The organism is Micrococcaceae bacterium Sec5.8 (genome assembly GCA_039636775.1).
Lineage (GTDB): Bacteria > Actinomycetota > Actinomycetes > Actinomycetales > Micrococcaceae > Arthrobacter.
On sequence record CP143429.1, the window covers coordinates 1 to 230,686 of the forward strand.

At 66.1% G+C, this 230,686-nt stretch carries 210 protein-coding genes, 4 tRNA genes, 2 pseudogenes and 1 riboswitch; of the genes and pseudogenes, 130 read left to right on the forward strand and 86 right to left on the reverse strand.

The annotated features are described in order from the left end of the window. The 12 genes from dnaA to VUN84_00060 all read left to right on the forward strand — a co-directional run bounded on the left by dnaA (position 1) and on the right by VUN84_00060 (position 13,175). A complete protein-coding gene (gene dnaA / locus VUN84_00005; GenBank protein XAS64120.1) occupies positions 1-1,422 on the forward strand; it encodes a chromosomal replication initiator protein DnaA in 1,422 nt (473 codons plus the stop codon). Between the two features lie 520 nt (positions 1,423-1,942). Further along, positions 1,943-3,067, forward strand: coding sequence for a DNA polymerase III subunit beta (gene dnaN, locus VUN84_00010; protein XAS64121.1), 1,125 nt, complete (start codon positions 1,943-1,945; stop codon positions 3,065-3,067). Positions 3,068-3,161: 94 nt separating this feature from the next. After that, positions 3,162-4,046 carry a decarboxylating 6-phosphogluconate dehydrogenase gene (gnd, locus tag VUN84_00015; protein ID XAS64122.1) on the forward strand — a complete coding sequence of 295 codons (885 nt, stop codon included), beginning with the start codon at positions 3,162-3,164 and terminating at the stop codon, positions 4,044-4,046. Positions 4,047-4,071: 25 nt separating this feature from the next. Next, on the forward strand, positions 4,072-5,262 hold the full coding sequence (gene recF, locus VUN84_00020) for a DNA replication/repair protein RecF (GenBank protein XAS64123.1): 1,191 nt from the start codon (positions 4,072-4,074) through the stop codon (positions 5,260-5,262). Continuing rightward, complete coding sequence (locus VUN84_00025; GenBank protein ID XAS64124.1) at positions 5,259-5,822, forward strand: DciA family protein; 564 nt, start codon at positions 5,259-5,261, stop codon at positions 5,820-5,822. The genes recF and VUN84_00025 overlap by 4 nt, the downstream gene beginning before the upstream one ends. Positions 5,823-6,210: 388 nt before the next feature. Further along, positions 6,211-8,295: a DNA topoisomerase (ATP-hydrolyzing) subunit B gene (gene gyrB / locus VUN84_00030; protein ID XAS64125.1), complete on the forward strand. Its 2,085-nt coding sequence runs from the start codon at positions 6,211-6,213 to the stop codon at positions 8,293-8,295. A gap of 59 nt (positions 8,296-8,354) precedes the next feature. Beyond that, positions 8,355-11,057 carry a DNA gyrase subunit A gene (gyrA, locus tag VUN84_00035; protein ID XAS64126.1) on the forward strand — a complete coding sequence of 901 codons (2,703 nt, stop codon included), beginning with the start codon at positions 8,355-8,357 and terminating at the stop codon, positions 11,055-11,057. Further along, entirely contained in the window at positions 11,054-11,668 is a 615-nt protein-coding gene (locus VUN84_00040) for a DUF3566 domain-containing protein (protein ID XAS64127.1), read from the forward strand. Before gyrA ends, VUN84_00040 begins: the two co-directional genes overlap by 4 nt. A gap of 98 nt (positions 11,669-11,766) precedes the next feature. Next, positions 11,767-11,840: transfer RNA gene (locus VUN84_00045), tRNA-Ile, on the forward strand. Between the two features lie 70 nt (positions 11,841-11,910). Further along, positions 11,911-12,027 (forward strand): DLW-39 family protein, encoded by a 117-nt coding sequence (locus tag VUN84_00050; GenBank protein ID XAS64128.1) that lies wholly within the window; start codon positions 11,911-11,913, stop codon positions 12,025-12,027. Positions 12,028-12,098: 71 nt separating this feature from the next. Next, positions 12,099-12,174: transfer RNA gene (locus VUN84_00055), tRNA-Ala, on the forward strand. A gap of 86 nt (positions 12,175-12,260) precedes the next feature. Continuing rightward, on the forward strand, positions 12,261-13,175 hold the full coding sequence (locus VUN84_00060; GenBank protein ID XAS64129.1) for a DMT family transporter: 915 nt from the start codon (positions 12,261-12,263) through the stop codon (positions 13,173-13,175). Between the two features lie 24 nt (positions 13,176-13,199). Here the strand turns inward: VUN84_00060 and VUN84_00065 are convergent, their stop codons facing one another. Both VUN84_00065 and VUN84_00070 read right to left on the reverse strand, forming a co-directional pair. Then, positions 13,200-14,075, reverse strand: a complete 876-nt coding sequence (locus tag VUN84_00065; protein ID XAS64130.1) for a glycosyltransferase family 2 protein — start codon at positions 14,073-14,075, stop codon at positions 13,200-13,202. A gap of 153 nt (positions 14,076-14,228) precedes the next feature. Beyond that, positions 14,229-15,209, reverse strand: coding sequence for a hypothetical protein (locus tag VUN84_00070; protein XAS64131.1), 981 nt, complete (start codon positions 15,207-15,209; stop codon positions 14,229-14,231). 155 nt (positions 15,210-15,364) lie between these two features. Between VUN84_00070 and VUN84_00075 the strand changes: the two genes are divergently transcribed. Together VUN84_00075 and VUN84_00080 are read left to right on the forward strand one after the other, a co-directional pair. Beyond that, the gene (locus VUN84_00075; GenBank protein ID XAS64132.1) at positions 15,365-15,910 is read left to right on the forward strand and encodes a peptidylprolyl isomerase; all 546 of its coding nucleotides are present in this window, start codon (positions 15,365-15,367) and stop codon (positions 15,908-15,910) included. Between the two features lie 8 nt (positions 15,911-15,918). Continuing rightward, positions 15,919-16,800 (forward strand): rhomboid family intramembrane serine protease, encoded by an 882-nt coding sequence (locus VUN84_00080; GenBank protein ID XAS64133.1) that lies wholly within the window; start codon positions 15,919-15,921, stop codon positions 16,798-16,800. Positions 16,801-17,912: 1,112 nt separating this feature from the next. Here the strand turns inward: VUN84_00080 and VUN84_00085 are convergent. Continuing rightward, positions 17,913-18,518, reverse strand: a complete 606-nt coding sequence (locus tag VUN84_00085; protein ID XAS64134.1) for a DNA-3-methyladenine glycosylase I — start codon at positions 18,516-18,518, stop codon at positions 17,913-17,915. Between the two features lie 120 nt (positions 18,519-18,638). Further along, positions 18,639-18,893 (reverse strand): cell division protein CrgA, encoded by a 255-nt coding sequence (locus VUN84_00090; GenBank protein XAS65896.1) that lies wholly within the window; start codon positions 18,891-18,893, stop codon positions 18,639-18,641. Between the two features lie 196 nt (positions 18,894-19,089). On the opposite strand from VUN84_00090, the gene VUN84_00095 reads away from it, so the two are divergent. Further along, positions 19,090-19,731: an aminodeoxychorismate/anthranilate synthase component II gene (locus tag VUN84_00095; protein XAS64135.1), complete on the forward strand. Its 642-nt coding sequence runs from the start codon at positions 19,090-19,092 to the stop codon at positions 19,729-19,731. Positions 19,732-19,750: 19 nt separating this feature from the next. Here the strand turns inward: VUN84_00095 and pknB are convergent, their stop codons facing one another. From pknB to VUN84_00130, 7 genes are read right to left on the reverse strand one after another with little or no spacing between them, the layout of a single operon-like run. Beyond that, a complete protein-coding gene (pknB, locus tag VUN84_00100) occupies positions 19,751-21,736 on the reverse strand; it encodes a Stk1 family PASTA domain-containing Ser/Thr kinase (GenBank protein ID XAS64136.1) in 1,986 nt (661 codons plus the stop codon). 6 nt (positions 21,737-21,742) lie between these two features. After that, a complete protein-coding gene (locus tag VUN84_00105; GenBank protein XAS64137.1) occupies positions 21,743-23,599 on the reverse strand; it encodes a protein kinase in 1,857 nt (618 codons plus the stop codon). After that, complete coding sequence (locus VUN84_00110) at positions 23,596-25,053, reverse strand: penicillin-binding protein 2 (protein ID XAS64138.1); 1,458 nt, start codon at positions 25,051-25,053, stop codon at positions 23,596-23,598. The genes VUN84_00105 and VUN84_00110 overlap by 4 nt, the downstream gene beginning before the upstream one ends. Next, a complete protein-coding gene (locus VUN84_00115; GenBank protein XAS64139.1) occupies positions 25,050-26,501 on the reverse strand; it encodes an FtsW/RodA/SpoVE family cell cycle protein in 1,452 nt (483 codons plus the stop codon). Before VUN84_00115 ends, VUN84_00110 begins: the two co-directional genes overlap by 4 nt. Further along, on the reverse strand, positions 26,498-28,183 hold the full coding sequence (locus VUN84_00120) for a PP2C family serine/threonine-protein phosphatase (GenBank protein XAS64140.1): 1,686 nt from the start codon (positions 28,181-28,183) through the stop codon (positions 26,498-26,500). Before VUN84_00120 ends, VUN84_00115 begins: the two co-directional genes overlap by 4 nt. 2 nt (positions 28,184-28,185) lie before the next feature. Next, positions 28,186-28,665: an FHA domain-containing protein gene (locus VUN84_00125; protein ID XAS64141.1), complete on the reverse strand. Its 480-nt coding sequence runs from the start codon at positions 28,663-28,665 to the stop codon at positions 28,186-28,188. Beyond that, positions 28,662-29,408 (reverse strand): DUF3662 and FHA domain-containing protein, encoded by a 747-nt coding sequence (locus tag VUN84_00130; GenBank protein ID XAS64142.1) that lies wholly within the window; start codon positions 29,406-29,408, stop codon positions 28,662-28,664. The genes VUN84_00125 and VUN84_00130 overlap by 4 nt, the downstream gene beginning before the upstream one ends. A 374-nt stretch (positions 29,409-29,782) precedes the next feature. Here VUN84_00130 and VUN84_00135 point away from each other — a divergent pair. Continuing rightward, positions 29,783-29,865, forward strand: a tRNA-Leu gene (locus tag VUN84_00135). A gap of 58 nt (positions 29,866-29,923) precedes the next feature. Here the strand turns inward: VUN84_00135 and VUN84_00140 are convergent. Further along, the gene (locus tag VUN84_00140) at positions 29,924-30,628 is read right to left on the reverse strand and encodes a TetR/AcrR family transcriptional regulator (GenBank protein ID XAS64143.1); all 705 of its coding nucleotides are present in this window, start codon (positions 30,626-30,628) and stop codon (positions 29,924-29,926) included. Positions 30,629-30,796: 168 nt separating this feature from the next. Between VUN84_00140 and VUN84_00145 the strand changes: the two genes are divergently transcribed. From VUN84_00145 to VUN84_00160, 4 genes are all read left to right on the forward strand, one after another. Continuing rightward, positions 30,797-32,194 carry an NAD(P)/FAD-dependent oxidoreductase gene (locus tag VUN84_00145; GenBank protein ID XAS64144.1) on the forward strand — a complete coding sequence of 466 codons (1,398 nt, stop codon included), beginning with the start codon at positions 30,797-30,799 and terminating at the stop codon, positions 32,192-32,194. 49 nt (positions 32,195-32,243) lie between these two features. Further along, the gene (locus VUN84_00150; protein XAS64145.1) at positions 32,244-33,158 is read left to right on the forward strand and encodes a universal stress protein; all 915 of its coding nucleotides are present in this window, start codon (positions 32,244-32,246) and stop codon (positions 33,156-33,158) included. After that, positions 33,155-34,678, forward strand: a complete 1,524-nt coding sequence (locus VUN84_00155) for an APC family permease (protein XAS64146.1) — start codon at positions 33,155-33,157, stop codon at positions 34,676-34,678. Before VUN84_00150 ends, VUN84_00155 begins: the two co-directional genes overlap by 4 nt. Positions 34,679-34,800: 122 nt before the next feature. Beyond that, positions 34,801-35,283, forward strand: coding sequence for a pyridoxamine 5'-phosphate oxidase family protein (locus VUN84_00160; GenBank protein XAS64147.1), 483 nt, complete (start codon positions 34,801-34,803; stop codon positions 35,281-35,283). A 63-nt stretch (positions 35,284-35,346) separates the two neighbouring features. Here VUN84_00160 and VUN84_00165 read toward each other — a convergent pair whose 3' ends face one another. The 3 genes from VUN84_00165 to VUN84_00175 form a co-directional block, all read right to left on the reverse strand. Then, the gene (locus tag VUN84_00165; protein ID XAS64148.1) at positions 35,347-35,985 is read right to left on the reverse strand and encodes an NAD(P)-binding domain-containing protein; all 639 of its coding nucleotides are present in this window, start codon (positions 35,983-35,985) and stop codon (positions 35,347-35,349) included. Positions 35,986-36,043: 58 nt separating this feature from the next. Next, positions 36,044-36,667 carry a hypothetical protein gene (locus VUN84_00170; GenBank protein XAS64149.1) on the reverse strand — a complete coding sequence of 208 codons (624 nt, stop codon included), beginning with the start codon at positions 36,665-36,667 and terminating at the stop codon, positions 36,044-36,046. 369 nt (positions 36,668-37,036) lie between these two features. Next, positions 37,037-37,441, reverse strand: a complete 405-nt coding sequence (locus tag VUN84_00175; protein XAS64150.1) for a DUF5997 family protein — start codon at positions 37,439-37,441, stop codon at positions 37,037-37,039. A 78-nt stretch (positions 37,442-37,519) separates the two neighbouring features. Here VUN84_00175 and VUN84_00180 point away from each other — a divergent pair, with 78 nt between their 5' ends. Then, complete coding sequence (locus VUN84_00180) at positions 37,520-38,272, forward strand: LysR substrate-binding domain-containing protein (GenBank protein XAS64151.1); 753 nt, start codon at positions 37,520-37,522, stop codon at positions 38,270-38,272. A gap of 30 nt (positions 38,273-38,302) precedes the next feature. On the opposite strand, the gene VUN84_00185 is transcribed toward VUN84_00180, so the two are convergent. Beyond that, positions 38,303-38,638, reverse strand: coding sequence for a hypothetical protein (locus tag VUN84_00185; protein ID XAS64152.1), 336 nt, complete (start codon positions 38,636-38,638; stop codon positions 38,303-38,305). A gap of 94 nt (positions 38,639-38,732) precedes the next feature. Between VUN84_00185 and VUN84_00190 the strand changes: the two genes are divergently transcribed. Together VUN84_00190 and VUN84_00195 are read left to right on the forward strand one after the other, a co-directional pair. Continuing rightward, positions 38,733-39,257: a substrate-binding domain-containing protein gene (locus VUN84_00190; protein ID XAS64153.1), complete on the forward strand. Its 525-nt coding sequence runs from the start codon at positions 38,733-38,735 to the stop codon at positions 39,255-39,257. Positions 39,258-39,306: 49 nt separating this feature from the next. Then, positions 39,307-40,023 (forward strand): GntR family transcriptional regulator, encoded by a 717-nt coding sequence (locus VUN84_00195; GenBank protein ID XAS64154.1) that lies wholly within the window; start codon positions 39,307-39,309, stop codon positions 40,021-40,023. 83 nt (positions 40,024-40,106) lie between these two features. Here the strand turns inward: VUN84_00195 and VUN84_00200 are convergent, their stop codons facing one another. Together VUN84_00200 and VUN84_00205 are read right to left on the reverse strand one after the other, a co-directional pair. Then, on the reverse strand, positions 40,107-40,934 hold the full coding sequence (locus tag VUN84_00200) for a putative hydro-lyase (protein ID XAS64155.1): 828 nt from the start codon (positions 40,932-40,934) through the stop codon (positions 40,107-40,109). Between the two features lie 5 nt (positions 40,935-40,939). Next, positions 40,940-42,157, reverse strand: a complete 1,218-nt coding sequence (locus tag VUN84_00205) for an NRAMP family divalent metal transporter (protein XAS64156.1) — start codon at positions 42,155-42,157, stop codon at positions 40,940-40,942. 288 nt (positions 42,158-42,445) lie between these two features. On the opposite strand from VUN84_00205, the gene VUN84_00210 reads away from it, so the two are divergent. The 3 genes from VUN84_00210 to VUN84_00220 are packed head-to-tail and all read left to right on the forward strand — an operon-like array spanning position 42,446 to position 46,686. Next, positions 42,446-43,210, forward strand: coding sequence for a 5-oxoprolinase subunit PxpA (locus tag VUN84_00210; GenBank protein XAS64157.1), 765 nt, complete (start codon positions 42,446-42,448; stop codon positions 43,208-43,210). Between the two features lie 45 nt (positions 43,211-43,255). Further along, positions 43,256-44,911 carry a 5-oxoprolinase/urea amidolyase family protein gene (locus tag VUN84_00215; protein XAS64158.1) on the forward strand — a complete coding sequence of 552 codons (1,656 nt, stop codon included), beginning with the start codon at positions 43,256-43,258 and terminating at the stop codon, positions 44,909-44,911. Next, positions 44,911-46,686, forward strand: coding sequence for a biotin carboxylase N-terminal domain-containing protein (locus VUN84_00220; protein ID XAS64159.1), 1,776 nt, complete (start codon positions 44,911-44,913; stop codon positions 46,684-46,686). The genes VUN84_00215 and VUN84_00220 overlap by 1 nt, the downstream gene beginning before the upstream one ends. On the opposite strand, the gene VUN84_00225 is transcribed toward VUN84_00220, so the two are convergent. Further along, positions 46,679-47,617 carry a helix-turn-helix transcriptional regulator gene (locus tag VUN84_00225; GenBank protein XAS64160.1) on the reverse strand — a complete coding sequence of 313 codons (939 nt, stop codon included), beginning with the start codon at positions 47,615-47,617 and terminating at the stop codon, positions 46,679-46,681. The genes VUN84_00220 and VUN84_00225 overlap by 8 nt on opposite strands. Positions 47,618-47,809: 192 nt before the next feature. Between VUN84_00225 and VUN84_00230 the strand changes: the two genes are divergently transcribed. From VUN84_00230 to VUN84_00240, 3 genes are all read left to right on the forward strand, one after another. Continuing rightward, the gene (locus tag VUN84_00230; protein XAS64161.1) at positions 47,810-48,853 is read left to right on the forward strand and encodes an NAD(P)-dependent alcohol dehydrogenase; all 1,044 of its coding nucleotides are present in this window, start codon (positions 47,810-47,812) and stop codon (positions 48,851-48,853) included. A gap of 152 nt (positions 48,854-49,005) precedes the next feature. Beyond that, the gene (locus VUN84_00235; protein ID XAS64162.1) at positions 49,006-49,386 is read left to right on the forward strand and encodes an STAS/SEC14 domain-containing protein; all 381 of its coding nucleotides are present in this window, start codon (positions 49,006-49,008) and stop codon (positions 49,384-49,386) included. Positions 49,387-49,526: 140 nt separating this feature from the next. Beyond that, complete coding sequence (locus VUN84_00240; GenBank protein ID XAS64163.1) at positions 49,527-50,312, forward strand: glucosamine-6-phosphate deaminase; 786 nt, start codon at positions 49,527-49,529, stop codon at positions 50,310-50,312. On the opposite strand, the gene VUN84_00245 is transcribed toward VUN84_00240, so the two are convergent. The 11 genes from VUN84_00245 to VUN84_00295 all read right to left on the reverse strand — a co-directional run bounded on the left by VUN84_00245 (position 50,309) and on the right by VUN84_00295 (position 61,368). Beyond that, positions 50,309-51,196: a MurR/RpiR family transcriptional regulator gene (locus VUN84_00245; GenBank protein ID XAS64164.1), complete on the reverse strand. Its 888-nt coding sequence runs from the start codon at positions 51,194-51,196 to the stop codon at positions 50,309-50,311. The two genes, VUN84_00240 and VUN84_00245, sit on opposite strands and share 4 nt — an antisense overlap. Further along, entirely contained in the window at positions 51,186-52,160 is a 975-nt protein-coding gene (gene murQ / locus VUN84_00250; GenBank protein ID XAS64165.1) for an N-acetylmuramic acid 6-phosphate etherase, read from the reverse strand. The genes VUN84_00245 and murQ overlap by 11 nt, the downstream gene beginning before the upstream one ends. Continuing rightward, entirely contained in the window at positions 52,153-53,076 is a 924-nt protein-coding gene (locus tag VUN84_00255) for a BadF/BadG/BcrA/BcrD ATPase family protein (GenBank protein ID XAS64166.1), read from the reverse strand. The genes murQ and VUN84_00255 overlap by 8 nt, the downstream gene beginning before the upstream one ends. Further along, on the reverse strand, positions 53,073-54,344 hold the full coding sequence (locus tag VUN84_00260) for an anhydro-N-acetylmuramic acid kinase (GenBank protein ID XAS64167.1): 1,272 nt from the start codon (positions 54,342-54,344) through the stop codon (positions 53,073-53,075). The genes VUN84_00255 and VUN84_00260 overlap by 4 nt, the downstream gene beginning before the upstream one ends. Next, positions 54,341-55,852, reverse strand: coding sequence for a glycoside hydrolase family 3 N-terminal domain-containing protein (locus VUN84_00265; protein ID XAS64168.1), 1,512 nt, complete (start codon positions 55,850-55,852; stop codon positions 54,341-54,343). Before VUN84_00265 ends, VUN84_00260 begins: the two co-directional genes overlap by 4 nt. Next, positions 55,849-56,679: a carbohydrate ABC transporter permease gene (locus tag VUN84_00270; protein ID XAS64169.1), complete on the reverse strand. Its 831-nt coding sequence runs from the start codon at positions 56,677-56,679 to the stop codon at positions 55,849-55,851. The genes VUN84_00265 and VUN84_00270 overlap by 4 nt, the downstream gene beginning before the upstream one ends. Then, on the reverse strand, positions 56,676-57,560 hold the full coding sequence (locus VUN84_00275; GenBank protein ID XAS65897.1) for a sugar ABC transporter permease: 885 nt from the start codon (positions 57,558-57,560) through the stop codon (positions 56,676-56,678). Before VUN84_00275 ends, VUN84_00270 begins: the two co-directional genes overlap by 4 nt. Positions 57,561-57,652: 92 nt before the next feature. Next, positions 57,653-58,948, reverse strand: coding sequence for a sugar ABC transporter substrate-binding protein (locus tag VUN84_00280; protein XAS64170.1), 1,296 nt, complete (start codon positions 58,946-58,948; stop codon positions 57,653-57,655). Between the two features lie 247 nt (positions 58,949-59,195). After that, complete coding sequence (nagA, locus tag VUN84_00285) at positions 59,196-60,392, reverse strand: N-acetylglucosamine-6-phosphate deacetylase (GenBank protein ID XAS64171.1); 1,197 nt, start codon at positions 60,390-60,392, stop codon at positions 59,196-59,198. Continuing rightward, complete coding sequence (locus VUN84_00290; protein ID XAS65898.1) at positions 60,389-61,177, reverse strand: DeoR/GlpR family DNA-binding transcription regulator; 789 nt, start codon at positions 61,175-61,177, stop codon at positions 60,389-60,391. Before VUN84_00290 ends, nagA begins: the two co-directional genes overlap by 4 nt. Before the next feature lie 2 nt (positions 61,178-61,179). Then, complete coding sequence (locus VUN84_00295) at positions 61,180-61,368, reverse strand: hypothetical protein (GenBank protein ID XAS64172.1); 189 nt, start codon at positions 61,366-61,368, stop codon at positions 61,180-61,182. A gap of 321 nt (positions 61,369-61,689) precedes the next feature. Between VUN84_00295 and VUN84_00300 the strand changes: the two genes are divergently transcribed. After that, entirely contained in the window at positions 61,690-62,067 is a 378-nt protein-coding gene (locus VUN84_00300) for a hypothetical protein (protein ID XAS64173.1), read from the forward strand. Between the two features lie 47 nt (positions 62,068-62,114). Here the strand turns inward: VUN84_00300 and VUN84_00305 are convergent, their stop codons facing one another. Continuing rightward, the gene (locus tag VUN84_00305; GenBank protein XAS64174.1) at positions 62,115-62,303 is read right to left on the reverse strand and encodes a hypothetical protein; all 189 of its coding nucleotides are present in this window, start codon (positions 62,301-62,303) and stop codon (positions 62,115-62,117) included. A 42-nt stretch (positions 62,304-62,345) separates the two neighbouring features. Between VUN84_00305 and VUN84_00310 the strand changes: the two genes are divergently transcribed. Together VUN84_00310 and VUN84_00315 are read left to right on the forward strand one after the other, a co-directional pair. Continuing rightward, the gene (locus VUN84_00310; protein ID XAS64175.1) at positions 62,346-63,068 is read left to right on the forward strand and encodes an AAA family ATPase; all 723 of its coding nucleotides are present in this window, start codon (positions 62,346-62,348) and stop codon (positions 63,066-63,068) included. Positions 63,069-63,115: 47 nt separating this feature from the next. Beyond that, a complete protein-coding gene (locus tag VUN84_00315) occupies positions 63,116-63,901 on the forward strand; it encodes a GNAT family N-acetyltransferase (protein XAS64176.1) in 786 nt (261 codons plus the stop codon). Between the two features lie 29 nt (positions 63,902-63,930). Here VUN84_00315 and arfB read toward each other — a convergent pair whose 3' ends face one another. Both arfB and VUN84_00325 read right to left on the reverse strand, forming a co-directional pair. After that, positions 63,931-64,353 carry an alternative ribosome rescue aminoacyl-tRNA hydrolase ArfB gene (arfB, locus tag VUN84_00320; GenBank protein XAS64177.1) on the reverse strand — a complete coding sequence of 141 codons (423 nt, stop codon included), beginning with the start codon at positions 64,351-64,353 and terminating at the stop codon, positions 63,931-63,933. Positions 64,354-64,472: 119 nt separating this feature from the next. After that, positions 64,473-64,610: pseudogene (locus VUN84_00325) on the reverse strand (formyltetrahydrofolate deformylase). Between the two features lie 308 nt (positions 64,611-64,918). Here VUN84_00325 and VUN84_00330 point away from each other — a divergent pair. The 10 genes from VUN84_00330 (at position 64,919) to VUN84_00375 (ending at position 75,830) form a co-directional block, all read left to right on the forward strand. Then, entirely contained in the window at positions 64,919-65,713 is a 795-nt protein-coding gene (locus VUN84_00330) for an IclR family transcriptional regulator (protein XAS64178.1), read from the forward strand. 205 nt (positions 65,714-65,918) lie between these two features. Continuing rightward, positions 65,919-67,196 (forward strand): cytochrome P450, encoded by a 1,278-nt coding sequence (locus tag VUN84_00335; GenBank protein XAS64179.1) that lies wholly within the window; start codon positions 65,919-65,921, stop codon positions 67,194-67,196. 5 nt (positions 67,197-67,201) lie between these two features. Then, positions 67,202-68,287 (forward strand): PEP/pyruvate-binding domain-containing protein, encoded by a 1,086-nt coding sequence (locus VUN84_00340; GenBank protein XAS64180.1) that lies wholly within the window; start codon positions 67,202-67,204, stop codon positions 68,285-68,287. A gap of 68 nt (positions 68,288-68,355) precedes the next feature. Beyond that, positions 68,356-70,227, forward strand: coding sequence for a PEP-utilizing enzyme (locus VUN84_00345; protein XAS64181.1), 1,872 nt, complete (start codon positions 68,356-68,358; stop codon positions 70,225-70,227). Continuing rightward, on the forward strand, positions 70,220-71,053 hold the full coding sequence (locus tag VUN84_00350; protein ID XAS64182.1) for an SDR family oxidoreductase: 834 nt from the start codon (positions 70,220-70,222) through the stop codon (positions 71,051-71,053). Before VUN84_00345 ends, VUN84_00350 begins: the two co-directional genes overlap by 8 nt. A 48-nt stretch (positions 71,054-71,101) precedes the next feature. Beyond that, the gene (locus tag VUN84_00355) at positions 71,102-71,422 is read left to right on the forward strand and encodes a 2Fe-2S iron-sulfur cluster-binding protein (GenBank protein ID XAS64183.1); all 321 of its coding nucleotides are present in this window, start codon (positions 71,102-71,104) and stop codon (positions 71,420-71,422) included. Positions 71,423-71,424: 2 nt separating this feature from the next. Next, positions 71,425-72,807 (forward strand): FAD-dependent oxidoreductase, encoded by a 1,383-nt coding sequence (locus VUN84_00360; protein XAS64184.1) that lies wholly within the window; start codon positions 71,425-71,427, stop codon positions 72,805-72,807. 24 nt (positions 72,808-72,831) lie between these two features. Then, a complete protein-coding gene (locus VUN84_00365) occupies positions 72,832-73,590 on the forward strand; it encodes an HD domain-containing protein (GenBank protein ID XAS64185.1) in 759 nt (252 codons plus the stop codon). Next, positions 73,587-75,107, forward strand: a complete 1,521-nt coding sequence (locus VUN84_00370; GenBank protein XAS64186.1) for an aldehyde dehydrogenase family protein — start codon at positions 73,587-73,589, stop codon at positions 75,105-75,107. The genes VUN84_00365 and VUN84_00370 overlap by 4 nt, the downstream gene beginning before the upstream one ends. Positions 75,108-75,221: 114 nt before the next feature. Further along, a complete protein-coding gene (locus VUN84_00375) occupies positions 75,222-75,830 on the forward strand; it encodes a LacI family DNA-binding transcriptional regulator (protein XAS64187.1) in 609 nt (202 codons plus the stop codon). 19 nt (positions 75,831-75,849) lie between these two features. On the opposite strand, the gene VUN84_00380 is transcribed toward VUN84_00375, so the two are convergent. Then, positions 75,850-76,857 carry a bile acid:sodium symporter family protein gene (locus tag VUN84_00380; GenBank protein ID XAS64188.1) on the reverse strand — a complete coding sequence of 336 codons (1,008 nt, stop codon included), beginning with the start codon at positions 76,855-76,857 and terminating at the stop codon, positions 75,850-75,852. 110 nt (positions 76,858-76,967) lie between these two features. Beyond that, positions 76,968-77,378 (reverse strand): MerR family transcriptional regulator, encoded by a 411-nt coding sequence (locus VUN84_00385; GenBank protein ID XAS64189.1) that lies wholly within the window; start codon positions 77,376-77,378, stop codon positions 76,968-76,970. A 141-nt stretch (positions 77,379-77,519) separates the two neighbouring features. Between VUN84_00385 and VUN84_00390 the strand changes: the two genes are divergently transcribed. Together VUN84_00390 and VUN84_00395 are read left to right on the forward strand one after the other, a co-directional pair. After that, positions 77,520-79,043, forward strand: a complete 1,524-nt coding sequence (locus VUN84_00390; protein ID XAS64190.1) for a SulP family inorganic anion transporter — start codon at positions 77,520-77,522, stop codon at positions 79,041-79,043. A gap of 117 nt (positions 79,044-79,160) precedes the next feature. After that, positions 79,161-79,901 carry a peptidase E gene (locus VUN84_00395; protein XAS64191.1) on the forward strand — a complete coding sequence of 247 codons (741 nt, stop codon included), beginning with the start codon at positions 79,161-79,163 and terminating at the stop codon, positions 79,899-79,901. A gap of 10 nt (positions 79,902-79,911) precedes the next feature. Here VUN84_00395 and VUN84_00400 read toward each other — a convergent pair whose 3' ends face one another. After that, positions 79,912-81,018, reverse strand: coding sequence for a RelA/SpoT domain-containing protein (locus VUN84_00400; protein ID XAS64192.1), 1,107 nt, complete (start codon positions 81,016-81,018; stop codon positions 79,912-79,914). 147 nt (positions 81,019-81,165) lie between these two features. Between VUN84_00400 and VUN84_00405 the strand changes: the two genes are divergently transcribed. From VUN84_00405 to VUN84_00455, 11 genes are all read left to right on the forward strand, one after another. Further along, positions 81,166-81,960: an alpha/beta hydrolase gene (locus VUN84_00405; protein ID XAS64193.1), complete on the forward strand. Its 795-nt coding sequence runs from the start codon at positions 81,166-81,168 to the stop codon at positions 81,958-81,960. A gap of 42 nt (positions 81,961-82,002) precedes the next feature. Then, the gene (locus VUN84_00410) at positions 82,003-83,394 is read left to right on the forward strand and encodes a potassium transporter TrkG (GenBank protein XAS64194.1); all 1,392 of its coding nucleotides are present in this window, start codon (positions 82,003-82,005) and stop codon (positions 83,392-83,394) included. After that, a complete protein-coding gene (locus tag VUN84_00415) occupies positions 83,387-84,082 on the forward strand; it encodes a TrkA family potassium uptake protein (GenBank protein XAS64195.1) in 696 nt (231 codons plus the stop codon). Before VUN84_00410 ends, VUN84_00415 begins: the two co-directional genes overlap by 8 nt. A 77-nt stretch (positions 84,083-84,159) precedes the next feature. After that, entirely contained in the window at positions 84,160-85,509 is a 1,350-nt protein-coding gene (gene nhaA, locus VUN84_00420; GenBank protein ID XAS64196.1) for a Na+/H+ antiporter NhaA, read from the forward strand. 100 nt (positions 85,510-85,609) lie between these two features. Beyond that, positions 85,610-85,912 (forward strand): rhodanese-like domain-containing protein, encoded by a 303-nt coding sequence (locus VUN84_00425; GenBank protein ID XAS64197.1) that lies wholly within the window; start codon positions 85,610-85,612, stop codon positions 85,910-85,912. 39 nt (positions 85,913-85,951) lie between these two features. Then, the gene (locus VUN84_00430; GenBank protein XAS64198.1) at positions 85,952-86,905 is read left to right on the forward strand and encodes a carbohydrate kinase; all 954 of its coding nucleotides are present in this window, start codon (positions 85,952-85,954) and stop codon (positions 86,903-86,905) included. Positions 86,906-86,914: 9 nt separating this feature from the next. After that, positions 86,915-87,427 carry a YbhB/YbcL family Raf kinase inhibitor-like protein gene (locus VUN84_00435; protein ID XAS64199.1) on the forward strand — a complete coding sequence of 171 codons (513 nt, stop codon included), beginning with the start codon at positions 86,915-86,917 and terminating at the stop codon, positions 87,425-87,427. Positions 87,428-87,541: 114 nt separating this feature from the next. After that, positions 87,542-88,360: an HAD family hydrolase gene (locus VUN84_00440; protein ID XAS64200.1), complete on the forward strand. Its 819-nt coding sequence runs from the start codon at positions 87,542-87,544 to the stop codon at positions 88,358-88,360. 141 nt (positions 88,361-88,501) lie between these two features. Then, positions 88,502-88,750, forward strand: a complete 249-nt coding sequence (locus tag VUN84_00445; protein XAS64201.1) for a hypothetical protein — start codon at positions 88,502-88,504, stop codon at positions 88,748-88,750. Positions 88,751-88,884: 134 nt separating this feature from the next. Beyond that, a complete protein-coding gene (locus VUN84_00450; protein XAS65899.1) occupies positions 88,885-89,628 on the forward strand; it encodes a glycerophosphodiester phosphodiesterase in 744 nt (247 codons plus the stop codon). Positions 89,629-89,718: 90 nt separating this feature from the next. Beyond that, on the forward strand, positions 89,719-90,843 hold the full coding sequence (locus VUN84_00455; GenBank protein ID XAS64202.1) for a glycerate kinase: 1,125 nt from the start codon (positions 89,719-89,721) through the stop codon (positions 90,841-90,843). A 4-nt stretch (positions 90,844-90,847) separates the two neighbouring features. On the opposite strand, the gene VUN84_00460 is transcribed toward VUN84_00455, so the two are convergent. Further along, complete coding sequence (locus VUN84_00460) at positions 90,848-91,387, reverse strand: DUF6328 family protein (GenBank protein XAS64203.1); 540 nt, start codon at positions 91,385-91,387, stop codon at positions 90,848-90,850. A 234-nt stretch (positions 91,388-91,621) separates the two neighbouring features. Here VUN84_00460 and VUN84_00465 point away from each other — a divergent pair, with 234 nt between their 5' ends. Beyond that, a complete protein-coding gene (locus tag VUN84_00465; GenBank protein XAS64204.1) occupies positions 91,622-92,521 on the forward strand; it encodes an SDR family oxidoreductase in 900 nt (299 codons plus the stop codon). A 50-nt stretch (positions 92,522-92,571) separates the two neighbouring features. Beyond that, the gene (locus VUN84_00470) at positions 92,572-93,093 is read left to right on the forward strand and encodes a hypothetical protein (GenBank protein ID XAS64205.1); all 522 of its coding nucleotides are present in this window, start codon (positions 92,572-92,574) and stop codon (positions 93,091-93,093) included. A 112-nt stretch (positions 93,094-93,205) separates the two neighbouring features. Here the strand turns inward: VUN84_00470 and VUN84_00475 are convergent, their stop codons facing one another. Both VUN84_00475 and VUN84_00480 read right to left on the reverse strand, forming a co-directional pair. Next, positions 93,206-94,366 (reverse strand): IS30 family transposase, encoded by a 1,161-nt coding sequence (locus tag VUN84_00475; GenBank protein ID XAS65900.1) that lies wholly within the window; start codon positions 94,364-94,366, stop codon positions 93,206-93,208. 339 nt (positions 94,367-94,705) lie between these two features. After that, positions 94,706-96,037 carry a solute carrier family 23 protein gene (locus VUN84_00480; GenBank protein XAS64206.1) on the reverse strand — a complete coding sequence of 444 codons (1,332 nt, stop codon included), beginning with the start codon at positions 96,035-96,037 and terminating at the stop codon, positions 94,706-94,708. Positions 96,038-96,265: 228 nt separating this feature from the next. Here VUN84_00480 and VUN84_00485 point away from each other — a divergent pair, with 228 nt between their 5' ends. After that, positions 96,266-96,871 carry a malonic semialdehyde reductase gene (locus VUN84_00485; GenBank protein XAS64207.1) on the forward strand — a complete coding sequence of 202 codons (606 nt, stop codon included), beginning with the start codon at positions 96,266-96,268 and terminating at the stop codon, positions 96,869-96,871. 196 nt (positions 96,872-97,067) lie between these two features. Beyond that, the gene (locus tag VUN84_00490) at positions 97,068-97,601 is read left to right on the forward strand and encodes a hypothetical protein (protein ID XAS64208.1); all 534 of its coding nucleotides are present in this window, start codon (positions 97,068-97,070) and stop codon (positions 97,599-97,601) included. 66 nt (positions 97,602-97,667) lie between these two features. Here VUN84_00490 and pgm read toward each other — a convergent pair whose 3' ends face one another. Then, a complete protein-coding gene (gene pgm / locus VUN84_00495; protein XAS64209.1) occupies positions 97,668-99,341 on the reverse strand; it encodes a phosphoglucomutase (alpha-D-glucose-1,6-bisphosphate-dependent) in 1,674 nt (557 codons plus the stop codon). 136 nt (positions 99,342-99,477) lie between these two features. Between pgm and VUN84_00500 the strand changes: the two genes are divergently transcribed. Further along, complete coding sequence (locus VUN84_00500) at positions 99,478-100,005, forward strand: DUF4190 domain-containing protein (GenBank protein XAS64210.1); 528 nt, start codon at positions 99,478-99,480, stop codon at positions 100,003-100,005. A 422-nt stretch (positions 100,006-100,427) separates the two neighbouring features. Here the strand turns inward: VUN84_00500 and VUN84_00505 are convergent, their stop codons facing one another. The 4 genes from VUN84_00505 to VUN84_00520 form a co-directional block, all read right to left on the reverse strand. Then, complete coding sequence (locus VUN84_00505; protein XAS64211.1) at positions 100,428-101,273, reverse strand: phosphotransferase; 846 nt, start codon at positions 101,271-101,273, stop codon at positions 100,428-100,430. A gap of 4 nt (positions 101,274-101,277) precedes the next feature. After that, positions 101,278-102,747, reverse strand: coding sequence for a peptide MFS transporter (locus VUN84_00510; protein XAS64212.1), 1,470 nt, complete (start codon positions 102,745-102,747; stop codon positions 101,278-101,280). Positions 102,748-102,839: 92 nt separating this feature from the next. Continuing rightward, positions 102,840-103,952 carry an alcohol dehydrogenase catalytic domain-containing protein gene (locus tag VUN84_00515; GenBank protein XAS64213.1) on the reverse strand — a complete coding sequence of 371 codons (1,113 nt, stop codon included), beginning with the start codon at positions 103,950-103,952 and terminating at the stop codon, positions 102,840-102,842. A gap of 122 nt (positions 103,953-104,074) precedes the next feature. Next, positions 104,075-105,514 carry an amidase gene (locus VUN84_00520; GenBank protein ID XAS64214.1) on the reverse strand — a complete coding sequence of 480 codons (1,440 nt, stop codon included), beginning with the start codon at positions 105,512-105,514 and terminating at the stop codon, positions 104,075-104,077. A gap of 205 nt (positions 105,515-105,719) precedes the next feature. On the opposite strand from VUN84_00520, the gene VUN84_00525 reads away from it, so the two are divergent. From VUN84_00525 to VUN84_00535, 3 genes are all read left to right on the forward strand, one after another. Continuing rightward, positions 105,720-106,046, forward strand: a complete 327-nt coding sequence (locus tag VUN84_00525) for a rhodanese-like domain-containing protein (protein XAS64215.1) — start codon at positions 105,720-105,722, stop codon at positions 106,044-106,046. An 18-nt stretch (positions 106,047-106,064) separates the two neighbouring features. Continuing rightward, positions 106,065-107,045 carry a prephenate dehydratase gene (gene pheA, locus VUN84_00530; protein ID XAS64216.1) on the forward strand — a complete coding sequence of 327 codons (981 nt, stop codon included), beginning with the start codon at positions 106,065-106,067 and terminating at the stop codon, positions 107,043-107,045. 99 nt (positions 107,046-107,144) lie between these two features. Next, positions 107,145-107,366, forward strand: a complete 222-nt coding sequence (locus VUN84_00535) for a hypothetical protein (protein XAS64217.1) — start codon at positions 107,145-107,147, stop codon at positions 107,364-107,366. On the opposite strand, the gene VUN84_00540 is transcribed toward VUN84_00535, so the two are convergent. Next, the gene (locus tag VUN84_00540; protein XAS64218.1) at positions 107,363-108,427 is read right to left on the reverse strand and encodes a diacylglycerol kinase family protein; all 1,065 of its coding nucleotides are present in this window, start codon (positions 108,425-108,427) and stop codon (positions 107,363-107,365) included. The two genes, VUN84_00535 and VUN84_00540, sit on opposite strands and share 4 nt — an antisense overlap. 78 nt (positions 108,428-108,505) lie before the next feature. Here VUN84_00540 and serS point away from each other — a divergent pair, with 78 nt between their 5' ends. Together serS and VUN84_00550 are read left to right on the forward strand one after the other, a co-directional pair. After that, complete coding sequence (gene serS, locus VUN84_00545; GenBank protein XAS64219.1) at positions 108,506-109,786, forward strand: serine--tRNA ligase; 1,281 nt, start codon at positions 108,506-108,508, stop codon at positions 109,784-109,786. 86 nt (positions 109,787-109,872) lie between these two features. After that, a complete protein-coding gene (locus VUN84_00550; GenBank protein XAS64220.1) occupies positions 109,873-110,745 on the forward strand; it encodes an HAD family hydrolase in 873 nt (290 codons plus the stop codon). 30 nt (positions 110,746-110,775) lie between these two features. Here the strand turns inward: VUN84_00550 and VUN84_00555 are convergent, their stop codons facing one another. Then, positions 110,776-111,375 carry a helix-turn-helix domain-containing protein gene (locus VUN84_00555; protein ID XAS64221.1) on the reverse strand — a complete coding sequence of 200 codons (600 nt, stop codon included), beginning with the start codon at positions 111,373-111,375 and terminating at the stop codon, positions 110,776-110,778. 409 nt (positions 111,376-111,784) lie between these two features. On the opposite strand from VUN84_00555, the gene VUN84_00560 reads away from it, so the two are divergent. Then, positions 111,785-114,172 carry a phosphoketolase family protein gene (locus VUN84_00560; GenBank protein ID XAS64222.1) on the forward strand — a complete coding sequence of 796 codons (2,388 nt, stop codon included), beginning with the start codon at positions 111,785-111,787 and terminating at the stop codon, positions 114,170-114,172. Positions 114,173-114,196: 24 nt separating this feature from the next. On the opposite strand, the gene VUN84_00565 is transcribed toward VUN84_00560, so the two are convergent. The 3 genes from VUN84_00565 to VUN84_00575 all read right to left on the reverse strand — a co-directional run bounded on the left by VUN84_00565 (position 114,197) and on the right by VUN84_00575 (position 116,956). Further along, on the reverse strand, positions 114,197-114,958 hold the full coding sequence (locus tag VUN84_00565) for a DUF429 domain-containing protein (GenBank protein XAS64223.1): 762 nt from the start codon (positions 114,956-114,958) through the stop codon (positions 114,197-114,199). A gap of 71 nt (positions 114,959-115,029) precedes the next feature. After that, positions 115,030-116,355 carry a carboxylesterase family protein gene (locus VUN84_00570; GenBank protein ID XAS64224.1) on the reverse strand — a complete coding sequence of 442 codons (1,326 nt, stop codon included), beginning with the start codon at positions 116,353-116,355 and terminating at the stop codon, positions 115,030-115,032. A gap of 112 nt (positions 116,356-116,467) precedes the next feature. Then, complete coding sequence (locus tag VUN84_00575; protein ID XAS65901.1) at positions 116,468-116,956, reverse strand: inorganic diphosphatase; 489 nt, start codon at positions 116,954-116,956, stop codon at positions 116,468-116,470. 155 nt (positions 116,957-117,111) lie between these two features. Here VUN84_00575 and dacB point away from each other — a divergent pair, with 155 nt between their 5' ends. The 15 genes from dacB (at position 117,112) to VUN84_00650 (ending at position 132,455) form a co-directional block, all read left to right on the forward strand. Continuing rightward, positions 117,112-118,614: a D-alanyl-D-alanine carboxypeptidase/D-alanyl-D-alanine-endopeptidase gene (gene dacB / locus VUN84_00580; protein XAS64225.1), complete on the forward strand. Its 1,503-nt coding sequence runs from the start codon at positions 117,112-117,114 to the stop codon at positions 118,612-118,614. Positions 118,615-118,786: 172 nt separating this feature from the next. Continuing rightward, positions 118,787-119,905, forward strand: coding sequence for a zinc-dependent metalloprotease (locus tag VUN84_00585; protein XAS64226.1), 1,119 nt, complete (start codon positions 118,787-118,789; stop codon positions 119,903-119,905). Positions 119,906-119,985: 80 nt separating this feature from the next. Beyond that, entirely contained in the window at positions 119,986-121,023 is a 1,038-nt protein-coding gene (tilS, locus tag VUN84_00590; GenBank protein ID XAS65902.1) for a tRNA lysidine(34) synthetase TilS, read from the forward strand. A gap of 29 nt (positions 121,024-121,052) precedes the next feature. Next, positions 121,053-121,604 (forward strand): hypoxanthine phosphoribosyltransferase, encoded by a 552-nt coding sequence (gene hpt, locus VUN84_00595; protein XAS64227.1) that lies wholly within the window; start codon positions 121,053-121,055, stop codon positions 121,602-121,604. 209 nt (positions 121,605-121,813) lie between these two features. Beyond that, entirely contained in the window at positions 121,814-123,883 is a 2,070-nt protein-coding gene (gene ftsH / locus VUN84_00600) for an ATP-dependent zinc metalloprotease FtsH (GenBank protein XAS64228.1), read from the forward strand. Between the two features lie 9 nt (positions 123,884-123,892). Next, positions 123,893-124,537 (forward strand): GTP cyclohydrolase I FolE, encoded by a 645-nt coding sequence (gene folE / locus VUN84_00605; protein ID XAS64229.1) that lies wholly within the window; start codon positions 123,893-123,895, stop codon positions 124,535-124,537. An 11-nt stretch (positions 124,538-124,548) separates the two neighbouring features. Continuing rightward, positions 124,549-125,487 carry a dihydropteroate synthase gene (gene folP, locus VUN84_00610; GenBank protein XAS64230.1) on the forward strand — a complete coding sequence of 313 codons (939 nt, stop codon included), beginning with the start codon at positions 124,549-124,551 and terminating at the stop codon, positions 125,485-125,487. A gap of 13 nt (positions 125,488-125,500) precedes the next feature. After that, a complete protein-coding gene (gene folB, locus VUN84_00615; GenBank protein ID XAS64231.1) occupies positions 125,501-125,872 on the forward strand; it encodes a dihydroneopterin aldolase in 372 nt (123 codons plus the stop codon). Beyond that, complete coding sequence (folK, locus tag VUN84_00620; GenBank protein XAS64232.1) at positions 125,869-126,396, forward strand: 2-amino-4-hydroxy-6-hydroxymethyldihydropteridine diphosphokinase; 528 nt, start codon at positions 125,869-125,871, stop codon at positions 126,394-126,396. Before folB ends, folK begins: the two co-directional genes overlap by 4 nt. After that, positions 126,396-126,917 carry a DUF3180 domain-containing protein gene (locus VUN84_00625; protein XAS65903.1) on the forward strand — a complete coding sequence of 174 codons (522 nt, stop codon included), beginning with the start codon at positions 126,396-126,398 and terminating at the stop codon, positions 126,915-126,917. Before folK ends, VUN84_00625 begins: the two co-directional genes overlap by 1 nt. After that, positions 126,898-127,410, forward strand: coding sequence for a PH domain-containing protein (locus VUN84_00630; protein XAS64233.1), 513 nt, complete (start codon positions 126,898-126,900; stop codon positions 127,408-127,410). The genes VUN84_00625 and VUN84_00630 overlap by 20 nt, the downstream gene beginning before the upstream one ends. Beyond that, positions 127,407-128,999 (forward strand): PH domain-containing protein, encoded by a 1,593-nt coding sequence (locus tag VUN84_00635; GenBank protein XAS64234.1) that lies wholly within the window; start codon positions 127,407-127,409, stop codon positions 128,997-128,999. Before VUN84_00630 ends, VUN84_00635 begins: the two co-directional genes overlap by 4 nt. Further along, a complete protein-coding gene (locus tag VUN84_00640) occupies positions 128,992-129,912 on the forward strand; it encodes a DUF2520 domain-containing protein (protein ID XAS64235.1) in 921 nt (306 codons plus the stop codon). Before VUN84_00635 ends, VUN84_00640 begins: the two co-directional genes overlap by 8 nt. Position 129,913: 1 nt before the next feature. Continuing rightward, on the forward strand, positions 129,914-130,813 hold the full coding sequence (gene panC / locus VUN84_00645) for a pantoate--beta-alanine ligase (protein ID XAS64236.1): 900 nt from the start codon (positions 129,914-129,916) through the stop codon (positions 130,811-130,813). Positions 130,814-130,979: 166 nt separating this feature from the next. Then, the gene (locus VUN84_00650) at positions 130,980-132,455 is read left to right on the forward strand and encodes a DHA2 family efflux MFS transporter permease subunit (GenBank protein ID XAS64237.1); all 1,476 of its coding nucleotides are present in this window, start codon (positions 130,980-130,982) and stop codon (positions 132,453-132,455) included. A gap of 24 nt (positions 132,456-132,479) precedes the next feature. Here the strand turns inward: VUN84_00650 and VUN84_00655 are convergent, their stop codons facing one another. Beyond that, positions 132,480-133,313, reverse strand: coding sequence for an alpha/beta hydrolase (locus VUN84_00655; GenBank protein XAS64238.1), 834 nt, complete (start codon positions 133,311-133,313; stop codon positions 132,480-132,482). A gap of 59 nt (positions 133,314-133,372) precedes the next feature. Further along, positions 133,373-133,999: a thymidine kinase gene (locus VUN84_00660; GenBank protein ID XAS64239.1), complete on the reverse strand. Its 627-nt coding sequence runs from the start codon at positions 133,997-133,999 to the stop codon at positions 133,373-133,375. Between the two features lie 126 nt (positions 134,000-134,125). Between VUN84_00660 and lysS the strand changes: the two genes are divergently transcribed. The 9 genes from lysS to dhaM all read left to right on the forward strand — a co-directional run bounded on the left by lysS (position 134,126) and on the right by dhaM (position 145,031). Further along, positions 134,126-135,658, forward strand: coding sequence for a lysine--tRNA ligase (gene lysS, locus VUN84_00665; protein ID XAS64240.1), 1,533 nt, complete (start codon positions 134,126-134,128; stop codon positions 135,656-135,658). 2 nt (positions 135,659-135,660) lie between these two features. Then, positions 135,661-135,846, forward strand: a complete 186-nt coding sequence (locus tag VUN84_00670) for a hypothetical protein (GenBank protein XAS64241.1) — start codon at positions 135,661-135,663, stop codon at positions 135,844-135,846. 137 nt (positions 135,847-135,983) lie between these two features. Next, the gene (locus tag VUN84_00675; protein ID XAS64242.1) at positions 135,984-136,310 is read left to right on the forward strand and encodes an Lsr2 family protein; all 327 of its coding nucleotides are present in this window, start codon (positions 135,984-135,986) and stop codon (positions 136,308-136,310) included. Between the two features lie 495 nt (positions 136,311-136,805). Then, the gene (locus tag VUN84_00680) at positions 136,806-139,298 is read left to right on the forward strand and encodes an ATP-dependent Clp protease ATP-binding subunit (GenBank protein ID XAS64243.1); all 2,493 of its coding nucleotides are present in this window, start codon (positions 136,806-136,808) and stop codon (positions 139,296-139,298) included. A 228-nt stretch (positions 139,299-139,526) separates the two neighbouring features. Further along, positions 139,527-141,638: a prolyl oligopeptidase family serine peptidase gene (locus VUN84_00685; GenBank protein XAS64244.1), complete on the forward strand. Its 2,112-nt coding sequence runs from the start codon at positions 139,527-139,529 to the stop codon at positions 141,636-141,638. 34 nt (positions 141,639-141,672) lie between these two features. Then, the gene (locus VUN84_00690) at positions 141,673-142,182 is read left to right on the forward strand and encodes an amino-acid N-acetyltransferase (GenBank protein ID XAS64245.1); all 510 of its coding nucleotides are present in this window, start codon (positions 141,673-141,675) and stop codon (positions 142,180-142,182) included. Positions 142,183-142,729: 547 nt separating this feature from the next. Next, a complete protein-coding gene (gene dhaK / locus VUN84_00695) occupies positions 142,730-143,731 on the forward strand; it encodes a dihydroxyacetone kinase subunit DhaK (protein ID XAS64246.1) in 1,002 nt (333 codons plus the stop codon). A gap of 2 nt (positions 143,732-143,733) precedes the next feature. Next, a complete protein-coding gene (gene dhaL, locus VUN84_00700; protein ID XAS64247.1) occupies positions 143,734-144,360 on the forward strand; it encodes a dihydroxyacetone kinase subunit DhaL in 627 nt (208 codons plus the stop codon). Beyond that, positions 144,357-145,031 carry a dihydroxyacetone kinase phosphoryl donor subunit DhaM gene (gene dhaM, locus VUN84_00705; protein ID XAS64248.1) on the forward strand — a complete coding sequence of 225 codons (675 nt, stop codon included), beginning with the start codon at positions 144,357-144,359 and terminating at the stop codon, positions 145,029-145,031. Before dhaL ends, dhaM begins: the two co-directional genes overlap by 4 nt. Before the next feature lie 627 nt (positions 145,032-145,658). Here the strand turns inward: dhaM and VUN84_00710 are convergent. Beyond that, positions 145,659-146,585, reverse strand: a complete 927-nt coding sequence (locus VUN84_00710) for an A/G-specific adenine glycosylase (GenBank protein ID XAS65904.1) — start codon at positions 146,583-146,585, stop codon at positions 145,659-145,661. 399 nt (positions 146,586-146,984) lie between these two features. Here VUN84_00710 and VUN84_00715 point away from each other — a divergent pair, with 399 nt between their 5' ends. Then, the gene (locus tag VUN84_00715; protein ID XAS65905.1) at positions 146,985-147,533 is read left to right on the forward strand and encodes a hypothetical protein; all 549 of its coding nucleotides are present in this window, start codon (positions 146,985-146,987) and stop codon (positions 147,531-147,533) included. Between the two features lie 48 nt (positions 147,534-147,581). Here VUN84_00715 and disA read toward each other — a convergent pair whose 3' ends face one another. Beyond that, positions 147,582-148,658 carry a DNA integrity scanning diadenylate cyclase DisA gene (disA, locus tag VUN84_00720; protein ID XAS64249.1) on the reverse strand — a complete coding sequence of 359 codons (1,077 nt, stop codon included), beginning with the start codon at positions 148,656-148,658 and terminating at the stop codon, positions 147,582-147,584. Between the two features lie 320 nt (positions 148,659-148,978). On the opposite strand from disA, the gene VUN84_00725 reads away from it, so the two are divergent. Beyond that, the gene (locus VUN84_00725) at positions 148,979-150,592 is read left to right on the forward strand and encodes a peptide chain release factor 3 (GenBank protein XAS64250.1); all 1,614 of its coding nucleotides are present in this window, start codon (positions 148,979-148,981) and stop codon (positions 150,590-150,592) included. 179 nt (positions 150,593-150,771) lie between these two features. Beyond that, positions 150,772-152,154 (forward strand): GAF domain-containing serine/threonine-protein kinase, encoded by a 1,383-nt coding sequence (locus VUN84_00730; GenBank protein ID XAS64251.1) that lies wholly within the window; start codon positions 150,772-150,774, stop codon positions 152,152-152,154. Positions 152,155-152,234: 80 nt separating this feature from the next. On the opposite strand, the gene VUN84_00735 is transcribed toward VUN84_00730, so the two are convergent. Next, positions 152,235-153,437 carry a helix-turn-helix domain-containing protein gene (locus VUN84_00735; protein ID XAS64252.1) on the reverse strand — a complete coding sequence of 401 codons (1,203 nt, stop codon included), beginning with the start codon at positions 153,435-153,437 and terminating at the stop codon, positions 152,235-152,237. A gap of 100 nt (positions 153,438-153,537) precedes the next feature. On the opposite strand from VUN84_00735, the gene VUN84_00740 reads away from it, so the two are divergent. After that, positions 153,538-154,611 carry a ferredoxin reductase gene (locus VUN84_00740; protein ID XAS64253.1) on the forward strand — a complete coding sequence of 358 codons (1,074 nt, stop codon included), beginning with the start codon at positions 153,538-153,540 and terminating at the stop codon, positions 154,609-154,611. A gap of 13 nt (positions 154,612-154,624) precedes the next feature. Next, positions 154,625-155,821 (forward strand): acyl-CoA desaturase, encoded by a 1,197-nt coding sequence (locus tag VUN84_00745; protein XAS64254.1) that lies wholly within the window; start codon positions 154,625-154,627, stop codon positions 155,819-155,821. A gap of 868 nt (positions 155,822-156,689) precedes the next feature. Here the strand turns inward: VUN84_00745 and VUN84_00750 are convergent. Next, positions 156,690-158,468: a polysaccharide deacetylase family protein gene (locus VUN84_00750; protein ID XAS64255.1), complete on the reverse strand. Its 1,779-nt coding sequence runs from the start codon at positions 158,466-158,468 to the stop codon at positions 156,690-156,692. 1,231 nt (positions 158,469-159,699) lie between these two features. Between VUN84_00750 and VUN84_00755 the strand changes: the two genes are divergently transcribed. The 3 genes from VUN84_00755 (at position 159,700) to VUN84_00765 (ending at position 161,201) form a co-directional block, all read left to right on the forward strand. After that, positions 159,700-160,275, forward strand: coding sequence for a GrpB family protein (locus VUN84_00755; GenBank protein ID XAS64256.1), 576 nt, complete (start codon positions 159,700-159,702; stop codon positions 160,273-160,275). Continuing rightward, positions 160,272-160,721: a VOC family protein gene (locus VUN84_00760; protein ID XAS64257.1), complete on the forward strand. Its 450-nt coding sequence runs from the start codon at positions 160,272-160,274 to the stop codon at positions 160,719-160,721. Before VUN84_00755 ends, VUN84_00760 begins: the two co-directional genes overlap by 4 nt. A gap of 312 nt (positions 160,722-161,033) precedes the next feature. Then, the gene (locus VUN84_00765; GenBank protein ID XAS64258.1) at positions 161,034-161,201 is read left to right on the forward strand and encodes a tetratricopeptide repeat protein; all 168 of its coding nucleotides are present in this window, start codon (positions 161,034-161,036) and stop codon (positions 161,199-161,201) included. Here VUN84_00765 and VUN84_00770 read toward each other — a convergent pair. From VUN84_00770 to VUN84_00795, 6 genes are all read right to left on the reverse strand, one after another. After that, positions 161,191-161,826, reverse strand: a complete 636-nt coding sequence (locus VUN84_00770) for a methyltransferase domain-containing protein (protein XAS64259.1) — start codon at positions 161,824-161,826, stop codon at positions 161,191-161,193. The two genes, VUN84_00765 and VUN84_00770, sit on opposite strands and share 11 nt — an antisense overlap. 14 nt (positions 161,827-161,840) lie before the next feature. Continuing rightward, positions 161,841-163,964, reverse strand: a complete 2,124-nt coding sequence (locus tag VUN84_00775) for a copper-translocating P-type ATPase (GenBank protein XAS64260.1) — start codon at positions 163,962-163,964, stop codon at positions 161,841-161,843. An 85-nt stretch (positions 163,965-164,049) separates the two neighbouring features. Further along, complete coding sequence (locus VUN84_00780) at positions 164,050-165,531, reverse strand: multicopper oxidase family protein (GenBank protein ID XAS64261.1); 1,482 nt, start codon at positions 165,529-165,531, stop codon at positions 164,050-164,052. Then, positions 165,531-165,830: an SHOCT domain-containing protein gene (locus VUN84_00785; protein XAS64262.1), complete on the reverse strand. Its 300-nt coding sequence runs from the start codon at positions 165,828-165,830 to the stop codon at positions 165,531-165,533. The genes VUN84_00780 and VUN84_00785 overlap by 1 nt, the downstream gene beginning before the upstream one ends. A gap of 106 nt (positions 165,831-165,936) precedes the next feature. Then, positions 165,937-167,310, reverse strand: coding sequence for a DNA repair protein RadA (gene radA, locus VUN84_00790; protein XAS64263.1), 1,374 nt, complete (start codon positions 167,308-167,310; stop codon positions 165,937-165,939). 51 nt (positions 167,311-167,361) lie between these two features. Beyond that, on the reverse strand, positions 167,362-168,489 hold the full coding sequence (locus VUN84_00795) for an FUSC family protein (GenBank protein XAS64264.1): 1,128 nt from the start codon (positions 168,487-168,489) through the stop codon (positions 167,362-167,364). A gap of 253 nt (positions 168,490-168,742) precedes the next feature. Here VUN84_00795 and pstS point away from each other — a divergent pair, with 253 nt between their 5' ends. The 4 genes from pstS (at position 168,743) to pstB (ending at position 172,882) form a co-directional block, all read left to right on the forward strand. After that, positions 168,743-169,864: a phosphate ABC transporter substrate-binding protein PstS gene (gene pstS, locus VUN84_00800; GenBank protein ID XAS64265.1), complete on the forward strand. Its 1,122-nt coding sequence runs from the start codon at positions 168,743-168,745 to the stop codon at positions 169,862-169,864. A gap of 140 nt (positions 169,865-170,004) precedes the next feature. Beyond that, complete coding sequence (gene pstC, locus VUN84_00805) at positions 170,005-170,937, forward strand: phosphate ABC transporter permease subunit PstC (GenBank protein ID XAS64266.1); 933 nt, start codon at positions 170,005-170,007, stop codon at positions 170,935-170,937. Beyond that, a complete protein-coding gene (pstA, locus tag VUN84_00810; protein XAS64267.1) occupies positions 170,938-172,047 on the forward strand; it encodes a phosphate ABC transporter permease PstA in 1,110 nt (369 codons plus the stop codon). Positions 172,048-172,102: 55 nt separating this feature from the next. After that, positions 172,103-172,882, forward strand: coding sequence for a phosphate ABC transporter ATP-binding protein PstB (gene pstB, locus VUN84_00815; GenBank protein ID XAS64268.1), 780 nt, complete (start codon positions 172,103-172,105; stop codon positions 172,880-172,882). 8 nt (positions 172,883-172,890) lie between these two features. Here the strand turns inward: pstB and VUN84_00820 are convergent, their stop codons facing one another. The 3 genes from VUN84_00820 to VUN84_00830 all read right to left on the reverse strand — a co-directional run bounded on the left by VUN84_00820 (position 172,891) and on the right by VUN84_00830 (position 175,472). Next, on the reverse strand, positions 172,891-173,907 hold the full coding sequence (locus VUN84_00820) for an inorganic phosphate transporter (GenBank protein XAS64269.1): 1,017 nt from the start codon (positions 173,905-173,907) through the stop codon (positions 172,891-172,893). A gap of 1 nt (position 173,908) precedes the next feature. Further along, the gene (locus VUN84_00825; GenBank protein ID XAS64270.1) at positions 173,909-174,526 is read right to left on the reverse strand and encodes a nuclease PIN; all 618 of its coding nucleotides are present in this window, start codon (positions 174,524-174,526) and stop codon (positions 173,909-173,911) included. A 289-nt stretch (positions 174,527-174,815) separates the two neighbouring features. Further along, positions 174,816-175,472: a hypothetical protein gene (locus VUN84_00830; protein XAS64271.1), complete on the reverse strand. Its 657-nt coding sequence runs from the start codon at positions 175,470-175,472 to the stop codon at positions 174,816-174,818. 226 nt (positions 175,473-175,698) lie between these two features. On the opposite strand from VUN84_00830, the gene VUN84_00835 reads away from it, so the two are divergent. The 4 genes from VUN84_00835 (at position 175,699) to VUN84_00850 (ending at position 177,157) form a co-directional block, all read left to right on the forward strand. Beyond that, positions 175,699-175,771: transfer RNA gene (locus VUN84_00835), tRNA-Lys, on the forward strand. 214 nt (positions 175,772-175,985) lie between these two features. Further along, complete coding sequence (locus VUN84_00840; protein XAS64272.1) at positions 175,986-176,261, forward strand: hypothetical protein; 276 nt, start codon at positions 175,986-175,988, stop codon at positions 176,259-176,261. 78 nt (positions 176,262-176,339) lie between these two features. After that, the gene (locus tag VUN84_00845) at positions 176,340-176,849 is read left to right on the forward strand and encodes a MarR family transcriptional regulator (GenBank protein XAS64273.1); all 510 of its coding nucleotides are present in this window, start codon (positions 176,340-176,342) and stop codon (positions 176,847-176,849) included. Between the two features lie 47 nt (positions 176,850-176,896). Continuing rightward, on the forward strand, positions 176,897-177,157 hold the full coding sequence (locus tag VUN84_00850; protein XAS64274.1) for a hypothetical protein: 261 nt from the start codon (positions 176,897-176,899) through the stop codon (positions 177,155-177,157). A gap of 284 nt (positions 177,158-177,441) precedes the next feature. Here the strand turns inward: VUN84_00850 and VUN84_00855 are convergent, their stop codons facing one another. Further along, positions 177,442-178,587, reverse strand: coding sequence for a GGDEF domain-containing protein (locus tag VUN84_00855; GenBank protein ID XAS64275.1), 1,146 nt, complete (start codon positions 178,585-178,587; stop codon positions 177,442-177,444). 211 nt (positions 178,588-178,798) lie between these two features. Between VUN84_00855 and VUN84_00860 the strand changes: the two genes are divergently transcribed. Continuing rightward, a complete protein-coding gene (locus VUN84_00860; protein ID XAS64276.1) occupies positions 178,799-179,821 on the forward strand; it encodes a PHP domain-containing protein in 1,023 nt (340 codons plus the stop codon). A 158-nt stretch (positions 179,822-179,979) separates the two neighbouring features. On the opposite strand, the gene VUN84_00865 is transcribed toward VUN84_00860, so the two are convergent. After that, positions 179,980-181,023, reverse strand: coding sequence for a beta-propeller fold lactonase family protein (locus tag VUN84_00865; GenBank protein XAS65906.1), 1,044 nt, complete (start codon positions 181,021-181,023; stop codon positions 179,980-179,982). Positions 181,024-181,119: 96 nt separating this feature from the next. Here VUN84_00865 and VUN84_00870 point away from each other — a divergent pair, with 96 nt between their 5' ends. Next, entirely contained in the window at positions 181,120-182,013 is an 894-nt protein-coding gene (locus VUN84_00870; protein XAS64277.1) for a putative protein N(5)-glutamine methyltransferase, read from the forward strand. Here the strand turns inward: VUN84_00870 and VUN84_00875 are convergent, their stop codons facing one another. The 5 genes from VUN84_00875 to VUN84_00895 form a co-directional block, all read right to left on the reverse strand. Continuing rightward, positions 182,014-182,508: a hypothetical protein gene (locus VUN84_00875; GenBank protein ID XAS64278.1), complete on the reverse strand. Its 495-nt coding sequence runs from the start codon at positions 182,506-182,508 to the stop codon at positions 182,014-182,016. Between the two features lie 132 nt (positions 182,509-182,640). Then, positions 182,641-182,904, reverse strand: coding sequence for a GlsB/YeaQ/YmgE family stress response membrane protein (locus tag VUN84_00880; protein XAS64279.1), 264 nt, complete (start codon positions 182,902-182,904; stop codon positions 182,641-182,643). Between the two features lie 150 nt (positions 182,905-183,054). Beyond that, entirely contained in the window at positions 183,055-183,264 is a 210-nt protein-coding gene (locus VUN84_00885; protein ID XAS64280.1) for a dodecin, read from the reverse strand. A gap of 95 nt (positions 183,265-183,359) precedes the next feature. After that, a complete protein-coding gene (locus VUN84_00890; GenBank protein ID XAS65907.1) occupies positions 183,360-184,103 on the reverse strand; it encodes an SGNH/GDSL hydrolase family protein in 744 nt (247 codons plus the stop codon). Positions 184,104-184,274: 171 nt separating this feature from the next. After that, the gene (locus VUN84_00895; protein ID XAS64281.1) at positions 184,275-185,306 is read right to left on the reverse strand and encodes a TerC family protein; all 1,032 of its coding nucleotides are present in this window, start codon (positions 185,304-185,306) and stop codon (positions 184,275-184,277) included. 293 nt (positions 185,307-185,599) lie between these two features. Beyond that, a riboswitch (cyclic di-GMP riboswitch) is annotated at positions 185,600-185,674 on the forward strand. Positions 185,675-185,942: 268 nt separating this feature from the next. On the opposite strand from VUN84_00895, the gene VUN84_00900 reads away from it, so the two are divergent. From VUN84_00900 to VUN84_00930, 7 genes are all read left to right on the forward strand, one after another. Beyond that, on the forward strand, positions 185,943-188,828 hold the full coding sequence (locus tag VUN84_00900) for an EAL domain-containing protein (protein XAS64282.1): 2,886 nt from the start codon (positions 185,943-185,945) through the stop codon (positions 188,826-188,828). Between the two features lie 284 nt (positions 188,829-189,112). After that, positions 189,113-189,370 (forward strand): metal-sensitive transcriptional regulator, encoded by a 258-nt coding sequence (locus VUN84_00905; GenBank protein XAS65908.1) that lies wholly within the window; start codon positions 189,113-189,115, stop codon positions 189,368-189,370. 58 nt (positions 189,371-189,428) lie between these two features. Continuing rightward, positions 189,429-189,563 (forward strand): hypothetical protein, encoded by a 135-nt coding sequence (locus VUN84_00910; protein XAS64283.1) that lies wholly within the window; start codon positions 189,429-189,431, stop codon positions 189,561-189,563. A 124-nt stretch (positions 189,564-189,687) separates the two neighbouring features. After that, positions 189,688-191,025, forward strand: coding sequence for an acyltransferase (locus VUN84_00915; GenBank protein XAS64284.1), 1,338 nt, complete (start codon positions 189,688-189,690; stop codon positions 191,023-191,025). Then, entirely contained in the window at positions 191,022-191,366 is a 345-nt protein-coding gene (locus VUN84_00920) for a GNAT family N-acetyltransferase (protein ID XAS64285.1), read from the forward strand. The genes VUN84_00915 and VUN84_00920 overlap by 4 nt, the downstream gene beginning before the upstream one ends. A 118-nt stretch (positions 191,367-191,484) precedes the next feature. Next, positions 191,485-192,231, forward strand: a complete 747-nt coding sequence (locus VUN84_00925; protein XAS64286.1) for a hypothetical protein — start codon at positions 191,485-191,487, stop codon at positions 192,229-192,231. Positions 192,232-192,262: 31 nt separating this feature from the next. Beyond that, complete coding sequence (locus tag VUN84_00930; protein XAS64287.1) at positions 192,263-193,114, forward strand: SDR family NAD(P)-dependent oxidoreductase; 852 nt, start codon at positions 192,263-192,265, stop codon at positions 193,112-193,114. 4 nt (positions 193,115-193,118) lie between these two features. On the opposite strand, the gene VUN84_00935 is transcribed toward VUN84_00930, so the two are convergent. Both VUN84_00935 and VUN84_00940 read right to left on the reverse strand, forming a co-directional pair. Further along, positions 193,119-194,180 (reverse strand): FUSC family protein, encoded by a 1,062-nt coding sequence (locus VUN84_00935; protein XAS64288.1) that lies wholly within the window; start codon positions 194,178-194,180, stop codon positions 193,119-193,121. A gap of 207 nt (positions 194,181-194,387) precedes the next feature. After that, entirely contained in the window at positions 194,388-195,998 is a 1,611-nt protein-coding gene (locus VUN84_00940) for an MFS transporter (protein XAS64289.1), read from the reverse strand. Positions 195,999-196,407: 409 nt separating this feature from the next. On the opposite strand from VUN84_00940, the gene VUN84_00945 reads away from it, so the two are divergent. After that, complete coding sequence (locus tag VUN84_00945; GenBank protein ID XAS64290.1) at positions 196,408-196,641, forward strand: hypothetical protein; 234 nt, start codon at positions 196,408-196,410, stop codon at positions 196,639-196,641. A 361-nt stretch (positions 196,642-197,002) separates the two neighbouring features. Here the strand turns inward: VUN84_00945 and VUN84_00950 are convergent, their stop codons facing one another. After that, on the reverse strand, positions 197,003-199,591 hold the full coding sequence (locus VUN84_00950) for an ATP-dependent DNA ligase (protein ID XAS64291.1): 2,589 nt from the start codon (positions 199,589-199,591) through the stop codon (positions 197,003-197,005). A gap of 40 nt (positions 199,592-199,631) precedes the next feature. Here VUN84_00950 and VUN84_00955 point away from each other — a divergent pair, with 40 nt between their 5' ends. Then, a complete protein-coding gene (locus VUN84_00955; GenBank protein XAS64292.1) occupies positions 199,632-200,627 on the forward strand; it encodes a Ku protein in 996 nt (331 codons plus the stop codon). A 32-nt stretch (positions 200,628-200,659) separates the two neighbouring features. On the opposite strand, the gene VUN84_00960 is transcribed toward VUN84_00955, so the two are convergent. From VUN84_00960 to VUN84_00985, 6 genes are all read right to left on the reverse strand, one after another. Further along, complete coding sequence (locus VUN84_00960) at positions 200,660-200,947, reverse strand: Rho termination factor N-terminal domain-containing protein (GenBank protein ID XAS64293.1); 288 nt, start codon at positions 200,945-200,947, stop codon at positions 200,660-200,662. Between the two features lie 223 nt (positions 200,948-201,170). After that, positions 201,171-201,449 carry an HPr family phosphocarrier protein gene (locus VUN84_00965; GenBank protein XAS64294.1) on the reverse strand — a complete coding sequence of 93 codons (279 nt, stop codon included), beginning with the start codon at positions 201,447-201,449 and terminating at the stop codon, positions 201,171-201,173. 58 nt (positions 201,450-201,507) lie between these two features. Next, on the reverse strand, positions 201,508-203,544 hold the full coding sequence (locus VUN84_00970) for a fructose-specific PTS transporter subunit EIIC (GenBank protein XAS64295.1): 2,037 nt from the start codon (positions 203,542-203,544) through the stop codon (positions 201,508-201,510). Positions 203,545-203,546: 2 nt separating this feature from the next. Beyond that, positions 203,547-204,533, reverse strand: coding sequence for a hexose kinase (locus VUN84_00975; protein XAS64296.1), 987 nt, complete (start codon positions 204,531-204,533; stop codon positions 203,547-203,549). Further along, positions 204,530-205,333, reverse strand: coding sequence for a DeoR/GlpR family DNA-binding transcription regulator (locus tag VUN84_00980; protein ID XAS64297.1), 804 nt, complete (start codon positions 205,331-205,333; stop codon positions 204,530-204,532). Before VUN84_00980 ends, VUN84_00975 begins: the two co-directional genes overlap by 4 nt. A gap of 627 nt (positions 205,334-205,960) precedes the next feature. Next, positions 205,961-206,224 carry a DUF6458 family protein gene (locus VUN84_00985; GenBank protein XAS64298.1) on the reverse strand — a complete coding sequence of 88 codons (264 nt, stop codon included), beginning with the start codon at positions 206,222-206,224 and terminating at the stop codon, positions 205,961-205,963. A 421-nt stretch (positions 206,225-206,645) separates the two neighbouring features. Here VUN84_00985 and VUN84_00990 point away from each other — a divergent pair, with 421 nt between their 5' ends. The 4 genes from VUN84_00990 to VUN84_01005 all read left to right on the forward strand — a co-directional run bounded on the left by VUN84_00990 (position 206,646) and on the right by VUN84_01005 (position 212,306). Continuing rightward, the gene (locus VUN84_00990; protein XAS64299.1) at positions 206,646-207,866 is read left to right on the forward strand and encodes a beta-ketoacyl-[acyl-carrier-protein] synthase family protein; all 1,221 of its coding nucleotides are present in this window, start codon (positions 206,646-206,648) and stop codon (positions 207,864-207,866) included. A gap of 9 nt (positions 207,867-207,875) precedes the next feature. Next, the gene (locus VUN84_00995; GenBank protein XAS64300.1) at positions 207,876-208,502 is read left to right on the forward strand and encodes a phospholipase; all 627 of its coding nucleotides are present in this window, start codon (positions 207,876-207,878) and stop codon (positions 208,500-208,502) included. A gap of 675 nt (positions 208,503-209,177) precedes the next feature. Continuing rightward, entirely contained in the window at positions 209,178-209,915 is a 738-nt protein-coding gene (locus VUN84_01000; protein XAS64301.1) for an HAD-IA family hydrolase, read from the forward strand. Between the two features lie 60 nt (positions 209,916-209,975). Continuing rightward, on the forward strand, positions 209,976-212,306 hold the full coding sequence (locus VUN84_01005; GenBank protein ID XAS64302.1) for a glycosyl hydrolase family 65 protein: 2,331 nt from the start codon (positions 209,976-209,978) through the stop codon (positions 212,304-212,306). Positions 212,307-212,356: 50 nt separating this feature from the next. Here VUN84_01005 and VUN84_01010 read toward each other — a convergent pair whose 3' ends face one another. Next, positions 212,357-213,685 (reverse strand): MFS transporter, encoded by a 1,329-nt coding sequence (locus VUN84_01010; GenBank protein ID XAS64303.1) that lies wholly within the window; start codon positions 213,683-213,685, stop codon positions 212,357-212,359. Between the two features lie 241 nt (positions 213,686-213,926). Here VUN84_01010 and VUN84_01015 point away from each other — a divergent pair, with 241 nt between their 5' ends. The 3 genes from VUN84_01015 to VUN84_01025 all read left to right on the forward strand — a co-directional run bounded on the left by VUN84_01015 (position 213,927) and on the right by VUN84_01025 (position 217,012). Beyond that, the gene (locus VUN84_01015; GenBank protein XAS64304.1) at positions 213,927-215,300 is read left to right on the forward strand and encodes an NAD-dependent succinate-semialdehyde dehydrogenase; all 1,374 of its coding nucleotides are present in this window, start codon (positions 213,927-213,929) and stop codon (positions 215,298-215,300) included. Positions 215,301-215,433: 133 nt separating this feature from the next. Then, positions 215,434-216,279, forward strand: a complete 846-nt coding sequence (locus VUN84_01020; protein XAS65909.1) for a hypothetical protein — start codon at positions 215,434-215,436, stop codon at positions 216,277-216,279. Continuing rightward, entirely contained in the window at positions 216,263-217,012 is a 750-nt protein-coding gene (locus VUN84_01025) for a 5-oxoprolinase subunit PxpA (GenBank protein ID XAS64305.1), read from the forward strand. The genes VUN84_01020 and VUN84_01025 overlap by 17 nt, the downstream gene beginning before the upstream one ends. Before the next feature lie 69 nt (positions 217,013-217,081). Here the strand turns inward: VUN84_01025 and VUN84_01030 are convergent, their stop codons facing one another. Further along, positions 217,082-218,365 (reverse strand): DUF445 domain-containing protein, encoded by a 1,284-nt coding sequence (locus VUN84_01030; GenBank protein ID XAS65910.1) that lies wholly within the window; start codon positions 218,363-218,365, stop codon positions 217,082-217,084. A 104-nt stretch (positions 218,366-218,469) separates the two neighbouring features. Here VUN84_01030 and VUN84_01035 point away from each other — a divergent pair, with 104 nt between their 5' ends. Then, positions 218,470-219,435, forward strand: a complete 966-nt coding sequence (locus VUN84_01035) for a glycerophosphodiester phosphodiesterase family protein (protein ID XAS64306.1) — start codon at positions 218,470-218,472, stop codon at positions 219,433-219,435. Positions 219,436-219,705: 270 nt separating this feature from the next. Here the strand turns inward: VUN84_01035 and VUN84_01040 are convergent, their stop codons facing one another. Continuing rightward, complete coding sequence (locus VUN84_01040) at positions 219,706-220,131, reverse strand: hypothetical protein (protein XAS64307.1); 426 nt, start codon at positions 220,129-220,131, stop codon at positions 219,706-219,708. A 298-nt stretch (positions 220,132-220,429) separates the two neighbouring features. Beyond that, positions 220,430-221,026, reverse strand: a complete 597-nt coding sequence (locus tag VUN84_01045) for a TetR family transcriptional regulator (GenBank protein XAS64308.1) — start codon at positions 221,024-221,026, stop codon at positions 220,430-220,432. A 95-nt stretch (positions 221,027-221,121) separates the two neighbouring features. On the opposite strand from VUN84_01045, the gene VUN84_01050 reads away from it, so the two are divergent. Then, complete coding sequence (locus VUN84_01050; protein XAS64309.1) at positions 221,122-222,636, forward strand: MFS transporter; 1,515 nt, start codon at positions 221,122-221,124, stop codon at positions 222,634-222,636. A 16-nt stretch (positions 222,637-222,652) separates the two neighbouring features. Then, entirely contained in the window at positions 222,653-223,549 is an 897-nt protein-coding gene (locus VUN84_01055; protein XAS64310.1) for a hypothetical protein, read from the forward strand. Positions 223,550-223,763: 214 nt separating this feature from the next. Here the strand turns inward: VUN84_01055 and heR are convergent, their stop codons facing one another. Then, positions 223,764-224,558, reverse strand: a complete 795-nt coding sequence (gene heR / locus VUN84_01060; protein XAS64311.1) for a heliorhodopsin HeR — start codon at positions 224,556-224,558, stop codon at positions 223,764-223,766. A gap of 912 nt (positions 224,559-225,470) precedes the next feature. Here heR and VUN84_01065 point away from each other — a divergent pair. Genes VUN84_01065 through VUN84_01075 form a run of 3 tightly spaced genes read left to right on the forward strand, consistent with a single transcriptional unit; the run spans position 225,471 to position 228,995 of the window. Further along, on the forward strand, positions 225,471-227,291 hold the full coding sequence (locus VUN84_01065; protein ID XAS64312.1) for a GDSL-type esterase/lipase family protein: 1,821 nt from the start codon (positions 225,471-225,473) through the stop codon (positions 227,289-227,291). A gap of 52 nt (positions 227,292-227,343) precedes the next feature. Beyond that, positions 227,344-227,775, forward strand: coding sequence for an AAA family ATPase (locus VUN84_01070; GenBank protein XAS65911.1), 432 nt, complete (start codon positions 227,344-227,346; stop codon positions 227,773-227,775). Positions 227,776-227,825: 50 nt separating this feature from the next. Continuing rightward, positions 227,826-228,995, forward strand: a complete 1,170-nt coding sequence (locus VUN84_01075; protein XAS64313.1) for an IS30 family transposase — start codon at positions 227,826-227,828, stop codon at positions 228,993-228,995. Here the strand turns inward: VUN84_01075 and VUN84_01080 are convergent. Further along, a pseudogene (locus VUN84_01080) lies at positions 228,945-230,572 on the reverse strand (DUF222 domain-containing protein). The gene VUN84_01075 and the pseudogene VUN84_01080 overlap by 51 nt on opposite strands. Positions 230,573-230,686: the final 114 nt, after the last annotated feature.

Here is a 230,686-nt window from a genome sequence, read left to right on the forward strand (position 1 = left end):
ATGACAGTAGACGAAGCCAACCAAGCCAACACTGTCGGAAGTTCGTGGCGGCGGGTGGTGAGCCTGCTGGAAAACGACCACCGCGTATCACCCCGGCAGCGCGGCTTCGTCATCCTGGCCCAGGCACAGGGCCTCATCGGTTCCACTCTGTTAGTGGCTGTCCCGAATGAGCTCACACGCGAAGTGCTGCAGACGCAGGTGAAGGAAGCCCTCGACGACGCCCTCCGCAACGTTTTCTCCGACGAAATCCGGTGCGCAATTGACGTCGACACCGATCTGGTGCCACTGCACACGGAGCCGGAACCCGCCGTCGAGCTGTCCCTCGTGGCCGATCCTTCCGTGGAACTGAAACCACAGCCGATGCTCCCGAGCACCTCCCACGAATTTGGCCGCCTCAATCCGAAGTATGTTTTTGACACGTTCGTGATCGGATCTTCCAACCGTTTCGCCCACGCCGCGGCCGTCGCGGTCGCCGAAGCGCCGGCCAAGGCTTACAACCCGCTCTTCATCTACGGTGACTCGGGGCTGGGCAAGACCCATCTACTGCATGCGATCGGCCACTACGCCCGCAGGCTCTACAGCGGCATCCGGGTCCGCTACGTGAATTCCGAGGAATTTACCAATGACTTCATCAACTCCATCCGTGATGATGAGGGCACCAGCTTCAAGACCACCTACCGCAACGTAGATGTCCTGCTGATCGATGACATCCAGTTTCTGGCCGGCAAGGACCGGACGCTGGAGGAGTTCTTCCACACTTTCAACGCCCTGCACAACAACAACAAGCAGGTGGTCATCACCTCCGACCAGCCGCCCAAGTTACTTGCGGGCTTTGAGGACCGGATGAAGTCGCGGTTCGAATGGGGCCTGCTGACGGACATCCAACCGCCGGAGCTGGAAACCCGGATCGCAATCCTCCGGAAAAAGGCACTCAGTGAAGGCCTCTCAGCGCCCGATGATGCCCTTGAGTACATTGCGTCGAAGATCTCGAGCAACATCCGTGAACTCGAGGGGGCGCTGATCCGCGTCACGGCCTTCGCCAGCCTCAACCGCCAGCCGGTGGACGTGGCCCTCGCCGAAATGGTGCTGAAGGATCTGATCACTGATGACGGAGCCCAGGAAATCACCTCGGCGCAGATCCTCACGCAAACGGCCGACTACTTCAAGCTCAGCATGGAAGAGCTCTGCAGCAAGTCACGGACCAGGACCCTCGTGACCGCGCGGCAGATCGCCATGTACCTGTGCCGCGAACTTACCGACATGTCCCTCCCCAAGATCGGCCAGGAGCTGGGCGGCCGCGACCACACCACGGTCATCCACGCGGACCGCAAGATCCGTGAACTGATGGCAGAGCGCCGGGTCATCTACAACCAGGTGACCGAACTGACCAACCGGATCAAGCAACAGCAGCGCAATTCCTAAGGTGCCGTGCCGCGCACTCTAACCTTATTAACAGGCGCCTGTGGACAAGCCTGTGGATAGTTAAGGGGACAACCCCGGTTAATGGGCTTAAAACCCTTAAGGCATCTGTGGATCAGCGGATTGGCCAAAAATGTTATCCCCATCCACACCCTGTTTAAAACCTGCTCAACCCACAGTCCATGAACAGGGCTTAACCGCGGAACCGCACCGCCAGACGGGGTTATCCACAGTATCCACAGCAGTTATTAACACTACTAATCCCTAGAAAATGAAATTCCCTCAAATAACAACTTCGATCCGCACCCCGCACCCGCCCTCGACCGTTCCGGATCGAGCCCAAATCCAGGCCCCAGGCCCGGCCGGTCAAACCACATGGCTGTAACCCGGGGATGGGAGAATCACACATCTTGCGGCTAAGCTGTCAGCAGTGTGTCCGTCCTGGACAACTTTTGTAATTCCCTGCCGGAGCAGTGGCCCGGCCACCAGTGAAGACAGCAGCAATGAAAGGCGGCACCCTTCCGTGAAGTTCAGAGTCGAACGGGACGTCCTGGCCGAGGCCGTGACCTGGACCGCCCGGTCGTTGTCTCCGCGGCCGCCAGTACCCGTACTTTCCGGGCTGCTCCTGAAGGCCGAAGCCGGCACGGTCAGCCTCTCGAGCTTCGACTATGAGACTTCGGCGAGACTTGAAATTGCCGCTGACATCACCACCGAAGGCACCATCCTGGTATCGGGGCGCCTGCTCGCTGACATCTGCCGCAGCCTGCCATCAGCTCCAGTAGAGATCGAAACGGACGGCAACAAAGTCACCCTGAGTTGCCGTCGAAGCAGCTTCCATTTGGCCACCATGCCGGAAGCTGAATACCCCCCGTTGCCAGCCTTGCCGCCGATCAGCGGCACGGTACCGGGCGATGCCTTCGCCCAGGCTGTTTCCCAGGTGATTATTGCCGCCAGCAAAGACGACACCCTGCCGATTCTCACCGGGGTACGGATGGAGATCGAAGACGATCTCATCACCCTGTTGGCCACTGACCGCTACCGGCTTGCAATGCGTGAGGTGCCGTGGAAACCGGTCACTCCCGGAATTTCCACCAGTGCCCTGGTAAAGGCAAAGACCCTCAACGAGGTGGCCAAAACCTTGGGTGGCAGCGGTGATATCCATCTCGCCCTCGCCGATGATGACAGCCGCCTCATTGGATTTGAAAGTGGCGGCCGCACCACCACCTCGTTGCTGGTGGACGGCGACTATCCCAAAATCCGCTCACTTTTCCCTGAATCCACGCCGATCCACGCAACAGTTCAGACTTCGGAGCTCGTCGAAGCTGTACGCCGGGTTTCACTCGTGGCAGAACGCAACACCCCCGTCCGCCTGGCGTTCACCCAGGGGCAACTGCACCTCGATGCCGGCACCGGCGAAGATGCCCAGGCCTCAGAAGAGCTTGAAGCGCAGCTCACCGGCGACGACATTACCGTGGCCTTCAATCCGCACTACCTGATCGAAGGCCTTAGCGTCATCGAAACCAAGTTTGTCCGCTTTTCCTTCACCAGCGCGCCGAAACCGGCCATGATCACCGCCCAGAACGATGCTGACGGGGAAGACCAGGGCGACTACCGCTACCTGGTCATGCCTGTCCGGCTGCCGAACTAGCTGTAGGCCCCCTCCGCTCCGCCCCCGGAACCTCCGGCATCAGCCCTGGTGGTCTCCGTTACCCGCCATTCCAGCGCAGAAAAGAGTTCATCCCGTGCATATCGGACTAATTGGCCTTGGAAAAATGGGTTTCAACATGCGCGAGCGGCTGCGCAAGGGCGGACTCGAGGTCACGGGGTTTGACCGCAACCCGGACGTCACAGATGTTGCCAGCGTGGACGAGCTCATCGCCGCCGTGCCAACACCGCGGCTGATCTGGGTCATGGTCCCCTCCGGCGAGATTACCGACGCCGTCATCACCGAACTCGGCAGCAAACTCGACGCCGGGGACCTGGTCATCGACGGCGGCAACTCCCGTTACACCGAGGACCAGAAGCACGGAACCGCACTGGCTCAACAAGGTGTCCGCTTCGCGGACTGCGGCGTTTCGGGCGGGGTCTGGGGCCTGCAGAATGGTTACGGTCTGATGGCAGGTGGGGATACCGCCGACATTGAGCGGGCCATGCCCGTCTTTGACGCACTCCGTCCTGCTGGTGACCGCGCCGACAGTTTCGTCCACGTCGGCGGCGTCGGCGCTGGCCACTATGCCAAAATGGTTCATAATGGCATCGAATATGGGCTGATGCAGGCTTACGCCGAAGGTTATGAACTGCTCGCTGCCAAGGACATCGTTACTGATTTGCCGGGCACCTTCCGGGCCTGGCAAAAAGGAACCGTCGTCCGGTCCTGGCTGCTGGACCTGATGGTCAAGGCCCTGGACGAGGATCCCGGTTTGGAAACGATCGATGACTACGTCGAGGACTCGGGCGAGGGACGCTGGACCGTGGAAGAGGCAATTGCGAATGCTGTCCCGGCACCGGCCATCACGGCAGCACTTTTCGCCCGCTTTTCCTCCCGTGAGGACAATTCACCCGCCATGAAGATGGTCTCTGCTCTGCGCCACCAGTTCGGCGGCCATGCGACCCGGCCGGCCAAGTAGTTTTCCGCTGAAACTCTGAACCTGCGTGTACCTAGAACAACTTTCGCTGACAGATTTCCGCAGCTATGCCCAGGTGGAGCTGAGCCTGGACCCCGGTGTAACGGTGTTGGTTGGTTCCAACGGCATCGGCAAGACCAACCTGATGGAAGCAATCGGCTACTTGGCCACTCTCAGTTCGCACAGGGTCAGCTCCGATGCCCCCCTGCTGCGCTTTGGTGCCGAGCGCGCCCTGATCCGCGCCAAGCTCGTCCGCGGAGAGCAATCCACGGTGCTTGAATTAGAAATTAACAGTGCGCGGGCCAACCGCGCCCGAATCAACCGCAGTAATCCCGTCCGGGCCAGGGACATCCTTGGAATCTGCCAGACCGTTCTCTTTGCCCCGGAGGACCTTGCACTGGTCAAGGGCGATCCCTCCAGCCGGCGCCGTTTCCTGGATGAACTCCTGATAAGTCTCATCCCGCGCCATGCGGCCACGCGCAGTGACTATGACCGGGTACTCAAACAGCGCAATGCGCTGCTGAAGTCCGCTCGCGCGGGCAAGGTCAGCGCGGCGCATGAGGCCACCCTCGATGTCTGGGACCAGCATATGGCCAGCGCCGGAGCCGAGCTGTTGCATGCGCGGCTTGAGCTGGTGGATCGGCTCCGTCCCCACCTGGCCAGTGCGTATAGGCAACTCACGGATGGTTCGAAAGAGGCAGGTGCCCTCTACCGTTCGACGCTGCAGGGTGTTGTGGAGGACGACGGCGGCGCACCGGACGCTGCTTCCGTGCCTGCCGAGGACCTGCGGCTGCTCTCCGTTGCTCAGCTCACCGACCGCTACATCCAGGCATTCGCGGCGGCACGCCGCAAGGAACTGGAACGGGGAATTTCCCTCGTGGGGCCGCACCGCGACGATCTCGACCTGGTCCTGGGTTCGGCACCTGCCAAAGGGTATGCATCACACGGTGAAACCTGGTCCATGTGCCTGTCCCTGCGCCTGGCCTCGTATTACGTCATGCTTGACGATGCCCGGACCGGCGGGTCCGCCCCCATTCTGATCCTGGATGACGTTTTTGCCGAGCTCGACGTTCAACGGCGGCGTAAACTGGCCGCAATAGTATCCGGCGCCGAGCAGGTGCTCGTGACTGCCGCCGTCGAGGACGACATTCCGACGGAACTGGCCGGCCGGCGGGTGAAGGTAATCCCTGGAGGACTTGATGAGCCGGGCAATCGATGAATAAGGACACGGACGGCGGCCTGCAGCCGGGCCGCGATCCCGATGACATCGATGCTGCGCAGTCGGCGCTGAACAGAATGCGCGAGGCAGCAGCGTCCCGGGGCGAAATCCGGCGCAAGGCGCCGCCCAAACCGGGCACCGCGTCGCCGAAGACTGGCCGCGGCATAGGAAGTACCCGTGGTTTTGGGCAATTCCACGGCACCGGCCGGGACCCCATGGGGCTCGGCAAGGTTGTTGGCCGGCTTGTGGCTGAGCGCGGTTGGAGCTCTCCGGTTGCCGTGGGATCTGTTATGGCCGAGTGGGCCACGCTGGTTGGACCGGAGATCTCCGCCCACTGCACCCCCGAGAGTTTTACGGATACCACCCTGCACGTCCGGTGCGACTCCACCGCCTGGGCTACGCAGCTGCGCCTGCTCAGCCTGAGCCTGCTGGAGAAGTTCCGCACCGATCTCGGTGAGGGCGTGGTCACGAAGATCCAGGTCCTCGGACCGGCGGCGCCGAGCTGGCGCAAGGGCGGGCGGACCGTCAACGGGCGAGGACCCCGGGACACCTACGGATAGCCGGATCTGAAGCAGTTATTGCAAAAGGCTTGAGTATTCCGCAAACGGCGTGTAGGGCGCTTGGAGTCGCCGGAGCCGTATAGGCACCCGCGTCCGGTACCCCCAGAGCCTTGCAGGCGGAGCCTGAGGCCTCCCAGCGGTACTTTCCTGGCCGTTTGACCCGCCGGAATGCGGGTAAAGGCTACCGGGCACGGTAGAATCGGGGTAGATAACTGGGCGCCGGTGAAACGTTGACTGAGTCCGTTTCCGGCGCAAATTCGCGTGCGGTGGACGGATTCTCCAGCCAGCAACACAACCGGGGCCGTCAGTGATGTGCCCGTTGGCAGAAGCTGTTTCTCCGGAAGGGGCGACGGCCGGCCTAACCGAAAAAAAGGAGTCGAAAGCGCCTGTGGCTAACGACAATGCAGAGATCCCGGCAGTGGAACCCTTAGTGGCGGATGTGGTGGACACTTCGACGGAAACCGAAACTCCCCACGGTTATGGCGCCAGCGACATCACGGTGCTCGAGGGCCTGGAAGCTGTCCGCAAGCGTCCCGGCATGTATATCGGTTCCACCGGCCCTCGCGGCCTGCACCACCTGGTCTACGAAGTCGTGGACAACTCGGTGGATGAGGCCCTTGCCGGGTACTGCACGCACATCGAGATCGTGCTGCAGGCCGACGGCGGAGTCAAGGTGGTGGACAACGGCCGTGGCATTCCGGTCGATATGCACCCCACGGAGCACAAGCCCACCGTGGAAGTCGTAATGACCATCCTGCACGCCGGCGGCAAGTTCGGTGGCGGCGGCTACGCCGTTTCCGGCGGTCTGCACGGCGTCGGCATCTCGGTCGTTAATGCGCTCTCCAGCCGGGTCGACACGGAAGTCCGCCGGCAAGGGCACGTCTGGCGGATGTCCTTTGCCGACGGCGGCAAGCCGCAGGGCGGACTGGTCCAGGGCGAAGAAGCGACCGAAACCGGGACCACGCAGACGTTCTACCCCGATGCCGGCATCTTCGAATCCACGTACTTCGACTTCGAAACCCTCCGTGCACGGTTCCAGCAGATGGCCTTCCTGAATAAGGGGCTGCGGATCACCCTGACCGACGAGCGGCGCGCCGCGGCGGAGCCGTCCGAAGACGGGGACCTGGACCTTGATGCCGTGCCGACCGAGGGCGAAGTTCCGGCCGAGTTCCACACAGTCGTGTACCAGTACGACGACGGTCTGCTCGATTACGTGAAACACCTGAATTCCGGCAAGAAAGTCGATGTGGTCCATGAAGACGTCATTGCCTTCGAGACCGAGGACAAGGAACGTCACATCGCCCTGGAAATGGCGATGCAGTGGACCAACGCGTACTCCGAGAGCGTCCACACCTATGCCAATACCATCAACACCCACGAGGGCGGCACTCACGAAGAGGGTTTCCGTGCCGCGATGACCTCCCTCATCAACCGCTATGCGCGGGAGAAGAGCATCATCAAGGAAAAGGATGACAACCTCACCGGGGACGACATCCGTGAAGGCCTGACGGCCGTCATCTCGGTCAAACTGGCCGAACCCCAGTTTGAGGGCCAGACCAAAACCAAACTCGGCAACTCCGAGGTCAAGGGCTTCGTCCAGCGCGTCGTTACAGACGGCCTCGGCGATTGGCTCGAACGCAACCCCGGCCCGGCCCGCGACGTCATCCGCAAGGCCATCTCCGCGGCCCAGGCCCGGATGGCGGCGCGTAAGGCCCGCGACAACGCCCGCCGGAAGAGCCCTCTTGAGTCCTTCGGGATGCCCGGCAAACTCTCCGACTGCTCCTCAAAGAACCCGGAGAAATGCGAGGTCTACATCGTAGAGGGTGACTCCGCCGGCGGTTCGGCCAAGCGTGGCCGAAATCCGGAAACCCAGGCGATCCTGCCGCTGCGCGGCAAGATCCTCAACGTGGAACGTGCCCGGCTGGACAAGGCCCTCGGCAACGCCGAGGTCCAGTCCATGATCACCGCGTTCGGCACTGGCATCGGCGAGGATTTCGATCTGAGCAAGCTGCGCTATCACAAGATCGTCCTCATGGCCGATGCCGACGTCGACGGCCAGCACATCACTACTCTGCTGATGACCCTGCTGTTCCGCTACATGCGCCCGCTGATCGAGAACGGCTACGTCTACCTCGCACAGCCGCCGCTGTACCGGATTAAGTGGTCCAATGCGCCGCATGATTATGTCTACAGCGACCGGGAACGCGATGCACGGCTGCTCTCCGGCCAGGCCGCAGGCCGCCGCATTCCCAAGGACAACGGCATCCAGCGCTACAAGGGTCTGGGCGAGATGGATTACACCGAATTGTGGGATACCACCATGGATCCTGACCACCGCACCCTCCTGCAAGTCACCATGGATGACGCGCTGGCCGCTGACCAGACGTTCTCCACCCTTATGGGTGAAGACGTCGAATCGCGCCGGAACTTCATTCAGCAGAACGCCAAGGACGTTCGATTCCTCGATATCTAGTGGCCTTCGGGCATAAATATTCCAGAATCGATATATACCTGAAACGGAAAATATAGACTATGAGTGACGAAACACCAGAAGTCCCGGCCGACGGCGACGCCGTGGTTGAGGGCATCGTCCTTGACACCGATGTTCTGACCGACCGCGTCGAGCAGGTTGACCTGCAGACGGAAATGCAGCGGTCCTACCTCGACTACGCAATGGCCGTCATCGTGGGCCGCGCGCTCCCGGACGTCCGCGATGGACTCAAACCCGTCCACCGCCGCGTGCTATATGCGATGTTCGACGGCGGCTACCGTCCAGAGCGCTCCTTTAACAAGTGCGCCCGCGTCGTCGGCGAGGTGATGGGCCAGTACCACCCCCACGGCGACACAGCCATCTACGATGCTCTGGTCCGCCTGATCCAGGACTGGACCATGCGCTACCCGCTGGCGCTGGGCCAGGGCAACTTCGGGTCACCGGGCAACGACGGTGCCGCTGCGCCGCGGTACACGGAAACCAAGATGGCTCCGCTGGCCATGGAAATGGTCCGTGACATCGATGAGGAGACCGTCGACTTCCAGGACAACTACGACGGCAAGAATCAGGAACCCACCATCCTGCCGGCGCGTTTTCCGAACCTTCTGGTGAACGGCTCCTCCGGCATTGCCGTCGGCATGGCGACGAACATCCCGCCGCACAACCTCCGCGAGGTTGCCGATGGGGTCCAGTGGTACCTGGCCAACCCGACGGCCAGCCGCGAAGAGCTGCTCGAAGAACTGATCGTTCGCATCAAGGGGCCGGACTTCCCGACCGGCGCCACCATCCTCGGCCACAAGGGCATCGAGGATGCCTACCGCACCGGCCGCGGCTCCATCACCATGCGCGCCGTGGTCAACGTTGAAGAGCTCCAGGGCCGCACCTGCCTCGTGGTCACTGAGCTTCCGTACCAGGCCAACCCGGACAACCTCGCGATTAAGATCGCCGAGCTCGTCAAGGACGCCAAGATTTCCGGCATCGCGGACTTGCGCGACGAAACATCGGGACGTACCGGCCAGCGCCTGGTCATCGTGCTCAAGCGCGACGCCGTCGCCAAGGTGGTACTGAACAACCTCTACAAGCACACCCAGCTGCAGGACAACTTCGCGGCCAACATGCTGGCAATCGTCGACGGCGTGCCCCGCACACTGAGCCTGGATGCGTTTATCCGGCACTGGGTCACCCACCAGATGGACGTCATTGCACGCCGGACGCGTTACCGCCTCCGCAAGGCCGAAGAGGAAGCACACATCCTGCGTGCCCTCCTCAAGGCGCTCGATGCGCTCGACGAAGTCATCGCGCTGATCCGTGCCTCAAATACCACCGAAGCGGCCCGCGACGGTCTGATGCAACTCCTGGACATCGACGAACTCCAGGCCCGCGCCATCCTGGACATGCAGTTGCGCCGTCTCGCTGCCTTGGAACGCCAGAAGATCCAGGACCGCCACTCCGAACTCGAAGCCCTGATCGCCGAGTACAACTCGATCCTGGCCTCCGAGGAACGCCAGCGCGGGATTATCAGCACCGAACTGGGCGACATCGTAGCCAAGCACGGCGACGACCGCCGCACCAAGGTCCTGCTTGGCTTTGACGGTGACATGTCGATGGAGGATCTGATTCCCGAAGAGGAAATGGTCGTCACGATCACCCGCGGCGGCTACGTCAAGCGCACCCGCAGCGACAACTACCGTTCGCAACAGCGCGGCGGCAAGGGCATCAAGGGTGCGCAGCTGCGCGGTGATGACGTTGTTGAACACTTCTTCGTGACCACAACCCACCACTGGTTGCTCTTTTTCACCAATTTGGGCCGGGTATACCGTGCGAAGGCTTACGAACTCGTGGAGGCCGGGCGCGACGCCAAGGGACAACACGTGGCAAACCTCCTCGCGTTCCAGCCCGACGAGCACATCGCCCAGGTGCTGGACCTGCGGGACTACCAGCAGTCCCCGTACCTGGTGCTGGCCACCAAGCGCGGACTCGTGAAAAAGACCCGCCTGGAGGATTACGACACCAACCGGTCCGCCGGAGTCATCGCGATCAATCTCCGCGACGAGGATGAGCTGGTGTCCGCCCAGCTGGTCTCCGAAACTGACGATCTCATGTTGGTGTCCCGGATGGGACAGTCCATCCGCTTCACCGCCACCGACGAGGCCTTGCGCCCGATGGGACGCGCCACCTCCGGTGTCACCGGAATGAAGTTCCGCGAAGACGACGAGTTGCTGGCCGCCGACGTCGTTACGGCGGGCTCCTTCGTCTTCGTCGTCACCGAGGGTGGATACGCAAAGCGCACTGCCGTGGAAGAGTACCGCCTCCAGGGCCGTGGCGGCCTCGGCATCAAGGTGGGCAAATACCAGGAGGAACGTGGCCACCTGGTGGGCGCCCTGATCGTGCAGGAGGAAGACGAGGTCCTGGTGGTTATGGAGGGCGGCAAGGTGGTCCGATCCTCCGTGGCCGGAGTCCCGGCCAAGGGACGCGACACCATGGGCGTCATCTTCGCCAAACCGGACAAAAACGACCGCATCATCGAGGTTGCACGCAACAGCGAACGGGGCCTTGAAACGGAAGAAATGCTCGACGAGGATGCGTCCGAGGGCCAGGCATCAGGGGGCGATGACGTAACGTTGGCTGGAAATACCGGATCGCACGAGGGATCCGCAGCGGACGAATCAGCACCGGCCCCCGAGTCAGATGAGTCATCAGGCAATGCCGAGCTGGACGAAGACAACACCGGAGGTAACGCGTGAGTAATTCCGACTCATTTCCCAAGCAGACCAGCGATGCGCCCGGCGGAGCGCGGCAGTCCGCCTCTGCGCCGCGGGTAAGTGCGCCGTCCCGGCCCGAGCAGCGCCCGGGAACGGCCGGCGGAGCCAACGGCTCCGCCCAGCGCCCGCCAGCGCCCGTGCAGCGCCCCGGCCAGCGTCCAGCCCCTGCGGGGCAGGGTGGATCCGCGCAAAACACGGCGGGGCTGATCAAACCCGCACCCAGGGCCAAAGTCCGCCGTGCCCGCCTGCTGGTGAGCAAGGTGGATCCCTGGTCCGTGCTGAAGATGGCCTTCCTGCTTTCCGTCGCACTGGGCATCGTGACCGTAGTAGCGGCCATCGTGCTGTGGACGGTCCTGGACCTGACGGGAATCTTCGACCAGGTGGACGGTCTCCTGGGAACCCTGGCCGGATCCGAGGGCGGCGGTTTCGAATTGAAGAAGGTTGCCTCGCTGGGACAGGTGGCGTCCTTCGCGACCATTATCGCTGTCATCAACGTCGTCCTGCTGACCGCGCTCTCCATGCTCTCGGCAGTGCTGTACAACATCTCGGCCACCTTGGTGGGCGGCATCGGCGTGACCCTCACGGACGACTAATTCCTCCGGATTCCCGGGACTTCTCCCGGGAATCTGCCTCGATTTGAGATCGGGCCGGGATGTGCTGTAAAGTCGTATCTCGGCCCGATGAGGCATCGGGGCGTATAGCTCAGGCGGTTAGAGCGCTTCGCTGATAACGAAGAGGTCCCAGGTTCAAGTCCTGGTACGCCCACGGAATCTGTACAGATTCAAGTGGAGGGTCGGTTGATAGTTGGTTATCACCGATCCGGAACGGGGTGCGTGTGAAGAAGTTGTTGGTTGTTGCAGCCACTGTCGCAGGCGTCCTGCTCTACAAGAAAGTGCAGGAATCCGAGGCCCGAAAAACGGTCTGGAGCGAATCAACCGACACGGTTGATTAGTCCGGATTCCCGGCTTGGAAGCTGAAAATCGGCTCTCCGAACTAGGGTATGATTGACGGGTTGCTTCTTATGGGGGCATGGCGCAATTGGTAGCGCACCTGCTTTGCAAGCAGGGGGTTCGGGGTTCGAGTCCCCGTGCCTCCACCATAGGAAAGGCCCCGGGCCGCGAAAGCGGTTCGGGGCCTTTTGCATGTCCGCACCCGCGGGTTGACCTGCCCCACTACTGTTGGATCGTGAACTTCTTCCTCGCCGCCCTGGGCGTTCTCGGTGTGGCTTCCTCCGGGCCGCTGATTGCTGCGACTCTGGGAGCCACCTCCGTGAGCGCCCTGGCCATCGCTTTCTGGCGCAACGCGATCGGCTCGGCTGTCATGGCAGGGCCGGTGCTGGTCCGGAACCCACGCGAGTTTGGGCGGGTTACCGGCACCGAGTTCCGCTGGTCCCTGGCGGCCGCCGTAGCCCTGGCCCTGCACTTCGCGTGCTTCATCACCTCGCTGCAGCTGACCTCTGTGGCGGCTGCGACAGCTCTCGTCTGCCTGCAATCCGGTTGGATTGCGATTTTCCAGCTCTTCCGCGGTGTGCGGCACCGCTGGCCCGTCCTGGCCGGCCTGGGAATCGCCTTCGGCGGCGTCGTCGCAATTACCGGGTTCGACATGGGTACTTCGCCGGACGCGCTGCTGGGCGATCTCCTGGCGGTGGCCGGCGGCGTCCTGGCGGGCATCTACACGATTGCCGGCGGCAAGGCCCGTCAGACCATGGGGACCGGAATCTACACGACGCTGTGTTACGGCATGTGCGCGGCAGTCGTGGCGGTGCTTGCGCTGGTCTCGCAGCAGCCGCTGGCAGGCTTCGAATCCGCCGGCTGGTTTGGCATCCTGGCAATCACGGTGTGCGCACAGCTGATTGGCCACACGGCCTTTAACCATTTGCTGGCGACCATGGGTCCGCTGCTGGTGTCCATGATCATCCTGCTGGAGATCCCGGGGGCAGCGCTGCTGGCGGCGGCGTTCCTGTCCGAGACTCTGCCCGCCGGGACCTACGCTGGCTTGGCGATGATCCTGGTGGGGCTCGCCGTCGTGGTGCTCGGACAGCGCAGTTCACGCTCTGTGCGGCGTGCTGCCACGGGGATGGCGGAACTGGGAACCGACTGACGGTGCCGGAGGTAAGGCCGTGTGCTACTGCCCGCCGCGGCGGGCAGGCTGGGTTGTATTGACCGTGTGGATAGCCCGCAGCAGCTTCGCGGGAAAATATACGGAGAAGAAGACCACCATAGGGGCCTTGAGCGCCATCTTCTTGACGTTGTGGGCCTTGTAGGTGCGGTCGAAGCGCGTCACGTAGTAGCGGTAGTCGCGGGGGGAATCTTCCAGCCTGCGGGCGGACATACCGGAGATCATCTGCGGCCAATACTGGATACGGAGCTCGTGGTCCGCCAGGTGCAGGGACAAATCAATGTCCTCGTGCATCTCATCCTTCTTGTCCAGGCACGTCTCGCCCCGGATGATCTCCCATGCCGAGCGGCGCAGTGCCATATTGGATCCAAAAAGAAAGTGGTACTGGTGTTTGGCCAGCTTGAGCATCAGCTGGCGCATTTTGTCATCGGCCTTCAGTCCGAAACGGCGCATCGGCATGTCGTAGTAAACCACCGGGCCGGTCGCGGCGTGAACGGACTTGTCCCGGAATGCCTTCTGCACCTGCTCCACCCAATCCGGTTCGAGAACGGAGTCCGCGTCGATCCGGCCAAGGATGTCTCCCGTGGCGTGGTCCAGTCCGAAGTTACGTGTCGGTATCAGGCCCTGGGCCTTCTCCTGACGGAGCAGGATGATGGGGCTCTCGGGGTATTCCAGCTGCATCTGCCGGACGATATCGGCCGTCCGGTCTTTCGACATGTTGTTGACGACGATGATTTCGTGCGCCGGGACAGACTGATACACGGCAGCAATCAAGCACTGCCGGATGACACTCTCCTCGTTGTACGCCGGGATGACGATCGACACGGCAGGCGTTTGCACAGCGTCGCGTAAGGCATCCTCAGAGGATTTATCGGGTGACATTCCCCCAAATTTAGCACTACCGTGATTTTTCCAGCCCGGCACCGGGCGATGCCCGAGCAACGAAGTGGTAACCATCGCGCAAAAAAGGGAGGAATCCCGCCGTCAGCGGAACTCCTCCCTCACCGGCCGCCCGCAGGCAGCCCACTGGCTTGACTAGTTGCCGGTGCTCTTATCGGTGCCGTTGTTCAGGCTCGCGGCGATGTTGCGGACCGCGGTTTTTGCATCGGTGGCGACCTTGGTGGATGCGTCTGAGGAGTCCTCGGCGGCGTCGGAGGCGACGTGCTTCGAGGTGTCCGCCGCATCCTCAGCTGACTCGGCCGCATCAGCTGAAGCGTCCGCTGCCGCGTCCGCTGCAGCGACGGTCGCTGTGCCGGTCTGGGCGGCAGCGTCCTTGGCGGACTCCTTGACGTCGCTGACGGTGGTAGCCGGAGCAGGCGCCGGGGTGACCGGCGTGGGGGTCTTCCAGGGATCCTCAACGGGCTTGGAAGCCTTCCAAGCGGCAACTCCAGCGGCGGCTGCCGCAGCGATGATGCCAAAGATCAGCAGCCCGCGGTGCTTTGGCTTCTGCGGCTTAGCCACCTCGACGCCGACGGCTTTGCCAGCTTTGTCCACAGCAACCTTTACGTGGCTGCCCGCCGTCTTGGCCTGCTCCTGCACGACGTGGATGATTCCGGCGTCACCGAGCCGCTGGGCAACAGCGTCCACCTGGGCCGGCGCGCCCTGGAGAGTCCGGTGCACGGCGTCGGATGCGTAACCAATCTGGTCCGAAAGCTTCGGCAGGTAATCCACCACCACGCGGTCGCGGGCGTTCGAGATGACCGGTGTAGCCCTGTCCAGTGCCTCGTGCAGGCGCGGCGCCGCACCTTCGACGGCATCGGTGATTTTCGGCGCAAGGTGGGCCAGCCCATCCTGGAGGCGGGGAGTCACCGTCGCGACACCATCGGCCAGATTGTGGGCCGCCGACTTAAGTCCCTCCTGGATCCTGGGAGAAGCCGTATCAATGCCCTGCTGCAGGCGCGGAACGGCCCAGTCAACTGCCGCCTCGACCTTGGGTGCAGCCCAGTCCTTGGCGTTCTCTACTGCGGTGCTGACTGACTGCTCCAACTCGCGGGCAATACGATCCGTTTTCTTCACAACTACCTCCCGATTAATGTGACGATTCTGCAGTTAGCCTACGTGTCCCGGACCTCACCGGCTATTCCTCGCGCCGATTTCAGGCTGATTTCACCCAGCGCGGAACTAGCGGAGAGGCCCGGTGCGCAGTGGTCCGGCATGGAAGAATGGGGCCTATGACTGCCATCGCAACTGCAAAAGCAACCATCCACACGAGCCTGGGCGACATCGTCGTCAATCTTTTCGGCAACCACGCACCGAAAACCGTCGAGAACTTCGTCGGCCTGGCCACCGGCGAGAAAGCCTGGACCCACCCCGAATCGGGCGAGGACAAGACCGGCACGCCGTTGTATGACGGCACTATTTTCCACCGGATCATCAAGGACTTCATGATCCAGGCGGGCGATCCTTTGGGCCGCGGTGTCGGCGGACCGGGCTACAAGTTCGACGACGAAATCCACCCCGAGCTGACTTTCAACGAGCCCTACAAGCTGGCCATGGCCAACGCCGGCATCCAGATGGGCCGCGGCACCAACGGCTCGCAGTTCTTCATCACCACCATTCCCACCGGCTGGCTGCAGGGCAAGCACAGCATCTTCGGTGAGGTGGCTGACGCCGAGTCCAAAAAGGTGGTTGACGCTATCGAGGGTGTCCGCACCGGCATGGGTGACCGTCCGGTTGAAGACGTCGTCATCAAGAGCATTGACGTAGTGAAGCTCTAACCCGCCGCATGAGCTACGGAATTCCGGCGGCAGAGCCGTCCGCGCAGGTCCCGGTGTGCCCCCGGCACCCGGACCGGCCCGCCTATGTGCGCTGCCAGCGCTGCGGACGCCCTGCGTGCCCCGACTGCCAGCGGGCGGCCGCCGTCGGATTCCAATGCGTCGACTGTGTCAACGAAACAAAACGTTCGACGCCGGAGGTCCGGACCGTCTACGGCGGCGCAGTGACCACCGGCAGACCCGTCATCACGTTGTCCCTCATCGGGCTCTGTGTTCTCATCTTCGTCCTCCAGTGGTTGGTCCCCAACGACGGCGTCTACCAGAACCTGGCCTTCGCCACGGTGTATGCGTCCCCGGAGTATGGAGTCTTCGAGCCTTGGCGCATGGTTACCTCCGCCTTCCTGCATTCCCAAGGCTTCATTCTCCATATCGTGCTCAATATGTACATGCTGTGGATCTTCGGTCAGGCACTCGAGCCCCTCCTGGGCCGGATCCGCTTCCTCGCTGTCTATCTCCTGTCGGCTTTCGGCGGATCAGTCGGGTACCTGCTGCTGACGCCGGGCTATGTTCCAGGCCAGCCGCTGAGCGGGGTCGTGGGTGCATCCGGAGCCATTTTCGGCCTCTTCGGTGCCATGCTGGTGGTCCAGCGCCGCCGCGGAGGCGACACCAAACAACTGTGGGTGCTGATCCTCATCAACGGAGCCATCGGCTTCGTGGTGCCGTCGATCGCCTGGCAGGCGCACCTGGGCGGCGCGGTCACCGGTGCCTTGTGCGCCGCCGTCGTGGCGTACACACCCCGTGGCCCGCGGCAGGGCCTGCTGCAGGCCGGTGGCCTGGTGCTGGTGCTGGCGCTTCTCGTAGCAGCCTCCGCCCTCAGGGTTGCCAGCGCCTAGTCACGCCCGGCCAGCGGTCCGGCCCTAAAGCCGCGCCCTCTTCGCGCCGCCCGGGCTTCCTCGGGCCAGAGTCCCGCCAGCGGTCCGGCCCTAAAGCCGCGCCCTCTTCGCGCCGCCCGGGCTTCCTCGGGCCAGCTGCGGGTTTCTATTGACACCAGCCCGGTGTCCCGGCCTACCGGCCCCTTGAATCTCCCGGGAACCACCGGCCCGGCACGTTCTCGTTCGGGGCGGGCCAGGAGCCAGGTGTCGCCCGGTGGCGGCATTCCCGCCCGGTAGTGCGCTGTGGGATGGCCCCCGCCGATCAGCGGCCCTGGATTTCCGCGGCCGGGGTGGAGGGAGCCGAAAAGCAACCGGGCGGGGGCGTCTATTGGCGAACCGGACCGGGATCCACCCGCCAGGCGCGGCCGCCGGGCAGACTTGTCCACAGGGTTTATCCACACTGTTGGTAACTTACACGCCTGTAGTTCAAGTCGTCTCCACGGATCTGACGGCCAGTGCTGGCGATTATGCTGACCGGCACTCCCGTGTGTCCACAATTGTGGATAAGTCCTGTGGGTTGCCCTGTGGTTAAGTGGACAACTCCGTCCCAGGGCAGCATCCGCCGGTTACTGGTTCTGTCTCACGCTCCTCCCGGCTGCACCGGTCCGGACGCGGCTGTGGAACGACGCCTCGGGATAAATCGGATTTCAACACGTTTATTCACAGTGTTAATAACTTGTCGGTCCAAGCAATCGGCCCTAGATGGCGCCACAGGGCGGCAGAAACCGCGGTTGCACCCATCTGTACGCCCGTTATCCCCAGCTGTGGATAAGTTGTGGGTACTGTTTTGTTATTAAGTGGATAACTTTGATTTCCGGTACTTTCACCCGTTCCGTCGACCGGCCCTTCTGCCGGGCTTGGTCCGGCCGGCCAGAACTCCTCGTCGTCGAAACTTATCCACAGGTAATCCACACTGTTAATAAGTGGCGTGCCGGAACGTCGGCTGGGGGCCTCGCCGGCGCGGTGTTCCTGAGGCCTGCAGAGCGCGGCGACGCGCCGCGGAAAGAACCACTGGGCCGAAAGTTACCCACAGTGTGGATAACCGGGTCAGGAGTTGTGCACAGCGGAGGGGATCAGCGCGGCCAGACGCCGGAGGTGCCCCTGCGGTGGCTGTCCAGCAGGTGGGTGTCGACCATGCCGATGGCTTCCATGAGGGCGTACATGGTGGTGGGTCCGACAAACGCGAAGCCGCGCTTCCGCAGCGCCTTGGACAGGGCAACGGACTCGGCTGAGGTGGTGGGGACGTCCTGGTGCGTGGCTGGCTCGGGGGTGGAGTCCGGCTTGAAGGACCACACAAAGTCGACAAGTCCGCCGTCGTCCCGCAGCGCGAGGGTGGCCTGGGCGTTAGTGATGGCCGCCCGGATCTTCAAGCGGTTGCGGACGATCCCGGCGTCCAGAAGGAGGCGCTCGACGTCGGCCTCGGTGAAGGCAGCCACCGTCCCGGGATGGAAATCATGGAACGCGGCCCGGAACGCCGGCCGTTTACGGAGAATGGTGGCCCAAGACAGACCCGCCTGGAATGCCTCCAGACTGATGCGTTCGTACAGGCCCTGCTCGTCGCGGACCGGCAGTCCCCACTCCGTGTCGTAATACTCGCGCAGCAGGGGATCCACGGCCGCCCAGGCCGGCCGGGCCAGGCCGTCGTCGCCGATCACCGCACCCAGGGCTACCGTGTTCATCGGGACTCCTTCGCTCTGATACTTCTCCACTGCGGCACCATTTGTTCCCAGTGGGCCGGGCGGAAGATGCAGAAGACCGGCACACCTGGTGTACCGGTCTGCTGCGACATACTGCGGAATTCAGGAACGCCAGCGGGTGGTCATCAGGAATCCCACGATCGCGATGCCGAAGCCGGCCATGATGTTCCCTGCTCCCCAGGCGGCGACCGGAAGCGTGCCTTCGCTGATGTAGAAGGTGATGATCCACAGGAGGCCCAGGATCATCAGGCCGAACATTACCGGCTTGAACCAGACCGCGTTGGGCTTGTTGTCTTGAGCGGTGGACGTCTGCGGCGTTGCGGGGGTGGCGCGCTTGCGGCGCTTTGACTCGGGCACGGGTCCTCCTGGCGGCTGGATCAGGAGCTCAGCTTCGGCTTGATATCCTGCAAGAAGGAATACACCGGCGGTCAGCGCGCTCTTGGTCACGTATGGGTTCTTAGTCGGAGCCAATTCTAGCTGTAGTTCCTGCCGCGGCGTCCGCCCGGAACGTCCCCCGATTCGGCAATTCAACGATTGGTTCAGCAAGGCACCCATGAACACAACCAAGATCCTCGTCGTCGACAACTATGACAGCTTCGTCTACACGCTTGTGGGATACCTGCAGGAGCTTGGCGCGGAAACCACAGTGGTCCGCAACGACGACGTCACCTTGGCGGAGGCCATCGGCCTGGCCGAGGCCCGCGACGGCGTCCTCATTTCGCCGGGCCCGGGAAACCCTGCCGGGGCGGGGGTCTGCATTGAGTTGATTAAATGGTGCGGCAACCAGCAGAAGCCGATGCTTGGTGTGTGCCTGGGCCATCAGGCGCTGGCCGAGGCCTACGGGGGAACAGTCACCCACGCTCCTGAATTAATGCACGGAAAGACCTCGCTCGTGGAGCACCACGGCGGCGGAGTGTTCGCCGGGCTGCCATCGCCCTTCACGGCGACCCGCTACCACTCTCTGGCCGCGGTCCGAGACAGCATCCCGGAGGTCCTGGACATCACGGCTGAGACGGCCAGCGGAGTGGTGATGGGACTCCAACACCGGACGGCTCCCCTCTGCGGGGTGCAGTTCCACCCGGAGTCCGTGCTGACCGAGGGGGGCTACCAGATGCTCGGAAACTGGCTTGAATCCCTCGGCATGGCCGGCGCCGCCGCGCGTGCCGCCGCGCTGAGCCCGCTCATCAAGCACTGATCACGGCGCTGGCCACCAGCTAGGTTCCCTCTGACTTGCCAGTCTTGGTCGGCGAGGGTGTCGGGGTGGGCGTTGGCGTGGGGGTGGGTGTCGGCTCGGGACTAGGCGGCGGAGGCGGCGGCGGAGCCTTGGCTACGGTGACGCTGACGGTCTTGCCCTGTTCCACGAGGGCTTCCGCCACATCAGCCTGGCCGGTGACCTTTCCCGGCTCCACCTGGGAGTTTTCCACCTCCGTGGCATTCATGCCCAGACCAACAGCCTTCAGAGCTGCTTCCGCCTCGGCCCGGGGAAGTCCGATGAGTTGGGGAACCACCACCTTGCCGGTGGAGACGATGATTTCCACCGAGCTTCCGGCTGCCACGCTCTGGCCGGGGGCCGGATTGGTGGTGATCACGACGCCGGCGGGCACGGTGGGACTGTTGGCCATGGTGGTGCCGGGCGCCCCGGCGAGCCCGTTCTGGCGGAGGACATCGCGGGCAGCCGCTTCCGTGCGCCCGGGGAGGTCGGCAGGAATGGTGATGACACTGGGGCCCTCGGAGATGTTCAAGGTAATGTCCGAATTCGGATCCAGGGTAGTACCTGTGGCCGGGACAGTCCCGACGGCGAGTCCTTTGGCGATGCTCTCGTGCTGCATCCGGTTCAGCTGGGGTTTCAACCCGGCGTTGTAGAGCCTCTGGAGCGCCTCGGTCTCCGTCAATGACGTCACTGAAGGCACCAGGACCTTGGCCACTGGGGGCGGTGCCTGGTTCATCATGTTATAAAGCCAGAGACCGCCTCCTGCCAGTACAAGGATAGTGACGATCATGAGGGCGGCGATCCACGTCCGGCGTCGGGATGTCTGGTGCTGGGTAACTTCCCGTTCGGGCGGAAGGACCAGCCGCAGGCTGCCGGCGTCCGCAGCGTCATATTGGACACTGTGTTCCCGCGGAGCGTGGGAAATATCGGCTGATGCGTCCGGCACGGGCCAGAGCCTGCCCGTGGGGGTCTCATCGAGGAACTTTGCGCCGGTCACCGGGATGGCCGTTGTTGCTGCGTTGTCCGGCGCCGGAACCGTATCGTTCGGGTTGGTGGGCGCTTCGCTAGCAGAGGGCGGAACGACTCCGACTCCGCTCCGCGCGGCCCGCAGGGCGCGGCGGAACGCCGCGGCATCCTGGAACCGGTCCGCACGGTTCTTTTGCAGCGCCTTCATCAGTACGCTGTCCAGGGCCTCGGAGACGTCGGGATTCAGGCTGCTGGCAAGCTCGGGAATTTCGCGAACGTGCTGGTAGGCGACGGAGACGGGACTGTCGCCAATGAAAGGGGGCCGGCCGGCCAGCATTTCGTACAACAGGCACCCGGCCGAGTACAGGTCGCTGCGGGCATCAACGGTCTCCCCGCGGGCCTGTTCAGGGGAAAGGTACTGAGCAGTGCCCACCACGGCCTGGGTTTGGGTCATGGTGGCCGCCGAGTCCGCCATGGCACGGGCGATCCCGAAGTCCATTACCTTGACGCTGTTGGAGTCCGGGCAGAACATCACATTGGCGGGCTTAATGTCGCGGTGGACGATCCCGGCCTTGTGGCTGTAATCGAGGGCCGAGAGCACTCCCAGCGTGAAGCCGATGGCTTGGTCAATGCTGACTTCATGGGCTTTGATCAAGTCACGGATGGTCCTTCCGGAAACGAACTCCATGACGATGTACGGGACCCGGACAGTGTCCTCGTGATCGCCCGGGACAGCGTGGTCGCCGGTGTCGAAGATGGCAACGATGGACGAGTGGTTGAGTGCGGCCACCGCCTGTGCCTCGCGCTTGAATCTCGCCTGGAACTGCGGATCCCGGGCCAGGTCCGGGCGGAGCAGTTTGACGGCCACGGTGCGGCCCAGCCTGGTGTCCACACCACGGAAGACGTCGGCCATGCCTCCGCGGCCGATGAGTTCACCCAGCTCATAGCGACCGCTGAGGACGCGCTGCGTGTTCGCGGGGCCGCGGTCCTCCCGGTGCGATGGGGGTTGGGGTGAAATGGACATTGCGGCCTACGTTCCGGTGGGGCTCGGGGTCGGGGTCGGCGTTGTGGGAGCGGCCTTGGCCAGATGGTAGGTCACGACGGAACCGGCGATGACATTGCTGCCCGAAGCGGGTTCGGCGCTGACGAAGGTGCCTGCCGCTTCCTTCTTGTTCGTGGGTGCCACGTCGGCGCCCTTGGCCCAGCGCAGGCCTGCGGCCTGGATGGCCTGCTGGACGGCAGCTTCGCTCGCGCCGGACTGCAGTGTCGGCACCGGCGCGGTCTCAGGAGCCTTGGTGGGCTCCGGTCCCTTGGAGTAGCTCACGGTGATGGTGTCGAAAGGCTGGACCTGGCCTGAGGGGTTGATGTCGATCACCGTTCCCGGCGTTGAGTCGTCAAAGACTTCAGCGCCGGTGACTTTCAGGTTCATCTTGCCAAGTTCACTGCGGACCTCGTTGTACGGGCGGCCGAGATAGCTTTCCGGTATCACATTGATGGCAGCCGGCGTGGATTCCGTGGGTGTTGCCGAGCTGCTGGTGGGACTGGCACTCGAAGATGTGGGCGAGGCGCTGGTCGTCGTCGGCTGGGCGCTGGTCGTCGCCGCGGTGGCCGCGCTGGTGGTGACCGCGTTGCTGCTGGCCGGGGTCTGTGGGAACAGGATCCCGGCCTGGCTCAGCATCACGCCCACCAGGGCAAACAACACCAGCAGGATCAGGGCAACCAGCGGCCAGGTCCAAGGGCTGCGGCCGCGGCGCGCCGCTTCGTCGACGGGTTCGTCGTAGTCGTCGTCTTCCGGAATCCAGTTGCGTTCCGCAGCGAGGGCATTGTCGCGTGCAGGATTGTTGCTGGCGCCGTAGGCGCTTGTAGCGGCTGCCCCGGCAGCATGCCCCGCCGCGGCCCCCGCTCCGGCGGCGCCTACCACCGGCAAAGCTGATGTGGCCGACGTCGCGCGCTCTCCCGCGCTGATGACACCGGTCGTTGCCGTGGGAACGTCCACGGGCGCCGTGATGGGCCCGGTCGCTGCCTCGAAGAGGAGCATGCCGGGAACTGCGGCGTGGGCAGCGGCGATGTCACCCTTGCGGATGGCTTCGGCTGCCTCGGAAAGTTTAAGGGCATCTGCCGGGCGGTTCTTGGGGTCCTTGGCCAGCATGGACATGAGCAGGGCACGGACCGGCTTGGGAAGTGATTCCGGCAGCGGCGGCGGCGCGTCGTTGACCTGGGCCAGGGCTATGGCGATCTGCGATTCGCCGGAGAACGGACGGCGTCCTGTGAGGCACTCATACCCGATCACCCCCAGGGCATAGATATCCGAGGAACCGGTGGCAAGCTGGCCGGTCGCCTGTTCCGGGGCCAGGTACTGGGCGGTTCCCATCACCTGGCCGGTCTGGGTGAGCGGAACCTGATCCGCGAGGCGGGCGATGCCGAAGTCCGTGACCTTGACGCGGCCATCCGGGGTGATCAGCAGGTTGCCCGGCTTGATATCGCGGTGGACCAGGCCCTGCGCGTGGGCAACTGAGAGGGCGCGCGCCGTCTGGGCGATCATGGACAAGGTGCGGTCCGGGGAGAGCACCTGCTCGTGTTCGATAATGCTGCTCAGCGGCTGGCCCGGGACCAGCTCCATGACGAGATAGGCGGAGCCTTCTTCCTCGCCGTAGTCAAAGACGTTGGCGATCCCGACGTGGTTCAGCAGCGCAGTATGGCGGGCTTCGGCCCGGAACCGCTGGAGGAAACCGGGATCGCCCGTGTACTCCTCCTTGAGCACCTTGATGGCGACAATGCGGCCAAGGATAAGATCTTTGGCTTTCCAGACTTCTCCCATGCCGCCGATCGCAATACGTGTCGTCAGCTGGAATCTGCCGCCGAGGGTGATTCCTGATGAAGGCCTCACTTATTCAACACCGCCTCAAAGATCTTCTTCGCGTTCGGACTGGTTAGCTTTGCGCCGGTAGTGATGTCTACGCCTTCCATGACGATGGTTACAGCCACCTGCGGGTCGTTCGCCGGGGCGAACCCGGTAAACCATGAGTTGTTCAGGCCGTCGCCGAGTTCCGCGGTGCCGGTTTTGCCGGCCACCTTGACGCCGGGCACCGCCGCGGCGCGTCCAATGCCGTCGCTGACCACACTGACCATCCACTCGTTAATTTGCCGGGCGATGTCCGATGACGTGGAGGTCCGCAGCACCTGCGGTTTCGGCTCGCTGATGGGGCGCAGGTCCGGGGAGCGCACGGCCTTGATCAGGTTCGGCTGCATCTGCACGCCGCCATTGGCTATGGCCGCCGTCATCGTGTTGATCTGCAGCGGCGTGGCCCGGACGTCCCGCTGGCCGATTGAGGATTGCGCCAGGGAAGTGTCATCCAGCTCTTCGTCGGGGAAGAAACTCGGAGCAAAGTCCAGCTTCAACTGATCGCCAAAGTCTTGCCCGAAACCGAATTTCGCGGCTTGGTCGGCGATGGCTTTTTGCCCGAGATCCAGCGCGATGCTGGCGAAGGGGGTGTTGCACGATTGCTGGAGGGCGAAGGCGAACGTCGCGGTGTCGCGGGTGTAGCAGTTGCCGCCGGCATAGTTGGGCAGCCGGTACGCGATGCCGGGGAAGGACATCTCCGCAGGATTGGGCAGGGTGCTGTCCTTGTTGTATTTACCCGAGCCGAGGGCTGCGGCGGTGTCGACAATCTTGAAGACCGAGCCGGGAGCCAACAAGGCTCCGGTGGGCCCGCTGACGTTCTGGTTCAAGTTGATTCCCGGGACCTTGTTCAGTGCAGCGAAGTTAGCGGCCTCCGCTGCCGGATCCTGCGTGGCGATGAGGTTCGGGTCGTAGGAGGGCTTGGAGACCATGGCGATAATTGCACCGGTCTTCGGATTGGTCACCACGATTGAACCGCGCTGGCCATCGGGGATGAGATCGTAAGCGAGCTTTTGGATCTTGGGATCAAGCGTGAGCTCTACCGAAGCACCCTTGGGCTGGTTCCCCAGGAAGAGTTGGCCCACGCGGTCCAGGAACTGCTGATCCGAACTGCCCGCGAGCTCTTTGCCCATGGCTTTTTCAAGCCCGGTCACGCCGAAGCTGCGGGAGAAGTAGCCGGTGATGCCCGCGTAGGGCTCCGGCTGCGTGTACGTGCGTTGGAACTTGCAGCTTTCATCGGCAGCCACGGATTCCGCTACTGGCGTTCCGCCAACAATGATGGCGCCGCGGTCGTTGCAATAGTTCTGCAGCAGGGTGCGCTTGTTCCAGGCGTTGGCTTCCAGCTCGTCTGCGCCGACCACCTGGACATAGCTGAGGGCGCCAAAAATCAACACGAACATCGCGATCGCGGCGATCCAGGAATTACGAATGGCTTGGTTCACAGCTTGACCGCCTCGGTGGGAGCTTCCGGACTGTTCCGTCCCTTGCCGGGAACGGTGGCCGGCTTCGAAGGCATCTCGGGAATGACTTTCTGTGGGTCGGGTTGCTCGCCAGGGGCCAGCGGTGTCGTGTCGACCGGGCCGCGCGCCGCGTGCGAGATCATAAGCAGCAGCCCCACGATGATCCAGTTGGCGAGGAGGGAAGAGCCGCCGGCCGCCAGGAACGGTGTGGTGAGGCCTGTGAGCGGGATGAGTCGGGTGACACCACCGATCACCACGAAGCACTGCAGTGCAATGGCAAAGGAGAGCCCGGTGGCCAGCAGCTTGCCGAACGCGTCCCGGGTACCCAGCGCCGCACGGAATCCGCGGGTGAAGAGCAGCAGATACATCAGGACAATCGCGAACAGGCCAATCAGACCCAGCTCTTCGCCGAATGAAGCGATGATCATGTCACTGTTAGCGAACGGAACCAGATTCGGCCGCCCCTGGCCGAAGCCGGTCCCCACCAGGCCACCGTTGGCCATGCCGAACAGCCCCTCGACGATCTGCAGGCTCCCGCCGAACTCGCGCCCGTAGACTTCGTCGGTGAAGGCGTTGACCCAGCCGTCAATCCGCAGGGCGACGTGGGAAAAGACCCGGGAGGCCACAAATCCGCCCGCCGCCATGAGCCCGACGCCGATAATTACCCAGCTGATCCGGCTGGTGGCCACGTAGATCATGACCAGGAAGAGACCAAAGAACAGGATTGAGGAGCCAAGGTCCCGCTGGAAGATCAGCACCCCGATGCTCACCAGCCAGGCCGCCAGCATGGGTCCCATGTCCTTGAACCGCGGGAATTGCAGGGGACCGACTTTGCGGCCCGCCAGCAGGATGAGGTCCCGGTTGGAGGAAAGATACCCCGCAAAGAATATGGCAAGGGTGATCTTGGCGATTTCACCCGGCTGGAAGGTCATGGAACCAAACCTGATCCAAACCCGGGCGCCCAGGATTTCGCCTGCGCTGATGCCGGGAACCAGCGGAAGGATGAGGAGGACGGCACTGACGGCCAGCGAAATGTACGTGAATCGGCGCAGAACACGGTGATCCTTGAGGAACCAGATAACGGCGATGGAAACTGCCATGGCCACGACAGTCCAGCGCAGCTGATTATTGCCTGTGTCCTCCCCGATCCGGTCCAGCCGGTGGATCATGGCCAGCCCCAGACCGTTGAGCGCCACGACCAGCGGAAGCATAACCGGATCGGCATATTTTGCCCGGATGCGCAGAACAATGTGGAAGGCGAGGGCGGCCGCGGCTAGAAGGCTCGACTGGAACCAGAAGTCCGTGTCGAAGGCCTTCTGCTGGTCGACCCCCACCAGCGCATTGGCGCCGACGCCTACGGCGAGGGCAAGGACGAGGAGGACGAGTTCGGTGTTCCGTCGCGGCCTGGGCGTAGGATCGATGGGCGTCATTTGACTCCCTCGCAGAGCGGAACTGTTGCGGCCGGGGACGGCGTGGCAGTCCCGGACGTGCCGGGGCTGGCAGTCTCACCCGGAGTCGCCGTCGGGGCCGGGCTGGTGGGCGTCGGGGACGCGGTGATGCATTCGTCGGCGGGGGCGGTGGTGCCTGTGCGCTCGAGGTTTTTGACGATCCGCTGGGCATCGTAAAGGTCCCGTGCCGGCACGGTCTGGCGTACACGCTGCTGGGAAAATTCAGGAAGATCTGACATCCGGATTTCGGTCACCGTTTCGAGGGTGGAGAGCTGGATGGGGCCAAGACGCTGGGAAACCCCGTTAAAGATGGCCACGTGCTGATCATGTTCTCCGATGTAGTACCGGGTCTGGGTCCAGGCGTAGCCCAGCCACAGACCCACCGTGAGGACGGCAACGATGGCGGCGGCGATGGAGATCGTCAGCCAGCGTCGGGGCCGGACGGCGGGCGCATCGTCATCAACCTCGTCCTTCGTCTGTTCCGACTTGTGGGTCAGGACGGTCGCAGCGCGGCGGGCCATGGTGCGGCCGGCCACAGTGGGGATGGAGCCTGAGGCGGCGGCTATGGCGGCGGCGCCGACGAGTTCGTGGGGACGGCCGGCCAGTTCCTCGCGCAGGACCTCGGCGGAGAGATGTTCGCCAAGGTGCGGATCGGTGGCGGTCCCGGGCTCGGCCTTTCGCCCCGCGTTGTCGGTCCTATGGTCTTCGGCGGGGCCTACGGATTTTTCCGGATCAGCGGGCCCACCCGACTCCTGCACTGTTTTCGCCGCACCGAACGTGCTTCCGGTCCGGCGGGTCTCGGTGGCGGAACCTGGGGTGGTGCCCGGGATGGACTGGGTCGTGGAAGGGACGACGTCGACGGCGGCCGTCCGGACGTCGTCGGTTGTTTGCTCGGTGATCTCCAGTATCACCACGGTGACGTTGTCCGGTGCGCCTGCCTCCAGGGTGAGGTCCACCAGCAGCTCGGCGCACTCACGCAGGTCCCTGGTCTCCCGGACAGTCCGTTCCACGACGTGGCCGGCCACGTAGTTCAGGCCATCGGAACAGAGAAGCCAGCGCTCACCCGGTTCGACCTCCAGGGTCGCCAGGTCCAGTTCGGGACTGGCATCGACGTCGCCGAGGACGCGCATGAGGACGTTCTTGTGGGGGTGGGTTTCGGCTTCCTCGGGCCGGAGCCGGCCTTCGTCGATGAGGCGCTGGACGAAGGTGTGGTCCACGCTGATCTGCTCGTATTCCCCGTTGCGAAGCCGGTACGCGCGGGAGTCGCCGATGTGGGCGAAGTGGAGCTTGCCTTCTGCCAGCAGAAGGGCGGTCACGGTGGTGCCCATGCCCGCCAGTTTGGGATTCATATGGACGAGTTCGGAGAGCAGCGAATTGGCGGTCTGGATCTCATCGGCAAGGATGGTGCCGGCGTCGCCGTCGTAGCCATCGCTGTCCAAATGCAGCATGTCCAGCACCGTGGCGGCGGAGGCAACGTCGCCGCCGGCGTGCCCGCCCATACCGTCTGCGACGACCGCGAGGTGCCGGCCCACGTAGGCGGAGTCGTCGTTTTTCGCCCGCACTCGGCCAACGTCCGACCGCGCGGCGTAGCGCATGATGAGCGGCCGCTTGGAGGCTGGGGGTGTGCGTTCGGCCTTGTCTGCGGGGAGATCCGGAGCAGGCATGGCTACGGCCTCAATTCAATGACCGTCTTGCCGATTCTCACGGGAACACCCAGCTCAACGGGCAGTGCCCTGGTGAGCTGCTGATCGGCCAGATAGGTGCCGTTGGTAGAGCCCAGGTCCTCGATGAACCAGCGGCTGCCCTGCGGGAACAACCGGGCGTGGCGGCCCGAAGCGTAGTCGTCCTCCAGGACGAGGGTGGCTTCCTGTGCGCGGCCGAGCAGGATGGGGCTCGCTGCGAGCGGGATTGTGGTGCCCTTAAGGGGACCTTCGGTGACGACGAGTTGGCGGGGCTGCTGTTTGGCGGCCAGAGCCGGCTCGGCGAGGGCCGGGTTCTTGCGCACCTGCCGTGCCGTCGGCGCCCCCGCGGCCGCTTTGCTGCCGATCATGAGGTCGCGGCGCATCGCGGCGACAATGCTGAAGATCAGCACCCACAGGAGCAGGAGAAATCCGAAGCGGAGGGCGGTGATGGTCAGTTCACTCACCGGCGGCCGCCTGGGTTGGCGGGCAAAAGGCGGAAGATGATTTTGGTCCGTCCCATAGTGATCGTGGTGCCGTCGGTAAGCTCCGAGGACCCCACGATCTTGTGGCCGTTGACGTAACTGCCGTTCGTGGAGCCCAGATCGACCGCCTGGGCGGTGCCCGGGCCCGTTCTGATTTCCAGATGGCGGCGGGAGACGCCGGTGTCGTCAATAAGGATGTCTGCTTCGGAGGAGCGTCCCAGCACAATCGAGGAAGCGTTGAGGGAATACCGTTGCCCGTCGATGTCCAGGACGGGTTGCATGCGCGCCGGCTGGCGTGTCGGCGCCGCCGGCATGCCAGGGTGGGAGGCCGGCGCTGCGCCGGCGGGGGTAGAGGACTTCTCGGTTCGGGACTTGATCTCGAAATCCCCGGTACGGCGTTCCTCGTCCCGGCGGAAGCTGATGCGGACGGGACCCTGGAGCGTGTAACCCTGGCTGCGCACGTGGTTGATGACGACGTCGCACAGCTCTTCAGCAAGTGGCGTGCCCCATTCCTGGGCGCGCTGGAAGTCGGAGTCGCTCAGGAGTACGTCGAAGACGTTGGGGGCCAGGGTCCGCCCGGCTGCGATCGTGATGGCCTTGTTGTCCACCTCGCGGCGAAGGTGGCTGGCGATCTCGACAGGCTCGACCTGTGCGCGCGAACCGGTGGAGAAGACTCCGCGGACGGCCTTTTCGATGCCGCGCTCGACTTTGTCCAGCAATCCCATGGTGCTTCTCCTTTCGTGACGGCTGCAGGGCAGCATTCGTTCCGGAACTCGGTTTCCCACATTTGCGGGAGCCCGCTGTTGGCGGGCACTCCTACATCAGATACTACTGGGCGAGTCTGGGAATGGCCCTAATGGACGTGGCGGCACCCTGCCGGAGAAATGCCGCTGCCGCGCGCTGACCTGCGCGGACATTGGCATTGTCCGCCGCCGGCGAGGTCGCGGCAGCACGCCCCCGCGTCGTGCGCGGGCGCCAGCGGTGGTCCGCCCGGGGGCCGATTGGTGTTTTCCCGCAGTTGTCCGTTATGCTTGATCTCGCTGCTTTTACGAGGTTTGCGGCCGGCATTCCGGCCCGCAAGTGGCGTAAAGGAAGTTGCGCGCGAGTGGCGGAACGGCAGACGCGCTGGCTTCAGGTGCCAGTGTCCGAAAGGGCGTGGGGGTTCAAATCCCCCCTCGCGCACGCACATGAAAGAACCCCGATCTTCGGATCGGGGTTCTTTTTTTGCCCCGAAACCGGTTCAGGGAGACGCCCGTTGCTGCCGCGACGCGCCGAAACCGGCAACCAGAGCATCGAGTCCCAGCTCAAACGCGACGTCGGCCTGGTTCGGGTAACCCTGGGCGGCCAGGCGCGCCACGGCCGCCGTGAAGTGCGGCGTCGATGCCGCCATGCGTCCGGAGTCGAAGATGTCCGCCGGAGCGGTGACGTCATAGGCCGACCCGAAGATGAAGGATTCCAGGGCCACGATCGAGGAGATAATCCGCTCCTGCGGGAAGCCGGCCCGGCTGAACCCGGCACTGACGGCCTCGTACATGGCGAGCGTTTTGGGTGCGTCCGTCACCGGGAGTACGGCGATGACGGGGATTAGAGGCGTGTGCTTGGAGAACACGTCGCGGTAGCTCCAAGCCCAGCCGCGCACGGCCCGCTCCCACGGTTCGGCCTCGAAGGCTGACACGTCAACGAGTGAGGTCAGGTGGTCCTGGACCAAAACCAGGACGTCCCGCTTGGACGAGACGTGGTTATACAGAGCTGACGGCGCCACGTTGAGGGTGCGCGCCAGTGCGGCCATGGTGAACCCGTCGTAGCCGCTTCTTCTGATGAGTTGCAGCGCCGCGGCGGTGATGCCGTCCTGATCAAGGACGGCGGCGGCAGGCCGGCCCGCCCGGCGGCGCGGTATGGCGTCCTGACGGTGCGGATCCGCGGGGGCGGTGGTGGATGCCGGCATTTCTGACCTCTCGTGTCTTCGGGGTTCTCCCATTCTGCCTCTACTTTACGGACGGAACTTTTCCGGCTTTGAACTCTTCCCTGCAACGCACAAAGGGTCTATAGTCAACGTAAATGAACGGCATTCATTTAGTGGGCCGCATCACTTCGCGGACACGGAAAGGACAACATGCTGGAACTTGACCGCGACGTCGTCATCGTCGGAGCAGGGCCTGCCGGACTGACCGCAGCCCGGGAATTGCGGAGGGCCGGCCTGAGCGTGGCCGTCCTGGAGGCCCGCGACCGTGTTGGCGGCCGCACGTGGACCGATACGGTTGACGGCGCCATGCTGGAAATCGGCGGCCAGTGGGTCTCCCCGGACCAGACCGAACTGCTGGCGCTCCTCGACGAGCTCGGCCTGCAGACCTATTCCCGCTACCGCGACGGCAACTCCGTCTACATCGGGTCCGACGGCAAACGCAGCCTCTACACGGGCGACACCTTCCCGGTCAGCGAAACCACCGCCGCCGAAATGGACAAGCTCACCGCCCTGCTGGACTCCCTCGCCGCCGAGATCGGCCCCACCGAACCGTGGGCCCATCCCAAGGCCCGCGAGCTGGACACCATCTCCTTCCATCACTGGTTGCGGGAAAACTCCACCGATGAAGAGGCCTGCAACAACATCGGCCTTTTCATCGCCGGCGGAATGCTCACCAAGCCGGCCCACGCCTTCTCTGCTCTGCAGGCGGTGCTGATGGCAGCCTCCGCAGGATCATTCAGCCACCTCACCGACGAGGACTTTATTCTCGACAAGCGCGTGGTCGGCGGAATGCAGAAGGTCTCTGAACTGCTGGCCGCGGACCTGGGCGGGGATGTTGTTCTGGACAGCCCCGTGCGCACTATCAACTGGGGGCCTGCCCCCGGCGGAGAACACGGGGAGCGCGTGACCGCCGTTTCAGAACGCGCCACCGTGAACGCGCGTTTTGTCATCATGGCCGTGCCACCCAACCTGTACTCCCGGGTCTCTTTCAACCCGCCGCTGCCGCGCCGCCAGCACCAGATGCACCAGCACCAGTCGCTGGGCCTGGTCATCAAGGTCCACGCCGTCTACAGCACCCCGTTCTGGCGCGAAGACGGCCTCTCCGGAACCTGCTTCGGAGCCGGCGCGCTGGTCCAGGAGGTCTATGACAACACCAACCACGAGGACCCCCGGGGCACGCTGGTCGGTTTCGTCTCGGACGAAAAGGCCGATGCCATGTTCGAGCTCAACAGCGGGGAACGCCGCCGGGCCATCCTCGAATCCATTGCCGGATTCCTGGGCGACAAAGCGCTCCAGCCGGAGGTCTACTACGAGTCGGACTGGGGGTCGGAGGAGTGGACCCGCGGCGCGTACGCCTCCAGCTATGACCTGGGCGGATTGCACCGCTACGGAAAGGACCAGCACGCACCGGTCGGGCCGATCTACTGGTCATCCTCTGATCTTGCAGCCGAGGGGTACCAGCACGTCGATGGTGCCATCCGGATGGGCCGCCACACCGCCGCCCGGATCGTCGCTGCGGCAGACCGCACCGCCGTGGTTTCCCATTAGCCCCTCGCTTCGCCCAAAACCGCTTAACAGTCCAGAAAGGACCGGCCAGATGCGTTACGTAGTGGGGTATTCCGCCAATGACAGAGGCCGCGACGCCGTCAGTCTGGCCGTAGCACTGGCCCGTGGCCGCGGTGCCAGCCTGGATCTGGTGCTGGTGGTGCCGGAAGTCCAACAGTTTGCAGCGGCCCATGCGCCCAAAGCCGGTTTCGAGAACCTTCTCCACGAGCAGGCACGCGAATGGCTCAATGAAGCCCTTGCCCTCGTCCCGGATGACGTGCCGGCGCAGGCGCATATCCGGACCGGCGACTCCGATGCCCACGCGCTGATCGAGGCAGCGGAGGAATTTGGGGCGGACATCCTGGTTATCGGGGCAACCAACGCGGGGCTTTTCAAGCGCTTCACCATCGGTTCGGTAGCCAGCTCACTGCTGCACGCGTCCACCGTCCCGGTGGCACTGGCGCCCCATGGCTACCACCGCACGGAGGCGTTGACCCGGATCAGTTGCGGACTCGGCACCCGGGCCGGAGCCGGGAAGCTGCTGGACTTCGCGATCGGTATGGCGGCGAACCGGGGAATTCCATTGCGGGTCGTCTCACTGCTCGCGCTCGACGGCGGTGATACCTCCGGCGCGGCGGACTCCGCCCGCGAGTACGCGGAAAAGACTGTTGCCGCAGCCGCCCCGGTCAGTCCGTCGGGAGCCCCGCTCGTGGCGGAGACGGACGTCGTCGTGGCCCAGGGCCGGGCGGTCGAGGAGGCCGTGGATGACCTCCGTTGGGAAGACGGCGAGGTGCTGGTGATCGGATCAAGCCGGCTGGCCCACGGCCGCTCCATATTCCTTGGCAGCACCGCCAACCGGATCCTGCGGGCCCTGCCGGTGCCCATGCTTGTGGTCCCCAGCGGCTACGAACTCAAGGACCAGAACCCGGAAACCTCGAATCTAACCTCCCGAGAGGCACGCCAATGAGCACCGAACACGCGACGTCCAAGGCCTCGCACGACACCCAAGCAGGACTCAGCGCCAAAGGTTTGAAAGCCGGATCGATCGGGCTGATCGGCGCCGTCGTCATCGGTGTGTCCTGTATCGCCCCGGCCTATACGCTGACCGCGGCCCTCGGCCCCACCGTCGCCGAAGTCGGGGTCCAGCTGCCGGCCATCTTCCTTGTGGGCTTCGTCCCGATGCTCCTGGTCGCGTTCGGCTACCGGGAACTGAACAACGCCATGCCCGACGCCGGAACCTCTTTCACGTGGGCCTCGCGTGCCTTCGGTCCGTGGATCGGCTGGATGGGCGGCTGGGGGTTGATCGCCGCGACCATCATCGTGCTCTCCAACCTCGCAGCCGTTGCGGTCGATTTCTTCTATCTCATGCTTGCCCAGCTGTTCGGCAACCCCGAACTGGCTGACCTGACGCTTAACCTGCCGCTGAACATTGCCACCACACTGGTCTTCATTGCGCTGGCCTGCTGGATCTCCTACCGCGGCATGGAAACCACGAAGGGCGTCCAATACGTGCTGGTCGCGTTCCAGCTCCTCGTGCTCGGCTGGTTCGCCGTCGCCGCCTTCAGCCATGTCGCCAACGGATCAGCCTTTGACGCCACCGCGATCACCCCCGACTGGTTCAACCCGTTTGCGGTCGGTTCCTTCTCCGCCTTCGCAGCCGGCGTTTCCCTCTCCATCTTCATTTACTGGGGCTGGGACGTCACCCTGACCATGAACGAGGAAACCCGCAACCCGGAGAAGACCCCGGGCCGCGCGGCCACCGTCACCGTGCTGGTCATCGTGATCATTTACATGACAGTGGCCCTGGCCACGCTCTCGTTTGCGGGCATCGGTCAGGAAGGCCTGGGGGCCGGAAACCCGGAAAACCAGGGCAGCATCTTCGCCGTCCTCGCCGGGCCGGTCATGGGTCCGTTCGCCATCCTGATGTCCCTGTCCATTCTGAGCAGCTCGGCCGCCTCCTTGCAGTCGACGTTCGTCTCACCGGCGCGGACGCTGCTGGCGATGGGCCATTACAAGGCGCTGCCGGCGAAATTCGGCCGGATCAGCCCCACGTTCAAGTCCCCGAGCTATGCCACCGTGGCTGCGGCGATCGCCGCCGCAGCCTTCTACGTCATTACCCGGACCACCTCCGAAAACGCGTTGTGGGACACCATCACCGCTCTGGGCATGATGATCTGCTTCTACTACGGCATCACCGCCCTGGCCTGTGTCTGGTTCTTCCGAAGCGAGGCCTTCAAGGGGGCGCATGCGTTCTTCTTCAAGTTCCTTTCTCCGCTCCTGGGCGGCGTCATTCTGCTGGTGATGTTCGTCAAGACGGCCTATGACTCCATGGATCCGGCGTACGGGTCCGGTTCCTCCGTTGGCGGCATCGGCCTCGTGTTCATTCTCGGCATGGGCGTGATTCTGCTGGGTGTGGTAATCATGCTGGTCATGGCGAAAATCCGCCCGGAGTTCTTCAGGGGCAAGGTTTTGCGCCAGGGATATTAAGCCCGGGCAGCAGCGCGCCGGGAGGGTCCTTCTTCCGGCAGCCATTGGAAAGCAAGCACACTTACCAATAGGCTGGCGGGAGGGGGACTTTCCCCCGTTCGGAACCAAAACGAGGTGACAGTATGTCGGACGCAGAAAACATCAGCAAAGTTACGGGCATCATCAACGATTCGCGGATCGGAATGTTCACTACCGTCAACGAGGAAGGTGCTTTGGTCAGCCGGCCGTTGGCGGTCCAGGACGTCAAGGACGACGGCGACATGTGGTTCTTCACCTCTGCCAGCACCTCGCAGGTGGCCCACGTCCGGTCCCACCCGGGGGTTAATGTCTCGTTCGGCAAGGGCACGGAATGGGTTTCCGTGGCCGGAACGGCAGAGATCGTCACGGACCGCGCAAAGATCCACGAGCTCTGGAACCAGATGGTCGAGGCCTGGTTCCCGGACGGTCCGGATACCCCGGAAGTGGTGCTGCTGCGCGTCGATTCGGACTCCGCCGAATACTGGACCAGCCCGGGCGGAACGGCCGCGACAGTGCTGCAGTGGGTCAAATCCAAGGTCACCAACAGCCGAATGAGCGTGGGCGAAAGCGGCACTGTGTCGCTGTAGCCGGCTGGCACGGCGGGCCGGCGGTGCGTCCGCAGGTCCGCCGACGCTGTCTACCGGCGCCGTCTAGTCGAGAATCTTGAGTCCGGTGCCCCAGTTGAAGGACTCGTAGGCGGAATTGGTCTGCAGCGCCATGACCAGGAGCTGGAAGCCTTCCAGCTCACGGGAGTGCCGCAGGCCACCGACCCGCAGCGGCCGGAGCCCCCCGGCCGCTGCAAACGATGCGACGCGGTTGGCCGCGTCCTCGGAGTCCGAGGCGATGAACACATCCAGCGGCATCCCGCCTGCCGTTCCCGCCGCCAGCGGTCCGGCGAAGGTCGTGTTGAAGGCTTTGACGACGTCGGCCCCAGGCAGCAGGGCTGCGATCTCCTCGGCGGCAGAGGTCCCCGGCCCGACAGTGAGGGAATCGAAAGTGTCCATGTTGATCGGGTTGCTGATGTCCACGACCGTTTTGCCGCTGAGGGTGTCGCCGAAGTGCGTGGCCACCTCCTGGGCTGCCCCGAAGTAAAGGGCGAGCACCACGATGTCTCCCTCCGGGATCTCACCAAGTCCCCCAGCGGAAGTGCCGGAGCCGAGCTCCGCGGCCAGCTTGGCCGCGTGTTCCGGCGCCCGGTCCAGGATCTGGAGCGATCGTCCCCCCGCCACGGCGCGGAGACCAAGTGCGCGTGCCATATTGCCGCTGCCGATAATGGTGATGTCTGTCATGGCGCTTCCTTTTCGGCGGGGGATGGACTGCAGGGACCAGGGCCGTGCGGGCGGGGCGTCAACTGAGCGCGGCGTCCGCTGCCGGAAACCCCACGGACCGGGCCGGGGAATTCAGCGGAACTCCGGCGGACCGTTCGGCGTCGGCGAGGGCCTGTTCCAGACGGGCGACAGCCGGGGCGTAGTCGGCACCGCCACGCAGCAACTCTGCCGCCTTCATCGCACGGATCAAGGCGGCGGTCTCCGGCAGCCGCGGGTCACTCATGGCGGGGAAGTCAATGCAGTGCGCGGGGTCGAGTTCGTATCGCTGCCACCGGGCCAGTGCGCTGCGGTGCCGGGCTGCCGCGACCTCGTTGCCGGCAGCCGTTTCGCGGGACAGCCGCCGGGCCTCCCGGTTCCTGAACGCCCTGGGAGTCCACACGTAGGAGGCCGCGGCCGCGGCGGAAGCAAGAACACCGAGCAACAGCCCGGCCCACGGCGCCGCCAGGGCGGGCAGAATCACGGCCGGTGCAACAATGGCGAGCCCGGCGAAACCGTCCCAAAAGACGGCGTCCGGCAGGCCGTCGTCGGCCACCAGATGCTTCCGGACCAGGTAGACCGAGGCGGCCGCGGCGCACACCACCGTGAGAGCCAGGGCAACCAGTTGCCAGAGCGCGAACGGGTCGGGTACAAACAGGGACGTCATACCAACACCTTCCAGGGACCCGGCCCGATGCGGGCGCGGCTCCTGATTCCATTGGAATCCATTGGAGGCGGCCCGTCAATGGTCCGGGAACGTCCGGGGAGCCTCCCGGGAAAAGTCCGGTGCACACGGCACGACGGCGGTCTTCGATGACGGGTGCGGGAACTTCGTTCAGCTCCATCAGGACTGAGCCGTTCCCGTCCTCGGGCCGGCGCGCCATCCTGGGCGGGTTCGATATGGGCATCGTCGAGAGGGTGCCCGTCGAGGCCTCGCCGTTCCGATGGTGCCGTGCCGTTTAGACGATTCGCAGCGTCGAGTGTGCACGGAACCGGCGAAACGGCCGCAGTCTGCGGGCGGTGGAGGTTGCCCCGGCTACTCGGCCGTCGCGCGTGCCTTCTTGGCGTCCTTCTTCACGGCCTCATCCTTGACCCGCTGGGCGTCCGCGCGGACGGCGGCGTGGGTGGAGCGTTCGGCGACCAGCCATGCCGGCGGAGCCTGCAGCAGCGCGGTGATTTCCGCCGTCGTCAGCGCTTCCTCGACGCCGCCGCGGGCCAGGCCGCTGATGGAGACATTGAGTTTCTGGGCGACCACCGGGCGGGGGTGCGGGCCGCTGCGGCGCAGTTCCGCGAGCCACTCCGGCGGGTTGGCCTGGAGCTCGGCGAAATCGGCGCGGCTGATGACCGAATCCTGGAACTCCTGGGGTGTTGCGGGCAGGTAGATGCCAAGCTTCTTGGCAACGGTGGCCGGCTTCATGGACTGGGAGTTTGCAGAGGTCATGCTTCAAGGGTATCCGGCCAGCGGCTTACCGGGCACCGGGACTGAGCTCTCCGCCAGCCCTGACGGTACTGTAAACATGTGTCCGCAGCAGAAGAAGCACCCCAGCCCCCCGCCGGAACCACCGATATCCCGGCCGAAGCAGCCGTCCGAGAGTTGTGTTTCGCCTACGTCGCCGGCGTGACCCCGGGCAAGTGGACCCGGCGCTGGGAAGAGCGGATGCCCGATGTTCCGCTGCGTTCCTTTATGTCCGACGACGGCGCCCAGCTCGCCGTGCTGCGCGACGGTTCCGCCGACCTGAGTTTTGTCCGGCTTCCCGTGGAGCGCCAGGGCTTGAGCATCATTGCCCTGTACGAGGAGCAGCCCGTGGTAGTGGCGCCCAAGGGGCACGAGATCTCCGTGTTCGAGGAGGTGGACCTTGCCGACCTCGCCAAGGAGTCGTTCCTGGACGTGGTTGAACTCGGCGGCCCGGAAATGGCCCTGCAGGTGGTTGCCACCGGGGCCGGTCTGGTCATCCTGCCGATGTCCGTGGCACGCCACTTTAACGTCAAGGACACGGTGGCGCGAAAGCTCACGGGGGCGCCCACTACCGAGATCGCTTTGGCGTGGCCCAGCGACACCACGGATGAGGTCATCGAGGAGTTCATCGGGATCGTCCGCGGCCGCACCGCAGCAAGCTCCCGCCAGCCCTCGGCGCAGCAGGAAAAGCCTAAGAAAGAACCGAAGCCCGACCGGCGCGGCCCGGCCGTCAAGAAGCCGAAAGTGGCGCAGCGCTACGCCCCGAACCCGGACAAGGGCCGTGGCAAGGGCTCCCGGAAAAAGGGTAAACGCTAGCGGAATGCCCTCGAAAATCGCCCGCTGCGTCTAATGGGCGCAGGCGTCCCGGAGGGCCTTGACGGAATCGGCCGGAGCCTGGTCGCCGGAATCGGCAATCTGGCGCAACGGGGTGGTGATCTCGGCGGGAACGCCGGCGGACTCCGCGCCGGCGACCAGGCCGCCGAGCACGTCCTTGTCCTGCACGCTGACCAGGCCGTCCTCCACGAGAGCGCACGCCTGCTTCTTGACCTCACTGCCGGCGGCCGTTGCAACTTGGGAAGCGCCATCGCTGACGGCCTTGTTTGCGGCGTCCTGCACCTGCCCGCAGCCCGTCAGCGCGATCATGAGGGTGGCGGCGGACAGGGTGGCGAGCCGAAGTTTCATGCATCAACCCTAGCCGGGGTTCCTGAAGGTTGGCCGGAAACCTGCAGGAAACGTTGCCGGTCTAAGCTGGCAACACTGCGGCGCCGCCAGGCCCGTGACCGCCGACGTCGGAGGTGATCCGTCCCGGACGGTCCGCTACCTGCGCGGAGGCCACGTCGACGGTGCCATTGTGGTATCGCACCACAAGGCGGACGGCTGGACCGAAGAGCTCGCCGCCTCGGGCCTGCCCACCGTGGCCGGCTTTCCGCCCGGGCCGGTGGCCCAGGGTGACTTCACCCCCGCCGGGGGCACCGAAGCAGCCGAACGGCTCCTGGCCGAGGACAGGAGCCTCGACGGCATCTTCGCCGCGTCCGATCTCATGGCCCGCGGTGCTATCACTGCTCTGAAGGCCGCGGGGCGTTCGGTACCCGGGGACGTCGCCGTCGTCGGATTTGATGACCACCTGACGGCTCCGGGCGAACTGCCGTTGACCACCATCAACCAGCCGACGGTGGCAATGGCGGTCCAGGCGGGCCGTCTCCTCCTCGAGGACATCGAGAATCCGAGCACGGGACGGGAGCCGCTCATCTACCCTGCGCGCCTTGTTATCCGGGAGAGCAGCGGGCCGCCGGCGGGATAGGCCCGCCTCCGGCGCCGGGAGTGCGCGCTTGTTCTGTAGATTGGGATCCATGCTGATGAATGCCGCACTTGAAGGGATCTCCGATGAGGTCCAGGCCACCCACGCCCACACGGGATCGTGGGTGGCCGCTGTGCTGCGTTCGCGTATCTCGGCAGGTCAGCTCGCCCCGGGAACGAAGCTCTCCGAACAGAAGCTCTCCGAGGTACTGGGCGTCTCACGGAACACGCTGCGGGAGGCTTTTACCGTCCTCGCCGGCGAGTCCGTGGTGCAGCGCATCCCCAATCGCGGCGTGTTCGTGTCCGCGCCCCAGGCCGAGGACGTCCGTGAGATCTACCGGGTGCGCCGGCTGATCGAGCCGGCGGCTGTGCTGTGGGGGGAATACAGTGCGGATGCTATCGATGCGCTGGATGCCATCATCGACCGGGCCCGCGCCGCCCTGCGGTCCGGGGCCGTCACGGAGATGGCCGATGCCAACCAGGACCTGCACAAAGCGCTGGTGGCGCTCTCCGGGAGTGCTTCCGTGGACGAGCTCATGGACAAGGTCCTCGCCCAGATGCGGCTGGTGTTCCACGCCATGGCAACCACATCGGACTTCCACAGCCACTATGTGGAACGCAACGCCGCGCTCGTGGCGCAACTGCGTGCCGGCCACAGGGAAGAAGCCGCGGCTGAGCTGCGCGGTTACCTGGATGCCGCCGAGCACGAACTCCTGGTGCATATCGGCGCCCTTCCGCAGGACGGAAGCTCCGTGACTGGCGCTCCGTGAGTTCGAACGCGGACCCCGGCAGCCGCTGGAGGCTTCGGTTCCGGCCGGCTGCCGGGGCTGGTTAGGGTTTTCTGAGCCGCAGCCTACGGGACCTGATACGAGGTGTCGCGTGCGTCCGTAATGAGCATGTGCCCCGGCGCATGACCAATGGCCAGTGCCGGCCGCGACTCCATGACGGCCGCCTGAGGTGTTACCCCACATGCCCAGAAGACGGGTATATGCCCGTCAGGGATCCGGACCGGGTCGCCGAAGTCCGGGCGGCCCAGATCCGCGATGCCCAGTTCGGCCGGGTTTCCCACCTGCACCGGGGCACCGTGCACGGCCGGATAGCGTGAGGTGATGCGGACGGCGTCGGCCACCTGGGAGGCCGGAATGGGCCGCATGGAGACCACCAGGGGGCCGGCCATTTGCCCGGCCGGTTCGCAGCGGACCGACGTGCGGTACATAGGAACGTTCATGCCTTGGTCGATGTGGGCCACCCGGATGCCGTTGTCCTGGAGGGCGGATTCGAAGGTAAAGCTGCACCCCAGAATGAATGTCACCAGATCATCGCGCCAGTGGTCCGTGATGTCTGTCGGTTCATCGATCTTCCGGCCATCGCGGTACACCACGTACTTGGGCACATCGGTGCGGATATCCCCTCCGGCCAGCAGCACGCCGGAAGTTTCGCCGGCATCCAGCACGCCCAGGACAGGGCAGGGTTTGGGGTTGCGCTGCGCGAACAGCAGCACGTCGAAAGCCTGCGCCTTGGGCACGATGATCAGGTTGGCCTGCGCATATCCGGTGCTCCAGCCCGAGGTGGGCGTCACGAGGCCGGCACGGAACAGGGCCCGCGCTCCGGCCGGGAGCAACCCGGCCGGGTCTGCGGGAGGGACGACGGCGGTGGGCACCCGTGCCGGAGAGGACGTCATTGGGTCTACGCCCACAGTTTCGCCAGGCTGGTCAGCGAGCTGTAGCCAAGGAAGACGGTCAGCAGCCAGGCCACAATGCCGATGACGAGCAGGCCCTTGGGGTAGACGTAGCCGTTGAGCAGGTCCCGGCGGCGCCAGGCCACCCACAGCAGCACGCCGAAGCCGACGGGGAGAATGAGGCCGTTGAAGGCGCCCGCGAAGATGAGCAGCTGCTGCGGGGCCTGGCCGATCAGCAGATAGGCCGCGGTGCAGAAAGCGATGAAGCCGACGGTGATCAGGTTGCGGGTGCGGTCTTTGGTGGTGGACTTCGTGACGAAGGAGACCGACGTGTACGCCGCTCCGATCACGGAAGTGATGGAGGCAGCCCACAAGATGACACCGAAGACGCGCATGCCGATATCTCCGGCAGCGGCCTGGAACGCGGAGGCGGCGAGGTTGTTGCCGGTCAGGGCCACGCCGCCGGCGACCACGCCAAAGATGGCCAGGAACAGCAGGATGCGCATGACGCAGGTGACAAGGATTCCTATGATCGAGCTCTGGGTGATTTGTTTGACGTTTTCAACGCCAGTGACGCCGGTGTCCAGCATGCGGTGGGCTCCCGCATACGTGATGTAGCCGCCGATCGTTCCGCCGATGAGGGTTGTGATGACCAGGAAGTCGACCTTCTCCGGCATCACGGTGTTCTTGAGGGCCTCACCCAGCGGCGGGGCCGAAACCACGGCCACATACAGCGTCATCAGGATCATCAGGGCACCGAGGATCACGACGATGCGGTCAAGGGCCACCCCGGCCCTCTTGCTGAGGAAGATCAGGATGGCGAAAACGGCGGACACGGCCCCGCCGATTTTGGGATCCACGCCCATCATGGCATTGGTGCCGAGCCCGGTTCCGGCGATATTGCCGATGTTGAAGACGATGCCACCCAGGAAGACCAGCGCGGCGAGGAACCAGCCGACGCCGGGGAGAACCTTATTGCCGAGCTCTTGGGCCCGCAGGCCGGAGACGCCGATGATCCGCCAGACGTTGGCCTGCACGGCGATGTCAACCAGGATGGAGATCAGGATCGCGAACGCGAAGGCGGCGCCGAGCTGAACGGTAAAGGCCGTTGTCTGGGTGATAAACCCCGGGCCGATCGCACTGGTGGCCATAAGAAACATGGCGCCCAGCAGGGCGGATCGCCGGGCGGCCGGCTTGAGGGCGGCCTTGACGGTGGTGGATTCCATGGGGGTCCCAACAGTTGGGTGACTTGCGTCACAACGATTGTCTCCAGCCACTCTACAGACTGTTCAACAATCTACGCAAGGAATTGTTCAACAATAAAAGGCGGTCAACGATCCTCGCCGCTTGCGGCCGCCGTTCCGCCGCCACCCGGCCCGGCGCTGGATCCGGATTCGGCACTGGTCATGGGTGGGACGTTCTGCGGGGGCCGCTGCATGGAATCGATGAATTGTTGAACAATCCTGAAATATGGTGCATCCTAGATAGGAACACCGATGAGATGAGGATCACAAATGGCAACCATCGATTTGAACAGCGACGTCGGCGAATCCTACGGACGCTGGAGCCTGGGTGACGATACGGCGATGTTCCGTTCGGTTTCCAGCGCGAATGTTGCCTGCGGATTCCACGCCGGTGACCCCAGCGTGATCCGGCAGACCTGCCGCGAGGCGGTGGCCGCCGGCGTCGTGATCGGCGCCCATGTCGGCTACCGCGACCTCGCAGGTTTCGGCCGCCGCTTCCTGGACATGGATCCGATCGAACTCGCGGACGACGTCGTCTATCAGATCGGCGCGCTGCAGGCTCTGGCCGCCGCGGAAGGCGGAAAGGTCACCTACGTCAAGCCGCACGGCGGCTTGTACAACGCAATTGTGTCGCATACCGCGCAGGCGAAAGCCGTCGTCGACGCCGTAAAATCCGTGGATCCGAACCTGCCCATTCTGGGCCTGCCGGGCTCTGAAGTGCTGCGCCTGGCCGAGGCCGCCGGCCTCCGCGCCGTGACGGAAGCCTTCGCGGACCGGGCCTACAACCCGGACGGCACCCTCGTGTCCCGTACACTGCCCGGAGCTGTCCTGCACGACCACGCGGAGGTCACCGAGCATGTCCTCCGGATGGCCGCAGATTCCACCGTCCGCACCATTGACGGCTCCTTCCTGAAGATCCGCGCGGAGAGCATCTGCGTGCACGGCGACTCCCCGGGAGCCGTCACGATGGCCGCCGCCGTCCGCGAGTCACTGCGGGCCGCCGGCATCAGCACGGCCGCCTTCGCCCACGCGTGAGCGGCGCAGACCACTTTCCACGCACGGCGACAACGAAGGCAGCTGATGATTGACACAGCGGGGGAAACCCTGGCAGTACGCAGGCCGGCAGTTCACAAAGTGAGCTCCGTGCGGGCGGTGGGAACCCGTGCGGTACTTGCCGAGCTCACCGGCACCGGGGACGTGCTGGCATTGCAAGGAATGCTGCTCGAGAGCCCGCTGCCGGGCCAATTGGACGTCCTTGCGGCGGCCGAGACGGTCCTTGTCACGGCAGACTCGCCAATTTCAGCCAGGCGGATCGCCGCGCGGCTGCTCCGGCTTGACCTCACCGCGCCTGCGCAGCGGGACGGGGAGCTGGTGGTCATCGATACCGTGTACGACGGCGAGGATCTCGCCGAAGCGGGGGAGCTGACCGGTCTCGGGGCCGAGGGCGTCATCGCAGCCCACACCGGGCAGATCTGGACCGTGGCCTTCGCCGGCTTCGCCCCGGGGTTCGGCTATATGGTGGGGCAGAACCAGGCGCTGGAGGTGCCGCGTCGCCGCTCGCCGCGCACCGCCGTCCCGGCCGGTTCCGTGGCCCTGGCCGGCAACTACTCCGCCGTGTACCCGCGGCGTTCACCCGGCGGCTGGCAGCTGGTCGGCCGCACCGGGGCCAGAATGTGGGACCTGGACCGGGAACAGCCTGCCCTGGCCGCTCCCGGGCACCGGGTGCAATTCCATGCCGTCCGTGACATTGTCACCCTGGCGCCGGAGCACCGGGCCCAGACAACCTCTCCCGAGGTGGCATCCGGACTGCGGATTGTTTCGCCTGGCCTGCAGAGCCTCATCCAGGACCTTGGCCGGTACGGCCATTCCGGTCTGGGCGTCTCCGCTGCCGGTGCGCTGGACCGGGCCTCGCTGCGCCGGGCGAACCGCCTTGTCGGGAACGCGCCGTCGGCCGCCGCGGTCGAAACGGTCGCGGGAGGCCTCTCGGTCCAGGCGGTGGGGGACCAGGTCCTCGCTGTGACCGGAGCACCGTCGGACCTGAGCATCGAGACGCCGGCCGGGGAGGACCATGAGCCGGCCTGGCGGAGCGTCCCGATGGCCACCCCGTTTGCCCTGCTCGACGGCGAAATCCTGAGACTGGGCGCGCCGGAGAGCGGGTTCCGCAGCTACCTCGCCGTCCGCGGCGGCGTGGACACCGCCCCGGTGCTCGGCAGCCGCTCCACCGACACCATGTCCGGGATCGGCCCCGCCCCGCTGGCGGCCGGCCAGCTCTTCGCCGCCGGCGGCGAAGCCGAATCCGGCGTCGTCGGCCACCCCGAACTGCAGCCGGACTTCCCGGGCGCCGGCGTCACCGTGCTCGACGTGGTCCCCGGCCCGCGCGCCGACTGGTTCGATGCCGCAGCGCTGGCGTCCTTCTGCGGCCAGGACTGGGAAGTAAAACCGCAGTCCAACCGGGTCGGCATGCGGCTGCAGGGAACCCCGCTGCAGCGCACCCGCCAGGGCGAACTCGCCAGCGAGGGCACCGTCGCCGGCGCCCTGCAGGTCCCGCCGGAGGGGCTGCCCGTGCTCTTCCTGGCCGACCACCCGATCACCGGCGGCTACCCGGTGATCGCCGTGGTGATCGACTCCCAGCTGGACCTCGCGGCCCAGGTCCCGATCGGCGGCAAGATCCGCTTCCGCTGGGCGGCCCCCAGCACCACCGAACACGCCACCCCCGAAGAAGAAGTGAGTAACTGATGCGCAAGGTCCTGATCGCCAACCGCGGTGAAATCGCCGTCCGGATCGCCCGGGCCTGCGACGATGCGCAGCTGGCCTCCGTCGCTGTCTACGCGGATATCGACGCCGACGCACTGCACGTCGGTGCCGCCGACGAGGCGTATGCCCTGGGCGGCAACTCGCCCGCAGACACGTACCTGAACATCCCCAAGCTCCTCGCTGCGGCGGCCGAATCCGGGGCCGACGCACTGCACCCGGGCTACGGATTCCTGTCCGAGAACGCCGACTTCGCCCAGGCCGTCCTCGACGCCGGCCTCACCTGGATCGGCCCCAGCCCGGACGCCATCCGGCTGCTCGGCAACAAGATCACCGCCCGCGAGACCGCCCTCCGCGCCGGTGCGCCGCTGGTCGCCGGCAGCGCCGGGCCCGTGGAATCCGCTGCGGAGGCCCGCGCCTTCGCCGAACAGCACGGCCTGCCGATCGCCATCAAGGCTGCCTTCGGCGGCGGCGGCCGCGGCCTGAAGGTGGTCCGCGCTCTGGACGAGGTCGAGGAAGCCTTCGACTCTGCCGTCCGGGAGGCCCTGGCCGCCTTCGGCCGCGGGGAATGCTTCGTGGAGCGCTACCTCGACCGTCCGCGCCACGTCGAGGCGCAGGTTCTCGCAGACGTCCACGGCAACGTCATCGTCGTCGGAACCCGCGACTGCTCGCTTCAGCGCCGGCACCAGAAGCTCGTGGAGGAGGCCCCCGCGCCGTTCCTCAGCGAGGACCAGACGCGGCAGATCTACGATGCCGCCAAGGCCGTCTGCCGGGAAGCCGGCTACTCCGGCGCCGGCACGGTGGAATTCCTGGTCGCCGCCGACGGCACGGTGGCGTTCCTTGAGGTGAATACCCGCCTGCAGGTGGAGCACCCCATCACCGAGGAAACCACCGGGATTGACCTCGTGCAGGAACAGTTCCGCATCGCCGCCGGGGAGCCGCTGCGCATCACCGGGGACCCGGCACCGAGCGGGCATTCGTTCGAGTTCCGGCTCAATGCGGAGGACGTGGGGCGCGGCTTCCTGCCCTCGCCGGGCACTGTTGACGAATTCAACGGCCCCACCGGTGCGGGCATCCGGCTCGACACCGGCGTCCGCTCCGGCTCGTTCGTGCCGCCGCAGTTCGACTCGCTCCTGGCGAAGCTCATCGTCACCGGCGCGGACCGTCAGCAGGCCCTGCGCCGTGCCCGCCGTGCCCTCGCCGAACTCAGCATCACCGGCGTCGCCACGGTGCTGCCGTTCCACCGCGCCGTGCTGGAATCCCCGGATTTCATCTCCGAGGACCGGCTGGGGATCCACACCCGCTGGATCGAAACGGATTTCGCAGACAGTACCGCCATCTCCGCGGACCCGGACTACAGCACCACCGCGCCCGACGGCGAACGCCGCACCATCACCGTCGAGGTGGACGGCCGCCGGATGGCGGTCGGCCTGCCGGCGGACCTGCTGGACAGCTGGGCCGCGGCTGGCCGGCCGCTGTCCGGCGGGCCGCTGCCTGCGGGCATGTCCGCGGATCCGACCTCCGACAGCACAGTGCGCGCCGCAGACCCTGGCGAGTTGCGCGCCGACATGGCCGGCACCGTGGTGAAGTGGCTCGTTGACCCGGGCGCCGAAGTCTCGGCGGGGGACCCCGTCGTCGTGCTGGAGGCCATGAAAATGGAAACCCAGGTCTTGGCCCACCGCGGCGGCACGGTAACCGGGTTCCGGGCCGAGGCCGGCGGTGTCGTGAGTGCTGGAGCGGTGCTGGCCCTGATCAACTAGGCGCCGATTGCTGCCCCTGGCCCGGCTGGGGCCCCGGCTGCCGCAACCCCGTCTGCCGGGACCCCGCGTGCAAAGATTCCGGCTGCTGGGTCGCGGCCCAGCTGGACAGCAGCCGCAGGGCGTCCCCGGTGGATGAACCGGGCTCCGCGGTGTAGACAAGCAGCGACAGGCCGGCGTCGGCAGAGAGATCCAAGGCCTCGTACATCAGGTGGAGATCGCCCACCACGGGGTGGCGGAGATGCTTGATCCCGGTGTAATGCTGGCGCACATTGTGCGCTGCCCACCGGGTGCGGAACTCCGCGCTGCGGGTGGACAGTTCGCCAACCAGATCGCTCAGGCCGCGGTCGTACGGGTCCCGGCCGGCCTCCGTGCGGAGGATCGCCACCGTGTCGTCCGCCGCCCGGCCCCAGTCCGGGTAGAAGCCGTACGACCGGGTGTCCAAAAAAATGAACCGGGCATGGTTTGCCGGCCGGACAGGACCGGCATACATCTCCGAATAGAGGGCGAAGCCGAGCTGGTTGGCCGCAACGATATCCAGCCGCGAGTTATGCACGAACGCCGGTGCGTTCGCAACGGCGTCGAGCAAATACTGCACGCCGGCGCGGACCGGCTGGGCAGTGGCGCGGCGGCGCTGGGGCCGGCGGCTGCTGCCCGCGGCCCGGGCCAGATCGAACAGGTGCGCCTGCTCCGCCTCGTCCAGTTGCAGGGCACGGGCCAGGGCGTCCAGTACTCCCTCGGAGACTCCGGCAAGGTTCCCGCGTTCCAGCCGGGTGTAATACTCGACACTCACACCGGCCAGCAGGGCGACCTCGCCGCGCCGCAGTCCGGGGACCCGGCGGTTGCCGCCGGAGACGGGTAATCCCGCCTGTTCAGGCGTTATTTTCGCCCGCCGGGTGGCAAGGAAGTCCCTGGTCTCGCTCTGATTGTCCATGCCATTAACGTTAGAGGGTACGGCGCTGCCTGGGAGGTTCTGCTGGTAGGGGTACTGGCAGTGACTCCCTCAGCAGCACCGGATTGGTGTTTGATGGAGAGTGCCCCCGATGACGTCCGGGCCGAAAGGCCGCACCTGACCGGTGCCGAACGCCGGGGCGACCTCCCCCAGAACCCCACAAGCAGGAGATCCATGCTTACCGTTAATGCCTACGCCGCCACCTCCGCGACGGAACCCCTCGTTCCCACCACCATCGAACGCCGCGACGTCGGCGCGCACGACGTCCTGATCGACATCAAGTTCGCCGGCATCTGCCACTCGGACATCCACACCGTCCGCGGCGACTGGGGACCCCAGTCCTACCCGCTGGCGCCCGGCCACGAAATCGCCGGCATCGTCACCGAGATCGGCTCTGCCGTCACCAGGCACAAGGTGGGCGACCGGGTCGGTGTCGGCTGCATGGTCAACTCCTGCCGCGAGTGCGTCAACTGCCAGGCCGGCGAGGAGCAGTACTGCCTCAAGGGCAACACCGGCACGTACGGCGCCGTGGACCGCGACGGCACCATCACCCAGGGCGGCTACTCCACCCACGCCGTCGTGACCGAAGACTTCGTCGTGAGGATCCCCGAGGGCATCGAGCTCGACGTCGCCGCACCCCTGCTGTGCGCCGGTATCACCACCTACTCGCCGCTGCGCCACTGGAACGCCGGTCCCGGCAAGAAGGTCGCCGTCGTCGGACTCGGCGGCCTGGGACACATGGCCGTCAAGATCGCCCACGCCATGGGCGCCGAGGTCACGGTCCTCTCGCAGTCCCTGAAGAAGCAGGAAGACGGCCTGCGCCTCGGCGCGGACCACTACTTCGCCACGAGCGATGAGAACACCTTCACCGAGCTCGCCGGCAGCTTCGACCTGATCATCAATACGGTCAGCGACTCGATCGACATCAGCTCCTACCTGCAGCTGCTGCGCCTCGACGGCACCATGGTCAACGTGGGCGCCCCGGCCGAGCCGCTGCCGGTCAACGCGTTCGCCCTGATCGGCGGCCGCCGCTCCTTCGCCGGTTCCATGATCGGCGGCATCCGTCAGACCCAGGAAATGCTCGACTTCTGCGCCGAGCACCACCTCGGCGCCGAGATCGAGGTCATCCCGGCCGAGAAGATCAACGAAGCCTACGAGCGCGTGCTGGCCTCCGACGTGCGGTACCGCTTTGTGATTGACACTTCCACCCTGGTTTAACTCCAAGCCCTGGACGGGCCCGGCCGGCACTCAACTGCTGGCCGGGCCCTTCTGCTGGGCGGCACGGCCTCCAGCGGCTCTGACCAGCGGCGATACGGACGCACCGGCCGCCGTCCAGGGCGTCGTCCCAGCTCAGGCATAGAATGGGACCAATGATGCCTGAAAGAATCTTCGCTGCGGACGGGAAGAATTCCCTGATCATCCGCGGGGGGATCATCGAATCGCTCTGGCGCCCGGGTTCCTTTGTGGACGTCGAGGACGCCAAGGACGCCATGCTCGCCGTGAACCGGATCAGCGGCGGAATCCCGATGCCAATGCTCTCTGAAATGACCGACGTGGAAATCAGCGCAGCGGCCAGGTACGAATTCGCGCAAACTTCGGGCGTACTGGCCATCGCCGTCCTCGGATCCAGTGCAGTGGACCGCGTCATAGCCGCCGCCATGAGCCGGCACACCCGTTACCCGCACGAGTTCTTCACGTCCAGAACTGCGGCCACCACCTGGCTGTCGGAGGTCCTTGGGGCCCGGTCGTAACCGCCGCCTGATGCCAGGGCCAATCGAACATGCTCAGCCCGCTGGGCGGGGATTCCACTCTCACCCCACCGCCACAATGATTAATAGTGATTAGAAGCTGTACTATTACGTCATAAAAGATCACTTCAAGGGGTGTGCTGGTGGCCGAAGTCATTGTTGTGGAGAACCAGGACGCCGCGGGCGGGCTGGTCGCCGGAGAGATCCGCAGGCTGATCGAGACCCGGCCAGACGCGGTGCTGGGACTGGCGACAGGGTCGACGCCGTTGCCCGTCTACCGTTCGCTCGCCCGGTCGCTCGCCGAACGGCCGCTGGATGTCGCGCGGGTGCGGGGGTTTTCACTGGACGAATACGTCGGTCTGCCTGACGGGCACCGGGAGAGCTACCGTTCGGTCATTGCCCGAGACGTTGTGGCGCTCCTGGGGTTCACGCCGGACAATGTCCGGGTGCCCAGCGGGGATCCTGCCGGCCTGCCCGCCGCTGGCGCCGCCTACGAGCAAGCGATTGCCGACGCCGGGGGAGTTGATTTGCAGCTCCTGGGCATCGGCCGCACCGGTCACCTGGGGTTCAACGAGCCGGGATCCTCGTTCGCATCGCTGACCCGGGTCAAGACGCTCACCCCCCAGACACGGGCTGACAACGCCCGCTTCTTCGACACCCCCGACGAGGTGCCGAAGCACTGCATCACCCAGGGCCTCGGCACGATCCTCCGTGCGCGCCACCTCGTGCTGCTCGCGTTTGGGCAGGCGAAGGCAGCGGCGATCGCGGCCGCCGTCGAAGGGCCCGTCACCTCCAGCCAACCCGGCTCGGCGATCCAGCTGCACCCGCACGTCACGGTCATCGTCGACGAGGCTGCCGCGGGCGAGCTCACGAACCTCGACTATTTCCGTTACGCCTGGGCTAATAAGCCCGCCTGGCAAGGGATCTAAGTCCCCGTGCCGTCGTCGTCCGGTTGCATCCGATGGCTACGGACGGCCTCATAGGTGAGCCGGAGGGACTCGGTCATATCGTCGTACATCGATTGGGCGATGCGCACAAATAGAATGTCCACCAACGCCAACTGGGCGATGCGGCTGGACATGGCACCTGCGCGGTACCGGTTTTCCCGGGCCTGGGTGGTGAGCACGAAATCGCAGTGTTCCGCCAACGGTGAGTCGGCGAAATTGGTGATCCCGACGGTTGTTGCCCCGGCAGCCCGGGCGATTTTCAGTGCATTGCTCGTCTCGCTGGTCAGACCGGAATGGGAGACAGCGATGGCGACTCCGCCGGGCCGCTGCAGTGCCGCGGAAGCCCATGCCAGGTGCATGTCGGCAAACGACGTTGCGGGCAGCCCGATTCGGTACAGTTTTTGCTGCAGATCCTGTGCGGTAAGTCCGCTTGAGCCGAAGCCGTACACGTCAAGGCGGGTCGAGGCCACGATGGCGGTAACCACCTTCTCGAGAGTCTTGAGGTCAAGGGCCTTGGCGGTCTCTTCGATGGCCTGTACTTCCTGGTAGGCAATCTTGGCGACGACGTCCTCCGCGCTGTCAGTGCGGTTGATTTCGCCGTCATCGACCTGGAAGCGGTCCCGCTGCGCCTGCTCGCGGCCCGCCGCTGCCGCAACGTCGATGCGGAACTCCCGGTATCCCGAGAAACCCAATTTTTGGCAGAACCGTGCCACCGTGCCCGGAGTGGTTCCGCACAGCGTCGCCACCTCCGTGATGGTGCGGTCAAGGATGGTGGGATTGTCAATGACGGCCCGGGCGATCCGGGAATCCGTCGTGCTGAGACCGGGCAGCGCCTGGCGCAGCATCAGCAAGGCGTTAGCGGCCATGCACTGTCCTCCCCTTGGTGAGCTCTGCGGCGATGGCCGCAGTAATGAAGCCCCGGTGTTCTGTCAGCAGTTGCCGTGCCGTTCCTGCTTCGAGATCGGTCAGCAGCATCAGGATTGCCGCTTTCACTGACCCGTCGACGGCGTTGAGTGCATGCGCGGCCTCGGCGGCGCTCGCCTGCGTCGCCAGCATAACGGTTCTTTCGGCCCGGGCCCGGAGCTTCTCGTTGGTGGCCTGCATGTCCACCATCAGGTTGCGGTAGGTCTTGCCCAGCCGCACCATCGTGATGGTGCTCAACATGTTGAGGACCATTTTCTGCGCGGTCCCCGCCTTGAGCCTGGTCGATCCGGTGAGGATTTCCGGGCCGACCACCACGTCGATGGCGACGTCGCCGGCCCGGCCGAGGGCCGATCCCGGATTACAGGAGAGCCCGGCCGTGAACGCGCCAACCGATGACGCGTAGTTGATGGCGCCGAGAACGTACGGCGTGCGGCCGGAGGCGGAAATGCCGATCACTGCGTCCGCGGCCGACAGGCCCAGATCGCGGAGGTCGGCTGCACCGGCGCCAGCGTCGTCTTCCGCGTTTTCAACGGCGGCATGGATTGCCCCGGAGCCGCCTGCGATGATGCCGACCACCTGTTCGGGACTGGTGCCGAAGGTGGGCGGCGCCTCACTGGCATCCAAAACGCCCATCCGCCCGGCGGTTCCTGCCCCGATGTAGATCAGGCGGCCGCCGGTGCTCATCCGGCTGACGATCCCGTCGATCGCGGCTGCGATGGCGGTCCCGGCCCGGTCGACGGCGGCGGCGACGGCGGCGTCCTCCTCGTTCATCGCGCGCACGAGGTCGGCGGTCGAGAGCATGTCGAGATCCGGGTGGCGGTCGTTGACCTGCTCCGTCGGGAGCGTAGCCAGCGATTCACGAAGGTCGGCATGGCCGGGTTGATGATGAAGGTGTTGCTTAGCCACGGGTGATTCTCTTCTCATGGGGTAATGCACGGCAGTGGGCGATGAGTGTAGCGCCGGCCAGGGCGTCGCCAAGGGGGGTGACCAGCGCGAGGCCGGCGTCAGTGAGGGCATCCCCGAGAGCTGCGCGGAAGTAGGGATGCGACACGAGACCGCCGGTGACGCAGACGCGTCCGGTGCTGGGCCGGGCCGCGGCGCAGGTGAGCGCGAGGAGGGCGCACGCCTGCGCGACGATCGCTCTGGCAGCGCCGTCGCCGTCGCCCGCGTGGGTGATGACGGTGGGGGCAAAGGTGGCGATGGTCCGGGCCGGAGTTCCGGCGGCCGAGACCCAGCCGGGCAGTGCGGCGAGGCCACCGGCAACACCGGCGGCGGCGGCGCGGAGTGTGGTCGCCGGACCGCGTCCATCGTCGGCGCGGAGGGCGGCCTGCAGTCCCTGCTGGCCGATCCAGCGGCCGCTGCCCTCATCGCCGAGCCACGGCCCGAGCCCGTCGATCTGGCGAATGGGCCCGCCGTCGTCGAGGGTAAAGACAACGGCTCCGGTGCCGGCGATGAGAACGGTCCCGGGGCCGCCGGCGAACGCACCGACGTGTGCGGAGAGGCCGTCGCTGATCACGGCCACGGGGGCGTCAAAATCGGCCCGCAGTTCCCGCACAAGCCCGCGCACCGCGGCCGGCGCTGCCAGGGCCCCGGCCGCGCCGATGCCGATGCCGTCGAGACCAGCCAGGAGCGGCTGGACCTCGGGGGAAAGCCCGGCCACCGCACCGAGGATCGCGCGGCGCGCGAGATCCTGGCCACGTTCATCGGCAAGGCCGGGTGAGCCCTCATCAGTGGACTCGCCCAGCACCGCGCCGCCGCGGCAAAGGCGGACCCGGCAGGAGGTCTTGCCGAGGTCGACGGCCAGCACTGTGAGACCGGTCACCGGGTTGACCCCGGCGTGGCAGCCGGCGAGCCGGGGTGCATCGGCAGCACGCGCACACCGCGGATCCCGGCCAGCGGCTCCGGCATCCGTAACGGCCCTGGACCCGGGACGATGTGGCCGGCCACCCGCGCGCGGCCCGGCCCGGTCGCGGGCAGTCCGCAGGCAACGCCGTGCCAGCTGAGGAATCCGAGCAAGGCAAACATCAGCGACTCCTTGAAATCTGCGTCGATGCCCCGGCTGTCCGAGGAGGCCAGGGAGATTCCGTCCCGGGTTAGTTCCTTCGCTAGCGCGGACATCAGGGACGGGTTGCGCACTCCGCCGCCCGAAGCAATCAGGAGCGCCGGCGGCGGAGACCCGCAGGAGCGCAACGACTCGGCGATCGAGCGGGCTGTCAGCCGGGTGAGTGTTGCGACGAGGTCCTCGAAAGTCACAGGCGAGTCCCCGCCGGCCGAGTCGAGCGCGGAATCCACGAAGGGCAGGCCGAATGTCTCACGGCCTGTCGACTTGGGTGCCGTTCCGCGAAAGTACGGATGCTGGAGAAGGGCCGAGAGAAAGCGGTCGTCAACCTTGCCCGCAGCCGCGAGCCGGCCGTCGGCGTCGAAGCCGTAGGCGCCTCGAGTGGCGCGTGCGACGACGGCATCAATCAACACGTTCCCGGGGCCGGTATCCCAGGCCAGCACCGTTCCATCGGGGGTCACGACAGACAGATTCGCGATTCCTCCCAGGTTCACGGTCGCCGCGGAAGCACCGGTGTCCGCGGCGGAGGCCGCCAGCCAGGCGCGGTCGAATACGCCCATCAGCGGAGCCCCCTCGCCTCCCGCCGCGATATCGGCTGCGCGGAGGTTGCACAACACGGGCGCACCGGTTGCCTCCGCGATCCAGGCAGCCTCGCCGAGCTGAAGTGTTCCGCGGGCGTGGCCGCCGTCGACCCAGTGGTAGACCGTCTGACCATGCGAGACCACCAGGTCAACGGCCGTGCCGAGGTGCTGCATTGCGGCCGAGGCGGCCGTGGCGAACTCCTGCCCCGCGAGAGTGTCCAGCCGGCACAGCTCCTCGGCGTCAACGCTGCCGCCGTCCGCGAGGGCGAGCAGGCGCGTGCGCAGCTCCGGAGCCCAGGCCACGGTGCGGGTAAGAAGCGGGCGCATGATGAGCCACGGTGTGCGGCGGGCATCGGACCCCGAACTGCTGTCGACGTCGCTGTCGACGTCGACGATCGCTACGTCGATGCCGTCGGCGGATGTTCCCGACTGCAACGCGAGGATCCTCATGATTTCTCCCCCCGCAGAATGGCGGAAACGGCGTCCGCAGTAGCCCAGGACGCCCCCAGGGAATCAATGACCGCGAGGGGCAGTGCGTCAACGCACGGCAGCCCTGCGTTAATGACGACGGCATCGGGGCGGAGGCCGGCGATCCGGGTCAGGGCTTCCCGCTGTGCCCCCGCAGACGCGATCCGGTCCACCAGAACGGCCACACCATTGCCGCGTGGAACCGCCGCGACTGCTGCGCTCAGCCCGTCCTCGTCGGTTCCCGGGACCTGGCGGTCGAGTGCATAGTCCCGTGAAAGGCTCGCGGTGAAGGTATCGGCGGTGGAGGCCACGGCCAGGGTGGCCCGTGACCTCAGGTCCAGCAGCGCGAGTCGTTGCCGGGCGATCGTCGCGGCACCACGCACGGTGATGGCGGAGCGCACCATGCGTGCGGCGTCGGCGGCGTCGTGTGCGGTGCTGGGCGCCGTACCATCCGGAACCGCGGCGGAGGCGGGCAGGGCCAGCCGCGCGGCCGATTCCCCGGCACGCTCCAGCGTGTCCGCGGTGAGGGCGCCGTCGTCGAGGGCGTGGAAGATGGCTTCGCGCACCTCCTGGTAGTCGGCTTCGTCGGTGCTGCGGCCGCCGTTCGGTCCAAGGTTGGACGGGTTGCCGATGCAGAGCAGTTCGGCCCCGGCAGCCAGGGCGAACACGGCGCCCGTGCCGGCACCGAACGACGCCCGGATGGCTGCCATGTCGAGGGCATCGGTCACCACCGTGCCGGAAAAGCCGGCCTCCCGCAGGACGGCAAGGATGCGCGGGTTCAAGGTCGCGGGAAGGTCCCCCCGGTCCGGCACCACGATATGCGCCGTCATCACGGCCCGCACTCCGGCGGTGATTGCCGCGTGGAAAGGCGGCAGGTGGTCGCGCTCGATCTCGGCCCAGGACAGGGTCAGCCGGGGGAGGGAAAGGTGGGAATCGGTGTGCGTATCCCCGTGCCCGGGGAAGTGCTTAACGCAGGCTGCCACTGCCGATTCCTGCAGGCCGCCGATGAAGGCGGCGACATGCCGTGCCACGAGGCGGGTGTCCCGGCCGAACGCCCGCACGCCTATCACCGGGTTCGCCGGGTTTGTATTAACGTCGGCCACCGGGGCCAGCACGATGTTGGCCCCGGCAGAGGCAGCCTTCCGGCCGATCATCCGGCCCACGGCCCTGGTCGCCTCAGGTTGGTCGAGGTGGCCCAGCTGGGCATGTCCGGGCAGGAGGGATCCGCGCACAGAGTCGAGCCGGGACACATTGCCGCCCTCCTCATCGATTCCGATGAGCGCCCCAGGCCGAATGCCGCGCAGCTCGGCGGAGAGCCGAGCGGGCTGCCCGGCGTCGTCGTCGTCAATGTTGTGGCCGAAGTAAACCACGCCCGCGAGGCCGTCCTCGAGTGCACGGGCGAGCCAGCTGGGCATGCGGTGGCCGGTGAATCCAGGCCAGAGAACGCCGTTAACCAGCCGGCGCAGGGTGGGGTCTGTGGCCGCGGTCATCCCTTGACTGCACCCGCCACGAGACCACTGCTGAGCTTGCCCTGCACGAGGATAAAGAAGATCATTACCGGAATGGTGATGATGGTGGATGCGGCCATGACCGGTCCCCAATCATTGGAATGCACGCCGAAGAATTGTTTCAGGCCGATGGCGACGGTGTAGTTCTCCGCCGATCCGCCGAGGAGCGTCATCGCAAAGATGAACTCATTCCAGGCAACGATGAACGAGAAGACGCTGGTCGCCACGAGGCCGGGTGCCACCAGGGGCAGCATGACCGAGCGGAACATCCGTCCCCAGGTTGCCCCGTCGATGTAGGCTGCCTCTTCCAGCTCGACCGGAACAGCAGCGACGAAGCCGCGGAGCATCCAGATGGCGAAGGGAAGGGAAAAAGCCAAGTAGACAACGACCAGCCCCACCAGCGAGTTGAGCAGCTGTAAGTCGCGTACCTGGACGAACAGGGGGATGACCAGAGCCTCAAGCGGCACCATCTGCACGGTGAGAATCATGATCAGGATGCCGGTGCGGAACTTGAACTGGAAGCGCGCCACCGCGACGGCCGCCAGCAAAGCCACGATGCCCGAAATGGTTACGGTAAAGAAAGCAACAACCGCCGAATTGCGGAGGAAAGTGCCGAACCCCCCTTCGGTGAGCACAAACTGGTAATTCGCGAGGGTGAACTCCTGGGGCAGCAGGGACTGACCGCCGCTGGAGGCTTGTGCATCGAAGGAGCTGGAGATCATCCAATAGGCGGGGAAAAGGGTGAAGATCAGGAGGAGGGCGACCAGGGCGGCCTTGACCAGACTCCGGCTGAGTGGGCGCTGACTCATACCTTTTCCTCCTTGAACAGGGTGCGCACGTAAATGGCGGTGATGATCAGGAGCAGCGCTGTCAGCAGCACGGCGATAGCGGCTCCGAAACCGTAGCGGTTTTGTCCGAACGACTCCACGTAGGACCAGACGCCAAGGTTGAGCACTTCCCGGTTGGATCCTGACCCGCCGGGCATGAGGTAGATCTGGGCGAACACCTTGAAATCCCAAATGGTGGAGAGGATGACGACGACGGAAAACACCGGCTTGATCGTGGGGTAGGTGATCTGGAAGAAGCGGCGCACCGGGCCGGCGCCGTCCATCTCGGCGGCCTCCAGCATCTCTTTGGGGACGCCGAGCAGACCCGCGAGTACGGTGATCGCCACGAACGGGAAACCATGGTGGACGATGTTGAGCGCAACGATCCCGTAGAAAGTGACCGGGTTGGTGAACCAGTTGAAAGGCTCATTCATGAGGCCAAGATTTTGGAGGGCTGCGTTGACCAGCCCTTGGTCTGCGTCGAAGATCCAGATCCAGACGTAGGTGCCGGTGACGGCAGGCATCGCCCAGGCGACCATGACGGCGCTGCCGGTGATGGTGCGCCAGAGCGGGCTGAGCGAGGCCATGAGCAGGGCCACCAGTGTTCCGAAGACGACGGTCGAGGCGACGGCCACGATCGCGAAACCGATGGTATTCGGCAGCACCACGGTCCACAGGGACGGGTCCCCGAAGATCTCGGTGTAGTTCTCCAATCCGATGAAGTTTGTCTTTCCGCTGACAATCTGGCGCAGACCGTAATCCTGCAGGGAGATGATAAACACCCGCGCGAGTGGCCAAAGCAGCAGCCCTGCCAGCAAGATAAGCGCGGGGGCAAGCAGCAGCCATGGCCGGGCCCGGGCCATGGTGGGGAACCGCCGGCGGTTAGGCGGGCGGCTGCCCGTGGACGAGGGAACTTCGGGTCCCTCGTCCACGGACGGCTGCTTGAGCTCGACTGTCATGGGGTTTTCGTGCCGTTCATGACGTCGTCCATCTCCGCGGCGGCATCCGTTGTGGCTTCCTCAACACTCTTCTGGCCGGAAAGTATTGCCTGGATCATCGCATTGGTGGTCTTCTTGGCCTGCACGGCACCGTACTTGGGAGTGACGGGAACTGAGCCGCCGCCGTCGACCATCTGCTTGGCGAATGATTTCACCAGCGGGTCATCGGACTTCACGGTCTCGTTCAGCAGCGATTTGGTGCCGGGGAAGTACCCGCTCTGGTCGGCCCACTCCTGCGCGAACTTGCCGGTGCCCATCAACTTCACGAAAGCCCAGGCGAGGTCTTCGTTCTTTGCGGTGTTGAACACGCTCAGGTGCGAGCCGCCGAGGACCGACGGGCTGATGCCGCCGTCCTTGCCGGGGATGGGGACTGCGCCCAGCTTGCCCTCGAGTCCCGGAGCCTTCTTGACGATGGTGGCGGGGGTCCAGGATCCGGAGATGGCCATGGCGACCTTGCCCTGGGCGAAGTTATCGAGGACGTCGGTTTCCTTCCACGTGGTGGCGCCAGCGGTGGAGAAGCCGTGTTTGGTGGCCAGATCCGTATAGAACTGGATGCCTTCACGGGATTTGTCGCTGGCCAGGCCCGATTCCCAGCTCCCGCTCTTTTGCACTGAGACGTCCCCGCCTGCGCCCCACACCCAGGGATAGGCGTGCATTTCTGCGTCACCGGCAACCGGGAAGGGGATCAGGTCGGGGCGCTTGGCTTTGATGACATCGGCTGTGTCGACCAGTTCCTGCCAGGTAGTGGGGGCCGTCAGGCCCAGCTCCTCGAACACGTCGGTGCGGTAGATGATCGAGCGCACTCCGGCGTACCAGGGCATGCCGTAGAGGTCGCCGTCGTACGTGCCGGATTCGACCAGGCCTTTCACGAGGTCACCATCGAGGCCGGCTTCCTTGACCTTGGCGCCGATCGGCGCGAGTGCCCCGGCATCGGCGAACTCGGCCGTCCAGGTATTTCCGGTTTCAGCGACGTCCGGCGTCGTGTTGCCGGCAATGGCGGTCACGAAGCGGTCGTGAGCGTCGGCCCATTGCACATACTCGACGTTGAGCTTGGCCCCTGTCTCCTTGGTGAACTCCTGGCCGACCGAATCAAAGAACGCCTCAGAGTCGGGGTTGGTGCCTTTCATGATCCAGACGTTGAGCGTTTCGCCGTCGGCTTTGCTTGCATCTCCGCCCGTGGAGCTGCCGCCGCAAGCGGATAGGGACAGTGCCATGACGGCGGCCATGGCGGCGGAAAGGTAGCGCTTCTGCATGCGGTCTCCTCATTGAAACGTGTGAGCGGATTAAGCGCCCCGCTGTGGTGAAAATAATTATCCACTCATGAAACCATAGTCGAAACTTATTTTCCACCATGAGGCGGTCCCGTCGTCTGTTCGGCCTGCGTTGCCGGGGACAGCGCGACGGCGACGGCGGCGGTCGCCTACGCCGGCGGTCGCCTATGCCGGCAGGCGCCTATGCCGGCGGTCGCCTATGCCGGCGGTCGCCTACGCCGGCGGTCGCCTATGCCGGCAGGCGCCGGCCGGCCGCGAACACGGCGTCGACCGTGAGCTCATCGCTGAGAAGAACCGCGTCGGCGGCGTAACCGGCCGCAAGCAGACCGAGGTCATGGCTGCGCCCGATAGCCCGCGCGGGGGTTTCGGTCAGCGCCGTGACCGCCTCTTCGACAGGGATGCCCGACTCCCTAACCGCCCGGCGCAGGGCTGCGTCCAGGGTGAGCGTGGAGCCGGCGATGGCCCCCTCCATCCCGGTCCCGTCGCTGGCGAGGCGGGCCACGCCGCCGGTGACGGTGACGGCCAGTGACCCGAGCACATACTCACCGTCATCGGCACCGGCGGCGGCCATGGCGTCGGTGATCAAGGCGATCCGGCCCGGAGCGCCGGCGAAGGCCAGGCGCACCACCTCCGGGTGGACGTGGACCCCGTCGTTAATGATTTCCAGCGTCACTCCGGGCGAATGCGTTGCTGCTGCGACCGGTCCGGGTGCCCGGTGGTGGATGCCGTGCATGGCGTTGAAGGCGTGGGTCAGGATCGAGGCGCCGTCCTTGAACGCCGCCAGGGCCGTGGCGTAGTCGGCCGAACTGTGCCCGACAGCCACGGCGACACCGGCGTCGACGAGTGTACGGATGGCTTCCGGCGCGCCTGGCAGCTCAGGCGCCAGGGTCCATTGGCGCAGGTGGCCCCTGGCGGCGGTGAGCAGCCGGGCTATCGACTCACTGTCGGGGGCGCGGAGCAGTGCCGGGTCGTGCGCCCCCCGGAAGGAGTTGTCGAGGAAGGGACCTTCAAGGTGCGCGCCAAGCACCAGCGGGTTCGTCTCGGCCGCGTCGGCGACGGCGGCGAGCCGGAGTTCAAGGTCGCTTTGGCAGGCAGTGACGAGGGAGAGCACGGCGCGGGTGGTGCCGTGGCGGTGGTGGACGGCCAGGGCTTCACGGATGGCGCGGGCCCCCTCCGGGCCGCCAGTACCGACATCAAACGCAAACCCGCCGCCGCCGTGACAGTGGATGTCGATAAAGCCCGGGGTCAGCCGGCGGCCGGCGGCATCGGTCACGTCCCGGGCCGCAGCGCCCAGGGCCTGCCAGCCGGTGCCCGACCCGACAGCTGACACCGCAGTGCCCGTGAAAGCCACCCAGGCGTCGGCAGTGGTGCAGCCGCCGGAGACCAGGCGGGCGGAGTGGATGATGCAGGTGGGTGGAACAGTCATGATGCGACGATCACGTCCAGGCCCTGGTCCGCAAATGCGGCCCGCTGCTCCGAGCTGATCCCTGAGTCCGTGATGAGCCCGCTGAACCGGTGCAGCTCGCCTACGCGGGCGAACGCTACGCGGCCGATTTTGCTGGAGTCGGCCACGATCATGGCCCTGCCGGCGCGCTCTGCCATCAGGGAGTTGACGGCGGCCTCACGTTCATCGTTCACGGTTGGGCCAGCCTGTGGATCCAGCCCGTTCACGCCGATGAACGCGATGTCCATGCGCACCCGCTGCAGCACGGCATCGCTGTACGGGCCGACGAGTTCGTATGAGCGCGAGTGCACCACCCCGCCGGTCACCACGGTCTTGATTTGGGGGCGCATTGCCAATTGCGCGGCGATGTTGAGGGCATTGGTCACCACCGTCAGTGTGGCGTGCGGGGAGGCCTCCATGATGTCCGCTCGGGCACCCAGTACGCCGGCGATCGCCGTGCTGGTGGTGCCCCCGCAGAGCCCGACGACGGCGCCGCGGGCTACGAGGGCGCTGGCTGCGCGTGCGATCAGGAGCTTCTGCGGCGCGTTCTGCTCGCGTTTGTAGCGCAGGGGCAGGTCATAAGCAACGGATTGCCCGATCGCACCGCCCCGCGTGCGGGTGAGCAGCTGCTGGGCCGCGAGCGTGTCCAGATCCCGGCGCGCGGTTGCCGCCGAAACGCCGAGGCTGGTGATGATGTCATCGATCTCAATTTGGCCGGATTCGGCGAGCAGGTCGAGCACTGCGGCGAGGCGCTCCGTGCGGTCCAGTGTCATGCGGTTCCTGTCTCCATAAGAGTGGTGGCGCCAGAAAGGGCAGCCGGACGTTCAGCGGCGGCGCGGGCGCGCAGTGCCGCGCCGAGGAGTCCGGCGTTCTCCCCGGTCCGCGCAGGGAGCAGCAGCGGAGGGCGGTGGAAGGTGAGCAGCGCGCCGACACGTTCCCGCAGCGGGTCCCCGGCCATGACGTGTCTCCTACTCGGCTGCTTCGGTTCTGTTCCACGATCGATTCTGATCGCAAACGCCATCATCCGATCACTTTAGCTCGTCGGGCCGGCGGTCTCATCGTAGTTAGCATGACCGTACGGGTCATGAACCCTGCGGTGCACGGGCTATCGGCAGCGTCATTCCGCTGGGTTGGTGCCGGGCTTGGAAAACGCAACGGCCGAAGAGCACCACAGTTGCGCTCAACGATGCTATCCAGACGGCCGGCATCAGCGCCGGCGGGTTGCCGGCCAAAGGTATTGCGGTGGAGGACCGTTCCAGGCGGCAGTAGGCTTCCGATCATGCCTGTCCTTCCTTTGGCCTTCTGCGCGGTGCTCGGCATCCTTGCGGTGTTCCAGCTGCTGCTCATCACCGGGCTGCCCCTGGGCCGGTTCGCTTGGGGAGGCCAGAACCCGGTGCTGCCCGCGCGGCTCAGAGTCGGAAGTGCCGTGTCGATCGTCGTCTATGCGGCTTTCGCTCTCGTTGCGTTGGAACGAACCGGCCTGATCTCGATCCTCCCGTCGTCCTCTTTCACGGTGGCTGCGATGTGGGTGATTGCGGCCTACCTGCTCCTTAGCGTGCTGCCGAATCTCGCCTCGAAGAGCAGTCATGAAAGACGGGTGATGGTTCCGGTGTCCCTGGTCCTGGCAGGCCTTGCCTTTCTCATCGCGGCCGGGTGACCGGGCGGCGTTGCAACGCACAGTCGCCGGGGGCAACCCAGCGGCCGTTACGGACCCTGGGGTGCGGCCGAACGCTCGAGTGCTGTGGCGCAACGGGCCGCCGCCGTCGGTGACCACCGCGGACGCCATAACGTCCCCGCCGCAAACTTTTGCTCCTGATGGTGCAGCCAGAACACATCGGCGCGCTTGGCGATGACGGCGGCCGCCACTCGGCGCTCCCATTCGTCAATGATCACGTGCCGATCCAACGGGCCGCCGGTGCCTGTAAGAATGAGGGCATGGCCCTCCACGATTATCCGATCCGGCGGCTCGCAGAGGACCCTGCGAACACTTTGGACCGCTTACGGTGGCCTGCCTCCCTGCCCCCAATCGCCCAGGTCCTCGATCAAGGACTGGACCTGACGTCCGCCACCGTGCTGGTGGGCGAGAACGGGTCCGGAAAATCCACGCTGGTGGAAGCCATCGCGTTGGCTTACGGTTTGTCGCCTGAGGGGGGATCAACCGGAGCGCGGCACACGACCCGGGCCAGCGAATCCGCGCTCGCCGATCACCTGCAGCTGGTCCGGAACGCCGGTACCACCAGACGGGGCTACTTTCTCCGTGCGGAAACCATGCATGGGTTCTTCACCTATCTTGAGAGCAACCCGAGCACCGCCGGACCGGATATTCCGTTCCATGACATGTCCCATGGCGAGTCCTTCCTGGAGCTGGCCGTTAACCGATTCCACGGGGACGGACTGTGGGTGCTGGATGAGCCGGAATCCGCGTTGTCCTTTACCGGGTCCCTCACCCTGCTTGCCGTCCTGAAAGAGCTACTGGCCGCCGGCAAATCCCAGGTCATCATGTCCACCCACTCACCGGTGCTCGCTGCCCTTCCCGGCGCACAAATCCTCGAAGTGGGGCCCTGGGGGTTGCGGCCGCGGGTGTGGGCTGATCTGGACCTCGTCGCAAACTGGCGGTCGTTCCTGGACGCGCCGGAGCGGTACCTCCGCCATATGTAGGCGCGGCCGCCGGGGAGGCACGCCGGTCCGCTGTACCGTGGTGGCCAATGACTATTTCAAAGTATCTTGCGGCGTATGACCAGCAGCTTAGGACAGATGCGGAGACCCCCAGTGCGATCGCCGTTGAGCGGCTGGGCCCTCTGCGGCTGGTGACCTTCGAGGGCGGCCGCGGCTTCGTGACCTATCAGGACCTCGACGGGGCGGATGTTGAGACGATCGCTCGATGGGTGGCCGAAGCACTGGCGGTCTGCCGGGCAGATCCGGCAATTGCGCGGGTCGAATGGAAGACGCGCGGCCATGACCACGCCCCCGGACTCCACGGCGCGCTGCTCGCGAACGGATTCGAACCTTACGAGACCGAGGCAATCATGATCGGGCCGGCCGGTGTTCTCAGTGGCGAGGTGGAGCTTCCGCCAGGGGTGGGCCTGCGGCGGGTCACGGAGGAGCAGGACATCCGGGCCATGAGCGCCATGCAGGATGAGGTTTTTGGCAGTCCGCCCTCGGACGGCAACGCCGAGGCCGTCCTGCGCCGGGCCGCCCGCGGCGACGGGATGGAGCTGTGGGTTGCCGAACATCGAGGGGTGATCGTCAGCGCCGGCCGCCTTGAGCCGGTTCCCGGCACGGACTTTGCGGGAATCTGGGGCGGGGCGACGCGTGAGCAATGGCGCGGCCGGGGAATCTACCGTGCAGTCACCGCCGCCCGGGCCCGTGCCGCGCTCGCTCTGGGCAAGACGCTCATCCACAGCGATTCAACGGACTATTCACGGCCGATCCTGGAACGCTATGGCCTGCTTCGGGTCTCAACGACGACGCCGTACCGCTGGCGGCGCTGAACCGGAGCCTGTGTTCCCGCCCGCGGGTTTTATTCGGCGGAGGGCCGCTGCCGCTGCCGTTTCGTCGCTGACCGCTGTTCCTTGGCGGCCAGGCGGCGACGGTTCGAGCCCCGGGTGGGTTTGGTGGCCCGGCGGGGAGCAGACTCGGGGGTCAGCGCCCCCGCCGCCAGGCTGGTGAGCTTGGCCAACGCGATCTCGCGGTTGCGCAGCTGGGACCGCCGTTCTGAGGCGGTCACGGTCAGCACCCCGGCCACCAAGCGTTGTTCGAGCCGCGTGAGGAGTATCAGCCGCTGGCTTTCCGTCAGCACCGCCGAGGCGGCGACGTTCCACAGGAGCTCGACGCGGCTGTCCGAGGTGTTGACGTGCTGACCGCCAGGCCCGGAGGACCGCGAGAACCGCCAGCTGAGTTCTGCTGCCGGAATGGTGAGCACGGGCGACACCTCCAGATCCATGCCACCAGCGTTGCACGAAATAGTCCGGATCAAGAACCCCTTCTGCCTCGCTGCGCCCCGCATCGCCGGTTTCCGGCCAGCCCCTAGTGCACCAGGTCCTTGGGATACTCGTGGGGAACAGTTCCGCGGCCGGCAGTGACGAGGTCATCGGCGCCGACAGTGTGGTCCACTTCCACTACCTGCTGGGAGATGATCGGGCCCTCATCAAGCTCCGCATTGACGTCATGGGCGGTGGCGCCGACCGTTTCCATGCTCCTTCAGCACTGCTTGCCACCTGCTGAGTGGTCCGATCATGCGGTCCAGCCCAAGTGCTTCTGCCCGGATCCGGGGTGGTACGGCGTGTCCTCGCGTACGCGCCGGGCTATCGCACTCTGACCGGCAGCAACTGGGCTGGAACGTTTGGCAGCGGCATGTCCACGAGGCTGCTGCCCATTGCCGGGGGAGTGGGCCCTGCGGGTACTCCGGGAAGGCTCAGCCGGGACTAGACTCATCCCGGGCCGACGGGCCGACGGGCCGACGGGCTGCCTGCTGACGCGCCAGGCCGGCCCCGGACAAGGAGGTCAGGATGGCCGGCGGCAGCCGTGAACCCGGCAGGACGGTGACCTCAAAGGTCCTCTCCATCCTGGAAGCCTTCGAAGAGTCCCGGGGCGCCCTCAGCCTGACCGATATTGCGGAGACATCCGGACTGCCGTTGAGCACCACCCACCGCCTGGTCGCCGAACTCACCGACTGGGGGTTGCTTTCCCGCGAACCGAACGGGCGCTACCAGCTGGGCATCCGGCTCTGGGAGCTCGCCCAGAACACCGGGCGTCAGCTGCGTGACGCGGCCCGCCCGTACGTCCAGGACCTGTTCTCCCTCACCGGCGAAACCGCGCACCTGGCGGTCCGGGCAGGCCACGAGGTGCTCTATATCGACCGTGTTTACGGCTCCAAGCGGGTGCCGCGGGCCTCCCGGGTGGGCGGCCGGCTGCCCATGCACGCGACCGCCGTCGGCAAGGTCATCCTGGCCTACGAGGAGGACTGGGTGCGGGACGCGTACCTGAACCGGCAGCTGAAGCGGCACACCGCGCATACTCACGTGGACCCGAAAAAGCTGGCCGCGGAGTTGACCCGGATTCGCGGCCAGGGTTACGCCACGACGCTTGAGGAAGTCCGGTTGGGATCTTGTTCAATCGCCGTGCCGGTCTTCCATACCGGCAGGATCGGTGCCTCGATCGGATTGGTACTGCCCACCAGCCAGGCCGCCACGATGACCCGGCACCTGCCTGTCCTGCGGGGCATAGCCGCGCAGATTGAGCGTGCCACCGCGAGGATCCCGCTCGAAACGCTGCTGGGCAGCCATACGGCGGGGACGCATTGAGCCGCCGCCCGCTCTGCTGAGGCATGTCCCGGTCGAGGTGTCCTGTGACCGGGGCCGGCACCGTGAACTGCTGCAGTGCGGAAGCAACTGGTTTCCACTGAGTGGAAGTAAGCCTGTTCGCCGATAGTGATGGGGGCCACACTGGAATTTAAGAACCCCGGCATGCACTGGCGCTGCCGGCGGGACCGAAAACCAAGGAGCTCAGATGTCACCCTCGACGGAAACGGCCGGTCGCTGTCCCTTTGGACACGGCGCCGAAGCACCCGCAGGGCACCACGGTTACGAGCCGTTCCAGATGAAGGACCCCTTTCCGGCCTACGCCGAGCTCCGGGCCGAGCAGCCTGTGATGTTCGACGAGCGGGTCGGCCTCTACGTCGTTTCCCGTTACGAGGACATCAAAGCGGTCTTTGAGGACTGGCAGACCTTTTCCAGCGAAAACGCCCAGGCTCCCGTCCGCGAACGCGGCGCTGCCGCGAAGAAGATCATGGAGGACGGCGGCTTCACCGCGTATTCGGGCCTGTCCGCCCGCCGCCCGCCGGAACACACCCGTATCCGCGCCGTGGTCCAGAAAGCTTTCACGCCCCGCCGCTACAAGGCCCTGGAACCCTTCATCCGGCAGAACGTGGCCGGCCTGCTCGAAAAAATGCTGGCCCGTCCTGATCACCGCGGTGACATGGTCAAGGACCTCGCCTACGACGTCCCCACCATCACTATCCTCACCCTGATCGGCGCGGATGTCTCCCAGGTGGACACCTTCAAGCGCTGGAGTGATTCCCGCGCGGCGATGACCTGGGGCGACCTCAGCGATGATGAACAGATCCCGCACGCCCACAACCTCGTCGAGTACTGGCAGGAATGCCTCCGCCTGGTCAAGGTGGCCCACGAGGAAGGCGGTGACAACCTCACCGCGGACCTGGTGAAGTCGCAGCAGGAAGGCGCCGAGATCTCCGATCATGAGATCGCCTCGGTTCTCTACAGCCTGCTCTTCGCCGGCCATGAGACCACCACCACGCTGATCTCCAACGCCCTCCGCGAACTTCTGGCCCGCCCGGAGCAGTGGAAGCAGCTCGTCGAGGACCCCAAGAAAATCCCTGCCGCCATCGACGAAGTCCTGCGTTACGCCGGCTCGATCGTCGGCTGGCGGCGCAAGGCCCTCCAGAACACCGAGGTGGGCGGCGTCGCCATCGAGGAAGGCGCGCAGCTGCTGCTCCTGATGGGCTCCGCCAACCGCGACGAGAACAAGTTCAACGCCGGCGAGGACTTCGACATCACCCGCCCCAATGCCCGCGAGCACCTCTCCTTCGGGTACGGCATCCACTACTGCCTGGGCAATATGCTCGCCAAGCTCCAGGCCAAAATCGCGCTCGAGGAAGTGGCCCGGATCGCCCCGGACCTGCAGCTGGAGAAGCCGGAAGCCATCACCTTCCGCGAAAATCTCTCCTTCCGCGTCCCCGAGACCGTTCCCGTCAGCTGGAAGGCCTGAGAAATATGCAAAGCAACGACTACATCCAGTTCTTCGACGGCGGCATCGAACCGAAGTTGGAGAACCTCGGCGGCAAGGGCGCCTCCCTGGTCACCATGACCTCTGCCGGCATGCCCGTGCCGCCCGGCTTCGTGGTCACCACGGCCCAGTTCGACGCCTTCATGGAGGAGGCCGGCATCACCCGGCACATCCACCAGCTGCTCGCCGATCTGGACCCGGAGGACATGGGCCAGGTGGACAGGGTCTCCGCCGCCATCCGCGAGGACATCTGCTCCCGCCCGGTCCCGCAGGCCCTGCGTGAGCTCACCGTCACCGCCTACGAGGCCCTGATGTCCCGCTTCGAGGCACCCGTCCCGGTGGCCGTGCGCTCCAGCGCCACCGCAGAGGACCTCCCGGACGCCTCCTTCGCCGGGCAGCAGGACACTTACCTCTGGCTCGACGGCGTCAAGGCCGTCACTGAACACATCCGCCAGTGCTGGGCCTCGCTCTTCACCTCCCGCGCCATCATCTACCGGCTCAAGAACAACATCCCCAACGAGGGCCTCTCCATGGCTGTCGTGGTGCAGAAGATGGTCAACGCCCGGGTCTCCGGCGTCGCGATCACCATGGACCCCACCAACGGCGACCGCTCCAAGATCACCATCGACTCCTCCTACGGCGTCGGAGAGATGGTTGTCTCCGGCCAGGTCACCCCGGACAACATCAAACTGGACAAGGTCACCCTGACGGTCATCTCCGAGCACCTCGGTGACAAGCATGCCGAACTCGTCCCGGACGCCGTGGCCGGCCGCCTGGTGGAACGCGAAGTCGACGCTGAACGCCGGGGGCGCCGAAGCCTCAGCGACGTCGAACTCACCGCCGTCGCGCAGATGGCCAAGCGCGCGGAGAAACACTACAGGTGCCCGCAGGATATCGAGTGGGCCCTCGACGCGGACCTGCCCGACGGTGAGAACCTGCTCCTGCTGCAATCCCGCCCGGAAACCGTGCACTCCTCCAAGCCGACGGTGGTCACTCAAACAGTCCCGTCCTCCGCCACCGCCGGCGGCTACTTCAGCGGACTCAGCCCCGCGCCCCTCAAGCCCACCTTTTAGCAAGTTTTGACCCGCTCGTCCGCTCCGTCACCCAGGCTCAACGCCGAGCCCGTATTGAAAGGACCGCCATGTCCCTGAAGTCCTTCCCCAAACCCTCCGAGCTTGCGGTTCCGGCCGGCGCCGAGGGCTGGGAAAAAATCTACCCGTATTACCTGGTCTTCCAGGACAAGCTCAAGGAACAGGAGGACGCCAAGTTCTGGTTCTGCGACAGCCAGCACTGGCCCACGGTGTTCAAGCCGTTCGAGACAATCGGCGGCGAATTCGCGGTCAAATGCCTGGGCCAGTACAACGCCCGGCACCTGATGATCCCCAACGCCAACGGCATCGAATTCCGGGTGCACCTGGGCTACCTCTACATGTCGCCCATCCCGGTGCCGGAAGACCAGATCGCCGCACGCGTGCCCCTCTTCGAACAGCGCGTGGGCCATTACTTCCAGAACTGGGACCAGCTTCTCAAGCAGTGGCACGTCAAGGTCAAGGGCACCATCGACGAGATGGAAACCATCTCCTTCCCCAAGCTCCCGGACGTGGTCCCGATGGAGGACATCCTCTCCGGCAAGGGCAAGGACGGCTCCGAGAAGCTGCTGGAGAGCTACGACCGCCTGATCCAGCTGGCGTACCAGAACTGGCAGTACCACTTCGAGTTCCTCAATCTCGGCTACATCGCCTATTTGGACTTCTTCAACTTCTGCAAGCAGGTCTTCCCCAGCATCCCGGACCAGTCCATCGCCACCATGGTCCAGGGCGTCGACATGGAACTCTTCCGCCCGGATGACGAGTTGAAGGGGCTGGCCAAACTGGCCGTCGAACTGAAGCTGCAGCCGCATTTTGCCAACACGGACGACGTCGAGTCCACCCTTGCTGCCATCGCGGCGGCCCCCGGGGGGGACCGCTGGACGGCCCAGTACGAGGCCGCCAAAGATCCGTGGTTTAACTTCACCGTGGGCAACGGCTTCTACGGCCACGACAAGTACTGGAACGAACACCAGGAAATCCCGCTCGGCTACGTCGCGGACTACATCCGCCGCGTGGACGAGGGCCAGGAAATCATGCGCCCGGTCGCGGCCCTCATCATCGAACGGGACCGGATCATCGAGGAATACCGGGACCTCCTGGAAGGCGAAAACCAGGCACTCTTTGACGCCAAGCGCGGGCTCGCGGCCACCGCCTACCCGTATGTGGAGAACCACAACTTCTACATCGAGCACTGGACCATGGGCGTCTTCTGGCGCAAGATCCGCGAACTCAGCCGCATGATGCAGGCCGAGGGTTTCTGGACCGAACCCGATGACCTGCTCTACCTGGGCCGCAACGAGGTCCGCGACGCACTCTTCGACCTCGTCACCGGCTGGGGCGTCGGCGCCAAACCGATCGGCCCGGACTACTGGCCGGAGGAGATCGAGCGCCGCCGCGGGATCGTGGATGCGCTCAAGACCGCCCGGCCGGCCCCGGCGCTGAACACCCCGCCGGACATCATCACCGAACCCTTCACCCGGATGCTCTGGGGCATCACCACGGAACAGGTCCAGCAGTGGCTGGGTGCCGGCGAAGCGGTCGAGGGCGGCGGCCTGCGCGGCATGGCAGCTTCGCCCGGTGTCGTCGAAGGCCTGGCCCGGGTGGTCACCGACGCGGACCAGCTCTCCGAGGTCCAGCAGGGCGAGATCCTCGTCGCCACCGTCACGGCACCGTCCTGGGGCCCGATCTTCGGCAAGATCAAAGCCACGGTCACGGACATCGGCGGCATGATGAGCCACGCGGCGATCGTCTGCCGGGAATACGGCCTCCCGGCCGTAACGGGTACCGGCTCGGCGTCCACCACGATCAAGACCGGCCAGCGGTTGCGGGTGGACGGGACCAAGGGCACCGTCCAGATCCTCGACGCAGAGGAACCGGAGCTCCAGGTCACCGGGCCCGGCGCGCACAGCCACAGCCATGTCTGACCCGAATATGCTTCCTGCGGAATATGATGGCGCCGGGCAGCCGGGCGCAGCTGGCGGGGCGGAATTGCCCGGCCCCGCGGGCAAATCCGCCCGCACCGTCCTGATCACCGGAGCCGCCGGCGGCCTGGGCCGGGCGTTCGCGCTCGGCTTCGGCCGCCGCAGCTACCGCGTGGCGGTGGCGGACGTGAACCTCGACGGCGCGGAGGAAACGGCCAAATTGGTCCTCGACACCGGGGCCGACGCGGCAGCCTTCCACGCCGACGTCACCAGCGTTGACTCCACCGAAGCCCTCGCGAGAGGCTGCGCCGACTTCGGCAACGGAAGCATCGACGTCGTGCTGAACAACGCCGCGGTGTACGCCGGGGTGACCCGCAGCCCGTTCGAGGACATCGATCCGGCCGAATGGGACCTCGTGATGAACGTCAACCTCAAGGGCCCCTGGCTCATGACGCGGGCCGCCAGCCCGTACTTGCCCGAGGGCGGGCGCGTCATCAACCTCTCCAGCGCCACGATCTTCAGCGGCTCGGAGCAGTGGCTCCACTACGTCGCCTCCAAGGGCGGGGTGGTGGCCCTGACCCGGGTACTGGCCAAGGAACTGGGCCGGCGGGGAATTACGGTCAACGCGATCGCCCCCGGCTTCACCCTCACCGAGGCCAGCTACGGGCTGATGGAGAACGCCGAGAACTACGGTGTGGACCGCGGCGCAATCAAGCGGGCCAGCCAGCCGGAGGACATCGTGGGCGCGGCGCTCTTCCTGGCCGGGCCGGACAGTTCCTATTACACCGGGCAGACCATGGTGGTCGACGGCGGCCGCCAGTTCATCTGACCGCTCCCTTTCCCGCTCAACTTCCGCTTTCAACCCCAAGGAGAACCAATGCCAACGGTTCATTTCACCGACGCCGAGGGCGCTGTCCGCGACGTCCAGGGCAATCCCGGCGACTCTGTCATGGAAACGGCGGTGCGCAACGGCGTCCCCGGCATCGTGGCCGAATGCGGCGGTTCGCTGTCCTGCGCCACCTGCCACGTCTTTGTCCGCCAGGACTGCCTGTCGAAGCTCCCGCCGATGGAGGACATGGAGGACGAGATGCTCTACGGCACCGCCGTGGACCGCGAGGGCAACTCCCGGCTGTCCTGCCAGGTCCGCCTCACCGACGAGCTGGAACTGTTCGTCACCACCCCGGAAACCCAGGTGTAGGAATGGGCACCTCTGTTGCCGCCCCCACTGAGCAGACCGCCACTGAGCATGTCCCCGCAGCGCAGGCCGCCGCCGTTGCCGCGGCTCCGGCGGACAGCTCCACCCGCACCGGCCTGCTGATTATCGGAGCCAGCCAGTCCGGCGTCCAGCTTGCGGTCTCGCTGCGTGCGCTCGGCTTCGACGAGCACATCACCCTTCTCGGCGACGAGGACCACCGCCCCTACCAGCGCCCGGCCCTGTCCAAGGAGTTCCTTCAGGGCACGGTGGAGAGCGAATCCCTGATTTTCCGCTCCAACGAGTACTGGGCCGAGCACAACGTGGACCTGGTCAAGGGCGAATACATTGTCAGGATCGACAAGGAGGCGGACGGTTCGGGAGTGGCGCACTCTTCCTCCGGCAGGCAGTTCCCCTTCAAGCGCCTCGCCCTCACGGTCGGTGCCCGCGCCCGGAAACTGGAGATCGAAGGCGGTGGCCTCGGCGGCGTGCTCTACCTGCGCAACGCCGACGACGCCCTGGCACTCAAGGCCAGGGTGGGCGACGCGCAGGACGTCGTGGTGATCGGCGGCGGTTTCATCGGCCTCGAGGCCGCGTCCAGCCTGCAAAAGATGGGTAAGAACGTCACCGTGCTGGAATTTGGTCCGCGTCTGGTGGGCCGCGCCGTCGGCGAGGAAACAGCCGAGTACTTCCTGCAGGCGCACCGGGCCCGCGGCCTGGACATCCGGCTCAGCACGAGCGCCAAGCGCTTCACCGCCGGCGCGGGTGGCGCGGACGACGGCGGCGCGGTTGCCGGCGTCGAACTCCAGGACGGTACGGTGCTGCCCGCGCAGATCGTACTCGTCGGCATCGGGGTCATCCCCAACACCCAACTGGCCGAACAGCTTGGCCTGGCCGTGGACAACGGGATCGTCGTGGACCGCTTCGCGCTGGCCTCGGACGGCAGCACGGTGGCGATCGGTGACTGCGCCAATATGCCCAACCCGGTGCCCGGCTCGCAACCCGGCGAGCGGATCCGGTTGGAAAGCGTCAACAACGCGATCGAACACGCCAAGGTGGCGGCCTACTCGCTCACCGGCCGGCGCGAGGAATACGCCGGCATCCCGTGGTTCTGGTCCAACCAGGCAGACCTCAAACTGCAGATCGCCGGACTCTGCAACGGTTACGACCAGACCGTGCTGCGCCGCGACGGGGAACGCGGCAAATTCAGCGTCCTGTACTACCGCCTGGGCCGGGTCATCGCCGCGGACTGCGTCAACGCCCCGCTGGACTTCATGGCCGTCAAAAACGCGCTCGCCAAGGGCCACAACATCCCCGCCGGCGCCGCCGCGGACCCGGCCACCCCCCCTCAAGACGATCACCACGGACAGCTAACTGCACTCAGACAGTAAGCCGGCCCCACCCGAAGGAGCATTATGACCACCCCCAAGACCCCGGTCGCCGAGACCGGCGCCGCGACCCCGGTTTCCGATGATCCGGCGGCAGTCAATCCCGCTGCTGCGACGTTCGCCGCCGCGTACCCGGTCCGGCCAATTCCGGCGCAGGGACCGGTGGACATCGCCCCGATCGCCACCACCCCGGCGGCGCTTGACGACCTTGACGGGCTCTGGCGGGCCGTGGTGCGGGAAACCCGTACCCGCGGTAACGACATCCACCTGCCCATCTCTCTCGCCTTCGCTGAACGCCTTTGCCGGGCCTACCCGGAGGCCGACGCGGAACTGGTCCGGGTGTCCACGCTGCTGCACGACACCGGCTGGGCCCATGTGGATGAGTCCCGCATTATTTCTGAGGGCTTCGCCGGGGACTGGCGTAAGGCCGCCATTCGTTATGAACACGAGAAGCAGGGCTGCGACGTTGCCCGCCGGGTGCTCCCGGGCCTCGGCTACTCCGCAGAGTTCACCGCCCGCATCTGCGACATTATCGACGGCCACGACACCCGCCCTGTGGCCCATTCGCTGGAGGACGCCCTGATGCGCGACGCCGACCGGCTCTGGCGCTTCGACCAGGCAGGGATTGCCCTGGCATCCTCCTGGTTCAAGATGGACCCGGCCACCTACACGGACCGGCTGACCGCAGAAATTGTGCCGGAGCTCATCACCCAGGCGGCCCATGACATGGCCGCCGCCGACCTGAACCGCTCCACCGCCCTGCTCAAGACGGCGGTCATCCGATGACTGCTGCCACGCACGATGCTCCCGCCCTGGCAGCCCGGGCCGCACTGAGACTGCCGTACACCCACGTCGATGACATGTTCATCGACGGTGCGTGGACGCCGGCGCGGGGCGCCGGCCGCAACCCGGTCACCGACCCCGCCACCGGCGAAGTCTGGGGCTCTGTCCCGGACGGCACCGCCGAGGACGTCGACGCCGCCGTCGGATCCGCACGCAGGGCGTTCGACACCGGGCCGTGGCCGCGGTTGACGCCGTCGGCGCGGGCCGCGTATCTGCTGCGCATCGCCGCGGAGGTGGAGAAGCGGGCCGGGGAACTTTCGCTGACGAACACCCGCGAAAACGGCTCGCCGGTCTCCGAATCCACCGGCGCGGCCGCCAACGCGGCCGGCATCTTCCGTTACTTCGCCACCTTGGCCGATTACCTTGAGCGTGAGGACGTACGGGCCTTTCCCAAGGGTGGCGGGGAATCAGTGGTCCGGCGCGAACCGATCGGGGTGTGCGCACTGATCGCGCCGTGGAATTTCCCGATCAACCTCGTGGTCATCAAGCTCGCCCCGGCACTGCTGGCCGGCTGCACGGTGGTCATCAAACCGGCGTCGCCCACCCCGCTGTCCCTGCGGATAATCATCGATGCGGTCGCTGCCGCCGGCGTCCCGGCCGGCGTCGTCAACTTTGTCACCGGCTCCGGCCGCCTGGGGGATGAACTTGTGAAGCACCCGGGCGTGGACAAGGTGGCTTTCACAGGTTCCACGCCGGTGGGCCGGAGAATCGCGGCGGCATGCGGTGAGCTGCTGCGCCCCGTCACCCTGGAACTCGGCGGCAAGTCCAGCGCAATTGTGCTGCCGGACGCAGACCTCGCCGCGATGTCCAAGGTGTTGATCCGGTCCTCCCTGCGCAACACCGGGCAGACATGCTACATCTCAACCCGGATCCTCGCCCCCGCGAGCCGCTACCAGGAAGTGGTGGACATGGTCACGGCCACTATCGCAGCGGGCAAGCAGGGCGACCCGCTGGACCCCGACACGGTGTTCGGCCCGTGTGCCACCGAATCCCAGTACCGCACCGTCCTGGAGTACGTGGAATCCGGGCTGGCCGAAGGTGCCCGCGCCACCACCGGTGGCAGCGCGGCGTCCCAGGGCAACGGGCTCGAGGGCGGGTATTTCGTGGAACCCACCGTGTTCGCCGACGTCACCCCGGACATGCGGATCTCACGTGAGGAGATCTTCGGGCCGGTCCTGTGCATCCTGCGGTACAACGACGACGACGGCAGCGTTGACGAGGCCGTTGCGCTGGCCAACAACACCGACTTCGGTCTGGGCGGACTGGTGTTCGGCAGCGACCCCGGGGCCACACTGGCCGTCGCGGACCGGATGGACACCGGTTCGGTGGGTATCAACTTCTTCGCCTCCAACCACGCGGCACCGTTCGGCGGCCGGCACGATTCAGGGCTGGGCACCGAATACGGCGTCGAGGGGCTCAATGCCTACGTCAGTTACAAATCGATCCACCGGAAAGCGTAGCGCCGCCCCGCACGGCAAGCGTGTGGGAGCGGTCGGCCTCCGCCGCACGGCTCTACGCGGGGCTCCGCTCTTCGGGCTACAGTTCATCCAGGGGCCCGCCCCTGGACAGCGCTATTGGCATCGCCGCGAACGACGGCGGAGAAGTACACCCGGGAGTTTTCAGTGCGGCACGGATCCACGCCCACCATCCGCGACGTCGCGGAGGCCGCGGGCGTGTCCCTGACCACGGTTTCGTACGTGCTTTCCGGCCGCCCCGGTGGCACCACGCGGATCAGCCAGCCCACCCAGGACAGGGTTTCTGCCGCGGCCCGGGAACTGGGCTACGTGCCCAACCGGGCTGCCCGCGGGATGCGGCGCGGACGCACCGACGTCGTGGCCGTGGCGGTCACGGACCTCGATCACTCCTGGGACCGCGCCCTGGCCGGAGCAGCGGTCAAGGTTCTGCTCCGCCGCGGCTACCAGCCGGTCGTCCTGGTGGGTGAAAGCTGGCGGCAGTTCATGCTCTCCGGAGGCGCCGACGGTGTCATTTTGGGTTCGCACCCGGTGGTCCGCACCGGCGACGACCTCGCAGCGATGAAGGAACTCAGCATCCGCGGCGCCGCACAGCTGCTCTTCTCCGGCACCGTGCAGGTGGACGGCGTCGACGTCCTGGCCCCGGGCCCGGCTCCGGATACGCTGGCGGAGCGCGCCGTCGCGACATTGCTCGACCGGCTGTCCGCATAGGCGCCTGAGCCCGCCGGTGCTACCCGTCCTGCAGCGGGCGGCGGGCCAGCCACGCCGCGACGACGGCGCCGGAGATATTGTGCCAGAGCGAGAACACAGCCGAGGGGAGCGCTGTCAGCGGGCTGAAGTGCGCCGTGGCCAGGGTGGCGGCCAGGCCGGAATTCTGCATTCCTACCTCGAATGCCAGGGCGCGGCGGGCCTTGTCATCCAGGCGGCCCACTTTGCCGGCCAGGTAGCCCAGACCCAGTCCAAAGCCATTGTGCAACACCACGGCCAGGAAAACGATCCCGCCGGCGGCGACGATTTTGCTGGCGCTCCCGGCCACCACAATCGCCACGATCAGGGAAATCACGACGGCGGAGGCCCAGGGCAGGACCGGCAGGACCTTGGCGATGAATTTCTTGAAGAAGAGGCGGGCCAGGAGGCCGGCAATTACCGGCAGCAGAACGGTCTTGACGATGTCCAGCACCATGCCGCCGGCGTCGATCTGCAAGTAGGAGCCAGCCAGGAACAGCACCAGCAAAGGCGTCACGATCGGCGCGATCAGGGTGGAGACGGACGCTACGGCGACGGACAGGGCAACGTCGCCCTTGGCCAGGAATGCCATGACGTTCGAGGCGGTGCCTGAGGGTGCGCAGCCCACCAGGATGAGGCCCACAGCCAGTTCCGGCTGCAGGTTCAAGGCGAGGGCGATCAGCCACCCTGCACCGGGCATGATGACGTAGTGCGCCACGATGCCGAGAACCACGGCCCACGGTCGCTTAGCAACGGAGGCAAAGTCGGGCGGCGTGAGGGTCAGCCCCATACAGAACATGATGATGCCCAGCAGATACGGCACGCCGGGTCCCAGGGGCTTGAAGGCGCCCGGAAGCAGATACCCGGCGACGCCGGCGATAACCACCAGCAGCGGAAAGGCGGTCACCGCGATGCGCGCGATTCTGGCCTCCGCGGCGAGGGCCGGATTCTCCGGGGCCGGGCCATCGCCGTTCTGCGGATTGGACTGCGGGGATTTGGTTGCCTCAAGCATCCAAGCATGCTGCCATCGCGGCCGCGGGCTGGCTAGTTCATGACGACCTCGTGCACGAATATGTCGGATTTTTGGGCGGTTGTCTTTCGCCCGGGTGGCGGCGGAGCCGCTCAGGCGGTGAGACCGCGCAGCCTGGCGATGAAGTCGTCCGCCTGGGCGAGATTGCGCGCCATCTTGGCCCGCTGGTGCCCGGCGTGCTCCAGGATTTCCGCCAGGCGGAGCGTGGCTCCCGGCTTGCCCGGACTGTTGGCCAGCAGGCCCAGTATCTCGGCCATCTCCTCAAGCGAGAACCCCAGCGGCTTCATCTGCTTGATGACCATCAGCCGTGCGAAGTCATCCGGCGAATACACCCTGAAGCCGCCGTCCGTCCGGGCGGTGGCGGGGAGCAGCCCGACGTCGTCGTAGTGGCGGATGGTCCGCAGGGACAGACCGGTCCGCTCTGCCAGTTCACCGATGTGCATGGTGTCGGCGGTCTTGCCGGTCATCAGGGCCCCCATCTCTTCGGATTCAAACTCTACCATCACGTTAGGGTAGAGTTGTCGGCGTGGGGTTGAGACGGGCACGACCCGTCTCCCCTTTTCCGGCGCGAAGCTGCGCCCCTCATTCATCAGCAGAACAAAGCCGCCGTCGAGCGTCATTCTTAACCACGAACGGAGCCAGGAATGGCCGTCACCAAAGTTGAACACCGCCCGGCAGTCACGCCCGAACAGCTTCAATCGGTGCGGGAGACCCTGAAGTCCCCGCGCCGATTGAAGACGGAAGTCCTCGCCGGACTCGTCGTTGCGCTGGCTCTCATTCCGGAGGCCATCGCGTTCTCGATCATCGCCGGCGTGGATCCGCGGATTGGACTCTTCGCCTCCTTCACCATGGCCGTCACCATCGCTGTCGTCGGCGGCCGGCCGGCCATGATCTCGGCAGCTACCGGCGCGATTGCCCTCGTGATTGCCCCGCTGGTGAGGTCCCACGGCGTGGACTACTTCATCGCCGCCGTCATCCTCGCCGGCATCTTCCAGATCATCCTGGGCCTCTCCGGTGTCGCGAAACTGATGCGGTTCATCCCCCGCTCGGTGATGGTGGGCTTCGTCAACGCCCTGGCCATCCTGATCTTTCTGTCCCAGGTCCCGGAACTCCTTGGCGTCCCCTGGCTGGTCTACCCCCTCGTTATCCTGGGCCTGGTCATTGTGTTCGGCCTGCCCAGACTCACCAGGGCCGTCCCGGCACCCCTCGTCGCGATCGTCGTCCTCACTCTGATTACGGTGTTCGCAGCCGTCGCGGTCCCCACCGTGGGCGACAAGGGCGAACTCCCGGACTCGCTGCCCACCCTCTTCGTTCCGAACCTCCCGTTCAGCCTCGAGACCCTGCAACTCATCTTCCCGTTCGCCCTCGCGATGGCCTTCGTGGGACTCCTGGAATCCCTGATGACTGCCAAGCTGGTCGACGACGTCACCGACACCCGCTCCCACAAGACCCGCGAGGCCTGGGGACAGGGCGTCGCCAACATCGTCACCGGTTTCTTCGGCGGCATGGGCGGCTGCGCCATGATCGGCCAGACCATGATCAACGTCAAAGCCTCCGGCGCCCGCACCCGGATCTCCACCTTCCTGGCCGGTGTCTTCCTGCTCATCCTTGTGGTGGTCCTCGGCGGCATTGTCTCGCTGATCCCCATGGCGGCGCTGGTCGCCGTCATGATCTTCGTGTCGGTGGCAACCTTCGACTGGCACAGCATCCGGATCAGCACCCTGAAACGCATGCCCAAAAGTGAAACCGCTGTCATGCTCGCCACCGTGATCGTCACCGTCGCCACCCATAACCTGGCCATCGGCGTCGGAGTCGGCGTGCTGGTCGCGATGGTGATGTTCGCCCGCAGGGTCGCCCACTTCGTCACCGTCGAACGCACCGTCACTAGCGCCGGCGGTACCGAAACAGCCACCTATGTGGTGGACGGCGAGCTGTTCTTTGCCTCCTCCAACGACCTCTACACACAGTTCGAATATGCACTGGATCCCGAGCGCGTGGTCATTGACATGCATGCCTCCCACCTGTGGGACGCCTCCACGGTTGCTGCACTGGATGCCATCACGGAGAAGTACCGCCACCACGGCAAGGTCGTGTTAATCGTCGGCCTGAACGACGCCAGCGTCACGATGCGCGACCGCCTCGGCGGCAAGCTGGGCGCCGGCCACTAGGGTGCGCTCCCGCCAGGTTGCTTGTGTCCGAGAGCGGAAAATCCGGGCACACCGGGTGGGTTCGCCGGGTTCGGTAGGCTCGACCGCAATGATCGCCCCGCTCAAGGAGAACCCGCTATGGCTGCCGACAGTCCGACAATTCTCGCAACCTCCGGTGGTTACAAGCCGGGGGCCCGCACACGCTTGGAATTCAACCAGCTGGTCCATCACGCGGTGGACCTGTCCGGGGTCAGCGGCAGAGCCCCCAGGATCGCCCATGTCGGCACCGCCAGCGGTGACCAGCGATGGTTCAACAACGAGATCAGCGAAGCGGGGAACGTTGCCGGTTTCCACCTCACGCACCTGAACCTGTTCCCCATGCCCAACGTGGGCAACATTGAGGAATACCTGCTCGGCCAGGACGTCGTATGGGTCAACGGCGGCTCCGTGGCCAATCTGCTCGCCGTTTGGCATGCCCACGACCTGGGTCCGGTCTTCCGGCGCGTCTGGGAGGCCGGAGTGGTGCTGGCCGGCGTTTCGGCCGGTTCGATCTGCTGGTTCAAGGGCGGAACGACCGACTCATTCGGTCCTGAGCTTCGCGCCGTGGACAACGGCCTCGGTCTGCTCCCGTACGACAACGGGGTCCACTACGACTCCGAAGGCGCACGGCGGCCGCTGGTGCACCGCCTGGTGGCGGACGGAACCCTGGGCGAGACCCACTGCACCGACGACGGCGTGGGCCTGCTCTACCACGGAAGAGAGTTGGTCGGGGCAGTGACGGAGACGCCCGGCAAGGCCGCCTACCGGGTGAGGCTGACCTCCAGCGCCGGCTCCGCCGCGGAGGTCGTCGAGGAAAGGCTTGAGCCGACCGGGCTCTAGCGACGGACGCCTACCCCTGCGTCAGCCGGAAGCGCTCCAGCTGCTTGAGCCGCCGCAAGAGGCTGTCACGGCGCGGGTGGGGTACGGCGTCGGCCGGCTCCGCAGTGAGGTCGATATGTTTGGTGCCGTACTGCCACAACAGCAGGTCATCGAGCAACCGGTCCGGTCCGGGGGAGTAGCGGTGGTCCAGAGCCTTGCGGACCTCGGTGATGCGGTTGGCGCTGAGCAGCCCGGCCAGCTGGACGGTCTGGTTGAGCCCGTGCGCTGCCATCAGCTCGGCGGCCCAGCCCCAGTCATCGTCGACTTTCCGGTCCACGTGCGGAAGGAGTGTGCGCCACACGTCACGGATCCGGTTCGGGGTGAGCTGCGCGGCCCCTTCACCGTCCATGTCCCAGTAGCTGCGGACCTCCTCGTAGCGTTCGTGCAGGTCAGCGAAGGCTCCCTCCACGGTTTCCAGCATGGCGGCCGTCGCCGTGAACTGGCGGTCGAAGTGCGGCGTCCAGGCCCGAGGATCCTCGGCCTTGAACCGGATGTCGTGCTCGATCTCGCTCCAAGCGTGCGCGAACACAGTCCGGATCTGGCATTCGAAGAAGTAGCTGCCGTTGGGCTGCGCCTCCGCGTTGAAGGCCTGCTGGTATTCCTTGACGGTCTCGTTCTGGATGGTCCGCAGGATCAGGTGCCGGCTGGAATAGCCGTACGTTCCCGATTCGATGGAGCCGATGTCCTTCTCGCGGTCGCCGCGGCAGTCAAAAAGCTGGCGCTGGCGCTTGATCAAGTTGGCCACCACCGCGTTTTCCGCCGGCAGCTTAGTGATCACCCGGATGCCCACCATGTCATTGAGGGTCCGGAACGGGTCCGGGAACTTCAGCACGGGCGGACCGCCCGGCTCCAGCGGCTCCTCAATACGGGAAATCTTCTCGCGGAAGGATTCCACCGTCTTGGTCCGGCCGGTGACGAACAGCGGGGTTACCTCCGTGCCCTTGAGCATGCTCCGCAGGGTCAGCAGGACCTCGCGGGTGACCAGCTTCAGGGCAGGACGCACCCGCTCGTAGAGTTCCACGTTTTCCTGCACGGACTCGCGCAGTTTCGGGTCCAGTCGATCCCAGTTGCTCGCCATGCCTCCAGCTTACGGCCGGGGTATGACGGCGGCGCTCAGGTAGGCTCTGCACATGGCTGTGCGGCGTCGGGTGTTTATCGCGGCCGCAGCGACGGTGACTCGGGGGGCAGTCTCCGCCTCATGCTCACCGGCCCCAAGGAGGACACTGTGAAGCGGCATAGGTACAGCTACGGCGACGACCCCAGCCAGTGGGGTGAGCTCTTCCTGCCGGAGGCCGCCGCCACCAAGGGAGTCGTCGTGGTGATCCACGGCGGCTACTGGCGCTCCCAGTACGGCGCAGAACTCGGCGAACCCCTGGCCAAAGACCTCGCGGCGCACGGCATGGCCGCCTGGAACCTCGAGTACCGCCGGGCCGGCAACGGCGGCGGCTGGCCCCATACTTTTTCCGACGTGCTCGCCGGAATCGACAAGCTTGGTGACATCGCCGGCGACCACGGACTCGGCCTGGACACGGTGGTGGCGCTGGGCCACTCGGCTGGCGGTCACCTGGCCGTGTGGGCCGCAGGCCGGACCCGGCTCGCCCAGCTGGGCGCCCCGGACGCGGACCGCCAGTTGCTGCGGCGGGTCGACGGCGGCGCGGTGCACTTGACCGGCGTCGTCAGCCAGTCCGGTGTCCTCAACCTTGCGGAAGCGGAACGGCTGAACCTCAGCAATGGTGCGGTCAGCAACTTCCTTGGCGGCTCCTCCGAAAAATATCCGAAACGGCATAAGTACGCGGATCCGATGAGCGCCGTCCCGCTGACAGTGCCGGTCTATGCCGTCCACGGCACAGACGACGACAGCGTTCCCGTGAGCCAGTCGGACTCCTACGCTGCTGCGGCCAAGTCTTCCGGCGCGCCCGTCCAGGTCCTGAAGGTCCCGGGCGATCACTTCGCGCTCATCGACCCCAAAGCCGCCGCTTACCGCAAGTGCCGCGAACTGGTGCAACTGCTGCTGAACTGACTTTCGTCCGGACCAGCGGCAGCCCGGTGATAACGTGACCCTATGCAAGTTGAAGTCCCGGCGCTGCTGCGCGCCCTGGCAGCGGGCTTCACCAAGTTCCTCCGGGCGTTCGCGCCGCGGCACCCGGCCCAGGTGATCGTCCTTGGGTTCGCCGGGGCGGTCGCGGCCGGCACCGGACTGCTGTTGCTCCCGATGGCCAAGGCAGGCGCAGGAAGCGCCAGTCTTCTGGAGGCCCTGTTCACCGCCACCTCCGCCGTGTGCGTCACCGGGCTGATCACCGTGGATACGCCGGTGTTCTGGAGTGGGTTTGGCCAAGGTGTCATCCTGGTCCTGATCCAGATCGGCGGTTTCGGGGTGATGTCGTTCGGCACGCTGCTTGGCGTCCTGACCGCCCGGCGGCTCGGCCTGAGGTCCCGAATATCCGCCGCCACCGAGACCAAGAGCAGCGGTTTCGGTGACGTGCGCCAGGTACTGGTGGGGGTCCTGGCCATCAGTCTGGCCGTGGAGGCCGCCCTGGCCTTGATCCTCGCAATCCGCTTCATGGCCGGGTACGGCTATCCCCTGGGCGAAGCGCTCTGGCATGGAGTGTTTCACTCCATCTCATCCTTCAACAACGCCGGGTTTGCCCTGTACTCAGATAATCTCATGGGATTTGTGGGCGACCCCTGGATCTGCCTGCCGATCGCTGCCGCGGTAATCATCGGCGGACTCGGATTCCCGGTCCTGTTTGAAATCGGACGGCAATACAGGCGCCCGATCCACTGGAGCATGAATACGAAACTTGTCCTCGTCGGCTCGGCCATCCTCCTGGCGGGCGGGACGGTGTTCCTCACGGCCATCGAATGGGCCAACCCGGCAACCCTGGGTGGCCTCCGTCCCGCGGACAGGGTGCTGGCCGGCTTCTTCCAGTCAGTGATCACCCGCACGGCAGGTTTCAACAGCATCGACATCGCACAGATGAATCCGGTGTCCTGGCTGGGCATGGACATCCTCATGTTTATCGGCGGCGGCCCGGCCGGGACCGCGGGTGGCCTGAAAATTACCACTTTCGCTGTCCTGTTCTTCATCCTCAGCACCGAACTGCAGGGTGGGACGGCTGTGAACATCTTCGGCAAACGTCTGTCCCGCGCGGTGCACCGCCAGGCGATAACTGTGGTGCTGCTGGCGATAGCCTTGGTCATGGGTTCAACGATGTTCCTGATGCTGACCACCAACTTCGGGCAGGAGCGGATCCTGTTCGAGGTGATTTCCGCCTTCGCCACGGTCGGTCTGTCCACCGGCATCACCGCCGCCATCCCGCCAACGGGTCAACTCGTGCTGATCCTGCTGATGTTCGTCGGGAGGCTGGGGCCGGTAACACTGGGCGCGGCCCTGGCCCTGCGCGAACGGCCCATGCTCTACGACTACCCCAAGGAAAGGCCCCTCATTGGCTAGGAACATTTTCTTGTCCCACTCCCCGTCCGGCAGTGACAAGGCGTCCTCCGTGGTGGTCATCGGCCTGGGCCGCTTCGGCGGTTCGCTGGCCCTGGAGTTGGAAGCGCAGGGCACCGAAGTGCTCGGCATCGATGCCAGCGAGGACATCGTGCAGTCCTTCAACGGACGCCTCACCCACGTGGTCAGGGCTGACTCCACCAAGGAAGAGGTGCTTCGCCAACTCTCGGTACATGAATTCGACCGCGCCGTGGTCGGCATCGGTTCGGACATCGAGGCCAGCATCCTGACGACCTCGCGGATCCTCAAATTCCGGCGTCCCCAGATCTGGGCCAAGGCCATCAGCGAACCGCACGCCGAAATCCTCGGACAGCTCGGCGTGGAGCACGTCATCCGGCCGGAACACGACATGGGCAAACGCGTCGCGCACCTGGTCCTCGGTTCCATCCTTGACTACGTGGAATTTGAAGACGACTTCGTGATGATCCGGACCAGCCCGCCGGCCGGCATCCGCGACCGTCCCCTCGGCGTACTCGGCCTGCGGGACAAGCATGGCGTCACCATCGTCGCGGTCAAGCGGCCGGGCGGCACATGGGGCCACACTACGGCGCAAACGGTCCTGTACGACGAGGACCAGATTATCGTCCAGGGCAGCAAAGCCAAGGCCGAACGGTTCAGTACCCTGCCCTGACCCACTAGACTGGAGGGCAGGTGCGCCGGGAAGTCTGGTCGGCATAGTCTTGCCGACCCAACTTTTAGGACTTCCGCATGAGCCCCACACCGCCTCCCGCCCCGCCACGCCTGACCATCTTCGGCCGCGGCAGCTACGCTGAATCGCTCCGGATCGGTGAGATTCTCCGCAAAGAGACGGTTGGGGGCGCTCTCCTTGTGGCCGCGGCCGTCATCGCCTTGATCTGGGCCAACTCGCCGGTATCCGAAAGCTACTTCGCGATCCGTGACCTCAAAATCGGGTACGAACCGTGGCATCTGGAACTGAGCCTGGGGGCATGGGCTGCCGACGGGCTGCTGGCCATCTTCTTCTTCCTGGTCGGCCTCGAACTCAAACGTGAATTCATTGCCGGTGACCTGCGCCAGCTGGACAAATCCATTGTTCCGGTAGCGGCGGCCGTCGGCGGGGTGGCCATTCCCGCGGTGATCTACGCGATCGTCAACCTCACCAGCCCGGAGACCCTGCTGGGCTGGGCCATTCCGACCGCCACCGACATCGCCTTCGCTGTTGCCGTGCTGGCCATCATCGGCTCGCACCTGCCCAGCGCCCTGCGGATCTTCCTGCTGACCCTGGCAGTGGTGGACGACTTGCTCGCCATCACCATCATCGCCATTTTCTATACCAGTGACCTCCAGGTGACGCCGCTGCTGCTGGCGCTGATTCCCTTGGCGATCTACACGTTCCTGGCCCACAAGTACCGGCGTTTCTTCGGGACCAAGACGGCGGCCGCCTGGCTGATCCTGCTGCCCCTGGGCGCCGTGACCTGGGCCCTCGTCCATGCCTCGGGCATCCACGCGACCGTAGCCGGTGTGCTGCTCGGAGTCGCGATTCCCGTCATGCGGTCCCAAGCCAGCGGCGGCCCGGCCGCCGGGCCCGGTCTCGCGGAAATTTTCGAGCACCGGTTCCGCCCCATCTCGGCCGGCGTCGCCGTCCCGGTCTTCGCATTCTTCTCGGCCGGAGTGGCCGTGGGCGGCTGGAACGGCTTCGCCGCCGCACTCACGGACCCCGTGGCCATCGGCATCATCCTGGCCCTGGTTCTCGGCAAGCCAATCGGAATCATGGGCACCACCTGGCTGCTGACCAAGGTCACCAAAGCTCGGCTGGACACCAGCTTCAAGTGGATCGATGTCTTCGGCCTGTCCCTGCTGGCCGGCATCGGATTTACCGTCTCCCTCCTGGTGGCTGAACTGAGCTTCGGCCAGGGCAGTGCTCACGACGACCACGCCAAGGTGGGCATCCTCGTGGCCTCCGCACTGGCGGCCCTGCTGGCGACCGCGGTGCTGAAGACCCGCAACAGGCAATACCGGCAGGCCGAAGAGGCGGAAAAACTCGACTCGGACCAGGACGGCATCCCCGACGTCTACCAACAGGACGGCCCCGTGCGGTAGCTAACGCAGGTGCCAACCGATCGTCTCGACTTATACCCCCTGGGGTATAATAATTACACTAGGCGCCGGAGTGCCCGGCGCCGCGCGAAAGGACACCAGCATGAAGAGCATCTCCGTCAAGGAACTGGCAGCACTGGGCAAGGAAGCGGCCATTGTCGACGTCCGTGAGGACGACGAATTCGCCGCAGTCCGCGTCAGCGGAGCCACGAGCGTTCCGCTCTCGCGCTTCACGCAGTCGCTCGCCGAGGTGCCGGCCACCGGGACCGTCTACGTCATGTGCGCAGCCGGCGGCCGCAGCAGCCAGGCCACCGCCTATCTCACCGACCAAGGCTACGACGCCGTCAACGTCACCGGCGGCATCAACGAGTGGGAGTTCGACGGACTGCCGGTCCAGCGCGGCTGAGCGCAGACGCCGGACTGTGATATCTGGCAGAGTATGGGCATGCTCACAGTTATAGGCGAGGGCCTGGTTGATGTGGTCCAGCGTTCCTCCGGTATCCAGGCCCATGTCGGCGGCAGCCCGCTTAACGTCGCCGTGGGACTGGCCCGGCTGGACCATCCGGTGCAGTTCATCGGCCGCTACGGAACCGACGCCTACGGTGAAGCGGTGGCGGCGCACCTGAAGTCCAGCTCAGTGCTGCTCCCCGTGGGTCCCGACGAACTGCCCACGTCCGTCGCCACCGCCCTGATCGATGACGACGGCGCCGCCAGCTACACGTTCGATCTCGCCTGGGAGCTGCCCGGGCTTGCCGAGAGGTTGCCGTTCATGCTGCAGGCGACGACGCTGCTGCACACCGGCTCCATTGCCACGATGCTGGCTCCCGGCGCCGCAGAGGTTCTCGCCGCCGTCGAACATGCCCATCCCTCAGCCACCATCAGCTTCGACCCCAACTGCCGGCCCAGCATCATCACCGACGTGGACTACGCGCGCGGGCAGGCGGAGAAGTTTGTTGCCCTCGCGGACGTGGTCAAGGCCTCGGACGAGGATCTTCAGTGGCTCTACCCCGATGCGGATCCGCTGGACTCGGCCCGGCGCTGGCTGGGCGGCCCGGAAGGCCCGGCCATGGTGGTGGTCACCCGCGGCGCCCAGGGGCCGTGGGGTGTCAACGCCGCCGGCGAAGCGCAGTTTCCGGCCCCGTCCGTCAAAGTGGCGGACACCGTGGGGGCCGGAGATTCCTTCATGGCGGCGCTGCTCTCCGGGGTGGTGGACCGGGGCCTGGCCGGGGCGCAGAACCGCAAGGACCTCCGGGAGCTCTCGGCGGAACGCCTCCGCGACCTCCTGGCCCACGCTGCCCGGGCGGCCGCGATCACCGTGTCCCGGGCCGGCGCCAATCCCCCCACCCGCACCGAACTCAACCGGCTCGAGGCCCGGGCTGTGGACCACACCAGTCATTGAAAGGCAGTCATGGCACCCCGCGATGTTCCAAGCTTCCAGGTCAGCAGTGAGTCATTCCAAGACGGCCAGACACTGCCGGTGGCGCAGCGCGGCGCCGCAACGGGGCCCGGCGCCGCGGACGAATCGCCGCAGCTGAGCTGGAGCGGAGCCCCGGAAGGAACCCAAAGCTACGCCGTTACCGTGTTCGACCCCGACGCTCCGGGGGGCGGCGGGTTCTGGCACTGGGCCGTGCTGGATGTCCCGGCCCAGACGACGTCCCTGCCGGCCGGAGCAGGGTCCCGGAACGGCGGCGGCCTTCCCCGGGGCGCTTTCCAGTTGAGGAACGACGGCGGCGGGGCCGGATATCTGGGGGCCGCGCCACCCCGGGGCCACGGACCGCACCACTACGTCTTCACCGTCCTGGCGCTGGACGTAGCGCAGTCGGGGCTGGACGCTGCCGCGTCCCCGGCAAAGCTCGAAACGAAGCTCGGCGCCCACATCCTGGCCCGGGCAAGCCGCACCACTATTTACGAGCGCCGCTAGCCACACCGCCGTCGCCGCTTCGACGGTTCCGTGTGCATACCACGCCACGCCGGTACGTCGATCGGGCAGGGAACCGTCGAAATGGCGGCACCGCAGCCAACGTAGACTGGCAGTATGCGGATGGTAGCAAGTGACATCGACGGTACGATCCTCGGCCACGACGGCAAAATCAGTGAGCGGACCGTCCGTGCGTTCCACGCCTGCCGGGACGCCGGCATTGAACTGGTCTTTGTCACGGGCCGGCCACCGCGCTGGCTGCATCCCCTCCAGGAACAGCTGGGCCACACCGGCACCGTCATCTGCTCCAACGGCGCCATCGTCTGGGACCTTGAAGCGGACCGGATGGTCTCGGCCCGGGGCCTGCAGCTCGACGCCGTCTTCGAGGCCCGCGCTATTATCCAACGGCTGCGCCCCTCCGCGCTGTTCGCCGCCGAGACCTTGACCGGCTTTCACCTGGAACCGGGGTTTATCGAGGACGGTTCCAGCAGGCTGCTCGCCGAAGTCACCCCCGCGCCGCTGCACGCCACGCTCACGGCAGCGGACTCCGTGGTGAAGTTCCTGGCCATCGTCCGGGAAGGATCAGCTGACGAATTCCTGGCCGAGGTCACCCCCGCCGTCGCCCATCTTGCTGCGGCGACCCACTCAGCGCCCAACATGGCGCTCCTGGAACTCTCCCTCCCCGGGGTCAACAAGGCCGTCACGCTGGCCGAATACGCGGCCGCACTGGGCATCGGCCCGGCGGATGTGGTGGCGTTCGGGGACATGCCCAACGACATCGAGATGCTCCGCTGGGCCGGCGACGGCTACGCGATGGCCAGCGGCCACCCCCAGGCTATCCTCGCGGCCGGGCAGCAGGCCCCGCACTTCGATGACGACGGCGTGGCCCAGGTTCTCGAGGCGAAGCTCGCAGCCCTGGGCGTCCGGCTCTCCTGACCCGCGGCTTTCCTGACCCATCGTTTGCCCGGTCCGGCGTGCTTTCTGACACCTGACTCCCAGCTTTCGGACAACTGACGTTCACCTTGGCGCCCTACGCTGAAATCTCACGACGGAGCAGCTGACTGACGGTGGGACATCATGGCCAGATACCGCACGGATAAGACCGACAACATGCCTCTGCGCCCGGTGGCGCCGGACGCGCACTGGAAGAGCCTGCAGCAGGGTGACCGGGTCAGCGTCAGGCTGGCGCCCGGCTACGAAACCGGCGGCCGCGTGGACGCCGTCACGGCAGACCACACCGCCGTGTGGGTGCACCTGGACGGCGGCCGGGGGCGCACGCTCCTGCACTGCAGCGACGGCGTGGAAATCCTTCCGCCCGCGACCTAGCCCGGGCACCCGGGGCGGTCCGGGCCAGGCTCAGCTAGGCTTTGCCCGTGAGCATCCCGCACCCCTTCTTTTCCTCCGGCTCCGCTTCATCCGCCGGCTCCGCGGCTGGCGACGGTCCCGAACCCCCGGTGGCCATGGCCCATCGCGGGTTCTCCCGGGACGGCTTGGAAAACTCCATGGCAGCGTTCCGCGCCGCCGTCGAACTCGGGTTCAGGCACCTCGAAACGGACGTGCACACCACAGCAGACGGCGTCCTGCTGCTGTTCCATGACGAAACCCTGGACCGGGTGACGGACGGCCACGGCCGTATCTCGGACCTCCCGGCAGAGACGGTGGCGCGGGCACGGATCGGCGGGGTGGAGCCCATCCCGCTGTTTGAGGAACTGGCTAGGTCGTTCCCGGATGTCCGGCTCAATCTGGACGTCAAGGACTGGAATTCCGTGGACACCCTGGCGGCGGCGATCGAGCGGTTCGGGCTGCACGACCGCGTCCTGATTGCCAGCTTTTCGGATCGGCGGCGCCGGGCCGTGCTCAGGCAACTGAGCCGCCCCGCGGCCGGTTCCGCCGGGATGATCTCGAATGCCCTCTTTGTTCTGCTCGGCCCCCTGCTTCCGGCTGCGCTGCTGCGCCTCACCGCCGGACGCGCGCTCCGCGGCGTCCACGCACTGCAGGTTCCCCTCCGCTACGGTCCCGTGACCGTGGTGACCTCCGGCTTCGTCCGGCGCGCCCACCGGCACGGGCTGCAGGTGCACGTGTGGACGGTCAACGACCCCGCCCAAATGCACCGGCTGCTGGACCTCGGAGTAGATGGGATCGTCACTGACCGTGCGGACCTGCTGAAGGACGTCCTGCAGGACCGCGGCAGCTGGCGCAGCTGACCCCCGTCGTCCGACGAGCCATGGCCTGTCGCCCCGCCCCGGCGGTCTTCGGCGGCGCCCGGTGTCGGTGCCTGCTGGCAGGATAGAACCATGCGCATCCTGATCGCCCCGGACAAGTTCAAGGGCTCCCTTACCGCCGCCGAAGCCGCCGCCGCCATGGCGGAGGGTGCCTTGCGCGTTTATCCCGACGCCGAGGTCCTCCAGTTTCCGGTGGCCGACGGCGGCGAGGGAACCCTCGAGGCCGCCGTTGCCGCCGGTTACGAGGAGCGGCTGAACGCCGTTGTCGGCCCCATCCTGGCACCCGTCGGCGCGGCCTGGGCGATCCGGAAGGACGCCTTCGGCGGGGCAACCGCCATCATCGAAACCGCGCAGGCGTCGGGCCTGGACCAGATGGAGCCGACTCCCGCCAACGCACTCAGGGCGCACAGCTACGGCTGCGGCCAGCTGATCGCCGCCGCCCTCGACGCCGGCGCGACCGAAATTGTGCTGGGCCTGGGCGGCTCGGCGATGACGGACGGCGGCAGCGGGGCCCTGCGCGCGTTGGGCCTGAAACCGCTTGATGCTGCCGGCAATGTGGTGCCCCTCGGCGGCGGCTCGTTGGCCGATGTGGTGCAGCTCGATGTCAGCGGGCTCGATCCGAGGCTCGGGGCGGTAACCTTCCGGATTGCCGTTGACGTGCAAAACCCGCTCTTCGGCAGCGCCGGCGCGGCCCACGTGTTTGGTCCGCAAAAGGGCGCCGACGAGGACGCCGTGGAACTGCTCGACGCAGGACTGCGCAACTGGTCCTCGGTGCTGCGCGAATCCACCGGGCGGGACGTGAATGTCTCCGGTGCCGGGGCCGCCGGAGGTTTCCCGGCCTCGTTCCTGGCGTTCAGCGACGCCGTCCTGGAAAGCGGTTTCGAGTTGGTGGCCGGGCTCACCGGACTGGCCGGCAAACTCGCGCAGGCGGACCTTGTGATCACCGGCGAGGGGTCGCTGGATTCGCAGTCGTTGGCCGGAAAAGCGCCGATTGCGCTTGCGGATGCCGCCCGGAGGCTGGAGATCCCGGTGATCGTCGTGGCCGGACGGATCCTGGTCACCCCGGAGGACCTCGCCGAACACGGGGTGGTGGCCGCCGCCCAACTGCTGGACGTGGCGGGGAGCGCGGAAGACGCCGTCGCGAATGCCGCGAAATACCTCGCCTGGGCCACCACCCAGGTGCTTGAGGGCGCCTGAGCGTTCAGGGTCCGGTTTCAAGGTGCGGCTCCGGGGCCGGCTTGGATTCCTCGGCGGCCTGCTCGGCCTGCCGCCGGAGCCTGCTCGGCACGTAAACCAACAGGATCAGCAACAACCCCAGAAGGGCTGCTCCGGCAGTCAGGCCCGCCGCCCGGCCGGCCGTGACATCGAAAACCAGCGCGGAGGTGCCGACGCTGAGGAGCCCGATGCCGCCTAAGGCGACCTTTGCGATCCGGTCGGCGCTGGAGACCAGCGCGGCCCGCAAATGCATTCGGAACAGCCGGCGGTGCACGCTCACAGGCAGCAGAATCAGCGATGTGGTGAGGGCAGCCAGTGCCACGTTGGCGAGATACAGGGTGGTTTGGAAGCTGTCCAGCGTTTCGAACCGGGATTGGAACGGCAGGGTCAGCAGGAACCCCGCGAGGATCTGAACCCCGGTTTGCAGCACCCGCAGTTCCTGCAGCAGTTCCAGCCAGTTCCGGTCAAGTTTTTCAGTAGGGGACTCGTGCCTGAAGTCACTTGAAGATCGCTCGGCAGATGACACTGGCTCAGATTCGGACACGGGTTGCTTTCGATAGGCGCGGACCGGGCTGCTGCGGCGGCAGTTAACACTCAACCTAGGCCTGCGGCCTACGTAATTTCAAGCAATTACTAAGGTTGCTGATGAATGTCGAGGTAAGGTGGACTTGTTTACTTCACGGGATGGCTTCGCGGCCCGGGTCAGTACCCGGAGTCCGGACGCAGCCGCCGGAAAACCGATACGTTGGGTAGGTGGACAATGAGTGATGCAAGCAAACAGCGGGACCAGCCGGGGGACCCGCGGAGCGGCTACTACTCGGGCTCCTTCCCGGAGCAGATCCAGAAACAGCCCGGCCTGACCGCACTCATGGATCCCCAGCCGGATCACGGTGAGGAGAGCTACCAGGGCAGCGGCGCCCTCGAGGGCAAGGCCGCCCTGATCACGGGCGGGGACTCCGGAATCGGCAAGGCGGTGGCCATCGCGTTCGCCCGCGAGGGGGCCGACGTCGCCATCTCCTACTTGCCGGAGGAAGAAGCTGACGCCCAGGACACCGCCATGTGGATCCGCAAGACCGGCCGGAAGGCGCTGCTGTTCGCCGGAGACGGGCGTACTGAAGAGTTCGCCGCCAAGATCGTGGACGATGCTCTTGCTGAGTTTGGCCGCCTGGACGTCGTGGTGTTGAATGCCGGCTACCAGAAGAACCGCGACAGCTTCGAATCCCTCACCACCGAGGAATTCGACCGCGTCTTCAAAACCAACCTTTACTCGCTGATCTGGACCGCGCGGGCGGCAGTTCCGCATCTGAAACCCGGTGCGTCCGTCATTACGACCGCATCCATCCAGGCCTTCAACCCTTCGCCTGAGCTCATTGACTACGCCATGACCAAAGCCGCGCAGGTTGCTTTCACGAAGGCCCTGGCCCAGGAGCCCGGCCCGAAGGGAATCCGCGTCAATGCCGTGGCACCCGGACCCATTTGGACGCCCCTGATCCCGGCAACCGAGTGGCCGGACAAGCTGCCGTCCTTCGGACAGGACACACCGCTGCAACGTGCGGGTCAGCCTGCCGAACTTGCGGCCGCGTACGTGTTGCTGGCCTCGGAGCACGGCTCGTACATCTCCGGCGCCGTCTTGCCCGTCACCGGCGGCAAGGGCCTCTGAGCCCGGCACATATTTCCACCAGTTCAAATTTCCACAACGGGAGGGACCGCATGACTGAGCAGCACAAACAGGAACCGATTGAAGAGGCCGGCGGTTACGGAACGCCGACCGCCGAGCAGGAACTGCCCGGCGGAGACACGCAAAAGTTTGCCCAGCCCCGCGACGAAGAAGCATTCGACGCCGCCGGTCTCAGCCAGGACAGTCCGGACGGGGAAACCTACCCGGCCGGAGCCCCGGATCTGAGCCAGTTCGGCGCCGACGACCAAGACAGTGCAGGAGAACCCGGAGCAGGACGCTTCGGAGGAACGGAGGAACAAATGAGTTCAGAGAACGCCAGCACCATCCCCGGTTACGACGCGGACGCCACGGAGAACTCGGAGGCCGCCATGCCGTCGTCCGAGGCGGAGATGGACCAGACCAACACCGAGGAACCCGACGCCGGCCGTCCGTTCTCCTCGGAGCCTGGCCAGGACGCGGCCGGTCTGCCCGACGGATCAGGTACAGACCTGCCCGACGACAAGGCCCCCAAGGACCGTGACAGCGACGACGCAGAAACGTTCGACGCCGGCTAAAGCCGCCGCAAAACGGCGAAAGGCCGGGATCCGGGCGGTTTCTAGGGGTCGTTGCAACACCTGTTGGTTAGGTGGTTAGTAGTAAATCACGTAGACGCTCGGCTGGGGTATCTCAGCCGAGCGTTTTGCGTGGGCGGCCGTTGAGTTCCTGTGCGACGTGTTCGAGGTCTTCAGGTCCGTAGGCGGACAGGTCGGTGCTTTTGGGGAAGTACTGGCGCAGCAGCCCGTTGGTGTTCTCATTTGAACCGCGCTGCCAGGGGCTGGCCGGGTCGCAGAAGTAGACCTGCATGTCGGTGGCCAGGGTGAAGGACTTGTGGGCGGCCATTTCGGCCCCTTGGTCCCAGGTGAGGGAGCCTCTAAGGTGGGCCGGCAAGGTAGACATGGTGTTGATGAGCCCGTCCCGGACGGTTTCGGCGGTGTGGTCGCCGGGTAGGTGGACGAGCATCACGTAGCGGGTGGTGCGTTCGACCAGGGTTCCGATCGCGGACTGGTTGTAGGCGCCGGTGATGAGGTCCCCCTCCCAATGGCCGGGCACAGCGCGGTCCTCGATCTCGGGTGGACGCTCGGATATCATGACCATCGGGTCCACGAACCGGGAGGTGCGCTGTTCCCCGCTCTGGTGGTGTTTCCGGCGGGTCCGACCGGTGCGCAGCGCGGCCTGTATTTCGCGTTTGAGTCCGCCTCTCGCCTGAACGTAGAGGGCTTGATAAATCGTCTCGGGACTCACACGCATCTCCGGTTGGTCGGGGAACTTTTCGACCAGGGTGTGGCTGATCTGCTCCGGAGACCAGCGTATGAGCAGTTTGTCCTTCACATAGTCGCGCAGGTCCGACTCGCCAGCGAGCTTGGCCGTCTTGGGCCGTGCGCGCCGGGCAGCGGCTTTCCGATGCGCCCCGTGTGGCAGATAGCCCAGCAGGGCGTCGGCATTTCGGCCCAGCTCGCGGCTGATCGTTGAAGCCGATCGGCCAAGCGCGTGGGCGATCGCCCTCATCGACGACCCAGCGGCTTTCAGGTCGCGAATCATCTCCCGCTCCTGCGCGCTGAGGAACCGCGGATCGAGGAGTTTCTCAAGTGCCGATACCGATATCGGAGGGGCGAGGACCGTTCCGGTCGTGTGGGCGGGCGGGGTCATAGTGGTCACACCACGTTTGTAGTTGACCACCCGCCCATCCGGGTAAATGCGTCGGCCATTGGACTTACGGATCCCGTAATCCCACTCCTCAGCTGTCCTAAGATGCACTCCGGCGGCCTCAGCCGCCTCCCGCCGACTCACACCGGTCTTGCGCAACCGGAAGTACTCATCCCGGCCCCGGTGAGGCCGCGCCCCCGGCTTGCCCTGGCTCTTCAGCCCGGCTTTACGCACCCAGCCGGCACAAGTGGCCGGGTTTAGTCCCAGCTCGCTGGCCGCCGCTCGTGTGCTCTTGAGCCGATCGAAGACGACGAAGAACTCATCCCTCTGCTCCAGCGTGTATTTCCTCGGGCCGACATGTTCTTTCGTTAAAGACGACACGGTCGTTGCAACTCCCAAAAATTCTGGGTGTTGCAACGACCGCTAGAACTCAAGCCGTCCACTAACTGGGGCGGCCCGGCCTTTCTTGTGCTGTGCGGGAGGTCAGTGGCGGTTCTTTGGCAGGCGCTTCGCGCCGGCAGCCGCGGCGGCGCTTTCCGTTTCCGGCTCCGCAACGGTGCCCCGAGCCTTCGCGATGGCCTTCATGCCGTGGTAAATGACCAGTGCCGCCGCGGAACCGAGTGCGATGCCGGTGAATTTCAGGTCGCCGATGGTCCAGGTGTAGTCGGCGATCCCGACAATGAGCGCCACGGCGGCCGTGGTCAGGTTGATCGGATTGGAGAAGTTCACCTTGTTCTGCACCCAGATCTTGACGCCCAGAACGCCGATCATGCCGTACAACATCGTGGCCGCGCCGCCGAGCACACCGGCCGGGACGGTGGCGATCAGTTCCCCGAACTTGGGCGAGAAGCTCAGCACCACGGCAAAGACACCGGCCACCCAGTAGGCCGCCGTGGAATAGACCTTGGTGGCGGCCATGACGCCGATGTTTTCCGCGTAAGTGGTGGTGCCGGAGCCGCCGCCCAGGCCCGCAAGCACCGTGGCAGCGCCGTCGGCCATCAGCGCGCGGCCCGAGACGCCGTCGAGGTTTTGGCCGGTCATGGCGGACACGGACTTCACATGGCCGATGTTCTCCGCCACGAGGACCAGGACCACCGGCACGAACAGGCCAACAACACCGAGGTGGAATTCGGGGGTCTGGAAGAACGGCAGCCCCACCCAGGCGGCGGAGTCCATCTTGGAGAAGTCCACTTCGCCGCGGATGACCGCCACGAGGTAGCCGAGCACCACGCCCACCAGGATGCTCAGCCGGCCCAGGATACCCCGGAAAAAGACGCTGACAACGATGATCGTGGCCAGGGTGATGAGGGCTGTGATCGGGGCGGCATCGAAGTTGTTCTTGGCCGCCGGTGCGAGGTTGAGCCCAATCAGCCCGACGATGGCGCCCGTGACGATGGGGGGCATCAGCCGGTTGATCCAGCCGGCACCGAATTTCTGTACCACCGCACCGATGACCGCCAGCCCGACGCCGGCCAACACCACGCCACCCAGTGCGCCGGCAACGCCGTACTGCTGCTGAGAGGCCATGATCGGAGCGATAAAGGCGAAGCTTGACCCGAGGTAGCTCGGCACCTGGCCCCTGGTGATGACCAGGAACAGCAGGGTGCCGATGCCGGAGAAGAAGAGCGTGGTGGCCGGCGGCATGCCGGTAATGATGGGCACCAGGAAGGTGGCGCCGAACATGGCCACAACGTGCTGCATGCCGATGCCAATGGTCAGCGGCCAGGCAAGACGCTCATCCGGCTTCACAACTTCGCCGGGGCGGATCGATTTGCCGTTGCCGTGGAGCTTCCATTTGGTTCCGAGCATGCTCATTGCCGGGCCTTTCGAGAATGTGTGGCGGCGGGAAGAAATCTTCCGGAGCAACTTTACCGCGCCGGTGTTTCCGGCATGCTTCGCCGGGAGCGCTCCTGTGCGGACAGTGCCGGATGTGCCGAACGTCACGGGAGGCTGCGGGAAGCAGAACCTGTAACTTGAAGTTGCAACTATTTGTCCGCAATGAGTGCCCGCCGACAGGCGGGCGTGCCAGCGAAAGGGATTCCCGTGACCATCGCCCATGATGAGGCAATAATTGACGCCGCCGCAGTGGATGCCATCTTCACCGAAGCCCGCACCGCCAACAGCTTCACCGGCGGCGTCACGGATGAACAGGCCCGGGCTATCTACGAGCTCACCAAGTTCGGCCCCACCGCCTTCAATTCCCAGCCGCTGCGCGTCACCTACATTCGATCCGCAGAAGCCCGCGCCGCGTTGGTGGCGACCCTTGCCAACGGCAACCGCGCCAAGACAGCCTCGGCGCCACTTGTTGCTGTGCTCAGCTACGACACATCCTGGCACGAGCAGTGGGACGCCTTCCTGCCCGGCTACAACGCCCCCAAGGCCATGTATGACGCCGCCCCGGATCTCGCCGCCGCCACCGGCAACAACAACGCACACCTGCAGGCCGGCTACTTCATCCTGGCCGTCCGCTCTCTCGGCTTTTCCGCCGGACCCATGACGGGGGCAGACTTCACCGCCATCGACAAGGCATTTTTCTCCGACGGCAGCCAAAAGAGCTTCCTGGTGGTCAACATCGGCCGGCCCGCCGCCGACGCCTGGGGCCCAGCGAAGCCGAAGTTTGCCTATGAGGACGTCGTCCGCACGCTCTGACGCGGAGGTGCCTCCGGCACGGTGTACCCGCGGAGGTGCCTCCGGCACCATGGGGGACAGGCCGGAGGCACTCGGGACGCAATTCTGCGGTTGAGCGCAAGGCCGCATCCGGGGCCGCTCCTTATTTTATCCCGCTTCCGCACCGTAAACATAGGGTTGTGGGGCCCGGTATCCGGTGCCGTGGCAGACTTGCCCCATGCGCAACCTGGTGGTGGTGGCTTTTCTCGATCCGGTCGTTCAAGGACTTGAGTTTGACCGGAAAGAGTGGCCGCTGCACATCACCCTGGCAAGATTCGACGTCCCCGGCAACGACGCCGGTCCCGCAGGGTCCCCGGTCCGGGAGCCGGCGCAAGCTGACCCCCTCGCCGACCGGATTGCCGTTCTTATGGCCGGACCCGCCTCCGCCGCCCTCGGTAACCGGCTCATCGCCGGCGCAGAGGCCGGGTTTGGCCGCTCCGGCCTGATCCCGGTCAGCCTGGTTGAACCGAGCGGCCCGCTGCAGGAATTGCACGAGGCCCTCGTGCGGATCGTTGCGGAACTGCCCGGCCGGATTGCCACACCCGGCTACACCTTGGCGGGCTTCCGGCCGCATGTGTCCCACCGCGGCGGCAACCGGCTCCGGGAAGGCGACGAATTCGTCCTGAACCGGATCGCCCTGGTGGACATGGCCCCGGACGGCAGCCATGCCACGCGCCGCATCCTCAAGCTCTGGACCGCTCCCGGCGGGTGATGGCAGCCCAAGCAGACCGTGCGCAGACCCCCGGCACCCCGCCGCCGCGGGGCCGGGGGCCGGACGTCAGGAGATGATGCCGTCCACCAGTGCCTTTGCCTCGGCCTGGACCTGCTTGAGGTGCTCTGCGCCCTTGAAGGACTCGGCATAAATCTTGTAAACGTCCTCGGTCCCGGACGGGCGGGCCGCAAACCAGGCATTTTCAGTAACCACTTTGAGTCCGCCGATCGAAGCGCCGTTCCCCGGCGCTTCGGTTAGCTTGGCGGTGATGGTCTCACCTGCCAGTTCCGTGGCAGTGACATCCGACGCGGAGAGCTTGCCGAGCGCTGCCTTCTGGTCCCGGGTGGCCGCCGCGTCGATCCTTGCGTAGACCGGGTCGCCAAACTGGTCTGTGAGGTTCTTGTACAGCTGCGATGGCGACTTGCCGGTGACTGCCGTGATCTCCGAGGCGAGCAGGGCCAGCAGGATGCCGTCCTTGTCCGTGGTCCACACGCTGCCGTCCTTCTTGTTGAACGAGGCGCCGGCGGATTCTTCGCCGCCGAACGCCCCCTCGCCGGACAGAAGCCCGGGCACGAACCACTTGAACCCGACCGGCACCTCAACCAGCTTCCGGCCCAGGCTTTCCGCCACGCGGTCAATGATCGAGGAGGACACCAAGGTCTTGCCGATCACGGACTGCGGGTTCCACCCCGTCCGGTGTCGGTAAAGATAGTCAATCGCTACGGCAAGGTAGTGGTTGGGATTCATCAGCCCGCCCAGTCCGTCAACAAACGGGGTGACAATGCCATGACGGTCGGCGTCGGCGTCGTTGCCGGTAGCGATGTCGAAGGCTGCGGACCCGTCCGCACCAGCAGCCATCCTGTTGATCAGTGATGCCATCGCCGACGGGGAGGAGCAGTCCATCCGGATCTTCTCGTCCCAGTCAAGCGTCATAAAGGCCCACTGCGGGTCCACGGTGGGGTTGACCACCGTGAGGTTCAGGTGGTGCCGCTCGCCGATTTCACCCCAGTAGTCCACCGATGCGCCACCCATCGGGTCGGCGCCGATCCGGACGCCCGCCTCACGGATTGCATTGAGGTCCAGGACGGAGGGGAGGTCGTCCACGTAGCTGCTCAGGAAGTCGAACTTTCCCGTGGTGTCCGCGCCCAGCGCCTCGGCGATGGGAATCCGCTTGATTCCGCGCAGTCCGTTTTCCAGGAGTTCGTTGGCCCGGTTGGCGATCCAGCCCGTGGCGTCGGAGTCGGCCGGGCCGCCGTGCGGAGGGTTGTATTTGAAGCCGCCGTCACCGGGCGGGTTGTGGCTGGGGGTCACCACGATGCCGTCTGCCTGCGGGGCGCCGGCCGGGGAGTTATTGTTGTGCGTCAATATCGCGTGGCTCAGCGAGGGAGTGGGCGTGTAGCCGTGCCGGGCATCGATCAGCACGGTGACGCCGTTGGCCGCGAGCACTTCCAGGGCGGAATTTTGGGCCGGCTCGCTCAGGGCGTGGGTGTCCTTGGCGAGGTACAGCGGCCCGGTGATGCCTTGTCCTGCCCTGTACTCCACGATCGCCTGGGTGATGGCGAGGATGTGGGGTTCGTTGAAGGAGGCCTTCAGGCTCGAGCCCCGGTGCCCGGAAGTGCCGAAGGCCACCCGCTGCCCGGGGTCGCCTAGATCCGGGGAAACGTCGTAGTACGCATCAAGGAGCGCAGTGAGATCAACAAGGTCCTGGGGTTGGGCAACAGTGCCCGCGCGGCTAGCCATTGCACCAGCATGCCAGACCGGGGGGGAAGGTGACATGATTTCGGCTGATTCCGGACCTCGTGACGCAACAAATCACCTGCTCATCGGATCGCGGCGGCGGTAGGCTGAATCGAAAGACTTACAGAGGGGGAAAGCTATGACTGACCAGCCGAAACCGGAGAAGGACGGGACGCCGGAGGGCTACCGGCCGCCGTCGTTCATTCCCGGGCAGGAGCCCGGCGCGCCGTATCGCCAGCCCGATTCCGTCCGGCCCGAAGAGACGTACGGCGCGCCGCAGCAGGCCGACGGCGCGCAGAGCCAGCCACCCTACGGGCAGCAGCCGTATGGGGTACCGGCGCAGTACGGCCAGCCGGGCCGGCCGTTCAACGCGTACGGCCAGCCGGCCTACTACGGGGTACCGCCGGAACCTAAGGGACTGAGCATCGCGAGCCTGTGCTGCGGGATTGCCGCGTTTATCGGACTCGGCGTATTCCTGTTGCCCCAGCTCGCGGCGGTCATCCTCGGGCACCTGGCCCTTCGGCGCGAACCGTCGGGAAAGGGCATGGCCATCGCCGGACTGGTCCTGGGTTACGTGGGGATCGCGTTGACCATCCTGGTCATTGTCATCATCGCCGTGGCGTTTTCGCTCAGCAACAGCTCCGTCCCCACGCGCTACGGGGCGTAGGCACCGCCGTCCGCTGACGTCCTACGGGACTTCTGCCAGGAGCCGGCCGACCTCCGAGGAGAAGCTGGACGCTTTCGGCGGCCAGCGTCCGCAGCACATGCCCGGAGTCGGCCCCCGGGGACGTGACGTTGCGCAGAAAGCCCATGAACCGTAACCAGGATGCGTTCGCGGTCTTGGGGAGCACCGAGTAAAGGTCACCCTGGGCGAGCCGATGGCGCTGATGAAGGCGGCAATCCCCGGCCCGCTCGCGTTCACCGAGTCCCCCCCGGCTGGCATTGTCGGCGCGGAAAGCAACGTGGCGATCGCCCTGCGTCGGCTCGGCACCTCGTTCACCTGGCTGGGGCGGGTCGGCGCAAACAGCCTCGGCGACCTGGTCCTCCGGGAGCGTCCCTTGCACCGGAGCACATTCTGGCCCCCGGCACCTACTCGAGCAGCACGTCCGTCAGCTGTTCCGCGTTGGCTTCCAGCCATCTGCGGCGGCGCAGGATGAGCCCGCCCACGCCCTCGTTCCACATCCGGGCCCAGCCGCCGCCCAAAACCTGGGCGTTGTGCTCCATCCGCTGGTAACTCAGGGCCGTGGCCGCAATTCCGGCGGCGGGCAGCCGTCGGCGTTGTGTGGCTGTCCAGCCGTACGCGTCGGCGAAGATCCGCAGCCGCCGGAACGGGTCCGTTCCCTCCCAGCCCGGCCAGTGGTCGGCCGGATCCCGGAGCGGCACCCAGTGCATGGCGGTGTTGAAGGAATCCTTCAGGGCCGTCGTGGGCCCGGCGAGGTCAAAGTCCACCAGGCCGGCGGCGCGGCCGCACTGGACCACCACGTTTTGCGGGGTGACGTCCAGATGGCAGACCAACTCGGCCGGATCCTGGCTGACCGGCCGGGGTGGAAACGGGTGCTCCGCCGGCGCGAACCCGGCCGAGGCTTGGTGCAGGCGTCGCAGCAGCTGCGCGACGGAGGCAAGCAGCTCCTCGGACTGGACCCACAGCTCCGGGACGGCACCGGCGCACTGCCCGGGCAGGAAGGTCAGTGCGTCCCTGCCCTCGGCGTCCCGGCCCAGAAAGCGCGGGGAACCGGCGAACCCGGCGTCCTCCAGCCAGTCGAGGTATGCGGCCACGGCCAGGGACTGCCGCTGGTGCGGGCGGCGGATGGTCCCGCCGACCCGCACCACACCTTCGGTGACATCGCCCGCCGGCATCTGTTCGACGTCGGACGCCTCGCCCGCGGCGGGGACGTAGACGCGGGACGCAACCGGTGGGCGGTGCCTGGAGCTCATCGGGTCAGCGTACGCCGCCCATAAGCTTCTTGATGGCAGGCGAAGCCGCGGCGAGGCCGACCGCCAGCAGTATCGCGGTGCCGCCGATGCCGATGAAATACGGGAGTTCATCCTGCGGGTTGTACAGCCCGGCCAGGATGCCCGCCAGCGTGGTGCCCAGTGAGACGGAGAGGAAAAACAGCGCCACCATCTGGGTTCGGAAGGCCTCCGGAGCCAGCTTGGTGGTCACGGACAAACCGATGGGGGACAGGAACAGTTCCGCCAGGGTGAACAGGAACAAGATTCCGACCAGTGCCAGCAGCGGGGTCTTGCCCCCGCCGGTCAGCGGGATGAACGCCAGGAACGCCAGGCCCATCACGAAGAGACCGATCGAGAATTTCAGAGCCGAACCGGGCTGCCTGTTGCCCAGCCGGGTCCATACGGCAGCCAGGACACCCGCGAAGATGATGATGAACACCGGGTTGATCGACTGGACCCAGGCGGCCGGCATCTCCCAGCCGAAGAGGTTACGGTCCAGCTTCTCCTCCGAGTACACGGCGATGAAAGTGAATTGCTGCTGGAACAGGGCCCAGAAGGCAGCCGAGGCGACGTACAAGGGGATGAACGCTGCCACCCGGCGGCGTTCGGTGCCGTTAACCAACTTGCTGCTGAAGATCAGCGCAAAGTAGAGAACCGACGCGGCGATTGCCGCGTACGCCATGGACATGGCCAGGTTGCCTGCGTTGACAATGCCGGTGGCGAGCAGCGCGGCGATGACCACGGCGATGCCGGCGAAGCGCAGCCCGTACTTGGTGCGCTCCGCGGCGGGCAACGGGTTATGCACCCGGTGCGCTTCTTCCGGCAGGTTCTTGCGGCCCATCGCGTAGATGGCCAGGCCCACGGCCATGCCGACGGCGGCAGCGCCGAAGCCCCAGTGGAACCCCTGGCTCACCTGCAGCCAGCCGGTGACCAGGGGGCCGATGAGCGCGCCGGCGTTGATGCCCATATAAAAAATGGAGAACCCGGCGTCGCGGCGTTCGTCGTTTTCCCGGTAGAGGCTTCCCACCAGGGCGGTGGCGTTGGCTTTCAGGCCGCCGGAGCCGACGCCCACCAGCACCAGGCCGGCGATCAGGCCGGGAATGCCCGGCACCAGGGCGAGGGCAATGTGTCCGGCCATGATCATGACGGCGGAACCAAACAGCACCTTTTCAGAGCCGAAGAGCCGGTCTGCGAGCCAGGCGCCCAGGATGGTGGAGAGGTACACGCCGCCGCCGTAGGCGCCGACGAGGCTGGCGGCCAGGCCCTGCTCAATGTCCAGGCCGCCCTGGGCAGCCGTGAAGTACATGTAGTAGAGCAGGATTCCCTGCATGCCGTAGAAGGAGAAGCGCTCCCACATTTCCACGGAGAAGAGGCTGGCCAGCATCTTTGGATGGCCGAAAAAGGACGTATCGCCCGGCGTTGCAGCGGGGGGATCGGTGAGTTGGGTAGAGCTCATTTACTTAATGCTGACAGTGTGAGGCGGGATTGTCACATTGACGTCGCCCCGGGGCAAGTCAAGTGCCGGAATGTGTCGCCGGGCCGGGCGCGCTACCCGGCGTCGAACATGATGACCTGGCGGACCGCCTTCCCGTCGGCCAGCTGGTCCATGGCCTGGTTGATATCCGTCAGCGGGATGCGTGCCGAGATCAGCTCCTCGACGGGCAGTTTGCCCTCCCGCCAGAGCTGCGCGTACTTCGGAATGTCCCGGGCCGGCACGGCAGAACCGAGGTAGCTGCCCACGATGGTCCTGGCCTCGGCGGTGACGGTCAGCGGCGAGATCTGGGCCCGGGCGTCCGGGTGCGGCAGGCCGGCGGTGATCGTGGTTCCACCCACCGCGGTGGCGGCGAACGCGGTTTCGAAGGCCCGAGGGTTTCCGGCGCACTCGATCACATACCGGGCTTTGACGCCGTCCGCCAAAACCTGCTGCGGAGTGTAAGTCTCGTGGGCGCCCAGGCGGCGGGCATGCTCGAGTTTCTGCTCGAGCGTGTCCACGGCGACAATCCGCGAGACCCCCTGGGAGACGGCTGTGATCAGTGCGGCCATCCCCACACCGCCGAGCCCCACGATCATTACGCTGTCCTGGGGCCGGGGCCGGGCCGCGTTGAGGACGGCGCCGCCTCCGGTCAGGACGGCGCAGCCGAGGACGGCGGCGATGTCCGCCGGGATGTCATCACCCACCGGCACCGCAGAGGCGCGGTCCACGACGGCGTGGGTGGCGAAGCCCGAAACCCCCAGGTGGTGGTAGATGTTTGCGCCGCCGCGGCTCAGCCGCATCGACCCGTGCAGGAGTGTGCCTGCACCGTTGCTCTTGGAGCCCGCGGTGCAGGGGAGCCGGCCGTCTTCGGCGCAGTTTTCGCACTCTTCGCAGCGGGGCAGAAACGACATCACCACGCGCTGGCCCGGTACCAGGTCCGTGACCTCCGGGCCCACCTCGACGACGCGTCCGGCAGCCTCATGGCCCAGCAGCATGGGCACCGGACGCACCCGATTGCCGTCCACAACGCTCAAGTCCGAGTGGCAGATGCCGGCGGCTTCGATCTTCACCAGGATTTCGGTGGGTCCGGGACCGGCCAACTCCAACTCGGAGATGGTGATGGGCCTGGAGTCCGCGAACGGGCGCGGGCGGCCGATTTCCTCAAGTACTGCTCCGGTGATCTTCATCGATTCCTCTCGTAGGGGAAGTTTCCCGTCCGGGAAGTTCCGGACTGGACATGTCCTGACCTGCTCAGCTAAACCGTAGCGGCCCAGGCCCGCGGATTCACCCGCTGACCGTGCGGCGGGGGTTAGAAACCCAGCTGCGTGGCCAGTTGCAGCAGCAACGCCTCGGAACCCATCGGCCCGATCAGCTGCACACCCATCGGCAGTCCGGCACCCCTTGCCCCGCCAGTCCAGTGCACCGGGATGCTGATTGCCGGCAGTCCACAAACGTTCACCAGAGACGACCACGGTGCGTACTCGCACTGCTTGCGGTAGTCGCCGTCGGCGTCCCCGGCCCACTCGGCCGCCGGCCAGTACCCGATCCCGTGAGCCGTTCCGGTAAACCAGCCCACCGGGCGGGGTGTCTGGGCCAGCGCAGGCATAAGCATCAGATCCCAGGCAGCGTACTGGGCGATGGTGTCGTGCTGGAACTGGCGCAGGAAGCTCAGCGCTTCGGCCCGCGCCGCGGGTCCGCGTTGCTGGGCCCGGCGCCGGAAGGTGCGGGTCAGCGGGGTCAGGAGCGCCTCACGCTGTGGCGCGATCCGGGCATCGCCGACGGCGGCGGTCCACGCCGTCGTAAACGCGGCCGGGTACCGGTTGTCGTAGTGAATGACGGCGTCCGCGGTCTCGTGGCCGGCCGCTTCGAGCAGGCGGATGCCCTCGGCGAGGGCGTCGAGTGCCTCGGGCTCCGGGGTGAACGGGAAGATCCTTTGCCAGGGGCTCGCCAGGGTGACGCCGATCCGGAGTTTGGCCGGCTGCTGCGCGGCCAGGGCTAGGTAGCTGGCCGCGGGGGCAGCGGAACCACGGGGCGGAGCAGGGACCAGCGCATCGAGGAGCAGGGCGGCGTCCGCCGCGGATCGCGCGAGCGGCCCGGACACCACCAGACCGGCCGGGTCGCCGGTGCTTTCACCGGCGGGGACGAGGCCGCGTCCCGGCTTGAGGCCCACCAGTCCGCAGGCGGCGGCCGGAATGCGGACCGAACCGCCACCGTCGGAGCCGGGCGCGAAGGGAATCAGCCCGGCGGCCACCGCAGCGGCGCTTCCGCCGGTGGACCCGCCCGAGCTGCGGCTGAGGGCATACGGGTTCCGCGACGGCGGCGCAATCCGGTTCTCGCTGTACGCCGTGAGCCCGAACTCCGGCACCTGGGTCTTCCCCAGCGAGACCACGCCGGCCTGCCTGAGCCTGGCGACGATCGCGCTGTCGGTCAGCGCCGGCTTGTGGTCCAGGGCGGCGCTGCCGTGCGAGGTCACGACGCCGGCGACGTCCGTAAGGTCTTTGAAGGCCAGCGGCATTCCATGCAGCAGCGCCGGTTCGCTTCCCTCGCGGGCGGCCCGGACGTGGGCTTCGTCCGCAGCCGCCGCGGCCAGCAGGGCCTGCTCCGCGGTGACCGTAATGAATGCGCCAAGATGCGGGTTTTCCGCCGCAATCCGGTCCAGATAGTGCGCAGTCACCTGCCGGGAGGAGAGCTCACCCCTGCGCAGGGCGTTCCGGAGTTCCACGGCCGGAAGTTCATGGATTTCAGGCACGGCGCCGCGGCCCCGGCTGTTCCCCGGCGGAACATTTCCGGTGGTGGCGCGGGCGGATGGGGGCTGCCGGGATGGTAAGCCGATCAGTAGCCGGGGGTCTCCTGTGCACCATCCCCACAGCGTAACCTGCTGCCGGCCGAGGGTTCGGCACCGGCGGCTGGCGATACGCTAAGGGCAGAGCCAAACATTCCATGGAAGGACGACCATGAGCGACTTCGACACCGTGACCGTTTCCGACATCCCTGACGGGGCCAAAATCCTCGACGTCCGCGAAGAGTACGAGTGGGTGGCGGGGCACGCCGCCGGAGCCCTGCATATCCCGTTGGACCAGCTTCCTGCCCGGATCGAGGATTTGGATCCCGACGAGGATCTCTTCGTTGTGTGCCGCACCGGCGGCCGCTCCTTCCGTGCTGCCCAGTGGCTCTGCGGACAGGGGTATTCCGCCCTGAATGTGGCCGGTGGGATGGACCAGTGGCTGGAAGCCGGAATGCCGCTGGTGTCCGACAGCGGACTCAAGCCCGTCATCCTGTAGTCAAAGAAAGAAGCGCCGATGCCCGCCTCACCCCTCACCTACACCTTCCTCGGACCTGCGGGCACCTTCACCGAGGCGGCCCTGATGCAGGTGCCAGACGCGGCGGAGGCCACCCGCGTGCCGGCGTCGAACGTCAACGCGGCGCTGGACAAGGTCCGGAACGGTTCCGCCGACGCAGCCATGGTGCCCATCGAGAACTCCGTGGAGGGCGGCGTCACCGCCACCCTCGATGCCATAGCCACAGGACAGGAACTGCGGATCCTGCGCGAGGCCTTGGTGCCGATCAGCTTTGTGCTGGTGGCCCGGGCCGGCATCCGGATCAAGGACATCCGGCGGATTTCCACCCACGGCCACGCCTGGGCGCAGTGCAGGCTCTGGGCCGAAAATAACATTCCCGATGCGGAATACGTCCCGGGGTCTTCCACTGCGGCCGCGGCCATGGGGCTGCTGGAGGATGGCGTCCACTACGACGCCGCCATCTGCGCTCCGATCGTGGCCGCCGAGCAGCCGGGCCTGACCGTGCTGGCGGCAGACATTGGCGATAACCCGGGGGCAGTCACCCGCTTTGTGCTGGTCGGACGGCCCGGTCAACTGCCGGAGCCAACGGGCGCGGACAAGACCACGGTGGTGGTGCCCCTGCCGGAGGACCGCCCGGGCGCGCTGATGGAAATCCTCGACCAGTTCGCCACCCGGGGAGTGAACCTCAGCCGGATTGAGTCCCGGCCCACCGGCCAGTACCTGGGTCATTACTTCTTCAGCATCGACGCGGACGGCCACGTCGCGGACGCACGGATGGCGGATGCCCTGGCAGGTCTGCACCGGATCAGCCCGGCCACCCGCTTCCTGGGTTCGTACGGCCGCGCCGACGGACACCGGACGGTCGTGGAGCCGCACACCTCTGACCAGGCGTTCCGGGCCGCGCATGCCTGGGTCAAAGACATACTGTCCGGAGCATCTGTGGTCCCGGAATATATGACGAAAGCTTCGCCCACAGCGTAGACAAAAGCCCCACGGCGCGCTTCCGCCCTCCTGAAACTGTGCGTATGCTTGCCTGATCCATATTGGGGAAGTCCTCAACCGAGGGAGCAGGAGCAGGTCATGGCAGATACCAGCCTAGAAAATGACGGCCAGGGAATGATCGTCAATCCCAAGCCGACCGCTGACAATCAGGACTGGGACGGGGACGACGCCGACCGTGCAGACCGGCTGCGCTTCGAAGAGGAGCAGGCAATGATCCGCGAGCAGTCCGAAGCGCGCGCTGCCAAAGCCGCAGCCGAAGCAAAAAAGGCTGCCGACGCGAAGAACGAGGCCAGCGCCTAAACCGACTCGCTGCCGTCCCTCACCCGGACGAGCAGCGAGCCGGGGGCCACCTGGACGGTGACTTTCGTCGCGGCGCCGGTGGGATCGCCGTCCACCTGTGTCGCCATTGGTTCCGCGCAGCGGATGGTGATCTGACCCGAGCGGTAATACGTCATCACCGGCAGGTTCCGCTTGTGCTTAAGGACAATTTTCCAGTACATCGCCAGCCAGCCAATCGCGCTGCGCGGGCTCATGACCACAACGTCGAGCATTCCGTCGTCGATCATGGCTTGAGGTATGAAGTCGATCCCGCCGGGGATCAGGCCGCAGTTGGCGAACAGCACGCTGCGGATCTTCCGGCTCTGTTGCGGCTGGCCGTCCAGCGAGATGGACACCTTCTTGCGGCGGCCGGGAAGATGGCGCACACCGGCCTCGGTGTAAGCCAGCCAGCCCACCGCTCTTTTGAGTCCGTCGCTGGTGTCCCCCACCACCTCTGCGTCCATCCCAATGCCGGCAATGACCAGGAACGTGTGTTCCGCTGAGGTGCCGGTGCGCGAATTCTCCACCCGCATCCGGGCCGTGTCGATGAATCGCTGGTGCCCGAACAACGCGGTCTCGATATTTGCGTGCAGGTCACCCACCGCCAGATGGATATTGCGGGCCAGCAGGTTTCCGGTGCCGAGCGGTATCAGGCCCATGGCGGTGTCCGTGCCGGCAAGGATGTCAGCTACGACCCTGACGGTGCCGTCACCGCCGCCCACGAGGACGACGTCGGCACCGTACTCCACCGCTGCCCTCGCCTGCGAGAACCCGGGGTCCTCAGCGGTGGTGTCAAAAAACCGCGGCGGCATCCAACCGGCAGCTGCGCAGGCATCCTCAATCAGGCCGCGGGCCTCGACCGAGCGGGACTTGATCGGATTCATCACCACGGCCACTTTCTGCTGGCCGAGGCCCGGGCTGTGGGTTTCCTCCCACACGGCGCTGCGGGTGTGCCGGGCTTTGAGCTTGCGCACTCCCCACCAACTGGAGAGGGCAAAGGCCAGGACTCCAGCGATAACGAGATAGAGCAGCCAGTCGCGCATGGTGCTCCCACACTATCCCGCCGCTGGCCATGGGCCTGTTTGCCCGGCAACGGCGGCCGGATTGGATACTCTTGTCAGGTGATCGATGTAAAAGACCTCAGCGAAAATCCGGATAAGTTCCGGGCCAGCCAGCGCGCCCGCGGTGCCGACGAATCCGTGGTGGACGCGATCATCTCCGCGGATTCATCCCGGCGTGCCGCCCTCATCCGCTTTGAAAACCTCAGGGCCGAGCAGAATGTCTTCGGCAAGAAGGTGGCGCAGGCCAAAGGCGAGGAGAAACAAGCCCTGCTGGCGGAGGTCAAGGTCCTGGCCGGCGAGGTCAAGGCCGCGTCCGCGGAGGCAGACACTGCACAGGCCGCCCACGAGGAACTCCTGCGCGGGATCCCCAACCTCATCGAGGACGGTGTGCCCGCAGGCGGCGAGGATGACTACATCGTGGTCAAAACCGTTGGCACCCCCAGGGAATTCCCGGATTTCGAGCCCAAAGACCACCTGGAAATCGGTGAGCTGATCGGCGCCATCGACATGGAACGCGGCGCCAAGGTTTCCGGTTCGCGGTTCTACTTCCTGCGCGGCGCCGGCGCCCGGCTGGAAATGGCGTTGCTGCAGATGGCCATGGAGCAGGCGATCGATGCCGGCTTCGTGCCGATGATCACCCCCACCCTGGTCCGGCCGGAAACCATGCAGGGCACCGGGTTCGACGTCAAGCATGACGCTGAAATCTACCGGCTCGCCGAGGACGACCTGTACCTTGTGGGCACCTCCGAGGTGGCGCTGGCCGGCTACCACGCGGACGAAATCCTGGACCTCTCCGGCGGCCCCATCCGCTACGCCGGTCAGAGCTCCTGCTACCGCCGGGAGGCCGGCTCGCACGGTAAGGACACCCGCGGGATCATCCGCGTACATCAGTTCAACAAGGTGGAGATGTTTATCTACACCACCCTCGAGGAGGCGGCCGCCGAGCACGCCCGGCTTTTGGCCTGGGAAGAGGAGATGCTCGCCAAGTGCGAACTGCCCTACCGGGTGATTGATACCGCTGCCGGAGACCTGGGAACCTCCGCAGCCCGCAAGTTCGACTGCGAGGCCTGGGTTCCGACGCAGGGCGCCTACCGTGAGCTGACCTCGACCTCCAACTGCACGAGCTTCCAGGCCCGCCGGCTGAACATCCGTGAACGTGTGCTGAACGGGGACGGGGCATCGAAGGGCACCCGCGCCGTCGCCACGCTTAACGGCACCCTGGCCACCACCCGTTGGATCGTGGCCATTCTGGAGCACCACCAGAACCCGGACGGCTCCGTCAACATTCCGCAGGCGCTGCAGAAATACCTTGGCGGGATGACGGTCTTTCCCGTCATCTGAGCCGTCAACAGCTGTTCACCCCGGATTCACCGTGCGCTGTGGCCTGCGTCCTAGCGGCGGCCGGGGGTGTCTGCTCTACTTAATGGATGACAACATTGACTGAAACCTCAGTCGCCGGCAACGATGACCGGCGAGAGAACACCCGGAACAACACGAACACCGCAGCCCAGAAGCTGATGGTTGCGCTCGACGTCGACGGCACCCTGGTGGACCATGACGGCCACATGTCCGTTCCCGTCCGGGAAGCCGCCCAGGACGTCGTGGCAGCGGGACACCATGTCACCATCGCGACCGGCCGGTCGCTGAACGCGACCCTGCCCATCATTGAGCACATCGGCATCGAAAACGGTTACGCCGTCTGCTCCAACGGCGGAGTCACCCTGCGGCTGGATCCCAGCCTGCCCGACGGCTACGAAATTGTGCACAAGGCGACCTTCGATCCGGGCCCCGCGCTGCGGGCATTGCGCAAGCGGCTGCCCTCGGCCAAATACGCGCTGGAAGACGCGGACGGAAACTTTCTCTCCACCGAACGTTTCCAGGACGCCAGTTTCGGTGTCGAGGCCATCGGCGTCGACTTCCAGACCATGCTCGAAGCCACGGCCGTGCGCGTTGTGGTCTTCAGTTCCGAGAACACCCCCGAGGAGTTCAACACCGCCATCCGCCATATCGGCCTGGCCGGTGTGACGTATTCGGTGGGGTGGACGGCATGGCTGGACATCGCCGCCGCAGGGGTGACCAAAGCGAGTGCACTTGAGCACCTCCGGGCCCGGCTGAGCATTGAGGCGCACCGCACGGTGGCCGTCGGCGACGGCCGCAACGACATTGAGATGCTGACCTGGGCCGCCCGCGGCGTCGCCATGGGCCAGGCGCCGCAGGAAGTCATCGCCGCCGCGGACGAGGTCACCCACTCCGTTTTCGACGACGGCGCCGCCCACGTGCTGCGGAGTCTGCTGCTTTAGCCGCCGGGCCGTCAACGGCCGGGCGTCCTGTCAGCGCACCTCGAGGATCAGGCCTAAAAGCCGGGCCGCGGCGGGCCGCGCCGCGTGTTCCTCGTTCCACTGCGCCCGGGCCACGGCCTTGCTGACCGCCTGGGTGGTGATTCCGAGTTCTTCGGCGACGGTTTTCTGCTGTCCGCGGACGCCGGGGGTCAGCAGGTCCAGGACCCGCCATTCCGCCGGGCTCCGGTCGTGCACAATGTGCCCCAGCAGGCGCAGCACGGCCTCGGCCTCCGCTGCCAGCTCGGCCAGCGGGCCCTCCACCGCCACCGGAATGCGGTCCTTGCCGTTGCGGAGCCGGTCGACGGCGCGGCGGGCATAGATCAGTCCGTGGCCGGAGGCGTCTTTGATCTGGTTCGGCAGGGGCTCGTTGACAGGCCCGACGCCGATGCCGACGTACCAGCTGCCGGTCCGAAGGGCAATCATCGCCGCTTCGACAGCCTGGCGTGGGCAGTCCACGATGCCCTGGACCTCGTCCTCCACGGAGCGGTCAAAATCGAGGCGCGCCGGAATGTGCCGCAGGTCCTTGAGGAGCTGCGGCACGCAGTCGCCGTCGCGCCGGCTGTCGGTTTGGTTGATGGTCAGCGTGAACATTCTGAATCCACACTACCCGTTGGTAGATGAGGGGCAAATGTCCCAGTTCCGCCGCATTCCCTGGCTGGCAGGGCTGCGGCCGGGCCGCCGCGAGCCTTGGATCCGGCAGGGCCGCGGCGCCTCCCGCCACCCCGGAAGGGCGATCACCGGAGGACCACAAACCGCACCGCCGCCAACGCTCCGGTGAAGACCCCTTGTGCTGTCCGGGAGGGCGAAGGACAGCGGGCCGAGGGCGGGATTCCGGACGAGGGAGTTCAACACTCCCATGAGGGCTCCGGCCACCGCGATAACCCCCAGAGCAGCCAGGCTTCGGCCCAGAAGTGCCTCCCCCGGGGTTGCCCTAACTGCCGGGAGATGTTGCGATGGAGGCTGTGCCACCGACGGCGGCCCGACGGAAACGAGAACTGCGGTGAAAAGTGACACAAATGGTGGCCGAATAGACGCGCCGGACCTGGATCTCGTGGACCGTTGGTGGCGGGCGGCGAACTACCTGGCCGTGGGGCAGATCTATCTTCGCTCGAACCCGCTGATGCGCGACCCCCTGAGCGCCGCCGACACCAAGTCGCGGCTGCTGGGCCACTGGGGCACCACTCCCGGCTTGAACTTTGTCTACGCCCACCTGAACCGGGTCATCCGCCGGGACAGCCAGAAAATGCTGTTCATTGCCGGGCCCGGCCACGGCGGCCCCGCGGTGGTCGCCAACGCCTGGCTGGAGGGCACGTACTCGGAGATCTACAGCAACGTGGGCCCGGATGGGGAGGGCCTTGCTGAGCTCTTCCGGCAGTTCTCTTACCCTGGCGGGATCCCCAGCCACGCCGCCCCCGAGACGCCGGGGTCCATCAACGAAGGCGGCGAGCTCGGCTACGCCCTGGCCCACGCGTACGGCTCCGTCTTCGACAACCCGGACCTGATTACCGCCGTCGTGATCGGCGACGGCGAGGCCGAAACCGGGCCGCTGGCCGCGAGTTGGCATTCGCACAACTTCCTGGACCCGGTGCACGACGGCGCCGTACTGCCCATCCTGCACCTGAACGGCTACAAGATTGCCAACCCCACAATCCTGGCGCGCATGCCCGAAGCGCAACTCGGGCAGCTGCTCCGCGGCTACGGTCACGAACCGCACTTCGTGACCGTCACGGATCCGAAGGACACCGCCGCAGCCCATCGGGATTTCGCCGCAGCCCTGGACAGCTGCCTGGCCGAAATCCGGACGATCCAGGCCGGGCAACGGGCAGGCGGAGCGGATCCGGCCGCCGTCGCGTGGCCGATGATCGTGCTGCGCTCGCCCAAGGGCTGGACCGGTCCCAAAACCGTTGACGGGCTGCAGGTGGAAGGCACCTGGCGCAGCCACCAGGTGCCGCTGTCCGAGGTGCGCACCAACCCCGACCACCTGGCAATGCTGGGGGAGTGGCTCGAATCCTATCGACCGGAGGAACTCTTCGACGACGCCGGACGCCTGCGGCCGGATGTCGCGGCCAATGCTCCCGCCGGGGAACTGCGGATGAGTGCAACGCCGTACGCGAACGGCGGCCTCCTGCTCCGCGACCTGAAGCTGCCCAAGTACGAGGACTACGCCGTGCCCGTCGCGCAGCCTGGCGCTGAGCGGGTCAGTGCCATGGTCACCCTGGGATCCTGGCTGCGGGATGTCATAGCTCTCAACCCGGAGTCATTCCGACTGTTCGGTCCGGACGAGACCGCCTCCAACCGGCTGCAGGATGTCTATGAGGTCACGGACAAGGTCTGGCAGTCCCGGATCGAAGAAGTTGATGAACATCTGGCCCGCGCCGGGCGGGTCATGGAGGTTCTGAGCGAACACCTCTGCCAGGGCTGGCTGGAAGGCTACCTGCTGACCGGCCGGCACGGTGTCTTCAGCTGCTATGAGGCCTTCATCCACATCGTCGACTCGATGTTCAACCAGCATGCCAAGTGGCTCAAAGTCTCCCGGAACCTGCCGTGGCGCCGGCCCGTGGCCTCGCTGAACTACGTGCTCTCCTCGCACGTGTGGCAGCAGGACCACAACGGCTTCTCGCACCAGGACCCCGGCTTCATAGACCACGCGGTGAACAAAAAGTCCGAGGTCATCCGCGTCTACCTGCCGCCGGACGCCAACACCCTGCTCTCCGTGATGGAGCACTGCCTCCGGTCACGGGACTACGTCAACATCGTTGTCAGCGGCAAGCAGCCCTCGCCCACCTGGCTCGGACCGGCTGACGCCGCCCAGCACTGCCAGCGCGGCCTGGGAATCTGGGAGTTCGCCGGGTCGGAGGTCCCCGGCGAAGAGCCCGACGTCGTGCTGGCCTGCGCGGGGGACGTTCCCACGGTGGAAACCGTCGCAGCGGCGGAACTGCTCAAGCAGGGCGCGCCGGGACTGAAAATTAGGGTGGTGAACGTAGTGGCCCTGATGCGGCTCCAGGACCCCGCCGAACACCCGCACGGCTTGAGTTCCCGGGACTTTGACGGCATCTTCACCGCCGGCAGGCCGATCATTTTCGCCTACCACGGCTACCCGTCGCTGATTCACCGGCTGGCCTACCGCCGCACCAACCAGGAAGGCCTGCACGTGCGCGGCTACAAGGAGGAGGGCACCACCACGACGCCGTTCGACATGGCGATGCTCAACGGCATTGACCGCTACCAGCTGGCGATCGACGCGATCGACCGGGTGCCGGGGCTGGCGGAACGGCATTCACTGCTGCGCCAGTCACTGCAGGACCGGCGGATCCGGGCGCACAACCACACCCGGGTCCACGGCGAGGACGCCGCGGAGATCAGCGGCTGGACCCTCAACCTCGGCTGAGCGCCGCTGCTGCCGGGAGTGCGGCTACGGCCCGGAGACGCTGAGCGCGGACAGGCCGCCGAGGGGCAGATGGATCCAGCCTTCGGTCCGGGCGGCCCGGACATCTCCGGCGCCGGGGCGCAGAGTGCTGCCGAGGGCCACTGCCCGTGCAGTGAGGGAGGCGATCAGGGCGTCGAACAAGTCATCGGAGGCGGCCAGCCGGTCCTCGCTTCCGGCCAGGTCCAACCAGGGTGCTGCCTCCTTCAGCCCGTCCAGAAGTCCGGCCAGCCGCTGCGTTTCGATGCCGCCGCGGCCCTTGTAGCCGCGGGCCAGCAGGCCCCAGGACTTCAGGGACGCCGCGGGGTAAACCTCCGCCAGCCGGCCGCTGCCGTCCCGGGGCTGCGGGCCGTGGTCCCGGGAGATCTTGGCCTGGATGACGGCACAGCGCATCGCCGGATGTGCCAGCCGGTCGGCGGAGACGCTGAGCGGGATCAGCCCGGTCCGGGCCGTGACGAAGCGGTCCGTGTCCCGGTAGGCCAGCAGCCGGCGGCCTTCGATGCCGTCATGGTCCAGCACCGGGTGCGCGTCGAAGGCCAGATGGCCCGCCAGGAAGGGCAGGAACGCGTCCGGCCAGCCCACCGGGCAGTCGATCCCGGTCATGTCGCTCACGCCGAAGAGCCGCACAATCTCCGTGTCGCCGACGTCGAGCGCCAAGTGCGTCAAGCGGGCGGTGCCCGCACCCCATTCGAGGACGGCGGCCGCGGTCTTTTTGGTGGCCGCGGCGAGGTCGACGCCGAGGGTCTTCACTGCCGTCCGCCCGCCGGTTGGCGGCGCCGTGGATCAGAGGACCCGGGCATGGGATCAGCCGTTCCTTCGCCCTAGACCGACCGGTACCGCAGGGCACCGGGAATTCCGCCGCGGCTTGCCAGGCCCGCCCCGGAGGCGAAACGGGCCCATATCGCGCGCAGTTCGCGGCCCTGCGCGTCGATGTCGTTCCAGCTGGCGCCCTTGAGCAGCCCGGCTCCTGCCCACGTATTTTCGTTGCCGAAGAGCAGAGGCAGGTCCACGGTGTGCGCGGCACCGTACACATTTCCCGGTGCGGCCCAGGACAGCACATAGCTGTAGGCTGTGCCGCCGGCCCGGGCGTGCCGGCGGGCGAACTTCCTGGCAGCCCTGCCGTACACCGCCTCGGTCACGCCCCAGTTGATGGCACGGACGGCGGCGGTCCCGAGCACCGGGATCCTGGCCAGGCGGCTGACGGCGGGGTTGCGCGGCAGGAACATCCTGGCTTCCTCGGAGGTGTGGCCGATCAGCACTTCGATGCCGGGGGCGGTGGCGTTCCAGGCGTCCTCGATGTCCGACTCCGGCGGCAGGGGGGCGTGCCCGTACTGGGTGCCGAACGGCATGGCCGCGATCAGCCCGAACTTCCGGGCCACCTGCGACACGTGTTCTTCGACCTCCACCACGTCCATCGCGGGAGTGTCTTCGGTGACCTTTTCCGCGGCGATGCCCATGGCGGCGCTCATCTTCTGCCTTCCCCGGGTGATGCCCAGCGGTGCGCTCTGAATGATGGCACGGCGGAAGAGGCCGGGGGCTTCCGGCGTTGCCATCAAGTGCGCGACGGCGTCGCCGCCCGCGGACTGCCCGAAGGCTGTGACGTTTTGGGGGTCGCCGCCGAAGGCGCTGATGTTGCGCTGGACCCAGCGGAACGCCTCGAGCTGGTCCAGCAGACCGAGGTTCGCCGGCCGGCCGGTCCCGGTGGCCAGGTAGCCGAACAAGCCCAGCCGGTAGGTCACGGAGACCACGATCACCCGGTTCTCGGCCACCAGCGCCGTAGGGTCAAAGATCGCCAGGTCCCCGGAGCCGGAGGTGTAGGACCCGCCGTGCAGCCACACCATCACGGGAAGGCGTTCGTCCGCACCAAGGTCCGCCGGCAGGGTGATCGAGAGCCGCTGGCAGTCCTCGCTGCCGGGAAGTTCCCCGTAGCGGGTGCCCAGAATGTCATCCAGGAACGGAACCGGCGCCTGCGGGCAGGCGGGGGAAAGTGACGTGGCTGCCAGCACTTCGGTCCGGTCCGGCGCAGCCGTTGGCGGCTGGAAACGTCCCGCCGTCGCATAGGGAATTCCGGTGGCGCGCACCACCGGGGCGTTCCGCCACCCGGTGACCGGACCGCAGGGGGGATTGAAAGCAGGCACGTCGTTCATACGTCAACGATTTCATACTTAACTGCCAACGCGGGATCACGCACGGCCCGGATCCGTCGGACGGATGGGCGGTGGGTGACCCCGCGTGGTGGAGGAACGGTGGTGAGAAACCTTAGTGCGTGTGGGGAACGAACCGCTTGATGGACGCCTCAAGCTCGGCCTCGGCCGCTGCGCGGTCGCCCCAGCCCTCAGCCTTGACCCACTTGCCCGGCTCCAGGTCCTTGTAGCGGGTGAAGAAGTGCTCGATTTCCTTGATCAGGAATTCGCTGACGTCGCTGATCTCATTGATGTGATCGAAACGGGCGTCGGCCGGGACGCAGAGCACCTTCGCATCGCCGCCGCCGTCATCGGTCATGTTGAACACGCCGATGGGGCGCGACTCGACAATGACGCCGGGGTGCAGATCAAAGTCCTGCAGAAGGACCAGTGCATCCAGCGGATCGCCGTCTTCGCCCAAGGTGTTTTCGAAGAACCCGTAGTGGGCGGGGTACTGCATGGAGGTAAACAGGACACGGTCCAGGCGGACGCGTCCCGTTTCGTGGTCGACTTCGTACTTAACGCGGGATCCCCTGGGGATCTCGATGGTCACGTCGTGCTTCATGGGCTGCTCCTTGATGAGTTCAGGGGTGCGCGGTTCGGGGGTGCGCGGCACACATGGGATGCTGCCGGTGCCGCCGACTACTATTGAGGATATAGCGAGCGGCCCAGGTTTCAGGAACTAGCGGGGACATTTCAGGACGAAGGACCAATAGCAGCATGAGACGCAGAACAAGCCGCTCCGGCGCGGGCCCGGCTGCCGGACCGCAGCGGCGGAGCTTCCCACGGCTGTTCCCGGCCCTGCTGGCCGCAATGCTCGCCGTCCCCGCCGGCGTTGCCCTCGCGCCGGGCTTCCTCAGCCCGGCGCCCTCAAGCTCCGCCGCGCCGGCCATCCCGGCCTGGCAACAGATTCCCAGCACGCTGGACCCCCGCGGCGGCCCCGGTGGCGCCGCGGCCGGCGTCGAGCCGCCCGCCGATGCCGCCCCCGTCCCGGCGGCGGGCCCCCTTGCTGCCCAACTTAACAAAACCCTCATGACCGACGGCGCCGGAAGCTTCACCGGCGTCGTGCAGGATGCCGCCACCGGGGAGGTGCTCTTCGACCGTTCCGGCGACGCTCTCCGCGTCCCCGCCTCGAACATGAAACTGCTCACCGCCGCCGCGGCCCTGCGCCTGCTGGGGCCGGAGCGCCGCTTCAGCACCCGGACGGTGGCGGGAGCCGCCCCCGGAGCGGTGGTGCTCACCGGCGGTGGTGACGTTCTCCTGGGTTCCGGCGAATCGGTGCCCGGCGCCGTGCTCGGCCATGCCGGGCTCGCCACCTTGGCGCAGGCAACCGTCCGTGCCCTCAAGGACGACGGCGTCTCCGTGCCCCTGAGTGTGCAACTGGATGATTCGCTCTTCACCGGGCCCGCCCTCAACCCGGCCTGGAATCTTGAGGACGTTGCCGCCGGCGAGATGGCGCCGTTGTTCCCGCTGGCCCTGAACTCGGCCCGCTTCGACCCCGCCAGGACCACCGGGCCCCGCCCCCCGGACGCTGCGCTGAGCGCCGCCGAGGCGTTTTCCGGCCAGCTCTCCACCGCGGCCGCCGCCGCCGGGCTGACGGTGGCGCCCGGCGTGGTCAGGGTGCCGGCCGCGACGGATTCCGGCGGCGACGCGGCCCCCTTCCTGGCCGAGGTCCAGTCCGCCACGGTAGGCCAGCAAGTGGACCTGTTGCTGCGGACCTCCGACAATTACCTCGCCGAAACCATCGGCCGGATGGCGGCGATCGCGGCCGGGAAACCCGGCAGCAACGACGGCGCCGTCGCGGCGGTGCTGCAGCAACTGGAGGAGCTCGACATCCCCGCGGACACCCTCCGCGCTGCCGACGTCTCAGGACTTGCGCTGGCCAACCAGGTCTCCGCCCGGCAGCTCGCCGGCGTGGTCCGGGCCATCACCTCCGGCGCGGATGCCAGGCTGCGCGCCGGCCTGGCCGGGTTTCCCATCGCCGGCCTCACCGGAACCCTCGCTGACCGGTATGTCGACGCGGCGACCGCACGCGGGGCGGGCCTGGTCCGGGCCAAAACCGGAACGCTGAACACCGTGATCGCCCTGAGCGGCTACGTGGTCGACGCCGACGGACGGCTCCTGGTGTTTTCCTTTCTCGGTAATGGCTTGACCCCCGGGGCGGCCAACAAGGCAGCGCTGGACCGCACCGCCTCCGTTCTGGCAGGCTGCGGCTGCCGCTGAAGCTGCGCCGTTTCGACGGTTCCCTGCGCACGCGATGTCTGTGCCCTGTGTGAACGTCTGGCCGGCAGGGAACCGTCGAGTTGGCCGGCATGGTTGGCCCGGCATGGTTGGCCCGTTCGCCGGCCGACGAATTAAGGGCGGATTGTCAGTCCCCTGTGATCTGATGGAGCCTATGGAGTCCTCTGCCAGCGAGACATCAGTCCAAGCCCAAGCTCTGATCAACTGGGAACTTGCCGCTTCCACCGCCGCACGGCTGACACCGGCCGGGCCCAGCATGGGATCAGCCGAAATCGGCGCCGCGGTGGAGAACCTTCGGCTCATGGCGGACATTTCCGTGCCGCACGTCCACGACATCACAGGACTCGAGGCTGCCCGGGACCTTCGCGACTCCTCGGTCCTGGTGGTGGACCGGGCCTCCTGGTCCAAGGCAAACACCCAGAGCTTTGCCGTCATGCTCAAACCTGCGATGGAAAAGATGGTCGAGGGCCGCCGCGGCACCCTCAACCCCGGCGCGGCCAGCGTCAGTGGGGCCATCACCGGCAGCCAGCTCGGCGCCATCCTGGCGTTCCTCTCCAGCAAAGTCCTGGGCCAGTACGACCCCTTCTCCGCCCTGGCCGAGGACTCCACAGCCCCGGCTGCCGGACGCCTGCTTCTCGTGGCTCCGAACATCATCTCGGTGGAGCGTGAGATCAACGTCGAACCCGAGGATTTCCGGCTCTGGGTCTGCCTCCACGAACAGACCCACCGGGTGCAGTTCGCCGCCGCTCCCTGGTTGCGGCACCACATGCTGGACGAGATCGAGAGCCTCAGCGGTCAGCTGCTCGGCAATGTCGACTCGCTGATGGAACGGGCCACCGCGGCGGCGAAATCGCTCAAGGACCGCACCGCCTCCGGCGCCGCGCCCAGCCGTGGCGCCGTCCTTGATCTGCTGCAAAACCCCGAGGAGAAGGCTGCGATCTCCCGCCTGACCGCTCTGATGAGCCTGCTCGAAGGTCACGCCAACGTGGTGATGGACGCGGTGGACGCGAGCATCGTGCCGTCCGTTAAAACCATCCGGCAGCGTTTCAATACCCGGTCTGCGGACCGCGGCGTGATCGAGAAATTCATCCGCAGCCTGCTCGGACTGGACGCCAAAATGCGCCAATACACCGACGGGTCAAAATTCGTTCGTGAAGTGGTGGACGTGGCCGGCATGGAGGGTTTCAACAAGGTCTGGGAGTCAGCGCAGCACCTTCCGACCGAGAACGAAATCCACAACTCCCGCCTCTGGCTCGACCGGATGGGGCACTAAATCCCGTGACCTCCAGTCCCGTCTCCAGCGGACGGCGCCGGCCCGGCCGGCTGGCGCCCGTCGTCGGCACAGCACGGAAAATGGTGCAGGCCGCGCTGGCCGGCGCAGGCTACCCGGAACGGATCCTGGTGGCTTGCAGCGGCGGACCCGACTCGTTGGCCCTCGCCGCCGCCGCGGCCTACTTCGCCCGCCGCGGGCACGTGGACGGCCACCCCGTTTCTGTGGGCGCCGCCGTCGTTGACCACCAGCTGCAACCCGGTTCCGCCAACGTCGCCGCCGTTGCGGTGGCGGCACTGCGGGAGCTGGGCCTCTCGCCCGTCCAGCTCAGGACCGTGGAGGTCGCGTCCACGGGAATGGGTCCGGAGGCCGCCGCGCGGGACGCCCGGCACGCGGCCTTGGAGGCCGCCGCCGCGGATACCGGCGCGGCCGCCATCCTGCTCGGCCACACCCTGGATGACCAGGCAGAACAGGTGCTGCTGGGGCTGGCCCGGGGCTCCGGAACGCGGTCCCTGGCGGGCATGCGGCCGGCCCGCGGACCCCTGCTGCGGCCGTTTCTCGGGCTGCGCCGTGCGGACACCCTCGCGATCTGCGAGGCGGAAGGGCTGGATCCGTGGCACGATCCGAGCAACGCGGATCCGGCGTTCGCGAGGTCCCGGACCCGCGTCGAGGTGCTGCCGCTGCTTGAGGACAAGCTCGGCCCGGGGGTGGCCGAATCGCTTGCGCGGACCGCCGCCATCCTGCAGCTCGACGCCGATTACCTCGAGGATGTGGCCGAAGAGGCCTACCTTGGGCTGCGTGAGCACTCCGGCGCCACGATCAGCCTCCCCGAGGACGCGCTCCGCGGGCTCGCGCCCGCCGTCCGGTTCCGGGTGATCGCCAAGGCCGCGGCCGCCGTCGGCGGCCAGCAGCCCAGCTACCAGCGGCTGCTGGCCGCCGAAGCATTGCTCCGCCGGCAGGGATCCGCGGGTCCGGTGGAGCTCCCCGGCGCCGTCAGTGTCTACCGGCTCTCCCTTGCGCAGCTCCTCACCGAAGGGCAGTCCGGCCCCGGCGGCGTTCCCCGCGAGGCGGCCCGCTGTGGGAAGCTTGTATTCCGGCCTCAAAAACCGCCCAAATTATAGTTGCCCCCGCATCTACACAGGAGTTATTGGTGGATTCAAACGACGTCCAGTCAGATCTCAAGCATGTTCTGTACTCCAAGGAGCAGATTCAGTCCCGGATCACCGAACTCGCTGCCCAGATCGATAAGGACTACGAAGGCCGCGATCTGCTGATCGTCGGCGTGCTCAAGGGCGCTGTGATGGTCATGGCCGACCTCGCCCGAGCCCTTCACAGCCACGTGTCCATGGACTGGATGGCCGTCTCGTCCTATGGGTCCGGAACGCAGTCCTCCGGCGTGGTCCGCATCCTCAAGGACCTCGACACCGACCTCATGGGCAAGGATGTCCTGATCGTCGAAGACATCATTGATTCCGGCCTGACCCTGTCCTGGCTCAAGACCAACCTGGAATCCCGGGGCACGGCCTCCGTGGAAATCTGCACCGCGTTCCGCAAGCCCACCGCCGCGAAAGTCCAGATCGACGTCAAGTACGTCGGGTACGACATCCCCAACGAATTCGTGGTCGGTTACGGCCTGGACTACGCCGAGAAGTACCGCAACCTGGACTTCGTGGGCACCCTCGCACCGCACGTCTACGAGTAGCGGTCCGCCGCGGCGCGCGGCGGGACAGCACCCCAGGTCCAGCACCAGGGCGGTCCTGCCCGGCGCCGCTACGCCCTCAGGGAACTTTTGGGCTTCACCGTGCGTGAGCTACAGCGACGGTGTATAGCTAGACACTGACGCAGCACCACACGCGCGCAGATCGGTCGCCGTGCAGCACTACCAGGAGGGACGGGGCCTGCCCCGCACAGATGAAAGCTAAGAGTTTCTTCAAGGGCCCGGGCATCTGGATTGTCGTAGTAGTTGGCATGCTCCTGCTGGCCTTTGCCACCCTGTCCCCGGGCGGTTCGGCCCGGATCGACACTGACAAGGGACTTGCGCTGCTGACCGACGGCGGCAAGGTTGAACAGGCCAAAATCTTCGACGCGGAAAACCGTGTGGACCTGGTCCTGAAGGATAACCTGCAGGTTGACGGCCAGGACAAGGGCAAGAACATTCAGTTCTACTTCGTCAACGCCCGCGCCGCCGACGTCGTTAAGGCCGTCACCGACTCCCGCCCTCCGAGCGGCTACACCGACCAGCCGGTTGAGAGCAACTGGTTGGCCGGACTGTTCTCCCTCCTGATCCCGGTCCTCCTCCTCGGCGTCCTCTTCTGGTTCCTGCTCTCCCGGATGCAGGGCGGCGGATCCAAGGTCATGCAGTTCGGCAAGTCCAAAGCCAAGCTGGTTAATAAGGACATGCCCCAAGTCACGTTCGGCGACGTCGCCGGAGCTGACGAGGCCGTCGAGGAACTCGAAGAAATCAAGGAATTCCTTCAGGAACCTGCGAAGTTCCAGGCTGTGGGCGCCAAAATTCCCAAGGGCGTGCTGCTCTACGGACCTCCCGGTACCGGCAAAACCCTGCTGGCACGCGCCGTCGCCGGCGAGGCCGGCGTTCCGTTCTTCTCCATCTCCGGTTCGGACTTCGTCGAGATGTTCGTCGGCGTTGGCGCCTCCCGCGTCCGCGACCTGTTCGAACAGGCCAAAGCCAACGCACCGGCCATCATCTTCGTGGATGAGATTGACGCCGTCGGCCGCCACCGCGGTGCGGGCATCGGCGGCGGCAACGACGAGCGCGAACAGACCCTCAACCAGCTGCTCGTCGAAATGGACGGCTTTGACGTCAAAACCAACGTCATCCTGATCGCCGCCACCAACCGCCCCGACGTCCTCGACCCGGCCCTGCTCCGGCCGGGCCGTTTCGACCGGCAGATCTCGGTCGAAGCCCCCGACCTGATCGGCCGCGACCAGATCCTCAAGGTCCACGCCAAGGGCAAACCGATGGCTCCCGGAGTGGACCTCAAGGCCGTGGCCAAGAAGACCCCCGGCTACACCGGCGCGGACCTGGCCAACGTCCTCAACGAGGCGGCGCTGCTGACGGCCCGCTCGAACGCCAACCTGATTGATGACCGCGCCCTTGACGAGGCCATCGACCGTGTCATGGCCGGCCCGCAGAAACGCAGCCGGGTCATGAAAGAGCACGAGCGCAAAGTGACCGCCTACCATGAGGGCGGACACGCCCTGGTGGCGGCCGCGCTGCGGAATTCGGCCCCGGTCACCAAGATCACCATCCTGCCCCGTGGCCGCGCCCTGGGCTACACCATGGTGGTCCCGGAGAACGACAAATACTCCGTAACCCGCAACGAACTGCTTGATCAGATGGCCTACGCCATGGGCGGCCGCGTCGCGGAGGAGCTCGTCTTCCACGACCCGTCCACCGGCGCGTCCAACGACATCGAAAAAGCCACCGGCATCGCCCGCAAAATGGTCACCGAGTTCGGCATGAGCGAACGCGTCGGCGCGGTGCGGCTCGGCCAGGGCGGCGGGGAACCGTTCCTGGGCCGCGACGCCGGCCACGAGCGTAACTACTCCGACCAGATCGCGTACATCGTCGATGAGGAAGTCCGCCGCCTCATTGAGGGTGCCCACGACGAGGCCTACGCCATCCTGATTGAAAACCGCGACGTCCTGGACCAGCTGGCCCTTGAACTGCTGGAACGCGAAACGCTCAACCAGGCCGAAATCGCCCAGGTCTTCACCCACATCCGCAAACGCGATTTCCGCGAGATCTGGCTGTCCAAGGAGACCCGCCCGATCCAGAACGTCGGACCGGTCGAGTCCCGCCGGGAGAAGGCCGAACGCGAGGCACAGGAAGAAGCCAAGGAAGCCCGCCTTGAAGAGCCGCTGGATACTTTCCCGCCGCACGCCCAGGGTGTTGTTGCCGGACAGGAGCCGTTTCAGGGCGGTGTGACGGATCTCGGGCCTGACGGCCATCCCGGCTAGGCTTCTGAAGTGACTTCTTTCTTCAATGACGACGACGACGCTCCCGCCACCGCTGCTGCGGTGACGGGAGGGTCCGTCCCCGGCCCTGCCGCCGTGGACCAGAGCCGGATCCAGGCCGCTGTTCGGGAAATCCTGCTCGCAATCGGCGAAGACCCGGATCGCAGCGGCCTGGTGGACACCCCGAAAAGGGTGGCGAAGGCCTACGCCGAGATGTTCGCCGGACTCCACCACGACCCGGCGGAAATCCTGGCCACCACCTTCGACCTGGACCACGAGGAACTCGTCCTGGTCAAGGACATTCCGTTCTACTCCACCTGCGAGCACCACCTGGTGCCGTTCCACGGTGTTGCCCACGTCGGGTACATTCCCTCCCACGACGGGAAAGTCACCGGGCTCAGCAAACTGGCCCGGCTCGTGGACCTGTTTGCCCGCCGCCCCCAGGTCCAGGAACGTCTGACCACGCAGATCGTCGAAGCCCTCGTCACACACCTCAAGCCGCGCGGCGCAATCGTCGTCGTCGAATGTGAACACCTCTGCATGTCCATGCGCGGCATCCGCAAGCCCGGCGCCAGGACCGTCACCAGCGCGGTCCGCGGACAACTCCATGACCCGGCCACCCGCGCCGAGGCCATGAGCCTCATCATCGGAAGGTAATACCCCAGACTATGGATTCCCTCGCTGCAGCCCCCGGAACCGGCCCCGCGACCTCGCCCCTGCCTGTGCTGCGCAAACCCCGGCCGGCGGCGAAGTTTCAGGATCTGCCCACGGACCGGACGCTTGTGATGGGGATCCTGAACGTCACCCCGGACTCCTTCAGCGACGGCGGCCAGCACCCCACCGCGGACTCCGCTGTTGCCGCCGGACTGCGGATGTTCTACGCCGGCGCCGACATTATCGACGTCGGCGGTGAATCCACCCGCCCGGGCGCTACCGACGTGGAGCCCGGCGAGGAACAGCGACGCGTCCTGCCCGTGATCTCGGCACTGGTCAAAGCCGGCGCCCTGGTCAGCATCGACACCACCCACGCGTCCACCGCCGCAGCAGCGCTGGACGCCGGCGCCGCGATCATCAATGACGTCTCGGGGCTTGGCATGGAACCTGAGATGGCCGAGCTCGCGGCCCGCAGCAAAGCCCCTTACATCCTCACCCACCGCCGCGGCAACGCCAGCACCATGGACACGCTGACTGACTACGCGGACGTCGCCGCGGACGTCGCCGCCGAGCTCACCGGCATCCGCGACAAGCTCTACGCCGCCGGCGTCACCCCGGAACAGATCATCGTGGACCCGGGCCTGGGCTTTTCCAAGACCGATGCGCAGAACTGGGAACTGCTCACGCACCTGGACGTGCTGCAGGCCATGGGGCACAAGGTCCTCGTCGCCGCCTCCCGCAAGCGGTTCCTCGGCAGCCTCCTGACCGTTGCCGGCAAGGCCGCTCCGCCCGCCGAACGCGATGCCGCCACCGCCGCGGTGACCGCCATCAGTGCCTGGCGGGGCGCATGGGCGGTCCGGGTCCACGACGTCGGTTCCAGCCTCGACGCCGTCAAAGTCGCCGCCCGGGTGGCGGCCGCGCCGGCCCCGGCTTCACCCGCCGCCGTCGTCTGAACGGCAGGCCACCATGGACCAGATCACGTTGAGCGGCGTTACCGCCGTCGGGCATCACGGCGTATTTGATTTCGAACGGCGCAATGGTCAGCCGTTTGTCGTTGACGCTGTCCTGCACCTGGATTTCAGCAGGGCTGCCGCGTCCGACGACGTGCTGGACACCGCGCACTACGGCGAGGTGGCAGATTGCATCCGGGCGTGGATCACGGGGGAACCCGTGAACCTGATCGAGGCGCTGGCCGTGCGGATCGCCGAGGATATCCTGGCCAAATTCCCCGTCGCCGCGGCGGTGGGCATCACCGTACACAAACCCAAAGCCCCGATCGACGTGGCGTTCGGCGACGTCTCCGTCAGCGTCCGGCGCACCCGCCAGGAGCAGCCATGAGCTACACCAGGGCGGTCCTTGCGCTCGGCAGCAACCTGGGGGAGCGCAGCGAAACCCTCTCGGCGGCCGTCGCGGATATCGTCGATCCCCCCGAAGTCCGCCTCCTGGCCATCTCGCCGATTGTCCAGACCAGGGCGGTGGGCGGTCCGGCCGGCCAGCCGGACTTCCTCAACATGGTGATCGCCGTGGACACCACACTGACGCCGCATGAGCTCCTCCAGCACTGCCACGCGGTGGAACAAAAGCACCTCCGGGTCCGCGACGTCCACTGGGGCGCGCGCACCCTCGACGTGGACATCATCACCTACGGGGAGCTGGCCAGTTCCGACCCCGAGCTCACCCTTCCCCACCCGCGCGCAGCCCAGCGGGCGTTCGTCCTCTACCCCTGGTCGCTCATCGACCCCGCGGCCGAACTGGACGGCGAACGCGTCAGCGAGCTCGCCGTCAAGGCGCCGGACTTCGCCGGCCTCCTCCCGTTTGACGGCTTCGAAAACTCGCACGGCGCGGCCGGAGCAGCGCAATGATGAAGCTGACCAGCCCCCTGGTGCTGTTCATCATTGCGTTGGCCGTGGGGGTCCTGGGCTGGCTCGCCGCCTTGTTGACCACCCGGTACAGCCTGAACACGCCCGTCCTGCCGCTGACGGGACTCATCACCATGGGTGTCATCGTGGTACTGACCCTCGTGCTCGGGGTCAGGGTGCTGCGATGGCGCAACGGCAACAAGAAGACACTGCTCAACCCGATCCTGGCCGCCTGGACCCTGGTCCTCGCCCAGGCCTGCGCCTACACCGGCGGTGTCCTGCTCGGCTGGCATGCCGGGATCTTCGTTGACCAGCTCCGACTCTGGAACCTGCGCAGCGACCAAAGCCTTGCCTGGCAGGCCGTGGCCATGGGCGGCGGCGGTCTGGTCATGATCGCGGTGGGCTTGATCGTGGAACGGTTCTGCCGGATACCCCCCGAGGACGGCGAGGGCGAATCGGCCCCGGGCCGCCAGGAAAAGCGCAAGCCCAACGCGGAAGGCGAATATGCGTACCGAGGCGATTGACCCCCCGGGCATCACCTGGCTGCGCGTCTCACCGAAGTACGTCACCGTGCGGATCGCCGGCTGGGCGCTGGCGAATATCCTCGTCGTCGCCCTCCTGTGCCTGCCTCTCGTGCTGATCGTTAACGGCTGGTGGCCGTCGTTTCCGCTGTGGCTGGCCGTCGCCGTCCCGGCCGGCATGCTGGTCCTGGCCCTGTGGCGGCTCATGCTCATTCCCCGCCAGGTGCGGGCCATCGGCTACGCGGAGCGGGAAGATGACTTGCTGATCCGCCGCGGCATCTTCTTCCAACGCATCCTCGTGGTCCCATATGGCCGCATGCAGTACGTGGATATCGGCGCGGGCCCCGTGGAACGCAGCCTGGGACTGTGCACCCTGAAACTGCCCACCGCCTCCGCCGGCACCAACGCCTTGATTCCGGGTCTGCCCGCCGCGGAAGGCGCCCGGCTCCGCGAACAGCTTTCCGCGCGCGGTGAAGCCCGGTTGGCCGGACTGTGACCGGAACCCCCGACGGCGCCTGGCTGCGGGTGCATCCGGCCTCGCCGTTCGTGCGTGGCTGGGTGGCGCTGGCCGCCATCGGATTCTTCTTCTTTCGGGACACCTTCGAGCGCCTCCTTCGGGGCGGCCCGCTCGTCAATGACCAGATCGCGGGCCGGGCCCCGTGGCTGCTGCTCGGCGGCGGCGTGGTGCTGTTGCTGACCGTCGTCGGTTATGTCCTGAGCTGGTATTTCACCCGCTACCAGGTGGCCGAGGGGTACGTCCGGGTCAATTCCGGGTTCCTCTTCAAGCAGCAGCGGCAGGCCCGGCTGGACCGGGTCCAGGCCATTGATATTGTGCAGCCGCTGCTGGCCCGGATTTTCGGGCTGGCCGAGCTCAAGTTCGAGGTGGCCGACGCCGGCGAGTCCGCCATGCGGCTCGCCTACCTCCGCATGGATGAGGCGCGGCAGCTGAGGGCAACAATCCTGGCCCGCGCCTCGGGCGCGGGTCCGGCCTCCGAGGACCCTGCGGCCCCGGCTTCGGAGGCACCCGAACAGGCAGTGCTCACCGTCCCGCCGGGGCGCCTGGTGGGTTCCCTGCTCCTGAGCGAACAAAGCGTAGTTGTGGTGGCCGGCGGTGCAGCGTCTGTGCTGCTGTCCGCCGCGACCGAGAACCGCAGTTTCTACCTCTTCCTGATTCCTGCGGTGCTCGGCATGGTGGCTGCGTACTGGAACTCCATCAACAGGGGCTACAACTTCACCGCGGCCATTTCGCCGGACGGCATCCGGTTGCGCTACGGGCTGCTGGACACCCAGGCGCAGACTCTGCCGCCGGGCCGGATCCAGGCCCTGCGCGTGAGCCAGCCTCCGCTTTGGCGGTTCCTTGGCTGGTACCGGATTGAGGTCAACGTGGCCGGTTACGGCGCCGCGGGAGAAAGCGGCGGAGGCTCGTCCCGGACCACTTTGCTGCCGGTGGGAACCTTCCCCCAGGTGCTTAGGATGCTCTCCCTGGTCCTGCCGGACCCGGGCACCCCGGACCCGTTGCCGGTTTTCAGCGCCGGAGTCCACGGCCTTGCCTCCGCAGCTCGCCCTCCCGATGCGGCAGGTTGCGGGGGCCCAGCGGGCTCCGGGCCGGACGACGGCGGCTTCGTCACTACCCCGCACCGGGCCCGGCTGCTGGCGCCCCTGGGCTGGCGGCGGAACGGTTTCACCGCCACCGGTACTGCCCTTCTTATCCGCTCGGGCCGGATGTGGCGGCACCTGGTGGTGGTCCCGCACCAGCGCACGCAGTCCATGGCGCTGCAGCAAGGCCCCCTGGCCCGCCGGTTCCGGGTCGCTGACCTGGTGCTGCACACGACGTCCGGACCGGTGTCCCCGCGGCTGATCCAGGTGGGCCTGGATGAGGGGCGCGAATTGCTGGACGCGCAGGCGGCACGCGCCCGGGTGGCCCGCCAGCGGCAGACCAGCGAGCACTGGCTGGAGAAGGTCCGGCCCCTCGTGGCCGACCCGGCCCGTCCCGGCGACCCAGCCGGCAACGGAACTCCTGCCCCCCTCGAAGACCCCGCATCCACCGGAAACCCCAACAGGAAGGAAGACCAGCATCATGGCTAAACCAGGACGGCTCGGCATCGGAATCATCGGTGCCGGCAAAGTCGGCGCCATCCTGGGCGCGGCGCTGCGCGGCGCAGAGCACGCCATCATCGGAGTTTCCGCCGTTTCGGATGCCAGCCGCGAGCGGGCAGAGGCCCTGCTTCCCGGCGTCCCGGTCCTGGACGTGCAGGATATCGTCGAACGCGCCGAGCTGGTGCTCCTGGCCGTGCCGGACGACGCCCTCGGCCCGCTCGTGGAAGGCCTGGCGAAGCTCGGAGCATGGCAGCCCGGCCAGCTGGTGGCCCACACCTCCGGCCGTTTTGGCGTCGGCATCCTGCACCCGGTCCGCGCCGCTGGTGCCATCCCGCTGGCGCTGCACCCGGCCATGACCTTCACCGGGATGAGCCTGGACCTGACCCGGCTGCTGGACTGCACCTTCGGCGTCACAGCGGACGCCGCCATGCTGCCGATCGCGCAGGCCCTGGTGGTGGAAATGGGTGCCGAACCGGTCGCCATTGCCGAGGCCGACCGCACCCTCTACCACGCGGCTCTCGCCCACGGCTCGAACCATATCGTCACGCTGGTGGCGCAGGCTTCGCAGCTGCTCCGGGAGGTCGGCGTCGACTCTCCCGAACGCATGCTGGGTCCGCTGCTGCGCGCGACACTCGAGAACGCACTCGCATCCGGTGAATCCGCCCTGACCGGGCCGGTGGCCCGCGGTGACATGGGTACTCTTGCAGCACACGCCGAATCGTTGCGGGAGCACGACGCCAACTCAGGCGGCGATATTCTGGAGGCGTACCTGGCCATGGCCCGGGCGACGGCCCGACGGGCCGGGCGCCGGGGACTGCTGAACCGGGAGCAACTCGACGGCGTCAACCAGGCGCTGGAAGGCCCCGACGGCGCTGCCCCGAATCCCACGGAAGGCTTGTAACTTGGCGATCCAAGTCGTGACCACCGCCGCCCGGCTCCGGGCTGAAAGCGCCCGGCTGCTCAAGGCCAAGGGCGGCACCTCGCAGGGTCTGGTGCCCACCATGGGCGCCCTGCACGCTGGCCACGCGGAGCTGGCCCGCGCGGCCGTCAAACAAAACGATGTAGTGGTGGCGAGTATCTTCGTGAACCCGCTGCAGTTCGGCGAGGCCGTCGACCTGGAACGGTATCCGCGGACCCTGGACGCGGACCTTGCGCTCCTGGACGCCGTGGGAGTGGACCTGGTCTTTGCTCCCGACGTTGCGGAGGTCTACCCCGGCGGGGAGCCGTCGGTACGGATCAGCGCGGGGCCGATAGCCGGCAAATGGGAGGGCGCGTCCCGTCCCGGACACTTCGACGGCGCCCTGACCGTGGTGGCTAAGTTACTGCACTACGGACTGCCAGGGGCCTCCGGCGGAGCGGAACTGCCGGCTTACCGGGCGTATTTCGGCCAGAAAGACGCCCAACAGCTGACCCTGGTCCGGCGCATGGTGGCTGACCTGAACTTCCCCGTGGAGATCGTGGCAGTGCCGATCGTACGTTCCACGGACGGGCTGGCGCTGTCCAGCCGCAACCGCTTCCTCAGCGCCGGGGAACGCGAAGCGGCCCTGGTGCTTTCCCGGGCACTGCGGCTGGTTGAGGAACGCGCCAACGCCCACCAGCCGCTGGATCTCGAGTCCGCGCAGGCGCTCGTGGAATCCCAGCCCCTCGTGCAGCTGGACTACTTCGAAGTGGTGGATCCGCGAACGTTGGAACCGCTTGCCGAGAACTGCCGGGAGACCCCCTTCCGCGGCGAGGCCCTGGCGATCATCGCAGCAACAGTCGGCCCGGTCCGGCTGATCGACAACGTTCCGCTGGACTCCTGACCCCACGCAGCATGGGTCACCTGGCGCCCAGGCTGAATTCCACGGTGGACCGGGTCTGGCCCGCATGGCGTTAGCCGGCGGGAATTACTCTCCGGCCGGGATTGTTTGCGCATGAGGCAGCGCCGACGCTGTCCACCCACTTCACAAGACTTCCTGAGGGAACCCCATGAGCACTGACGTCTCTTCCAAGCCCGCCGGCGATCCCGCGCGGACCCGGGATTCCAGCGGAGGCGCCGCACCGCCGGCGAAGATGTCCCGGGAATCGGTCACCATCATCGCCACCTTGCTGGTGGCCACGTTTGTGGTGATCCTGAACGAAACCATCATGAACGTCGCGCTGCAGCGGCTCATGGTGGACCTCGGTGTCACCGCCCCCACCGTGCAGTGGCTGTCCACCGGCTTCATGCTCACCATGGCCGTTGTGATCCCCACCACCGGCTTCATCCTGCAGCGGCTCACCACCCGCGCCGTCTTCATGCTGGCCATGGGGCTGTTCTCCGGCGGCACGCTGCTCGCAGCACTGGCCCCGGGATTCGAAATCCTTCTGCTCGCACGGATCATCCAGGCCGGCGGGACGGCCATCATGCTGCCGCTGCTCATGACCACCATCCTCACCTTGGTTCCCGCCGCCCGCCGCGGCTTCGTCATGGGCAACGTCAGCATCGCCATCTCTGTGGCTCCGGCCATGGGACCCACAGTGTCCGGCGTTATTCTTGAGCACTTCTCCTGGCGCTTCATGTTTGTCTTCGTCCTGCCGATCGCGCTCGCCGCGTTCGCCATCGGCGCCAAATATCTGACCAACATCGGCGAAAGGGAACATACCAGGCTTGACGTGCCGTCGGTGCTGCTGACCGTTCCGGCCTTCGGTGGGCTCGTGTACGGATTGAGCCAGATCGGCGGTGGCGGCCAAGACGGTCCCGGTGCCCCCGCCATCATCGCGCTGGCTGCCGGCGTTCTCTCCCTGGCAGCGTTCGTCTTCCGCCAGGTCCGGCTGCAAAAGGCCGAGGCGCCGCTGCTGGACCTGCGGGCCTTCAACTTCCGGATGTTCACAGTCTCCGTGCTGCTGCTGGTGATTGCCATGATCGCGCTGTTCGGGGCCGTGATCCTCCTGCCGCTGTACCTGCAGGAAGTGCGGGGGCTGACATCACTGGAGACGGGGCTGTCACTGCTTCCCGGCGGACTCGCCATGGGCCTGCTGGGCCCGTTCATCGGGCGGATCTTCGACAAGGTAGGGCCGCTGCCGTTGACAGTCACCGGTTCACTGCTGCTGGTGGCAGCTTTGTTCCAGTTCTCCTTGCTGGACGCGGGCACCCCGGTCGGCTGGATTATCACGTTGCACGTCATCCTCAGCCTGGGCCTCGCCCTGATCTTCACGCCGGCTTTCACCACCGGGCTGAATCCGCTGCCGCCACACCTCTACTCGCACGGTTCGGCCATCATGAACACCTCGCAACAGGTGGCGGGGGCCGCCGGAACGGCGCTGCTCGTTTCGATCTACGCTGTGGTGTCCGCCGGATCGGGGATGGTCGCGGGAATGCATGCAGCGTTCCTCACCGCATCGGCCATCGCCGTTGCCGCCGTCGTGCTTGCCGCGATGATGCGCAAGACGGACGCGGTGGAGCACCCGGCAGCCGGGCACTGACCCGCGTCGGTTGCGGGGGATGCGCTAACTGGCGAAAAAGGCGCTGAGTTCGGAGATGAGTTTGTCCGGCGCCTTGTTCACGCCGTCGTGCCCCATGCCCGGCAGGATCGTGTAGCTGGACCCGGAGAGCACCTCGTGGATCTGGGCGCAGGCCACGCCGAAGTACGCCGGACTCTTCTCGCCCACCACGATCAGCGTTTCCAGCGGCAGCTCCAGGAACGGCTCGGCGGGCATATCGGCGGCGATGATGGCCTTGATCTCCCGGACGCCGGTTTTCATCAGCTCGCGCATCTGCTTGCCGAGCGGTGTTCCTGCAGAGAGCTTGTTCGCCAGGGTCAGCATGGACAGCGGCATCCTGGACAGGGCGCTGCCGGTCTCCAGGCCCTTGAGCAGGACTGCAAGGGCGCGGTCGTCGTCCCCGGCTGCCGTCGCCTTCTCGTACTCGGCGGTCCAGTCAGCGGTGACGCTGTGGTTTACGGAGACGGCGGGATCGTAGACCGCGAGGCGTTCCACCGGCAGGGTGCGGGCCGCGTGCAATGCCACCGCCCCGCCGAAACTGTGCCCAAAGACGTCCGTGCTGGACGTGTGCTTCATGACAGCAGCGAGGTCGTGGATGTCCACGTCGAGGGTGTAATCCTCCGGCTGCGGGGAGGATGAGCCGCGGCCGCGCCGGTTGAACGTGTGCACCGGGCGGCCCAGGGAGGCGCTGAGTTTCTGGGCGAAGCGGGTGTAATCCGCGGCTGTCACCATGGAGGCCGGAACGACCACGACGCCGGAACCGGCTGAGGCGAGCTCGGCACCCGTGCTGAAAAGCTCGATCGTTCCACCGTCGGGGGTTCTGATGTTCTCGCGGGTCATGCTCCGAGCCTAGCCGAGGCTGCAGCTACGGCGTAGTAGCTTTCCGGCAGCCCGGTCGGTCAGCCGCCGAGCCGGCCGGTGGAGGCTTCGAGGTAACAGGAGCCGCACAGAGACTCGTACCAGACGTCCTGGCCGTCGATTGCGACCTGGTCGCCGTCGAAGACCACGTCGTCGCCGGCCCGGCGGGTATTGAAAATAGCCTTCCGGCCGCAACGGCAGATGGTTTTCAGCTCCTCGAGGGTGTGCGCGATCTCCAGGAGGCGCAGCGATCCCGGAAATGCCCGGGTACGGAAATCCGTGCGGATGCCGTAAGCCAGCACGGGAACGTTGTCCAGCACCGCGATCCGGAACAGGTCATCCACCTGGGCCGGTTCCAGGAACTGCGCCTCATCCACCAGCAGGCACGCGACCGGTTTCGTGTCAACGTGCTTGAGCAGCGCGTCGGGGTCGTCACCATGGGCGTGGGCGGTGAACAGACCACGGGCTGAGGCCCCGGCCGGGACCAGGAAGTCCACCGAACGGGTCATCCCCAGCCGGGACACGACGTCGGAATCGCCCTTGGTGTCCACATCCGGCTTGGCCAGCAGGACGCGCTGGCCGCGTTCCTCATAGTTAAAGGCGGCCTGCAGCAGCCCCGTCGACTTGCCGGAGTTCATGGCGCCGTAGCGGAAGTAAAGCTTGGCCAAGGGGGTCCTTTCGAAAGGGTTGCCCACCGATTGTAGAGGTGCGTCCCTCAGCGGCCCAGCCCGAGCCGCCGCCTGCGCGCCGGACGTAAACCTGCGCAGGCACAATCCCCGGTAAACTTGGGGATTGTGACTTCCCAAAACACCTCCGCCCCGCACACCGCAGCCGACTCCCACGATGCCAGCGAGCAGACCCGCATCCGGATGGAGAAGCGCGCCAAGCTGATCGAGCGCGGCGTCGAGGCGTACCCGGTGGGCGTTGAACGCACTCACTCACTGGGAGAGGTCCGGGAGAAATACGCGCATCTGGAAGCTGACGAAACCACTGGCGACGTCGTGGGGGTGACCGGCCGCATCGTCTTCATCCGCAACACGGGCAAGCTCTGCTTCGCCACCTTGCAGGAAGGCGGCGTCGACGGCAAGGCCGTCCGGCTCCAGGTCATGCTGAGCCTGGCCAACATCGGCGAGGACGCGCTCGCTGACTGGAAGGCGCTCGTGGACCTCGGGGACCATGTATACATCAACGGTGAGGTCATCTCCTCGCGTCGCGGAGAGCTTTCCGTTATGGCGGGGTCCTGGTCCATGGCCTCCAAGGCGCTCCGCCCGCTGCCCGTGCTGCACGCAGAGCTCAACGAAGAGACCCGCGTCCGCCAGCGCTATGTGGATCTGATCGTCCGCGATGAAGCCCGCGAAATGGTCTATACCCGCGCCGCCATCACGCGTTCCATCCGCGAGACCCTGCACCGCCAAGGCTATGTCGAGGTGGAAACCCCGATGCTGCAACTGGTCCACGGCGGCGCAACGGCCCGCCCCTTCGAGACGCACATGAACGCGTTTGACCAGAAAATGACGCTGCGGATCGCCACCGAGCTGTACCTTAAGCGCACCGTCGTCGGCGGCATCGACCGTGTCTATGACATGGGCCGGGTCTTCCGCAACGAGGGCGTGGACTCCACCCACAGCCCGGAATTCACCACCCTGGAAAGCTACGAGGCCTGGGCCGACCAGTTCGTTATGGCGGACCGGATCAAGGAACTCATCCTCGACGCCGCCGACGCCGCCGGAGTCGGCCGGGTCCTGCAGACCGAGGCCGGCGACATTAACCTCGACGGCGACTGGGCCTGGATGGCCGTCTACCCGGGACTCTCCGACTTCGTGGGCCAGGACATCACCCCGGACACCCCGGCCCCGGACCTGCTGGCCCTCGCTGCCAAGCACGAGGTCAAGGTGGACGCCGCGTGGGATGCCGAGAAGCTCGTGGTGGAACTCTTCGGTGAACTGGTTGAGCCGACGCTGCTGAACCCGACCTTCGTGTACGACTACCCGCCATCGGCCCAGCCGCTGGCCCGCCAGCACCGCGAGGATGACCGGCTGATTGAAGCGTGGGACCTCATTATCGGCGGCATGGAGCGCGGGACGGCGTTCTCTGAACTCATCGACCCGGTGATCCAGCGCGACCGGCTCACCGAGCAGTCCCGCCGCTCCGCTGCCGGCGATGTGGAGGCCATGCAACTGGATGAGGATTTCCTTCGCGCGCTTGAGTACGGCGCCCCGCCCATGGGCGGGATCGGCCTCGGCATCGACCGGCTGGTCATGCTTTTCACCGGCGCGGGCATCCGGGAGACCATTCTGTTCCCGTTGCTGAAGCCCGAAGGACACTGACCATGGACTACATTGCTGTATTGCTTCCCTCCGTGGTGGTCGGCCTGCTTTTCTGGTTCGCCATGAAGTCGATCTTCAATGCGGATAAGTCAGAGCGCCAGGCCGAGGCACGGGCCCAGGCGGAAGCCGACGGAAATGCGCAGGCCGATACGTTCCGGCGCGACGGCCATTCCAACGGCTCCGACTAATAACAGGCTATTTCGCCTTGGGTTTTCCTTTGGAAACTTATTTTGACTTTGACTCGCTGCCATAAAGCAGAGGATACTTTTAAGCAGTAACATCCTGCTTTTCCTTAATACTCGTCCTTTTGGAAAGAGAGTCTTTAATGGCACAGAAAGTAAAAATCATCCTCGTTGATGATCTGGATGGGGGATCCGCGGACGAAACTGTCCGGTTTGGCCTTGACGGCGTCAGTTACGAAATTGACCTGTCATCGGAGAATGCTTCCGAGTTGCGTTCCGCAGTTGAGCGGTTTGTCGGGCATGCACGCAAGACGTCGAGCGGACGCGCGACGCGCACCAAGATTTCATCCGGCCGGAACCAGGACTCCGCCCAGATCCGGCAGTGGGCGCGCGATAACGGCTACGCAGTAAACAGCCGAGGCCGTATCCAGGCTGAAATTCAGGAAGCCTACCAAAAGGCGAATTCCTAACTCGGGTTCCAGCCTGCACCAGTGGATCGCAAGACGCGGTGCTACCAGATGGACGCATTGCGACAAATGGAGACATGGTGCAACAACTGAAGACATGGTGCGACAACTAAGACACGGCGCACAACTAAGACTTTGCCCCCGCTTCTGTCGGGGGCTTTGTCGTCTCCGGCCGGAAGTGCAGCCGGCGTGCAGTGGGTGTGCGTACAGTTGGCGCCGGCGCGCTCCGGCCCGGTTGCCTGCCCGGGACGTGGACCAGTACCCGGGACACGCCGCATATTTGCTGGATCGGAACAAGCAACCGGGCAGGAACGCCGGCCTCCAGGTGTGGGCGCTGCTGCCGGCGGATCCGTGCCCGGGCGGGCCCGTGCAGTCCCCGGTCCGGCCTCCGATGGAACGCGGCAGCGGTGCCCCGGTTTCCCCTGTGGCGAACAAGCCCCAAATCTTGAACCCGGCCACGTAGCATCAAAGTACGTCGTAGCTAGGAGTGTGGCGAAAATGTTTGAGCGATTTACGGACCGTGCCCGTCGCGTAGTTGTGCTTGCCCAAGAAGAGGCACGCATGCTGAACCATAATTACATTGGTACCGAACACATCCTCTTGGGTCTGATCCATGAAGGTGAAGGTGTTGCGGCCAAAGCCCTGGAGTCCTTGAGCATTTCGCTCGACGGCGTCCGCGAGCAGGTGCAGGAGATCATCGGCCAGGGCCAGCAGGCCCCGTCCGGTCACATCCCCTTCACCCCCCGCGCCAAGAAGGTCCTTGAGCTTTCGCTGCGCGAGGCGCTGCAGCTGGGACACAACTACATCGGCACGGAGCACATCCTGCTCGGCCTCATCCGCGAGGGTGAAGGTGTTGCCGCCCAAGTGCTGGTCAAGCTCGGTGCCGACCTCAACCGCGTCCGCCAGCAGGTCATCCAGCTCCTCTCGGGTTACCAGGGCAAGGAAACCACCGGAGCCGGTGTGGGCCCGGGCCAGGCCGAAGGCACGCCTGCCGGTTCGGTGGTCCTGGACCAGTTTGGCCGCAACCTGACCCAGGCTGCCCGCGAGAACAAGCTGGACCCCGTCATTGGTCGCGAGTCGGAAATGGAACGCGTCATGCAGGTCCTTTCCCGCCGCACCAAGAACAACCCAGTGCTGATCGGTGAGCCCGGCGTCGGTAAGACCGCCGTCGTCGAAGGCCTTGCCCAGGCAATTGTCCGCGGCGACGTTCCGGAGACCATCCGGGACAAGCAGCTGTACACGCTGGACCTCGGGTCCCTCGTGGCCGGTTCGCGCTACCGCGGTGACTTCGAAGAGCGCCTCAAAAAGGTACTGAAGGAAATCCGCACCCGCGGCGACATCATCTTGTTCATCGATGAGATCCACACCCTCGTGGGTGCCGGTGCCGCCGAGGGCGCCATCGACGCGGCCTCGATCCTGAAGCCCATGCTGGCCCGCGGTGAGCTCCAGACGATCGGCGCCACCACGCTGGATGAGTACCGCAAGCACATCGAGAAGGACGCCGCGCTTGAGCGCCGCTTCCAGCCGATCCAGGTCAAGGAACCCTCCGTCGCCCACGCGATCGAGATTCTCAAGGGCCTCCGGGACCGGTATGAGGCACACCACCGCGTCACCATCACCGACGGCGCCCTCGCCTCGGCAGCCAGCCTCTCCGAGCGGTACATCTCGGACCGCTTCCTGCCGGACAAGGCGATCGACTTGATCGATGAGGCCGGTGCACGGTTGCGCATCCGCAGGATGACCGCCCCGCCGGAGCTCAAGGTCATGGACGAGAAAATCGCTGCCATGAAGCTGGAGAAGGAATCCGCGATTGACGCGCAGGACTTCGAAGGTGCTGCCTCGCTGCGCGACAAGGAGCAGAAGCTCATTGCCGAGCGCGCAGAGAAGGAACGCCAGTGGAAGACCGGCGGCATGGACGACATCTCCGAGGTTGATGAGGATCTCATCGCCGAGGTGCTGGCGAACTCCACCGGCATCCCGGTCTTCAAGCTCACCGAGGAAGAATCCTCGCGTCTGCTGAAGATGGAGGACGAGCTGCACAAGCGCGTTGTCGGCCAGAATGAGGCCATCAAGTCGCTGTCGCAGGCGATCCGCCGCACCCGTGCAGGCCTCAAGGACCCGAAGCGTCCAGGCGGTTCGTTCATCTTCGCTGGCCCCACCGGCGTCGGCAAGACAGAGCTCGCCAAGGCCCTGGCCGAATTCCTCTTCGGCGAGGAAGACGCCTTGATCACCCTGGACATGTCCGAGTACTCGGAGAAGCACACGGTGTCGCGTCTCTTCGGTGCCCCGCCGGGGTACGTGGGCTACGAGGAAGGCGGCCAGCTGACCGAGAAGGTCCGCCGTCGTCCGTTCTCCGTGGTGCTGTTCGACGAGGTGGAGAAGGCACACGCAGACCTCTTCAACTCACTGCTGCAAATCCTGGAAGACGGCCGGTTGACCGACTCCCAGGGCCGCGTGGTGGACTTCAAGAACACCGTGATCATCATGACCACCAACCTCGGCACCCGGGACATCTCCAAGACCGTCGCCACCGGCTTCCAGTCGGGTACGGACACGCAGACCGGCTACAACCGGATGCGGGCCCGGGTCACGGAGGAACTCAAGCAGCACTTCCGCCCTGAGTTCCTGAACCGTGTTGACGACGTTGTGGTGTTCCCGCAGCTGACCCAGGACGAGATCATCGAGATCGTGGACATGTTCGTCGGCCGGCTGGAGAAGCGGCTCAAGGACAAGGACATGGGGATCGAGCTCACGCCCGCCGCCAAGATCCTGCTGGCAACCCGCGGGTACGATCCCGCCATGGGTGCCCGGCCGCTGCGCCGCACCATCCAGCGCGAGATCGAGGACCAGCTCTCCGAGAAGATCCTCTTCGGCGAAATCCACGCCGGCGACATCGTTGTGGTGGATGTGGATGGCGAAGGCGACGACGCCAAGTTCACCTTCGCCGGCAACGCCAAGCCGCTCATCCCGGAAATCGCTCCGAGCGTCTAATAGGAGCCCCGGCGCGCTGGCACCGGCTCCAAGGCCCCGTCTTCCTGACCAGGGAGGCGGGGCCTTTGCCTTGCAGCCTTGTCTTGCAACCTTGCCTCCAGCTCAACCCCCGTCGCCTTAGGTACTGCCGTCGGTTACCGCAACCGGTACCACCAGGTATCTGAAAGTACCGTTTCACTCTTAGTGAACTTCATGTGATCCGGCGCACAAGGGGTGTTGAATCGGAGCATGGCTTCCACCGATCCGCTGACCCGGGGCGCAACGCCGGAAACACCCTTCCATGACGTCGACCACTACCTCGCCATCCCGCGGGTCAGCGGACTGGCGTTGAGTCCCGACGGCGGGCGGCTGGTCACCACCGTGGCCACGCTGAACGATCTAGGCACCGAATACCGCACCGCGCTGTGGGAAGTGGACCCCGCCGGCGAAGAGCAGGCCCGCCGGATCACCCGGAGCGCCAAGGGTGAAGCAGGTGCCGTCTTTGCCGCCGACGGCACTTTGTATTTCACCTCCGCCCGGCCGGACCCCGAAAGCCCGGATGCTGAGCCGGTCAACGCGCTTTGGGTTCTGCCCTCCCGCGGCGGTGAAGCCCGCGTCGCACTCTCCCGCGCGGGCGGCGTCAGCGGACTCCTGGCCGCGCAGGAGGCCGACGCTCTGTTCGTCACCGCATCGGTGCTCGCAGGCTCCACGGACGAGGGCAATGACGAGGACCGCCGCAAAGCCCGCAAGGAGAACAAGGTAGCGGCCATCCTCCACAGCGGCTATCCGGTCCGCTACTGGGATGCAGATCTGGGCCCAGCGCAGCCGCGGCTGTTCGCCGTCGAACCCGGCGCGGAACCGGAGCCCGGCAAGCCCGCCACGGTCGATGCCCGGCCGCCGGTGACACTGCGCAACCTGACCCCCGACGCCGGCAACGGACTCCGCGAGGCGGTCACCGTCGTCAGCCCGGACGGGAAGACACTGTACGCCAGCTTCACCAAGCCGCTCGCGAAGGCCGGCTCCCGCACCATCCTGGTGGCAATCGACGCCCTCACCGGCACCCGCCGGGTCCTGCTCGACGCGGACGGCATGAACTACTTTCCCGGCCCGGTCAGCCCCGACGGCAGGACCCTGGCGGTAGTGAGCGAAACCGATACCACCCCGGAAACGGCCCCGGAGGTGGCGCTGCACCTTCTGGATGTCACCCCCGGCGGCGGGGAACTGACCCCGCTGGCCCCAGGCTGGGACCGCTGGCCGCGCCCGGCGGCCTGGCTGCCGGACGGATCTGCCTTGCTCGTCACGGCGGATGAAGACGGGGCCTCTCCGGTGTTCCGGGTCGGGGTGACCGGCGGCGGGGGAGCCGGCCAGGTCACCCGGCTGACGGCCGACGCCGCCGCCTACACCGACGTGGTGGTCGCCCCGGACGGCCACCACGCCTATGCGCTGCGCAGTTCCTACGAGTTTCCCGCCGAGGCCGTGCGGATTAACCTGCCCAGCGGTGAGGTCACCCGGCTCCCGGCACCTGCGGAGCGCCCGGGCCATCACGGCACACTGGAACGCGTCGAGGCGACCGCCGCGGACGGCATGCGCGTGCCGGCGTACCTGGCGCTCCCGGAGGGAGCCTCGGCGGGCAACCCGGCGCCTCTGCTGCTGTGGATCCACGGCGGTCCGCTCGGTTCGTGGAACGCCTGGACGTGGCGCTGGAACCCCTGGCTGCTCGTGGCGCGCGGTTACGCCGTTCTGCTGCCGGACCCGGCGCTCTCCACCGGGTACGGGCAGCACCACATACAGCGCGGCTGGGGTGAATGGGGCAAAGCTCCCTTCACCGACCTGATGTCCATCACCGACGCGGTGGTGCAACGGCCGGACATCGATGAGACCCGGACAGCGGCCATGGGTGGTTCCTTCGGCGGGTACATGGCGAACTGGGTGGCCGGCCACACCGACCGGTTCAAGGCCATTGTCACCCACGCCAGTCTCTGGGCGCTGGACCAGTTCGGCCCCACTACGGACTCGGCAGACTACTGGCTCAGGGAGATGACGGCCGACATGGCCAAGGCGAACTCCCCGCACCTGCACGTGGAGAATATCAGCACACCCATGCTCGTCATCCACGGGGACAAGGACTACCGCGTCCCAATCGGTGAGGGATTGCGGCTCTGGTACGAACTGCTCGCCAAGTCGCAGCTGGCAGCTGACGAGGACGGCAGGACGGACCACCGCTTCCTGTACTTCCCCGACGAGAACCACTGGATTCTCAAGCCCCAGCACGCCAAGGTCTGGTACGGCGTCGTGGAGCACTTCCTCGCCAGGAACCTGCTGGACAAGGACCTTCCGGTGCCGGACGAGCTCGGTCTCTGAGCCTCCCACCTGCGGTTCCCCGTAGGATTGGGCTGTGACTGAACCAATCCGCGTCCGCCTTGCCCGCACCAGCGACGTAGGAGCGATCAAGGCCCTCGTGGCTCCGCTGGCCGACCAGCGGATCCTGATGGCCAAGGAAACGGTGGCCTACTACGAGAGCCTGCAGGAGTTCAGGATCGCCGAGGCGCCGGACGGCGAAGTGATCGGCTGCGGAGCCCTGCACGTGATGTGGGAGGACCTGGCGGAGGTGCGCACACTCGCGGCGTCAACTGCCTGGCGGGGGAAAGGCGTGGGCCACCGGCTGGTCGAGCGGCTGCTCGGGGACGCCCGGGCTTTGGGCGTCTCCCGCGTGTTCTGCCTGACGTTCGAGGTGGACTTCTTCCAGAAGCACGGCTTCGAAGTCATGGCCGACCAGACCGCCGTCGACCCCGTGGTGTACTCCGAGTTGCTGCGCTCGCACGATGAGGGTGTTGCCGAGTTCCTGGATCTTGCCCGGGTGAAGCCGAATACGCTCGGCAACACCCGGATGATCAAAACGCTCTAGGTCCGGCCGCCAACGGGCCGCGGAGGCCCGCGGCCTGGGACGCGGAAATGGGTCTTCCCATCCGTACATTTGATGGATAAACTGACCCTTGGTCCAGGGGGTGGACCACATTACCCGGAGGTAACAACTTGCCCGAGCGCGCGGTTTTTCCCGACTTCTCTGCATTCCAAATGACCATGGCCAGCGGATCCGTCCCAGGCCGCGCAGCGGTCCCCGGCACCGTGGAAGAGACGACAAAGGACCCGGCGCCCGTCAATCTCCCCGGGACGGGTTCCGGAACCGGGCCAGGGGCCGGCGTCGAGCGGGGACAGCTCAACACGCCGCCTTTCTCTTGGCTCGGCGGCGACGCCTGGCCCAATTTTCGGTTGCGCGCCGACAAAACGGGCTGACACGCCAAGCTGAAACACCCGTGGACTCCGAAGCGAAAGCCTTCCGGCTGCGTCCGGACTCCGCGGGCCGAGGTTGTGGAACCGGAGCCTACCGCTGGCGGGGGCCCCGGTAGTAGGGTCGAACCAAGCAGCCAGGACACCATCCAGGGAGCACCGCCATGAAGAAGCTCATCAATGATCCCCGCGCCGTGGTTGACGAATCAGTGGAGGGCTTCGGGCTTGCCCACGCCGACCTCGTGACCGTCTTTGCGGACCCCAAATACATCGTGCGCAAGGACGCGCCGGTGGCAGGAAAAGTCGGGCTCGTCTCCGGCGGCGGCAGCGGGCACGAGCCCCTGCACGCCGGCTACGTCGGGCGCGGCATGCTCGACGCCGCGGTTCCGGGGGCCGTCTTCACCTCGCCCACACCGGACCAGATCCTGCCGGCGACCCTCGCCGTCAACTCTGGCGCCGGCGTCGTCCACATCGTGAAGAACTACACCGGCGATGTCCTGAACTTCGAGACAGCCGCGGAACTGGCCCAGGCGGAGGGCGTCGACGTCCGGACCGTGCTGGTCAATGACGACGTCGCGGTGCAGGACTCCCTGTACACTGCCGGCCGGCGCGGGGTGGGCGGAACGGTCCTGGTGGAGAAGATCGCCGGCGCCGCCGCGGAACGCGGGGACAGCCTCGACGCCGTCGCGGCAATCGGCGACCGGGTCAACCACAACGTGCGCAGCATGGGCGTCGCGTTGGCAGCCTGCACCGTCCCGCACGCCGGGTCACCAAGTTTCGTGCTGGAGGAAAACGAGATCGAGATCGGTATCGGCATCCACGGAGAACCCGGCCGGCACCGGATTCCGATGGAAAACGCCGACGGCATCACCGACCGCCTGCTGGAACCGGTGGTCAGCGACCTCGGAGTGAAGTCCGGCGACAAAGTGCTCCTGTTTGTCAACGGCATGGGCGGCACCCCGCAGAGCGAGCTCTACATCGTGTACCGCCGTGCCGTGCAGCAACTGGCCGCCCAAGGCATCACCGTGGAGCGGTCACTGGTAGGCAACTACATCACAGCCCTCGAAATGCAGGGCTGCTCCATCACCGTCCTGCGGCTCGATGATGAGATGACGGCGCTCTGGGACGCACCCGTCCACACGGCCGCTCTCCGCTGGGGCGTCTGACCATGGGGCTGGACGTCAACTGGGCCCTGCGGTGGCTGACGCTTTCGGCTGAGGCCATGGCGGAGCACCGGGAAGAGCTGATCGAACTGGACAGGCCCATCGGCGATTCGGACCACGGGGAAAACATGGACCGCGGCTTCAAGGCGGTGATGGCCAAGATTGCCGAGGCGCCCCCGGAAACGGCCGGCGCGGCGCTCAAGCTGACCGCCATGACCCTGATGTCCAAAGTCGGAGGAGCCGCCGGCCCGCTCTACGGAACGGCTTTCCTTCGAGCGGGCACCGCACTCGGCGAGGAGTCCGAGATTGACGCCGCCGCACTCGCCGCCGCCCTCCAGGCCGCCCGGGACGGGATTGTGGCCCGCGGTAAGGCCGAGCCGGGCGACAAGACCATGGTCGATGCCTGGACTCCGGCAGTCGACGCGGCTGCCGCCGCCGCCGGGGACAGCGATGTCCGCAAGGTGCTGGCGGCCGCCGCGGACGCGGCCGAAGCCGGCGCCGTGTCCACCGATCCCATGCTTGCGCGCAAGGGACGTGCCAGCTACCTCGGGGAGCGCAGTATCGGCCACCGGGATCCGGGCGCCGTGTCCACCGCGCTGATCCTGCGCGCCGCCGCCGGGGCGGCGGAATGACGGTCAAGCTCGTCGTCGTCTCGCACAGCGAAAAGATCGCCGACGGCGCCGTCGAGCTGGCCGCCCAGATGGCACCCGACGTGCTAATCCTCCCGGCCGGCGGCACCGACGACGGCAGGATCGGCACCAGCCTCGAACGTGTCATGGCGGCGCTGGAACAGGCCGGCGACGCCGACCGTGACGGCGTCGTTGTCCTGACCGACCTCGGCTCGGCCGTGATGACGGCTGAGTCCGCGGTGGAATTCCTCGCAGATCCGTCCTCGGTATTGCTCGCCGATGCCCCGCTGGTGGAGGGGCTTGTCGCGGCCGCCGTGGCAGCCCAGGCCGGGGCGGATCTGGAAGGCGTGAAGGAAGCGGCCGAAGCCGTCTACCGGCCGCCAGCTCCGGCCCAGCACGCGCACGGACACCTGCCCCCGGAGGCCAGCGGGGACTTCGAACTGGTCAACCAGGCCGGCATGCACGCCCGCCCGGCTGCCAAAATTGCCGGCGGACTGGCCGGCATGGACACAGAGGTCACCATCAACGGCGCGGACGGCGCGTCGATGACCGAGCTGATGATGCTCGGGGCCGGAAAAGGCACCGTCCTGCACGTCGAAGCGGGCGGACCGGATGCCGCGAAAGCCGTGGACTATCTGCGCGGCCTCATCACAGCGGGCTTCGGCGAACCCTAGAACACCGTCGTCTTCCTTTTCCCGGCGCGTTCTTCCAGCGCTGTTTGCCGCCAGGATCGCCACTCCAGCCCTCTAGGGCTGGACTCCGCAGGTAGGCCATATCATGCACCCCCGCGGTCATGGCCTCGTCGCATCCGGCTTCGAAAACCTCGCAGAGACCTTCGGGGAGACTAACCGCGGGTCCCCGGGCGGACCGGCCCTCGCTGTGCACCCTCGCGGACCAGAATCCCTGCTGGGAGCCCGGCACGGTTTACGGATACCACGCACTGGCCCTCGGATGACTCACAGGTGAACTGGTTCGGCAGGCAACGGGACAAACCGTCTCTGAGTACCTCCGGGCAACGGTTGCCGGACCGCTTGGCGCTGACGTCTGGAGTGGGCTGCCGGACTCCGCCGCCGCCCGGCGATTCCGTCCTCGTCCCGCTCCTTCGGCCACGACGGCGCCGGAGGGCAAGTCGCGTTCGCGGACCCTGAGCACAAAGTGGGCTTCGCCTAGACAACGAATGTACTCAAAGGCCAGGGTGACCGGCGGGGTTCTGTCCTCGTGGAGGCACTTCAGGCGGCCCTGGAAGGATGATCTGAGGAAAATCACCCAGGTGATTGGAGGTGGGGATATAGCCTGGGGGACTAGGCAGGCAGCCGGAACCCGGCCGGATGCAGCTCCGCCAGGCCGTCGCTGAGCAGACCCGCCAGAGCACGCTCCAGCTGTTCCGGGGCTGAGTTGAGCCGGTGCAGGGCCGCAAGGGGAACTCCGATTCCCGCGGGTTCAAAGCCCAGGTCCGCGGCGGCCTGCTGGAACAGTTCGGGCGCCACCGGGGACTCGGCCACCCGGAGCACCGCCAGCACGGCCCCCCGGACCTGGCGGTCCGTTCCATGCCATGCCTGTCCCTTCGGCGTGTAGGTCGGCGGCGGCTCGCCGGCCGCCCGCCAGGCGCAGGAGCTTGAGACCGGGCACTGCCCGCATTTCGGTGACCGTGCGGTGCACACCATGGCGCCGAGTTCCATGACGGCGGCATTCCAGCGGACGGACCGGCCTGCGTCAGCGGGCAGCGCCTGGGCGGCGAGGCGCATCTCGGCGGCGGTCAGCGCCTGCGAGGGCAGGGCGGCGCCGGAAAACAAGCGGGCGTGAACGCGGCGGATGTTGGTATCCACCACCGTTTCGCGGCGGCCAAAGGCGAACGCGGCGACGGCTGCTGCCGTGTAGCTCCCTACTCCCGGTAACTCCAGCAGCTCCGGGTAGGTCCCGGGCACTTCGCCGCCGTGGCCGGCGACGATGGCGACGGCGGCCGCATGCAGCCGGAGGGCGCGGCGAGGATAGCCCAGCCTTCCCCAGGCGCGGACAGCTTCACCGGCCGGCTCCCGGGCCAGATCGGCCGGTCCCGGCCAGCGCCGAAGCCACTCCTCCCAGACGGGCAGCACCCGCACCACCGGCGTCTGCTGCAGCATGACCTCGCTGACCAGCACACCCCACGGGGTGCAATCCGGCGCCCGCCACGGCAGGTCCCGGGCGTTCTCCCCAAACCAGGTGCTGAGGGCCTCGTGAAGGACGGTCAGCGGAACGTCCGCGGGAATGCCCTGCGGGCGGTGGGTTGCGGGGGCTGCGGGGGAATCGGCTAGAGCTTTGATGAATTCAGCGTAATAGATGAGGGCCACACTCCGCCCGCGGCGTGGGAGGGCCACATACCCGGCGCGGTTCTCTAGCCTAGGAGGATGGGCAGGCAAGACACTCCAGGAACTCACGGATCCCGCCCGGGCGCATCCGGCAGCGGAGCAGGCCCGGGCCGACCCGCGGATCGCGGTCCGACACGGGACTCCGACCGCCGTTCGCCGCGCAAGGCCCCGCCCGCCCCCGCCCGGAAGCCCGCCGGAGCCTCCGCCCGGAAGCCGGCGAGGAAACCCGTCAGCCCAGTCCACCGCCGCAGGCGGCTGTTCGTCGGCGCGGCCCTCCTGTTGGTGATCGCGATCGCCCTCGGCGGATTTGCCGCCGTCGCAAGCGTCCTCAACGCAGGCCAGGCCCCCTCCGGCGGACAAACAACAGCGGCCGGGGAGGCAACGGTGCCGGCCGCTTCACCGGAAGCCACCCCATCTGCCTCGGCCACCGCAACGGGCGACGGCTGCGAGCAGAGCCTTGTGACCGTCACGGCCTCCACCGACAAACCGGCCTACGCGGCCGGCGAGAATCCGCTGCTGACGCTCAAGGTAACGAACGGCAACAGGGTGCCGTGCGAGATCAACATGGGGACCTCCCAGATGGAGTTCATGATCAGCAGCGGCGCCGACCGGATCTTCTCGTCCACCGACTGTCAGGCAGACTCCACGGAGCTCGTGAAGACCATCGCGCCGGGGCAAAGTGAAACCGCCACCTTCCCCTGGCAACGCAACCGCACAGTCCAGGGATGCGCGCCGGTCGAGGCCAAGCCGGGATCAGGCGGCGCCTCTTACGTTTTCACCGCCCGGCTGGCGAATAAAGCCAGTCCCAAAGCCGTGTTCCGACTCAACTGATCCCACCGGCCGCCGACGGGAAGCCGGGCAGCTGGAGTCGTGCCAGGGCTAAAGGAAGCGGTCCAGCAGGCTTGCCTCGGCCATCCGGCTCAGGCCCTCACGGACCGTCCGGGCGCGCTGGTCGCCGATGCCATCTACCGTCATCAGGTCATCGATGGTGGCAGCCATCAGGAACTGCAGGCCGCCGAAGTGGTCCACCAGGCGGTCGGCGACGGCCTTCGGGACTGCTTTCAGCCCGGAAAGCAGCCGGTAACCGCGCGGCTGCACGACGGCGTCGAGGTTTGCCTCGCCGCTGGCAAAACCGACAATCCCGGCGATCTTGCCCAGGTCGATCAGCTCGGTGGGGCCCAGGCTCACCAACGACTTCACAGCCTGCTCGATGTCCTCCGCCGAGGTGTCCGGGCCAGAATAGTCACGGATGATCACATCGCTCCCGGGGCCGCGGCCCACGGTCAGCTCGTCCAGCTGGAGTGAGAGCAGCCGGCCGTCCTCGCCGAGCTCCAGCACGTACTGGGAAATCTCCTCAGAAATCCGGCGCACCATCTCCTGGCGCTGCAGCGTCACGGCCACATCGCGGACCGTCACCATGGCCTCGATTTCCAGGGCAGAGAGGGAACTGGTGACCTGGTCCAGGCGCGAACGGTAGCGCTCCAAGGTAGCCAGGGCCTGGTTCGCGCGCGCAAGGACCTTCTCGGATCCTTCCAGGACGTGCCGCAGTCCGTTCACGTACAGCGCGATGATCTGCATGGACTGGCTGACCGAAATGACCGGAACGCCGGTCTGGATGGCAACACGCTCGGCAGTCCGGTGCCGGGTGCCGGACTCCTGGGTCTCGATGCTGGAGTCCGGCACCAATTGGACGGCCGCGCGCAGGATGTTGCTGGCATCCTTGTCGCAGATGATCGCCCCGTCCATTTTGGCCAGTTCCCGCAGCCGGGTGGGGGAAAAGTCGATGCCGATTTCGAACCCGCCGGAACAGATGGATTCGATAGTCCGGTCGATGCCCAGCACAATCAGGGCACCGGTCCTTCCGCGGAGGATACGTTCCAGTCCGTCGCGGAGGGGGGTGCCCGGTGCCACCCGGCCCAGCGTCGCCTTGAGTGAATCTTCAGGGCTCCGGGCCATAGGGTTTCCCTTCAAAGGTGCAGGCCTGTAGCCCGCAAGTGCGCCGGCATCCAGTGTTTGCCGGCAGGATCAAAGTACTCGGTTTCCCGTTCTCACCATGATAGAGGCAATGCGGGTCAACTTCCGCACGGACAAGCCTCAAAGTGGCCCATCGGAGGCTGACCAACCCCGGTCCCGGAATGGCAGTGGCGGTACACAGGCCGGGCCCCACTTCTGCTTCGCTTCGCGCAGGGTCGGCGGGCTGCGATAAACTGGAGGCCTTGGGTGTACCGCGGGCTCTCCGCGCCGATCCCTCCCAACGCCGCAGCGAAAGTAGCACCGTGTCTGAAGAAGTCCTTAGCCCCGCCCGAGTCCAGGAGATTCACAAGCAGGCGGCCCGGCGTCGGACATTTGCGGTCATTTCACACCCTGACGCCGGCAAATCCACCCTGACCGAGGCACTGGCGCTGCACGCCAAGGTGATCGGAACCGCCGGGGCCTCCAGCGGCAAGGCAAACCGCAAGGACACCGTCTCGGACTGGATGCAGATGGAAAAGGACCGCGGCATCTCGATCAGCTCCGCGGCACTGCAGTTCGCCTACCGCGACACCGTCATTAACCTGCTGGACACCCCGGGCCACGCCGACTTTTCCGAAGACACCTACCGCGTACTGGCTGCCGTCGACTGCGCCGTGATGCTCGTGGACGCTGCCAAGGGTTTGGAAACCCAGACCATGAAGCTCTTCGAGGTCTGCAAACAGCGCAATCTGCCCATCATCACCGTGATCAACAAATGGGACCGGCCCGGTCTGGACGCGCTGGCCCTCATGGACGAGATCACCGAGCGCACCGGCCTGCAGCCGATGCCGCTGACCTGGGCCGTGGGGATCTCCGGTGACTTCCGCGGTGTCTGGGACCTGCGCAATGACCGGTTTGCCCAGTTCAAGCGCAACAACGCCGGCGCCAACATCGCCCTCACCGAGTACTTCACCCCGGGCGAAGCCGCGGCCAGCCAGGGGGACGACTGGATCAACGCCGTCGACGAGGCCGGGCTGGTCATCGAATCCAACCTCGGCTTCGACGTCGATGCCTTCCACGCCGGAAAGGCCACCCCCATCCTCTTCAGCTCGGCGGCGCTGAACTTCGGCGTCAAAGAGATCCTCGACGCCCTCGTGGACTTCGCTCCGCCCGCCGCGCCGCGTCCCGACGTCGACGGCGCCGCACGGCCCGTTGACGCGCCCTTCGCCGGGTTCGTCTTCAAGGTCCAGGCCGGCATGAACAAAGCCCACCGCGACCACGTCGCGTTCATTCGCGTCTGCTCCGGCATGTTCGAACGCGGCATGGTGGTCACCCAGGGCCGGACCGGCAAATCCTTCGCCACCAAATACGCCCAGCAGGTCTTTGGCCGGGAACGCGAGGTCATTGACGAAGCCTTCCCCGGGGACGTCGTCGGCCTCGTCAACGCCTCCTCCCTCCGGGTGGGCGACAGTCTCTTCATCGACCAGCCGGTCGAGTTCCCTGCCATTCCGCTGTTCGCCCCGGAACACTTCCAGGTGGCGCGGTCCAAGGACCCCAGCCGGTTCAAGCAGTTCCGCCGCGGCATCGAGCAGCTGGAACATGAGGGCGTCATCCAGGTGCTCCGCTCGGACGTCCGCGGTGACCAGGCTCCGGTGCTGGCCGCCGTCGGCCCCATGCAGTTCGAGGTAGTGGAGGACCGGATGGCGCACGATTTCAGCGCCCCGATGCGGCTGGAGCGCCTGCCGTATTCGATCGCACGAATCACAACTGCGGAGACCATGCCGGTGCTGGCCAACGTGCCGGGCGCGGAGGTGCTCCTGCGCTCCGACGGCGAATACCTGGCACTTTTCAATGACGTGTGGGCGTTGCGCCGGATCGAAAAGAACCACCCGGACCTCACTCTGGTGCCGATCGGAACGCACAACCCGGCCAAATAGGGGCCAACTCCGCCCTCGTCCGGCCAGGAAAGTCGTTCGTCCCAGGTCTTCCGGAACACCGATTCCGCGTTATCATAAGTAACCTTGCTATTCTGCGGGCGACCCACACCTTCGGCTTTTTGGACTGATCCGCGCGACTCCGTCGGCGGGCCCCGCATCTAAGGGACAACGAACCCGCTTTGACTGACTACAACAAGAAAACCGGCATGGAACCAGGATTCCTGCTCAGCGGCCGCTACCGGATCCAAGCCCTCATTGGCAGGGGAAGCCAGTCCACCGTCTACCGCGCGTACGACGAACTCCTGCAACGCGAGATTGCAGTCAAGCTCTTCCGGGACGACCCGGACGACCTGGAACACACCCGCCGGCAAGGGCAGGAGGTCCGCATCCTCGCCGGGATGAGCCACCACGCGCTCGTGACACTGTTCGACGCCGGCGCTGACCTCAGCGATCCGGGGGCACGCCTCACCTACCTCGTCATGGAACTGGTCCGCGGCCCGGACCTGCGTCACCGCGCCGCCCAGGGGCCGCTTTCCGCAGCACACATGGCCGTTATCGGTTATGACCTCGCGGACGGGCTGTCCTACATCCACCATCACGGCATCGTCCACCGCGACGTCAAGCCTGCCAACATCCTGCTGGTGGACTACAGCAATGCCGACCGGCGCCCCAGGGCCAAGCTGACCGACTTCGGCGTCGCCATCATCACGGGCAGGGACCCGGTGGAGGACGACGGCGGAACCTCCGGCACGCCGGCGTACTTGAGTCCGGAGCAGGCCGCTGGCGATCCCGCCGGGCCGCTGAGCGATGTGTACTCCCTTGGCCTGGTGCTGCTCGAGGGGCTGACCGGCAAAATGGCCTATCCCGGCGCACCCATCCAGTCCGCCGTCGCGCGCCTGCTCCACGATCCGGACATCCCCGAAGAACTGGCCCCGATGTGGACGTCGCTGCTTTCCTCCATGCTTGCCCGCAATCCGGCAGACCGCCCGCCCGCCCGGGAAGTGTCCCTCGCGCTGCGCCAGGAAGTTATTAAAGGCGCCGCACGCCACCGGCTGGAGAAAGCCTCCGGAACGGGCGAGGAGGCACGGATGCGCGCGGTGGAACGCTACCGGATCCTCGACACTCCGGCAGACGGCGCCTTCGACCGGATCGCGGCACTCGCGTCCAGAGTGTTCTCGGTGCCGGTGGCGATCGTCAGCGTCGTGGACCACGACCGGATCTGGTTCAAGGCCCACCACGGCACCGAGGTAACGCAGATCGGCCGCGACCCGGGGCTGTGCGCCTCAGCCATCCTGCAGGATAAGGCCTGGATCGTGAAGGATGCCACCACCGATCCCCGGACCCTCGCCAACCCGCTGGTCGCGGGGGAGTTCGGGCTGCAGTTCTATGCGGGTGTTCCGTTGCGCACCCCGGACGGCTTCAACCTGGGCACCTTCTGCATCCTGGACCGCGAACCCCGGGAGTTCAGCGCCGCCGATACCCGGACGCTGGAGGACCTGGCTGCAATCGTGATGAACGATTTGGAGATGCGGCTGCAGAGCCGGGAATCGGTCGCCAGCTGAGCGCGACCGGCGCCGCCCCCGCGCTGCCCCCTGACGCCGGTGCGGCCCGTTCGCCGGTGTTCCCTGCGGGCGGCCGCCCACTAGCGCCGAAGCGCGTGGAGCGCCAGTTCAAGCTCAAACCTGGCCTTCGGATCCTCCAGGGTGTCGCCAAACAGTTCGCGCAGCTGCGCCGCCCGGTAGCCCACGGTCTGCGGGTGGATGCCGAGTTCGGCCGCGACAGGGGCGCGCTGGCCCCAGTGCCGCAACCAGGACAACAGCGTCTCCTCTAGCCGTTCGCGTTGCGCGGGACGCAGCGCTTCCAAGGGCGCCAGACGGCGGTTGGCCAGCTCCGCGATCGCGGACGGTTCCGCCCCCAGAATCACCTCGGCCAGATGCTCGTCCGCCCAGATCGGCGGGTCATCCGGGCCGTCCCGGGGCGGCAGCACCGAGGCCGCGAGCACCGCCAGGCGCAGCGAATCGGGAACTTTCTCCCAGCTGCCGGCCGGCCCCACTGCGGCGCCGCGTCCGCGCAGGACCTTGTTCAGCTCCGCCCGGGCCTGCTTGGACTGCCGTGCCGGAACCAGGGCAACGGCGTCGGTCTCGCGTTCAATGACCAGCGTTCCCGCGCCCAGCCGGAGCCGCAGCCCGGCAGACCGGTCCAGCGGCAGGGTCACCACGACCATCCTCGGTGGCAGGGACCAATCCGCCATCGCGGCCCTTTGCCGCAGGGCCGCCTCGTCCGCCTGCCCCAGCAGGAGCAGGTCAAGCAAGCCGGTACGCCGCCTGTCCACCGCGCCGGCCCGTTCGGATTGTTCAAAGGCAAACGCCTCGGCGCTGACCGCGGACAGCTCATCGATGTACGCCAGGATGGATTCACCCAGGTCCACCACCACACTTTGACCCAGGTGGTGTTCCACGGAGACTCTGGACATCTCCCGGAACGTTACCCGGGCCCCCATCCGGTAGGCGCTCAGCAGTGCATCCATGCTCCTGCCCTGCCGGAATTCTCCGCTCCCCAGCCCCGCTACGAGCTGCCTGCTCTCCTCCGACAGGGCGGGCAGCCGGGTTCCCGGAAGCTGCAGGAAACGGTCGAGGGCGGCGGCCACACCGCGGCGCAGCCCCCGCCCGAAGCGCCCCTCGATCGGCCTGGCATAGGCCGGTACCAGTTGCGGCACGGCTTCTATGATGGCCTCGACGATGCCGGGCATCCTGGGCCGAAGTACGTCGCTGACCTCGCGGGGCAGGGCAAGCCACGGCGGATCGTGGGTAGGGGAGGCGACGGAGCCCGTCGGAGCAGCATTCATGAGGTGAGATCCAATAAGTTGTTGCGGCGGGTTAGTTAATCCACCTCGATCGTATGCCCTGGGTGAAGAACTATGACCCCCACTGACATAAGATTGGAAGATGATCCGGCTCCGTAAGCTGGCGCGCGCCGCATCTCTACTGACCACCCCACTAGCTCCAGAAGATATTCTGTCGCTGTTCAATCCTGTGTTTTCCGCCCGCCAACTGCGCGGCGTGGTTACCCGGGTGGTTCCAGAAACGGCCGATTCCGCCACCATTTTCTTCCGTCCCGGCCACGGCTGGCAAGCGCACCTTGCCGGCCAGTGGGCCCGAATCGGCGTCGAGCTCGACGGTGTCCGCCACTGGCGGTCATATTCGCTCAGCGCCCCCGCCGGCCAGGATCCGGCCATTACCGTCACCGACATGGGTGCCGTCTCCGGCACTCTTGTGCGCCACACCAAGCCCGGTGACGTCCTCTTCCTGGCACCGCCGCAGGGCGATTTCGTCCTTCCGGAGCATCCACGGCCGCTGCTGATGCTGACCGCCGGGAGCGGAATCACCCCGGTCATGTCGATGATCCGTACGCTCGTCCCGCACCGTCCGGATTCAGACGTCGTCCTCATCCACACGGCCCGAACTCCTGCGGACGCTATCTTCCGGGAGGAACTCGCGGAACTCGCCGACCAATTCCCCAACTTCCGGGTGATCCACTGGTTCACCGGGGAACGCGGACGGCTGGACTTTAGTTCCGTCACCGGCCTGGAGCGGCTTTGCCCGGACTGGCGCCAGCGGGCCGCCTACGCCTGCGGCCCGGAAGGCTTCCTGGACGACGCCGAGGCGCTGTGGGAAGTCGAGGCCACCACCGCGGGGGCAGGGCCGGAAACCACTCTCGCCATTGAACGGTTCAGCACCAAACTGGCCGGCGGTGCAGGGCGCGACGGCGGTCTGGTCACCTTCGAGGCGTCGGACCGTGAAGTCGACGCCGACGGTGACACCCCCCTGCTCGACGTCGGCGAGGACGCCGGCGTCTTGATGCCCAGCGGTTGCCGCATGGGCATCTGCCACAGCTGCCTTATCCCCCTCCGGGCCGGCCAGGTCCGTGACCTGCGCACGGATGAAATTCACGGCGAGCCCGGCCAACTAATCCAGACGTGTGTTTCGGCAGCAGCCGGACCCGTGAACCTCGACCTCTAAGGAGTACCACCGCATGACGATTGTTTCCGACAAGCCTGACGTTTCCGAGGAAGCTGACAAGGGCGGCGCGGCCACGGCCACTGCCGCCGCGAGGACGCGGCCCGGTGCCCTCGCCGAGTCCGGCAGCCCGCTGGTCCGACCGGACGCGGCGGCGCACCTCTCGGACGAGCAGGTAGCCGAGCTGGGCCGCGAACTCGACGCCATCAAGGACGATATCCTTGCCAAGCGCGGCGCCAGCGACGCGGCGTATATCCGCCGGGTGATCAAGGTCCAGCGCGGGCTTGAGATCACCGGCCGGGCCACCCTTCTGGTGAGCAAGCACAAAGCCGCGTGGGTCGCCGGAACGGCGATGCTTAGCTTCGCCAAGATCCTGGAAAACATGGAACTGGGTCACAACATCCTGCACGGCCAGTGGGACTGGATGCGCGACCCGGACATCCACTCCACCACCTGGGACTGGGACTTCGTCACCCCGACGCGCTCCTGGCAGCACACCCACAACGACCTGCACCACCGCTGGACCAACGTGGTGGGCAAGGATAACGACATCGGGTACAACCTGCTGCGGATGGATCCGTCGCAGGAGTGGAAGCCCTTCAACCTGGGCAACCCGTTGTACAACGCAATCCTGGCGCCGGTTTTCGAATGGGGAATCGCCCTCTACGACCTCGAATTGCCTGACTACCAAGAAGGCAAGAAGAGCAAGGAGGCCATGTCCAGGGACCTTAAAGCCCTGGGTCTCAAGGCTTTGAAGCAGTTCACCAAGGACTACGCCGCCACGCCGGCCGTCGCCATGCTGACCGGTTCCGGCAAGCAGGCGCTCTATGGCACCCTGTCCGCGAACGCGATCAGGAATGTCTGGGCGCACGCGATCATCTTCTGCGGGCACTTCCCCGACGGTACCGACACCTTCACGGAAGAGATGGTGGAAGGCGAGACCCGCGGCGACTGGTATGTCCGGCAGATGATCGGATCGGCCAACATTTCCGGGTCCAAGTTCATGCACCTGATGAGCGGCAACCTCTCGCACCAGATCGAGCACCACCTCTTCCCGGACCTGCCGTCCAACCGCTACGGCGAGGTGGCGCCGAAAGTGCAGGAAATCTGCGCGCGGTACGGGCTGCCTTACACGACGGGGCCGCTGCTGAAGCAGGTCGGCTCCACCTGGGCCAAGGTCTTCAAGCTGGCGCTGCCGCCGAAGAAGGCCTAGAGCCACCGCTCCCGCGAGCATAATAAGGGCGACTGCCGGCATGAACTGCTCCCCGGAAGTTGGACTGAAAAATTCAGTTCGACTCACGGGGAGCAGTTCCGCAGGGCAGGCGCCCTTTTCATGCCCGTAAGACCCTGGGCGGTTTCCAACCAATCACGGTGCAGACGCCGAAGATGATTCCTCCGGCCAGAAACGGTGCCGGTAAGCCAACGCCGGCTGCCCGCAGAGAGCTCACGCAGATTCCCCAGATGACCGCATGCAAAATGTCGGCGGCCAAGAGAACAGCTGCCACCCACGGCATGTGTGTGCACGGTGATCCGACCAGTGCGCCGCATCCAGGGCCAGACTTCCCGTGATGGTCCCTGCATATCCGGCACGGGATCGAAGTGGGGCGGTAATGAATGAACCCACCAGACCCCCGAGCGCCGAGACCGCGAGGACCCCCCATAGCCAGAGGAATCGAGCCCCAAGCCCTGCCGCGCGTAGAGCACGAGGATCGAAAAGGGCATCATGCAGGCCACGCTTGCCAATCCGCCGACAACGGCCGGACCGCTGAGAAGTCAGTGTCCACGGAGCCAGGCAGCCCCCCCACCGCCTCACCGCCTCCTGGACCTACGGTGCGTGCGCGGAGTCGGGGAAGTCATAGAAACGCTTCACGGGCGCTTGGATGACACCGCATTGAAGATCAGCAGGACGGCGAGTACCCGCGAAAATATTCTGCTGGGAAGCGGGAAATTCATGAGTCAGGACCCTTCCGATCGTCGTACTGGCCGGGACCCCCTGCTGGAATGGCTAAGGACGCGCAGTGTTTTATCTGTCTGCTCGGCGGACAGTAGCCTGATCATCGGTGGAAAGACCAGATGAAGGATCATAGGGCGGCGTCGAGGGTGACGAAGCTGTAGCCTGCCGCCCGGAGCTGGGAGATCACCTGGGGGAGGGCCGCGGCGTCGAGCGTTGAGCCGTCGTCGGGGTTCGAGCCGAGGTGCATCAGGACGATCTCCCCGGGCTGCGCGGAAGCCATGACGCGCTGGACGATGAAGCTCGGGCCGCGCGTTCCGTTCATGGTGCCTTGCCAGCCCAGGGTGTCAACGGTCCACCGGATCGCCGCGTAACCGGCGGCGTTGACGTCTGCGATCGTGCGGGAATCGCGGGCACCGAAGGGGAAGCGGAAGAACGGGAGCGGGTCGCCTCCGGCGGCCCTGATGGTCCTCTCCGCGCTGCTGATCTCGGTCGCGATCTGGGCGTCGGTCCGGGTCGTGAAGTCTGGGTGGGTCATGGAGTGATTGCCGATCCGATTCCCCGCGTTGTAGATCAACGCCGGGTTGGAGGGGAACTGGTTGACCCAGTCTCCGGTGAGGAAGAATGTGCCTGGGACGCCGTTGGCTGTGAGGGTGGCGAGGATCGATCGGAGGGCGGCGTCGTTGGCGCCGGCGTCGAACGTGAGCGCGACAACCTTCTGCGTGGTCGGAATGCGCTCGAGGTCCACGCCCAGGAGCGTCGAAGGGACGCTGGTGTAGATGACCTCGGTCCTGCCGCTGGCCGCGTGCCACAGGATCGAACCGTGCTGGAAGTCGCTGCGGCGCCCGCCCGTGATGCCGTACTCGCCGCTGGTCGGGTAGCCGAGCCGGCTGCGCTCCCAACCGAGGGCCACCCACTGGGCTCGGATGGCTCCGTACACCTCGTGGGCTCCCGTGGCGGGCGACCAGTAGATCGACGAGCCGGCGTTCATGCCGCTGAAGTGGTTGTACCGGCCGACCCCGTCGGCAGTGGCGGTTTCGTCCGTGAGCGGGAAGCCCAGAAAGCCGGCCGGTCCGCCGAGTGTGAGATAGCGTCCGCGGATCGCTCCGTGCACCTCGTGCGCTCCGGTGCCGGGGCTCCAGTAGATCGTGCCGGTGGCGAAGTCGTTGTACCGACCAGCGGCGCCCGGAGTGGCGGTTTCGTCTGTGAGCGGGAAGCCTAGAAAGCCGGCCGGTCCGCCGAGTGCGAGATAGCGTCCGCGGATCGCTCCGTGCACCTCGTGCGCTCCGGTGCCGGGGCTCCAGTAGATCGTGCCGGTGGCGAAGTCGTTGTACCGACCAGCGGCGCCCGGAGTGGCGGTTTCGTCTGTGAGCGGGAAGCCTAGAAAGCCGGCCGGTCCGCCGAGTGCGAGATAGCGTCCGCGGATCGCTCCGTGCACCTCGTGCGCTCCGGTGCCGGGGCTCCAGTAGATCGTGCCGGTGGCGAAGTCGTTGTACCGACCAGCGGCGCCCGGAGTGGCGGTTTCGTCTGTGAGCGGGAAGCCCAGAAAGCCGGCCGGTCCGCCGAGTGCGAGATAGCGTCCGCGGATCGCTCCGTGCACCTCGTGCGCTCCGGTGCCGGGGCTCCAGTAGATCGTGCCGGCGGTGTAGTCCTGGGCGCGACCCCCGGCGATGTCGTACGCGCTGCCGACTCGCGTGCCGAGGAACGATGCGCTGCCGCCGAGCTGCTCATAGTGCTGGATGATCGCGTCGTCGCCGGCCTGCTCGACCGCCATCGACGCCGGTACGCTCCACTCCGCAGCCACCGCTGATGCGGCGGCCGCGGGCGGCTCCAGAGCCGTGCCCCCGAGGCCGCCGCCGAGGGCGAGGGCCAAGGCCATTCCGAGGGCGGCGGGTCGAGACCGGCGCATTGTGACCCCTTGGTGCTGATTGAGACATGCGAGCTTTGGTCAAGACGCTACGCCCCAGGGGCGTGCCCGGGTAGGACCATAAGTCCCGAACCGCAATCCGACCACCAGCGCCACCGTCCGCGGCGCTTCTGCAGTCCGCCGCGTGTTGGGGTCCGCTCGAAGAGCAGCCGGCTGCCAAGGGTCCCCGGGGGAGAGACAGTCGGCCGCTGAGGAAGACTGGCAGGGCCCGAGAGGAACGGTCTCGAGGACCCGTGGAAGGGTCGGCCGACTCCGCCGGTGACGACCCCTGCGGCGCCCCGCGGCCGTCGATTTACTGCACACTCTGAACCGCATCGCCTCCTGGCGTTTGGTCCTGCTCCGCGTCCTCTGGCTCCCCGCCAGCCTGCCGATCTTCGCTGTATCTCGACAGGTCCAGAAATCTCCATTTAATTTGGTTTTTCGGAGCCGCGGGACGCCTTGGGTGCCGGATCTTCCGACTGCAGGAACTTGGACGTCCTCCGGTCCGCCAAGATTTGCCCTTCGTCTGGCAGGTGGGGCAGTACTGCAGCGCCGTGTCGGCGAATGAGACTTCCCGCACCGTCTCGGCAAAGTCGCCACCGGGGTGATCGGGGCCAAGACCAGGGAGGACACCGACCGGTGGGATGGAACCCGCTACGGGACCACCCCGCCAAAACCACCGCCCGGCCCGAGTTCTCCCTCATCGCACTGATCTGCGCAGGGTACGAAAAGACCATCCAAAAAGAATCATGGCGGTCCGCCGAAAAGGGGCACTTCCACTACCTCAACCAGCTCACCGCATGGGGATATGTTGACCGGACTAAGATGAAGCTCCTTTTGGGGGCGCGAAGATTAACGGAGCTATTACTCCGGACGTTGATAAGACCCACATAGAATGGCGTGTCGACGGACTTGGGAACAAGCACTATAAGCACTTGATGAAGATCTCCGGGGGCCTACCGGACTTGGTGCCGGCGGTGTGCTTGTCGATGATGATCTGCTCCACGGCGCTTGCCGTGTACCTTCTCCGGAACACTGGCGTCAACGTTGAAGCCTTCTGTAGGACGGGGTGATTGGGTCCTTTCCCCAAAGCGGTCCCTGCCTAAGTGCAATTTGCCGGCCGTGAATATAACTGCGGACCGGATGCGAAACCTGCCGGCCCATTTGGGTTAGTTTTTCCTGGGCGGCCTGGTGGTGGCGAAAGCGAGCCGATGCGCAATGCGAGGATTGACCGATGAAATCTGAAGCAGATGCGCACGTGGATGCCGTCTTGATCGGCGGCCGCGAAGAACGGGCCATCGTCATAGTGGATTACGACCTTTCGTGGCCCCAACGCTTCGAAGCGCTCGCCCGGACAATCCTCGACGCTGCTGGAGAGAGGGCGGTGTCCGTCGAGCACATTGGTTCTACAGCGGTTCCAGGTTTGGCTGCTAAACCCATCATCGACATCCTCCTGACCGTCATGGACGTTGAGGATGAGGCGGCATATATTCCGGCACTGGAAGAGGCCGGTTTTGTTCTGCGAGTCCGCGAGGCAGGGCACCGCATGCTGAGGACACCGGCGAAAGATGTTCACGTCCATGTATTTCGCCCTGGGGACGACGCCGTCCCGCCGTACAGAGAGCTGCGTGATTGGCTTCGGATTGATGAGACTGACCGTGCCTTGTATGCCAATACCAAGAAGATGTTGGCACGAAAGCAATGGTCCGATATGAATGACTACGCCGATGCGAAGACCGATGTCATCTCGCAAATCCTCGCCCACGCCAAGGTCTCGCGCGAGCACCGTTCCACGGGCAACAGCGTATGACTACAACAACCGTTGCCCCTGACCCGGGCCTGGTGCCGGAGCTTCTAGTCACGGATCTCGACAAGAGCCTGGATTTCTGGTGCCGGCTGTGCAGTTTCTCGGTTCTCTACCACCGGATCCATGAAGGATTTGCCTACATCGCCAGAGGCTCAGCGCACCTCATGCTGGAGCAGGCCGGGATGGGTCGTAACTGGATCACCGGACCTCTCGAACGGCCACTCGGGCGCGGGATCAACTTTCAGGTTTCGGTTCCGTCGATCGAACCTCTCGTGAAGGCGTTGGCTGCCGGAGGCTGGCCGCTCTTTTTGGCGCCGGAGATCAAATGGTACAGAACCGGCGAGTACGAAGCCGGCGTCACACAGTTTCTCGTGGCGGACCCCGATGGGTACTTGATTCGGTTCCAAGCATCCCTGGGGCGAAGACTTGTCTCTCGTGAGACGGCATGAGCCTTCGACGAGGAGACGCCGCAGGCGAGACCGTTTGGCACGTCGTTCCAAACGAGCAGAACTGGCGGGTATTCGGCCGGTCCGCTGACAGGTCTGGCCCGAGGGTGGCCCGGCGCTCACCGCTGTCCCCCGGACCGATCTCTTGCTCCCGGGAGGCCGTGTCGCCGCGGAAGAATCGGCGCATGATGAACAACGGGGAGACTCTCGTGCAGGAATTTTGGGCGCTGGCCGATGACACCGACCCCGCCGGAACCCTCAGGAGAATGGAAACGCTCGTCAATGAGCGGCCCGATGGAGATCCCGCGGCCCTGTATGAAAGGGGCCTCTGCTCACGACTTCCTGGTCAGCAAGACGGAAGCAATCCCCTTACACCGCCTCGCCCTCGACGCCGGTCTCAACGATCGACGGCGGCCCCAGGCATTCATTCAACTCGCCAGCTCACTGCGCAACGTGAGCCCGGAGCCGGACGTCAGGCCTTGACTGCCGCCCCAAGAACGTGGGCCAGCCGCGGGTTCCCAGGCAGGACCGAGAAGCCAAATCGTTCAAGCCCCTGGACTGTCAGCCCTGCGCCGGCAATTCCTGCGACGGTATCCCTGTTCGGGTGGCATCCGCCGGCCAGCCGGCTCCATAGCGGGGTGAGCAGGTCTTCGGCGGCGGCCAGTACCCTGCGCGTCGAACGGACGTGCTCGTAAAACAGCAACCGGCCGCCCGGGCGCAGGACCCGAACCACCTCGGCCAGGGCGACGGTCTGGTCCGCGACACTGCACAGGACCAGGCTGGAGACCACGACGTCGACGGAGGCATCCCCTGCGGGCAGCGCCTCCGCCACGCCGTCATCCACAGTGACCGGCACCGGCGCCCTGCGGGCGGCCGCCCGGGCCAGGTCACGGAGGGTGGGGTCCGGTTCGAGGGCCAGCACGCTCGACACACCAGCGGGGTAGAACGGGAACGTGGCGCCGTAGCCTGCCCCGATCTCGAGCACAGCACCGTAGGCCGCCTCCAAAAGGCGCCGCCGGTGGTCCGCGGCTCCGCGGGCATCCATCCGGGGCCCCGCGCGGGCGAAGGACCGCCCGAACGAAGGGTACTGGATGTTTTCTTCCGGCATGTGGCCCCCTCTGGTCAGCTGACGGCGGCAGGGTTGAGTTTCAGGCCCCGCAGCAGCTGGGCGTTCAAGGCCACCACGATCGTGGAGGCGGACATCAGTACGGCGCCGGCTGCGGGGGAGAGAACAATTCCGGCGAAGGCGAGGACACCTGCGGCCAGCGGCACGGCAATGATGTTGTAGCCGGTGGCCCAGACGAGGTTCTGCCACATCTTCCGGTAGCTCGCCCGGGACAGGTCCACCATGGACAGCACCGCCCGGGGGTCGTTCCCGGCAAGGACCACGCCGGCGGATTCCACCGCAACGTCGGTGCCGCCGCCGATCGCGATCCCCACCTCGGCCCGGGCCAGGGCGGGGGAGTCATTGACGCCGTCGCCCACCATGGCCACCTTGAGGCCGCGGGCCTGGAGCTCGGCCACCTTTTTGTCCTTGTCCGCGGGCAAGACTTCGGCGAACACCTCATCAATCCCCAGCTCCGCCGCCACCGCCTGGGCAACCTGCCGGGCGTCACCGGTGATCATGGCGACTTTGATCCCGCGGTGCTGCAGTGCCGCGACAGCCTGGCGCGATTCCGGGCGCACCGCGTCCTCCAGGCTCAAAGCGCCCACCACGGCGTCGCCGTCGAGAACGTGGAGCACCGCAGCACCCCGGTCCCGCCACCCGGCGGTGACCGCGGCAAGTCCGGCGGGTTCCCGGGAACCCAGTTCCCGGAGCAGGGCAGGACCGCCCACGCGGACCGTTCTGCCATCGACCGTGGCGCGGACACCGCGGCCCGTCAGGGAAGTGAATTGGCCTGCTTGCGGGATGGAAAGTCCGCGTCCGGCACCGGCCGCAACGATCGCACGGGCGAGGGGATGTTCGCTGTCCGACTCCACCGCGGCGGCGAGGGCGAGGAGTTCGTCCCGGCCGGTGCCGTCGATGGCGGCTACGTCCTTCAGTTCCGGCGAACCCTTGGTCAGGGTGCCCGTCTTGTCGAACAGCACGACGTCGACCGTCCGCATCCGTTCCAGCGCCATCCTGTTCTTGATCAGCACGCCGGCTTGGGCTGCCCGTTCGGTGGAGATCGCGATGACGAGGGGAATGGCCAGGCCCAGGGCGTGAGGGCAGGCAATCACCAGCACTGTCACGGTGCGTTCGACGGCGTCGGGCACGCTGCCCAGCAGGGTCCAGGCGATGAAGGTGATGACGCCGGACCCTGCGGCGAAGTAGAACAGGAAGGCGGCCGCGCGGTCGGCGAGGGCCTGTGCCCGGGAGGAGGATGCCTGCGCCTCGGCGACCAGCCGCTGGATTCCGGCGAGGGCGGTGTCCTCGCCGATGGCTGTTACCCGCACCCGGAGGCTGTTATCCGTGGCAATTGTTCCTGCCACCACAGGATCCCCCGGGGAGCGCAGGACGGTCTTGGACTCGCCGGTGATCATTGATTCGTCGAACTCCGCCTGTCCATCAACCACCGTGCCGTCGGCCGGCATCCGGGCGCCGGAACGGACCAGGATGGTGTCGCCGCTGTTGAGTTCGGACACGCTGATGGTCTCGGTTCCGGAGGCTGTGACGCGTTCTGCCTCATCCGGCAGCAGCGCCGCGAGGGCGTCCAGTGCACCCTGCGCGGAGCCAAGTGCGCGCATTTCGATCCAGTGTCCCAGCAGCATGATGGCCACCAGCAGGGCCAGTTCCCACCAGAAATCGAGGTCGAAGCCGCCGATCCCCAAAGTGGTGACCCAGGAAGCGGTGAAGGCGACGGTGATGGCCATGGCGATCAGCAGCATCATTCCCGGTTTGCGGGTTCCCAGTTCGTTGAGGCCGCCTTTGAGGAACGGCTGGCCGCCGTAGAGGAAGATGACTGTTCCCAGCACCGGAGAAATCCAGGCGGAGCCCGGGAACGTTGGGGGTTCGTAGCCAATCAGGTGCCCGAACATGGGGCTGAAGTAGACCACCGGGACGGCCAGGGCCAGGGTCAGCCAGAACCTGTTTTTGAACATCGCCACGCTGTGCCCGGCATGCTGGCCGTGGCTGTGCACCAGATGCTCGTCGTCCTGCTGCGGCGGGGCTGCCCCGTCCGCGCCCTGGCGCCCGCTCACACCAGCGTCCGCCGGGGGGTGCAGCTGCTGGCCGCCGCCTGATGGGTTTCCGTGCCGGTGTTCCATGGTGCGTGCTCCTGGGAAATCGTCAACATTGGGATGCAGCCCACCATACCCCTGGGGGGTATCCTTGGCAAGGTTTTCTTTGCGGTTAGCGGACCTCGATTACACCCATCATTCCCAGGTCCTCATGGTCCAGGATGTGGCAGTGATAGACCGAGCGGCCGGTGAAATCGCGGAATGCGATCCTGACCGTGGCGCGGCCGTTTGCCGGCACCATCACCACATCCCGCATGACGACGGAGTCCACCGGCTGGCCATTGTCCTCGATGAGCTGCATCGGCCACACATGCAGGTGGAAGGGGTGGTCCATGGGGCTGTCGTTAACCAGCGTCCATTCCTCCACGTTTCCGGCTGCAACGATGGTGTCCGTGCGGCCTTCGCTGTAAACCCGGCCATTGATGCTGAACTGCATCATGCCGCCCATGCCCCCGCCCATGCCGCCCGGTCCCGCGCCCATTGCCAGGACCAACTGCCGGCGCGCGGCCACGGTTGCGGTGCGGAGGTCCTCCGCGGCAGGAAGAGCCGGAAGTGCGTCGGGGGCGGCCGCGGCTTCGCCGCTGACCCGCAACGTCGCCAAGGCCACCGGCCCGGCCCCGGCGGAGGGCCGCCGGCCCGTCATGCCCGGCATGGCGCCGCGGTCCTGCGGAATGGCCAGCAGGACGGAGTCGCCGGCGACGGCGGTCACCAGAAGGTCCGCCCGGTTGCCCGGCGCCATAACGATCTCATCCACGGTCTCGGGGGAGGGGGACCGTCCCGAATCCATCCCGAGCCGTGCCAGCACCTGGCCATCGAGCCGGAGCCGGAGGAAACGGGCCGTACAGGCGTTGATGATCCGCCACCGTTCCCGTTCCCCCGGGCGGGCAGTCAGGATGGGACCGGGCTGGCCGTTGAGCAGAAGCAGCTCGCCCTCCCGGCCCGCCATGCGCTCCATCGACGACACAGCGGCAACGGTGCCGGCACTGTCCAGGGTGGTGTCAGAAACCAGCAGCACCCGGTCCGCACTCACCGGGATGGCCGCCGGATCCTCAACAATGATCGCCCCAAAAAGCCCCGCGAAGATTTGCCCGGCAACCATGCCGTGGTGATGCGGGTGATACCAATAGACGCCTGGCGGGTGATCCGGCGGCAGCCGGTGGCTGTAGTCGAAAGACTCTCCGGGCCTGACAATGACAAAAACATTGTCGCCGTTGGCCTGCGGAGACACATGCAGGCCGTGCACGTGCAGGTTGGTGGGTTCGTCAAGGTTGTTCACCAGCCTGATGCCGAGCTCGTCGCCCGGCCGCAGGCGGAGCGTGGGCCCCGGGGACGTGCCGTTGTAGCAGAGGGCCGTGGCCGGGCGGCCGCCGAGTTCCAGGTCTCCGCGGGCGGCCTCAAGCGTCAGTTGCAGCTTGCCGCCGGAGCTGCGGAGCTCGGGGGGACTGCGCAGACCGGAGTTTTTCGGGCCGCCCGCTCCACCGGGCGGTTGGGGTGTGGAAGCCAGGGACCACCACAGTCCGGCGCCGCCTGCCACCGCCGCTGCCGTGCCCGCACCGCCCAGGAGCAGGGCGCCACGGCGGCTGATCGGCTGCACTAGGGTTCCTCGCCCAGCACTTTCAGGCCCTCCCGGTACTGTTCCGCGGTCAGTTCGCCCCTGGCGAAGCGTTCCTCCAGGATCAGCCGGGCCTGGCTTTTTCCGCCCTGATACCCGGTCCCGGCCGGGGAATTCCCCGGCGGGCCGTACTGCGTGGTCCCGTACCGTCCGGGCTGTCCGGGTCCTCCCCGGCCGGCGATGAGGCGGACCGTGAGGAGCACCAGCGCGGCGATTCCGACCAACAACAACACACCCCAGAGCCACATCCAGCCGATACCGTTGCCGTAATAACCCATCATGGCCAGATCCCTTCGCGAGCAGCCATACCGTCCCTGCAACCCATCGTCCGGCGGACGCCGTACGGGGGGTAGGGTCCTAAGTCGCGTTTCCTGCGGCCGGCGGATCCTAGCTGATCAGCAGGCTCAGGGCTTCAGTCAGGTGCCCGACTTCCCGCACCGAGAAGCCGGCAGGCACCGGCCCCGCACCGTTCGGGCTCGCCGGAACCACGGCATGGGTAAAGCCCAGGCGGTGGGCTTCCTGGATCCGCTGGTTGATGCCAGGTACGGGACGGACCTCGCCCGCGAGACCCACCTCGCCGAACGCGATGAGGCGTTCCGGCAGGGGCTTCCGCGCTTTCGCCGAGGCCACCGCCAGCGCGACGGCAAGATCCGTGGCGGGTTCGCTCAGTTTCACGCCGCCCACCGTAGCGACATAGGAATCGTCCTTGCTGAGCAGGCATCCGGCCCGCTGCTGGAGCACGGCCAGCAGCATCGCCACCCGCGAACTGTCCAGCCCGCTCGTAGCCCGGCGCGGCTGGCCGCTGGAGCTTTCGGCCAACAGGGACTGCACCTCGGCCAGCAGCGGCCGGCGTCCCTCCAGGGTCACCGTGATGCAGGTTCCGGACACCGGCTCCTTAGTCCGCGAAACAAACAGCCCGCTGGGATCGGCCAGGCCCACAATCCCGTCTTCATTCAAATCGAAGCAGCCGACGTCATCCGTGGGGCCGTACCGGTTCTTGACCGCGCGCAGCAGCCGCAGCCTGGAGTGGCGCTCGCCTTCGAACTGGCACACCACATCGACGAGATGCTCCAGCAGACGCGGCCCGGCGATGGATCCGTCCTTGGTCACATGGCCCACCAGCAGGGTGGTCATATTGCGGCGCTTGGCGGCGGCGATCAGGGAGGCGGCGACCTCCCGGACCTGTGAGACGCCGCCGGCGCTGCCTTCGACGTCCGCGCTGCTCAGCGTCTGTACGGAATCTACGATCAGCAGCCGGGGCTCGAGTTTTTCCACCTGGCCCAGCGCCTGCCCAAGGTCCGTTTCGGCCGAGAGGTAGAGCGACTCGGCGACGGCGTCGATCCGGTCTGCGCGGAGTTTGACCTGCGCTGCTGATTCCTCCCCCGTGATGTAGAGGACGTCCTGCGCGGTGCGCGCAAACTTGGCCGCTACGTCCAGCAACAGGGTTGACTTCCCGACGCCGGGCTCACCCGCCAGCAGGATCACGGCGCCGGGGACGAGTCCGCCGCCGAGCACCCGGTCAAGTTCGTCCACTCCGGTGGGCAGGAAAGCCGCGGTGGTGGCGTCCACCTCCGCGATCCGGCGGGCCGGCTCCAGAACGGTAGTGGCCGCCGTCGTGCGCGCTACAGCGTTGCCGGTTTCCTCGACGCTGCCCCAGGCCTGGCACTCGCCGCAACGACCCACCCATTTTGCCGTGGTCCAGCCGCATTCGGCGCATTTGTAGCCCGGTGCTTTGGTGGCCCGGGAAGTCTTGGTAGCCATTGCTCCACCTTATCGGCGACCTGCGACAAGCACTCTCCCGCGCAGCCGCCTCTACAGCTCCGGCAGGATGTCCCGGGCTTCGCGGGAGTCCACCCCGGCCGCTTCGAGCAGGTCCACCATCAACGGACGGAACAGCATCACCACCGTTTCGCCCTCCAGCCGCTGCACGTCCAGCAGCCGCGGGTGCAGGCGGCCGGCGATTTCGCGCAGCCCCGCCCGGGCCTTGCGCAGGTGGGCACGGCGGGCGCCGTCGTGCATTTCCGCCAGGCCCAGCGAGAGTTCCTCGACCGCGTCGGCGGTGTCCTGCAGGACATCGGCGATGTTCTGCGTGGCCTCATCCGAGAGAGCCGCGTGATTGATGGCACTGGTCAGGCGGCGGGCGAAAACGCGGCTGTTGCGCAGCGCCAGGTCGATGAAATCGAGGGCCTGTTCCATCCGGTCCAGTTCGTCCCGGTGCCGGCGGTAGGCCGGCGCCAGGGTGGCCACTTCGCCGGAGGCCCGCAGTGACTGGCGCATGGCGTCAACCAGGGGCTGGCAGTTCCGTCCGCGGATGAGCGCGTGCCAGGCCTGGGTGGAGTCGCTGTCGCGCAGGGCGGACGCGCATTCACGCAACACCTCGGCCACTTCGTGCAGGAGTTTTTTCACGTCCTTGCGGGGTTCCCGGCGGGGGTCCTTCGGGATCAGGATCGTCACCAGCAGGGCGAACGCGCCGCCGACGACGGCGTCGATGCTGCGGGTGAACGGTCCTCCCGCGGGCGCCGGCAACAGCACCACCAGCAGTGACTGCAGCCCCAGCTGGGTGGTGAAGATGGTGCCGCTGTCCAGGAACCTCGCCAGCAGGATCGAGAACAGGAGGACGACGGCGGCCTGCCAGATCCCGGCGCCCAGCCAGTGCAGCAACAAATCACCCACCACGATGCCGATGGTGCAGCCCAGGCCTACTTCGATCACCCGGCGCAGCCGGGGGTCCCGGGAAAAGCCCAGGGAGATCAGCGAGGACGTCGCGGCGAACAGCGGGCCGCTGTGGCCCAGCACGTACTCGGCGAAGGCGTAGGCGCCGACGGCGCAGGCGGTCATCTGGATGGCCGGCATCAGCGAGTTCCGGCTGCGGACCAGGCCGGTGCGGATCCGGCCGCGCAGGAACCGGGCGCTTGCGGACAGTCCAGGAGCAGTGGCCATGCGCTCCAGTCTATTGGGCCGCTGGGCCGGCAGTCCGCCGGCGCGGGGCCCTACGGCTGCGACGGCACTAACGCAATGGCGGCCCGGCGGATGTAAGCCAATGTCCCGGCGTCGTTAACCCGCTGTTCATCTTGGACCGCCATCCTCGTCATCTGGGGCACATACGTTCATTGAAGGTACAAACCGTACGCATCTTTGCGCGGGCTTCTCCGGCCCGGCAAGTACTGAACATCCCTGGAAGGGGCACATCACAGTGAAGGCACTCCGCTTCGGCCGCAACGCGGCTATCGCTGTCATCGCAGCTGGCGCTCTCGCGCTGACCGCCTGCGGTTCGGACAACGCAACCAACACGGCCCAGCCCGCCGCGCCGTCCGCCTCGGGCCCGCAGGTTACCGGCACCCTGACGGGCATCGGTTCCTCCGCCCAGGGCGCTGCCATGGACGTGTGGAAGACCAACTTCGCCTCCGCGAACCAGGGCGCCAATGTCCAGTACTCCCCGGACGGTTCCGGTGCTGGCCGCAAGGCCATCCTGGACGGTTCCGCCCAGTTCGCCGGCTCCGATGCCTTCCTCAAAGATGAAGAGTTCGCAAGCTCCAAGACCACGTGCGGCCCCGACGGCGCCCTCAACATCCCGGTCTACATTTCCCCGATCGCCGTGGCCTTCAACCTGCCCGACATCAAGGAACTGAAGCTCGACGCCGCCACCGTCGCCAAGATCTTCCGCGGCGGAATCACCAACTGGAACGACCCCGCCATCGCCGCGATGAACCCGGACGCGAAGCTTCCGGACCTCGCGGTCACCCCGGTGAACCGCTCCGATGACTCCGGTACCACCCAGAACTTCACCGACTACCTGGCCGCCGTTGCCCCCGAGGTCTGGACCGACAAGGCCGCCGGCATCTGGCCCGCAGCCCTCCAGGGCGAGAACGCCAAGGGCACCTCCGGTGTGGTCAAGACTGTCACCGACACCCCGGGCGCCGTGACCTACGCCGATGACTCCGCTGTGAGCGGCAAGCTGGGCGTGGCACAGATCAAGGTGGGCGAATCCTTCACCAAGATTTCCGCCGACGCTGCCGCCAAGGCCGTCGACGCCGGCAAGCCGGTCGAGGGCCGCACCGCCAACGACCTCTCGATCAAGCTGGACCGCACCACCACGATCGAGGGCGCGTACCCCGTGGTCCTGGTTTCCTTCCACGTTGTCTGCAGCACCTACGCGGACCAGAAGACCGCGGACCTGGTGAAGGCGTTCGAGAGCTACGTCGTCTCCGACGCCGGGCAGGCGGCAGCCGCTGACGCTGCCAAGTCCGCCCCGCTGTCCAAGACGCTGCAGGACAAGGCCCTCAAGTCCATTGAGAGCATCAAGGTCAAGTCCTAGGTTCCTGACGCTGGCGGGCACGGTGGAAACACCAGCCTGACCCTGGTTCCCTGTTCCGTTACGGCTGTCACCGACGGCCCTGATGGGGCAGGGAACCAGCGTGTTTGTCCGAAGTACACCAAGATCTGAAGGATCGTGAAGTGACCACCACCTCCCTGACCACGTCCCGGGGCGCAGGCCGCGCCGGAGATAAGGTCTTTTCCGCTGCTACCTTGGCCGCCGGATGCCTGATCCTGGCCGTGCTCTTCGGTGTGGCGCTTTTCCTCGTCATTCAGGCTTTCCCCGCCCTCGTGGCCTCTCCGGACAAGATCCAGGGCGGTGAAGGCTTCTTCGCCTACATCTGGCCGATCGTCATCGGCACCTTGATCGCCGCCGTGATCGCCCTCGTCATCGCGACGCCTGTCGCGATCGGCGTCGCGCTGTTCATCTCGCACTTCGCCCCGCGCAAGCTTGCCTCCGGCCTCGGCTACGTGGTGGACCTGCTGGCGGCCATCCCGTCTGTGGTCTACGGTGCCTGGGGTGCAGCATTCCTCGCCAAGGAAATCTCCCCGGCCTACGACTGGCTGGCCGGCAACCTGGGCTGGCTGCCGATTTTCCAGGGCCCGGCCTCGGCCACGGGCAAGACCATCCTCACCGCGGGAATCGTGCTGTCCGTCATGATCCTGCCCATCATCGCCTCGCTCAGCCGTGAAATCTTCCTGCAAACCCCCAAGCTGCACGAGGAGGCCGCACTCGCACTCGGTGCCACCCGCTGGGAAATGATCCGGATGGCCGTCCTGCCGTTCGGCCGCCCCGGTATTGTCAGCGCGGTCATGCTTGGCCTGGGCCGCGCCCTCGGCGAGACCATGGCAGTCGCGCTCGTCCTGTCCTCCGGCGCCCTCACTGCGAGCCTGATCCAGTCCGGCAACCAGACCATCGCCGCCGAAATCGCGCTCAACTTCCCGGAGGCCAGCGGCCTGAAGGTCAACACGCTCATCGCGGCCGGCCTGGTCCTGTTCGTCATCACCCTCGCCGTGAACATGGTCGCTCGCTGGATCATCGGCCGGCACAAAGAATTCTCGGGAGCCAACTAAATGACCGCCACCCTGACCCCCGTCAAGAAGCGTTCCGCCCTCACGAAGGGCCAGCTCCCGAAGTGGGCCCCCTACCTCGTGCTGGGTATCGCGCTGGTTCTTGGCGCCGCCGTCCTGGCCCTGATCGGGTTTAACGCCCTCGGCTGGGGCATCGTCTCCGCAGTCTTCTTCGCCGCCGGCCTTGTCGGCTGGAGCGCCGCAGTGGAAGGTTCGCGCCGCGCGAAGGACAAGCTGGCTACCTGCCTGGTTGTGGGTGCGTTCCTGATTGCTCTGCTGCCTCTGATCTCCGTGGTCTGGACGGTCCTAATCAACGGCTTTCCCGGCCTCACGGACCCCGGCTTTCTCACCACCTCCATGAACGGGGTCACCGGGGCCTTCGATAACAAGAGCGTCGAAGACGGCGCGCCGGTGGTCGGCGGCATCTTCCATGCCCTGCTCGGCACGCTCATGATCACGGCGCTGGCGACCGTGATTTCCGTGCCCGTCGGCCTGCTGACCGCCGTGTACCTGGTGGAATACGGGAACGACCGCCCCCTCGCCCGCGCCATCACCTTCTTCGTGGACGTGATGACCGGCATCCCCTCGATCGTGGCCGGGCTCTTCGCGGCGGCCTTCTTTTTCGCCGTCGTCGGGCCCGGCACCAAGACCGGTGCGGTCGCCGCCGTCGCGCTCTCGGTGTTGATGATCCCCGTGGTGGTCCGCTCCAGCGAGGAAATGCTCAAGATCGTCCCCAACGAACTCCGCGAGGCTGCCTATGCCCTGGGCGTCCGCAAGTGGCGCACCATCCTCAAAGTGGTCGTCCCGACGGCGATCTCCGGCATCGCTTCCGGCGTCACCCTCGCAATTGCGCGGGTAATCGGGGAAACCGCTCCGATCCTGGTCACCGCGGGATTCGCCACGTCAATCAACTACAACGTGTTCGGCGGCTGGATGGCCTCGCTGCCCACGTTCATCTACTCGCAGATCCTGAACCCCACCTCGCCGTCCAACCCGGATCCGTCATCCCAGCGCGCCTGGGGCGCCGCCCTGGTCCTGATCATCCTGGTGATGCTGCTCAACCTCGGCGCCCGCCTCATTGCCCGCATCTTCGCCCCCAAGACCGGCCGCTGACCCGCGATGGCAGCCCCGCTCTTCAGCCCGTACCTCCAGCAAGTGAAGGAACATCATGTCTAAGCGCATCGACGTCAAAGACCTGAACGTCTACTACAGCAAATTCCTGGCCGTCGAAGACGTCAACATCAACATCGAAGCCAAGTCCGTCACGGCCTTTATTGGCCCCTCCGGCTGCGGCAAATCCACGTTCCTGCGCACCCTGAACCGGATGCACGAGGTAATCCCCGGCGCCCGCGTCGAAGGTGAGGTGCTGCTCGACGGCGACAACCTGTACGGCCCCGGCGTGGACCCGGTCACTGTCCGGTCGCAGATCGGCATGGTATTCCAGCGGCCCAACCCGTTCCCCACGATGTCCATCCGCGACAACGTCCTCGCCGGGGTGAAGCTGAACAACCAAAAGATTTCCAAAGGCGAAGCGGACGTGCTGGTGGAGCGTTCCCTGCAGGGCGCCAACCTCTGGAACGAGGTCAAGGACCGGCTGGCCAAGCCCGGTTCCGGCCTGTCCGGCGGCCAGCAGCAGCGCCTCTGCATCGCCCGGGCCATCGCCGTGGAACCGCAGGTCATCCTGATGGATGAGCCGTGCTCCGCGCTGGACCCGATCTCCACCCTGGCCATTGAGGACCTCATCAACGAACTCAAAGACCAGTACACCGTGGTGATTGTGACCCACAACATGCAGCAGGCCGCCCGGGTGTCCAACAAGACGGCGTTTTTCAACATCGCCGGCACCGGCAAACCGGGCAAGCTGATTGAGTACGGCGACACGCACACCATGTTCAGCAACCCCACCGAGAAAGCCACCGAGGACTACGTCTCCGGCCGCTTCGGCTAAACCCGGGCCTAAAGCTCGGTAAGCGGTGACAGGGACAGGCACAGTACGAAGGCCACTGCTGCCGTCGCCAGCGGGGTAAGGACCCAGAAGGTCAGGATCCGGAGAACCACCCTCCGGTTGGTGGCGCGGAAGCTCTGGTTGGATCCGGCCCCCAGAACGGCGGACGTCACCGTGTGGGTTGTGGAAACGGGCCACTGCAGCCCCACCGCGCCGACCAGCAGGATGGCCGAGCTGAACAGCTGCGCGACCGAGCCGCGCAGGGGGTCCATCCGGATCAGCCGGTAGCCGATCGTGTAGGAGATACGCCAGCCCCCGGCCAGGGTGCCGGCGGTCAGCAGGGCCGCTGTGAACAGTGCAACCCACACCGGCAGGTCGCCGCCGTCGGACAGGCCGGAAGCGAGCAGCGCGAGGACCAGGACGGCGCTGGTGCGCTGGCCGTCCTGGAGGCCGTGGGCGAAGGCCACCGCGCCGCTGGCAATGCTCTGTGCCGTCCGTGATCGGCTGTTAACCACGTTCGGTGGCGTGTACCGCGCAGCCCACGTCGCGGGCCAGACCAGCACGTAGGCGCCGGCGAAGGCCAGCAGCGGTGAGAGCAGCAGCGGAAGCACCACCTGGAAAAGCAGCGACGTGTCACTGCCCCCCACGGCGTTTCCGCCGGCGGCAACGCTCGCGATCCCGGCGCCGGCCAGCCCCCCCACCAGGGCATGGGTCGAGGACGACGGCATCCCCCGCCACCAGGTGAATATCCCCCACAGCACGGCACTGAGCAGCCCGGCCATCAGGATGGTCAGCCCGTTCACGCCGGCCGGCAGCTGCACCCAGGCTTTGCTGACGGCCAGGGCCAGCCCGGCGCTCAGGCCGGCGCCGAGGAAGTTGAAAAGTGCGGCCAGCAGCACCGCGATGGTGGGGGTGAGGGCGCGGGTCCGGACGGCCAACGCCACGGACGCCGAAGCGTCCCTAAACCCGTTCAGGAAGGCGAATGCCCCGGCGAAGACCACCACCAGGGCAAACAGGAAGATGGCCACGTCAGGATTCCTTGACGATGATGCTGCCCACCTGGGTTGCGATCCTGCGCATCTCCCGGGTAACCCCCACGAGCTGGTCGGCGATATCCCGGTTCCGCGCGTACCGCGCTGGTTTCATTTCCTGAAGCATGTCCGCAACCCAGACGCGGTGGGAGCGTTCCGCGCGCTTGGCGAGGCGGAGCACCTCGATCCAGTAGTCCTCAAGGTCGTCCAGGTTATCCAGCTTCCGCATGGCCTCGACGGTGAGCTCTGCCTGCCTGCTGATGATTTCCAACTGGTCTGCGGCGCGCTTGGGCAGACGGTCCAGCTGGTACAAGGACACCAGCTCAGCAGCGGCATCGAGTTTTTCCATCGCGTCATTGAGGAACCGGGAGAGGGCGTACATGTCCTCTCGGGGGAGCGGGTTCACGAACGAGGTCCGCATGTGCGTCAGCAGCGCGAAGTGCAGCTCCGCGGACTTGGCCTCGTGGTTGTGCATGTCCTCGACCAGCCGGGCATTCTCACTGGCCGGTGCGCCGAGAATCTCCGAGAGGGTGCCGGTGGCGAGCGCAATTTGGCCTGCCAGCTGGGCAAGGAGGTTCAGCCCGGCGGGCTCCTGGGGGAAAAGGCGCAGCTTCACGTGTGATTACCGGTCTTCGGGAGGGAGGTGCACGGGTGATGTCTGCCGGGCGTGTGAAGTGGTGCTGACCCGCGCATGAGAATTACTTTACCGTCCGGCCTGCACGGGGGCATGAAGATGGTGCCGAACCGGATACGCCTCTCGGCGGTAGGCCGCTCTAGGCGGCTAGATGTTGAAGCCCGGGGGTTTCGCGGTTCGGCACCGCTTTTAGTTTTCTACGTGGCCGGAGACAAGTCAACATTGACAGTCCGTGTGCTGCGTGTTTAGTGGCGGCCGGCAGCCGGCCGGTTCAGTCCAGCTCACCTCGCCGCCAGGCGTGGGCGGCGTGTTCTAGGTCCTCCGCGGTTTTAACCAGAAGATGCGAATTGCGCGTGAGTTTGCTCGCGTGGCCCTCATTGCTGTGCTCGGCGCCGTCGGCGAGCGTGGCCTGGCCCAGGGCCACCACGCGGCAAAATGCGGCGGAACGTTCCAACGCGACGTCGAACTCGCCGTCGAACGCGCCGGAGAGAATGGCGTCCGCCATGGATTTCATTTCGTCCGCTCCGGGCGGTTCGGCGGCACCGGCCACCACGTGCGAGACCTGCGCGGTGTCTTTGCCGGCCCGGAAGTAGGCGGAGATCCGCTCGGGATCCCGAATCGTGGCGGCGCGCAGGGCATACAGCCGCCAGAGGGCACCCGGCAGCGAGCGGGCCGGGCTTTCTGCCCACATTTCGGCGATCGCTTCCAGGCCTTGCTCATCGGCGAGCTTCACGAGCCGCTTCGTCACCACGGGATCGTCGCTGTCGCGTCCGCGGCGCACCAGTGCCTGGGCGGCAAGGTGCGCCGCTTCGGAGACACGCGCGGGATCGGCGCCGCCCGCGAAGGGCTCAAAGTCGATGGGGGCGAAAGGCTTCGGCTTGTGGTGCCGGTGCGGTCCTGGGGCGCTGGATCCTGCTTGCTCGCTCATGCCACCACGCTACTCCAGTGCTGGCGGGGAATCGAGCGTGCCCACCGGCGGTCCCGGCTCCGTCCGGCACTTGTTCCCGCGCCCGTTTCCGGCGTCCGGCGGCGGTGTCCGCGTCCCGATGCGCAAAATACGCCCAGGTCTGGGGTACAGTATTAACGTTCAGAAATGGACTGGGCTGATCGGCCTTTGGACGGCGGGTTAATCCACTGTTTGAGGACGTCAGTTGGGGCCTTTAGCTCAGTTGGTAGAGCATCGGACTTTTAATCCGTGGGTCGTGGGTTCGATCCCCACAGGGCCCACCCGCGAAGCAGGCCAGAGGCATATTGCCGCTGGCCTGCTTTTGTTTGTCACCAGCCCGCAGGCCCGGCTGTACGGGCGGCCCGGCTGTACGGACGGCCCGGCTGTACGGACGGCCCGGCCGCCGGCAGCACAGGGGCCACCGGGAATACCCCGGCGGCAGGCAGCCTTGACCTGATGAGGGAGCGGCCCGGCTCCCGCCGGGAGAGGATCCTTATGTCTACAGCTTTCATTCCCTTCACCATGACCGCCACGGTGCGGGACGGTGGCCGGGAATCCTTCCGGACCGAGGTTGAATTGATTTCTTCGACGCGGCTGGGCTGCGCCCGGATGGATGTCCTGCGGTCCACAAACGTCGAGGCCACCTTCCGCGGCGTCATCCCGGAAAGCGAACATACAGTCGACGGGGCGAGCCTTGCACGGCTTCTCCAGGGTCGCCTCGCGTCGGAAAAGGGCATTTACCTGGACGTTGCCGTCAGTATCGAGGACTAAGGGGAGCCAGGCTTAGGGATCGGCCCGTGCGTTGAGAAAGCACGGTCGGCGAGTAATCAGTTCGGCTAGGATTGCCGGATGAATGAGCAGAAACCCGCCGGCTCCGGGTACTGGTACGGCCCTGACGACAGGCTCGATCCGCCGGGCGCGGTCCTGCAGGCACTGCGGGACTACCGCAACGTGGAGGTCGCCCGGCGGCGCTCCACGCGGGATTCGATGGGAATGGGCGAGACTGACCTGCTGGCACTCCGGTACCTGCTGCGCGCCCAGGCAGGTGGCGGGAGGGTGGGTCCGAAAGACTTGAGCCGCATGCTGGGAATCACCACTGCCTCCACCACATCGCTGATCGACCGGCTCGTGGGCACCGGCCACGTTCGCCGGGAACCGCACCCCACCGACCGGCGCTCCCTGGTGATCGTCCCGACGGCAGCAACCGACGTTGAAGTCCGCGCCACGCTGGGTTCCCTGCACCAGAGAATGATGGCTGTTGCCGAGAGCCTCACCGCGGACGAAGCGCGGATTGTGGTGAATTTTTTGCGTCGGATGGGTGAGGCCATGGCGGAACCGCGGAGTGCCCCGGACGAGTAGCTGCCCAAAATAGTTAGATTGTCTAGTTATATGTATGCTTACTAACTATGTCTGATATTTGTTTTCCGGGTGGGCTGGTGGCCGGGCTGGCGCCCGTTGCTGCTGCGCCGGCACTGTCGCTGGCAGCGCCCATCCACTGCGGCATGCCGATGGAGTGGACGGTACCGGGCGCCGCCGCCATGTCCGTGTACTCCTTCTCACCTCCCGATGCCGCACTGGAATTGCCGCCGCTCTGGCGCTGCGCCTGCGGCTTCCAGCGTGACGGAGTTCTCCCCGCGCCGGCCATCGCAGCCGAACGAAGCCGGTGAACGCTCCGCTGTGACTGAACGGGCCGCCTCCGTGTATCGCGGATCGGACCTGACGAACGGACCACTCGTCGCCATCAAGGTGGCCGAAGGCCGCCGTGCCGCCGGACGCCCGCAATCCCCGCTGACCCCGGCGCAGCCTGGGTGTCCGTGCTGAAGGCCAAGACGGCCATGGAACCCTCGGCGCGGTCCTTCGCGGCCAAGGCAGGCAGACTCGCACCAAAGCTTGCCCGGGCGTACTGAGCCCGCACGCACGCACGCACGCACTGACAGTCAGTGCCGCAGGTTCACGCCTGGTGGTCGCTGGTAGGAGCAAATCCAACCACTGCGCGGTTCCGCCCGGCGGCCTTCGCTGCATACAGGGCCCGGTCTGCTTCCCGGAGCAGGCGCTGCAGCCCGGCGTTCCGGTCGAGGGCGTCGACGACGCCGAAGCTTGCCGTCGGCGCGGCAGTGCCGGCGGGCAGGGCGCTGTGTTTAGCCAACTCGGCGTTGATCCGCTCCGCGACGCGGACGCCTTCGTCTGAGGTGACGCCGTCGAGCAGCAGCGCGAACTCTTCGCCGCCGTAGCGGCCCACAAGGTCAGCGTCCCGGACCGCGAGGCGGCAGGCCACCGCGAAAGCCCGGATGACGCCGTCGCCCGCATCATGGCCGAATCGGTCGTTGATGGTCTTGAAATGGTCCAGATCCGCCATCACAATGGCCGTGTCCACACCCGCCGCGATGTTGGTCCGGAGCCTGTGCTGGGCCTGGCGCATGAATGCCTCCCGGTTCAGCAGGCCGGTGAGCCCATCACGGTAGGCCAGTTCCTGCAGGTTCTCGGTCCGGCGGGCGTAATTCAGTGACGTGATGCTGGAGGAGACCACCACCAGCAGAACTATGGCCATCAGCAAGGTCACACCGGTGCCGAAGAGAACCTGGAACAGCGGATCCGACGGGCCGAGGACGGCAAGCCCCACTGTCCGGCTCAAGTAATAGACGGCGCAGCCGGCCGTTGCGATGGCCAGGGACCGGACCAGGTGCCAGGATGCTTCCCGTTCGCGCCACAGCTCCAGGGAGGCCAGGCCAGTCGCCGTTCCCATCAGAGCCAGGAGCGCGATGTTGCCGAACCTCGCGTTGGCGGAATCGCGCACCGCAAGGTCGATGGCGAGGGCGGCTGCTGCAGGGATGCCCAGGAGCCAGGGACGGATTCGGCGGCCCGCCAGCGAACGGGTGCCTGCCCAGACGCAACCGGCGCCAAGCACCATCACGCCGTTGCCCACGCTCGCGGCCCAGGCCACGGCCTTTCCCTCCCCCAAGAAGTAGAAGACGGCGCCGGAAAAGAAAGCGGCGACAGCCCAGCACCACCAGCCGGCAAAGGATGCGCGGCTCTTGCGGTAGGTGTCGAAGTAGAACAAGACCAGCATTGTCAGCGTCATCACGGCGAAAACGACCATGAGCGTTGACCTGTCGAGCACGACCATAACGTGTACGTCTTCCCAGCTGCCGGAGCGGCCCTCCCCATGGTCCTTCGGCGTAGTTCCCGACCGGATCAGGCCCCGGTCGGCACTAGTCTCGCAGAACGCGGCCCGGCCGCCCAACGCAGTCCCACATCCAGGACAATGCCGGGTGTCCCCGAACCCGGGTTCCGGGGTGCAAGATGGTGCAATGGATGCCGTCGATGCCCTGAACGAGATCGCCTTCTGGCTCGAACGCGAGCTCGCCCCGACCTTCAAGGTCCAGGCCTTCCGGAAGGCCGCCGGAATCATTGCCGATCTTGAGCCGGCGGACCTGGCGGCCAGGGCCGGGGACGGCCGGCTCAAGAGAACCAAAGGCATCGGCGACCGCACCTTCCAGGTCATCAGTGAAGCTCTCGACGGCGGGGTGCCGGAGTACCTGGACGGCCTGCGGACCCGGGGCGCCCAGCCGCTGGCGGCAGGCGGCCAGGAAATTCTGGCTGCCCTCCGCGGCGACCTGCACAGCCACAGTGACTGGTCCGACGGCGGGTCCCCGATCCAGGCCATGGTGGACGCCGCGAGGTTGCTGGGCCGCGACTACTTGGCGTTGACCGACCATTCGCCGAACCTGAAGATCGCCAATGGTCTCAGTGCCGGGCGGTTATCCGAGCAACTCGGGATCGTCGCCGGGATCAACGCACACGACGACGGCGGCTTCCGGCTGCTGCGGGGCATCGAGGTCGACATCCTTGAGGACGGCAGCCTGGACCAGACTCCGGAGATGCTCAATAGCTTGGATATTGTGGTGGCCAGCGTGCACTCGAAGCTCCGCTCGGACAAACGCACCATGACCCGGCGGATGCTCGGCGCGATCACCGACCCGCACACGAACGTGCTCGGGCACTGCACAGGCCGCCTCGTTCAGGGCGGCCGGGGAACGCGGCCGGCGTCGGAGTTTGACGCCCGGGAGGTCTTCGCCGCCTGCGCGGAAAACGACGTCGCCGTTGAAATCAACTCCCGGCCCGAACGCCAGGATCCGCCCGGCGCCCTGATCGAACTGGCCCTCGAGGCGGGCTGCCTTTTCAGTATCGACAGCGACGCCCACGCCCCGGGGCAGCTTGATTTCCTGCAATACGGCGCCGAGCGCGCCGAACGCCACGGCGTTCCCGTGGCGCGGATCATTAACACCTGGCCCCTGGAGCGTCTGTTGGAGTGGTCGGGCGCAGAGAGCTGACCGTCCACGCGCCGGGCACGGACATGCCCATCCGCCGCCAGGGCCGCTGGACATAGCCCGGTTATGCCCAGTCCTAGGTGTCGAGAACGGGCATGCCCGTTCTTTGGGGCGGGAAGGGGGCATGCCCGTTCTTTGGGGCGGGAAGGGGGCATGCCGCGCTATCTGCCCGCCGGGATCAGCGCGGTGGTTGAGGCCAGCTCCACCCTGCCCACGGCCGCGCCCGGGAGGCCGCTCGCTGGATCCAATGGATACGTCACCACCTCCCCGGAACGCTCGTGCGCGACGTGCAGCCAGCCGTTCCGGAGCAAATGGTGCCGGGGCCAGTCGCCGCCGCTGGGCAGATCGGCCAGGGGACGGACGGCGAGGCCGTCGCCACCCACGTCCAGCACGCCGATCCGGTTGGAGCCCCGCACCCCCACGTAGGCGTGCACGCCATCCGCGGTGAGGGCGATTTCTGCAGCCCCGTCTCCCGGCAGCGGTCCGGCCAGGGTCGCCGGAAACATCCCGGTCAGGGCAAATTTTCCGGACGGGGAGCGGTGCACCAGGGCAACCTCAATCGAGTATTCAGTCACCACGAGTACGCTGCCGCCGGCACGTTGAACCAGATGCCGCGGACCGCTGTCCGAAGGCAGAGCCACCTCGTGGTCCAGCAGCAGCCCCGCGGCGGGCACGTAGTTCCAGATCCGCAGGAGGTCGTGTCCGAGGTCGGTGGTCATCACCCGGCCGTCGTCGAGCATCAGGCTGGCATGGGCACGGCTGGGACGGCCAGGGACTTCCGAGGCGGCGGCCGCGAAGCGGGCCGTGATGCCGCCGTCGTCGTCGAGTTCATACAGCAGGACCTGGCCGTCACCCCAGCACGCCACCACCAGAAAGCGGCCCCGCGGGTCGACGGCGACATGACAGGCGGCGTCTCCCGCCGGCCAGACCCGTCCCGCGGGTTCCAGGCCGAATGCGCCGCACCTGCGATATGCCCGGACCGTGCCCGCTTTCTCGGCAACGGCGTAGACCATCCCGAGGCCGGGGTGAACGGCGAGGAACGACGGCGAGTCCGCGGCAGCGGCGACCCCCAGCAGGCGCAGCGTTCCGCCGGTGCCGGCGTGCAACGCCCCGATGCCGGTCCCGCTTCCGCCGCCGTCCGCGGTGTAGCATCCGGTCCAGATCATTTCGTGGGATGGGATGGCGCCGGCGGGCACTGGCGGCATAGGTTCGGAAGGCGATCTGTGGGTGGCCATAGTCTCATCCTGCCACTTCGATAGCATGGCGTTTCCGGCACCGGCCGCCGAAAGGGGAAGCCCGGCATGATAACCACACCAGCGCCGCAGCCCGACGTCGTCATCCGGCTCCGGGCCGCCGGCTGCGTCTTCGCCGAGGAGGAAGCGGCGCTTTTGGCGGCAGCCGCGACGGGACCGGATCACCTCGACGCCCTCGTGGAGCGCCGGATTTCCGGTCAACCGCTCGAGCACGTCCTGGGCTGGGCCGAGTTCTGCGGACTACGGATCGCCGTGGACCCGGGCGTCTTTGTGCCGCGCCGCCGCACCGGCTTCCTCGTCAAGCGGGCAGTCCGGCTGCTCCGACACAAGGGAAGCCCAGGGCGATTGCCCGTCGTCGTTGACCTGTGCTGCGGATCGGGCGCGGTGGGTGCCGCGCTCGCAGTGCTGGCGGGGCCGCTGAAATTGTATGCCGCCGACATCGACGCCGCCGCTGTCCGGTGCGCGGCCCGGAATGTGGCGCCGTTCGGGGGTAAAACGTATGAAGGGGATTTGTATGAGCCGCTTCCCGCGCACCTACGCGGCGCGGTGGATGTCCTGGCCGTCAATGCCCCGTATGTTCCTTCGGCAGAGATCAGCACCATGCCGCGGGAAGCCCGCCTCCACGAACCGCGGGCTTCCCTGGATGGCGGTGATGACGGGCAGGCGGTGCACCGGCAGGTGGCCGCCGCGGCGACGATGTGGCTGGCGCCGGGCGGCTCCCTGCTGATTGAGACCAGCCGGCGGCAGGCGCCGAAGACCGTGGAGCTTTTCGCCCGCAATGGGCTCACGGCACGGGTGGCGAGGTCCAAGGCGTTGGACGCGACCGTTGTTATCGGGACAGTGGATATCGGGAGAGCCGATATCAGGACAGCCGGGAGCTACCCCGAAACTACCAGGACAGCCCCGGCCGCCCCACCCCTGTCGCCGGGTGATCCAGTGTAGCTAGCGACCCAGATCGGGATCGACGTGGATCGATACTCCGGCCGGAGTGGCCCCGCCCTGGTCGGACCAGTCCTGGCCAGGCTGGTCATTCAAGTCCGCGTCGGACTCGACGTCGGACGCGGCGGCGGCTGTTGACGTGCCCAGGTTGACCGTTTCGGGATGGGTGCTGTGCGCCGGGATGCCGGAGCCTGCTGCGGCGGGGGTGCCGGCGTCGTTCAAGCCGGATCCGCCGGTGGTCTCCTTCGAGCCGTCGCCGCGGACAGCGGAACCGATGACGGTTCCGGCGCGGCGGGCGGCCTCACCCAACTGTTCGGATACCTCGGGCGCCTTTTCCTTTACGGCGTCGGCTGCCGCTGTCACTTTGTCCTGGACGGGTTGGCTCTGCCAGAGGGCCGTTGCCCGGGCTTTGAGTTTCTCGTACGCAGCCCGTCCGGACCGTGACCCGAGAATGTAGCCCGCGGCGATTCCGGTGCCGAAAAGAAGTTTGCCTTTCATGCTGTCCTCCTGCTGATCGGTGGTGCTCAGGGTTTGGGTGTTCTTAGTTTGGTGTCGCGGAGTCCGGGGAAGGCCGGGTGCAAAAAACCGGCCCCGGGACGAATCCCGGGACCGGCTTTCGGTCGCGTCAGCTTAGCGTGCTGAGCGCTTGGTGATCATGCCGTAAACGAGCAGTACGATGATCGAGCCGCCGATGGCCAGGAGCCAAGTCGACAGCGAGAAGAATTCGTTGATGTCCGCGTTGAACAGCATGCTGCCGAGCCAGCCGCCGAGAAGTGCGCCAACGACGCCGAGCAGCAGCGTGATGAAGATGCCACCGCCCTGGCGGCCCGGGAGGATTGCCTTAGCGATTGCACCGGCGATAAGACCCAGAAGCAGAAATCCGAGAAAACCCATTTTTTTAGATCCTTCTTCTACACATAGAGGAGGCACCCGGAATGCCGGGTGCGCTACATCCTTCTCCCCAATAGTAATCATGCTTAGTATAAAAGAGCCAGTTGAGAGCGGCGAAATGTTCTACAGCGGCGCCTTTGAGGGCACCGAAAGTCAGCGCTCGAGGCGGAAACCGAGCTTAATGGTGACCTGCCAGTCAGCCACCTCGCCGTTTTCGAGGTGTCCGCGGACTTCCTTGACCTCAAACCAGTCCAGGTTGCGCAGGGTCTTGGCGGCCTCGGCGATGCCGTTGCGGACTGCGGCGTCGATGCCTTCGGTCGAGGTTCCAACGATTTCAGAAATGCTGTACGTGTGATTGGACAACTTCGCTCCTCATGATCGGCAGGGAGACCCGGCGGTGGGCCGTTCCTGCAGATTAGCCGACGGGCAGCGGCGGGACTAGGGCGGGACGCTCTGTTTCACAATCCCGCCACCGGCCCGGGGTCGGGCCGCTTGGGCAGCAGGGGAGGGGCATCAGAGCGTTTCCGGACCCGGCTGAGCATCCAGGGAAGCAGGTAATTGTTGAACCAGGCAAGGTCCCCTGCCTTGCTTTCCCGCCAGGTTCCGGGCGGCATTGGTTTGGGCTCCAGCGGACGAAGGCTGTGCGGGACGCTGAGGGATTCAAGCACCATGGCCGCGATGGTGTGATGTCCCATCGGGGAGAAGTGCAGCCGGTCCGGGTCCCACATCTGCGGGTCGGAAAGTTGCCGCAGGGACCATAGATCGGCGATGACGCCATGGTGGCGCGCGGCGATGGTCCGGATGTTCTCGTTAAAGACAGCCACCCTGCCCCGGTTGTGACCCAACAGCGGTGTATCGCCCCAGTCCGGACCTGTGAACAGCACAATGGTGGCACCGGTGGCACTGAGCATCCCCACTGCCGCGTCGAGGGCAGCGGCAAGCCGGTCAGGATCGCTGCGGTGGAACACGAGGTCGTTGCCGCCGGCGGAGAGCGTGACCAGATCCGGTTTCAAGGCAATGGCAGGCCCGAGTTGCCGGTCAAGGATCTCCCGCAGGAGGAGGCCGCTGACGGCAAGGTTTGCGTAGGCGAACTCCGCCCGTCTTTCGCTTAGTTCCTCGGCGATTCGGTCGGCCCATCCCCTCATGCCGCCAGGGCTCAGCGGTTCTGGATCCCCCATGCCGGCGGTGAACGAATCGCCCATAGCGACGTAGCGGCTCCAGAGGCCTGCTGTTGCCGGGCCGTCGCCCGGGCCCGGAGCCCGCCCTGGGCGCCGCCCCAGGGCAGGACCTCCGGCGCCGGCAGGGCCGGCGCCGAAATCCAAGAAGCCGGCGGCGTTCACACGTCCAGCAATACGCCGAAAATGCAGGCTCTGCTAGGTACTTTGGTCCCGAACCGGGCGGGCGCGCCGCCACAACGGTTCCAGGGCGGCGACTTCATCGGGGGTGGCCATCCCGAACGGAGGGCTGGCCGGCGCCGTCAGGCCCTGGCGGTCCTGACCCCGGGTGGCCCAGAGGCTCGCACCAATGGATATCCCAAGGATCGTGGCGATGACGGCCAGCGAGATCGGTGTGGGGATGTAGTAAATGTCGATCTTGAGGAGCATTTTGATGCCGACCCAGATCAGGACCAGTGCGAGTCCGATCTTGAGGTAGATAAAGCGGTGAATCAGGTCTGCGAGCAGGAAGTACATGGCCCGGAGCCCCAGGATGGCGAACGCGTTGGCGGTGAAGACCAGGAACACCTCGTCGGTAACGGCGAAGATCGCAGGGATGGAGTCCACCGCGAAGATGATGTCGGTGACCTCGATGAGGACCAGGACGGCGAGGAGAGGGGTGGCGAGGACGGCGCCTCCCTTACGGATCAGGAAGCGCTGGCCGTGGAAGTCATCTGTCATGGGCACGCGCCGGCGGAAGAGTTTCAGGACCCGGGACTGTTCCGGGTCAAGGTGGTCGTTGCGGTGGCGGATCATCCGGTAGCCGGTAAGAAGCAGGAACGCCGCAAAGATGTACAGCACCCAGCCGGCGCTGGCGATGATCGCGGAGCCTGCCGCAATGAAGATGCCGCGAAAAACCAGGGCCCCGAGGACGCCGAAGAACAACACCCGGTGCTGGTATTCGCGGGGCACTGCGAAGTACGTGAAGATGATCGCCCAAATGAAGACGTTGTCCACGGCGAGGGACTTTTCGATCAAATAGCCCGCGAAGTATTGCTGTCCGAACTCCGCGCCGTAGATCTGCCATATCACGGCACCGAAGCCTACTCCGAAGGCAACCCAGAGGCCGGACCATAAAGCGGCTTCGCGGACTCCGATCACATGCGCACTGCGGTGCGCGAACAGATCCACGGCGAGCATCAACACAATTACAGCGAGAACGGCCAACCAGGCCCAGAAAGGAACACTCATCAGGGGTTACCTGCCTCCAGTCAGTTCAAACCAACTGGAGGTCTCTCCCGGTCCCGGGGGACCTGTCCGCCGGGCCGCTCAGGGGCGGCCGTATTGACGACGGAACATGTGGGGGATACTCCCCTCCGTTAGCACTAGTGAAACATATTTCCGGTGCCGGGACAATGAAGAGCGGCGGTGTCCGCGTGCTGGCCCTGGTGCGGCCCCTGCGTTCTTGGGCTAATCGTTTTAATCGCGCCGCGTGATCAATTGTCTTTTCCTTTGCTAGGCTGGCGCTCCGTTGAGCGTCCGCTCGTCGATAAAGGCAAAACCGGCGCGAGCCGGTGACGCAAAGCCACGGGGCCCACGAGGTCAGCCGGGCCTCCGAACAGCAAAGGTCCGCCAGTATGCATCCGATTACCCAGGCTTGCCGTTCCGCGCACCCGGCCCACCGTCCGGGACCGCTCGACAGTACACGTCCCGGCCGCAGACCCTCCGGGGCCTGACGCCGGCGTCTTTGGGGACGACCTTCCAGCCGGGCACAGTGCCGGCCACGCCAGCGACTGACCCTTGTCCCGCTGGCCCGGACTGTGGCTCGAAGCTACCCATCGTTTAGCGAAGTTGTCCGGCCTCACTACCTAATAAAGGTGTCATGTCATGCCTAGAACCCGCACGGTGCCCGGCACGTCAACGGTGATTACGAGGATCTTGCTCCAGGTGGTGGCCCAGCAGGTCGGTGCCGAGGGCGTTGACCGTGTCCTGGAGCGGGCGGGACTCCGGGATCAGGAGCAGCAGCTGGGAAGTGTCGGGGGACGAATTCCCTACCCCGACAAGCTGCGCCTGTTCCAGTGCGCTGCAGACGAGCTGGCCGATCCACGGATCGGGCTCCGCCTGGGCCCGGTCCTCCTCCGGGATCCGGCGATCGAGCCCTGGCGAAGGCTGGGCAGGTCAACTGGATCCCCCGCAGCCGCCTTCCGCGGGATCTCCCGGATTGCCACCCACTTTGATTCTGCCAGCGTGTTCAGCTGCGACTGGGCGGCGGAATATTCGGCATCTTTCACCTGGAAAGTGCTCCCGCCTTTCAAGCCCAATCGGATCGACTGCGACTACAACGTCGGCTTCCTCGCCCAAATGACGGTGCTCTTTGGGCTGCCGCCGGCACGCGTGGAGCATGCGGGCAGCTGCCAGCTCAGCGGCGCCCCGGAATGCGTCTACTACGTGACATGGACTGCCGGGCCCCTCAAGCGCCTGCGCCTCCTCGCCGGCAGGCTCAAGCGGGGGAGAAGGGCGGTTGACCGGCGCCTGACTGCCAAGCGCCGGTTACGCACGCTGGAGGGGGCAGCGTCGGATCTTGTCAGCAGCGCACCTTTGGAAGAGGTGCTCGACCGGGTTTTGGCGCGCGCGGACAGCGCCGTTCACGCGCCAGGACATCTGCTGGCCGTTCGTCTCCCGGGGGGAGGCCGCCATGTGCGAGTCCGCGGGATGGGCGACGTCCTGGCGGCGGAGCTCGACGAGGAGGGTGTTGTCCTGGCAACGGACACTGGAGGGCTGGCGGGGCTGCCGGTTTTGGGCGTTCCCATCGCTTCCGCGAGGCATTTCTACGGAGTTCTGGCGGCGGTTGCGCATGTCGGGCAGGAATTCTTCGCCGGGGATACGGAAGCTCTGGCAGCCTATGCGCGGCACGCAGCCATCAGTCTGGACATTGCCGGGATTGTTGCAGAGGCCCGGGAACACGGCGAAACGGCGCGTCTGTTACTCGACGTCTCACGTGCGTTGGCGCAGCACTCCACAGTGCAGGCATTGGCCGGCTCGATAGCCAACGCGGTGCCCGCTCTTTCAGGCGCCGACCGGTCAGCGATTGCCCTCTGGGACGGCGAAGATGGTCACCTCCGGATCGCTGGAATGAGCGGCTGGGAAGGCGATCTGGCGGACCAACTCGCCCAGTACCAGACCACAGCCCAGGACAGCCCTGAGCTTGCCGAGTTGCTCGCGGGTGGCATTCCGTTGCTGGTCGACGGGAACAGTTCTGCCTGGGCCCGGAATATGCTGGCCGACTTCGCCGTCTCGGCCCTCGCGGCTGTTCCGATCATGGCAGGGGATCAGCTCGTCGGGATCGTTCTGGCCCACTGGGCTGACAGGCCGGCGCCGGTGAGCCTGGAAGGTGCCCTGACTGATCGTCTGAGCGGGCTGGCAGCTCTTGCCGCGGTGTCCCTGGAGAAGATCGGGCTACTGGAGGATGCGAGACGGCAAGGCCTCCATGACCCGTTGACGGGACTCCCCAACCGGGCGCTGCTGGAGGACCGCCTGGAAACGGCACTGGCCCGGGGTGGTCCGCATGGACACCGGGTGGGGGTCCTCTTTTGCGACGTCAACCGTTTGAAGCGAATCAACGACAGCCTCGGACACGCCGCCGGTGACACTGTCCTCCGGCACGTCGCGGCCCAACTGCGAACGGCCGTGCGCGACAGCGACACGGTCGCCCGCTACAGCAGTGACGAGTTCGTCATCCTCCTGCCCAGCCTCCAGAATCCGTTGGAAGCCGACCAAGTGGCCGCCAGGGTCCGGACCAGTCTTACCGAGGCCGTCGAGGTTGAGGGCCGAAAAGTCTTCGTCGACGTTGCCATCGGAACGAGTGTCAGCGGCGCCGCCCCGGGCGAGGTGACCGATACGCCGTCTGAATCAGCCCGCCGCCTCTTGGAAAAAGCGGATTTCGAGATGTACCAGTCCAAAGCGCGCGCCCGCGGCCAGACGCCGCCGGGGGTGCAGCGGAAGGATTATCTCCGCCTCGAAACCGATTTGCGCGGCGCTGCCGAACGCGGCGAACTGCGCGTGCAATTCCAGCCTCAAATTGACGTGGCGACACACGAAATCGTGTCAGCTGAGGCTCTTGTCCGATGGCAGCACCCCGAACTTGGACTTTTGTCCCCAGGCGAGTTCATTCCCCTGGCTGAGGACAGCAATCTGATCGCTGAAGTCGGCGCCCACGTTCTCAAACAGTCGTGCCGGGCCGGCGCCCATTGGCGGGCAGCGGGGTATTCGATCGAGATTGCCGTCAACGTGTCAGCCGTCCAGCTCGGCGGCACGGGATTTCCGGCGTTTGTCCGTGACACTTTGGCGTCCACCGGGTTTCCGGCAGCCGCACTTACCTTGGAAATCACCGAGTCCCAGGCCATGTCCGAATCAACGGTGAACGAGGAAAACTTGCGCGAACTGCGGTCGGCCGGGGTTGGAATTTCGGTCGATGATTTCGGCACCGGCTATTCTTCCCTTGCCCAACTGCACCGGCTCCCCGTCACGGAAGTCAAGATCGACAGGTCCTTCATCGCCAGGCTTGCGGCGGATGAACCCTCCGGATTCGTCGCTGGAATCGTCGGGCTCGGTCAAGGAATGGGACTGCGCGTGGTCGCCGAAGGAGTCGAATTACCGGAACAGCTGGAGGCGCTGCGTGCCATGGGCTGCGAACGCGCCCAGGGATTCCTGTTCAGCAAACCGGTGGATGGGCTGGTCCTCGAGCAACAGCTCCGCGACGGCAGGAAGCAATAAGCCGGGACCGAAACGGCGGATTGGCCGGAACGGGCGCGCGGGCCGGATCCGGCCAGGCGGACCCTCGAATCGCTGAAGGCAAAAAAACGTTCTGGACTTGGATTGGTCCGACGGCGCAGCCGTGTTCTGGAATCAGCTCACCCAGGCCGTGATACCCGGAAACAACGCCATAACCGCACCTCGATGAACAGACGTTAAGAAATATGTCGGCTATCAACTGCGTCGCTGACGGATACGTCGGGGGGTATATCATGGAGGTGACCTTGTTAACACCGGAGGAACAAATGGAACTCGATCCCGCTGACATGAAGCCCGTCATCAACCGCCTGCGCCGCGCCCAGGGGCAGCTTGCCGCCGTGACCCGGATGATTGAAGAGGGCCGCGACTGCAAGAGCGTCGTCACCCAGCTGGCAGCCGTTTCCAGCGCCCTGGACAAGGCCGGATTCTCCATCATCGCCACGGGCCTTCAGCAGTGCATGCAGCAGGAGGACCCCAGCCTGGACCGGGCAGAACTTGAGAAGCTCTTCCTCTCGCTCGCCTGAGTCCGGCCGCTGGCGTCGGCCGGGCCGGCAGATCATGCCCTTGGCCCTGGAGCACGCGATGGTCCTGGCCCCTCGCATTGTCGTACTGCTTGCGGCCGCGCTGCACGGCCACCGCCCGTCCGCACCGCACCGCACGGCGCGACGGCCGCTGCTCGTCCTCGTGTTCAGGGCGCTGGCGCCGCTGACCGCCTGAGACGAAGGGCACTGGCCGCCGGACGTGTCGAGGCCGAGAATGAAGGCAACACCCGGCCTGACACCCGATAGCACCCGACAGCAGTCTTAGCCGGGGGTGTCCCAAGGGGCCCTGAGGGGGCTGAATGGATTTACGGCAGCTTCCGGCGCACCGGTCCGCGCCGCAGCCGGAACACGACCTGGTGATCGATCTGGCCAGGCTCTTTTGCCTTGCGCTGGTGGTGGTGGGGCACACCATGATGGTCAGCCCGGTCCTGCACCCCGACGGCACTGTGACCTCCGAGAACACCCTGGGAAACGAGCGCTGGTTCGAGCCCGTGGTCTGGGTCCTGCAGGTCATGCCGCTCTTCTTCGTCGCTGGGGGCGTCACCGGCCTGCAGTCCTGGCGCCGTCTCCGCGCCCGGGGCGGCAGCGCGTCCGACTTTCTGCAGGCGCGGATGTTGCGGCTGATCCGTCCGGCCGCCGTGCTGCTGGCGATTATGTTCACCGGGCTTTGGGCTGCGCGGCTCGCCGGAGTGGACCCGCAAGTCATCCAGCTGCTGGCCTGCGGCGCCGGCATGCCGTTGTGGTTCCTGGCTGCGTACCTGGCCGCGCAGCTGAACCTCCCACTGCTGGCGCGCCTTCATGAACGGGCACCCTGGCTGACCTTGGCGGGTCTCACGTCGCTGGTAGTGGCAGTGGACTGCCTGCGGGGCATGCAGCCGGCAGCGGCGTACCTGAACATGGTCTTCCTGTGGTGCGCCGTGCAGCAGCTCGGCTTCCTGCTCGCTGACGGCGGGCCCTGGGCGCCCGGCAGACCCGCGCTCGCAGTCATCATCCTCGGCAGCAATCTGGTGTTAGGGCTAGTCGTGGCCCTGGGACTCTACTCCGGGAACATGCTGGTGAACCTCAACCCACCCAACCTGACTCTGTTGCTCCTCGGGTTCTCGCAGGCCGCGGCACTGCAGCTGTTCCGTCCCGCGCTCGCCCGGCTGGTGCCGCTCGGCTGGGTACGGCGCCTCCTCGGGGTGGCCGGCAGGCGGTCCATGACCGTCTACCTGTGGCATCTGCCCCTGATCGCGGGGATATCCGGGCTTTTGCTGCTGACTGACTTTCCTCAGCCAGCAGGCGGAACCGCGGCCTGGTGGTGGGGCCGCCCGCTCGTCTTGCTGGCCTTGATAGGGCTGCTGCTGCCCGTGCTAGTGCTTTTCGGCCGGCTGGAGGAACGTCCGACGGCGCCCGCGGCTGCTTCGTCGCGCCCGGTGGCCGCTGTGGTGACGGCCGCCGTCGTGATCTACGTTCCGGTGGTGGACGCAGCCCTTAACGGGCTAACCCTGGGACTGCTCGGCGGGGGAGCGGCGTGCTTCGCGCTCGCCGTCCTGCTGCTGGGGCGGATCCCGGCCCGGCTCGTGGCCGGGACCGGCCCCGGCGTCGCGTGCCCGCCATTGCCACACCCGCCTTTAAGTGCCAATCTCGAACCATGACGGAGAACTCGGCAGTCACGGAAGACATGTTCAGCCCGGACGTGGCCACTACGCGCAACGATGAGCTGCACCGCTATGAGCTCCACGTCGGCGGCAAGCTGGCCGTCCAGATCCGCTTTCTCGATGAACCAGGCCACGTGGACTTCATCCACACAGATACGGCGGAGCAGTTCCAAGGCAAGGGACTTGGCAAGGTGCTGGCCCACTTCGCATTGGACGACGTCGTAGCAGCCGGTAAACGAATCATCCCGAACTGTCCGTTCATGTACCGGTACCTGCGCAAGCACGACTCCTACACCCAGTACATCGACTGGCCGGAGCAGCCTCCGGCCGGAGCCTGAAACCCCGCCGGCGGCTGCCCTGACTGCGTCACTGCCGCTTGTGACAGAGGCAACAACCTCGTAAAGTTGCAGCAGAGTTATGCAGTTGGCTCTTGGACGTGTCCCTTTGGAGAACCCCGTGAACCATAAACTGCGAGTGCTTGTCCGCGTGGATGCCAACCCCGGAAATGTGACTCTGGAAGTCACTGGCTGCCTGACTCAACCCGGCTTCGCCTCACTGCTGCACATCATGCGACGGGCGGGGCATCTGGGCGCAGGCGCGGACGTCGTCATCGACCTGCACGGCTCGGCCCACCTGGACCCGGAAATCCTCCTGCAGCTGCGCTCCATCGCCGCGGCCAGCGGAACCGCTGACTCCCCGGACGCCGCAGCCGGTGCGGAGCCGTTCCGCGTCACGTTGACGGAGCCGGCAGAATTGCCGATCTGTTTGTTGCACGTGGGCTCAGACGGCGAAGTCCTCGCAGGCCTCGAGGAACAACTTGCGGCATTTCCGCTCGACATTGCCGCGGAGTCCCGGGCGGAGGTATCCGCCGGCGCGGCGGTCGAAGCCACCGGGGTGTTGCTCGAACCCGGGCTGGGCGAGGACTGCAACGCGGTCCAGGCCGAGCCCGCCAGCATCAATGGACTGGAACTCTCCGACTATTTCGAAGGCACCCTCGACCCCGGCGCGACCGTACGTGCGCTGTCCGACGCCGCACTGGACCAGTTGGCCGACGCCCTGTACCAGCACCTCGACACCAGCAACCCGTCCTTCGGCGCGCACACCTGGTATGAGCTGGCAACCGAGGAGCTGCAGAAACGACACCGGGGCGCTGCCGCCGGACCGACGGACGGAGAATTCGCCGCGGGGCAGGCGCTGGCCTAAGATCGGCTGCCGTGCGGGTTAAGCTGTGCTCATGACTGCACAGGCCACGACGCCGGCTGAGACCACTGCCTTGATCACCGGTGCCACTGCCGGGATCGGCGCCGAATTCGCCCGCCAGCTCGCTGCGCAAGGGCACAACGTGCTCCTGGTAGCCCGCGACGCGTCCCGGCTGCAGGCCAAGGCTGAGGAGCTGGAGAAAAAGTACGGCGTCCGCGCCGAGGTTCTTTCCGCCGACCTCGCGGACGACGCCGGTGTGGCTTCCGTGGTTGCCCGGCTCTCAGACCCGGCGCGGCCGGTGGAGATCCTGGTCAACAACGCCGGTGTGGCTTCCGTGGTTGCCCGGCTCTCAGACCCGGCGCGGCCGGTGGAGATCCTGGTCAACAACGCCGGCATCGGTCTGCTGCGCTCCTTTGAGGAGAACGGCATCGCGGAGGAGACCAAGCATCTCAAACTACATGTAGAAACCGCCATGCGGCTGACGCACGCCGCTTTGCAGGGGATGCTCGACCGGCGCTCGGGCAGGATCATCAACGTCGCCAGCGTGGCAGCGTTCGTACCCCGCGGCAGCTACTCGGCGGCGAAGTCGTGGCTTGTCAGCTTCTGCCGCTGGGCCAACCTCGCCTACGCCAAACGGGGCGTACGCGTGACGGCGGTCTGCCCCGGCTTCACTCATACGGAATTCCACGACCGGATGGGCATGGACAAGACGGTAACCCCGCGCTGGATGTGGCTCCAGGCCGAGCGCGTGGTGCGTGAGGGCCTCGCCGACAACGCCAGGGGCAAGGCCGTGTCAATTCCGGCGAAGCGCTACAAGGTGCTGACCGCAGCCGCACGCGTACTGCCGGACAGGTTCGTTGCGGGTCCCCCGCGCCGGGCCAAATAACGGGTCAGGATCCGGTGGCAGCAGGCCGGCGCCGGCGGATCAGAAGGACGACGAGAATCCCCGTCAGGGCCCCCTGCAGGGTTTCGACGGCGCGCTCGGTCACCAGCACTTGGGGGTCTGACGGCGCGGCCAGCTGTGTGATCAGCAGGATCACAGGTGTGAAGGACACCATGGCCAACCCGTAGTGCCTGGTCATAAACAGTTCCGTGGTGAACTGCAGGACAATCACCAGCACCGCCAGCACTGCGGCCTCGTGGCCGGGAAACACCCGCAGCGGCGAGAAGGCCCAGGGGAACAGCAACACGGCAACCACCACCAGGCCCATGAGGGTGCCCACAATCCGGTGCAGGCCCCGGTACATGCTGCTGGGCATGTCCGCTCCTGCCAGGGGGACCGCGGCGGCGGCCATGGCCCAGTGCGGGTGGCCGGTTCCGCTCAAGACGCCGAGGGAGCCGGCCGCCCCGACGGCGGTAAAATACCGGGCCGCGTGGATCCAGGCCGCCCGCCGCCTTACACCGCGCATCGCCGGGGTCTTTCGTGCCGCACCGCGTGCCCATGCCCGGCCCCGGACCCAGCCGCCGAACCCGACCGCAATGGAAAAGGCGGCAGAACCCGCGCCGACCAGAACGGCCATGTGCCACGGCACCGGTGTGGGGACGGAGGCGCAGGCGCCGAGGGCGAGGAGTCCAAAGAACGGGCCGTTGGGCTTCAGCGCGACCTTGTCCGCGAAGAGCGAGCCCGCCGCCGCCAACACCGTCTCGGTCAGCACAAGCACCCAGGAGTGGAGGTGGTTCACTGAAAGAAAGACGCCCACGGCCAGCCCGCCAACCAACAGCGCGGCGGCCTGGCCTTGGTGCTGGAGGCGCAGTTGGTGAGCCTCGGTCCGGCCATACATGCCGGTCAGGGCGCCGAACACCGCGTAGATCATCAGGTCTGCGCGGCCCGCGGCAAGAAGAATCAAGGACGGCACAGCAACGCTCACGGCAACGCGGACTGCCGAGACATGGTCTTTGTTGGCAGGCGCCAGAGTGTGGAGGGTGCGCAGGTGAGCGCCGAGGGACTGCACGGTGCCTCCTAGTTCAGGCTTGTGACGAACAGGCGGCAGGGCCGATTCCTGCCCGGACTGCGTCGGACACGCCTGAGGCCCGCCTTGTGTGTTTCCCCAACGGGAATACACACAAGGCAGGCCTCCATGGGCGGGACTTTTGCTACAGAATCCGGGTTGGCCGGCCAGAGTCAGAATGACCCCTGCCGGGCTGCCAGAGCCGCAAGCCTAGGCGTCAGCCGTCACCTTGTCAGCGTTCCGGGGTGCGGAGGGATCAACAACCGAATCAGAGCCGGCTGCGGTGAACGGCATGTCCATTTCCACCAAGTCGATCAGCGGGTTCTCGTCCTGGCTGGCGACGAGTTCCTTTGCCTCGGCCTGGGTGTCAACGCTCGGCATGGAACCCGGCAGGGGGCGCTGGGCCGATTCCTTGAGGAAGTAGATCGCCACGGCGCCAATGGCCGAGGTCACCATCAGGTAATAGGCCGGCATCATGTCATCGCCGGTAGCGCCGATCAGCGCGGCGACGATGAAGGGGGTGGTGCCGCCGAAGATCGCGACGGAGAAGTTGTACGCGATGCCCATGGCACCGTAACGGCTGGCCGTCGGGAACTGCGCCGGCAAGGCGGACGCCAGGTTGGCCACGTAGAACGTTACCGGGAAGGCGATCAGGCCAAGACCCAACAGGGTGGACCAGATCTCGCCGACGCCGATCAGCATGAACGCCGGGGCGGCCAGGACGACAGTGCTCAGGGCGCCGATCCACAGCACGGGGCGGCGGCCGATCCGGTCCGAAAGCTTGCCGGTCAGCGGAATGCAGAGGCTCATGATGACCAGCACAGGGATGGTCAGCAGCGTGCCGTGTACTTCGTCGTAGCCCTTGGACTCCGTGAGATACGTCGGCATGTACGACGTCAGGGCGTAGCCTGCAGTGTTGGCTGCGGCCACCAGGACCATGGCGACGATGAGGGAACGCCAGTAGGCCTTCACGATGCCAACCGGGCCCTTGGAAGCATTGGCGTCGGCGGCGGTTGCGTCCTTGGCGAGGTCCGCCTGGGCGTCCATGGTGGCCTGGAATTGCGGGGATTCCTCGATCTTGCTCCGGAAGTACACCGCGATCAGACCCAACGGACCGGCCAGCAGGAACGGAATTCTCCAGCCCCACTGCTCCATGGTGTCCTGGCCGAGGGTCAGCTGCAGCACCGAAACGAGGGCAGCGCCGGCCGCAAAGCCAAGGTAGCTGCCCATGTCCAGGAAGCTGGCGAAGAATCCGCGGCGTTTGTCAGGGGCGTACTCGCTCACAAAGGTGGTGGCACCGGCGTACTCGCCTCCGGTGGAGAAGCCCTGAATGACCTTAAACAAAACCAGCAGGACCGCAGCCCAGATGCCGATCTGCGCGTAGCCCGGCAGGAGTCCGACTGCAAAAGTGCTGGCCGCCATGATCATGAGGGTCGCGGCGAGCACCTTCTGTCGGCCGATCTTGTCGCCCAGCCAGCCAAATACGACGCCGCCGAGCGGGCGGGCGATGAAGGTGGCCGCGAAAGTGCCCAGGAGGAAGAGGGTCTGGACGGACTTGTCCGCTTCCGGCAGGAACACCGGTCCCATGGTGGTGATCAGGTAGCCGAACACGCCGACGTCGTACCACTCCATAGTGTTGCCCACGATGGTGCCGCCGAGTGCTTTCTTGAGCATGGGCTTATTGACGACGTTGACATCGGATTCCTTGAGACGACGCCTCGGGCGCAGCTTTGGAATTTTCACACCGGGCGCAGCGTGCTTGGTTCGGCTGGCGTTCACAACGCCTGCTGAAGAGTCGGTCGTGCTTCGGTCATTGGGCATTTGGGCCGCTCCTTGGGAGGTCATTTGCTTGCAACGTGTAGCTGCCCCGCTCCGGGCAGGCTGTCAATTTTACGCGATTTCTATGGTGTTTCCGAGTTTGGTGCCGTATGATCCTGCGTTTCGACCCCATTAGGCGCCCGGAGAGGGGTCTTTTTTTCCGCGATCTGGCCGCGCCGTTGCTGGAAATCACCGGTCGGCCCCGCCGCAGGTCCAAAATTTTTCCCGGTGGGGCAGCCTGGAGCCGGTTTCCGGCCCTAATTCAGCCGCATATGCAGCTGCTGGCCGGCCGCCCGGTGGCGCGGCGCGGCAGCGCAGAACCAACGAAAACGGGGTACCCAACGGATCCGGAAAGCACTTAGGGTTGATGTGAGCGCAGAGCCAATCACGAGCCACCCGAGGAGAGCAGTCCATGACTGACAAGGAAACCAAGAAGATCAGCAACAACGGGGCCGGGGCAGACGGACAGTCCCAGGCCGGCTCGGAGCAGGCGAAGGGGATTAAATCGCGCCTTACGGACGCCCAGAAAGAGATGCTCGCGAGTAAGTCGCGTGGCGGCACGGCCTCACAAAGTGTCGGCCACAGCCACAAGCCCACGCATGTCAGCGGCAAGCAGGGCCCGGCCGAGAAAAAGGTCCGCTGGTAGCGCTACAGACACCGCCCGCCAACCGACCTAGGATTGGTAACACTTCATTTCACAGCTTGTTACGACGGCGTATCACTACAGCGGAAGGAAGAGCAATGGCGGAGCATCAGCCCGGCGACCGGATCGACCCTGAGATTGCCAGTCACTTGTCGGAATCCATGGATGAGGCGCCGGGGCCGGAAACTTCACGCCCGGCCCCGCCCAGTGCAGCGGACGGAAAACAGTGGCCCGACGGTAACGGGAAGCACCGCCATCCGAAGGAACATGATGTCCGGCACGGCCGGCTGGGTCAGGAGGCTGGGGCCAACGCCGTTCACCGGATTACCCCGCCGGATACCCCGCACTCCTCGTAGCGGCGCTTTCAGTCCTGTTCCAGCACAACGTCCTCGGGTCGTTTGTCCAGCCTCCAACCGCGCCAGACCGGGTGCCGGAGCTTGCCGCTGCCGGTCCGTTCGCCGTAGCTGACCTCGCCGACCAAGGTGGGGCTCACCCAGTTCGCGTCCGAGGCGTCGGCGGCGGGCACTTCCGCAAATGGCGAGGTCTTCCGCGGTAGGCCGTCAAGTTGCTGGCGTAATTCCTTCAGTTCCCGGGTGCTGAATCCGCTGCCGACGCGCCCAACGTAACGAAGGCTGGCACCGTCCGGAATCCCCAGCAAAAGTGAGCCTACGGACTGGGTGCGTTCGCCTTTGCCCGGACGCCAGCCGCCGACCACCACCTCCTGGGTGCGTTCGAACTTGAGTTTCAGCCAGGACCTGCTGCGCTGTCCGACGTAGCGGCCGTCGGTGCGTTTGGCCATCACGCCCTCCAGCCCCAGCTCCTGGGCGCTTTCCAGAATGTGGCGGATGTCGCCGTCGATCAGTGCGGAAAGCTCCACTGGCACCTCGGCGGAGGTGGAAAACGCCTCCAGCCGGGCACGCCGCTCGCGGAGTGGAAGGCGGCGAAGGTCCGTGCCGTTCTCGGACAGAAGGTCAAAGAGCATCAGCCGCACCGGCGTCGACGCCCGTGCGTTGGCGACGTCGGAGGCCTTGGTGAGCTTCATTCGGCCCTGCAGCAGCCCGAAGTCCGGGCGCCCGGACGGGCCGACGGCGATGATCTCGCCGTCGGCGATGAAGTCCCGGTCAGGCCAGCCGGAGCGGTTCGTCAATTCCGGATAAGACGCGGACATGTCGATGCCGTTACGGCTGACCAGGTGGATGGTGGTTGCGTCCGCCACGATCAGGGCGCGTATGCCGTCCCACTTGAGTTCAAACTGCCACTCCTTGTCCGGCAGGTCCGCCACGGTTCCTGCCGTGGCCAGCATCGGCGTGAAGTCCCCCTTCACTGGAGCCCGTGGCACGGTCTGATCAGCCCTCGGGGAAGCAGGTTCATCCCTGTGCGTTTCTTTCTCCTCCTGCGCGTCTGTCCCCGGCGGACTTCCCTCCTGCGCGTCTGTCCCCGGCGGACTTCCCTCCGGTACGGTTGCCCGGGCCGTCTGTGCGCCCAGCGGGTCCATTAGGTGGATGAGCCACTGGTCGTCGCCTCTGCCAGTGTGGATCAAGGCGTACCTGCGGCTGCCGCCCAGGCCGCCGTCGTCCTGGCCGGTGAGGGTGGCGATGACTTCCTTGCCGGCAATCCACTTCTCACACTCATACGAGCCGGAATCCCAGATGCTGACAGTTCCGGCACCGTACTGGCCCTTGGGAATCGTGCCTTCGAAGTCCGCATAGTCCATCGGGTGGTCCTCGGTCTGGACCGCCAGGTGGTTTGCCGATTTCGAAGTGGGGACGCCTTTGGGCAGCGCCCAGGACACCAGCACGCCATCGCGCTCGAGGCGGAAGTCGTAGTGCAGCCGGCTGGCGTGATGTTCCTGGATGACGAACCTTTCCCGCACAATGCCACCGTCGGCCGTTCCCGCTGATTCCGCGAGGTGCTGTTCGGCCGTGAAGGGCTCAGGGGTGGAGCCGGCATTCCGTTTGGCGCGGTACTTTTCCAGCCGCGGATCGGTGGCGCCGCCGGCTGGCGCCCCGTTGCCGGCCGGCCGGCCGTCGGGTTGCGGTGCGGGCCGTATCCCGCCGGAGATGGCAGCGAAGGGATCCTTGCCCGTTGCCACCCGTTCCAGAACTTCCCGATAGTCCAGCTGGTGCAGGGACGGTGAGCTGATTTCCCGCCAGGTCCGGGGCGCCGCCACCGTGGGCCTGGGCCGCCCCCGCAGGGAGTAAGGGACGATGGTGGTTTTGGCGGCGCTGTTCTGGCTCCAGTCCACAAGGACCTTGCCGGTGCGCAGCGTCTTCTTCATGTCGCTGACGGCCAGCTCCGGGTGGTCTGCTTCCAGTGAGCGTGCCAGTTCGTGGGCAAATTCGGAGATCTGTTCGGAGCTCTGTGTGCCGTCGAGGGCCGCGTACAGGTGGATACCCTTGCTGCCGCTGGTTACCGGCACCGGATTCAGTCCCACGTCCTTGAGGATGGTGCGGGCGAGCTTCGCGACCTCCACGCACTCCGCCAATCCGGCACCCTCGCCGGGATCCAGGTCCAGCACCAGCCGGTCCGGGGGCAGTTGGTTGCCATGGGAATCGACGCGCCACTGCGGCACGTGGATCTCGAGGGCCGCGATCTGCGCGAGCCAGGCAAGCGTGGCGGGGTCGTTGACCAGCGGGTACTGGATGGTCCGTTCCTTGTGCGTGATGGAGGCCCGTGGAACCCACCCCGGTGTGGAATGGTCCAGGTTCTTCTGGAAGAACATCTCACCCGGTGACTCGGCCGTCCCCACCCCGTGCACCCAGCGCTTCCGGGTGGCCGGCCGGTTCGAGGCGGCGGGGATCAGCACAGGCGCCACCGCGGCGTAGTACGCGAGGATGTCGGCTTTGGTGGTGCCGGTCTCCGGATACAGAACCTTGTCCAGGTTGGTGACCACCAGTTCGCGGCCGCCCACGCGGACAAGCTCTTTGTTGCTGGCCCGTGCCCTTTCAGTCAAGGGGCTTCACCTCCGCGGCGCGGTGAGGTTCACTTGATCCATGAGAGCCATTTGGAAAGGCGCGATAGCGTTCGGGCTGGTCAACGTCCCAGTCAAGGTCTACAGCGCCACCGAAGACCATGACATCAGCCTGCATCAGGTCCACAACGACGACGGCGGACGGATCCGCTACCAGCGCCGCTGTGAGATCTGCAGCAAGGTGGTGGATTACGAGGACATCGACAAGGCCTACGAGGACGACGGCCGCACCGTGGTGCTCAGCCGCGAGGAGCTCAAGTCCATCCCGGCAGAGAACAGCCATGAGATCGACGTTGTGCAGTTTGTCCCGGCCGACCAGCTGGACCCGATGATGTTCGAGAAGAGCTACTACCTGGAGCCGGACTCCAAGTCGCCCAAGGCCTACACCCTGTTGCGCCGCGCCCTTGAGGACACGGACCGGGTGGCGATCGTCCAGTTTGCCCTCCGTGACAAAACCCGGCTGGGAGCGCTCCGGATCCGCGGCGACGTGCTGGTGCTGCAGGCGCTGCTCTGGGCAGATGAGGTGCGCGAGGCCAGCTTCCCGTCGCTCGACACGAGTGTCCGCATCTCCGCCCAGGAGCGGGAAATGTCTGCCGCACTGGTTGATTCCATGGCGGCGGACTTCGAACCGGAGCAGTTCACGGACGACTACCAGCTCCAGCTCCGCCAGCTCATTGAGGCGAAGCTGGAGAAGGGTGAATCGCTGGACACCGAGGAAACGTTCGGCGCCCCGGCTGCAGAGGCCGGCGACGGCGAAGTAATTGACCTGATGGAAGCCCTCAAGCGGAGCCTGGAGAAGAAACGCGGGGGAGGTACTGCGTCCGCCGGGGACACAGATACGCCCGCCACCAAGCCCGCGGCGAAAGCGTCCGCTGCCAAGACTCCCGCCAAGACCGCAGCCAAGTCGACGGCGGCCAAGACCGCGTCCCGGACCGCTCCCAAGACCGCGGCCGCGGCGAAGACCCCACGGAAACCCGCCGGCACGAAAACCGCGCAGACCGCGCGGAAGGAGGCCTGAGTTCTCCGCTGTCCCGGCCCTCGCCACCCGGATCAGGGGTTCCTGAGCGCGGCGATGAGTTCGTTCTTCCTCTTGCCGGAGTATCCCTTGAGGCCAATTTCCTTGGCCCGCTGCTTGAGCTGCGGAACAGTCCAGTCGTCATAGTCGCCGGACGTGCCGCCCTTGCGGGCGACCGCTGAGCGGCCCGCCTTGGCGGCGGCGTTGGAGATGCGGGCTGCCTTCTGCTCCGAGGCCCCGCCCACCAGCAGCTCTTCATAGAGTTCCGGGTCCTTGACGCTGGGGTTTTCGGCGCCGTGCGCGGCATTCTTCTTCGTTGGCATGACCTACCTCGGCACCTGGTTGTCGCGGGACTTTTCCATCCCGGCCTGTTTACCCGACTGGAGCCGTTCCAAACTATCCCCGGTGGCGCGGCCTGACAAGCGCCTACCAAGCGTGCTGAGCGCCGGCTTTGGGCCCGCTGCCGCCCGCCGTTAACGAAGCAGCCCGGCCGCACCCTCAACGGGCGCGGCCGGGCTGCCGTGTTCCAGCCAGCGGACGGTGGCGCTAGACGGCGTCGTGGTCCGTTTCCAGGATCTGGACCAGGCGCTCCAGAGCGGCGTCGGCGCCGTCGCCCTCAGCGCGCAGCACCACTACCTCACCGTGGGACGCTCCCAGGCTCATCAGGGACAGGATGCTGGCGGCGTCCATGGCCTCGTCAACCGGCTCACCCAGGCGGGCGATGGTGATTTCGAGATCGAACTCGCCCGCAGCCTCGGCGAAGATCGCGGCCGGGCGGGCGTGCAGCCCTACACGGCTGGCAATGGTGGCGTTACGTTCGGTCATTTCTGCTCCTTGGGTTTAGCTTGGGGAAAATCAGCTAGGGAAGGTCTTCCTGGCCGGTTCAGGCGGCTACGGGAACCGCTTCCACCGTATCAACCTGCTTCTTGACTGCCCAGCGCTTGAGCGCGATCACGGAGAAGGCGCTGATGACCGTTCCGACAGCGATGGCCACGACGAACATCAGGAAGTTGTCGATCGCGAAGAAGACGAAGATGCCGCCGTGCGGGGCCTTCGAGCCGACTCCGGCCGCCATGGAGATGGCTCCCGTGACGGCACCGCCGACCATGCTGGCCGGGATGACGCGCAGCGGGTCCGCCGCGGCGAACGGGATGGCGCCTTCGGAGATGAACGAGGCACCCAGCAGCCAGGCGGCCTTGCCGTTTTCCTGCTCCGCCAGGCTGAAGAGCTTCTTGTTCAACACGGTGGAGGCGAGTGCCATAGCCAGCGGCGGGACCATGCCGGCAGCCATCACAGCGGCCATGATCTGCCACGGTGCCTGGTTGGAAATGGAAGCCGCTCCGAGGCCGGCCACCGCGAAGGCGTAGGCAACCTTGTTGACCGGTCCGCCCAGGTCGAAGCACATCATCAGGCCCAGAATGACGCCGAGGGCGATGGCGCTGGCTCCGGTGAGGCTGGACAGCCAGTCGTTGAGACCAACGGTGATAGCAGCGATCGGCCCGCCCAGGATTACGAACATCAGGCCCGAGGCAACGAGGGAGGCCACAAGCGGGATGATCACCACAGGCATCAGGCCGCGCAGCCAGCGGGGAACGCTGAGCTTGCCGATCGCATGGGCCACGTAGCCGGCCAGTAGGCCGCCCACGATGCCACCGAGGAAGCCTGCGCCCATGAACCCGGCAACGGCGCCGGCAACGAAGCCCGGTGCGATACCCGGCCGGTCAGCGAGGGCGTAGGCAATATAGCCCGCCAGCGCCGGAACCAGGAACCCGAGGGAGAGGGCGCCGATTTTGAAAAGCACGGCCCCGAGGTAGGCCCCTAACGGGCCCCACGCCAGTTCCGGGTACTCGGTCGGCAGATTGCCAATAGTGTTCTCCGCGAGGATCTTGTCCGCGAAACCGGTGATGTCGTAACCGCCCAGCAGGAAGCCGAGGGCGATCAGGAGACCGCCGCCTGCCACGAAGGGAATCATGTAGCTGACGCCCGTGAGCAGAGCCTTCTTCAGCTTCGTGCCGATGTGCTCGCCTTTTTCCTCGGCCTCGTTCTGGGCCTGTTCCTCGGCACCGTAATGCGGAACGCGGCGGGCGTTCGGGTTGTCCGCTGCGGCGAGTGCTTCCTGGACCATCTTGCCGGGCTCGTCGATGCCGCGCTTGACCGGGGCGTTGATCACGGGCATGCCGGCAAAGCGTTCCTTGCCGCGCACGTCAACGTCCACGGCGAAGATGACGGCGTCGGCGGCCGCGATGACAGCAGGGTCCAGCGGCTTGGCCCCGGAGGAGCCCTGGGTTTCCACCTGCAGGTCGATACCGGCTTCCTTGGCTGCCGCCACGAGCGAATCAGCCGCCATGTAGGTGTGGGCGATGCCGGTGGGGCAAGCGGTCACAGCGACAAGGCGCTTGGCGCGGGGAGCTCCACCCGCAGGCGCGGCGGCCTTTGCTGCCGGCACAGCGGTGGAATGGGGTGCAGGTTTGTCCGCGAGGGCGCCTTCGACGAGCTCGACGACCGCGGCCGCTGAACCGGCGGCGCGCAGGGAAGCGGTGAAGTCCTTCCTGATCAAGGAGCGGGCCAGCTTGGAGAGCAGCTTCAGGTGCTCCTGGTCTGCGCCCTCGGGGGCTGCGATGAAGAAGATCAGGTCCGCGGGACCGTCTTTGGCCCCAAAGTCGACCGGGCGGGACAACCGTGCCATCGCGAGCGTCGGTTCGGTGACCGCCGTCGAGCGGCAATGCGGGATGGCGATGCCGCCGGGGACCCCGGTGGCGGTCTTCTGTTCGCGGGCGAAGGCGTCGGTGAAGAGGCCTTCAACCTCGGTGGCGCGTCCGTTGGCGGCAACTTTGCCTGCGAGGTGCCGGATCACGTCCTCGGGCGAGCTGCCCAGGTTCTGGTCGAGCTCGACCAGATCGGTGGTGATGAGCTGAGTCACTGTCAATCCTTCTTCAAGGCCGTGATGGTTACGGCATCAGGGGTGGTTTGGTGAACGGCCGGAACTGTGGAGCCCGGCAGCGAAGCGGCGGCGGCACCATGGGCCACAGCCTGACGGAGACAATCGGCCGGGGCGGCGCCCCGGCTGGAGGCGAGCAGGTAGCCGGCCAGCGAGGAATCGCCGGCGCCTACCGTGCTCACTGCAGTGACCGGCGGATGCGTGGCCAGCCACGCGCCGTCGGCCGTGACAAGGACCGCACCCTTGGAACCGAGGGTGGCCAGCACGGCGCCCACACCGGACCGGACGACGGCGGAGGCGGCCACCGCGGCTGCCTCCGGATCCGCTTCGAGTTCCTCAGCAGATTTGTGGGTGGCGAATCCGGCTGCAGCAGCCAGTTCCACCAGTTCCTCTGCGTTGGGTTTGATCAGATCCGGTTTCCCCAGTGCGTCGCCGGAAATTGCGGCGGCGAGCGGTTCGCCGGAGGAGTCGACGGCGATGAGGGGGGCCCTAGCGCCGTGATCCATGGTGCGCAGCCGCCGGGTGACGGTGGCGTAGAAATCGGCCGGAACCCCGGGTGGGAGCGATCCGGCCAGAACGACCCAGCTGGCTCCGCGGGCGCGGTCCAGGAGGAGCCCGATCAGGGCTTCCTGCTGGTCCGCGCTCAGCACCGGGCCGGGTTCGTTGATCTTGGTGGTGACGCCGCCGGGTTCGGTGAGCGCCACATTGCTGCGCAGCGGCTCGCCGATGGGGAGGGCAGCGAAGGGGACGTCGCTGTCGCGGAGACCGGCGAGGACCGGGTCCGCCTCGGCTCCGGGAAGTACGGCGACCGTCTTCAGCCCTGAAGCGACGAGGGCGCGGGAGACGTTGACTCCCTTGCCGCCGGATTCCTGCCGGACGGAGACGGCCCGCTGCACTTCGCCGCGGACCAGGGCGCCGGGCAGGGCAACGGTGCGGTCCAGGCTCGGGTTGGCGGTCAGGGTGACAATCACGCGACCACCACCTCCACGCCGGCGTCCGCGAGGGCGTCGGCCAGGTCCTGGCTGGGTTTCGTGTCAGTGATCAAGGTGTCCAGATCTTTCAACGAGGCGAACTGGACCAGTGTTTCGGTGTCCAGCTTGGAGGCATCAGCCAACACCACGATGCGGCGCGCTGATTGGACGAAGGCGGCCTTGACAGCGGCTTCTTCAGGATCGGGAGTGCTCAGCCCGAAGGCTGCGTGGATGCCGTTGGTGCCGATGAAGGCGATGTCCGGGCGGATCCGGCGGGCAGCTTCCACGGTGGACTGGCCGACGGCGGCCTGCGTGATTCCGCGGACCTTCCCGCCGAGCAGGTGCAGGGCGATGCCGGGTTCACCGGACAGCTTGGCTGCGATGGGCAGCGAGTGGGTGATGACCACGAGTTCCGCGCCGGGAGCGGAGACGGCGGCGGTTGCCGCGGTCCGGCCGGCCAGCAATTCTGCGAGGGCCTCGGTGGTGGAGCCTGCGTCGATCAGGATGCTGCCGGTGCGGTCCTGCGGAATAAGCGTCAGGGCCGCTTCGGCGATCCGGATTTTCTCCGGCTGCCGCTGGTCGGTGCGGACAAGGATGCTTTCCTCGTTGGTGCTGAAGCGGTCCGGCGACACAGCGCCGCCATGCACCCGGCGGACGCTGCCGGCTGCTTCGAGGGCGGCAAGGTCGCGGCGGACAGTCTCAGTGGTGATGCTGAAGCGATCCGCGAGGTCCGTGACGGTGGCGCGGCCGCCGGCGACAATGAGCCCCACGATCAGCTGTTGGCGTTCCTCGGCGAACACTGGCTCTCCCTTGCGTCAGTACTGCGGGCCCTCCGCCGCTTCAGTGATAGCCATCACAGGTAGTGGAGTTGATTGACTTTATCTTTGAATCTGTGGCTTTGTCAATGGAAAAACAACAAGAACACAGAAGCCCCTCGTCGGGCCCGCGGACATGCCCATTGTTTGCGCCGGGGGATGGGCATGGTGGCACTCCGCCCATCCGTGGACTCGGAGGTTGGGCATGTCCCCGTGTGGTGGGCGTTTGGGCCTGCGCGCTGCGGACATGCCCATTGTTTGCGCCGGGGGATGGGCATGGTGGGACTCCGCCCATCCGTGGACTCGGAGGTTGGGCATGTCCCCGTGGGGTGGGCGTTTGGGCCTGCGCGCTGCGGACATGCCCATTGTTTGCGCCGGGGGATGGGCATGGTGGCACTCCGCCCATCCGTGGACCCGGAGGTTGGACCTGCTCCGGGTCAGGGCATTGACACCGGAACGACAAACGCCGGGCCGGACCCTGTCAGGTCCGGCCCGGCGGTGCCGTGGTTAGTGGTGCCGTGGTATTTGGTGTGGCGGTTTTTGGTGCCGTGGTTCTTGGTGCGGTCGTCCTAAGCCGGCTGGTCCAGCGTGCTGCGCTCCGGCGCAGCGAGGCTAAATGCCGGCGTCGCGGCTCTCGTTCCGGGTGATGGTTTCGCCGGTGTTCGGGTCCACGACGGAGCGGGTTTCGCTGACGCGACGGGTGCGGCTGCGTCCGGGCGACGCCAGGATCAGGGAGGCGACCAGTCCGATCACACCGACCGCCATCAGGATGTAGCCAATCATGGTCTGGTCCACGTTGGGGATCAGTCCGGGGGTGATGGCCCACGCCAGGATGGCGCCGAGGGCGATGAGGAAAATGGAGGAACCGATTCTCATGACGTGCTCCTTGATGTCCGAAAGGACGAATAGGTATTGCTAAGCATGCTGTCCAGCGTTAGGTTACATGCCGATGCGGAGTGGTTCAACGATCTAAGCGACCCCGCTCCGGGCAGTTTTCGCATGTCAGGGCGATTTTCGCGGGGGATTCGGACGGCGGCTGCGCGGCCCCGGCGTGCGGCGGTCCCAAAATGCAGCGGAACTTTGCTGGCCCGGGTTCACAAAAATCCCGCCCCGAGGCATCGCACGTACCCTTTAAGGGTGCAGGGCATAGGGAGTCGCGGCGGACGGTCCGATCCGCGCTGCCGCCCTGATTGTTTTCACACGCTCCGCCTCAGGCTCCCCCTCCAGTTCCCAGACCGCCGGTGCCGCACCGCCCCACCCGCCGGTCCCGCTAAGAACCTCACAGAATCCGGTACCCATGCCTGACGTTTCCCCCAGAGTGGTTGTCACCGGACTTGGCGCTGTCACCCCAGTAGGTGGAACCGCGGCCGCAACGCAGTCGGCCCTGCTGGCCGGACACTCCGGGATCGCAGCGCTCGACGACGACTGGGCCGCAAGTCTTCCTGTCCGCATGGCTGGCCGGGTAAGAGTCGACGTCGCATCCTTGCTCACCACCCCCGAATACAAGCGGATGGACCGGTGCGGACACCTGGCCCTGATCGCGGCCCGCGAAGCATGGGCCCAGGCCGGCCGTCCCGACGCCGATCCGGAACGCCTCGCCGTGGTGATCGGATCCGGTTACGGCGGCCTGGACACCATCCTGGAGCAGACCCGGACGCTGGACGCGGGTGGCCCGCGCAGGGTGTCCCCCCACACCCTCACCCGGATCATGGCCAACGCGCCCGCTGCCTGGGTGTCCATCGACGTCGGCGCCAAAGGTGGTGCGCGCACGCCGGTGAGCGCCTGCGCCTCCGGGGCGGAAGCGATCTCCCAAGCCGCCGACATGATCCGGGCCGGGGCTGCGGACGTGGTGATCGCCGGAGGCGTCGATGCCTGCATTAACGGGCTTATGATCAGCGGTTTCGCGCAGATCCGCGCCTTGTCCACCCGCAACGATGACCCGCAGTCCGCCTCCCGGCCCTTCGACCGGGACCGGGACGGGTTCGTGCTGGCCGAGGGCGCGGCAGTGCTGGTCCTGGAACGCGAAGACCACGCCCGTGCCCGCGGAGCGGAGATCCTCGGCGTCGTGGCCGGAAACGCGGTGACATCCGACGCCGTCGACATCGTCGCCGCTGACCCGGCCATGCAGCGCAGGGTGATGGAGAAGGCAATTTTCGCCGCCGGTCTGGGAGCCGATGACATCGGACTGGTCCACGCCCACGCGACGTCCACGCCGGTGGGTGACCGGCTTGAAGCCGAAGCCATCCGGGCCGTGCTTGGCGACCAGGTCCCCGTGACCGCCACGAAGTCCCTCACTGGGCACCTCCTTGGCGGCGCCGGCGCGCTGGGCGCCGTCGTGCTGGTCCAGGCCCTCAAGACCGGGTCCTTTCCGGGGTCCGGCAACCTCAATGAACCCGGGGACGGGATCGACCTTAACCTCCTCCGGGACTCGGTGGTGGGCGGAGCGGCCAAAGCGGGCCTGGCCAACGCCTTCGGATTCGGCGGGCACAGCACCGCGCTGGTGATGACCGGAAGCTAGGCTGATCCGATGGAGACAGTCGCCTGGTCCAAACCGGAATCCGAACGCGCAGGAACGCCGCTGCTGGTCATGATGCACGGGTACGGCCGGGATGAATCGCGGATGGTGAAGCTTTTCGAGAGCCTGCCGGCCGGGTTCAGCTGCGCCGCGCTGCGCGGCCCCAAAGAAATCGGCGACGGCTACGGCTGGTTCGTGCTCGACTACTTCCTGACTCACGACTTCGCCGACGTCATTTCCTCGGCCAACGCCGTCCTTGGCTGGATCGAATCCGTCAAGGGCCAGCACAGCAGCGTCAGCCTGCTCGGCTACTCGCAGGGCATGGCTATGGCCACCACCCTGATGCGGCTGCGCCCGGCTCAGTTCCGTGCCGGTGTCGGCCTGTCCGGTTTCGTCCTGGACAACGAGCTCCTGGCGATGAGCGAATCATCCGACGCGCATCCGCCCTTCTTCTGGGGCCGGGACCGGGACGACCTGGTCATCAATGACGCCGCCACGGAGCACACCGGGGAATGGCTGCATCAGCACACCCAACTGACGGCGCGGACGTACCCCGGCATGGGACACTCCATCTCGGCGGCCGAACTGGTTGACGTCAGCGCCTTCCTCCGGCACTACGTGCTTCGCCCCGCCACTTGAGTGCTGCCGGCCAGACCTGCCGGCCGAATCGCGCGAGCTAAACCCCGCAGGTTAACCCCGCAGGTAAATCCCGTCAGCTGAATCCCGTCAGCTGAACTGCGTCAGCTGAACTGCGACGCCGGGAATTCCGACGCCGGGGAACCGTCACCACGTGGACGCCTGTTTCACACCCTGGCAGAGCTCCGCTGCGTGACCCCTTTCAGCACAGCACAACAGGGTCAAAAGACCTTTCTCAATAAATCCACTTGCGGGTCAATTTTGTAAGCGCTTACACTCGGTATGGGCCATGTTTAGGGCCCAGGACTTCAGGGGGAGAAAGGGCTGAGCCCCGTGTTGCAGGCCAAGCCGCCACGCGTGTTCGTGCAGAACGTTGCCGACCTGTCCCTTCGCACTTTTCCCGCCGGCTACCGCAGCCTTCCAAGTAATGCCGCCCGCCTGGGCCGCCAGTCCTTACGCCCCGGGCTTGTGGGTTCGCATGCGGGCCAGCCTCCGGAGCTCCCGCTCCTAGAGCGCCTGGGGATCCGCCGGCGTTGACCGGCGTCCGCGTGAGCGGGCGGTGGGCCGGCAGGCTGGCCCACCAATGTTCCCCGGACCGTGGCATTGACCGCCGCCGCCCGTCGTCCCCAGAATCGTCTGCCCCCAGTTTGACCCGCCGTCTGAAAGGACAACCGTTCCATGACCGAGTCACCCAACAGCACCCCTTCGAGCTGGACCGGGGCCTCCGCCATTCTCTTCGACCTTGACGGCGTCCTGACCCCCACCGCGATTGTGCACGAGCGCGCCTGGCAGGAACTTTTTGACGGGTTCCTCAAGACCGCGCCCGAGGCCGCCGGGTACCGGGAAAGTGACTACTTCGACCATATTGACGGCAAGCCGCGCTTCGACGGCGTCCGCGACTTCCTGGCCTCGCGCACCATCGTTCTGCCCGAAGGCCCGCTGGACGACGATCCGGCGCACGACACTGTCCACGGACTGGGCAATCGCAAGAACAAAGTTTTCAATGACATCGTCGAAGCCGGCGGCGTCAAGCCCTACGAGGGCTCCGTCCGATTTCTTGAGGCCGCCCTGACCCGGGGGCTCAAGGTCGCCGTCGTCTCCTCCTCGCGCAACGCCCCGGCGGTACTGAAAGCCGCGGGACTCTCGGACTACTTCCCCGTGGTGGTTGACGGTGTTGTCGCCGTCAATGAGGGGTTGCCTGGAAAGCCGAGCCCGGCGACCTACGAATACGCCGCCCGGCTGCTGGGACTGCCCTGCGCCGAGTGCGTCGTCGTGGAGGACGCTGTGTCCGGCGTCCAGGCCGGCAGCGCAGGGAACTTCCATTCGGTGATTGGTGTGGACCGTGGGGCTGGCCGGGAAGTGCTGCTCGCCGCCGGAGCCACGCTTGTGGTCAACGACCTCGAAGAACTCATCTAGCCTCTCCCCGCACGGCCCCCGAACGATTCACCTGCTTCTTTATCCGCCTGAAGGAAAATAATGGCCCTCATCACCTCGGACCGCGCACGGTTCCCCAACGACCCTTGGCAGTTGGTTGAGACCGTCCACCTTCCCGGCAATGCCGGCACGCTGGAAACCCTGTTCAGTTTGGGCAACGGGCACCTGGGCATCCGCGGCGCCCATTGGGCCGCCGCCGACGCCGAGCTGCCGGGCAGCTTCATTAACGGCTTCCACGAGACCTGGGACATCAAGCACGCTGAGAACGCCTACGGCTTCGCCCGTACCGGCCAGCGGATCCTGTACATCCCGGACGCCAACAATTTCACTGTGGTCATCGACGGCGAGACGCTGAGCCTGGAAGAATCCACCGTGCTCGACTACCGGCGGAGTGTCGACTTCGCCACCGGCGTGTACGAATGTTCGATCGCCTGGCAGTGCCGCTCCGGCGCCACCGTGACCACCACGGAACGACGTGCAGTCGGCTACCAGTCCCGCGGGGCGCTTGGCATCTCGCTGGAACTGGCCGCGGACCGGGACGTCTCCGCAGACGTCACCTCTTCGGTTATCAACCGCCAGGACCAGCCGGTCGAGGATCACTCGGCCCACGACCCCCGGCGCGCCGGCCGGCACGCCGGCCGGGTGTTGCTCCCCGTACGGCTCGACGGCGGCGACGGGTCCCTGCGTCTGTCGTGGGAGACCGCCGAGTCCAAGCAGCGCATCGGGCTGGCTGTCGACCACTGGACCAACGCCGGGGTGCAGCCCTTTGACACCCTGGTGCACGAGGACGACAGCAGCGTCCGGTACGTCCTGGCCGTGGGCGCCGACGAGCCATTCGTGCTCGAGAAGAGCGTCAGCTATGCCGTCGGGCAAGCCTCCGACGACCTCGCGGATGATGCTGAAACGGGCCTCAGGCCGCTCGCGGAGATTTTCGCCGAAAGCGCGGAGCATTACCGCACCTACTGGGCCACTGCCGACATTGTGATCGCTGGTCAGACTGAGCTTCAGCAGGCCGTCCGCTGGAACCTATTCCAGCTGGCCCAAGCCACGGCGCGCGCGGACATCGCCGGAATTCCGGCCAAGGGCGTGTCCGGCTCTGGCTATGACGGCCACTACTTCTGGGACCAGGAGGTGTATCTCATGCCATACCTGACGTACACCAGCCCCGGCAACGCCCGCCAGGTCCTCGAGTTCCGCCACGCGATGCTGCCGGAGGCCAAGATCCGCGCCAAGGAGCTCAGCGTGGAGGGCGCCCTTTTCCCGTGGCGCACCATCAACGGTCTCGAAGCCAGCGCCTACTACGCTGCCGGCACGGCCCAGTTCCACATCGCCGCCGCGATCGCCTTCGCGACCAACCGCTACATTTGGGCCAGTGGCGACCACACCTTCCAGGAAACCCTCGGTGCGGAACTGCTGATCGAGACCGCCAGGATGTGGGTCTCGCTGGGCTTTTTCGGCAAGGACGGGCTCTTCCACATCCACGGTGTCACCGGCCCGGACGAGTACACCGCCGTCGTCAATGACAACCTCTACACCAATGTCATGGCCCGGTTTAACCTGCGCGCCGCAGCAGCCCTGCACCACCCGGGGATCGACGACGCCGAGCGCCAGCTGTGGGAGCAAGCAGCCACCCGCATGCTGGTGCCCTACGACGATGACCTCCAGGTGCACTCGCAGGACAACGACTTCATGGCTCTGGAACCGTGGGACTGGAGCACGCCGCGGTCCCAATACCCGCTGCTGCTGCACTTCCACCCGTTGGTGATCTACCGCCACCAGGTGCTCAAGCAGGCGGACAGCGTGCTTGCCATGTTCCTGCAATGGCAGGACTTCACTGCCGAGGAAAAGCAGCGCGCGTTCGACTTTTACGACCCGATCACCACCGGAGATTCCACCCTGTCCGCGTGCGTGCAGGGCATCATGGCGGCCGAGGTCGGCTATGCCGAGGCCGCGCTGGAGCACTTCATCCACGCATTGTTCATCGACCTGGACGACACCCACGGCAACACGGTGGACGGTGTGCATATCGCGTCCACCGGCGGGGTCTGGAGCTCGCTGGTCAGCGGCTTCGCAGGCCTAAGGGACCAGGGCGCCGTGCCGTACTTCGACCCCCGGCTGCCGGCCGGGTGGGACGGGCTGTCCTTCCACCTGAAAATCCAAGGCAGGCTGCTGCAGCTTGAACTGGAGCAGGGCGCCATCAGCCTGACCGTGCGCGAGGGCGGGCCGCTGGACATCGACGTCCGCGGCGAGCTGCTCACGGTCGACGGCGATCCGGTGCGGGTTCAGCTGGCTCCGGTTGCGGTGCCTGAGCCCACGGTCTTCCCGAGCGGACTCCCGACGGCGTCCATCCCGATCGTGCGCGTGGCGGTCTGAGCCGCGCTGCTTCGGACCTGGGTGCCCCGCCCGCAGGCTTCGGCCCGGGGTCACACCGCATCCACGAGGCCGTCGACCAGCGGATGTGCGGCCTCATCGGCCGGCATCCGCGCGACGGCCAGGGCAATCACGGCCATGACCGGGCACACCGTCCCCGCGACGAGGAAAATTAACTCCACCGGGAGGACCTCGGCGGCGGGCCCTGCGAGGGCCATGGAGACCGGCATCAGGGCAAGGGACACGAAGAAATCCAGGCTGGAGACCCGGCCCAGCAGGTGCGGCGGTACCCGGCGCTGCAGCAGTGTTCCCCAGATGACCATGCCCACGCCGCCGGTGGCGCCGAAGATAAAGAGCGCGGCCGCCAGCACCCAGAAGCTGTCGATGACGCCAACGGCGGCGAGTGGCAGGCTGCCGGCACCCCAGCTGACCATCATCACGCTGAGGTAGCGGCGCGGAAGGGGAAAGGAGGCTGTGGCCAGTGAGGCTGCAGCCCCGCCAACGCCCATGATCGCGAGCAGGAAACCGAACATCCGTGAGTCGCCGCCGAGCTGATCGCGGATCACGAACGGCAAAAGCACTTCAATGGGGCCGATCAGGAACAGCACGGAGATGCAGGCCCACAGCAGCGTCCACAGCAGCCAGGGCGTGCGAAGTGTGTAGCTGACCCCTTCGCGGAGATCGTGCAGCACGGACGTCGCAGCCGTTCCGCCGGGTCCGGGAGCAGCGCCGTCAACGAGGCCATGCCCTCCTTCTGCCGCCACGTCCGTCTCTGGGCCTGACGCCTGGCGTGGCTGGTGGCGGAGAAAGTTAAGGATGGAAAATGCCACCAGGTGGCACGCCGCCACGCCGGTCACTGCGTGCGCGGGGGACAGGGCGGCAACCAGGACGCCGGCGACGGCGGGACCGGCGGCCTGCTGCAGGATGGGCCGCATAGTGCCCTCCATGCCGTTTGCCGCGAGCAGGTCCTCCGGCGGAAGGATCCTGGGGAGTATGGCGGAGTAGGCCGGAAAAAAGAACGCCGCCCCGACTCCCAGCACAAACGCACCGAGCGCCAGATGCCAGAGCTGCAGCCAGCCAAGCATGGCCAGCCCGCTGATGGCGGCGATGACGGCCAGGTTGGCTCCTTCCACCGCGATGATGAGGAGCCGCTGCGGGAACCGGTCCGCCGCCACCCCGCCCGCAAGAACAAAGACGACGAGGCCCACGCTGCCAGCCGCGGCAACAAGGGACAGCTCCAGCGGGCCCCCGCCCAGATGAATGACCTCGTAGACCATCGCCACGGCCCACATTCCGGAGCCAAAAATGGAGATGGCCAGAGCTGCAATGAGCACGCGGTATTCCCGGTGTGCGAACGGGCGCAGGGCCCTCAGTGAGCGCATGGCTCCAGTCTAAAGGTCCGGCCAGGCAAGGGCCGGCAGTTTTCGGACCCGGATGATCCGATGGAATAGGCGTCGCCGCGCCGGGGTTACGCATGGTGGACGGGCAACCCCACCGGGAGTGCCCGTTTCTACGAAATGGGCACCGATCGGCTCCCACGCAGTTGCAGCGCCATGCTGTTGAAGCGGGGGCGGGCAGGGGCCCACTAAGGCTGGACCAATCAGAATCGGAGATGGTGGATAGATGACTGCCTACAAGACAGTAAACCCCGCGACCGGAGAGACATTGAAAGAATTCCCGCTCGCTACCGCGGGTGAGGTGGAGCAAGCGCTCGCAGCCTCGAAGGCTGCGTTCGCGGACTGGCAGGCGGCCCCCGTGAAGGCCCGCGCCAAGGTGATTGCGCGTGTGGCTGAGCTCTACCGGGAGCGTCAGGACGAACTGGCGCGGCTGATCGCCACGGAGATGGGCAAGCCGCTCGCCCAGTCACGGGGCGAGGTGGGGCTGGTCGCCGACATTTATTCCTACTACGCCGAAGAGGGTCCGTCCTTCCTTGCGGACGAGGTGCTGGACGTCAAGGGCGGCGGCGAAGCAATCGTCCGCTCCGCCCCGGTGGGACCGCTGCTGGGCATCATGCCGTGGAACTACCCCTATTACCAGGTGGCCCGGTTCGCCGCGCCCAACCTGATCCTCGGCAACACCATCCTGCTCAAGCACGCCGGCAGCTGCCCCCAGTCGGCCCTCGCCATCGAGCAGATCTTCAAGGACGCAGGACTCCCCGAGGGCGCCTACATCAACATGTTCCTGAGCAACGACCAGGTGGCTGAAGTCATCGCGGATGACCGCGTCCAGGGCGTTTCCCTGACCGGCAGCGAGCGGGCCGGATCGGCTGTCGCCGAGGTGGCCGGCCGGAACCTGAAGAAGTATGTGCTGGAGTTGGGCGGCAGTGATCCGTTCATCGTCCTTGACTCCGATGATCTGGACGCCACCGTCAAGGCCGCGGTCAGCGGGCGGATGGGGAACGCCGGCCAGGCGTGCACCGCATCGAAGCGCTTCATTATCCTTGAGGACCTCTACGAGGACTTCGTGGAGAAATTCACCGCGAAAATGTCCGTGATCAAGCCGGGAGACCCGCTGCTCGCCGACACGCGCTTCGGGCCGCTCTCTTCGCAGAGCGCCGCCGACGGGCTGATCGAACAAATCCAGGACGCTGTGGACAAGGGCGCCACCCTGCGCACCGGCGGTCACCACGTTGACGGCCCCGGCGCTTACGTTGAACCCACCGTGCTGACCGATGTCACCCCGGGAATGCGCGCGTTCGCCGAAGAACTCTTCGGCCCGGCAGCGGTCATCTACAAGGTCGCAAGCGTAGAGGAAGCCATCGAGCTGGCCAACGGTTCCCCGTACGGTCTGGGCGGCGCAGTCTTCAGCGCCGACACGGACAAGGCCAAGGAAGTAGCGGACCGGCTGGACACCGGAATGGTCTTCATCAACTCCGTCGCCGAAACCCAGGCGGACCTGCCGTTCGGCGGCGTCAAGCGCTCCGGCGTCGGGCGGGAACTGGCACGATTCGGCATGAACGAGTTCGTTAACAAGAAGCTCATCCGGACCCCGCGCTAAACGCGGCAGGAGCCTGCGGGCAGGCTGAGGGCGGGTGGGCACAATGCCCGCCCGCCCTCGCTGTGCGCCGGCTCCGGCTAATGTTAAGCAAAGGAAGAACCTCAGCACACTTACGGTTCACGGAGAGGCGATGATGGCCAAGCGCAGCAACCCGGCAATGAAGATTGCCCAGCAGTCAGCACATAACGCGATGTTCGATGCCCAGGGCAAGCCCAAGCAGGGCGTGCATAACGTGCTCCTGCGGGCCGTTGAAGTTCAGCGCCCGCTGGTTCTGGCGAATCTCCGCCGGCTCCAGCGGAAGCACCCCCACGCCACGGCGGCGCAGCTCGCCGCGACGCTGGAACGCGATTACCTCGTGGCCGTCACAGGCGGCGGCGCGCTCGTCGGCGGAGCAGCCGTGATTCCCGGTGTTGGAACCGCAGCAGCCCTGGGGCTCTCGGCCGCCGCGACCGTTGGATTCCTTGAGGCCACTGCGCTGTATTCCACCTCCCTCGCCGAACTTCACGGGGTACGGCTGGAAGACCCGGAACGAGCCAGCACCCTGGTCATGGCGATCATGCTGGGCGAGGAAGGCACCGCACTGCTGAGCTCAGTGAGCGGACAGGCGGCCGGGCAGGGGAAGGGCCCCACACAGGCCTGGGGCTCCCTCTTCGCCCGCCGGGCCCCTCTTGCCGGCTTTGGCTCGGTGCGGGAACGGATCCAGACGATGTTCCTGCGGACCCTGTTGAAGAAGCAGGGCACCGCCCTGTTGGGACGGGCACTGCCGTTTGGCATCGGCGCTGTGGTGGGCGGCGTGGGCAACCGGATGATGGGCCGGGCCGTCGTCGCGAACGCCAAGGAAGCATTCGGCCCGATGCCGCTCGTCATTCCTGGCGAGCTGGGCGGCACCAACGACTTTGACGGCCCGCCGGCTGTCCAGGGCCAGGACGTCAAGGGCGGACACGGCACGGAAGGGGCACGTCGTGGACCTAAACGCTGACTTGGGGGAGTCCTTCGGGACCTGGACCATGGGTGACGACGCAGCGATGATCCCGCTCGTTACGAGCGCCAGCGTGGCCTGCGGCCTGCACGCCGGGGACCCCGTGACCATGCTGGACACCTGCCGGGCAGCCTATGAGCTCGATGTCCGCGTCGGGGCGCACTTGGGCTATCCGGATCTCGCCGGGTTCGGCCTCCGGTCCATGGACATTACCTTCGATGATCTTTTCGGCGCCGTGCTGTACCAGCTCGGCGCCCTGGACGGGGTGGCCCATGCCGTCGGCGCCTCCGTGGAGTACGTCAAGCTGCACGGCGCGCTGTACGACCGGACGGTGCGCGACGCCGAGCAGGCGTCCGCCGTGGTGGCTGCCATCCAGGCCTATGACCCCGGTCTTCCGATCCTGGGCTTCCCGGGCTCGGCCCTCCTTAGCCTCGCCCGGGAGGCCGGCCATCCGGTCTTCGCCGAAGCCTTCGCAGACCGCGCTTACCTGCCCGACGGTACCCTCCTGCCGCGCTCGCAGGACGGTGCAGTGCTGGACGATGTCGACCGGATTGCCGAACGGGCCGTGCGCCTCGCCACCAAAGGCGAGGTTGAGGCCGTGGACGGCACAGTGCTCCGGATCGAAGCCCACTCCCTGTGCCTGCACGGCGATACTCCCGGCTCCGCCGCTACAGCCGCCTCAGTCCGGGCAGCCCTCGAAGGTGCCGGCGTGGAACTGGAGAGCTTCGCCTGAGCCCGGCCTGAACGGTCCGCCGCACGCCCCCGCTCCAGCAGCTCCCCGCAGCCGCGGAGCGTCGGGCTGCTAGCCGAAGGCCAGGTGTGCCACCGCGAAAATCGCAAGCCCGGCGAGGGCTCCCACCACAGTGCCGTTGATCCGGATGAACTGCAGGTCCTTACCGATCTGGAGTTCGATCTTCTGCGAGGTTTCCTCGGCGTCCCAACGTGCCACGGTGTCGGTAATTACGCCCGCGATGTCTGAGCGGTACGTTTTCACGAGGTACCCGGCGGCGTCCCCGATCCACTTGTTCACCTTGCCGGCAAGCTCGGGGTCGACCACCAGCCGGGTGCCGAAGTCGTGCACGGCGGCTTTGAACCGGACGGTGAGTTCGCTGTGCGGATCGTCGACGGCGGAGAGCAGTGCGGCCTTGATGGTCCCCCAGGTACGGGAGGCCAGTTCGCGGATCTCGGGATCACCGAGAACCTGGGCTTTGATGCCCTCGGCCCGGGCGATCATCACCGGATCGTGCTGCAAATCCTGGGCGAGGTCCTTGAGGTACTTGTCGATCGACAGGCGGACCTGGTGCTGCGGGTCCGCCTGCACAGCGCGGGTGAACTTCAGGATCTCCACGTAGACCTTGTCTCCCACCAGCCCGTCAACGAATGATGGCACCCAGGTGGGGGAACGGTCGGTCACCAGATGGTTGACCGTCTCCTGGTTGTCCCGCACCCAGTCGACGGTCCGGTCCACAAGCACATCCACCAGGGCGTGGTGATGGCCGTCGTCGAAAATCCGCTGTGCGACCCGACCCACCGGAGGACCCCACGGCGGAGTCAGCAGATGCCGGCGGACCATTCCCTCGATGACTGCCTGCACGTCGTCGTCATTGAGCACCGTAAAGGCTCCGCGGATGACGGCGGCGCCCTCCTTGGCGACGCGTTCCGGGCCGCCGGGGCCGGAGAGCCAGGCGCCTGCCTTGCGGGCGATGTCGACAGAGGCGAGTTTTTGCTGGACCACATCCTCGGAGAGGAAGTTGGTTTCCACAAATTCGCCCAGCGAGGCTCCAATTTGGTCCTTGCGCTGCGGAATGATGGCGGTGTGCGGGATCTTGAGACCCATCGGATACTTGAATAAGGCCGTCACTGCGAACCAGTCGGCGAGGGCACCCACCATGCCACCCTCAGCCGCGGCGCGGACATACTCAAGCCAGGGGTACTGCTTCTGGAGTGCGAAGGCGACCACAAAAATGATGGCCATCAGGATCAGCAGCGAGAGGGCCAGCAGCTTCATCCTCCGCAGCGCGGATGCCTTTTCGGCGTCGCTGGAGGCTATGGATGAGCGGGGGTCGGGGGTGCCGGTGGCCGGCATCCCGGAACCGCTGGGCCCCTCCGGGCGGGTACTTGTTTCAGTGTTCACCTGCATGTGCCCAGCCTAGCCCGGCTTTGTGGGCGGCCGTCGGCTAACGTGTCAGCATGACGACTGACGAGTCCGCTGCAGAACGTCCGCTGGTCTACGCCCACCGGGGTTCCAGCGGAGTATTCGCCGAGCACACCAGGGCCGCCTACTTGCAGGCGATAGCTGACGGCGCCGACGGGGTGGAGTGCGATATCCACCTCACCCGGGACCAGCAGGCGGTGCTGCTGCATGACGCCACCTTGGACCGCACCTCGGACGGCACCGGCCCGGTGGCCGACCGGACCCTTGAGGAGCTTCGACAGCTCGACTTCTCCTCCTGGAAAGGCGCCCGAATTCCGGACGAGTACGGCGGCCGGTCAACCCAGCTTCTGACCCTCCCGGACGTGCTGGACATTTTGCGGACGGCGGATCGAAAGATTGGTCTTGCCATCGAGCTCAAACACCCGAGTCCCTTCCAGCTGAAGCTCGAAGACCGGGTCCTGGAGGTCCTCGCCGCCGAGGGCTGGGATCCGATAACGTCCCGGCTCGGCAACATCGAGGTCTCGTTCATGAGTTTCAGCCCTGAGGCCGTGAAGCACCTGCTGGAATCCGTCCCGCCCTCCGCTGTGTGCCAGCTCGTGGACGACGTCGAAGTCGAGGAAATTCGCGAGGAACTCGGCCTTGGGCCAATCACCGGCGGGGCGTTGGCCAACGTCATGAGGGCCGCGCAAACCGAGGCCGAGCGGATTCTGGACGACTGCGAGGCTGGTCTTGCCGGCCCCGGTATCGACTACGTCCGCGGGCATTCGCGCACTATCCGGCGCTGGCTGAATTCCGGCCGCCGCTTCCGGGTCTGGACCGTGGACTCCGAATACGACGTCGCACTGTGCCGGGAGCTGGGACTTCACGAGGTGACCACGAACTGGCCCGCGCGCGTCTTGGCCCAGCTCTCGGCCGGCCCTCACAGCATTGAAACCCAGGGCGACGGAATCCAGGACCTCGGGATTCAGCTGCCCAGGGCCGGCAACCTCGGCAGCCGGTAGACGAAGCTCCGGGCAGGACGAATAATCCGGGGCAAAAGGTCATTTGAGACATCGGGAGCCTGCTTCAGGCCGCCAGTTGGCACCTTGTGGGTAGAGGGTCGACGGGGAGTTCCTGGTCAGCGGCCGTGCCGGGGTCCGGCGGCAGTCCCGAGTCCAGCTCCGCGTCTGGCTGTCAGTTTCTGAAGCCGACTGCACAGACTGTCCAAAGCCGTCTGCTCCGCTCGCCCCTGGGGGATTCGCTTACGGAGGGGCAACAGTATCTTCGCTGCCCTATTCCACTGCCGAAAGCGTTGCCCATGCGACATCGATGACGCAGAGCTCATCGTCAGTCTCACGGAAGAAGACATCGCCCGGGTAGGTGGTGCCCGATGTTGCACCCTCGGGTAAGCCCTCCAGGTTGATGCTCCACTTCGGATTGAGCGCTGCTTGGTCCTTCCAATACGTGCCGGTAAATTTCTCCGGTTCACCAGCAGACAGCGAAGACCAGTCGCTGGGTTTGCCAAAATCTGCGGTGGAGCCATCGCAGACAAGGTCCGACGGTTCGCCCGCAGCCAGGTCGGCAATGAGCTTCTCCGTCGCTTCAATGACTTTGGAGCCGTCCCTTCCCCAGATTAGTGTGTCGATCGAGCAGCCAGCTAACAGCACGATTAAGGCTCCCCCAGATAGTCCATAAACCGCTCTTCGCCCCAAGTCCATGTCTCCAACCTAGGGCCCTTACCTTCAAAAAACGACCCTCGCTGTGGGCTCTGCGTGGCCGTGAGGCAAGAATCGAATACATGAGAGGCGGTAGATCAAAGCGAAAAATTGGCGTCCGGTAAGGGATCGGCTACCGGGCGCTGGGGCGCCCGCTGAACCACCGGTTTCCTGGGCATCCACCTAACTAGTCTGTGAGCCGTCCCGGGTTACGTCCCGACGGGCGGCGTGCCTTCGACAGTGCTTCGTGGCGGACCACGCGGTCCTCTCGAGCGGCGTCACGGACTTCGGGTGCCGGGGCCTAGTCGAGATCCACGGTGAGGACGAGTTCGATCGCTTTTGCGATCAGCTCAAGCTCGGCTGTCTCGTCCAGCGTGGGCCATTCGATCCTGATGTCCAGCATCTCGTGCACGAAGGTCATCCCGGCAACGATGGAGGAGAGCAGGACAGCGCGCTCCTTAGGCCGGGACAGTCCAAGTTCAGTGATCATGGGAAGCATCATTCGGCTGACGAACACTTCGCGCAGCTGTGCCACCGCCTCTGGCTTTGAACTGGCTGCCCTGATGATTCCGAGAACATTGCTTGCCCCAGGCGAGTTGACGGCCTCGAGTATCCGCCGTCCGATCGCTCGGGCGGCATCTGCCCGCGGCATAGCTGCCATGAGCTTCGGTGCAGCAAGGGCGGCCTCGCTGGGTTCGGGCATTGCTGCCGCGAACAGGTGCTCCTTGCTCAAAAAGTAGTAGATCACGAGACTCGGATCAACGCCGGCGCGTTCCGCGATCAAGCGGATGGTGGTGCGCTGATACCCGTGCTCGGCGAAGAGCGCTCGGGCCGCCTCCAGGATCTCCTGCCGGCTTTCGCTCGTGCCCTTCCGGCGACCCGGTTTTGCAGCGGTCATTCTCTCAACCCGGCCTTCTTATGTTCCTTGACAGTCAATGCTAGCGGACCCTACGATCAAAATTAAACAGCTGTTGAAATAGTGGAGTCAGGCTCATGGACGTCGGAACGAACGGTGCTGGTCCCCAACGGGGAAGCGTGCAAGGTCAGGACTCGAACCGTTGGCGCGCTCTCGTTGTCATTGCTTTGGCGCAGCTTATGGTCGTTCTCGACGGATCGATCGTAAACATCGCGCTGCCCTCCATCCAGGCAGACCTGGGCATCACCGATGATAACCGTCAATGGATCATTACCGCCTACACCCTCGCGTTCGGCAGTCTTCTTCTGCTGGGCGGCCGGATCGCGGACTATGCAGGCCGAAAGCGGATGTTCATCATCGGCCTCCTTGGCTTCGCAGTCGCCTCCGCGCTTGGCGGGCTCCTGCCTCAGGCCGGCGCGTTGGCCGGGGTCATTTTCGCATCGCGTGGTCTTCAGGGGTTGTTCGCGGCCCTGCTTGCTCCGGCGGCCCTCTCGCTGATCAGCGTCACCTTTTCCGATTCCAAAGAACGCGCGCGAGCCTTCGGCGTCTATGGGGCCATTGCCGGTGGAGGCGCAGCAATTGGGTTGATCCTGGGCGGGGTACTTACGGAGTACGCGAGCTGGAGGTGGTGCCTGCTGGTGAACGTGCCAATCTCTGTGATCGCCGCCGTCCTGGCCGTCTACTTTGTTCGGGAGTCGCGCACCCCCGGCCGGCCTCGTTATGACGTTCCCGGGGCACTGACCGTCACGGCGGGTCTCTTCTTTCTCGTCTACGGGATCAGTCAGGCCGAAAGCTCCGGGTGGGGAAGTAGCGCGACGGCGGGGTACCTCGCCCTTGCAGTTGTTCTTCTCGTGTCCTTCGTCGTTATCCAGACGAGGTCGGCTGCGCCGATGCTTCCGTTGCGGATTATCCGCAACCGGCAGCGCGGCGGTGCATATCTTGCCGCGTTCTTCGTCGGCACAGGCGGCTTGTCGTTCTTCCTATTCCTGTCCTACTTCCTGCAGCTCATTCTCCGGCTCACTCCGGTTCAGTCAGGCCTGTCCTTCCTGCCATTCTCCGCCGGGGTGATCCTCAGCGCCGGAATTGCCAGTCAGCTCCTACCCAGATTCGGACCGCGTTTTGTGACGTTCACCGGCTTCATGCTCATGTCCGGGGCGATGCTCGGATTTGCCCAGCTCACACCCTCAAGCTCATACCTGAGCGCGGTGCTCCCGTTCATGATTCTGGCCAGCCTCGGCTTCGGTCTTATTTTCGTGCCGTTGTCTTCGACTGCCCTGTCCGCAGTAGAAGTCAGGGACAGCGGGATTGCCTCCGCAACGCTCAACACCAGTCAACAAATCGGCGGAACCATCGGCATCGCGGCCCTCAACACCGTCGCGGCGTCGATGACCACCCGCTATGCCTCAGACCATACGTTGAATGCTCCCACTCCCGACGCGCTCGTCGTCGGCTACGTGGCAGCCTTCGAGATCAGCTCGGTGGTGTTGCTGCTCATGGGGATTGCTTGGGTCTTCATCATCGGCAAGAACAGTCGGCTTACCGATGACCACGTTGGGGCCAAAGCCAGCGCAACGCCAGCGCCTTCGGCCTGAAGAAAGGAATTTATCAATGTCTTCGTTCGGAACGGTACGAAATGACTGGAAACCCGGAACACTGACTTCTGAGCAGACCGCCTATCAGGGTCTCCGGGTCGCGATTTTCGGGGGCACGGGCGGCCTCGGCCGGGCCATCGCGAGCGCCCTGCTGCGCAACGGGGCGCAGGTCACCGTCGTCGGGAGGTCACTCAAGGACCCACCCCACCCGCTGAGGTCCTTCGTCCCGGCAGACCTGTCGTCCTTGAACAACGCCCGCCAGGTGGCCCGCGACCTGCCGGCCGAATCCTTCGACGCAGTCCTGCTCACCCATGGGATCTTTGCGGGACGGACGCGCGAAGTCACCCCGGAAGGGGTGGAGAAGGATCTGGCCACGAGTGCGCTGAGCCGATGGGTGATTGCTCAGGAACTGGCGCCAAGGCTGGGGCGGGAAAGGACCCCGGGTCGACAGAAGCCGCGCCTCTTCGTCTGGGGGTTCCCCGGCGGCGAACGCGTCCTGGATCTCACAGACATTCAATCGATCCGAAACTACCGCTGGCAGACAGCCCACGGCAACACGGTCGTGTTCAACGAGGCTCTGGTCCACCATGCTGCCGCTCGGTTTCCTGACATCAACGTGTTCGGCATGAATCCGGGCATCATCAAGACCAACATCATGGCCGGTGTCCTCGGACAAGCGACCTTGAAACTGCGAGCACAGCAAACCCTTATCGGCCTGGTGTTCCAGAGCGCGGAGGCCTACGCAGAAAAAATGGTCCCCCTGGTGGCCCATCCCGCACTGGAAGACAGATCGGGCGCCCTATTCAATCGGCATGCCCAACCAATAGAACCCAACCCCTGGCTGATTGCCGACGACCACCGGGACCAGGTAGTCGAAGCCGCGGAAACCATGTCCGCCCGAATCCTTGGTTAGGGGCATTCCCGCAAACGAGTGCTCGGCCAGCCTAAAAACGCCGCCGCCATCCACGGTCAAGCCGGTGAGCCGCTGTACTGGAGGTCTGTGGTGTCGAGGAGGTGTGATCGGTTATCCGCTACGGTATCGCCCACCAACATCAGCCAGGGCAACGTTTCTACTGAAGATCCCTGATCCACGAGGCACGACTGCTTCCGCCTGAGTAGTTACTTAGTCATTCGATAAGAGAGGCCAGGAACACCTGCCACGTCAGCAGGGATTTCGCCGCGAGACTCAGCACCAGATACGTTTTCTCACCGAACGCATAGTTGGCCCACGGGCCTATTTCCCGGTACTGAAGCCACTGAGTGAGTCCGAAGCAGAAAAAGAGAACGCCCTGAATCGCCAAGATGACGAAGATGTACTCCGGTGCGTCGGAGTACAGCGGGATGTTAAGGCCCATCGCCAACCACGGAGTCACTCCAACCAGCGTGCCGAACCAAAACGGGACCATCGTGGTCGCTGTTCGGCCCGGGGGGTTCATTCGCTCTTGAAGGTATCCGAACAGAATCATCGCGACGTTGGCACCCCCGACGACGATGAGAGCGTTGATAGTCACGATGCCCCAGTAAAGCGCGATCACGATGACCATAAGTGTCGCGCTGAACGAGTACTCGACCCACCGGAACCGGTTGATGCCGCGCTGGAGGTCACGCTCATAGATTCTGCGGCCGAGCGTCGCCGTCAGCAGGTGATCAATGCCAGCCAGGGCGAGGAATGCCACGAGGACATACCCGATCGTCAGCCCGAACAGCGTCGAAGTTACGAGTCCGCCCTCCTCTCCGGCTCCGGGAGGACCATCGACATACGAAGCAAGCACCGGAATCGCGAAGTCGTTCGTCAGGAAGAAAAGCACGGCAGCCTGACCGAGGTGCAGTCCTGCGAGTGCGATGTTCCACCGCCGTAAGCCTCGAAGGCGTTCGGGAGTCACGCCCGTCGCAATCGACGGCGATGCCAAGGCTTGGGTCACGGCGTTGCCCCTTGGTTCGTTGGTAGGACGTTGTTGCTACGCCCTCTAATTGAACGACTGTTGAATTAAAATTTTAGAGATGGCTACGATTGCATGTCAAGGACCTCTAGGCCGGAATGTGCCAACGACCAGTGCACGAGCAGGTCGCCGAAGGGGGACGAGCGAAAGCAAACAATAGATCGTTGAAGCCTCTAGCCGAGCACGGGTATCAGCGGACCACCATGCCCGCGAAGTCACGGACTTCGTCGTGGCCTTGGACATCGCCGGACAAATCCACCAACAAGTTCTGACGCTCCCGCCCGGCACTCGAATAAGCGACATCCCTCTGTCGTAACTATTGACCTCGTCAACCCGTGATCGCGATTGTTGGCTCGGTCAGCCATTGGCGGTAGGACATGGCGAGGTTGTCGTTTCGGATCAGGCCCCGTTCCAGGAGGGAAATTCTGGACGGTCATCGGCCGATCTGTGCTGCGGCGCTGGCCAGGATCAGGTCGAGGTCGTTGCGCTTTCGGCCGAGGTCGGTGATGCCTGGCGCTGCTTGGGGGTTGGTGATCTGACGGTGGATTTTCCGGGCGGCCTAGCGTATTGATGGCCGCGGTGCGGGCCTTAACTGCCGAGGTGCGCCCGGTACGCAGGATTCGCAGGCATCCAACCGGACCGTTCTTGCCTTTGGGGATTGACGTGGCACCGCCGTCGAGCACCGATTGAGCGGCCTGGCAGGCGTCCAGCGGATCGGGCTTGCCCTTCAGCCGACACCGTGCCACCGAGTGTCACCGGGGACGAATCTAGACACTCGATTCGGTAATGACCGCCGCCGCGGCCTTACAAACAACATTTTAAAACCGATAGGTAGACCTGCGATGCGCAGGTGCCCAACCGGCAACACTTCCGCAGAAATCAAGGGGTTTAAAGATGTTTACGATCAGGCGGCTTGGCGTCATTGCCGCCACCACCCTCGCGCTCTCTCTGGGTGCCGGAGCTGCAACCACCCCGGCCATCGCCGCACAGCGGGCTCTGGCGCCGGGCGCTTCTTCGGCGACCATCGGTGGATACACCGTCGACGGCTTGACCTACATCAAGTGGAACGCCGACCGCGACAAGCTCGGTGACCCCCTGGAGTGGAAAACCTGCAACGGCGTCGGCTGCTCACAGCGCTTCCAGAAAGGATGGGTCCTCTGGACCCAGAGGACCGGCGCGCAGATTGTGTCCGGCGGCCCCATGGCCACAAGGTATTCGGCCAGCGGCTGGACCAAGAGCTGGATGGGGTATCCCACCAGCGAACCCATTGACCTCCGCCGCGGAAAGTACCAAGCCTTCCAAAGCGGCGCCATGTACTGGTCGGAGACCGCCGGCGCCCATGTTGTTCACGGCGGCGTCCGGGGCTTCTACGCGTCCCACGGACCCAGCGAGAACGGCCTCCTGGGCTACCCGACGTCCGAAGAAACCGCAGTTCCCGGCGGTGTCAGCCAGGACTTCGAGGGCGGCAAGATTTACTGGTCCAGCTCCACGGGTGCGACATCTGCCACCCGAAACGGCGAAATCCAGAATTACTATGCTGCTTCCAACGGCTGGGTGGGCCTGCCCGACAGCGATCTCTACAACCTCTCGGTCCGGGGCGGGAAATTCCAGTCCTTCCAGAGGGCTGCTGTGTACTGGTCCCAGCTCAGCGGCACCCATGCGGTGTTCGGCGGCATCCGGGCCTACTACGCCACGCACGGCCCGAGTGAGAACGGCTTCCTGGGGTACCCGACGTCCGATGAAATCGGTGTCACCGGCGGGGTCCGCCAGGACTTCGAGGGCGGAAAGATCTACTGGGCCGACTCCGGGACCAATACATTTTCCACCACCAAGGGCGACATCCAGACCTACTGCGAGGCTAAGGGTGGCCCCAACTCCTCCCTGGGCCTGCCGATCAGCGACGAAATCTCCTGGAACGGCGGCTACTACCAGCGCTTCAAGGGTGGTGTGATCACTTGGGGTCCGGGGGTCGGGCCCAAGCTGATTACCGCGGCGGACTTCAACCTGATGGCAGGTAACTTCGCCAAGTACGGTTGGCCGATCGCGGATTCCTGGACGGACGCCACGGGCTCACACACCCAGTTCCAGAAGGGTGTCATCGACACAGCGGTTCCGGCGAAGGCTCCGGTCTACCCGTTCACCAATGTGCTGGCCACGGCCAAGTCGGTGGTGCTCTACGGTGACTCGCAGCTCGACGACGACTCGTGGAGCGAGCAGGGCGCCCGTGCCATGGGATTCACAGATCAGGCTACGCAGTTGGCCTATGGCGGAATGGGTTACTCGACCCGAAACGCATGGGCCGGAGGCACAGGCTGGACGGCCGTCCAGAACAAGTTGATCCCCTTCCCGGGGGGTACGCCCGGGCTGGTGCTGGTCTCGCTGGGTGGGAACGATGCCTCCTCGGGACAGTCCGATGCCCAGGTGATCGCCTCCAGCACCGCACTCTGGGCGAAGCTGAAGGAGATCTACCCGAACAGCAAGATCGTGATCAACGGTGTTATGTCCCGCAGCGATACAAGCCATACCCAGCGCCGCCACATCGACGCTGTTCTTGGAGCAAACGCCAAGCGGCTGGGAGTCACGTACATCTCCGTCGCAGGTCTTGCCAGCACAGCCGGCGCAGAGTACCGGGACAACGTCCACCTGACGCAGAACGGGCACAACACCGTATCCAGGCTGTACATCCCGATGCTGAAGGCTGCACTCGGAAAGTAACCAGGCACGAGAGAAGACCCCCACTGGGAAACCGGTGGGGGGCCTTATTTTGATGTCAGGGGCGGGAAAGACAACTGTGCTGCATGAGTTGTCCCGGCGGGGCTACCGAACGATCGACACCGACTACGACGACTGGGTGCTTCCTGACGGAACATGGGATGAACCGCGCATGTCGGCACTTCTCGCGTCTGATTCGTCCCTGGTTGTTTCAGGGACTGTCGAGAATCAAGGTCGCTTCTATGACCGCTTCTCCGTTGTTGTTCTCCTGAGCGCGCCGGTAGAAGTCCTCATCGAGCGAGTCTCGGTTCGTACGAACAATACCTACGGCAGCTCAGAGGCTGACCAGTCCGCGATCCGCCAATACGTTCTCGACGTCGAACCGCTGCTTCGAAACGGCGCGACCCTCGAACTCGATGGCCGTCGACCGGTGACAGAACTGGCGGATGAGGTTGAACGTCTAATCGCGGCGCCCGATCAGATCTGACGCCCGTTCAAGGATCCTTGGGTTCTTGCGGTGATTGCAACACTTAGCGGATGGGTGTTGTTATGGCGGGGTATTCAATTCATTTGAGGCCTGATCTCTTGCAGGTTTTTTGGGCCGGGATGCAGGCGGGTGAGTTCATCACCGATGCCGTGGTTCCGATCAATACGAGCCGGCGTACCGGGCGTAGGGTCTTGGCCGAGGCCGGTGGTGTCAGGCCCCGGCGGGGCCGTGATCTGAAGGGCCGGTGTCTGACCTTCGCTCAGCGCGAGGAGATCGCAATACTGCGTGCCCAGGGACAATCTCTGCGGCAGATCGGAGCGGTGGTCGGCAGAGCGGCCTCCACGGTTTCCAGGGAGTTGCGGCGCAACTCGGTGGCAGGAATGCCCTACCGGGCGAGCTCAGCGCACGCACTGGCCTATGAGCGGGCCTCGCGTCCGAAACCAGCGAAACTGCACACGAACACCGTGCTGCGTGCGAAGGTGGAAGATGACCTGAAAAAGAAGTACTCACCCGAGCAGATCGCAGGACGACTCCGGGTTGAGTTCCCCGATGAGCCGGAGATGAGGGTGTCACCCGAGACGATCTACCAGTCCCTTTACGTCCAGTCCCGCGGGGCGCTGAAGCGCGATCTGACCGCGTGCCTGCGCACCGGGCGGGCTATCAGGCAGCCCTGCCGCAAGGCCGGCCAGCGCAAGAACCGGATCCCCGGAATGATCAACATTTCCGAACGTCCCCCCGAAGTTCAGGACCGGGCCGTGCCCGGGCATTGGGAAGGCGACCTCATCATCGGCAAAGGGAATCAGTCCGCGATTGGAACGCTGGTCGAGCGGACCACTAATTACACGATGCTCGTACACCTGCCGGACGGGTACAAGGCCGAGCAGATGCGTGATGCACTGACCGCGAAGATCAAGACACTCCCCGAGTCGCTGCGGCATTCCCTGACCTGGGACCAAGGCATCGAGATGCAGGACTGGAAAACCGTGAAGATCGACACCGGCATCGAGATCTACTTCTGCGACCCACACTCGCCCTGGCAGCGCGGCATCAACGAAAACACCAACGGCCTGCTGCGCCAATATTTCCCCAAGGGCACCGACCTGAGCATCCACAGCCCCGCAGACCTCGACTGGGTTGCCCAGGAACTCAACGACCGACCGCGCAAAAGACTAGAGTTCAAGAAACCGATCGAACTGATCGAAAACCTCCTGTTGCAATGACCGCCTGAATCCGCCGATCCCCCAACGGGCGGGCTGTACAGACGGCTTTGGACATTCTAGGCAGTCGACTTCGGAAAGTGACACTGGTGGCGGGTCCCAGTTCGGATTGTTGTCTGGTGGCGGGTTCCAGTCCGCGTCCGTGTCCTGTTCCTCGTCTGGTGGCGGTTTCCGGCCCTGGCCGTTGTCCAGTGGCGGCCCCGGGTCGGCCTTCGGTGGCTCGGGGTTCGCTTGCCGGTCCGGGGTCTTCTCCGCCGGGGAGCCCCGGTCCGGGGGCTGGGTCAGTGCTGCGAGGATGGCTGGCCAGGGTGGTGGTTCCCAGTCCTGGGATTCGCTGGGGTAGTGCCGGCCGGCCGGTGAGGTCCATCCGGGCGGGTGGTTTTTGCTGGCCCCGGTGGGTGTCCAGGCTGAGGTGTGTTTGAGGCGGTGGTGTTTGCGGCAGGGCTGGCCGAGGTTCGTGATCCCGGTGGTGCCGCCGTCGGCCCAGGCCAACAGGTGGTCCGCTTCGTTGTCCAGGGAAGCATTGTTACACCCTGGAAAGGGGCACTTGCCGTCCCGGAGGCGAAGCCACTGCCGCTGGGAGGTGGTGAGCCGGTAACTGCTCCGGCCGATCTCCAACGGCGCCCCGTCGCGGGGATCGGTCAGGACCCGGTAAAAGGACCCGGACCCGTCGGCGATCAGGCGGCGGGCCACCGAGGGCGGAACCGGCCCGTACCCGTCCAACACCGCCGGTTCCCCGGTAAGACCGAGCAGTGAGAGCACCGGGACGGTGATCAGGACCTGCGCCCGGGGCGACGGCACACCCCCTGTCCCCGTCCCACCCGTTCCATCCGTTCCACCCGTGGCATCCGTTCGATCTGTCCCGCCCGTCAGCAGCCAGGCCGCGGTGATGTCAGCGCGGAGCTGGGTCAAGGTCCTGGTCTCGGCCGGGCCCTGAAGGGCGCGCGCGGCGGTGGTGGCCCGGTCCCAGGCCGCGGACGCGGTCACGGCCGGGAGGTAGGCCGAGAACCAGGCCATGCCATCCCGGTCCGGGACGAACTCCACCCGCCGGTCCCCGACGCAGCTCGCGTGCCGGGCCTCGATACTGACCGGGTGGTGGCGTTCACGCCAGGTCCGGGCTTTGGCCCGGAACCGGCCCGGGACAAGCTCCCCGGCCGGGCAGCCCCGGGCCGGGTTCGGCGCCGCGGGATCCAAAAATGCGCTTCCAGCCCGGCCGTCGCTCCCCGGTCCAGGCCGGTGCTCTCCCCGACCATGACCCGGGCGTGCTGCCAGGACAACTCCCCGGCCTGCAACGCCGCCAGCGTCAACGGCAACCCCGAGCACAGTGCCCGGGACTCGCAGATCAAAGCCCCGGCAGCACGTTCGCTGACCGTCAACACACACGCGACCTCCGCCACGACCGCCATCTCCCACGCGGTGCGCTGCTGCGGCGAGACCGCCGGCGGGGCCAGTGCCTCCGCGGCCCGGACATACTCACCGGTCAACCGGACCTTCACCGCCGCGGCCCGGGCCTCCAACCGCGCCACCTCAGCCAACCCCTCCAGACACGCATCCGCGACGTCCCGCAACAGATCCCCACCCGGTCCGCGGAGCCCCCCCCCCCCGGGGGGCCCCCGCCGGGGCGGGCAGGTCCGCGGAACCCGGCCCCCCACCGGGCAGGTCCGCCCCGAAGATCGCGGCAAGCGCCGCAACAG

Excerpts from the sequence above, each read along its gene's own strand:
- arfB (XAS64177.1), bottom strand. The coding sequence starts at position 64,353 with ATGGATCTGGAGGTGTCGCCCGTGCTCACCATTCCGGCAGCAGAACTC.
- VUN84_00355 (XAS64183.1), top strand. The coding sequence starts at position 71,102 with ATGCCAACGGTTCATTTCACCGACGCCGAGGGCGCTGTCCGCGACGTC.
- VUN84_00995 (XAS64300.1), top strand. The coding sequence starts at position 207,876 with ATGGAGACAGTCGCCTGGTCCAAACCGGAATCCGAACGCGCAGGAACG.
- dhaM (XAS64248.1), top strand. The coding sequence starts at position 144,357 with ATGACGGTCAAGCTCGTCGTCGTCTCGCACAGCGAAAAGATCGCCGAC.
- VUN84_00895 (XAS64281.1), bottom strand. The coding sequence starts at position 185,306 with ATGAGTGTTCCTTTCTGGGCCTGGTTGGCCGTTCTCGCTGTAATTGTG.
- VUN84_00865 (XAS65906.1), bottom strand. The coding sequence starts at position 181,023 with ATGCCGCCAGTGCCCGCCGGCGCCATCCCATCCCACGAAATGATCTGG.
- VUN84_00085 (XAS64134.1), bottom strand. The coding sequence starts at position 18,518 with ATGAACACGGTAGCCCTGGGTGCGGTGATCGGCGACGACGGCCTGGCC.
- VUN84_00960 (XAS64293.1), bottom strand. The coding sequence starts at position 200,947 with ATGCCAACGAAGAAGAATGCCGCGCACGGCGCCGAAAACCCCAGCGTC.
- VUN84_01035 (XAS64306.1), top strand. The coding sequence starts at position 218,470 with ATGACGACTGACGAGTCCGCTGCAGAACGTCCGCTGGTCTACGCCCAC.
- VUN84_01020 (XAS65909.1), top strand. The coding sequence starts at position 215,434 with ATGGCCAAGCGCAGCAACCCGGCAATGAAGATTGCCCAGCAGTCAGCA.
- VUN84_01045 (XAS64308.1), bottom strand. The coding sequence starts at position 221,026 with ATGACCGCTGCAAAACCGGGTCGCCGGAAGGGCACGAGCGAAAGCCGG.
- VUN84_01075 (XAS64313.1), top strand. The coding sequence starts at position 227,826 with ATGGGTGTTGTTATGGCGGGGTATTCAATTCATTTGAGGCCTGATCTC.
- VUN84_00245 (XAS64164.1), bottom strand. The coding sequence starts at position 51,196 with ATGGCCGCTAACGCCTTGCTGATGCTGCGCCAGGCGCTGCCCGGTCTC.
- folP (XAS64230.1), top strand. The coding sequence starts at position 124,549 with ATGGATTCCCTCGCTGCAGCCCCCGGAACCGGCCCCGCGACCTCGCCC.
- VUN84_00130 (XAS64142.1), bottom strand. The coding sequence starts at position 29,408 with ATGGGATTGCTGGACAAAGTCGAGCGCGGCATCGAAAAGGCCGTCCGC.
- VUN84_01040 (XAS64307.1), bottom strand. The coding sequence starts at position 220,131 with ATGGACTTGGGGCGAAGAGCGGTTTATGGACTATCTGGGGGAGCCTTA.
- VUN84_00170 (XAS64149.1), bottom strand. The coding sequence starts at position 36,667 with ATGACGTCCCTGTTTGTACCCGACCCGTTCGCGCTCTGGCAACTGGTT.
- VUN84_00540 (XAS64218.1), bottom strand. The coding sequence starts at position 108,427 with ATGCGCGACTGGCTGCTCTATCTCGTTATCGCTGGAGTCCTGGCCTTT.
- VUN84_00390 (XAS64190.1), top strand. The coding sequence starts at position 77,520 with ATGGCCGTCACCAAAGTTGAACACCGCCCGGCAGTCACGCCCGAACAG.
- pheA (XAS64216.1), top strand. The coding sequence starts at position 106,065 with ATGCCCGCCTCACCCCTCACCTACACCTTCCTCGGACCTGCGGGCACC.
- VUN84_00360 (XAS64184.1), top strand. The coding sequence starts at position 71,425 with ATGGGCACCTCTGTTGCCGCCCCCACTGAGCAGACCGCCACTGAGCAT.
- VUN84_01070 (XAS65911.1), top strand. The coding sequence starts at position 227,344 with ATGTCAGGGGCGGGAAAGACAACTGTGCTGCATGAGTTGTCCCGGCGG.
- VUN84_00940 (XAS64289.1), bottom strand. The coding sequence starts at position 195,998 with ATGCCCAATGACCGAAGCACGACCGACTCTTCAGCAGGCGTTGTGAAC.
- dhaL (XAS64247.1), top strand. The coding sequence starts at position 143,734 with ATGGGGCTGGACGTCAACTGGGCCCTGCGGTGGCTGACGCTTTCGGCT.
- dhaK (XAS64246.1), top strand. The coding sequence starts at position 142,730 with ATGAAGAAGCTCATCAATGATCCCCGCGCCGTGGTTGACGAATCAGTG.
- VUN84_00455 (XAS64202.1), top strand. The coding sequence starts at position 89,719 with ATGCGCATCCTGATCGCCCCGGACAAGTTCAAGGGCTCCCTTACCGCC.
- VUN84_01015 (XAS64304.1), top strand. The coding sequence starts at position 213,927 with ATGACTGCCTACAAGACAGTAAACCCCGCGACCGGAGAGACATTGAAA.
- VUN84_00365 (XAS64185.1), top strand. The coding sequence starts at position 72,832 with ATGACCACCCCCAAGACCCCGGTCGCCGAGACCGGCGCCGCGACCCCG.
- VUN84_00850 (XAS64274.1), top strand. The coding sequence starts at position 176,897 with ATGTCTGATATTTGTTTTCCGGGTGGGCTGGTGGCCGGGCTGGCGCCC.
- VUN84_00915 (XAS64284.1), top strand. The coding sequence starts at position 189,688 with ATGGATTTACGGCAGCTTCCGGCGCACCGGTCCGCGCCGCAGCCGGAA.
- VUN84_00890 (XAS65907.1), bottom strand. The coding sequence starts at position 184,103 with ATGGGCGATTCGTTCACCGCCGGCATGGGGGATCCAGAACCGCTGAGC.
- VUN84_00340 (XAS64180.1), top strand. The coding sequence starts at position 67,202 with ATGCAAAGCAACGACTACATCCAGTTCTTCGACGGCGGCATCGAACCG.
- VUN84_00745 (XAS64254.1), top strand. The coding sequence starts at position 154,625 with ATGACGATTGTTTCCGACAAGCCTGACGTTTCCGAGGAAGCTGACAAG.
- VUN84_00120 (XAS64140.1), bottom strand. The coding sequence starts at position 28,183 with ATGCCTGCTCCGGATCTCCCCGCAGACAAGGCCGAACGCACACCCCCA.
- gyrA (XAS64126.1), top strand. The coding sequence starts at position 8,355 with ATGAGTGACGAAACACCAGAAGTCCCGGCCGACGGCGACGCCGTGGTT.
- VUN84_00195 (XAS64154.1), top strand. The coding sequence starts at position 39,307 with ATGCTGATGAATGCCGCACTTGAAGGGATCTCCGATGAGGTCCAGGCC.
- VUN84_01005 (XAS64302.1), top strand. The coding sequence starts at position 209,976 with ATGGCCCTCATCACCTCGGACCGCGCACGGTTCCCCAACGACCCTTGG.
- VUN84_00585 (XAS64226.1), top strand. The coding sequence starts at position 118,787 with ATGGAGTCCTCTGCCAGCGAGACATCAGTCCAAGCCCAAGCTCTGATC.
- VUN84_01030 (XAS65910.1), bottom strand. The coding sequence starts at position 218,365 with ATGCCGGCCACCGGCACCCCCGACCCCCGCTCATCCATAGCCTCCAGC.
- VUN84_00065 (XAS64130.1), bottom strand. The coding sequence starts at position 14,075 with ATGTCACCCGATAAATCCTCTGAGGATGCCTTACGCGACGCTGTGCAA.
- VUN84_00410 (XAS64194.1), top strand. The coding sequence starts at position 82,003 with ATGCAAGTTGAAGTCCCGGCGCTGCTGCGCGCCCTGGCAGCGGGCTTC.
- VUN84_00450 (XAS65899.1), top strand. The coding sequence starts at position 88,885 with ATGGCCCATCGCGGGTTCTCCCGGGACGGCTTGGAAAACTCCATGGCA.
- VUN84_00685 (XAS64244.1), top strand. The coding sequence starts at position 139,527 with ATGGCTTCCACCGATCCGCTGACCCGGGGCGCAACGCCGGAAACACCC.
- VUN84_00985 (XAS64298.1), bottom strand. The coding sequence starts at position 206,224 with ATGAGAATCGGTTCCTCCATTTTCCTCATCGCCCTCGGCGCCATCCTG.
- nhaA (XAS64196.1), top strand. The coding sequence starts at position 84,160 with ATGAGCCCCACACCGCCTCCCGCCCCGCCACGCCTGACCATCTTCGGC.
- VUN84_00235 (XAS64162.1), top strand. The coding sequence starts at position 49,006 with ATGATGCCTGAAAGAATCTTCGCTGCGGACGGGAAGAATTCCCTGATC.
- VUN84_01010 (XAS64303.1), bottom strand. The coding sequence starts at position 213,685 with ATGCGCTCACTGAGGGCCCTGCGCCCGTTCGCACACCGGGAATACCGC.
- VUN84_00430 (XAS64198.1), top strand. The coding sequence starts at position 85,952 with ATGCTCACAGTTATAGGCGAGGGCCTGGTTGATGTGGTCCAGCGTTCC.
- pstB (XAS64268.1), top strand. The coding sequence starts at position 172,103 with ATGTCTAAGCGCATCGACGTCAAAGACCTGAACGTCTACTACAGCAAA.
- pgm (XAS64209.1), bottom strand. The coding sequence starts at position 99,341 with ATGGCTAGCCGCGCGGGCACTGTTGCCCAACCCCAGGACCTTGTTGAT.
- VUN84_00440 (XAS64200.1), top strand. The coding sequence starts at position 87,542 with ATGCGGATGGTAGCAAGTGACATCGACGGTACGATCCTCGGCCACGAC.
- VUN84_00270 (XAS64169.1), bottom strand. The coding sequence starts at position 56,679 with ATGAGTCAGCGCCCACTCAGCCGGAGTCTGGTCAAGGCCGCCCTGGTC.
- dacB (XAS64225.1), top strand. The coding sequence starts at position 117,112 with ATGAGACGCAGAACAAGCCGCTCCGGCGCGGGCCCGGCTGCCGGACCG.
- VUN84_00785 (XAS64262.1), bottom strand. The coding sequence starts at position 165,830 with ATGATGGGTTATTACGGCAACGGTATCGGCTGGATGTGGCTCTGGGGT.
- VUN84_00650 (XAS64237.1), top strand. The coding sequence starts at position 130,980 with ATGAGCACTGACGTCTCTTCCAAGCCCGCCGGCGATCCCGCGCGGACC.
- dnaA (XAS64120.1), top strand. The coding sequence starts at position 1 with ATGACAGTAGACGAAGCCAACCAAGCCAACACTGTCGGAAGTTCGTGG.
- VUN84_00570 (XAS64224.1), bottom strand. The coding sequence starts at position 116,355 with ATGAACGACGTGCCTGCTTTCAATCCCCCCTGCGGTCCGGTCACCGGG.
- VUN84_00185 (XAS64152.1), bottom strand. The coding sequence starts at position 38,638 with ATGAAACTTCGGCTCGCCACCCTGTCCGCCGCCACCCTCATGATCGCG.
- VUN84_00735 (XAS64252.1), bottom strand. The coding sequence starts at position 153,437 with ATGAATGCTGCTCCGACGGGCTCCGTCGCCTCCCCTACCCACGATCCG.
- VUN84_00500 (XAS64210.1), top strand. The coding sequence starts at position 99,478 with ATGACTGACCAGCCGAAACCGGAGAAGGACGGGACGCCGGAGGGCTAC.
- VUN84_00670 (XAS64241.1), top strand. The coding sequence starts at position 135,661 with ATGGACTACATTGCTGTATTGCTTCCCTCCGTGGTGGTCGGCCTGCTT.
- VUN84_00840 (XAS64272.1), top strand. The coding sequence starts at position 175,986 with ATGTCTACAGCTTTCATTCCCTTCACCATGACCGCCACGGTGCGGGAC.
- VUN84_00175 (XAS64150.1), bottom strand. The coding sequence starts at position 37,441 with ATGACCTCTGCAAACTCCCAGTCCATGAAGCCGGCCACCGTTGCCAAG.
- VUN84_00855 (XAS64275.1), bottom strand. The coding sequence starts at position 178,587 with ATGGTCGTTTTCGCCGTGATGACGCTGACAATGCTGGTCTTGTTCTAC.
- VUN84_00275 (XAS65897.1), bottom strand. The coding sequence starts at position 57,560 with ATGGCCCGGGCCCGGCCATGGCTGCTGCTTGCCCCCGCGCTTATCTTG.
- VUN84_01065 (XAS64312.1), top strand. The coding sequence starts at position 225,471 with ATGTTTACGATCAGGCGGCTTGGCGTCATTGCCGCCACCACCCTCGCG.
- VUN84_00425 (XAS64197.1), top strand. The coding sequence starts at position 85,610 with ATGAAGAGCATCTCCGTCAAGGAACTGGCAGCACTGGGCAAGGAAGCG.
- VUN84_00480 (XAS64206.1), bottom strand. The coding sequence starts at position 96,037 with ATGAGCATGCTCGGAACCAAATGGAAGCTCCACGGCAACGGCAAATCG.
- VUN84_00335 (XAS64179.1), top strand. The coding sequence starts at position 65,919 with ATGTCACCCTCGACGGAAACGGCCGGTCGCTGTCCCTTTGGACACGGC.
- VUN84_00280 (XAS64170.1), bottom strand. The coding sequence starts at position 58,948 with ATGCAGAAGCGCTACCTTTCCGCCGCCATGGCCGCCGTCATGGCACTG.
- VUN84_00675 (XAS64242.1), top strand. The coding sequence starts at position 135,984 with ATGGCACAGAAAGTAAAAATCATCCTCGTTGATGATCTGGATGGGGGA.
- VUN84_00345 (XAS64181.1), top strand. The coding sequence starts at position 68,356 with ATGTCCCTGAAGTCCTTCCCCAAACCCTCCGAGCTTGCGGTTCCGGCC.
- VUN84_00860 (XAS64276.1), top strand. The coding sequence starts at position 178,799 with ATGGATGCCGTCGATGCCCTGAACGAGATCGCCTTCTGGCTCGAACGC.
- VUN84_00370 (XAS64186.1), top strand. The coding sequence starts at position 73,587 with ATGACTGCTGCCACGCACGATGCTCCCGCCCTGGCAGCCCGGGCCGCA.
- VUN84_00640 (XAS64235.1), top strand. The coding sequence starts at position 128,992 with ATGGCTAAACCAGGACGGCTCGGCATCGGAATCATCGGTGCCGGCAAA.
- VUN84_01000 (XAS64301.1), top strand. The coding sequence starts at position 209,178 with ATGACCGAGTCACCCAACAGCACCCCTTCGAGCTGGACCGGGGCCTCC.
- VUN84_00910 (XAS64283.1), top strand. The coding sequence starts at position 189,429 with ATGGTCCTGGCCCCTCGCATTGTCGTACTGCTTGCGGCCGCGCTGCAC.
- VUN84_00955 (XAS64292.1), top strand. The coding sequence starts at position 199,632 with ATGAGAGCCATTTGGAAAGGCGCGATAGCGTTCGGGCTGGTCAACGTC.
- VUN84_00205 (XAS64156.1), bottom strand. The coding sequence starts at position 42,157 with ATGGAATCCACCACCGTCAAGGCCGCCCTCAAGCCGGCCGCCCGGCGA.
- VUN84_00555 (XAS64221.1), bottom strand. The coding sequence starts at position 111,375 with ATGTTCACGCTGACCATCAACCAAACCGACAGCCGGCGCGACGGCGAC.
- VUN84_00265 (XAS64168.1), bottom strand. The coding sequence starts at position 55,852 with ATGACCGCGGCCACAGACCCCACCCTGCGCCGGCTGGTTAACGGCGTT.
- VUN84_00515 (XAS64213.1), bottom strand. The coding sequence starts at position 103,952 with ATGAAGATCACCGGAGCAGTACTTGAGGAAATCGGCCGCCCGCGCCCG.
- VUN84_00795 (XAS64264.1), bottom strand. The coding sequence starts at position 168,489 with ATGGCCACTGCTCCTGGACTGTCCGCAAGCGCCCGGTTCCTGCGCGGC.
- folB (XAS64231.1), top strand. The coding sequence starts at position 125,501 with ATGGACCAGATCACGTTGAGCGGCGTTACCGCCGTCGGGCATCACGGC.
- VUN84_00625 (XAS65903.1), top strand. The coding sequence starts at position 126,396 with ATGAAGCTGACCAGCCCCCTGGTGCTGTTCATCATTGCGTTGGCCGTG.
- VUN84_00630 (XAS64233.1), top strand. The coding sequence starts at position 126,898 with ATGCGTACCGAGGCGATTGACCCCCCGGGCATCACCTGGCTGCGCGTC.
- VUN84_00575 (XAS65901.1), bottom strand. The coding sequence starts at position 116,956 with ATGAAGCACGACGTGACCATCGAGATCCCCAGGGGATCCCGCGTTAAG.
- VUN84_00330 (XAS64178.1), top strand. The coding sequence starts at position 64,919 with ATGGCCGGCGGCAGCCGTGAACCCGGCAGGACGGTGACCTCAAAGGTC.
- VUN84_00310 (XAS64175.1), top strand. The coding sequence starts at position 62,346 with ATGGCCCTCCACGATTATCCGATCCGGCGGCTCGCAGAGGACCCTGCG.
- VUN84_01050 (XAS64309.1), top strand. The coding sequence starts at position 221,122 with ATGGACGTCGGAACGAACGGTGCTGGTCCCCAACGGGGAAGCGTGCAA.
- VUN84_00200 (XAS64155.1), bottom strand. The coding sequence starts at position 40,934 with ATGACGTCCTCTCCGGCACGGGTGCCCACCGCCGTCGTCCCTCCCGCA.
- VUN84_00145 (XAS64144.1), top strand. The coding sequence starts at position 30,797 with ATGCTGGAACTTGACCGCGACGTCGTCATCGTCGGAGCAGGGCCTGCC.
- VUN84_00350 (XAS64182.1), top strand. The coding sequence starts at position 70,220 with ATGTCTGACCCGAATATGCTTCCTGCGGAATATGATGGCGCCGGGCAG.
- VUN84_00490 (XAS64208.1), top strand. The coding sequence starts at position 97,068 with ATGCGCAACCTGGTGGTGGTGGCTTTTCTCGATCCGGTCGTTCAAGGA.
- VUN84_00300 (XAS64173.1), top strand. The coding sequence starts at position 61,690 with ATGCCTGTCCTTCCTTTGGCCTTCTGCGCGGTGCTCGGCATCCTTGCG.
- VUN84_00945 (XAS64290.1), top strand. The coding sequence starts at position 196,408 with ATGACTGACAAGGAAACCAAGAAGATCAGCAACAACGGGGCCGGGGCA.
- VUN84_00900 (XAS64282.1), top strand. The coding sequence starts at position 185,943 with ATGCCTAGAACCCGCACGGTGCCCGGCACGTCAACGGTGATTACGAGG.
- pknB (XAS64136.1), bottom strand. The coding sequence starts at position 21,736 with ATGTCCATTTCACCCCAACCCCCATCGCACCGGGAGGACCGCGGCCCC.
- VUN84_00765 (XAS64258.1), top strand. The coding sequence starts at position 161,034 with ATGAAAGGGGCCTCTGCTCACGACTTCCTGGTCAGCAAGACGGAAGCA.
- VUN84_00115 (XAS64139.1), bottom strand. The coding sequence starts at position 26,501 with ATGACGCCCATCGATCCTACGCCCAGGCCGCGACGGAACACCGAACTC.
- VUN84_00535 (XAS64217.1), top strand. The coding sequence starts at position 107,145 with ATGGCAGATACCAGCCTAGAAAATGACGGCCAGGGAATGATCGTCAAT.
- VUN84_00740 (XAS64253.1), top strand. The coding sequence starts at position 153,538 with ATGATCCGGCTCCGTAAGCTGGCGCGCGCCGCATCTCTACTGACCACC.
- tilS (XAS65902.1), top strand. The coding sequence starts at position 119,986 with ATGGTGCAGGCCGCGCTGGCCGGCGCAGGCTACCCGGAACGGATCCTG.
- VUN84_00875 (XAS64278.1), bottom strand. The coding sequence starts at position 182,508 with ATGAAAGGCAAACTTCTTTTCGGCACCGGAATCGCCGCGGGCTACATT.
- VUN84_00965 (XAS64294.1), bottom strand. The coding sequence starts at position 201,449 with ATGACCGAACGTAACGCCACCATTGCCAGCCGTGTAGGGCTGCACGCC.
- VUN84_00655 (XAS64238.1), bottom strand. The coding sequence starts at position 133,313 with ATGACCCGCGAGAACATCAGAACCCCCGACGGTGGAACGATCGAGCTT.
- VUN84_00550 (XAS64220.1), top strand. The coding sequence starts at position 109,873 with ATGACAACATTGACTGAAACCTCAGTCGCCGGCAACGATGACCGGCGA.
- VUN84_00295 (XAS64172.1), bottom strand. The coding sequence starts at position 61,368 with ATGGCCGGGGACCCGCTGCGGGAACGTGTCGGCGCGCTGCTCACCTTC.
- ftsH (XAS64228.1), top strand. The coding sequence starts at position 121,814 with ATGAAAGCTAAGAGTTTCTTCAAGGGCCCGGGCATCTGGATTGTCGTA.
- VUN84_00400 (XAS64192.1), bottom strand. The coding sequence starts at position 81,018 with ATGGCGAGCAACTGGGATCGACTGGACCCGAAACTGCGCGAGTCCGTG.
- folK (XAS64232.1), top strand. The coding sequence starts at position 125,869 with ATGAGCTACACCAGGGCGGTCCTTGCGCTCGGCAGCAACCTGGGGGAG.
- VUN84_00775 (XAS64260.1), bottom strand. The coding sequence starts at position 163,964 with ATGGAACACCGGCACGGAAACCCATCAGGCGGCGGCCAGCAGCTGCAC.
- VUN84_00080 (XAS64133.1), top strand. The coding sequence starts at position 15,919 with ATGAGCTACGGAATTCCGGCGGCAGAGCCGTCCGCGCAGGTCCCGGTG.
- VUN84_00760 (XAS64257.1), top strand. The coding sequence starts at position 160,272 with ATGACTACAACAACCGTTGCCCCTGACCCGGGCCTGGTGCCGGAGCTT.
- VUN84_00470 (XAS64205.1), top strand. The coding sequence starts at position 92,572 with ATGACTGAGCAGCACAAACAGGAACCGATTGAAGAGGCCGGCGGTTAC.
- VUN84_00260 (XAS64167.1), bottom strand. The coding sequence starts at position 54,344 with ATGAGGATCCTCGCGTTGCAGTCGGGAACATCCGCCGACGGCATCGAC.
- VUN84_00680 (XAS64243.1), top strand. The coding sequence starts at position 136,806 with ATGTTTGAGCGATTTACGGACCGTGCCCGTCGCGTAGTTGTGCTTGCC.
- VUN84_00445 (XAS64201.1), top strand. The coding sequence starts at position 88,502 with ATGGCCAGATACCGCACGGATAAGACCGACAACATGCCTCTGCGCCCG.
- VUN84_00920 (XAS64285.1), top strand. The coding sequence starts at position 191,022 with ATGACGGAGAACTCGGCAGTCACGGAAGACATGTTCAGCCCGGACGTG.
- VUN84_00990 (XAS64299.1), top strand. The coding sequence starts at position 206,646 with ATGCCTGACGTTTCCCCCAGAGTGGTTGTCACCGGACTTGGCGCTGTC.
- VUN84_00930 (XAS64287.1), top strand. The coding sequence starts at position 192,263 with ATGACTGCACAGGCCACGACGCCGGCTGAGACCACTGCCTTGATCACC.
- VUN84_00830 (XAS64271.1), bottom strand. The coding sequence starts at position 175,472 with ATGAGCGAGCAAGCAGGATCCAGCGCCCCAGGACCGCACCGGCACCAC.
- VUN84_00870 (XAS64277.1), top strand. The coding sequence starts at position 181,120 with ATGATAACCACACCAGCGCCGCAGCCCGACGTCGTCATCCGGCTCCGG.
- VUN84_00510 (XAS64212.1), bottom strand. The coding sequence starts at position 102,747 with ATGAGCTCTACCCAACTCACCGATCCCCCCGCTGCAACGCCGGGCGAT.
- VUN84_00880 (XAS64279.1), bottom strand. The coding sequence starts at position 182,904 with ATGGGTTTTCTCGGATTTCTGCTTCTGGGTCTTATCGCCGGTGCAATC.
- VUN84_00505 (XAS64211.1), bottom strand. The coding sequence starts at position 101,273 with ATGAGCTCCAGGCACCGCCCACCGGTTGCGTCCCGCGTCTACGTCCCC.
- VUN84_00755 (XAS64256.1), top strand. The coding sequence starts at position 159,700 with ATGAAATCTGAAGCAGATGCGCACGTGGATGCCGTCTTGATCGGCGGC.
- VUN84_00140 (XAS64143.1), bottom strand. The coding sequence starts at position 30,628 with ATGCCGGCATCCACCACCGCCCCCGCGGATCCGCACCGTCAGGACGCC.
- radA (XAS64263.1), bottom strand. The coding sequence starts at position 167,310 with ATGGCTACCAAGACTTCCCGGGCCACCAAAGCACCGGGCTACAAATGC.
- VUN84_00210 (XAS64157.1), top strand. The coding sequence starts at position 42,446 with ATGGCAACCATCGATTTGAACAGCGACGTCGGCGAATCCTACGGACGC.
- pstA (XAS64267.1), top strand. The coding sequence starts at position 170,938 with ATGACCGCCACCCTGACCCCCGTCAAGAAGCGTTCCGCCCTCACGAAG.
- VUN84_00395 (XAS64191.1), top strand. The coding sequence starts at position 79,161 with ATGGCTGCCGACAGTCCGACAATTCTCGCAACCTCCGGTGGTTACAAG.
- nagA (XAS64171.1), bottom strand. The coding sequence starts at position 60,392 with ATGACTGTTCCACCCACCTGCATCATCCACTCCGCCCGCCTGGTCTCC.
- VUN84_00165 (XAS64148.1), bottom strand. The coding sequence starts at position 35,985 with ATGACAGACATCACCATTATCGGCAGCGGCAATATGGCACGCGCACTT.
- VUN84_00845 (XAS64273.1), top strand. The coding sequence starts at position 176,340 with ATGAATGAGCAGAAACCCGCCGGCTCCGGGTACTGGTACGGCCCTGAC.
- VUN84_00230 (XAS64161.1), top strand. The coding sequence starts at position 47,810 with ATGCTTACCGTTAATGCCTACGCCGCCACCTCCGCGACGGAACCCCTC.
- VUN84_00075 (XAS64132.1), top strand. The coding sequence starts at position 15,365 with ATGACTGCCATCGCAACTGCAAAAGCAACCATCCACACGAGCCTGGGC.
- VUN84_00095 (XAS64135.1), top strand. The coding sequence starts at position 19,090 with ATGAACACAACCAAGATCCTCGTCGTCGACAACTATGACAGCTTCGTC.
- VUN84_00315 (XAS64176.1), top strand. The coding sequence starts at position 63,116 with ATGACTATTTCAAAGTATCTTGCGGCGTATGACCAGCAGCTTAGGACA.
- VUN84_01055 (XAS64310.1), top strand. The coding sequence starts at position 222,653 with ATGTCTTCGTTCGGAACGGTACGAAATGACTGGAAACCCGGAACACTG.
- VUN84_00220 (XAS64159.1), top strand. The coding sequence starts at position 44,911 with ATGCGCAAGGTCCTGATCGCCAACCGCGGTGAAATCGCCGTCCGGATC.
- VUN84_00750 (XAS64255.1), bottom strand. The coding sequence starts at position 158,468 with ATGCGCCGGTCTCGACCCGCCGCCCTCGGAATGGCCTTGGCCCTCGCC.
- disA (XAS64249.1), bottom strand. The coding sequence starts at position 148,658 with ATGGCCCGGAGCCCTGAAGATTCACTCAAGGCGACGCTGGGCCGGGTG.
- VUN84_00770 (XAS64259.1), bottom strand. The coding sequence starts at position 161,826 with ATGCCGGAAGAAAACATCCAGTACCCTTCGTTCGGGCGGTCCTTCGCC.
- VUN84_00380 (XAS64188.1), bottom strand. The coding sequence starts at position 76,857 with ATGCTTGAGGCAACCAAATCCCCGCAGTCCAATCCGCAGAACGGCGAT.
- VUN84_00225 (XAS64160.1), bottom strand. The coding sequence starts at position 47,617 with ATGGACAATCAGAGCGAGACCAGGGACTTCCTTGCCACCCGGCGGGCG.
- VUN84_00025 (XAS64124.1), top strand. The coding sequence starts at position 5,259 with ATGAATAAGGACACGGACGGCGGCCTGCAGCCGGGCCGCGATCCCGAT.
- VUN84_00525 (XAS64215.1), top strand. The coding sequence starts at position 105,720 with ATGAGCGACTTCGACACCGTGACCGTTTCCGACATCCCTGACGGGGCC.
- VUN84_00215 (XAS64158.1), top strand. The coding sequence starts at position 43,256 with ATGATTGACACAGCGGGGGAAACCCTGGCAGTACGCAGGCCGGCAGTT.
- VUN84_00385 (XAS64189.1), bottom strand. The coding sequence starts at position 77,378 with ATGGTAGAGTTTGAATCCGAAGAGATGGGGGCCCTGATGACCGGCAAG.
- VUN84_00905 (XAS65908.1), top strand. The coding sequence starts at position 189,113 with ATGGAACTCGATCCCGCTGACATGAAGCCCGTCATCAACCGCCTGCGC.
- VUN84_00155 (XAS64146.1), top strand. The coding sequence starts at position 33,155 with ATGAGCACCGAACACGCGACGTCCAAGGCCTCGCACGACACCCAAGCA.
- VUN84_00150 (XAS64145.1), top strand. The coding sequence starts at position 32,244 with ATGCGTTACGTAGTGGGGTATTCCGCCAATGACAGAGGCCGCGACGCC.
- VUN84_00160 (XAS64147.1), top strand. The coding sequence starts at position 34,801 with ATGTCGGACGCAGAAAACATCAGCAAAGTTACGGGCATCATCAACGAT.
- VUN84_00465 (XAS64204.1), top strand. The coding sequence starts at position 91,622 with ATGAGTGATGCAAGCAAACAGCGGGACCAGCCGGGGGACCCGCGGAGC.
- VUN84_00435 (XAS64199.1), top strand. The coding sequence starts at position 86,915 with ATGGCACCCCGCGATGTTCCAAGCTTCCAGGTCAGCAGTGAGTCATTC.